At 41.6% G+C, this 230,686-nt stretch carries 194 protein-coding genes, 3 tRNA genes and 1 pseudogene (2 of these 198 cut by a window edge); 74 read left to right on the plus strand and 124 right to left on the minus strand.

Translation table 11 applies throughout. The features are described from left to right. The 3 genes from J3L18_RS05005 to ppnP all read right to left on the minus strand — a co-directional run. Positions 1-112 carry the beginning of a glutamate synthase subunit beta gene (locus J3L18_RS05005; RefSeq protein WP_129569776.1) on the minus strand. 1,367 nt of this gene lie to the left of the window's left edge, so 112 of the gene's 1,479 nt are visible here — the first part of the coding sequence; it begins with the start codon at positions 110-112; the stop codon falls past the left edge of the window. A gap of 3 nt (positions 113-115) precedes the next feature. Then, on the minus strand, positions 116-4,633 hold the full coding sequence (gene gltB / locus J3L18_RS05010) for a glutamate synthase large subunit (protein ID WP_129569777.1): 4,518 nt from the start codon (positions 4,631-4,633) through the stop codon (positions 116-118). Positions 4,634-5,167: 534 nt separating this feature from the next. Continuing rightward, on the minus strand, positions 5,168-5,449 hold the full coding sequence (gene ppnP / locus J3L18_RS05015; RefSeq protein WP_091162376.1) for a pyrimidine/purine nucleoside phosphorylase: 282 nt from the start codon (positions 5,447-5,449) through the stop codon (positions 5,168-5,170). 164 nt (positions 5,450-5,613) lie between these two features. Here ppnP and J3L18_RS05020 point away from each other — a divergent pair, with 164 nt between their 5' ends. From J3L18_RS05020 to J3L18_RS05030, 3 genes are all read left to right on the plus strand, one after another. Beyond that, on the plus strand, positions 5,614-6,180 hold the full coding sequence (locus tag J3L18_RS05020; RefSeq protein WP_129569778.1) for a DUF6252 family protein: 567 nt from the start codon (positions 5,614-5,616) through the stop codon (positions 6,178-6,180). Positions 6,181-6,213: 33 nt separating this feature from the next. Beyond that, on the plus strand, positions 6,214-6,582 hold the full coding sequence (locus J3L18_RS05025; protein WP_189549249.1) for a hypothetical protein: 369 nt from the start codon (positions 6,214-6,216) through the stop codon (positions 6,580-6,582). Between the two features lie 298 nt (positions 6,583-6,880). Beyond that, a complete protein-coding gene (locus J3L18_RS05030; protein ID WP_129569779.1) occupies positions 6,881-7,432 on the plus strand; it encodes a sugar O-acetyltransferase in 552 nt (183 codons plus the stop codon). A 148-nt stretch (positions 7,433-7,580) separates the two neighbouring features. Here J3L18_RS05030 and J3L18_RS05035 read toward each other — a convergent pair whose 3' ends face one another. Beyond that, positions 7,581-8,366 (minus strand): DUF817 domain-containing protein, encoded by a 786-nt coding sequence (locus J3L18_RS05035; protein WP_129569780.1) that lies wholly within the window; start codon positions 8,364-8,366, stop codon positions 7,581-7,583. Between the two features lie 3 nt (positions 8,367-8,369). Continuing rightward, the gene (locus J3L18_RS05040) at positions 8,370-9,140 is read right to left on the minus strand and encodes an oxygenase MpaB family protein (RefSeq protein WP_091162384.1); all 771 of its coding nucleotides are present in this window, start codon (positions 9,138-9,140) and stop codon (positions 8,370-8,372) included. 260 nt (positions 9,141-9,400) lie between these two features. On the opposite strand from J3L18_RS05040, the gene J3L18_RS05045 reads away from it, so the two are divergent. The 4 genes from J3L18_RS05045 to mutS all read left to right on the plus strand — a co-directional run bounded on the left by J3L18_RS05045 (position 9,401) and on the right by mutS (position 14,884). Beyond that, a complete protein-coding gene (locus J3L18_RS05045; RefSeq protein ID WP_262511174.1) occupies positions 9,401-9,529 on the plus strand; it encodes a hypothetical protein in 129 nt (42 codons plus the stop codon). A 41-nt stretch (positions 9,530-9,570) separates the two neighbouring features. After that, the gene (locus tag J3L18_RS05050) at positions 9,571-9,963 is read left to right on the plus strand and encodes a KilA-N domain-containing protein (RefSeq protein WP_243771473.1); all 393 of its coding nucleotides are present in this window, start codon (positions 9,571-9,573) and stop codon (positions 9,961-9,963) included. A 233-nt stretch (positions 9,964-10,196) separates the two neighbouring features. After that, the gene (locus tag J3L18_RS05055; RefSeq protein ID WP_129569782.1) at positions 10,197-12,131 is read left to right on the plus strand and encodes an LTA synthase family protein; all 1,935 of its coding nucleotides are present in this window, start codon (positions 10,197-10,199) and stop codon (positions 12,129-12,131) included. Between the two features lie 143 nt (positions 12,132-12,274). After that, a complete protein-coding gene (gene mutS / locus J3L18_RS05060; protein ID WP_129569783.1) occupies positions 12,275-14,884 on the plus strand; it encodes a DNA mismatch repair protein MutS in 2,610 nt (869 codons plus the stop codon). A 203-nt stretch (positions 14,885-15,087) separates the two neighbouring features. Here the strand turns inward: mutS and J3L18_RS05065 are convergent, their stop codons facing one another. Next, the gene (locus J3L18_RS05065; protein WP_129569784.1) at positions 15,088-15,504 is read right to left on the minus strand and encodes a hypothetical protein; all 417 of its coding nucleotides are present in this window, start codon (positions 15,502-15,504) and stop codon (positions 15,088-15,090) included. 159 nt (positions 15,505-15,663) lie between these two features. Between J3L18_RS05065 and J3L18_RS05070 the strand changes: the two genes are divergently transcribed. Beyond that, entirely contained in the window at positions 15,664-16,230 is a 567-nt protein-coding gene (locus J3L18_RS05070) for a C40 family peptidase (protein WP_129569785.1), read from the plus strand. Positions 16,231-16,351: 121 nt separating this feature from the next. Next, positions 16,352-16,480, plus strand: coding sequence for a hypothetical protein (locus J3L18_RS05075; protein WP_255485375.1), 129 nt, complete (start codon positions 16,352-16,354; stop codon positions 16,478-16,480). Here the strand turns inward: J3L18_RS05075 and J3L18_RS05080 are convergent. Both J3L18_RS05080 and J3L18_RS05085 read right to left on the minus strand, forming a co-directional pair. Further along, positions 16,467-18,377 carry a DUF3858 domain-containing protein gene (locus J3L18_RS05080; RefSeq protein ID WP_129569786.1) on the minus strand — a complete coding sequence of 637 codons (1,911 nt, stop codon included), beginning with the start codon at positions 18,375-18,377 and terminating at the stop codon, positions 16,467-16,469. The genes J3L18_RS05075 and J3L18_RS05080 overlap by 14 nt on opposite strands. Next, positions 18,377-20,350 (minus strand): DUF3858 domain-containing protein, encoded by a 1,974-nt coding sequence (locus J3L18_RS05085; protein ID WP_129569787.1) that lies wholly within the window; start codon positions 20,348-20,350, stop codon positions 18,377-18,379. The genes J3L18_RS05080 and J3L18_RS05085 overlap by 1 nt, the downstream gene beginning before the upstream one ends. Positions 20,351-20,475: 125 nt before the next feature. Between J3L18_RS05085 and J3L18_RS05090 the strand changes: the two genes are divergently transcribed. Then, positions 20,476-21,501, plus strand: coding sequence for a 3'-5' exonuclease (locus J3L18_RS05090; RefSeq protein ID WP_129569788.1), 1,026 nt, complete (start codon positions 20,476-20,478; stop codon positions 21,499-21,501). A gap of 120 nt (positions 21,502-21,621) precedes the next feature. Here the strand turns inward: J3L18_RS05090 and queG are convergent, their stop codons facing one another. Next, entirely contained in the window at positions 21,622-22,560 is a 939-nt protein-coding gene (gene queG / locus J3L18_RS05095) for a tRNA epoxyqueuosine(34) reductase QueG (RefSeq protein ID WP_129569789.1), read from the minus strand. A gap of 169 nt (positions 22,561-22,729) precedes the next feature. Between queG and J3L18_RS05100 the strand changes: the two genes are divergently transcribed. Together J3L18_RS05100 and J3L18_RS05105 are read left to right on the plus strand one after the other, a co-directional pair. Beyond that, a complete protein-coding gene (locus J3L18_RS05100) occupies positions 22,730-23,098 on the plus strand; it encodes a SpoIIAA family protein (RefSeq protein ID WP_090526664.1) in 369 nt (122 codons plus the stop codon). A gap of 8 nt (positions 23,099-23,106) precedes the next feature. Further along, a complete protein-coding gene (locus J3L18_RS05105; RefSeq protein WP_090526666.1) occupies positions 23,107-23,295 on the plus strand; it encodes a hypothetical protein in 189 nt (62 codons plus the stop codon). A gap of 160 nt (positions 23,296-23,455) precedes the next feature. Here J3L18_RS05105 and J3L18_RS05110 read toward each other — a convergent pair whose 3' ends face one another. The 11 genes from J3L18_RS05110 to J3L18_RS05160 all read right to left on the minus strand — a co-directional run bounded on the left by J3L18_RS05110 (position 23,456) and on the right by J3L18_RS05160 (position 34,267). After that, on the minus strand, positions 23,456-24,343 hold the full coding sequence (locus J3L18_RS05110; protein WP_129569790.1) for a polysaccharide deacetylase family protein: 888 nt from the start codon (positions 24,341-24,343) through the stop codon (positions 23,456-23,458). A gap of 115 nt (positions 24,344-24,458) precedes the next feature. Beyond that, on the minus strand, positions 24,459-25,337 hold the full coding sequence (locus J3L18_RS05115; RefSeq protein ID WP_129569791.1) for a hypothetical protein: 879 nt from the start codon (positions 25,335-25,337) through the stop codon (positions 24,459-24,461). A gap of 17 nt (positions 25,338-25,354) precedes the next feature. Next, complete coding sequence (locus J3L18_RS05120; RefSeq protein ID WP_129569792.1) at positions 25,355-26,551, minus strand: Gfo/Idh/MocA family protein; 1,197 nt, start codon at positions 26,549-26,551, stop codon at positions 25,355-25,357. 26 nt (positions 26,552-26,577) lie between these two features. Next, positions 26,578-27,600, minus strand: coding sequence for a Holliday junction branch migration DNA helicase RuvB (ruvB, locus tag J3L18_RS05125; RefSeq protein WP_090526672.1), 1,023 nt, complete (start codon positions 27,598-27,600; stop codon positions 26,578-26,580). Between the two features lie 182 nt (positions 27,601-27,782). Further along, positions 27,783-28,514, minus strand: a complete 732-nt coding sequence (locus tag J3L18_RS05130; protein WP_129569793.1) for a polyprenol monophosphomannose synthase — start codon at positions 28,512-28,514, stop codon at positions 27,783-27,785. A 117-nt stretch (positions 28,515-28,631) separates the two neighbouring features. After that, positions 28,632-30,110: a POT-type proton-dependent oligopeptide transporter gene (locus J3L18_RS05135; protein ID WP_129569794.1), complete on the minus strand. Its 1,479-nt coding sequence runs from the start codon at positions 30,108-30,110 to the stop codon at positions 28,632-28,634. 121 nt (positions 30,111-30,231) lie between these two features. Further along, positions 30,232-31,155 (minus strand): hypothetical protein, encoded by a 924-nt coding sequence (locus J3L18_RS05140; protein ID WP_129569795.1) that lies wholly within the window; start codon positions 31,153-31,155, stop codon positions 30,232-30,234. Between the two features lie 156 nt (positions 31,156-31,311). Next, positions 31,312-32,490 (minus strand): acetyl-CoA C-acyltransferase, encoded by a 1,179-nt coding sequence (locus tag J3L18_RS05145; protein WP_129569796.1) that lies wholly within the window; start codon positions 32,488-32,490, stop codon positions 31,312-31,314. Between the two features lie 215 nt (positions 32,491-32,705). Then, on the minus strand, positions 32,706-32,876 hold the full coding sequence (locus J3L18_RS05150; protein ID WP_091162415.1) for a type II toxin-antitoxin system antitoxin: 171 nt from the start codon (positions 32,874-32,876) through the stop codon (positions 32,706-32,708). Between the two features lies 1 nt (position 32,877). After that, positions 32,878-33,405, minus strand: coding sequence for a hypothetical protein (locus J3L18_RS05155; RefSeq protein WP_129569797.1), 528 nt, complete (start codon positions 33,403-33,405; stop codon positions 32,878-32,880). A 4-nt stretch (positions 33,406-33,409) separates the two neighbouring features. After that, complete coding sequence (locus J3L18_RS05160; protein ID WP_129569798.1) at positions 33,410-34,267, minus strand: SPFH domain-containing protein; 858 nt, start codon at positions 34,265-34,267, stop codon at positions 33,410-33,412. 114 nt (positions 34,268-34,381) lie between these two features. Here J3L18_RS05160 and J3L18_RS05165 point away from each other — a divergent pair, with 114 nt between their 5' ends. The 5 genes from J3L18_RS05165 (at position 34,382) to J3L18_RS05185 (ending at position 38,938) form a co-directional block, all read left to right on the plus strand. Next, positions 34,382-36,451, plus strand: a complete 2,070-nt coding sequence (locus J3L18_RS05165) for an HD family phosphohydrolase (protein WP_129569799.1) — start codon at positions 34,382-34,384, stop codon at positions 36,449-36,451. 85 nt (positions 36,452-36,536) lie between these two features. Next, positions 36,537-36,623, plus strand: a tRNA-Ser gene (locus tag J3L18_RS05170). Positions 36,624-36,728: 105 nt separating this feature from the next. Next, the gene (locus J3L18_RS05175; RefSeq protein ID WP_091162425.1) at positions 36,729-37,175 is read left to right on the plus strand and encodes an AAA family ATPase; all 447 of its coding nucleotides are present in this window, start codon (positions 36,729-36,731) and stop codon (positions 37,173-37,175) included. Next, a complete protein-coding gene (locus J3L18_RS05180) occupies positions 37,165-37,926 on the plus strand; it encodes a tRNA(His) guanylyltransferase Thg1 family protein (protein ID WP_129569800.1) in 762 nt (253 codons plus the stop codon). Before J3L18_RS05175 ends, J3L18_RS05180 begins: the two co-directional genes overlap by 11 nt. A 583-nt stretch (positions 37,927-38,509) precedes the next feature. Further along, positions 38,510-38,938, plus strand: a complete 429-nt coding sequence (locus J3L18_RS05185) for a GNAT family N-acetyltransferase (protein ID WP_129569801.1) — start codon at positions 38,510-38,512, stop codon at positions 38,936-38,938. 253 nt (positions 38,939-39,191) lie between these two features. Here J3L18_RS05185 and J3L18_RS05190 read toward each other — a convergent pair whose 3' ends face one another. The 5 genes from J3L18_RS05190 to J3L18_RS05210 all read right to left on the minus strand — a co-directional run bounded on the left by J3L18_RS05190 (position 39,192) and on the right by J3L18_RS05210 (position 51,507). Then, positions 39,192-40,805 carry an FG-GAP repeat domain-containing protein gene (locus tag J3L18_RS05190; protein WP_208102500.1) on the minus strand — a complete coding sequence of 538 codons (1,614 nt, stop codon included), beginning with the start codon at positions 40,803-40,805 and terminating at the stop codon, positions 39,192-39,194. Between the two features lie 150 nt (positions 40,806-40,955). Further along, entirely contained in the window at positions 40,956-42,644 is a 1,689-nt protein-coding gene (locus J3L18_RS05195; RefSeq protein ID WP_129571292.1) for a RagB/SusD family nutrient uptake outer membrane protein, read from the minus strand. Between the two features lie 16 nt (positions 42,645-42,660). Then, positions 42,661-45,828: a SusC/RagA family TonB-linked outer membrane protein gene (locus J3L18_RS05200; RefSeq protein ID WP_208102499.1), complete on the minus strand. Its 3,168-nt coding sequence runs from the start codon at positions 45,826-45,828 to the stop codon at positions 42,661-42,663. Positions 45,829-46,400: 572 nt separating this feature from the next. Then, entirely contained in the window at positions 46,401-47,234 is an 834-nt protein-coding gene (locus J3L18_RS05205; RefSeq protein WP_223266272.1) for a glycoside hydrolase family 16 protein, read from the minus strand. 187 nt (positions 47,235-47,421) lie between these two features. Further along, the gene (locus J3L18_RS05210) at positions 47,422-51,507 is read right to left on the minus strand and encodes a hybrid sensor histidine kinase/response regulator transcription factor (protein WP_129571291.1); all 4,086 of its coding nucleotides are present in this window, start codon (positions 51,505-51,507) and stop codon (positions 47,422-47,424) included. A 349-nt stretch (positions 51,508-51,856) separates the two neighbouring features. Between J3L18_RS05210 and J3L18_RS05215 the strand changes: the two genes are divergently transcribed. The 3 genes from J3L18_RS05215 to J3L18_RS05225 all read left to right on the plus strand — a co-directional run bounded on the left by J3L18_RS05215 (position 51,857) and on the right by J3L18_RS05225 (position 55,932). Then, positions 51,857-52,714, plus strand: coding sequence for a 3-keto-disaccharide hydrolase (locus tag J3L18_RS05215; protein WP_112658564.1), 858 nt, complete (start codon positions 51,857-51,859; stop codon positions 52,712-52,714). A 162-nt stretch (positions 52,715-52,876) separates the two neighbouring features. Then, entirely contained in the window at positions 52,877-55,441 is a 2,565-nt protein-coding gene (locus tag J3L18_RS05220; RefSeq protein WP_208102498.1) for a DUF7133 domain-containing protein, read from the plus strand. A gap of 119 nt (positions 55,442-55,560) precedes the next feature. Continuing rightward, positions 55,561-55,932 (plus strand): VOC family protein, encoded by a 372-nt coding sequence (locus J3L18_RS05225; RefSeq protein ID WP_091162444.1) that lies wholly within the window; start codon positions 55,561-55,563, stop codon positions 55,930-55,932. A gap of 14 nt (positions 55,933-55,946) precedes the next feature. On the opposite strand, the gene J3L18_RS05230 is transcribed toward J3L18_RS05225, so the two are convergent. Further along, the gene (locus tag J3L18_RS05230) at positions 55,947-56,108 is read right to left on the minus strand and encodes a hypothetical protein (protein ID WP_189549430.1); all 162 of its coding nucleotides are present in this window, start codon (positions 56,106-56,108) and stop codon (positions 55,947-55,949) included. Between the two features lie 409 nt (positions 56,109-56,517). Between J3L18_RS05230 and J3L18_RS05235 the strand changes: the two genes are divergently transcribed. Beyond that, positions 56,518-58,065 carry a DHA2 family efflux MFS transporter permease subunit gene (locus tag J3L18_RS05235; protein WP_112658562.1) on the plus strand — a complete coding sequence of 516 codons (1,548 nt, stop codon included), beginning with the start codon at positions 56,518-56,520 and terminating at the stop codon, positions 58,063-58,065. Between the two features lie 55 nt (positions 58,066-58,120). Further along, complete coding sequence (locus J3L18_RS05240; protein ID WP_167516089.1) at positions 58,121-58,732, plus strand: TetR/AcrR family transcriptional regulator; 612 nt, start codon at positions 58,121-58,123, stop codon at positions 58,730-58,732. Between the two features lie 282 nt (positions 58,733-59,014). Here the strand turns inward: J3L18_RS05240 and J3L18_RS05245 are convergent, their stop codons facing one another. Next, positions 59,015-59,245 (minus strand): helix-turn-helix domain-containing protein, encoded by a 231-nt coding sequence (locus J3L18_RS05245; RefSeq protein WP_112658560.1) that lies wholly within the window; start codon positions 59,243-59,245, stop codon positions 59,015-59,017. Positions 59,246-59,471: 226 nt separating this feature from the next. On the opposite strand from J3L18_RS05245, the gene J3L18_RS05250 reads away from it, so the two are divergent. Both J3L18_RS05250 and J3L18_RS05255 read left to right on the plus strand, forming a co-directional pair. Further along, the gene (locus tag J3L18_RS05250; protein ID WP_112658559.1) at positions 59,472-60,020 is read left to right on the plus strand and encodes a fasciclin domain-containing protein; all 549 of its coding nucleotides are present in this window, start codon (positions 59,472-59,474) and stop codon (positions 60,018-60,020) included. A 157-nt stretch (positions 60,021-60,177) separates the two neighbouring features. After that, on the plus strand, positions 60,178-60,732 hold the full coding sequence (locus tag J3L18_RS05255) for a hypothetical protein (protein ID WP_129571289.1): 555 nt from the start codon (positions 60,178-60,180) through the stop codon (positions 60,730-60,732). On the opposite strand, the gene J3L18_RS05260 is transcribed toward J3L18_RS05255, so the two are convergent. The 3 genes from J3L18_RS05260 to J3L18_RS05270 all read right to left on the minus strand — a co-directional run bounded on the left by J3L18_RS05260 (position 60,733) and on the right by J3L18_RS05270 (position 63,070). After that, on the minus strand, positions 60,733-60,981 hold the full coding sequence (locus J3L18_RS05260) for a hypothetical protein (RefSeq protein WP_129571288.1): 249 nt from the start codon (positions 60,979-60,981) through the stop codon (positions 60,733-60,735). A 252-nt stretch (positions 60,982-61,233) separates the two neighbouring features. After that, entirely contained in the window at positions 61,234-61,968 is a 735-nt protein-coding gene (locus J3L18_RS05265; protein WP_129571287.1) for a hypothetical protein, read from the minus strand. 166 nt (positions 61,969-62,134) lie between these two features. After that, positions 62,135-63,070 carry a DUF5996 family protein gene (locus tag J3L18_RS05270; RefSeq protein ID WP_129571286.1) on the minus strand — a complete coding sequence of 312 codons (936 nt, stop codon included), beginning with the start codon at positions 63,068-63,070 and terminating at the stop codon, positions 62,135-62,137. 215 nt (positions 63,071-63,285) lie between these two features. On the opposite strand from J3L18_RS05270, the gene J3L18_RS05275 reads away from it, so the two are divergent. Then, positions 63,286-64,509 (plus strand): CehA/McbA family metallohydrolase, encoded by a 1,224-nt coding sequence (locus J3L18_RS05275; RefSeq protein ID WP_189549428.1) that lies wholly within the window; start codon positions 63,286-63,288, stop codon positions 64,507-64,509. Between the two features lie 243 nt (positions 64,510-64,752). On the opposite strand, the gene J3L18_RS05280 is transcribed toward J3L18_RS05275, so the two are convergent. The 3 genes from J3L18_RS05280 to J3L18_RS05290 are packed head-to-tail and all read right to left on the minus strand — an operon-like array spanning position 64,753 to position 70,377. Then, the gene (locus J3L18_RS05280; RefSeq protein WP_129571285.1) at positions 64,753-65,646 is read right to left on the minus strand and encodes a BT_3987 domain-containing protein; all 894 of its coding nucleotides are present in this window, start codon (positions 65,644-65,646) and stop codon (positions 64,753-64,755) included. A gap of 22 nt (positions 65,647-65,668) precedes the next feature. Then, positions 65,669-67,108, minus strand: a complete 1,440-nt coding sequence (locus tag J3L18_RS05285; RefSeq protein WP_112658547.1) for a SusD/RagB family nutrient-binding outer membrane lipoprotein — start codon at positions 67,106-67,108, stop codon at positions 65,669-65,671. 29 nt (positions 67,109-67,137) lie between these two features. Next, on the minus strand, positions 67,138-70,377 hold the full coding sequence (locus tag J3L18_RS05290) for a SusC/RagA family TonB-linked outer membrane protein (protein ID WP_091162465.1): 3,240 nt from the start codon (positions 70,375-70,377) through the stop codon (positions 67,138-67,140). 1,355 nt (positions 70,378-71,732) lie between these two features. Here J3L18_RS05290 and J3L18_RS05295 point away from each other — a divergent pair. Continuing rightward, positions 71,733-72,374 carry a response regulator transcription factor gene (locus J3L18_RS05295; protein WP_129571284.1) on the plus strand — a complete coding sequence of 214 codons (642 nt, stop codon included), beginning with the start codon at positions 71,733-71,735 and terminating at the stop codon, positions 72,372-72,374. On the opposite strand, the gene J3L18_RS05300 is transcribed toward J3L18_RS05295, so the two are convergent. Both J3L18_RS05300 and J3L18_RS05305 read right to left on the minus strand, forming a co-directional pair. Then, positions 72,369-74,141, minus strand: a complete 1,773-nt coding sequence (locus J3L18_RS05300) for a tetratricopeptide repeat-containing sensor histidine kinase (protein WP_129571283.1) — start codon at positions 74,139-74,141, stop codon at positions 72,369-72,371. The two genes, J3L18_RS05295 and J3L18_RS05300, sit on opposite strands and share 6 nt — an antisense overlap. Positions 74,142-74,231: 90 nt before the next feature. After that, positions 74,232-74,429: a hypothetical protein gene (locus J3L18_RS05305; RefSeq protein ID WP_091162470.1), complete on the minus strand. Its 198-nt coding sequence runs from the start codon at positions 74,427-74,429 to the stop codon at positions 74,232-74,234. A 539-nt stretch (positions 74,430-74,968) separates the two neighbouring features. Between J3L18_RS05305 and J3L18_RS05310 the strand changes: the two genes are divergently transcribed. Together J3L18_RS05310 and J3L18_RS05315 are read left to right on the plus strand one after the other, a co-directional pair. Then, positions 74,969-75,571, plus strand: a complete 603-nt coding sequence (locus J3L18_RS05310; RefSeq protein WP_129571282.1) for a hypothetical protein — start codon at positions 74,969-74,971, stop codon at positions 75,569-75,571. A gap of 49 nt (positions 75,572-75,620) precedes the next feature. Next, positions 75,621-76,421, plus strand: coding sequence for a hypothetical protein (locus J3L18_RS05315; protein WP_129571281.1), 801 nt, complete (start codon positions 75,621-75,623; stop codon positions 76,419-76,421). A gap of 150 nt (positions 76,422-76,571) precedes the next feature. Here the strand turns inward: J3L18_RS05315 and J3L18_RS05320 are convergent, their stop codons facing one another. Next, positions 76,572-77,666 carry a pepsin/retropepsin-like aspartic protease family protein gene (locus J3L18_RS05320; protein WP_129571280.1) on the minus strand — a complete coding sequence of 365 codons (1,095 nt, stop codon included), beginning with the start codon at positions 77,664-77,666 and terminating at the stop codon, positions 76,572-76,574. 176 nt (positions 77,667-77,842) lie between these two features. Next, positions 77,843-78,331: an Lrp/AsnC family transcriptional regulator gene (locus J3L18_RS05325; protein WP_129571279.1), complete on the minus strand. Its 489-nt coding sequence runs from the start codon at positions 78,329-78,331 to the stop codon at positions 77,843-77,845. Between the two features lie 125 nt (positions 78,332-78,456). Here J3L18_RS05325 and J3L18_RS05330 point away from each other — a divergent pair, with 125 nt between their 5' ends. Beyond that, on the plus strand, positions 78,457-79,869 hold the full coding sequence (locus J3L18_RS05330; protein ID WP_129571278.1) for an MFS transporter: 1,413 nt from the start codon (positions 78,457-78,459) through the stop codon (positions 79,867-79,869). Here the strand turns inward: J3L18_RS05330 and J3L18_RS05335 are convergent. From J3L18_RS05335 to J3L18_RS05355, 5 genes and pseudogenes are all read right to left on the minus strand, one after another. Further along, on the minus strand, positions 79,843-80,379 hold the full coding sequence (locus J3L18_RS05335) for a DinB family protein (protein WP_189549426.1): 537 nt from the start codon (positions 80,377-80,379) through the stop codon (positions 79,843-79,845). The genes J3L18_RS05330 and J3L18_RS05335 overlap by 27 nt on opposite strands. Positions 80,380-80,485: 106 nt before the next feature. Further along, positions 80,486-80,899, minus strand: coding sequence for a VOC family protein (locus J3L18_RS05340; protein ID WP_129571276.1), 414 nt, complete (start codon positions 80,897-80,899; stop codon positions 80,486-80,488). 49 nt (positions 80,900-80,948) lie between these two features. Beyond that, positions 80,949-81,386 carry a helix-turn-helix domain-containing protein gene (locus tag J3L18_RS05345; protein WP_129571275.1) on the minus strand — a complete coding sequence of 146 codons (438 nt, stop codon included), beginning with the start codon at positions 81,384-81,386 and terminating at the stop codon, positions 80,949-80,951. Between the two features lie 39 nt (positions 81,387-81,425). Continuing rightward, a pseudogene (locus J3L18_RS05350) lies at positions 81,426-82,478 on the minus strand (NAD(P)/FAD-dependent oxidoreductase); the annotation flags it as partial. A 15-nt stretch (positions 82,479-82,493) separates the two neighbouring features. Continuing rightward, complete coding sequence (locus J3L18_RS05355; protein WP_262511182.1) at positions 82,494-82,628, minus strand: hypothetical protein; 135 nt, start codon at positions 82,626-82,628, stop codon at positions 82,494-82,496. Positions 82,629-82,853: 225 nt separating this feature from the next. Here J3L18_RS05355 and J3L18_RS05360 point away from each other — a divergent pair. After that, a tRNA-Pro gene (locus tag J3L18_RS05360) sits at positions 82,854-82,927 on the plus strand. 94 nt (positions 82,928-83,021) lie between these two features. Continuing rightward, positions 83,022-83,095: transfer RNA gene (locus J3L18_RS05365), tRNA-Pro, on the plus strand. A 97-nt stretch (positions 83,096-83,192) separates the two neighbouring features. On the opposite strand, the gene J3L18_RS05370 is transcribed toward J3L18_RS05365, so the two are convergent. Further along, positions 83,193-83,384: a hypothetical protein gene (locus J3L18_RS05370; protein ID WP_189549009.1), complete on the minus strand. Its 192-nt coding sequence runs from the start codon at positions 83,382-83,384 to the stop codon at positions 83,193-83,195. Positions 83,385-83,391: 7 nt separating this feature from the next. On the opposite strand from J3L18_RS05370, the gene J3L18_RS05375 reads away from it, so the two are divergent. Both J3L18_RS05375 and J3L18_RS05380 read left to right on the plus strand, forming a co-directional pair. After that, the gene (locus tag J3L18_RS05375) at positions 83,392-84,207 is read left to right on the plus strand and encodes an alpha/beta fold hydrolase (RefSeq protein ID WP_223266062.1); all 816 of its coding nucleotides are present in this window, start codon (positions 83,392-83,394) and stop codon (positions 84,205-84,207) included. A gap of 210 nt (positions 84,208-84,417) precedes the next feature. Then, a complete protein-coding gene (locus J3L18_RS05380) occupies positions 84,418-84,612 on the plus strand; it encodes a DUF2188 domain-containing protein (protein ID WP_091162486.1) in 195 nt (64 codons plus the stop codon). A gap of 16 nt (positions 84,613-84,628) precedes the next feature. On the opposite strand, the gene J3L18_RS05385 is transcribed toward J3L18_RS05380, so the two are convergent. Continuing rightward, positions 84,629-84,997 carry a hypothetical protein gene (locus J3L18_RS05385; protein WP_129567589.1) on the minus strand — a complete coding sequence of 123 codons (369 nt, stop codon included), beginning with the start codon at positions 84,995-84,997 and terminating at the stop codon, positions 84,629-84,631. A 310-nt stretch (positions 84,998-85,307) separates the two neighbouring features. Between J3L18_RS05385 and J3L18_RS05390 the strand changes: the two genes are divergently transcribed. Further along, positions 85,308-86,213 carry a VOC family protein gene (locus J3L18_RS05390; protein ID WP_129567590.1) on the plus strand — a complete coding sequence of 302 codons (906 nt, stop codon included), beginning with the start codon at positions 85,308-85,310 and terminating at the stop codon, positions 86,211-86,213. A gap of 70 nt (positions 86,214-86,283) precedes the next feature. On the opposite strand, the gene J3L18_RS05395 is transcribed toward J3L18_RS05390, so the two are convergent. The 6 genes from J3L18_RS05395 to J3L18_RS05420 all read right to left on the minus strand — a co-directional run bounded on the left by J3L18_RS05395 (position 86,284) and on the right by J3L18_RS05420 (position 90,203). After that, the gene (locus tag J3L18_RS05395) at positions 86,284-86,451 is read right to left on the minus strand and encodes a hypothetical protein (RefSeq protein WP_176844334.1); all 168 of its coding nucleotides are present in this window, start codon (positions 86,449-86,451) and stop codon (positions 86,284-86,286) included. 6 nt (positions 86,452-86,457) lie between these two features. Next, positions 86,458-86,853: a (R)-mandelonitrile lyase gene (locus tag J3L18_RS05400; RefSeq protein WP_091162500.1), complete on the minus strand. Its 396-nt coding sequence runs from the start codon at positions 86,851-86,853 to the stop codon at positions 86,458-86,460. A gap of 191 nt (positions 86,854-87,044) precedes the next feature. Next, complete coding sequence (locus tag J3L18_RS05405) at positions 87,045-87,605, minus strand: DapH/DapD/GlmU-related protein (protein WP_091162910.1); 561 nt, start codon at positions 87,603-87,605, stop codon at positions 87,045-87,047. Positions 87,606-87,615: 10 nt separating this feature from the next. Further along, a complete protein-coding gene (locus J3L18_RS05410) occupies positions 87,616-87,876 on the minus strand; it encodes a cupin domain-containing protein (RefSeq protein ID WP_129567591.1) in 261 nt (86 codons plus the stop codon). Positions 87,877-87,940: 64 nt separating this feature from the next. Continuing rightward, on the minus strand, positions 87,941-88,819 hold the full coding sequence (locus J3L18_RS05415; protein WP_129567592.1) for a helix-turn-helix domain-containing protein: 879 nt from the start codon (positions 88,817-88,819) through the stop codon (positions 87,941-87,943). A gap of 166 nt (positions 88,820-88,985) precedes the next feature. Then, entirely contained in the window at positions 88,986-90,203 is a 1,218-nt protein-coding gene (locus tag J3L18_RS05420; RefSeq protein WP_129567593.1) for a PQQ-dependent sugar dehydrogenase, read from the minus strand. A 454-nt stretch (positions 90,204-90,657) separates the two neighbouring features. Between J3L18_RS05420 and J3L18_RS05425 the strand changes: the two genes are divergently transcribed. From J3L18_RS05425 to J3L18_RS05435, 3 genes are read left to right on the plus strand one after another with little or no spacing between them, the layout of a single operon-like run. Continuing rightward, positions 90,658-91,128, plus strand: a complete 471-nt coding sequence (locus J3L18_RS05425; RefSeq protein ID WP_112659114.1) for a (2Fe-2S)-binding protein — start codon at positions 90,658-90,660, stop codon at positions 91,126-91,128. Further along, positions 91,125-93,275 (plus strand): xanthine dehydrogenase family protein molybdopterin-binding subunit, encoded by a 2,151-nt coding sequence (locus J3L18_RS05430; protein ID WP_129567594.1) that lies wholly within the window; start codon positions 91,125-91,127, stop codon positions 93,273-93,275. Before J3L18_RS05425 ends, J3L18_RS05430 begins: the two co-directional genes overlap by 4 nt. Beyond that, on the plus strand, positions 93,272-93,865 hold the full coding sequence (locus J3L18_RS05435; protein WP_091162510.1) for a hypothetical protein: 594 nt from the start codon (positions 93,272-93,274) through the stop codon (positions 93,863-93,865). The genes J3L18_RS05430 and J3L18_RS05435 overlap by 4 nt, the downstream gene beginning before the upstream one ends. A 269-nt stretch (positions 93,866-94,134) precedes the next feature. Here J3L18_RS05435 and J3L18_RS05440 read toward each other — a convergent pair whose 3' ends face one another. The 29 genes from J3L18_RS05440 to glmS all read right to left on the minus strand — a co-directional run bounded on the left by J3L18_RS05440 (position 94,135) and on the right by glmS (position 129,665). Then, positions 94,135-95,082: an LB_356 family protein gene (locus tag J3L18_RS05440; protein ID WP_129567595.1), complete on the minus strand. Its 948-nt coding sequence runs from the start codon at positions 95,080-95,082 to the stop codon at positions 94,135-94,137. Between the two features lie 3 nt (positions 95,083-95,085). Next, positions 95,086-96,339, minus strand: a complete 1,254-nt coding sequence (locus J3L18_RS05445; protein ID WP_223266063.1) for an MBOAT family O-acyltransferase — start codon at positions 96,337-96,339, stop codon at positions 95,086-95,088. Between the two features lie 405 nt (positions 96,340-96,744). Continuing rightward, positions 96,745-97,182, minus strand: coding sequence for a helix-turn-helix domain-containing protein (locus J3L18_RS05450; protein WP_091162517.1), 438 nt, complete (start codon positions 97,180-97,182; stop codon positions 96,745-96,747). 577 nt (positions 97,183-97,759) lie between these two features. Then, on the minus strand, positions 97,760-99,283 hold the full coding sequence (locus tag J3L18_RS05455; RefSeq protein WP_129567596.1) for a PAS domain-containing protein: 1,524 nt from the start codon (positions 99,281-99,283) through the stop codon (positions 97,760-97,762). Positions 99,284-99,421: 138 nt separating this feature from the next. Then, the gene (locus tag J3L18_RS05460; RefSeq protein WP_112654431.1) at positions 99,422-101,374 is read right to left on the minus strand and encodes a polysaccharide biosynthesis protein; all 1,953 of its coding nucleotides are present in this window, start codon (positions 101,372-101,374) and stop codon (positions 99,422-99,424) included. 23 nt (positions 101,375-101,397) lie between these two features. Beyond that, positions 101,398-102,423: a GNAT family N-acetyltransferase gene (locus J3L18_RS05465; RefSeq protein WP_129567597.1), complete on the minus strand. Its 1,026-nt coding sequence runs from the start codon at positions 102,421-102,423 to the stop codon at positions 101,398-101,400. Between the two features lie 23 nt (positions 102,424-102,446). After that, a complete protein-coding gene (locus J3L18_RS05470; protein ID WP_090526775.1) occupies positions 102,447-102,953 on the minus strand; it encodes a GNAT family N-acetyltransferase in 507 nt (168 codons plus the stop codon). Continuing rightward, positions 102,950-103,924: a hypothetical protein gene (locus J3L18_RS05475; RefSeq protein WP_091162525.1), complete on the minus strand. Its 975-nt coding sequence runs from the start codon at positions 103,922-103,924 to the stop codon at positions 102,950-102,952. The genes J3L18_RS05470 and J3L18_RS05475 overlap by 4 nt, the downstream gene beginning before the upstream one ends. Positions 103,925-103,955: 31 nt before the next feature. Then, complete coding sequence (locus J3L18_RS05480; RefSeq protein WP_129567598.1) at positions 103,956-104,759, minus strand: phytanoyl-CoA dioxygenase family protein; 804 nt, start codon at positions 104,757-104,759, stop codon at positions 103,956-103,958. A 27-nt stretch (positions 104,760-104,786) separates the two neighbouring features. Further along, entirely contained in the window at positions 104,787-105,917 is a 1,131-nt protein-coding gene (locus J3L18_RS05485; RefSeq protein WP_129567599.1) for a glycosyltransferase family 4 protein, read from the minus strand. A gap of 91 nt (positions 105,918-106,008) precedes the next feature. After that, positions 106,009-107,094, minus strand: coding sequence for an NAD-dependent epimerase (locus tag J3L18_RS05490; RefSeq protein ID WP_091162528.1), 1,086 nt, complete (start codon positions 107,092-107,094; stop codon positions 106,009-106,011). A 209-nt stretch (positions 107,095-107,303) separates the two neighbouring features. Next, on the minus strand, positions 107,304-107,756 hold the full coding sequence (locus J3L18_RS05495; RefSeq protein WP_176844335.1) for a hypothetical protein: 453 nt from the start codon (positions 107,754-107,756) through the stop codon (positions 107,304-107,306). A gap of 59 nt (positions 107,757-107,815) precedes the next feature. After that, positions 107,816-108,886 (minus strand): glycosyltransferase, encoded by a 1,071-nt coding sequence (locus tag J3L18_RS05500; protein ID WP_129567600.1) that lies wholly within the window; start codon positions 108,884-108,886, stop codon positions 107,816-107,818. Continuing rightward, the gene (locus J3L18_RS05505; protein ID WP_129567601.1) at positions 108,886-110,532 is read right to left on the minus strand and encodes a glucosamine inositolphosphorylceramide transferase family protein; all 1,647 of its coding nucleotides are present in this window, start codon (positions 110,530-110,532) and stop codon (positions 108,886-108,888) included. Before J3L18_RS05505 ends, J3L18_RS05500 begins: the two co-directional genes overlap by 1 nt. Before the next feature lie 15 nt (positions 110,533-110,547). Next, positions 110,548-112,389, minus strand: coding sequence for an asparagine synthase (glutamine-hydrolyzing) (gene asnB, locus J3L18_RS05510; protein ID WP_129567602.1), 1,842 nt, complete (start codon positions 112,387-112,389; stop codon positions 110,548-110,550). A 29-nt stretch (positions 112,390-112,418) separates the two neighbouring features. Further along, positions 112,419-113,480: a glycosyltransferase gene (locus J3L18_RS05515; protein ID WP_129567603.1), complete on the minus strand. Its 1,062-nt coding sequence runs from the start codon at positions 113,478-113,480 to the stop codon at positions 112,419-112,421. A 25-nt stretch (positions 113,481-113,505) separates the two neighbouring features. Continuing rightward, a complete protein-coding gene (locus J3L18_RS05520; RefSeq protein WP_189549005.1) occupies positions 113,506-114,663 on the minus strand; it encodes an O-antigen ligase family protein in 1,158 nt (385 codons plus the stop codon). 84 nt (positions 114,664-114,747) lie between these two features. Beyond that, positions 114,748-115,338, minus strand: a complete 591-nt coding sequence (locus J3L18_RS05525) for a sugar transferase (protein WP_112654419.1) — start codon at positions 115,336-115,338, stop codon at positions 114,748-114,750. A gap of 9 nt (positions 115,339-115,347) precedes the next feature. Then, entirely contained in the window at positions 115,348-116,592 is a 1,245-nt protein-coding gene (locus J3L18_RS05530) for a DegT/DnrJ/EryC1/StrS family aminotransferase (protein WP_129567605.1), read from the minus strand. A gap of 16 nt (positions 116,593-116,608) precedes the next feature. Next, the gene (locus J3L18_RS05535) at positions 116,609-117,376 is read right to left on the minus strand and encodes a DUF2334 domain-containing protein (RefSeq protein WP_129567606.1); all 768 of its coding nucleotides are present in this window, start codon (positions 117,374-117,376) and stop codon (positions 116,609-116,611) included. An 18-nt stretch (positions 117,377-117,394) separates the two neighbouring features. After that, positions 117,395-118,564 carry a glycosyltransferase gene (locus J3L18_RS05540; RefSeq protein WP_129567607.1) on the minus strand — a complete coding sequence of 390 codons (1,170 nt, stop codon included), beginning with the start codon at positions 118,562-118,564 and terminating at the stop codon, positions 117,395-117,397. Positions 118,565-118,581: 17 nt separating this feature from the next. Next, entirely contained in the window at positions 118,582-119,439 is an 858-nt protein-coding gene (locus J3L18_RS05545; RefSeq protein WP_223266064.1) for a glycosyltransferase family 2 protein, read from the minus strand. After that, positions 119,436-120,611 (minus strand): DegT/DnrJ/EryC1/StrS family aminotransferase, encoded by a 1,176-nt coding sequence (locus J3L18_RS05550; RefSeq protein WP_129567608.1) that lies wholly within the window; start codon positions 120,609-120,611, stop codon positions 119,436-119,438. Before J3L18_RS05550 ends, J3L18_RS05545 begins: the two co-directional genes overlap by 4 nt. Then, positions 120,608-122,047 carry a lipopolysaccharide biosynthesis protein gene (locus J3L18_RS05555; protein ID WP_129567609.1) on the minus strand — a complete coding sequence of 480 codons (1,440 nt, stop codon included), beginning with the start codon at positions 122,045-122,047 and terminating at the stop codon, positions 120,608-120,610. Before J3L18_RS05555 ends, J3L18_RS05550 begins: the two co-directional genes overlap by 4 nt. Positions 122,048-122,052: 5 nt before the next feature. Next, a complete protein-coding gene (locus J3L18_RS05560; RefSeq protein ID WP_091162540.1) occupies positions 122,053-123,351 on the minus strand; it encodes a nucleotide sugar dehydrogenase in 1,299 nt (432 codons plus the stop codon). After that, complete coding sequence (locus tag J3L18_RS05565) at positions 123,341-123,904, minus strand: UpxY family transcription antiterminator (RefSeq protein ID WP_189549007.1); 564 nt, start codon at positions 123,902-123,904, stop codon at positions 123,341-123,343. Before J3L18_RS05565 ends, J3L18_RS05560 begins: the two co-directional genes overlap by 11 nt. A gap of 504 nt (positions 123,905-124,408) precedes the next feature. Beyond that, on the minus strand, positions 124,409-126,721 hold the full coding sequence (locus J3L18_RS05570) for a GumC family protein (protein ID WP_129567610.1): 2,313 nt from the start codon (positions 126,719-126,721) through the stop codon (positions 124,409-124,411). Between the two features lie 34 nt (positions 126,722-126,755). After that, positions 126,756-127,424 (minus strand): polysaccharide biosynthesis/export family protein, encoded by a 669-nt coding sequence (locus tag J3L18_RS05575; RefSeq protein ID WP_223266065.1) that lies wholly within the window; start codon positions 127,422-127,424, stop codon positions 126,756-126,758. A gap of 402 nt (positions 127,425-127,826) precedes the next feature. Continuing rightward, positions 127,827-129,665 carry a glutamine--fructose-6-phosphate transaminase (isomerizing) gene (gene glmS / locus J3L18_RS05580; RefSeq protein ID WP_129567611.1) on the minus strand — a complete coding sequence of 613 codons (1,839 nt, stop codon included), beginning with the start codon at positions 129,663-129,665 and terminating at the stop codon, positions 127,827-127,829. A gap of 395 nt (positions 129,666-130,060) precedes the next feature. Here glmS and J3L18_RS05585 point away from each other — a divergent pair, with 395 nt between their 5' ends. Together J3L18_RS05585 and J3L18_RS05590 are read left to right on the plus strand one after the other, a co-directional pair. Then, a complete protein-coding gene (locus J3L18_RS05585) occupies positions 130,061-131,491 on the plus strand; it encodes an MBOAT family O-acyltransferase (RefSeq protein ID WP_129567612.1) in 1,431 nt (476 codons plus the stop codon). A 3-nt stretch (positions 131,492-131,494) separates the two neighbouring features. Beyond that, on the plus strand, positions 131,495-132,478 hold the full coding sequence (locus J3L18_RS05590; RefSeq protein WP_129567613.1) for a hypothetical protein: 984 nt from the start codon (positions 131,495-131,497) through the stop codon (positions 132,476-132,478). Between the two features lie 97 nt (positions 132,479-132,575). Here the strand turns inward: J3L18_RS05590 and J3L18_RS05595 are convergent, their stop codons facing one another. Further along, on the minus strand, positions 132,576-133,985 hold the full coding sequence (locus J3L18_RS05595; protein WP_091162547.1) for a pectate lyase family protein: 1,410 nt from the start codon (positions 133,983-133,985) through the stop codon (positions 132,576-132,578). A gap of 362 nt (positions 133,986-134,347) precedes the next feature. Beyond that, positions 134,348-135,400 carry a class 1 fructose-bisphosphatase gene (gene fbp, locus J3L18_RS05600; RefSeq protein ID WP_129567614.1) on the minus strand — a complete coding sequence of 351 codons (1,053 nt, stop codon included), beginning with the start codon at positions 135,398-135,400 and terminating at the stop codon, positions 134,348-134,350. A 501-nt stretch (positions 135,401-135,901) separates the two neighbouring features. Between fbp and J3L18_RS05605 the strand changes: the two genes are divergently transcribed. The 5 genes from J3L18_RS05605 to J3L18_RS05625 all read left to right on the plus strand — a co-directional run bounded on the left by J3L18_RS05605 (position 135,902) and on the right by J3L18_RS05625 (position 142,595). Then, a complete protein-coding gene (locus J3L18_RS05605; RefSeq protein WP_129567615.1) occupies positions 135,902-138,730 on the plus strand; it encodes a TonB-dependent receptor in 2,829 nt (942 codons plus the stop codon). 11 nt (positions 138,731-138,741) lie between these two features. Continuing rightward, positions 138,742-140,169, plus strand: a complete 1,428-nt coding sequence (locus tag J3L18_RS05610; protein ID WP_112654405.1) for a hypothetical protein — start codon at positions 138,742-138,744, stop codon at positions 140,167-140,169. Positions 140,170-140,238: 69 nt separating this feature from the next. Next, positions 140,239-140,793 carry a histidine phosphatase family protein gene (locus tag J3L18_RS05615; RefSeq protein WP_129567616.1) on the plus strand — a complete coding sequence of 185 codons (555 nt, stop codon included), beginning with the start codon at positions 140,239-140,241 and terminating at the stop codon, positions 140,791-140,793. Between the two features lie 367 nt (positions 140,794-141,160). Continuing rightward, positions 141,161-141,973 carry a sterol desaturase family protein gene (locus J3L18_RS05620; RefSeq protein WP_129567617.1) on the plus strand — a complete coding sequence of 271 codons (813 nt, stop codon included), beginning with the start codon at positions 141,161-141,163 and terminating at the stop codon, positions 141,971-141,973. Positions 141,974-141,977: 4 nt separating this feature from the next. Then, on the plus strand, positions 141,978-142,595 hold the full coding sequence (locus J3L18_RS05625) for an outer membrane beta-barrel protein (protein WP_112654402.1): 618 nt from the start codon (positions 141,978-141,980) through the stop codon (positions 142,593-142,595). Between the two features lie 21 nt (positions 142,596-142,616). Here the strand turns inward: J3L18_RS05625 and J3L18_RS05630 are convergent, their stop codons facing one another. Next, the gene (locus tag J3L18_RS05630; RefSeq protein ID WP_129567618.1) at positions 142,617-145,157 is read right to left on the minus strand and encodes a DUF5686 and carboxypeptidase-like regulatory domain-containing protein; all 2,541 of its coding nucleotides are present in this window, start codon (positions 145,155-145,157) and stop codon (positions 142,617-142,619) included. A gap of 246 nt (positions 145,158-145,403) precedes the next feature. Beyond that, on the minus strand, positions 145,404-145,832 hold the full coding sequence (locus tag J3L18_RS05635) for a PepSY-like domain-containing protein (protein WP_129567619.1): 429 nt from the start codon (positions 145,830-145,832) through the stop codon (positions 145,404-145,406). Positions 145,833-146,015: 183 nt separating this feature from the next. Here J3L18_RS05635 and J3L18_RS05640 point away from each other — a divergent pair, with 183 nt between their 5' ends. Beyond that, positions 146,016-147,005 (plus strand): PD40 domain-containing protein, encoded by a 990-nt coding sequence (locus tag J3L18_RS05640; RefSeq protein ID WP_129567620.1) that lies wholly within the window; start codon positions 146,016-146,018, stop codon positions 147,003-147,005. Here J3L18_RS05640 and J3L18_RS05645 read toward each other — a convergent pair. From J3L18_RS05645 to J3L18_RS05690, 10 genes are all read right to left on the minus strand, one after another. Continuing rightward, on the minus strand, positions 146,944-147,321 hold the full coding sequence (locus J3L18_RS05645) for a DMT family transporter (protein ID WP_208102497.1): 378 nt from the start codon (positions 147,319-147,321) through the stop codon (positions 146,944-146,946). The two genes, J3L18_RS05640 and J3L18_RS05645, sit on opposite strands and share 62 nt — an antisense overlap. A gap of 7 nt (positions 147,322-147,328) precedes the next feature. Next, a complete protein-coding gene (locus J3L18_RS05650; protein ID WP_129567621.1) occupies positions 147,329-148,288 on the minus strand; it encodes a sterol desaturase family protein in 960 nt (319 codons plus the stop codon). Continuing rightward, a complete protein-coding gene (locus J3L18_RS05655) occupies positions 148,288-149,730 on the minus strand; it encodes an N-acetylneuraminate synthase family protein (protein ID WP_129567622.1) in 1,443 nt (480 codons plus the stop codon). Before J3L18_RS05655 ends, J3L18_RS05650 begins: the two co-directional genes overlap by 1 nt. Positions 149,731-149,745: 15 nt before the next feature. Beyond that, entirely contained in the window at positions 149,746-150,549 is an 804-nt protein-coding gene (locus tag J3L18_RS05660) for an SDR family oxidoreductase (RefSeq protein ID WP_129567623.1), read from the minus strand. A gap of 3 nt (positions 150,550-150,552) precedes the next feature. After that, on the minus strand, positions 150,553-151,893 hold the full coding sequence (locus J3L18_RS05665; RefSeq protein WP_129567624.1) for an aminotransferase class III-fold pyridoxal phosphate-dependent enzyme: 1,341 nt from the start codon (positions 151,891-151,893) through the stop codon (positions 150,553-150,555). An 11-nt stretch (positions 151,894-151,904) separates the two neighbouring features. After that, positions 151,905-152,843, minus strand: coding sequence for a transketolase family protein (locus tag J3L18_RS05670; RefSeq protein WP_129567625.1), 939 nt, complete (start codon positions 152,841-152,843; stop codon positions 151,905-151,907). Position 152,844: 1 nt separating this feature from the next. After that, entirely contained in the window at positions 152,845-153,711 is an 867-nt protein-coding gene (locus J3L18_RS05675; RefSeq protein ID WP_129567626.1) for a transketolase, read from the minus strand. 7 nt (positions 153,712-153,718) lie between these two features. Then, positions 153,719-154,546, minus strand: coding sequence for a cytidylyltransferase domain-containing protein (locus tag J3L18_RS05680; protein WP_223266066.1), 828 nt, complete (start codon positions 154,544-154,546; stop codon positions 153,719-153,721). 9 nt (positions 154,547-154,555) lie between these two features. Beyond that, a complete protein-coding gene (locus J3L18_RS05685; protein WP_129567627.1) occupies positions 154,556-155,620 on the minus strand; it encodes a UDP-N-acetyl glucosamine 2-epimerase in 1,065 nt (354 codons plus the stop codon). 633 nt (positions 155,621-156,253) lie between these two features. Continuing rightward, a complete protein-coding gene (locus J3L18_RS05690) occupies positions 156,254-156,553 on the minus strand; it encodes a hypothetical protein (RefSeq protein WP_091162570.1) in 300 nt (99 codons plus the stop codon). A 342-nt stretch (positions 156,554-156,895) separates the two neighbouring features. Between J3L18_RS05690 and J3L18_RS05695 the strand changes: the two genes are divergently transcribed. From J3L18_RS05695 to J3L18_RS05705, 3 genes are all read left to right on the plus strand, one after another. Then, complete coding sequence (locus tag J3L18_RS05695) at positions 156,896-159,469, plus strand: BamA/TamA family outer membrane protein (RefSeq protein ID WP_129567628.1); 2,574 nt, start codon at positions 156,896-156,898, stop codon at positions 159,467-159,469. 90 nt (positions 159,470-159,559) lie between these two features. Beyond that, positions 159,560-160,258, plus strand: a complete 699-nt coding sequence (locus tag J3L18_RS05700; protein ID WP_129567629.1) for a head GIN domain-containing protein — start codon at positions 159,560-159,562, stop codon at positions 160,256-160,258. 112 nt (positions 160,259-160,370) lie between these two features. Then, positions 160,371-160,844, plus strand: coding sequence for a hypothetical protein (locus tag J3L18_RS05705; protein ID WP_129567630.1), 474 nt, complete (start codon positions 160,371-160,373; stop codon positions 160,842-160,844). Positions 160,845-160,985: 141 nt separating this feature from the next. Here J3L18_RS05705 and J3L18_RS05710 read toward each other — a convergent pair whose 3' ends face one another. From J3L18_RS05710 to J3L18_RS05720, 3 genes are all read right to left on the minus strand, one after another. Beyond that, entirely contained in the window at positions 160,986-161,492 is a 507-nt protein-coding gene (locus tag J3L18_RS05710; RefSeq protein WP_129567631.1) for a hypothetical protein, read from the minus strand. Between the two features lie 413 nt (positions 161,493-161,905). Next, a complete protein-coding gene (locus tag J3L18_RS05715; RefSeq protein WP_129567632.1) occupies positions 161,906-162,571 on the minus strand; it encodes a response regulator transcription factor in 666 nt (221 codons plus the stop codon). Positions 162,572-162,928: 357 nt separating this feature from the next. Continuing rightward, complete coding sequence (locus J3L18_RS05720) at positions 162,929-163,339, minus strand: nuclear transport factor 2 family protein (protein WP_090526872.1); 411 nt, start codon at positions 163,337-163,339, stop codon at positions 162,929-162,931. A gap of 141 nt (positions 163,340-163,480) precedes the next feature. Between J3L18_RS05720 and J3L18_RS05725 the strand changes: the two genes are divergently transcribed. From J3L18_RS05725 to argS, 3 genes are all read left to right on the plus strand, one after another. Beyond that, positions 163,481-163,909, plus strand: coding sequence for a DUF1801 domain-containing protein (locus J3L18_RS05725; RefSeq protein ID WP_091162577.1), 429 nt, complete (start codon positions 163,481-163,483; stop codon positions 163,907-163,909). A gap of 12 nt (positions 163,910-163,921) precedes the next feature. Beyond that, positions 163,922-164,617: an ankyrin repeat domain-containing protein gene (locus J3L18_RS05730; RefSeq protein ID WP_129567633.1), complete on the plus strand. Its 696-nt coding sequence runs from the start codon at positions 163,922-163,924 to the stop codon at positions 164,615-164,617. A 274-nt stretch (positions 164,618-164,891) separates the two neighbouring features. After that, complete coding sequence (gene argS / locus J3L18_RS05735) at positions 164,892-166,820, plus strand: arginine--tRNA ligase (RefSeq protein ID WP_129567634.1); 1,929 nt, start codon at positions 164,892-164,894, stop codon at positions 166,818-166,820. Between the two features lie 118 nt (positions 166,821-166,938). Here the strand turns inward: argS and J3L18_RS05740 are convergent, their stop codons facing one another. The 6 genes from J3L18_RS05740 to J3L18_RS05765 all read right to left on the minus strand — a co-directional run bounded on the left by J3L18_RS05740 (position 166,939) and on the right by J3L18_RS05765 (position 171,259). After that, entirely contained in the window at positions 166,939-167,229 is a 291-nt protein-coding gene (locus J3L18_RS05740; RefSeq protein ID WP_091162580.1) for a YXWGXW repeat-containing protein, read from the minus strand. A 68-nt stretch (positions 167,230-167,297) separates the two neighbouring features. Beyond that, positions 167,298-168,188, minus strand: coding sequence for a 3-hydroxybutyryl-CoA dehydrogenase (locus J3L18_RS05745; protein ID WP_129567635.1), 891 nt, complete (start codon positions 168,186-168,188; stop codon positions 167,298-167,300). A gap of 51 nt (positions 168,189-168,239) precedes the next feature. Continuing rightward, a complete protein-coding gene (gene bioD, locus J3L18_RS05750) occupies positions 168,240-168,857 on the minus strand; it encodes a dethiobiotin synthase (RefSeq protein WP_129567636.1) in 618 nt (205 codons plus the stop codon). Then, entirely contained in the window at positions 168,847-169,983 is a 1,137-nt protein-coding gene (locus J3L18_RS05755) for an aminotransferase class I/II-fold pyridoxal phosphate-dependent enzyme (protein WP_129567637.1), read from the minus strand. The genes bioD and J3L18_RS05755 overlap by 11 nt, the downstream gene beginning before the upstream one ends. A 65-nt stretch (positions 169,984-170,048) precedes the next feature. Beyond that, entirely contained in the window at positions 170,049-170,408 is a 360-nt protein-coding gene (locus tag J3L18_RS05760) for a DUF4890 domain-containing protein (RefSeq protein ID WP_091162584.1), read from the minus strand. A 74-nt stretch (positions 170,409-170,482) separates the two neighbouring features. Further along, positions 170,483-171,259 carry an XRE family transcriptional regulator gene (locus tag J3L18_RS05765; RefSeq protein ID WP_090527624.1) on the minus strand — a complete coding sequence of 259 codons (777 nt, stop codon included), beginning with the start codon at positions 171,257-171,259 and terminating at the stop codon, positions 170,483-170,485. An 86-nt stretch (positions 171,260-171,345) separates the two neighbouring features. On the opposite strand from J3L18_RS05765, the gene J3L18_RS05770 reads away from it, so the two are divergent. Then, the gene (locus J3L18_RS05770) at positions 171,346-171,702 is read left to right on the plus strand and encodes a GIY-YIG nuclease family protein (protein ID WP_112571944.1); all 357 of its coding nucleotides are present in this window, start codon (positions 171,346-171,348) and stop codon (positions 171,700-171,702) included. Here J3L18_RS05770 and msrB read toward each other — a convergent pair. Together msrB and J3L18_RS05780 are read right to left on the minus strand one after the other, a co-directional pair. Beyond that, positions 171,689-172,168, minus strand: a complete 480-nt coding sequence (msrB, locus tag J3L18_RS05775) for a peptide-methionine (R)-S-oxide reductase MsrB (RefSeq protein WP_129567638.1) — start codon at positions 172,166-172,168, stop codon at positions 171,689-171,691. The two genes, J3L18_RS05770 and msrB, sit on opposite strands and share 14 nt — an antisense overlap. A 122-nt stretch (positions 172,169-172,290) precedes the next feature. After that, on the minus strand, positions 172,291-172,851 hold the full coding sequence (locus tag J3L18_RS05780) for a fasciclin domain-containing protein (protein WP_091162587.1): 561 nt from the start codon (positions 172,849-172,851) through the stop codon (positions 172,291-172,293). Positions 172,852-172,942: 91 nt separating this feature from the next. Here J3L18_RS05780 and J3L18_RS05785 point away from each other — a divergent pair, with 91 nt between their 5' ends. After that, positions 172,943-173,944, plus strand: coding sequence for a phosphotransferase enzyme family protein (locus J3L18_RS05785; protein WP_129567639.1), 1,002 nt, complete (start codon positions 172,943-172,945; stop codon positions 173,942-173,944). An 82-nt stretch (positions 173,945-174,026) separates the two neighbouring features. On the opposite strand, the gene J3L18_RS05790 is transcribed toward J3L18_RS05785, so the two are convergent. Both J3L18_RS05790 and J3L18_RS05795 read right to left on the minus strand, forming a co-directional pair. Next, on the minus strand, positions 174,027-177,242 hold the full coding sequence (locus J3L18_RS05790) for a DPP IV N-terminal domain-containing protein (RefSeq protein ID WP_129567640.1): 3,216 nt from the start codon (positions 177,240-177,242) through the stop codon (positions 174,027-174,029). Positions 177,243-177,355: 113 nt separating this feature from the next. Beyond that, positions 177,356-179,686: a penicillin-binding protein 1A gene (locus J3L18_RS05795; protein ID WP_208102496.1), complete on the minus strand. Its 2,331-nt coding sequence runs from the start codon at positions 179,684-179,686 to the stop codon at positions 177,356-177,358. Between the two features lie 251 nt (positions 179,687-179,937). On the opposite strand from J3L18_RS05795, the gene J3L18_RS05800 reads away from it, so the two are divergent. Then, positions 179,938-180,816: a polyphosphate kinase 2 family protein gene (locus J3L18_RS05800; RefSeq protein ID WP_129571273.1), complete on the plus strand. Its 879-nt coding sequence runs from the start codon at positions 179,938-179,940 to the stop codon at positions 180,814-180,816. Between the two features lie 62 nt (positions 180,817-180,878). Here J3L18_RS05800 and J3L18_RS05805 read toward each other — a convergent pair whose 3' ends face one another. From J3L18_RS05805 to J3L18_RS05840, 8 genes are all read right to left on the minus strand, one after another. Then, the gene (locus J3L18_RS05805) at positions 180,879-181,247 is read right to left on the minus strand and encodes a magnetosome magnetite crystal formation protein family (RefSeq protein WP_129571272.1); all 369 of its coding nucleotides are present in this window, start codon (positions 181,245-181,247) and stop codon (positions 180,879-180,881) included. 115 nt (positions 181,248-181,362) lie between these two features. After that, a complete protein-coding gene (locus J3L18_RS05810; protein WP_129571271.1) occupies positions 181,363-184,410 on the minus strand; it encodes a GH92 family glycosyl hydrolase in 3,048 nt (1,015 codons plus the stop codon). Positions 184,411-184,618: 208 nt separating this feature from the next. Then, on the minus strand, positions 184,619-187,756 hold the full coding sequence (locus tag J3L18_RS05815) for an efflux RND transporter permease subunit (RefSeq protein ID WP_091162593.1): 3,138 nt from the start codon (positions 187,754-187,756) through the stop codon (positions 184,619-184,621). A gap of 69 nt (positions 187,757-187,825) precedes the next feature. Beyond that, entirely contained in the window at positions 187,826-188,929 is a 1,104-nt protein-coding gene (locus J3L18_RS05820) for an efflux RND transporter periplasmic adaptor subunit (RefSeq protein ID WP_223266271.1), read from the minus strand. Positions 188,930-188,949: 20 nt separating this feature from the next. Continuing rightward, positions 188,950-190,224 (minus strand): TolC family protein, encoded by a 1,275-nt coding sequence (locus J3L18_RS05825; protein ID WP_091162595.1) that lies wholly within the window; start codon positions 190,222-190,224, stop codon positions 188,950-188,952. A gap of 173 nt (positions 190,225-190,397) precedes the next feature. Then, positions 190,398-191,183: a nitrilase family protein gene (locus J3L18_RS05830; RefSeq protein ID WP_091162596.1), complete on the minus strand. Its 786-nt coding sequence runs from the start codon at positions 191,181-191,183 to the stop codon at positions 190,398-190,400. A gap of 176 nt (positions 191,184-191,359) precedes the next feature. Beyond that, complete coding sequence (locus J3L18_RS05835; protein ID WP_129571270.1) at positions 191,360-192,505, minus strand: methionine aminotransferase; 1,146 nt, start codon at positions 192,503-192,505, stop codon at positions 191,360-191,362. A 196-nt stretch (positions 192,506-192,701) separates the two neighbouring features. Continuing rightward, a complete protein-coding gene (locus J3L18_RS05840) occupies positions 192,702-194,858 on the minus strand; it encodes an FUSC family membrane protein (protein ID WP_112654370.1) in 2,157 nt (718 codons plus the stop codon). A gap of 274 nt (positions 194,859-195,132) precedes the next feature. Here J3L18_RS05840 and J3L18_RS05845 point away from each other — a divergent pair, with 274 nt between their 5' ends. After that, complete coding sequence (locus J3L18_RS05845; RefSeq protein WP_129571269.1) at positions 195,133-197,709, plus strand: phosphoenolpyruvate carboxylase; 2,577 nt, start codon at positions 195,133-195,135, stop codon at positions 197,707-197,709. A gap of 309 nt (positions 197,710-198,018) precedes the next feature. Here the strand turns inward: J3L18_RS05845 and J3L18_RS05850 are convergent, their stop codons facing one another. From J3L18_RS05850 to J3L18_RS05865, 4 genes are all read right to left on the minus strand, one after another. Beyond that, on the minus strand, positions 198,019-199,569 hold the full coding sequence (locus J3L18_RS05850) for an alpha-N-arabinofuranosidase (RefSeq protein WP_129571268.1): 1,551 nt from the start codon (positions 199,567-199,569) through the stop codon (positions 198,019-198,021). Between the two features lie 246 nt (positions 199,570-199,815). After that, positions 199,816-200,400 carry a TlpA family protein disulfide reductase gene (locus J3L18_RS05855; RefSeq protein ID WP_189549422.1) on the minus strand — a complete coding sequence of 195 codons (585 nt, stop codon included), beginning with the start codon at positions 200,398-200,400 and terminating at the stop codon, positions 199,816-199,818. A 60-nt stretch (positions 200,401-200,460) separates the two neighbouring features. Then, positions 200,461-200,871, minus strand: a complete 411-nt coding sequence (locus tag J3L18_RS05860; RefSeq protein ID WP_129571266.1) for a DUF6691 family protein — start codon at positions 200,869-200,871, stop codon at positions 200,461-200,463. Position 200,872: 1 nt separating this feature from the next. Beyond that, complete coding sequence (locus tag J3L18_RS05865) at positions 200,873-201,433, minus strand: YeeE/YedE family protein (protein WP_129571265.1); 561 nt, start codon at positions 201,431-201,433, stop codon at positions 200,873-200,875. A gap of 162 nt (positions 201,434-201,595) precedes the next feature. On the opposite strand from J3L18_RS05865, the gene J3L18_RS05870 reads away from it, so the two are divergent. The 14 genes from J3L18_RS05870 to eutC all read left to right on the plus strand — a co-directional run bounded on the left by J3L18_RS05870 (position 201,596) and on the right by eutC (position 219,311). Next, positions 201,596-202,147 carry a hypothetical protein gene (locus tag J3L18_RS05870; RefSeq protein ID WP_129571264.1) on the plus strand — a complete coding sequence of 184 codons (552 nt, stop codon included), beginning with the start codon at positions 201,596-201,598 and terminating at the stop codon, positions 202,145-202,147. Between the two features lie 258 nt (positions 202,148-202,405). Beyond that, the gene (locus tag J3L18_RS05875; RefSeq protein ID WP_208102495.1) at positions 202,406-203,338 is read left to right on the plus strand and encodes a transporter; all 933 of its coding nucleotides are present in this window, start codon (positions 202,406-202,408) and stop codon (positions 203,336-203,338) included. 30 nt (positions 203,339-203,368) lie between these two features. Then, positions 203,369-204,925 (plus strand): vanadium-dependent haloperoxidase, encoded by a 1,557-nt coding sequence (locus J3L18_RS05880; RefSeq protein ID WP_129571263.1) that lies wholly within the window; start codon positions 203,369-203,371, stop codon positions 204,923-204,925. Positions 204,926-204,954: 29 nt separating this feature from the next. Beyond that, a complete protein-coding gene (locus J3L18_RS05885; protein WP_129571262.1) occupies positions 204,955-205,770 on the plus strand; it encodes a hypothetical protein in 816 nt (271 codons plus the stop codon). A 101-nt stretch (positions 205,771-205,871) separates the two neighbouring features. Then, positions 205,872-206,978, plus strand: coding sequence for a hypothetical protein (locus J3L18_RS05890; RefSeq protein ID WP_129571261.1), 1,107 nt, complete (start codon positions 205,872-205,874; stop codon positions 206,976-206,978). Between the two features lie 93 nt (positions 206,979-207,071). Continuing rightward, positions 207,072-208,148: a hypothetical protein gene (locus J3L18_RS05895; RefSeq protein WP_091162916.1), complete on the plus strand. Its 1,077-nt coding sequence runs from the start codon at positions 207,072-207,074 to the stop codon at positions 208,146-208,148. Between the two features lie 124 nt (positions 208,149-208,272). After that, on the plus strand, positions 208,273-208,776 hold the full coding sequence (locus J3L18_RS05900; protein WP_223266270.1) for a RidA family protein: 504 nt from the start codon (positions 208,273-208,275) through the stop codon (positions 208,774-208,776). Positions 208,777-208,902: 126 nt separating this feature from the next. Next, positions 208,903-210,015: a D-TA family PLP-dependent enzyme gene (locus J3L18_RS05905; protein WP_129571260.1), complete on the plus strand. Its 1,113-nt coding sequence runs from the start codon at positions 208,903-208,905 to the stop codon at positions 210,013-210,015. A 14-nt stretch (positions 210,016-210,029) separates the two neighbouring features. Beyond that, positions 210,030-211,100, plus strand: a complete 1,071-nt coding sequence (locus tag J3L18_RS05910) for a dipeptidase (RefSeq protein ID WP_129571259.1) — start codon at positions 210,030-210,032, stop codon at positions 211,098-211,100. Between the two features lie 392 nt (positions 211,101-211,492). Further along, the gene (locus J3L18_RS05915) at positions 211,493-214,093 is read left to right on the plus strand and encodes an MGH1-like glycoside hydrolase domain-containing protein (RefSeq protein ID WP_129571258.1); all 2,601 of its coding nucleotides are present in this window, start codon (positions 211,493-211,495) and stop codon (positions 214,091-214,093) included. A 223-nt stretch (positions 214,094-214,316) separates the two neighbouring features. After that, positions 214,317-215,246, plus strand: coding sequence for a sugar phosphate isomerase/epimerase family protein (locus tag J3L18_RS05920; protein ID WP_091162611.1), 930 nt, complete (start codon positions 214,317-214,319; stop codon positions 215,244-215,246). Positions 215,247-215,517: 271 nt separating this feature from the next. Then, entirely contained in the window at positions 215,518-216,870 is a 1,353-nt protein-coding gene (eat, locus tag J3L18_RS05925) for an ethanolamine permease (RefSeq protein WP_091162612.1), read from the plus strand. Positions 216,871-216,971: 101 nt separating this feature from the next. Then, on the plus strand, positions 216,972-218,339 hold the full coding sequence (locus tag J3L18_RS05930) for an ethanolamine ammonia-lyase subunit EutB (protein ID WP_129571257.1): 1,368 nt from the start codon (positions 216,972-216,974) through the stop codon (positions 218,337-218,339). Between the two features lie 213 nt (positions 218,340-218,552). Then, positions 218,553-219,311 carry an ethanolamine ammonia-lyase subunit EutC gene (eutC, locus tag J3L18_RS05935; protein ID WP_091162614.1) on the plus strand — a complete coding sequence of 253 codons (759 nt, stop codon included), beginning with the start codon at positions 218,553-218,555 and terminating at the stop codon, positions 219,309-219,311. A gap of 76 nt (positions 219,312-219,387) precedes the next feature. Here the strand turns inward: eutC and J3L18_RS05940 are convergent, their stop codons facing one another. The 4 genes from J3L18_RS05940 to accD all read right to left on the minus strand — a co-directional run bounded on the left by J3L18_RS05940 (position 219,388) and on the right by accD (position 225,040). Further along, positions 219,388-219,900: a DUF4251 domain-containing protein gene (locus tag J3L18_RS05940; protein ID WP_176844341.1), complete on the minus strand. Its 513-nt coding sequence runs from the start codon at positions 219,898-219,900 to the stop codon at positions 219,388-219,390. Positions 219,901-220,064: 164 nt separating this feature from the next. After that, positions 220,065-221,948, minus strand: a complete 1,884-nt coding sequence (htpG, locus tag J3L18_RS05945; RefSeq protein ID WP_129571256.1) for a molecular chaperone HtpG — start codon at positions 221,946-221,948, stop codon at positions 220,065-220,067. Between the two features lie 531 nt (positions 221,949-222,479). Continuing rightward, positions 222,480-223,847: an IS110 family RNA-guided transposase gene (locus J3L18_RS05950; RefSeq protein WP_223266314.1), complete on the minus strand. Its 1,368-nt coding sequence runs from the start codon at positions 223,845-223,847 to the stop codon at positions 222,480-222,482. 347 nt (positions 223,848-224,194) lie between these two features. Then, positions 224,195-225,040, minus strand: a complete 846-nt coding sequence (gene accD / locus J3L18_RS05955; RefSeq protein ID WP_090526961.1) for an acetyl-CoA carboxylase, carboxyltransferase subunit beta — start codon at positions 225,038-225,040, stop codon at positions 224,195-224,197. Positions 225,041-225,309: 269 nt separating this feature from the next. Between accD and fbaA the strand changes: the two genes are divergently transcribed. From fbaA to J3L18_RS05970, 3 genes are all read left to right on the plus strand, one after another. After that, entirely contained in the window at positions 225,310-226,389 is a 1,080-nt protein-coding gene (fbaA, locus tag J3L18_RS05960) for a class II fructose-bisphosphate aldolase (RefSeq protein WP_091162617.1), read from the plus strand. 106 nt (positions 226,390-226,495) lie between these two features. Then, the gene (locus tag J3L18_RS05965) at positions 226,496-227,014 is read left to right on the plus strand and encodes a low affinity iron permease family protein (protein WP_129567574.1); all 519 of its coding nucleotides are present in this window, start codon (positions 226,496-226,498) and stop codon (positions 227,012-227,014) included. Then, positions 226,971-227,396 (plus strand): GNAT family N-acetyltransferase, encoded by a 426-nt coding sequence (locus J3L18_RS05970; protein ID WP_129567575.1) that lies wholly within the window; start codon positions 226,971-226,973, stop codon positions 227,394-227,396. Before J3L18_RS05965 ends, J3L18_RS05970 begins: the two co-directional genes overlap by 44 nt. A 194-nt stretch (positions 227,397-227,590) precedes the next feature. Here the strand turns inward: J3L18_RS05970 and J3L18_RS05975 are convergent, their stop codons facing one another. Continuing rightward, positions 227,591-227,941: a TfoX/Sxy family protein gene (locus tag J3L18_RS05975; protein WP_129567576.1), complete on the minus strand. Its 351-nt coding sequence runs from the start codon at positions 227,939-227,941 to the stop codon at positions 227,591-227,593. An 85-nt stretch (positions 227,942-228,026) separates the two neighbouring features. After that, positions 228,027-229,013: an aldo/keto reductase gene (locus tag J3L18_RS05980; RefSeq protein WP_129567577.1), complete on the minus strand. Its 987-nt coding sequence runs from the start codon at positions 229,011-229,013 to the stop codon at positions 228,027-228,029. Between the two features lie 192 nt (positions 229,014-229,205). On the opposite strand from J3L18_RS05980, the gene J3L18_RS05985 reads away from it, so the two are divergent. Together J3L18_RS05985 and J3L18_RS05990 are read left to right on the plus strand one after the other, a co-directional pair. Further along, positions 229,206-229,556 carry a YciI family protein gene (locus tag J3L18_RS05985; RefSeq protein ID WP_091162621.1) on the plus strand — a complete coding sequence of 117 codons (351 nt, stop codon included), beginning with the start codon at positions 229,206-229,208 and terminating at the stop codon, positions 229,554-229,556. Between the two features lie 40 nt (positions 229,557-229,596). Continuing rightward, positions 229,597-230,686, plus strand: the 5' portion of a protein-coding gene (locus J3L18_RS05990) for an RNA polymerase sigma factor (RefSeq protein ID WP_129567578.1). 134 nt of this gene lie beyond the right edge of the window; the window shows 1,090 of its 1,224 coding nt (coding positions 1-1,090); the start codon lies at positions 229,597-229,599; its stop codon lies off the right edge, out of view.

Genomic DNA, 230,686 nt, shown 5'->3' on the forward strand with positions numbered 1-230,686 from the left:
TCTCTTCAGTATATAAATTCACAAATTCGTTATAGTTCTTAACGCGTTCAGCAGCCGGAACTTTTGATGGAAGTTCGCGATTAAACTCCTGAAATCCTGTAGGTTTTCCCATTTCTTAGCCTATGGTTTGATATTGTAATTTCTCTAATACTTTTTTATACTCTCTCGGGAATACTTTCACAAACTGGGTTGATGCTTCATTCCAGTTGTTTAGTATCTTTTGCGCCAGCTTGCTGCCGGTTAAGGTGATGTGTTTACGCAGCAGGGTGAGGATCTGCTCTTCGTCTTGTACACTTAGCGGATCAAGGTCAACCATTTCGGTATTGCAGTTTTCTGCAAACGTACCTTCAGGATTGTAAACCCATGCTATACCTCCGCTCATACCGGCTGCAAAGTTGCGGCCTGTATTACCAAGGATAAGCGCACGACCACCGGTCATGTACTCGCAGCCGTGGTCGCCGATACCTTCAACAACAGTGGTAGCGCCAGAGTTACGTACCGCGAAACGCTCGCCGGCCATGCCGCCTACAAACAACTCGCCCGATGTAGCACCATAAAGGGCTACGTTACCAATGATGATATTATCTTCAGGTACGAAGGTTGCGTTAGCTGCCGGATAAACGGCTATCTGAGCGCCCGAAAGACCTTTACCTACATAGTCGTTAGCTTCGCCTTCCAGCTCGAAAGAAACACCTTTAGTGGTGAATGCTGCAAAACTTTGACCAGCCGAACCTTTGAATTTGAAGTTAACGGTATTGTCAGGTAAACCAGCCGAACCATAAACTTTAGAAATCTCGTTAGATAACAAGGTGCCGATAGTGCGGTCAACGTTGATCACATCAAACGAAGCAAATACCGGGGTTTTATCTTCAATAGCAGGCTTCGCAGCTTCCCATAGTTTCCAGTCAAGGATATTGGCCATGCCATGATCCTGTGATTCACTGTTGTACAAGGTCATGCCTTTGGTGTTGGTAACCGGGTGCAGGATGCCGCTCAAGTCAATCTTTTTGGCTTTCCAGCTTTGCAGGTTATCTTTCACTTTCAGGAACTGCACGCGGCCAACCATTTCATGAATAGTACGGAAACCAAGCTCGGCCATGATCTCGCGTAACTCCTCAGCCATAAAGCGGAACAGGTTAACAACGTGTTCAGGCTTGCCCGAGAATAATTTACGTAATTCAGGATCTTGTGTTGCCACACCAACAGGGCAGGTGTTCAGATGGCATTTACGCATCATGATACAACCGCCTGCAACAAGGGCAGCAGTAGCCACACCCCATTCTTCGGCGCCCATCAGGGCTGCGATTGCCAAATCGCGACCAGTTTTCAGCTGACCGTCTGTTTGTAGTACCACACGGCTGCGCAGTTTATTACGTACCAGTGTTTGGTGAGCTTCGGTTAAACCAAGCTCCCATGGTAAACCAGCATGTTTGATAGAGCTTATTGGCGATGCGCCTGTACCACCATCGTAGCCGGCAATCAGGATCACATCGGCGTGTGCTTTGGCAACACCGGCTGCAATAGTACCTACACCGGCTTTTGATACCAGCTTAACGTTGATACGGGCAGCGCGGTTAGCATTTTTAAGATCGAAGATAAGCTGTGCCAAATCTTCGATAGAGTAAATATCGTGGTGCGGCGGAGGCGAGATCAAACCTACACCCGGGGTAGAGTGACGGGTTTTAGCGATCCAGTCGTCAACCTTGTGGCCCGGCAGCTGACCGCCTTCGCCTGGTTTTGCACCCTGTGCCATTTTAATTTGCAACTCATCGGCGTTGGTAAGGTAGTTTGAAGTTACCCCAAAACGGCCTGATGCCACCTGTTTAATGGCAGAACGTAACGAATCGCCGTTTGGCAACTTGTCGTAACGCATCTCGTCTTCGCCTCCTTCACCAGTATTACTTTTGCCGCCAATGCGGTTCATGGCAATAGCCATGGTGCTGTGCGCCTCGTGCGAGATAGAGCCGAATGACATGGCACCTGTAGCAAAACGCTTCATGATGCTTTCCGCAGGTTCAACCTCATCAATGCTGATTGATTCGCGGTGGTGGGCAAAATCAAGTAAACCACGGATGGTGAAGTGCTTTTCAGTTTGCTCGTTAACCACCTTAGCATAGTTTTTATATACCTCGTAGCTATTAGTACGTGTGGCGTGCTGTAACAGGTGAACGGTAGTAGGATTAAACAAGTGGGCTTCGCCTCGGCGTTTCCACTGGTAGATACCACCTTCAGGTAACAGGTTGTCAGCTCCTTTAGCTTCAAAGCCCATTTTGTGTTTGCAAAGTGCTTCACGGGCAATTTCATCGAGGCCTAAACCGCCTATGCGGGTAACTGCACCGTGGAAGTATTTGTCAACAACGGTTTTGTTCAAACCAAGGATCTCGAATACCTGCGCGCCGTGGTATGACTGTAAGGTTGAGATCCCCATTTTCGAGAAGATCTTCAACAAGCCATCGTTAATAGATTTAACGTAGTTATTCCGCAGCTTTTTGATATCGTAGCTGGTTTCAAGGCTGCCATTATCTTTAAGGGTTTCAATAGTTGAAAGCGCCAGGTACGGGTTGATAGCTGTAGCACCAAAGGCCAGTAAGCAGGCAAAGTGGTGTACTTCCCAGGCATCGCCGGTTTCAACAACCAGGCCAACAGCGCCACGGCGACCTTTGCGGATCAAATGGTGGTGTACTGCTGATACAGCCAGCAGGGTAGGAATAGGGGCATGCTCAGAATCAACCGCACGATCCGAAAGGATCAATACCTCAAAGCCGTCATCAACAGCATCTTCAGCATAGCGGCAAAGGCGTGCAATGCCTTTTTCCAGTGAACCAGGCAGGCCATCAGCCTTAAAGTATGTTTGCAGTGTTTTAGCGTGGAACAGGCCGGTATCGATACTGCGCAGTTTTTCTAACTGGTGGTTTTTCAATATCGGGTGTTTCAATACCACGCAATGACAATGCATTTTATCCTCATCAAGCAGGTTGCCATTGTTGCCGATAAAGGTAGCAAGGCTCATCACCAAACGCTCACGGATCGGGTCGATTGGCGGGTTGGTTACCTGTGCGAAGAATTGTTTGAAATAGCTTGACAGGTGCTGAGGTTTATCCGAAAGGATAGCCAAAGGCACATCGGTTCCCATTGAACCTACAGGCTCTTTGCCATCAAGGGCCATCGGTTTAATGATGGTATCGATATCCTCGCGGCTGTAGCCGAATACCTGCTGGTAACGGTATACAGAGGCTTCAGACAGGTTGGCGAAAGCCAGGCGCGGTTCTGAAAGCTCGCTCAGGTTAATTTTATAATTCTCTAACCAACGGCCATATGGCTGTTGTGATGCAATTTGTTGCTTGATCTCTTCATCGGTGATGATGCGGCCTTTTTCAGTATCGATCAATAACATTTTACCAGGCTGTAAGCGGCCTTTGCGTAAAACAGTGCTTTCGTCGATAGTTAACGTACCTGCTTCAGAAGCAGCTATTACACGACCATCATTGGTGATCACGAAACGTAGCGGGCGTAAGCCGTTACGGTCAAGCAGGGCACCTACCAGTTTACCATCGGTAAAGGTAATAGCGGCAGGACCATCCCATGGCTCCATCAGGGTAGCGTGGAACTCATAGAAAGCTTTTTTAAGCGGATCCATGGCTTCGTTGCCATCCCATGCTTCAGGTACTAGCATCATCATTACATGTGGCAATGAACGGCCGGAGTGCAACAATATTTCAATGATATTATCCAGACAGGCAGAATCCGACTGGTTGTTATCGATCACCGGCAACAACATGTCCATTTCTTCGGCAGTAAAGTATGACGAAGCGTATGATTTCAGGCCGGCATAAAACCAGTTTAAGTTACCTGTAAGAGTATTGATCTCGCCGTTATGCGCAATTAAGCGGAATGGCTGGGCCAGTTTCCATGAAGGGAAAGTATTGGTAGAGAAACGCGAGTGGATCATGGCAAAGCCTGATGCAATACGCGGATCGGAAAGATCTGAATAGTATTTACGCAGTTGGTAGGTAGTAAGCTGCCCTTTGTAAATAATTGTTTTACAGCTTAACGATGTAAAATAAAAATTATCAGAAGCGCCGGCTACCGTTTCAGTAATGGTTTTGTTGATATACCTGCGGAGTACGAATAATTTGCGTTCAAAATCATCGGCGTTGGTAATATGATGTGGCCTTGCAATATAAATTTGCTCAATGTCAGGCTCGGCCTGGCGGGCTGTTTCACCAATAACTGATGAATCAACGGTAAGCTTACGCTCGCCCAGCTTATGTAAACCTAATTTTTCAATAGCATTGTTAATAATGGTACGGCAGGCCTTTTTCTGGGCCGAATCTTTAGGTAAAAATATCATACCTACACCATACTCGCCAGGTTCCGGCAGGCTGATCTCAAGGTTTGAGCATTCTTCCATTAAAAACTCATGGGGCAATTGTATTAAAATACCCGCACCGTCCCCGCTCTCGGGGTCGCATCCGCACGCACCGCGGTGTTCCATGTTTTCGAGCATGGTTAACGCGTTATCAATAATTTGGTTGGTTTTATGACCGTTGATATTGGCTATAAATCCCGTTCCGCACGAATCGTGTTCAAATTCCGGTCTGTAAAGACCCTGGTGGCTATCAGTTTGATCCATTGTTTAAATTAAACCGTTTACAATTTTATAAGGGGTGTAACCACGAAGTTACCAAAACTCAAATAAATTATAAAATTTACGGTAATTTTTAAAGATTTCTAAAAAATCAATTATTTAAATCATAATTATTTAACATTATCTCAACAAAAAGAGATAAATATTATGATGTACAAAATGAAAGTACGAAAAAAATTATTTAGAATCAATATAAAGTTATACCAAACTTGTGCAATACATTTATTAAAGCTGACTTTTTAGCTATAACCAAATTAAATTTTGTGGTGTTTCCCTATGTGATTAGTAGGATTTGGGAGGGGAAAAGTCAGGGGGCGGTAAGTCGGCAAGTCTGAAAGTTGAATTTTGAAAGATCTCTTATCAAGGTATAGATAAAGCTCCGGGAGTCGATAGGTCTATAACTTTTGATTTCGAATTATTGTCTGAACTCGAATTTATAGAATTTAAGGAATCAACATGATGCTATGCAAATTCTATAAATTTTCAAAATTTGTTCAATTCGAGTTCAGACAAAATCAACTATCTGTAAGTACACAAATACGAACTCTGCACTTCTGTTTTAACTTTAAATGAAGTATTTGCTTCAACCTCAAATACTTGTCCGTTGGTAAATGTTTGCCATTGGCTTTGGCCTGGTAATAAAGCTTCAAGGCTGCCTTCAATTACGGTCATGGTTTCGTGACTTGATGTGCCAAATTCGTATTCGCCGGGTTCAATAACGCCGATAGTTGAGCGCCCTTGCGGAGTGGTGTATGCCAGTGATTTTACGGCACCTTCAAAATATTCGTTTACGTTGATCATGTTTAAAAATTTCGGCCTAATATGGTTAAATAAAATGAATTGTATTATAATTGGGGCTTAACTATTAAAAGCCGCCATACTGGCGAATGTTAAAATATGTGAAAAAAGTAATTTCGGTTGTGATTATTACTTCTTAAACATCGTTATTTGCATAAAATTTATATATGAGGAAAATCCAACTATTAATGCTGTTCGTTTTATCAGCTATAATATTCCAGGGCTGTAAAAAGGACGTTGTTACTTCTGCTTCCACTACTTCCGACCAAATACTTGCCGCAACTATAAATGGTACATCATGGATCCCTGATGATGTTACCGCTACTATAAATTATGATGCTACTGCTAAAACAAAATCATTTAATGTAGTTGGTACTACTGACCTGAAAAGAGTAAAATGGACGATTACTTTAAGTGATGCTAATGCTACCAATGTCAATACTTTTCCGCTGGCTACTTATAAGGTTGATGCTACCAGCAGGGTAAATATGGCTTATTTCACGTCAACTAGCGGTACATCCTATAATCAGGTAGGTGTGGTTGAGCCAGGTTCGGGTTCTATCATAATTACCTCTATAGATCCATCAAAAAATGTGATAACCGGTACCTATAGCATGACCACCAAAAAGGTAAACTATAATGATGATGGTACCATAGCATCTATTGAAACGTCGCAGATATTAGGTGGTACATTCACTAATCTGCCTTATAACTTTACCCAGGTCAGTAATTAAATAAATTAGAAAATATAACATGAACGCCCCGGGTTGCAATATCCCGGGGCGTTCTTTTTTAAACCGATCCGTAATTATTGGCCAGGACTTGGCCTGGTTGGGCTCGACGGATTAGGTGTTGGGCTTGGTGTTGTTGGGTTTGGCGTATTTGGTACAGGGCTTGGGTTAGGCGTATTTGGCTGCGGTGTAGGGTTAGGTGTACTGGGTGTTGGTGAAGGGTTTGGCGTTGGCGCAGGAGTTGGTACCCGATTTGGATCAGTAGGTGTCGGCGTCGGCGTTGGACTTGGCACAGGATCTGTTGGTTTTGGTGTGGGTACCGGCGTTTTTGGTTTCTTTTTATTTTTATCTGGCACAGTATCAGTGGTCAATGTGTACTTTGTTACTGATACACCGGTATTTTGAGTCTGGTGTTCGTTCGCTAATACCAAAGAGCCGGCTAATGACAGGGCGATAGCTGCGGCTGTTATTCTTAAATTTTTCATATTTTTTCTTTTTATTTATGAAAAGTTAACTATTAATATAACTTAACGAAAAAGGAATGGTTTTTGAAATTTGAAATGAATCCAGGTCCAAACCCATTAACCACACCTGTTGCAGTAAATGACCTGGTAATACAACTTAGAGTTTGTATTGTTGATGAGTTGCCGGTTTAAATATTAAGCACCTATCTTTGCATGTAACCTGCCTGCAAACATTACCTATGACAGAACTTGAAAAAATGACATCCGGCGAACTGTACAATGCCGGGGATGCCGAACTTGTTGCCGCCCGTTCAAAAGCCCGGCAATTGTTTACACAATACAATGCCGCAAGCTATGATGACAAGGAAACCAAAACAGCCCTGTTAAAACAACTGCTGGGAAGCTTTAAAGGCAATATTGATATTCAATCGCCTTTTTACTGTGATTATGGCTTTAATATAATAGCCGGGGATAACCTGTTTCTGAATTTTAACTGTATTATATTGGATTGTGCCTGTGTTGCCTTTGGTGATAACGTGTTCCTGGCGCCCAATGTGCAGCTTTATACAGCCTATCACCCGGTAATAGCTGCCGAACGGATCAAAGGCCCCGAATATGCGGCACCTATTACTATTGGCAACAACGTGTGGCTGGGTGGTGGTGTAATTGTTTGCCCTGGAGTTACCATAGGTGATAATACGACAATAGGTGCAGGAAGTGTGGTAACCAAAAGTATTCCGGCAAATGTAGTTGCTGCAGGAAATCCATGCCGGGTAATCAGAGAGTTGTGATTTCATTATAATTTCGGAATTTCGATTTCGGATTTGACGGCTTTGGGAGCAAGCTATTTCAGACATACGTAAAGCAGCTGAGAAAAGAAATTTCTTTTATGCTTAGCCCCTTTACTTGAAATTACCGAGCTTGACATTGTGAAAGTGTTCAAGCTGATAACATCGGTAACGGCTTTGTGCTGTCTTTTAATAATTTCAGTTCGGCAACAATGATAAAGCTTACAATTACCAGGAAGGCCCAGGAGCTTATCTTCTGATAATTTACTACTGTCCAGGCATGGTGCTGGTAGGCATAGCGCCAGGCGCCAAGTCGGGTAGCTATATTTTCGGCAAGCCAGATGAAAAAGCCTATAAGCATAAATGATATTATTGTTGGTATGCGACAGGCTTTTTCCTGTAAATGAAAAACTACTACCGACCGCCCGAAAAAATAAAGGATCAGCACGCCTATGCCATAGCGGATATCGGGCATAAAATGATTGCTAAAAAAATTAAAGTATATCAAAATACCTATGGTGCGGGCAATATAACGGTTAGGCCAGTTTTGTATTTGCAGGTTAAGCCTCCGCCAGGCCTGGCACATATAGCTGGCAACGCTGGCATACATAAAGCCGCTATATAGCGGAACGCCGCCTATTTTCAGATAAGCAAATTCAGGATAGGCCCATGAGCCGTAGTGAACTTTGAAGAGCTCCATTACCAGACCCAGCAGGTGAAATATGCAAATTACCAGTACTTCATCCTTAGTTTCGATCCCGGTGTAATATAAAGCAGCCTGAATAAGCAGGCAGGCTATCAGCATAAAGTCATAACGGGGCAAAATGCCTGTAAACAAATGCGAAAGTGCCAGCATGGCAAATACCAAAACCGGGAACAGGCAGGAGAGTGCCTGCTGCTGCACAAAGATCCCGAAATGTTTAATAGCTGTTTTCATGGATTAATTTAAAGCATATGCCCGGTCCATTCCCTGGATCTGGATTTTGTATTGCACCGGCAGAAGGGCATCCCTTAAAAACTTCCCGGGTTTAAGGTTTTTTATTGCCTTATATACCTTTAGTACAGGCCAAAGCCAGGCTATTTTACCCAGCGGCAGTTGTTGGCTAACCTGCGTGGGCACGGTTAGCAACTGTGCCTGCTTCAGAATCTGATACCTCGCAAAACCAAGATGTTTTTTATACTGATGATATAAATCGGCAGTGAAGGCGCTGTTAATTAAATTGTGTTCAAGGTGTTCTTTGCGCATTTGAAGATAGTGTTGATAATCTGATGGTATCCCTGTTAGCTGCATTCGTTCGCCAACCCGGTTAAATACGTTAAACACTTCGGCTTTTTCGGCTGCGCTAAGAGGCTTTTCCAGTAATTCATATGAACGGATGGAAAGATCGATCAACAGGAACAGCACATCACGATAAGCCCAGTCGGGTATTTGGGAACCACGGGCGGTTTCAACACCTTTATGAATGGCATTTATTTTATCAATAGCCTTTAAAGCTTCATCGCGTTCCGAAAAAATGATTTGCCGCGAATAGGCTACGGTGCTAAACAGGCGTGCTAAAGGATCAGCAGGAAGTTTGCCCGTGAAATAAAGCCAGTCGACAGCCTTATTTAAAGCAAACTCGGCTGCGGCCCCGGCGAAAATGAACAGGATGGTATCTGCCTTGCCCCAAATCCTGCGCACTATCGAATTTTCATCTACAAAAAGGTTCATGTTATATGTTTTTCGTTGCTTTTACTTTGTATTTTAAAAGTACTTTGTATTTCAAAGTTATTAAAATGATTTGAGTTTGCAATAGGAAACAGGCGATTTATTTTAGAGTGGTAGAAAGTTGGTATCAGATTCAGTTATTAATTGATTGCTAATTTTAATGGCTTTTTGATTGTTTAAAACATTTTTGCTAATTTTTATAGTTTTGAAATTGTTGTTGGTATACTTGTATTTTAATTAGGGATATAGTTTAAAACAGGCGTATGGTAAATGCAGTTTTTGAATTTGAATTTAATAATCAGGTTGTTGAGTTTGATATCAGCGATAAAGATTTAATGATCAATGCCACAGAAATGGGCAAAATCTTCGGTAAAAACCCAACGAGTTTTTAAAGCTGAAACAAACTAAAGATTTTATTGACGAATTGAAAAGCATGCCCTTGCCTTTTAATGAATCGAATTTTGAAGGTAACAGCACAAAGAATTCTGCCGATCTGGAAGCCATGATATTTGTGAATAAGCTGGATGGGCTATGGATGTGCGAAATTTTAGCATTGAAATTTGCAGGTTGGCTTAACCCTAAGTTTGAAGTTTGGGTGTATAGCACCATCCGGGAATTTTTGCCTAACTTAAGAGATAACAACGAAGCCTATAAACAGATTGTAAAGTTCGAAGATCAGTTGGATAAACTGGTGAAGAAACTACAGGGTAATGCCGATTTTCAGGCCTATATGCAATTACAGGAAAAATTGAAAAAGCTGCCTTACCGGATCAAACGAAATAACCAGGCCACTTTAAGGCAATACAGGCAATTGAAAGCTATTTGATATATTGTTTATAAAAGAGGGGACTCAGCTTTCCCAGGGTTCGTTTTCCTCTCTCAAAAATATTTAACACTCCGGTTTGCTAATCTAATGTCATTAAATCACTGTTGATTTAGCATTAAATAATTGTTATCTTATTTTTTTTACTTTCGCTTTTTATTAGCTCCCGGGGAAATTCGGATTTGATCAATCCCTGCCGGTCAAGTCTTTGGGGAAACTAAAGCAATGCGTTTTTCATGAAAAGTAAATTGAGGTTGGCCGAATATAAAGTACTTTTATACAGGCTGTTTTTGGGGTATTTGTTTTATTTTATTGCAAGGGTATTATTCTTTACTTTTAATACGCACCTGTTTGCAGTTGACAGCTTTTGGGCGCTGCTCAAATTGTGCTATTACGGTATGGCCTTTGATACCACGGCGCTGCTTTATATTAACAGCTTATTCATCTTGCTTAGCGTTTTACCTCTAACGGTAAACACCCGGCCCGGTTTTCAGAAGGGCATGGCTATCCTATATTTTGTTACCAATTTACTCGCCTACGCTACCAACTTTGTTGATATTATTTATTATCGCTTTAGCCAGGTGCGTTCAACGAGGGCAACACTTGATGTGTTGGCCGATGAGAACAACAAAAAACTATTGTTTACCCATTTTTCGGAAGCCTACTGGTATGTCATTATCATATTCATATTGTGTTCACTTTGCTGGATCTGGCTCTATAACCGGGTGAAGCTAACACCTGCCGCAGCACGGGATAAAAAAGTATATTTTTTATCATCTATAATGTCGTTCCTGCTCATTCTGGCGCTGGTTATCGGAGGCATTAGGGGCGATTTTGCACACAGTACCAGGCCTATTAATATGGTCGATGCTTATAAACACATCACGGTGCCCAACCAGGGTGATATTGTGTTGAATACCTCGTTCGCTATTTTCAGGACACTGGGCACCAACAACTACAAACTCCAGCACTGGACGGATGAGGCTTATATTAAAACCAACATCAAACCTATAAAACAATACAACACCAAGCCGGCTAATAAGCCTAATGTGGTGATCATTATACTCGAAAGTATGGCCCGCGAGTATTGGGGCAGTATGAACCGCGACGTTAATATACCGGGATTTAAATCCTATACACCTTTTTTGGATTCAATCTCCGGCAGCAGTCTGATATTTACCAATGCCTACGCAACGGGCAGGCAATCAATCCATGCCATGTCGTCGGTATTAGCGGGGATTCCCTCGTTTCAAAATGCTTTTACCTCATCGCCATATGCCAAACAGCAGATCCAGTCGATAGTGTCGGTTTGCGACAGCATGGGGTATCAGACTTCGTTCTTTCACGGGGCAGCCAACGGGTCGATGGGCTTCCAGGGCTTCGGCAGTATTTTGGGATATCAGCACTATTATGGCCGTACCGAATATAACGACGATAAAGATTTTGACGGCATCTGGGGCATTTGGGATGAATATTTTTTCCAGTTTATGGGGCGTACGCTAAGCAATCAGACACAGCCCTTTATGGCTACGCTGTTCACGCTGTCATCCCATGATCCATATCAGCTGCCCGAAAAATATAAAGCGAGGTTTAAGGGTGGTCCGCTGGCTATTGATAAATGTGTTCAGTATACGGATAATTCACTGCGGATTTTTTTCAATTATGCGAAGACCCAGCCCTGGTTTAACAATACCATTTTTGTGATCACGGCCGATCATACCAGTCAAACCTATTATCCTGAATATAGTAAGCAGGTTAACCGTTTTGCTGTGCCTATCCTGTTTTACAGCGCCAACAGCGCTTATAATCTGAAAGGTGTGCGTACTGATCTGGCATCGCAAATGGATATTTATCCAACTGTGGCGGATTTGATTGGTTATAACAAGCCCTTCAGATCATGGGGGAGGAGTTTGGTAGGCAACTATCCTGATGAGCAGCCAAGGGTGATCAACTCAACAGGTAACATCTACCAGTTTATGCAAGGTAACTATACCTACCTGTTTGATGGCAAAAACTTCACCGGCATTTTTGCCGTGGCCGACAAAGGACTGGAAAAAAACCTGATGACAGCGCAACCCAATGCCGAAATGCAAAAAGGCATGCAGGATTGTAAAGCCCTGATACAAGATTATACAGACAGGATTGTGAACGGTAAGCTATTGGCGAAGTAGGGTTTCGATAGAAACGGATACGCCTAATCAGTGTGGCAGGTACACTTATTTGCTACATATCCACACTTCCCCAACTTTTCAACAATGCCCTAAAACACCTGCCAATGCATTAACTTTACCCGATTAACAGAAGGAGTAACCGCTTGGCTAAAGATACTACCAAAGAAACCCCCTTAATGCAGCAATATAATGCTATCAAAGTAAAGTATCCAGGTGCTTTATTGCTGTTTAGGGTGGGCGATTTTTATGAAACATTTGGCGAAGACGCCGTTAAGGCTGCCGGTATTTTAGGCATCGTACTTACCCGCCGGGCAAACGGCGCCGCTACACATATTGAGCTTGCCGGTTTCCCGCACCATTCGCTGGATACTTACCTGCCTAAACTGGTACGTGCGGGACAGCGTGTGGCCATTTGCGATCAACTGGAAGATCCCAAGACAACCAAAACCATCGTTAAACGAGGCGTAACCGAACTGGTTACCCCCGGCGTAGCCACTAACGATAACATCCTTCAGCAAAAAAGCAATAATTACCTGGCCTCGCTGCACTTTGAAAAAAATACGATAGGTATTGCCCTGATTGACATCTCAACCGGCGAGTTCATGACTGCCCAGGGTAACAGCGATTATATTGATAAACTGCTGCAAAGCTTTTCGCCCAGCGAAGTGATCTATCCCAAAAGCCGTACACGCGATTTTAAAGATACTTATGGCGACCGCTTCTACACCTATGCTCTTGACGAATGGCCCTACAGCGGCGATTACGCTACGGAAACGTTGCTTAAGCACTTTGGTGTAAAATCGCTCAAAGGCTTTGGTATTGATAAACTGAATTTAGGTATCATTGCTGCCGGTGTAGCCATTCATTATTTGAATGAAACCGAACACCGCAACCTGGGCCACATTTCAGCCATCAGCAGGATAGAGGAAGACAGGTACCTTTGGCTTGATAGGTTCAGCATCCGCAATCTCGAACTGGTAGGTTCGGCCAATGAAAACGCCATGACACTGGTTGATGTACTTGACCATACCTGCTCACCCATGGGCGCACGTTTGCTGCGCCGCTGGATTGTGATGCCTTTAAAGCAAATCAAAGCTATCAATGACCGCTTAGGCGTTGTTGAATACCTGATAGAACACGAAGAACTTAGAGAAGAACTGCTCCAATACCTGCGCCAGATAGGTGACCTGGAAAGGCTTATCTCAAAAATTGGACTCCAAAAAGCTAACCCTCGCGAGGTTTGCCAATTAAGAAAAGCGTTGACCGCTATAGCCCAAATTAAACGCATAGCCGAATTATCACAAAGTGCCCCGTTACGCGCCATTGGCGAGCAGCTTAACCCCTGTGCACTAATTTGCGAAAAGATAGAACGTGAATTAAACCCCGAGCCACCGGTGATGCTGGTAAAAGGCTCTGTAATGAACGAGGGGATTAATGAAGAGCTTGACAGGCTGCGTAAGATCGCCTTCGGCGGTAAAGGTTACCTGTTGGAGATCCAGAAGCGTGAGGCTGAGTTAACCGGGATTCCGTCGCTTAAAGTATCGTTCAATAACGTATTTGGTTACTACCTGGAGGTTACCCATGCCCACAGGGATAAAGTACCAACCGAGTGGATCCGCAAGCAAACGCTGGTTAATGCCGAGCGTTATATTACGCCCGAGCTTAAAGAATATGAAGAACAGATTTTAGGCGCCGAAGAAAAAATCTTCGCGCTTGAAACGCAGCTTTATAACGACCTGCTGTATTCGCTTGCCGAGTATATTAAACCTATCCAGTTGAATGCCCAACTGATAGCCCGTTTGGATGTGCTGCTCAACTTTGCAACCATCTCCATTAAAAACTACTACGTTAAGCCCGAGATTAATGAAAGCAAGGTACTTGACATTAAGGGCGGTCGCCACCCTGTTATTGAAAAGAACCTGCCAATAGGCGAGGAGTACATCACCAACAGCGTTTACCTCGATTCGGAAACCCAGCAGATCATCATTATTACGGGCCCTAATATGGCGGGAAAGTCGGCTTTATTAAGGCAAACAGGCTTAATAGTACTGATGGCCCAAATGGGTTGTTTTGTGCCGGCTAAAGCTGCGTCAATAGGCCTGGTTGATAAGATCTTTACAAGGGTGGGAGCGTCGGATAACCTTTCATCCGGCGAATCAACCTTTATGGTGGAGATGAATGAAACGGCCAGCATCCTCAATAACCTTAGCGACAGGAGCCTGATCTTGCTGGATGAGATCGGTCGCGGTACATCAACGTATGATGGTATTTCAATTGCCTGGTCCATTGCCGAGTATCTGCATAACCATCCAACAGCGAGGGCTAAAACCTTATTTGCTACACATTATCATGAGCTTAATGAATTAAGCAACTCATTTAACCGGGTTAAAAACTTTAACGTATCGGTAAAAGAAGTGGGCCAGCAGATCATATTTTTACGCAAGCTGGTACCGGGTGGCAGCGAGCACAGCTTTGGGATTCACGTGGCTAAACTGGCAGGTATGCCTTCAAAAGTACTTTCCCGTGCCAATGAAATTTTAAAGAAACTCGAAAACGAACGTACGGGCGGCGAGCATATTAAGGAAAGTATCCGTAAGGTGCAGAAACAAGCGGTACAAATGCAGATGTTTTCGATAGATGACCCTGTACTGGTGAAGATACGCGATACGCTGAACAACCTTGATGTAAATACCCTAACCCCGGTTGAAGCACTCATGAAACTGGATGAAATTCAAAGGGTGGTGAAGAGTTGATTTTTTTGATATGCAGATTTCAGATGTGCAAATGTACAGATTGTTGAACGCCGCTCTTCAGCTTAGAAACTTATGAAGTTTTTGAAACTTCGTAAGTTTTATGCGCCAAGAATTTGCTCCTTTACTGACGCAAGTATTGTGCGGTTGTCGATGGTAGGCTCATTTGTGCTTTATACACACTGAGGCCGGTATTCAAACCCTGTTTATTTTTCAGTAATTGTTATATTTCCACCCTTGCCCGGCTTTTTGTAAACGTCAATCATAATAGTTACATGTGTATCTCCATATTGATAAAAGGTTGATTGACCATTATCATCTTTGAGGATGAGCGGATATTTTATTTGCTTAATTAAGGCATCAATGAAAGTTTTATTGGGAGACTTATAAGTTGCTCCTCTATGATTATAATCAATAAGTTCTTCGTTTGGGGTCGACGCGTTTTTAATAAATCTGGATACTGGATATGGCCTCGCATCCTTTGAAAATAGAAATGGTTTGCCAATGAGATAATTTGGATCTTTTTCTTTCAAGAGATGGTGCAGGTTATCAAAAGTCAGACTTTGTCCATATAAACAAATGCTGCAAATTAAACAGGGAATAAATAAAAATAGCTTCTTCATTAAATCATCTTATGCTGCAAGATAATAAAATTAGGGAGCTATACTGCTCGCGACCCGGCATCCGCATATCTGCAATCCGCACACCTGCACGTCCACCTCATGTTAATATGTTAAAAACAATCACATCACCGCAATAAACATTAAAGCTAAATTTACTTTATGAGCATATACCTGCGTCGTAGTTTTTATTTGTTTATACTTTTCCTTTCCCCATTTATATTAAGTTCATGTCACTCGCGCAAGGCCGCTATGCGCGGCCAGCCGGGTGAGGTGGTTAATCCCTCGCCTGATATCGCTTCAAAATATTCCGAAATTATGGAGGTTGATAAGGGCAATATTCAAAATGGTCGCCTTTACACTTTTATTGATCAATGGATGGGTACGCCTTACAAATTTGGCGGATTAGATAAAGACGGGATCGACTGTTCAGGGCTGACTTTTTTGCTGGAACAGCAGGTTTATGGTATTACCATTCCCCGCATGACCAGCAAGCAGATCTCCGTCATCAAACGAAAATATGAAGACGAGCTAAAGGAAGGCGACCTGGTGTTTTTTGATTTCGACGGAAAGCAGTTTAGCCATGTGGGTGTTTACCTGCAAAATGGGTATGTTGTGCATGCCAGCTCACGTCGCGGGGTTATCATTGTAAAACTGCGCGATCCCTCGTTATACAAATACTTTTCAAGGGCTGGCTCAATCGAAAATGTGCCCACCAGCATGAATTAAGTGACACAAATTTTAGAAGGTTTTTTGCGAATTACACCAATATTAAGCTTAAATCGCATTCGTGTAATTCGTTTAAATTTGACCCAATTGGTGTGTTTATTTTCAATAATTTTGCGCTGTTATGGCCGACAAAAAACAAGATTACTCATTCTGGACTAAGTACAAGCGGTTCGCAGGCACCGAGATCATGCTTTATGTGATCATGGTGCTTGGTATTATCCTCGGTATCGTGATATTTAGTTACCTTTAACTAAGGTAACGTTATCATTATCTACATCCGCAATTGACTGGTAAAAATCAACAAGGTCCTGATAGGTGTCTTTACTATATGTACCATCTATGATCTGTAGCTTGCGACTGTATACCAGCTTATCCCCATTTACAGTTGCACTTGATTCAAACTTTCCGAAAGGTTTTTCGATACTTACTTTTTTAGGGCGCATATCAACCTTGTATCCTGCGGGTAGGGTATAAGTGATCTCATCCTCATTGGTATATCCACGGTTAATGTAAACATCGTTATGTCGGTTACGGACCTCACGTAACGGCGAACTTACACGGTTGGCCGGGTTGGCCAGAAAAATTATTTTTCCGTCAGATATCGAGCCATAGTCTGTAGCCGAAATTTTTAACGTTTCGGTGGTGTATGGTTGTTCAACTTTAAACTGCTTCAGGTCTGCACTTTCAATATCAAGGTTATTAATGGGATAAATCTTCTTCAGATCTTTGATCTGTTCTGTTTTCGATTCATAGATCACATGATCGCGATCTTCATAATTAGTGCCCTTGAAATTGGTAACCATTGTACCCGACAGGTTACCGTTGGCACTCAATGTAAAATTGGCTTTGCGTTGTTCAAGATTAGCCTGGGCCGTGTATTTTGGCGTGTGTATGAGTTTGCCACCTTGCGGTGTACAGGCCAGCACAATACGGTCATCAGTGAAATCGCCTAAAAAGCCAAACGGTATGTTCTGACTGGTACATTCTAAAAAGGTGGTATCATTTTTAAAAGGCAGGCATAAAATAACATGATTGCCCTGGTCAATGCTTGCAAAGTCGGGCTGGAAATTTACCTTCGATGATCCCGCATACACCACGCAGTAATATGAATCGATGTCGACAGCCTTTAATAACGCCTGGGTGTAGTTAACGAGGGCTTTGCAATCACCATAATTTTGAGCGTCAACATCCGAAGCCAGGAAGGGTTGTAAGCCGCCTATCCCTACTTGGATGCTGATATAATGCGTTTTGCCCTGCATGTATTCATAAACCTTACGCGCTTTGGCTTTAGGATCGGTTATTGATGCTGTAAGCTCCTTCATGTTTGCCACAGTTTGAGGCGAAAGCTGCTGGCGGCCTGCATTAAGCTTGTCATATTGCCATTGCCCAAGTTCTTTCCAGTTGGTAAATGAGCCACTGATACCACGGTAAATGAATTTTTCGGGCACTATTTCCAGGCTGGGCATTATTGATCGGTAAACAGGGCTATATGGCTCATGCTTTAAAGCTTTAAGGTTATTAGTTTGCCAGGTGTATGTTTGCATACCCTGTTTATTGGTACAAATTGTTGGTTTAACAGATAAATTGGTTTGTTTGTATTTGATCTTAAAATCGGGTTTGCAAATTAACGTATACGAGCTTTTTTCAACTGCTATACCATCCGAAGGAATAGGTTGCCAGCTTTCAAGGTCAAGTGATTGTTTTGACTTTACATCATACTCATAACTTACAGTGTAAGGATAATCATTTACCCTGGGTTGATAATGTTTTATCTTTAGGTCGGTAAAAAGTGAAAAGCCATCGTGATTGCTGTCATCATCAAAGTCGCTTTCTGAAAATTTACCTGTGGGCTTGCCCCATTGGTTGTAAATCATTCCTTTTATATCCTTAATATACCGGCTTTTGTCATGCCATATCGCTATATCAACGTCATCGTCACCATTTTTATTGAGTACGGTTATTACTTGTTTTACGTGGCAAAGTGTGTTATCTAAGTCTTTAACCTCAACAGTAACTTCCTCATTACGCACTATTGAGCTGGCATAAGGCAAAAGGTCTTTTGAAATGAGCGATACGTCGTAGTTTTCCTGTGCTTTTACACAGGTTACCGCCAAAAAGATAAAAAGAGTATTTAAAAATGCTTTCATTATTTTTTCTTGAAGATCATATCTCCTTTTTCCGTTAGAATGATCTTATTAAACAGCTCCTTAAGATAAGGGTATTCGGCCGAATCATAAACCGACTTGTTAAACTGGGTAATGTTTGAAAAGGTAAAACTGTTATTGTCCTGGCTCTCAAACGTGGTAGCAAACATGCCGCCTTTGTTTGGTAATGAAAACGCCACTATCTGGGGCGGGGTTTCAATGATATATTGCGCAGGCAGGTGCATCACCAAAACAAGCCTCTTGTCTGAGGCAAAGGCCCAGTCAACAGGATAATCACGTTCGGCAAGTTTGAACGGGTTGGTGGTGCGTTTTTCCCAAAAATAAGGGTTAAATGCAAGCTTATCATGATTGGTATTATCAAATGCATCTATCTCCACTTCAAAGGTTTCACGTAGCGGGTTGTCAAGACTGTCGAGATTTGCTATGTCTGACTTAAGTACTTTTAATTTAGGTTGTTTCTCGTCAAAATCTTCAACATATTCATCAACAGTATTAAACTTTTTAATGACTTTGCGTTTTTCGTAAGCGTCGTAACCTTTGTAGTAATTGGTTATTGTACCTTTTAGCTTTCCATTATCAAGCAGTGTAAGATCGAACATCCGTGTGGTGGCCGCTTTTTGCTGAGTGCTTAACTCTATCCAGTATGATGGTTTATTAAGGCTAATCACCCTTCCCTTATCGTTTATACATTTAAGAGGGAGTAAACCGAAGGACAATAACGGATCGGTAGCATCGAGCAGGTAGGTTTGATCGCCAATAGTTAACCTGGCTATAACGTAGTTAAAGTCGCTAAGTACCGGGTAAAGGTTATTCACCATTCCATGGTCGCGGGTTGAAAGCAATACGGCATCGGCGTTAAGGCCAGCAGCGCTTAGCGCGGTAATAAGTGTCAGATTAATATCGGCGATACTGCCGGCATGTGTAGCCAATGATTTTTTTACGCCATCGGTGCTGTAGATACCTATATAATCATTCCACTTTATTTGGCTTTTGATCCATGCATAAATAGCTTTTGCCTTGTCAAGGTCATTTGCCTTACCTGCAATTACCGGCCCAATGCGTTCTTTAAGTAAGCTGGTCCTTTTCATTTGAACGCCAAATTCATCGGATATCTTTAATTGATGGTCAACGTCGCCCCATTCTTTTGTCATAACGGTTTTGACGTTGTTATAAGGGTTGGTGTATTCAACAAGCTCAAAAAATATAGCTGATAAAAAGTTTTTACGGGCGGTCATATAATCTTCATCAACAAATGCAGGAATGTCCTTCATGTTGTAAGTAATATGTGAGCAATCGGCTTTTGCACCTCCCGATGAAAAGCATTCACGCTCAACTTCCGAACTACTTTTGGTTAATTTCAGCGCCCCGCGTAACGAAGCGTTGAATGTCCAAAAGCCCGGGATGTGTACTTCATACTGCGAATTTATTTTGGGGATATCGTCCTGAAATGTCCATTCCCGGAAATTGTCCCAATATGGTGAGATAAGTTCGTATTTAAATTCAATAACGCAGCCGGGCCGTAATGCCGGCAACGCAAACTTTACAGTGCTGCCATATTTATAATCTTTAGATGTAAATACCTTTTTTGAATCAAGTTCGGCCTTTTGAATAATACCGTTATCATCTTTATAATAAGTAAACCCGCTAACATTGTTAACTTCTTCTGCGGAGTTATCGCCATTGTGGATAGGTATAGCTATAGTACCGTGAGTTAATCCTTCCTTGGTGAAAATTTTAATTTTGGCATGATAGGTGTGAATGAGCCTGATATGGTCCATGTATTCATCTATACGAACACTGCCAAACTCGTTTAAAAAAACGGCGTTGGCCTGCGGATCTTTATCATATTTAACCATATCAATTTCCGGCCCTTCTATACCGGTTTCAAAGTCCTGAGCCGACGCGAGGTGTGATAAGGCAATGAAAATCAAAAGAATAAGAAGAAATCTGTTCATGCAAATTGTGATAATTAGGGATAATCAAATTAAATAATAAATTGGTATATTAAATAAATTAAAAAATTTATTCTGCTGATTAATTTTAGGACATTTGCGACCTTTGCATCTCTGAACACTTACAAATGAAATTAAATTTAAAACGGCCCCTGGCTTTCTTTGATCTTGAAACAACAGGTACCAATATCGGTGCCGACCGTATAGTTGAAATATCTGTTATCAAGCTTAACCCTGATGGCAGCGAAGAAGTGAGAACGTGGCGTGTTCACCCGGGCATTCCTATCCCGCTCGAGTCGTCGCTGGTGCACGGCATCTACGATGAGCACATACAAAACGAAAAGCAATTTAAAGAGCTTGGCCAGGAAATAGCCGATTTTATTGGTGATAGCGATTTGGCCGGATACAATTCAAATAAGTTTGATATCCCCATGATTATGGAGGAATTTTTACGTTCCGGAGTGGATTTCAACCTGGATGCCCGCCATTTTGTTGATGTACAGAACATATTTCATCAAATGGAGCAACGCACGTTAAAGGCTGCCTACCAGTTTTATTGCAATAAAGTAATTGAAAACGCCCATTCGGCCGAAGCAGATACTCGCGCTACCATGGAAGTTTTGCTGGCGCAGATTGAGCGTTATGAAAATGTAGAGTGGGAAGATAAAAAAGGTAATAAAATAATCCCTGTTGTGGGCGATGTTGAAGCGCTGCACGCATTTACTAACCTGAGCAAACCGGTTGATTTTGCCGGTCGTATGGTTTATAATGAACAGGGCGAGGAGTTGATAAACTTTGGCAAACATAAAGGCAAACGTGTTGAAGACGTGTTGAACGCCGAGCCAAGTTATTACTCATGGATGATGCAGGGTGATTTTCCGCTTTATACTAAACGCAAACTCGAAGAAATTTACACCCGCTGGAACGCCAAAAAAGCAGCCGAACGCCAGGCCAACAAAGCTGCCCAGCCAAAACCGGCAGATCAACAGCCCGCTGCTTCTAAACCTGAGTACCAGAAAAAAGAGTATACCAAGCCCGATCATACCAAAAATCAGCACTATCAAAACAAACCTTTTAAAAAGAAGGATGAGCCAGCCCAGCCGGTTAACGATGATATGCTGGCCCAGTTAGCGTTGAAGTTTAAAAAAGGATAATATTTTGAACCCTGATTTTTAGGATTAAAAGATTTTAGGATTTTTTATTGAAACCCTTGCATAAATAATTGCAAGGGTTTTTTGTTGATATTATTTTGAAACCAGAAAAGGAAGGATACGTTAACCTTTAACCTTCAAAAAATCGATATTTCGTTTCAACCCACTAAATTTTGTGCGCTTAACGGCCGAATTTTTAAATACTTTTTGAAAAATATCCTGTGTAATGTCCTGCCAGTCGGCGGTTTTCAAGTGCAGTAAATCAGGGTGCGGAGTAAAGGCTGGTTCGGTATTTAGCACCGAGAAGCGGTTCCAGGGGCAAACATCCTGGCAAACGTCACAACCAAACATCCAGTTATCCATCTTGCCCTTAAACTCCTGTGGAATTTCGTTTTTAAGTTCGATGGTTAAATAGGAGATACAACGGCTGCCATCAACCACATACGGGCCTACAATGGCATCAGTAGGGCAGGCGTCGATACAATTGGTGCAGGTGCCGCAATGATCGGCTGTGGGAGCTATATCGTACTCCAGTTCAAGGTCAATGATCAGTTCTGCCAGGAAAAAGAACGAGCCGGCTTTTTTGTTAAGCAGGTTGCTGTTTTTGCCAATCCAGCCCATTCCTGCTTTACGTGCCCATGCCTTATCAAGTACCGGGGCCGAATCAACAAATGCACGGCCGCCTACTTCACCAATTTTATTATTAATGATTTGCATTAATAACCTCAGCTTATCTTTAATCACCGTGTGGTAGTCAATTCCATAAGCGTATTTAGAGATTTTGGGCGATAAAGGATCATCCTGTTGCTTATCCGTATAGTAATTTATACCAAGCGAGATGACTGACTTTGCCCCATCAACTAACAAACGGGGGTCGAGGCGCTTATCGAAATGGTTTTCCATATAGGCCATTTCGCCGTGCATGTTTTTATTTAGCCAGGTTTCAAGGTGCAGGGCTTCATCTTCCAAAAAACCTGCTTTGGCAATGCCACAAAACAAAAAACCGAGTTTTTGCGCCTCGTTTTTAATGAGTTGACTGTATGTGGATTTGTTTTGCTGCATTTGTGCAAAGATACTATAAATTGAAATTGGTGAGTGTACAGAGACGCCCCCCAATCAGGTTTGTATACTTGCATAAGCACATTATTCGTTATTATACTTTACTCCGTTTTGCTATAAGTTTACTATTGGTTCAGTTTTTGTATCTGATTAAAAAATAAGAATTTATAGCATGCTTGAGCATATTAAATATTTGCCTGCGCATGTGTTAGGGATGCATGCAGCAGGCCACGTTACTATTGGTGATTATGAAAGGGCTTTACGACCATTGCTTGAGCAACAGGTAAAACAAACCGGGCGGATAAACTTTTTACTGGTGCTGGAAACTAATATTAAAAATTTTACAGCAGGTGCCTGGTGCGGTAATATCAGGCTGGGCCTTAAATATTTTACCCGGTGGAACAAAGTTGCCGTTGTAACCGATCAGGACGGTGTTCGGGAGTTCAGTCATTTGTTTAAATATATTTTACCGGGCAAGTTTGCAGGCTATAGGCTGGAAGAATTAGACGAAGCCGTAAAATGGATAACAGGAAATAAATAAATATCATTATGGAAACTATAGATGAAAGAGCAGCTATGAATAATGATGATTCAGATCTGCACAATGATGAGTTAGGTGAAAATACCGGTGATGATACCATAATAGCCGAGATAGTTCATTTAAAGCCCGACGAAAAGGATATTAGCAAAATGCCGTCGTCAAACAAAGGGCAAGGCCCGGCGGGTGAGGATTTGTGAGGCGTCCGCCCCCAAAAGGGGAATCGCAAGTTCCCAGCTTTTTATTCCTTAAGTTGATGGCTATGCCTAAATAGATGGCAGAAAATAAGAAATGCCAACTCTTTGAGCCGGCATTTCTTATTTAAATATCCTCCATATCTCCCCCTTTAGGGGGCGGGGGCTAAAAGCTGTTCCTGATACTGTTGCTTAACGTTTTGGTACTCCAGTATCCGCTATCTAAAATACGGCGCACGGTCATCAACGGATCAGTTTGATCACGTTTATCAGCTAATTGGAAAGCCATTTTAAAGCCACGTTTCCTAAGCTCAGGTAAAGCGGCTTTGTTCCAGATGCCAAACGGATAAGCAAAGTAATCCATTTTTTTGCCGGTGATCTCTTCCAACGTTTTGGTTGGTTTTTCGATTTGGGTAACCCAGTCATCCACCGGGCGATTGGTTATTTTACCGTTTTTACCAATGATTTTGAGGGTAGAAGTGTGTGAGTAACGGTCAACACGGTGGTGGTCCCAGGTATGGCTGGCAATAACGTTACCTTCATCTGATAGTTGTTTTACCTGCTCTTTGGTCATGTAATGCGGACGGCCTAACGATACGGTCATCACAAAATAAACCGCTTTAAAACCATACTTTTTAAGGGTAGGATTGGCAATGGTGAACTGATCAAGGTCGGTATCGTCAAACGTAAGCATGATAGGCTTTTTAGGCAGCGGCGCGCCCTTGGTAAGGTATGCATAAAGCTGATCGGGCAGTATGGTATGATAACCACTGTCGGCCAGCATTTTGATGTGCTCTTTAAAAGCAGCAACCTGAACTATATAATCTTTAGCGTTTTTTGAATCGGTAGGCTTCCAGTCGCGGATTTGGTGGTAGCAGAGGATAGGTACCTGTTTGCGGGCTAAAATAGCGGCCGCATCACCCTGTGATGGTGCATTGGCAGCCGGAACTTCGGCAACAGGGGCAGCAGTAGTTGATTTATCTGATGGCTTCGACTGGCATGAAACAGCGCCGAAAGCACAAAGGGCCAGCATGGCTAACGTTTGTTTTATCATATTATAGGTTGGTTTTATTCCTTAATTAACGGCAGCTAAATTAATAATTATATAACACGCAAGCCTTGCGATGTAAACAAAATTAATTAAGACTTTAAGTATGATAACCGGATAATTATTCGCTTTTATTGATGATCTGCTTCAGGCCCGGCTCGCAGGTAAGCAGGTGCCATCCGCCAAAAACTACAAACACTTTGTTATGGGTTTTAAGCAGATTGTCAATGGTGCGAAGCAGGCTTTGATCCCTGATCTCTTTGGAGGCTCTGCCAATTTCCTGAAATTTTCCTTTGGGGTCAAACGGATTGGTAGGTTCCAGCTCCTCGAGCTTAAAAGGGCGGTTAAGCAGTTTTTGATAGGCGGCTTCAAAATAATCCAGGGTTTGCTCAGCCGGTGAAAGCTTTACTCCACCTGTTTTCATGATATAGCCTTGTATAAATTTAGCGTAGTTTGCTTTAAATGCCGCGCTATCGGTAACAGGAGGGCGTTGGCCCCACATAAAACGTTCGGTCACGATATAAGCTAAAAACTCAGCAGTGGTGTATCTTTTCAATAACTCTTTAAATTCCAGGCTATCGGTCATGTCGCCGTTAACAGTTTTTATTTTAAGACTGTCGGCAAGGATTTTAGTTAGCCCTATTTCGCCATCTTTTTGTATGGCTTCTTCTTTTGATGCGAACACTGTTTTTGAAACATCGCCTCCTTCATTCACGCATACATCGGGTTTAAATTCAAAAAAGACCTTTTCGATCCCCTTAAACATCGGATTTTCGGTGTCGTTGTTATCCGGCAAATGGTTAACGCCACAAAAAACAATCTCCTTTTTGTCGTTTTTAAACCTTAAGATGTAGGGATTGGCAGGCAGATGCCCGGCAGCATCAAGTTTGATCTTTAAGTAACTAGCCGTTGGGTAAACCTCAGCGGATGCTTTGTCTTTTTTGATTCCGCAGCTTAACAAGGCCGAGGAAAATAACAGTAATAAAGTTATGTATTTCATCGGCCCTGTTGTGTTTGTTATAAAACTATACGCTTTCCTTCTTTTATTGACCGCTTGGCGGCATCCAGGATTTGCATAACAATCATATTGTATTTTAATGATGAACGGTCATCCGGGTGCCTGAGCGGATTTGCGAGGGCCGAAGTAAAATAGGCTACCGGCGCATCAGCTGGTGCTACCAGTGGGGCGGCTTTATAACCTCTTACACGGTTATTAACTTTTATTTCAACACTATCCTTATCGAAGGCATGGATATAACCCTTAGCACCGAAAATCTCCATGTCCTTGATACTGAAAGGCCAGTTCCAGGAGGCTTCAATTTGCCCGGTGGCATTGGCGTATTCAACCAATATGGTGGCATCATCCTCAACCTTCGGATATACGGTTGGTTTATAATGCCTTGCGATAGCGGTTACTGCTATCGGGCGCTGGCCCTTCATTAGCCAGGTCATCAAATCGGCGCCATAGCAGCCAAAATCATTTAGGGCGCCTGCACCATTTAATACAGGATCTGTTAACCAGCTCAAAAAGTCTTCGCTGCAGCCAATTTCGCGTGGCCCCTGGTGCCCGTCATGCACCACCATTTTACGGATCAAACCTATGCTGTCCTGCTTAACGGTATTATAAACATCCTGAAAGGATGGGTACCAGGTAGTTTCATAATTGGTTAATACTTTGACGTAGTATTTAAGGGCCAGAAACTCCATACGTTTAGCCTGCTCAAGGGTGGCGGCCAACGGTTTTTCAACCATTACAGAAATACCTAAGGGTGCGCAGGTCTCCACAATATCCACATGTTTGCCAACAGCGTTGTAACCCAACACAATAGCAGGCTTACGGGTGGTGCACATTTTCCTTAGGTCATCAAAAAACAGGGAATCGGGCAGGTTATATGCTTTGCCAAATTTTTCCCAAAGCTTTTTATCAGGTTCGGCAATGCCTACAATATTTACGTTTCCTTTTCGGTACTCACTTAATATGAGGTGGATATGGTCATGGTTTAAGCCCATAATACCTACTTTTAGCGTCGGTACGGGCTTGTGTATCACCGGTATGGTGTCTTTTTTTGCCTTGTTAACTGAATCGGTAGGTGCCGTAACCGAAGGGGCTGGTGCTGTACCCGGTGGCGGAGGTGTTGTTTGTGCCGATGCGATAGTTATGCAGCTTAAAAAGAGCGTAGTTGTAGTGAGCAGTAGTTTTAATTTGGTTTTCATGATTGGTGGCGATGTATACGTTTATCTCAAAATAAGGATGGATTTCCTCCCAGCTTTATCTTTCCTAAATGTTTGTAGGCAGCTTCAGTAGCTTCACGGCCGCGAGCCGTACGCATTAAAAAGCCTTCCTGTATTAAAAACGGTTCGTAAACCTCTTCAATTGTGCCCTCGTCTTCACCAACTGCTGTTGCAACGGTTTTTAAACCTACAGGACCACCTTTAAACTTATCAATAATGGTAAGCAGGATCTTGTTGTCCATTTCGTCCAGTCCGTGACTATCTACATTTAAAGCGTTCAATGCATACTGGGCAATCTCCGTATCAATCTTGCCATTTCCTTTGATTTGGGCGAAATCACGTGTGCGGCGAAGTAATGCATTGGCAATACGGGGGGTACCACGGCTGCGGCGGGCGATTTCATAAGCACCTTCATCAGTAATAGGTGTTTTTAGTATCGATGCCGAACGTAGTACAATGGTGGTAAGCAGTTTGGCATCGTAATATTCCAGGCGCGAGTTGATACCAAACCTGGCCCTTAGAGGCGCAGTAAGCAAGCCGGAACGGGTAGTTGCGCCTACCAGGGTGAACGGATTAAGCGAAATTTGTACCGAACGGGCATTGGGGCCGCTCTCCAGCATAATATCTATCTTAAAATCCTCCATGGCCGAGTAGAGGTATTCTTCAACCAGCGGACTTAAGCGGTGAATTTCATCAATAAAAAGGATATCCCCGGTTTCAAGATTGGTAAGCAAACCCGCCAAATCGCCGGGTTTATCTAAAACAGGGCCTGAGGTGATCTTAATGCCTACACCCATTTCATTGGCGATAATGTGTGAAAGGGTGGTTTTGCCTAAACCCGGAGGGCCATGCAGCAATACATGATCAAGCGCTTCTCCGCGCTGACGGGCAGCTTGTACAAAGATCTTTAAATTGGCTAATATTTTATGCTGACCGGTAAAGTCTTCAAATTGCTGCGGCCGCAATACTTTTTCAATATCACGTTCGGCCGGACTGAGACGTTCGCGTTCAGGGTCAAGATGCTCATTCATTGCCAACGAAATTAGTAATTTTTTAGGCTAAAGGTGAAAGGTTAAAGGTAAATGGTTTGTTTCTTTTTTTGTTAGGTTAAAGGCAAAAGGTTAAAGGTAAAAGGTTTTCTATCTTTTTTTAAATGTAAAAAGGCGAAATGATTCTACCTTTCGCCTTTTACCTTTATCCTTTCACCTTAAAGTCATCCCTCCGGGTATTTCCTGAAAATGCTGTTGATCTTCATCTGGATCACGCCTAAAAATGCTTCCCGGAAAATACGCGTCGACATTTTGGAGGTACCGGCAGTGCGGTCGGTAAATATAATTGGGACTTCTACCAGCTTAAAGCCATGTTTAATGGTAGTATATTTCATCTCGATCTGGAAGGCGTAACCAACAAACTTGATTTTATCCAGCTTAACGGTTTCAAGCACCCTGCGTTTGTAGCACATAAAGCCCGCGGTGGCGTCCTGCACTTTCATGCCGGTTATAAAACGTACATATACTGATGCAAAATAGCTCATCAACACCCGGCTCATGGGCCAGTTTACCACGTTTACGCCGGTTACATAGCGCGAACCTATTGCCGCGTCGGCACCATCAATACAGGCTTGCCTTAGTTTCAACAGGTCATCCGGATTGTGCGAAAAGTCAGCATCCATCTCAAAAATATAGTCGTAATGGCGGGCTATACACCATTTAAAACCATGTATATAGGCAGTGCCCAATCCCTGTTTACCAGCTCGTTCTTCCATAAAAAGCCGACCGTCATATTCAGCTTGCAAACTTTTTACTATCTGCGGCGTACCGTCGGGTGATCCGTCGTCAATGATCAGGATATGAAAATCATGAGGCAAAGAGAATACCTTGCGGATCATCCGCTCGATGTTTTCCTTCTCATTATAGGTGGGTATGATTACGACGCTATCAGGCACTGAACGTTATTTTAGAAAATGAGTTAAATGTTTAAGCTGCGAAAATAATCAATTTACAGAGCATCAAAACAAAAAAACAGGAAAGCACATGCAGTCCTGCTTTTTCGAAGTCATATTTTATAGGTTATTCGTGTCGGCAATAACCTCGTTTTCTATATAAGGGTCGGTGATATAGTTTCTTTCTTTAAGACGAGGCGCAACAAACATGAAGATGATGATAAACACTCCAATAAAACTTACGAAAAACCACTCATAGTTGGCGCCAGCAAGATTTTTGGCCCACCAGCCACCGTCTTCAATAAGTCCGTTAACAAGAGCTGTGATCAGGTTGCCAAATGAAACAACCAGGAACCAGATTCCCGACATGGTACTTTTCATGGATTTTGGAGAATGGGTATAAGCATATTCCAAACCGGTAATTGACACCAATACTTCCGCAGCTGAGAGTATTAAAAAGGCCAGCACTTGCCACCACATTGACGGAGAGCCACCATGATCAATACTTACATGTGTAAAACCGATAACTACAAACGATAACGCCGTCAAAATCAAGCCCGCACCAAGCCTTCGTAATGGTGTTGTTTTTAATCCGATCTTATCTAAATTCGGATAAATCACATAGTTAAAAAGCGGGATGAATAACAGGAGGAAAATGGTATTAAATGTAGACATTGAACCTGGTTCTATCTGGAATGAGGTAAAACCAAGATTGATGTTTCGATCCATTTTTGCAGCATACAGCGTCCATTCTGAAAGGCACTGGTCCCAAACAGCCCAAAACGCCAGCGCAAAAAAGAATACTGAAATTACACGGTATACCGCTTTAACTCCTTCAACGCGTTCCGGGTCATAACTTTCTTTGGCAATATCAAGCAATGATTGCCCGGGTTTCTTTTTACTTAAATGGGTAAGTGCATACCAGGTAATAAACACCAGGTTATTTCGGTTTACGCCCTGCGGAGGCACTTTTACATATTTTTTGCGGCCCATAAAAAATATAACAGTTGCCAAACCCATTAATATCCCGGGAACACCAAAAGCCCATTTAGGGCCGTAATATTTGTAAATGGTAGGGATAGCAATCGTTGATAACATAGAGCCTGCATTGATGCTAAAGTAAAACCAGCCGTAAACTTTTGAGAGCAAATCCTGGTTGCTGGCATCAAACTGGTCGCCTACGTTGGCCGAAACGCACGATTTGATACCACCCGCACCGATGGCGACAACAAGCATACCTATCTCAAAGCCACTAAGGCTTGTATCAAACATCGCCAGCAACAGGTGTCCAAAGCAATATACTACAGAAATATAAAGGATGAGCTTGTATTTGCCGGTAAACCAGTCGGCCACCATACCGCCTACAAATGGTAAAGCGTAAGCCACCATAACAAATAAATGGTTCAGCTTATTGGCATGGGCATCAGCCTGTTGGGCTAACGCGGGATTACCTGCAGGGTTAAAGAATTGTTTTACCAGAAAAAGGGTAAGTATCGAACGCATGCCATAAAAGCTAAAACGTTCAGCGGCTTCATTGCCAATAATGTAAGGGACGCTCTTGGGGAATTTTGATTTTAGTGGAGCAGTTTTTTCTTGCATCAGTTAACTTAAAATTTGCTAAAGGTAATATAAATCTTCCAATCCGAAATTTAATACCGAAAGTGTTACAATTTAAACAATAAAAGTGTTGATTTTGGGGCTATTGCTGTTGTTTAATTTCTTAATGTTTTACCGGTAAAAGAGCGCGGTCTTTTGCGGCCTGCTTTTTGGGGTCAATATATTCGTTATCGGTGGCCGAATTGCCGTCGGCAATGTTGCGCATGTCAAGGTTTTCTATATAAGTCCAGCGGCCATCTTTTAATTGGTAGCCATCGTAACTCAAATCGGGGCCAAAGGTTTCAGGTTTGTCTTTACTCCGGCTATCCGGCGCCGAAAGATGGTCAAAAACAATAATATTTTTCTCGGGCACAAATCTTAATAGCATCGATACCTGCCGGGCGTACTCAAATATAACACGGCTGCGGGTTTTGCCATTGCCGTTAAACACGGGCATGCCAAACTGCGGTACACCATTGTTAAATGAAATTGCATCGATCACTTTTTTTGTGGATTTAACGGTATTACCTTTCCACCCTAATAATACATAATATGGTTTGGGGCCGTACACCGGCATTATCTTATAGTATTGGGCACCATACCATTTATGGCTATCGGTTACCGAATCCTCTGGGTTTTTCAATAAAGGCGAATAATCTTCGAGCGGGTACATTTTGAGCGGGCCGCCGGTATTTATTTGAACGGTACCATAAAAGCGATAACTGCCATCGAGGTTTGTAACATGCCAGCTCAGGATGCGAAAACGGTTATCGGGCGAGTTGACAATGCTGATGCTTTTAACCGAATCAAAAGGGAACAGGAATGAGTTATTGACCTTCAGCGCTTGTACCAGTGTTTTAATGAACTGATAATTGGCATTTTTACGCTCCATGTCGTTCTCATCATTTACAATTTTTTTGCCAAGGCGAGTGAGACTATCCTGGTATTCGTTAAGTTTTTTGAGCCTTGTACCTTCGTCATGGTATTGCGCAAAAGTTTGCATGCAAAGCAGTATGGAGAAGATAGTAAGAAGGGTTTTTTTTGTCACTATTTTAATTTAATTAGTTGAGCTTATTTTTTTTTGTCATGGCTTCGTACCTATTATAACAAATTTAAAACGGGTCATGCTGAGCTCGTCGAAGCATAGTGGAGCCTCTGCGCGCGTCCTTCGACAGGCTCAGGATGACAGCCTCTGCACACAATACTAACGTAAATTTTCGATAACCATTGCGCTGGCACCACCGCCTCCGTTACAGATACCTGCAGCGCCATATTTGCCGTTATTTTGCTTTAATACGTGTAAAAGGGTAACAATGATTCGTGCACCCGAAGCGCCGAGAGGGTGGCCTAATGAAACAGCACCGCCGTTAACGTTTACTTTTTCCGGGTCGAGGTTCAAAAGCTGGTTGTTGGCTATTGATACTACAGAGAAGGCTTCATTGATCTCAAAGAAGTCGATATCGGAGTTTTGCAGGCCCGCCCTGTGCAGTGCCAGCGGAATGGCTTTTGACGGTGCGGTAGTAAACCATTCGGGTGCCTGCTGTGCATCGGCGTAGGATACCACCTTAGCCAATGGGGTTATACCGAGTTCATCCGCTTTTTCGCGGCTCATAAGCACTATAGCTGCGGCACCATCATTCAGGGTCGAGGCATTGGCGGCCGTAACCGTACCATCTTTTTTAAATACGGGTTTTAATGAGGGGATCTTGTCAAACTTAACTGTTTTGGGTTCCTCATCTTCGGCGAACATCGTGATATCGCCTTTTTTGTCTTTAAGGCCAACAGGAGTTATTTCATCTTTAAATTTTCCGTCTGCCTGTGCTTTTTGGGCACGCTGGTATGATAGTATGGCATATGCGTCCTGTTCCTCCCGACTGATGTTGCAGTCGGTAGCGCAAAGTTCGGCTGCTGAGCCCATATGATAGTCGTTGTAAACATCCCAAAGACCGTCTTTTACCAAACCGTCAATGATTTGCCCGTTACCTAAACGGTAACCGTTGCGGGCCTTATCCAGGTAATAGGGTACGTTGCTCATGCTTTCCATGCCGCCGGCAACAACAATATCGTTTTGCCCTATGGCTATACTTTCGGCGGCTAACATAATGGCTTTCATGCCCGATGCACAAACTTTATTAACGGTTGTTGCGGGCAAATAGGGGAGCCCGGCAAAAATAGCTGCCTGTGTTGCCGGCGCCTGCCCAACATTGGCCGACATTACATTGCCCATATAAACTTCCTGAACCTGATCGGGGCGTAAGCCCGCTTTTTCAACTGCCGATTTGATGACTGCCGCGCCCAACTGTGTGGCGCCGATAGCAGCCAGGCTGCCTCCAAAACTACCTATAGGCGTGCGCGTAGCCGCTACTATTACTACTTCTTTCATGTGTCCCTCATTAAAATTGGTGGGCAAATTTAGTGATTTGAATGAAAGAAAATACTATGCATGCATAATAAAATTAGTTGGGCAAGAGATTAGAGGTTGGAGGTTAGAGATTAGGGTTTTCGCTTATCCGAACCAGAATTAAAAGACTTAAGAATCTGGCATTTTGTCCATTTATATAATGGGTATTCAACTAATCTCTAACCTCCAACCTCTGATCACTCTTCTTCTTTTTTCTTTTTAACTCCTTTTTTCCTCGCATGCAGGGCTTGTTGCATGAGGTATTCGATCTGGCCGTTGGTGCTCCTGAATTCTTCAGCAGCCCAGCTCTCAATCTCCTTCAGCATGTCGGGGTTAATGCGTAATACAAATGCTTTTTTTTCGGCCATATCAACTTGCGGCCGCTGCCTGGGCCTGTTTTAACAAAACTAAATTTATGCCCAGTAACGCCAGTAAAGGGAGTTCTGGTACTTTTTTGATCATATCGAGGTCCATTTTTACAATAAAAGGATTTTTCCGGCTCCATATTTTGGTTTCTACATTCAGGATATCGCCCAATTGCTCGTTTACCCAGGTGCAGGTGCGTGAAAGGATCTTTTTATTATAAAAAGTAGCCATGAGCCCATTGTTCAAATTGAGCGTTATCTTACGGCTCCAGATCTCTGGTGCCACCAAGCCTGTTTCCATGCCATCGGGCTGCTCAATAACAAGTTTTCGGCCTATCCAGTTCTTGCGTTTTACTATCCAGTTTCCATTCGCTGTTTCGAGTAAGCAAGCACGTTTTAAAGCTCCTGTATAGGTGAGCTTCCCATAGCTAAACTGCCCGTCGGTAAGCTCATACCATGGTCGCCAAAAACCATGCCTCAGTACTGGTAATTCCGACACGCGCAACTGATCAAAGCTTCTAAATTGATCCATGGCATTAATGGTATAAAGTACCTGTATTAACAACAGGGTTAACGGCTTTATCACCGCAAAGTACAACCAGCAGGTTACTTACCATGGCTGCCTTGCGTTCTTCATCAAGTTCAACAATGTTTTTTTCGGATAGCTTGTTCAGTGCCATTTCAACCATGCCAACGGCACCTTCAACTATCAGCTTACGGGCAGCTATTATGGCCGATGCCTGCTGTACCTGCAGCATGGAATGGGCAATTTCAGGAGCGTAGGCCAAATGGGAGATGCGGGCTTCTAATACCTCAATGCCGGCGCGGTCAAGCCTTTCGTTCAACTCCTTCTCCAACATTGAGCTTACCTGTTCGGCGCCACCGCGCAGGGTGATGGCTGCAGTTTCATCCTCCAGGTTATCATAAGGGAAAGAGTTGGCCAGGTGCCTTACTGCAGCTTCGCTCTGGATATTTACATATTGAATGTAATTTTCAACTGCAAACACGGCAGCGGCGGTATCTTTTATCTGCCATACAATAACAGCTGCGATTTCAATAGGGTTACCAATGCTATCGTTCACTTTCAGTTGTTGCCCGTTAAGGTTAAATGCCTTCAATGATACCTTCTTTTTAACAGTGAATGGATTAACCCAGAAAAAGCCGTCAGTTTTTACAGTACCAACATACTTGCCAAAAAGGGTAAGCACTTTTGATTCGTTGGGATTAACAACGATGATGCCAGGAAGTAAAAATATGAGGCTCACCGGAATTAACAGGAAACCGATAGCTTCCAGTCCGGTGCTTAAGCAGAAAACGGCCGCAATTAACAAAGCAATAGCCAAAATAAACACAGAGAAGCCGGATGGCGGGTTAATGGTTTTTTCAGTATTCATGATTTAGTTTGATTTTAAAATGATATCATAAAGATATCAAATTTATTTTTACAAAAGCAAGAAAAACTGCATATAACAGAAACTTATATTATTTTTGGCAGGTTAATCATTTAAATGGCAAAACTATCCACTTCGCGCCAAAAGGCTTTACTGCGCAAATACGCCCGTAATGTTAAGTTTTTGATGATGCTGATTAGTATCGTGCTTATTGTTTACTTTTTACCGAAGCAGGCAAAATTTAGCTACGAGCACGAAAAGGGGAGGATCTGGAACCAGAAAGACCTGGTATCGCCCTATAATTTCGCAATACTAAAAACACCGCAGGAAATCATGGCCGATCAAAAATCGGCGCTGGAAAGCGTAACGCCAATTTACCAGTTGGACGCAGGGATGCAAAACCAGCAGATAGAAGGTTTTAAAGCCGACCTGGAAATTAAATGGCACAATGCCGGTATCAATGACAAACTCAAGTCGAAGTACATTGCTGTCGGCACCGATTTATTGACCGAAATTTACCAGACAGGGGTTTTTAAACCCAATGCCAAATATCAGCAAAGCTCCGAAAATTACCCCATACGGATTCTGGATAAGAATGTGGCCACTGATAAAAACACCAGTGAGCTGTTTACCAAAGAAAAAGCGCAGGCTTATTGTGATAAGGTATTGAGCAGGCATACTGATTTAGATAAAGCCTTCCTGCTCGATCTGATCAGCAACCGCCTCCAAAATAATCTTGCCTATGATAATAACCTTACTTCAAGACTGGAGAAGGAAGTTGTAGATGGTCTTTCGGTAACACGCGGAATGGTGCAAAAAGGAGAGGTGATAGTTTATAAAGGCTCGGTAGTTAATGATGATGTTTATCAAAAACTGGAATCATTTAAAAAAGCCTTTGAGGATAACGCCCGTGTTAACGGTAACAGGAACTTAGTACTCTTGGGGCAATTTTTCCTGGTGGCTATAGCCATATCGCTGCTCATGATTTTCCTGTATCTTTTTCGTAAGGATATTTACGCCGATAACAGGTTGGTAAGTTTGATATTACTGGTAATTACTACCATGCTGGCCACTTTATCGCTCGCTATAAAACTCCAGTTCCCGACTAATTTGTACTATATCCCTTATTGTATAGTACCTATTATTATCCGGATATTGTTTGATACTCGTTTGGCGCTTAATATCCATTTGCTGGTGGTGCTCATAGCCGGCTTTTTTGTACCTAACAGTTTTGAGTTTGCTTATTATGAGATTACGGCGGGTATGGTATCCATCTACAGTATTAAAAACCTTGTACGCCGTGAGCAGTTTTTGATCTCGGCAGTGATCATTATTTTTACCTACTTCGTGGCATTTTTGGGGATTACCTTTATTCGTGAGGGTGATTTCCTGAACATCGACTGGATGGACTTTTTGCCTTTTGTAGTTAGCGTACTGCTTACCCTGCTGGCTTACCCGCTTATTTATTTGTTCGAGAAGGTTTTTGCCATCACTTCCGAAATTACGCTCATCGAACTAACCAATACCAATGCGCCATTGCTGCGCGAACTGGCTTTTAACGCTCCGGGCACCTTTCAGCATTCGCTGCAGGTAGCTAACCTGGCCGAAAACGCTATTTATGCAGTTGGTGGCAATGCCCTGCTGGTTAGGGCGGGGGCGCTTTATCATGATATAGGTAAAATGGAGAACCCCCTGTTCTTTATCGAAAACCAAAGTTCGGGCTTTAACCCGCATGATAAACTGCCGTATGAAGAAAGTGCCCAGATCATCATTCGTCATGTAAGCAGAGGGATTGAAATGGCACGCAAGGCCAACCTGCCCGAGGTAGTGATTGATTTTATCCGTACCCATCATGGTAATACCCGCGTGGATTATTTTTACCAGTCGTCATTGAAAAATTTTCCGGAAAAATTCATTAACGAGAACATTTTTCGCTATCCCGGCCCTATTCCTTTTACCAAAGAAGGTGCCGTTTTAATGCTTGCCGACTCGGTTGAGGCCGCATCGCGCTCATTAAAAGAGCCTGATGAAGAATCCATCAGTGTACTGGTAGACCGTATTGTAAAATACAAGCTTGATCAAAACCAGTTGAAAGACAGTAATATAACTTTGAAAGATATAGAAACAATCAAGGCTATTTTTAAGCGTATGCTAATGAGTATTTATCATGTCAGGATAGATTATTAAAAAATGTAATTTTTTTTTGCGGGGATACTTGAATTACTATATTTGCAGTCCCTGAAAAAAGGGATATAATTAAAAAAAACAAAACGGAGAGATGCCTGAGAGGCCGAAAGGAACAGTTTGCTAAACTGTCGTACTGGAAACGGTACCGAGGGTTCGAATCCCTCTCTCTCCGCTTCGAAAGAGGATCGCAAGTTGCGGTCCTTTTTTGTTGCTACAGGTCCCGTCATAAAAGCCGACACTGTTTACTTACATCCATTAAACGCTTACATTTGCACAAATGGAAGCTATAATATTTTGCGGAATTCAGGCGACAGGTAAAACTACTTTCTTTAAAGAGAGTTTTTTTAACACCCACATGCGTATTTCCTTAGACCAGCTAAACACAAGAAATAAAGAATTGAGGTTTATAGAAACTTGCATCCAAACATCCCATCCATTTGTAATAGATAACACTAATTCTTCCCTGGAAGAAAGAGCAAAATATATAACTATCGCGAAAGCAAATAACTTTAAAGTGATTGGATATTATTTTCAATCTAAGATAACTGATGCCATAAAGCGGAATAATCAACGTGTTGGTAAAGAAAATATCCCTGAAATTGGCATACGGGGAACTTTTAAGCGTCTTGTCTTACCGCAGATAGCAGAAGGTTTTGATGAACTTTATTATGTAGTAGCGGAAAATAATACATTTACAGTAAACAAATGGTTAGATGAAGTTTAATGATTTAGATGAAAAAATGAGGATATATGAGACCTCACAAGACCGCTGCGTACTCCCTGATATGTACATTGTAGCCAGAATTGATGGACGAAGTTTCACCAGACTTACAAAAGAAACACACAAATTCGAAGCACCTTTTGACGAAAAATTTCGGGACTTGATGGTTGAAACAGTAAAACACCTGATGAATTGCGGTTTCAATGTGATATATGGTTATACCGAAAGTGACGAAATATCACTGCTCCTGCACCCAAACGAAAATCTTTTTGGCCGAAAGACCAGAAAATACATTTCCATATTAGCAAGCGAAGCCAGCGCCAAATTCTCCGCATCGCTGGGCAGCGTGGCAGCTTTTGACTGCCGCCTCTCAGAGCTTCCCAATAGAAATTTAGTGGAAGATTATTTTAGATGGCGTAATGAAGATGCACACAGAAACGCCTTAAATACACATTGTTACTGGCGGCTAAGACAAGATGGTTTTACCATGAATGAGGCAACTTCAAAAATCGAGGGGATGAGCATTGCTAATAAAAATGAATTATTATTTCAGTATGGCGTAAATTTCAACAATCTTCCCGCTTGGCAAAAAAGAGGAATAGGTTTGTATTGGAAGGATTTAAAAAAGGAAGGATTTAATCCGAAGACCGATGAACACGTGTTAATTAACCGACGTACACTTTATATAAACATGGAATTGCCCATGCGGGATGAATACAATAAATTTATACATGATCTGGTAGACAAGTACTAAAAGCAGGACTGAGTTTACACTTTCTTAATACTTTTTACAACCTCCAAAATCCCTTCCAGGTGTTCTAACAGGTTTCCACCCGCTGATATTGATTTGTATCTGTTAAAAAATTTTAAATCAAATGGTTAAATGATTTTGCTTTATGTCAAATACTCAAAGTTGCCATCAATTCGCATCATAAAGGAGATCTGGAAAAACCATTTTTGATTCATCCCTCTTCACCAATTTCATTTACATTCTTAACTATTTGATTTTGATAACTAAAGGTGGCCAAAACCAAATTGGCCAACAGGGTCAATATGTTGTGGTTTATCCATTATCGATAGAATTCTAAAAAACCGATTTACAAATGGTGTAAACGCTATGTGCAGTCATATACAATTTAGTACCATTATTTTACTCTTGTTGTTTCTTTAAAAACATACTTATAATTTGGTTATGTAATCTAAATATCAGTCACTTTTGTATCGGCATCATTTGATTTTCGATAAGAGGTTAGTACATATTAACGTGCTCTGTTAATTGCTATTTACCTGGGCTGATATAACCGATTTAAATTAAGTAAATAAATTTTAAACCAATCATGATTGAACAGGGCTCTTACCTAAAATCGAAAATTTATGATTTAATGAACCTGATGATTAACGACGAAAGCGGGTTGTTTGAAGTAGGCGATTTGGATGGTTACATTGATAAGTTAATTGAAAAAGCATGTATCATAACTATTATGGCACAAGATGCTTTACAGGGTTTTTTGGCTTATTATGCCAACGATTATGAAAATAAAGTTGGGTTTATTTCCATGCTGATCATTGATCCTTCCACAAAACGGATGGGGTATGGCCGAAGGCTTGTTGAATTTGCATTAAAAGATTTAACAATGAAGGGATTTGAAAAATGCCGCACCGAGGTGAATGCTGACAACATTAAAGCAGTAAATATTTGTAAAAGGTTAGGCTTTACGTATGTGGGCTGTAATGACATATATATGGTGTTTGAAAAACAGCTATAGTTCCCTCAAACAATCCTGATCTATTTGCATTGGAAATTTAGTTGTTACTTTCATTTCGAAACGTTTTTCAAAACGTAAAAAAGCGGCTCATCGATATTATAGCTGAAAGGGCCAAAATTAAAGCGGTAAATATTTGTAAAAGGTTAGGCTTTACGTATGTGGGCTGTAATAACATATACATGGTGTTTGAAAAACAGCTATAGTTCCCTCAAACAATCCTGATCTATTTGCATTGGAAATTTAGTTGTTACTTTCATTTCGAAACGTTTTTCAAAACGTAGAAAAGCGGCTCTTTGATATTATAGCTGAAAGGGCCAAAATCAAAAAAAGCATTCCCGATCAGCAGGTCGGGTTTTCCATCACCGTTTATGTCACCGGCATCAAGAGTTACCGCGCGTTCAAACTTTGTATCGGCCGGAAAAGCATACGGTACAAAGTTTAAGTTGCCGGTGTTTTTTAGATATACAAAGCCTTCTTCGGGCTGCTTTGCGTCGGTAAAAAGGCTGATCGTTGCAAGATCAACTTCTCCGTCACTATCAAAATCCTTAGCGATGGCTTTATAGCAGCCGTTTATAGGATAAAAATATCGCTGTTTATAATTGTCTTTTCCATCGTTCAAAAAAATGTAGATACCATGGTATGGTTTTAATGCCAGCGTTGCATTCCCGTTATCGCCGCAAGTGTAAACTATATCTTTATACCCGTCACGGTTCATGTCAACCATTTCAAAGTAGGAAGACCCATAAATTGGCGGAAACCTTAAAATTTCCTTTGACTCAAATTTGCCGCTCCCTTTGTTTTCGAAATGGAAAATCCCTTCTTCTCCCTGTGCAAAAAGCACGTACAGGCCGGGTAATTTTTTATCCTTATAATCAATATATGCTTTTATGGCTCCGGGTAAATTACTTATTACATGTTTGGTAAAAGCGCCGGTACCCAAATTTTCCATCCAACAGAGCTCGCCCGTTATACTCCCAAATTCACAAATAACATAGTCGGTTTTGTTGTCATTATTTAAATCGGCCGCCAGTATTTGAACCGGGCGACCAAGCTTATTGAATACAGGCTGAAATGCTAATTGCATTTTGCCTTCGGCGGAAATGGTTAATGGGGTTATAGTCCCCAGTTTATCGCTGTTGGCACCTAATTCATTGCCTATGGTGCAAATCATGGTATTGCCATGGTCGAAAAGCATATCAACCACAGGGCCGGTTGTTGATACCGAATCGATGATATTTAATTGACCTGATAAAAGATAAAGCTTTTTTGTTTGCCCGTTGGCAATAAAAACACGAGCGGGCTTAGCGCTGTTGTCAATTCTTACATAGCAGCCCAGCACCTGTTTGCCGTCAAATGATTGCTGTGATTTTTGGATGTTAAAAAAAGGGAGTTCCCGTTTAATAGCCGTAGGCCTGTTTTGTGCAGGTAAGGCGATAGGGGCGGTGTTCATGTAATAATCGATAATATCCTGCCATTCTTCCTCATTTAATGCGGGCTTGTCGGGCACAATCAAATCGTCGCCCTTAATTGTCCCTACGTATGACTCACCTCTGTGGGCTTTAATGCCCATACGTAAACCCATTTGCGGAAATACATTTTTCCATTTAAACCTGCTAAGCAAGGCTGGTTCGGGCAGCATATGGCACGAGCGGCAATATTGTTGTGATAATATCTTACCCCTGGCAATGCTTTGAAGGGTTGCCATCGGGTAATCGGTACGTAGATCTGTACCGGCATTATCCTGTTTGTTTTCAGAGAAATGCCATATTGAATAAACTACCAAAACGGTTATGACCAAAACAATCGAACCAACAATTACAACTTTGCGATTTTTTGCAGGACGGTGACTATCAGGTTTATTATTCATGAATATTTTAGAAGGCGTTTAATATACAAAAGCTAAAAACAGAATGCACAAAGCTTAAAGCTAAAAAATATTAATCGGTGAGAGTTGTCTTTAAATACATAACCCCTGGACATTTGCCCCGGGGTTATGTAAAATCAAGGTATTAATCTTTTAGTATCCTGGGTTTTGTACCAGTTTTTTATTCTTGTCAATTTCCGCTTGCGGAATTGGCATCCAGTTTTGCCGCTCGAAGAAGGTATTGGTGAATATCTTGACCGGGGTGTACGTTAGCCCTGACCCACTGGCTTCGATCTTCATTCCATACTCCGGCGTGGTGAGCACACCGTTTGTGCCGGTAGTTATCAGCCATCGGCGAATATCAAACCATCGCTTATCTTCAAAAGCCAACTCGATACGCCGTTCGCGACGAATATATACACGCATTTGATCCTTGGTTAAGCCGGCTTTTACGGCAGGCAATGCAGATCTCACCCTTACTTTATTAACCGCGTCATAAACCGATGCATCTGGCCCAACCGCTTCATTTTGCGCTTCGGCATAACTTAGCAATACTTCCGCATAACGGAAAATAATGTAATTGGCAAAGCTTGGCGCCAGGTTGATACTGGTTTGCCCGGTGATGCTTTCATCCAGTGTTTTACGGGCGTAATAACCAGTATTGGTGATATCGCTTGAAGAGCCAAGGTCTATCTGGTTACTGCCGCCTATGCGCGTTTTTATGATATCTCCCTGCCATGCTGCACCATCGTATAATATGGATTGATAAAAACGCTGTTCACGATGTGTGTAAGGAGCTTGAGGATTATAGCCTGAAGCCGCGTCAGTGATAGGCAAACCGTTATCCATCGAGTAATCATCAATCAGGCCCTGGGTAGGAGCAAGGTTACCCCATGATTGCTGAACGCCGTTTACATAAACCGGGCCTAAATAACCTTCCCGGTGACTGCCTTTAGCCGGCCCGGTAGCATAACCGCGGGCAAAAATGGTTTCAACATTCCAGTTATTGGCCGATAAAAACTGATCTGCATAAGAAGTAGCTGAAGCATTGAACAGGCTATAAGTGCCCATATCCATCACCGATTTGTTGGTAGCCGCAGCTTTACTCCATTTTCCCGCTTCATTGGCCGTGTTTGCCAGCGGACTGGCTGCAAAAAGTTCTACCCAGCCCTTAAGTGTTAATGCGGCCCCTTTTGTAGCACGACCGGTTTGTGCTGCTTTTACAGGCAAAGCTGCGGCAGCTGCGTCACAATCGGCTTCAATAAAAGCGACTGTTTCATCAATGGTGGCCCTGGCCGTAAAAATATCGCTTCCATTACGGTTATCAAGCGGTACAGTAATAATAGGGACACCGCCATAAGCTGTAAACAACAGTGAATAAAAGTACGCCCTCATAAAGGTAACTTCCGCAACACGCTGTTTGTACCAATCGTCGGTATATTTCGCTTTATTTAAAGCTGCCTGCTGAAGAAAGACATTGCATTTTCGTATTTTGGTATAGTTACCTTCCCAACTCCACATACTTCCTGGGCCGGTAGGCACATTACTTGGTCCTATTGAACCCGCCCTTACCGTCGCCTGACCGTTTTCCCAGGCTGCCCCGCAAAAACTGTTATCGGCATATTGTTCTGTTAGCTGATAGTCATTGTTGACGTCGGGGATTTGATTATATATGTCATTTACAAAAAGATCTGCATTACTTTGCGAACTGAATGTAGCTACATCAGTTAGAAATGCTTTATTTGTCACATTTAAAGAATCATCTTTTTTACATCCACTGATACTTACAACAAGCAAAGCAAGTAAAAAAAGCTCTCTGTATTTTTTAAAAATCTGTTTCATCGCTTTCTTATTTTAGTTAGAATGTGGCATTTAAACCTAATGAAAATACACGCTGTTGATAGTAGTTGGTGTTATTGCCACTATTTTCCGGGTCAATAATTTCCTTTACATGAGGTAAATGGTTAATGACATTTTGCCCTGCAACGTAAATTCTTATAGACTGGATCTTATTCCGCAACAGCTTGTTTGACAGTGTGTAGCCAACTTCAAAGCTCTTTAACCTGATGTAGGAATCATTTCTGACAAACCAGGACGAAGTTTGCGTGTTATTTGATGTTGGTGTGCCGGTAACCCTTGGGTATAAAGCATTTGGGGTTGATGGCGTCCAGTGGTCGTCATACACCAACTGAGAGGCCGAACCGGATGCGTTGAAAGGAAAAGCAAAATAGTTGCTGATAACAATGTTGCTGTTACCCGAACCCTGGAATAAAACATCAAGATCAAAGTTTTTGAACGTTAACCTAGGTTCTAAACCATAGATGATCTCTGGCGTATTAGGATGGCCTATTACAGTTTGGTCGTTAGCATCGATCTTGCCGTCTGGTTTTCCGTCAGGTCCGCTTAAATCAGCATATTCAATATCGCCTGCCTTAACAGGTCCGAAAGAAGGAACTGGTAAACCAGCTTTGAGTGATCCATCTGCGTTAAAATCCGTTGTTTTGAAATAACCCAACGCCTGGTATCCAAATATGGTATTTAAAGGCCTGCCTGTTATTCTCCTGTTTGGATTGTTCGCTGTTGCGTTTGTCTCATAAACTTGTAATAGTTTATTCCTGGCAAAGGTGAAAGTACCTGTAACATCTAACCGCAGGTCTTTTGAGAAGCTATGGGAGCTTTGCAGTGTCAGATCGATACCGTGATTACTCATGATGCCGCCGTTTACAAGCCCTACGCCGAGGCCGTATTCACCGGGTAATGTATTCCCAATGCTTACAAGCATATTGCCCCTTTTTTCATAGAAGTAATCGGCTTCAATGCTTAGTAAACCTTTCCATAACGTAGCTTCAAATCCAATATCTGTTTTAGTCGCTTTTTCCCAGCCGATATTAGGATTGCCCTGCAATGCCTCGTTGATTCCCTGTGTTGCACTGCCATTAATAACAGCGGAGTTTGCATAAGGGTTATAAGGGTTTAGATACTGGTAAGTTTGAATATTGTTATTAGTTCTTGGATAGGCCCCCGATTTACCCCAGGAAGCCCTAAGTTTTAAGTTATCAAGCCAGAGAATATTGTCTTTAATGAATTTTTCTTCGGACAGTCGCCAGCCGGCAGAAAAAGCAGGGAAAAAGCCATAACGATGGCCTGGCGCAAACAGGTAGCTTCCATCATATCTGCCCGTTGCTTCAAACAGGTATTTTTTATCGTATGAGTAGCCTACTCTGTACACATAACCAATTTGTTTTTGACCGCTTGATCGACCAAAGTTAGTTGCATCCGCAGCTGCCGGACCGCCAAAATCCAATTCATCAATATCAAGGTTGTAGTTATATTTAGTGGCTCCAAATGTTTGATACTTTACGCGGCGGCTTTCAAAAACGCCTAAAGCGGTAATATCGCTTTTGCCAAATGAACCTGCATAAGATAACAAGCCCTGAATGGTCAATGTGTGGTTTTGGCTGTAATTTTCTGAAAATGTAGCCTTTGAGTTACCTTGTATCCCCTGTTTATAAGTGTAAGGGGTGGTAGTAACGTCAACATTATAGAAAGGTATAGGGGTAGTATAAATACGCTGGAACGAGGTTTGATTTCCTGTGAATAAAGGATCCGGCCCATTATCATAGCTGAGCACACCTTTCAAGCTTAAACCTTTGATAGGAAGCTTCTGGTCAATTGTAAACTGCGACAATACGGCCGTATTTTCATTGAATTGATAACCGCTGTGATAAATTTCGCCTATAAGCGACTGACCGATATAACCAGACCATAATCCGTTACTGTAATAAATAGGCGTTGTCGGCGCCTGGCGTTGTGCCTGCCCAATAATTGTGGCAGCACTTTGGGATGGAAAGTGCTGATCTTCTACATAACTGTTAACAGAGAGGGATACCGTTGTGGTTTTAGTGGCGTTTGCAGTTAAGTTTAACGAACCATTATATTTATCAAGATAGGTTGTGCTCCACATACCTGCCTGGTGAGTATATCCAAGGGCTGCAAAATACTTGATATCATCTGTACCTCCCGAAAGCGTTACATTGTGATAAGTGATTGGACGGTTTTTCTGGATAATTTGCTGCAAAGGATGGCCATCAGGATGACCATCTGGATCTGAGTGGTCTTTAAATTTTTGAATATCGTCTGCGGTGTATGCCGCTGGCTGGCCATCATTGGCATTGGCCTCATTACGCAGAAGCGCATATTCATATGAGCCAACAAATGTGGGTACTTTGGTCGGATTCTGGATACCATAGTAGCCGTTATAAGTTAAAGTCGGTTTGCCCGATTTGCCTTTTTTTGTTGTAACCAGGATTACGCCATTTGCGCCGGCCACACCATACGGGGCAACGGCGGCGGCGTCTTTCAATACAGAAAAGGTTTCTATGGTATTAGGGTCAAGGCGGCTGAAATCGCGTGGTACACCATCAACCACAAGCAACGGCGAACTACCACCATTGGATCCAATACCCCTGATCAGGATGTTTGAACCATCATAGCCTGGTTCACCACTGCTTTGGGTTATAATTAAACCCGACGCACGACCAACAAGGCTGTTGGTTAAGTTAACCACCGGTTTCTTTGCAATTTCGGTAGTTTGAATGGTTGATACGGCTGCAGTTGAAGATGTTTTCTTTTGGGTACCGTAACCTACCACGATTACCTCATTCAGGTTTTTGGCATTTACCTGTAACCTGATGGTTACCGAGGTTTGTCCGTTCAGTGGGAACTCAGCCTGTTCGTAGCCTATATAGCTAACTATCAGTACAGCATTAGGATCGGCGTTAAGCGCGAAACTACCATTTACATCGGTAACGGTACCTGTACTGGTTCCTTTGATTTTTACGGATGCGCCTATGATGGTTTCACCGGTGGTTTTGTCAATTACTTTACCTTTAATAGGTACAGCGGCGGTATATCGGTTAAGTTTTATTCCGCTGAAAGAGTTAAAGGCATTAGCTGCATAGCTGCTTGTTTGCATAGCTATCAGCAGGATCAGTGATAAAACTACTGACCCGGATTTTCTTCTCAAAGATATTTTATCAGGTAAAAAATATTGCATAATTGGGAGTGATTAGAATTTAAAACTTGGCATTTGTTAATGCGTCTGGATCATGGTCCGTTTTCCTTTTTAGTTTTTCTGTCTTGCCATTATTTTTTTATTTAGGTTATGAAATGAATTAATAGAATAATTGTTAAAACAACAGTTTAAATTCAGGTCGAAATTCAGGCGGTAATCTCAAAGAACAATGGTAGCTTTCCGTTTTAAGCCAGCATTAATAATTATAGCCTGGTGTTTCTTAAAACTTAAGAAGCTATATTATTGCATAACATCAGCAGGCAATTTTTAACAAATAAAAAATCTGTACGAAAAATCCGTATAATTTTTGCAGGGAATAACAAACAGTCTATGTTAATTGGTAGCCACAATTAAGTGCTATTTTTTTGGAAAAAAAGGGGGTAAAGCTGTAAAAAAAAGGGGATAAAATCCATTATATGCAACGTTTTTAAAATAAAACGGTCTTATGCCGCTGTTTTTGGTTAGGAATAATGTATAAATGACAATTTTAAAAGGCAGCAAACAAAATGTACTGATCCGGCGCTTTATTTTTTTTGATACACCCTAACGTAATCAACTTCAAACCGTTTAGGGAATTTTGTAGCAGATGCGTCGCCACCGTTGTCGCCCCCTATTGCAAGGTTCAGCAATATATAATGAGGCTGCATAAAAGGGTTAAATTGAGTGCCGTCCTGATTAACAAGATCTTTTAGCTCGATACGATTGAGCAGGCTGTCATCAACATATAAACTTATAGCTGTGGCATCCCAATCCATACGCCAGGTATGAAATTTCTTACTCCAGTTAGCTTTGAAAGTATGGAGGGCTTTGGTGTTACTATACCATTTGGCTTTATAAGGGACCGCCGTACCACAGGCAATATTAGCCAAAAGCTTACTCTGGTAATATTCCATAATATCAATTTCTCCGTTGGCAGGCCAGGGCTTTTCTATACCTAAGGTCCAAAAAGCGGGCCATAGGCCGGCATCGGTACTTATACGGCCTCGCATAATGAACCGGCCGTATTGGAAGCTGTGCTTGCCCCTTGTATTGATGCTTGATGAGGTATAATTTATAAATTGCCTTTTCTGTTTCCAGTTGGTACTGTGAGGTACGTACCCAGGATTTGTCAGGCGCACCCTCCGCGCTTCGATTATCAATTTGCCGTGGCGGCAAATTGCATTTTGTTCCTGATACCATTGATCTTCATTATTCCGAACAAAACCGGATTCAAATGCCCAATTATTCGGATTGGGAGCACCGTATTTGTTAAACTCATCTGCCCAAACCAATTTATAGCCGCCCAGCGTATCCTGCTGACATTTACCGAGAACCGGAAGCGCTATAAGCAATATGGCAGTTATTGTTTTAGTAATCAAGATAATGAAATAATTATAAATCTTAAATGAGATTGTCGATTTCGTCAGAAACAAAGTAAGGCATAGTTTAAAGTATAAAGGAGGGACAGAACTATAAATTAAAGGGGGAGAAAATTATATTCAAGGTTGTTCTTCTGTTTTTAATACAGCCTGATATTTCTTCTACTCAACTTTGTGCAATTGATATTCAATTTACCGGAGGTTTTTCAAACTCGTTTAAGCGATAGGAGACCTGGAAATTTGCCCGGTGTTTTCTGATAAACTCTGATGGATTAACGCCGAATTGTTTGTGAAATTGTTCCCTGAAATATTTGATATCGCTGATACCTACCTGTATTGCCGCCTCGTTGATATTACAATTGGTTTGGATAAGGAGCTCGGCGGCTTTACGCAGGCGAACAAACCTGATAAAGTTATTGATAGACTGACCGGTAGTGCTTTTGATCCTTTTAAATAATGTTGGATAGCTAATGCCGACTGCATCGGCAAGGGCATAAACATCAAAATTGTCGCTGTTGAAATTTTGCTCAATAACAGCAATACAGTTGTTGAGCAGGTCTTTATTTTCCCGCGAAATATTAATGGCTATGTTTTCCTTCGTAACCTCCTTATAAAAATATTGCTGAAGTTTGGTTTTATTCCTCAACACACTTTTAACCCTTGCTGTGAGCAATTCTTTATCAAATGGTTTTCGCAAAAAGTCTATTGCGCCTTGTTCAAGGCTTTTAACCATAATATCGGGTGTGGTATCGCCGGTGAGCAAAATAACCGGGATATGCTTTATCGCCGCATCTTCCATAATCATTTTACATAAATCCAACCCGTTTATTCCGTCCATTACAATATCGCTGATGATCAGATCTGGTATGTATTTTTTAATCAGCTCAAGACCGGTTGCTCCATCTTTTGCTTCAAGAACTAAATAGTCGGCAAAAAATATTTTTTTGATATATGTCCTGATCTGTTCATTATCGTCAATAACAACGAGGGTATGCTTTTCCTGGCTAAACAGTTCAAGCTTCTGTAATTCACCATTCTCTTCAATCAGTTCTTTACTGTCATGATCTATAAGGTCATTTACAAAATTATAGTCAGGAGCTGTTACAATATTTATCTCCTCGGCCGAAAAGTGTTTTATTCCTTTTGATAGCTTTAAGGTAAAGGTTGTTCCGCCATTTTTATTATTTAAATAATTTATCGTGCCCTTATGGCAATCAATAAATACTTTAACCAGGTACAAACCGATACCAAAGCCCTTTTTAAAGTAATTATTATCCTTTACCTGGTAGAATTTATCAAACAGTTTATCGCCGGTGTCGGTATTGATACCAATGCCATTATCCGATATTTTAAAGTAAACATGTGTGTCATCTTCTTCTACAAAAATCTTGATGGTGCCATGATCAGGTGTAAACTTAACCGCGTTCGAAATAAGGTTGAACAATGAGATCTCTATTTTTTCGACATCGGCAAATACCGCGATATTCCTGCTGGTTGTTTCAATGTTAAAATTCAGGTTTTTGATTTTAGCCTGATGTGCAAAGCACGAAAATACCTCTTCGCATACCCGTACAAAATTTATCTCACTTATATTTAACTGCGCGTTTTCGCTTTCAGTTTTGCGAAACAGCAGTAGGTGATCTACTAATCCTAATAAGCGGCGGGCATTCCTATATACTGTATTTAGCTCGTCCGAATGGCTTTTATTTTTGTCCAGTAGATCTTTGACAGGATTAATGATTAGCGTAAGTGGCGTTCTGAACTCGTGCGAAACATTGGTAAAAAAAGCGAGCTTTTTTTCATTCAGTTCTTTTTCCTTTTCAACCTTTAAGTTAGCCAGGTTAATTTCAAATTTAAGCTTTGCCTGCTTTACCCGATATAAAAGATAAAGGTATATTATCCCAAAGATAATAACCAGGTATACCCCGTAGGCCCACAACGTTCTGTACCATGGCGGAAACACAATAACTTTAACACTGATTTGTTTCGGCATCCAGTTTCCCCGGGTGTCTGTAGCTTTGATCCTTAGCCTGTAGCAGCCTTCATTTAAATGAGTGTAATATGCAGATTTGGTCTTGCCCACATAGTTCCACCCATGGTCCCATCCCTCAAGATAATAAGCATATTCAATTTTATCCGGAAACGAATATTCGAGCGCCGTGTAATGAACGGTAAGCGCAGCCTGTTCATAATTAAGCCGGATTGTTTTAAGATCGGCTACAGATTGATTTTTGAGCAATTCGCTGGAGCCATCGGTTTCTAAATTGTCAATTTTCAGGCCGGTAATACGAAGATCGGGCCGATGGTCTGCTACCTGTATGCTGTCGGGATTAAAAATGTTAAATCCATTAATCCCTCCAAAGGCCATGTTGCCCGATTGAAGCCGGATAGCCGCGTTGTAATTAAATTGGAGGCTTTGCAAACCGTCAGAAACAATATAATTTGTAAACTTATTTTTTGCCGGGGAAAACCTGCTTAAACCATTGTAAGTACTGCACCATAGGTTTTCTTTATTGTCTATAAGGATGTTAAGGATTGAGTTACCTGGTAAACCATTAGCCTTGGTATACCTCACACTGCTCATATCAGGAAGGTTGAATTTTAGCAATCCACCACCCTCAGTGCCAACCCATAAGTGGTTTGAATTATCAGCCGCGATGGTTCTGATGCCATAGCCCACATTAAAAAAATGATGAGCCTTCTTAACGGTATCTATTTTAATGAGCCGGGTGTAATTACCTGCCCATAAGTTTCCATTACTGTCTTCAAATATAGCGTGTATGTTAACCAGGTTTTCATCAAATAGTTCAAAGCGGTCATTTTTTCGGTTATAAAGATATAATGGGCCGCCCCTGGTAGTACCTGCCCATAGATGGTGCCTGGAATCTTCAAAAAGTTTCCATAGGTTTCTATCGGTTGTTTGAGTTAATGTATTATAGCAATTATAATGCTTGAATGTGCCAGTAGCTTTGCTAAACTGGTCAATACCACCGTTGAAAGAAGCCACCCATATTTTATTATCGAAGGTTTTAAGTATGCTCACGATAAAATCGGTACTTAAGCCCCCGCCGGTTGATGCATGAGTATAGCCGGTGTATAAATTATTTTTAATGTCCCAGTAAGAAAGCCCGCCGCCATCTGTGCCTATCCATAGGTTATGCTTTTCATCTTCGCAAAAGGAAAGAATAAAATTATTGATCACACTGTTTTTGTTGAAGGGGTCATTGTTAAAAAGTGCAAATGGCTTTTTAAAATTGTCCACCACGCTAACCCCGCCGCGCAGCGTTGCTATCCACTTTCTTGATTCCCTGTCATGATAAACCGCGGTAACAGCCCCGCTTCGCAATGAACCTGCTTTGTTACCATTGGTAATAAAAGTGAGTTTGCCACTATCTGTATTTAAAATATTGATGCCGCCACCGTCGGTAGCTATCCAGATATTACCTTTTTCGTCGAGAGTTAAATTGGATATGTTATCGCTGGTAAGTTTATCAATAGCCAGTTGAAACCTCTTGATAGCTCGTGTTTTACTGTCAAATATAAACAAGCCGTTTTCAGTGCCTATCCAAAGGTTGCCCGCTTTATCTGAAAGCAGGCAACTGGCACTGTAAAGTTGAGTATTGATGATATTTATACGATCAGATTTTGGATCGTATAAACCCAGCCCGCGGTTTTTTACAAATACCCAAACGCCTGCCCGGGTAGGGCATAATGCTTTCACACTATAATTATATTGGTCGGTAAGCCTCGTTTGCAGGTAAAGTTTTCTGGTTTTATCATATCTCAATAATCCCAGCTCATCGGATCCTATATATATACTACTGTCCTTACCGGTTACAATAACATTTATATTTGAAGCTATTTTTAACCGGCACCCGCTGTTGTGCTCCCGGAAATATTCCGGATAAAAATAAGAGTCGGGGTAATTATAAAAAACAAGCCCGCGTTGTGTGCCTATCAATATTTTGTTACCAACACCATTTAAGGCACTTATATAATTGTAGGGGAGGGGTTTGTTGTTGTTCCACTCGTTTCTGTAGACCTTAAATTCATCGCTGTCATACCGGTTTAAGCCATCATAAGTGCCCATCCACATAAAACTATATTGATCCTGGTAGAGAGAGGTAACCGCATTATTAGATAGTCCGTTTTCGATACCAAGATACCGCACGGGCTGCCCGGCTGTGAAATCAAAAACATTTAGGTAAACGAAAAGGAACAGGAAACTAAAGTATATTTTCGGATTTAAGATGTTATTTATCCTACTATGCATTATTAAATTATTAGTTAATAACTGGTAAGTAAAAATATCAAAATGATTTACAAAAGAGTCTTGTTTTTTAATCCAAGTAATAATATTACAAAGCAAGGGCAGGGGTAGTGTTCAGGGTGCTGTTTTGAGTATATATCTATGAGCTAATTGCTTCTATACTACCAGATAGGTTTCTGTATCTTGATTTTTACATGCAATTTATTTTATCCCCTTAAATTTAGGGCTTTACCCCCTTCTTTTCTAATTCTATTATTGCATTTTTGATCAGCAGCCGGTTAAACCTATATAGCAATCTGCTTTTTTATTTTTCGGGCAATAGACTAATAGTTAGATAATAAAAAAATATGTCATGATAAAGCGTGGACTCACTTTTTCAATACTGAATGTTTTATTTTTAATAAGCCTGCCCATATTGCTGGCGTTGAAAAGCCCGGACCCAAAATTGAAAGTTAAGTGGGAACAGCTTTTTAACGGAAAGGATTTAACGGATTGGATTGTTAAAATCAGGAAACATCAATTAAATGAAAATTTTGGTAACACCTTCAGGGTTGTTGATCATAAGATCCAGGTAAATTATGATCAATATGAAAAATTTGATGACCAGTTTGGGCATTTGTTTTACAAAAAGCCTTTTTCTTATTATCTTATAGGTGTGGAGTATCGTTTCATAGGTAACCAGGTAAAAGGTGGCCCCGGATGGGCGTTCCGCAACAGCGGAATTATGATACATGGGCAGGATCCTAAAACTATGAAGGTTGACCAGGATTTTCCAATATCCATTGAGGTTCAGTTATTGGGCGGCAATGGTAAAGATAAACGGCCGACCGCAAACGTGTGCACCCCCGGTACACAGTATGTTTTAAATAACTCAGTTGTTAAAAGTCATTGTCTGGATTCAAAATCGGAAACCTTTCATGGCGATCAGTGGGTTAGGGTAGAAGCTCTTGTTTTAGGCGATTCGCTGGTGATACATTATGTAAATGGAGAAGAAGTGTTACGTTATCAGCGTCCGCAATTAGATCCCGTTGGCAGTACAGAGGAGGGTGCATTGTTAAAAAGTGGTACAATTTCTCTGCAAAGCGAAAGTCATCCTGTTGAGTTTAGGAAAGTTGAAATTGTTGATCTTGAAAAATATGCGCATGATCGTCAGAAATTGGCCGACGTAGTTAAGCAGTTAATTGCTGAGAAACGGATTCCTAAACAATAAATAAAATAAAAAGACTAATTTGACTGCCTTTTACCTGTATAATTAAAAATAACAATGTTAAAGTTTTCCTTAACCCTATTCTTCTGCTTATCTTTCTTTTTGACGTTCAAATATTTTGCAAATACCCGCAGTAACCAATCGGGACCCACTAAACCAAATACTTTGGCTTCAATACTAGGACAAAGTCATTCTAAGAGCGATTCGCTCCATTGGCCAGCTGGCTTTACAATCACCAGGTTTGCCGGACCTGAGCTTACACCAAGTCCGGCTTGTTTAGCTGTGGCTGCCACAGGCGAGGTGTTTGTTGGCGTTGATATGATTGGTTCGCTGGGTAAAGACCCCGGGAAAGGGCGGATAATTAAACTTATCGATAGCGATAATGATGGTAAGTTAGATAAACATACAGATTTTGCTGATGTTGATGATCCGCGCGGTATACTCATCATGGGCGATCAGGTTTTTGTGCTTCATACAGTTTTTTCAAAAGAAACTCTTAAGGCAACCGGTATGATCCTTGAAGTTTTTGAAGATAAAGATCATGATGGCATAGCCGACGGGCCGCCAAAACCACTCGTCGAGCACCTGAGTAATGCTCACATGCTGGTTGAACGCGGAACAGACCATGCTACTAATGGCATCCGTATGGGGATTGATGGATGGATCTACATAGCTGTTGGCGATTTCGGCTTTCATGATGCTACCGACCGCAATGGTAAAAAACTGACTATGCTTGGTGGCGGCATTATAAGGGTAAGGCCTAATGGCAAAGAAATGGAGGTTTATACACACGGCACACGCAATATTTATGATGTTGCCATAGATCCGTACATGAATGTATTTACCCGCGATAATACCAATGATGGCGGCGGCTGGAACATCCGTTTTTCGCATCATATTCAATCGGGCGAATATGGTTACCCCTTATTATTTCAGCATTTTACAGATGAGATTCTGCCCGCCCTGGTTGATTTGGGCGGCGGCTCAGGCACAGGTTCGCTGTTTATGGATGAACCTACCTGGCCCGAAAAATATAACCATGTACCTATGACGGCCGACTGGGGACGGAGCGAACTTTATATTAATAGGGTAAAACCAGATGGTGCCAGTTTTAAACAAACTGAGGAACCGTTTATTGAACTACCCCAGATCACGGATCTGGATGTTGATGGTTCGGGGCGGCTCTATCTTTCAGCCTGGGATGGCGCGGGATATTCGGGCAGTGCATCAAAGGGCTATGTTATCAGGGCCATACCTAATGGATGGAACTATAAAGCATTTCCTGATGTTAAAGCGCTGGCCGTAGCTGATTTGGCCAATATGTTAAAATCAGAAAGCGCAGTGGCGAGATTAAATGCTTCACAGGAACTTATTACCAGGCCGGCCGACGAAAGCAGCAAGGCAGTTTTTGCCATAGCATCAGATGCAAGTGTTGCTTTATATGCACGGGTGGCTGCTCTTTTTACTTACGGACAAATTGCCCGGGAGAGCGGAATAGCTAACCTTGTACAACTTACGGAGGATAATGCTCTGAGGGAATTTGCATTACGAGCCTTAACAGACAGGAAAGAAGGAATAGCACAAGTGCCAATAGCTCCGTTTTTGAACGGGCTGAAAGATCCGTCTCCGCGCGTGAAGGCTGCGGCAATTATAGGTTTGGGTCGTCTTGGCCGTTTAGAAGCAGCTTCTGAATTACTTAAAACGCAAGTTCCTGTAAGTTTTGCAGCGCCTGCTAAAAATACCGAAGGACCGCACGCCACGCCAAATTCGGCCATAATACTGCCCCACCTGGCTGTGAGGGCACTTGTAAGCATGAATGCGGTTGATGCATGCGTTGGTGCAATTGGAACTACCAATTCGACATTAGCATTATGGGCATTGCGGTATATGTACGATACTAAAGCGGTAGACGGTTTGATTGCCGCTTATCCCAAAATCAAAGATGTAAAAACAAAGAAACAAATATTGGTAACCCTGGCACGCCTTTATAAGCAGGAAGCTCCCTATGATGCATCCTGGTGGTGGGGAACCCGGCCCGATTCACATGGCCCAATTTATAAGGGTATAACCTGGGGTGGCTCGGCTCGTATCGAGAAGTTCCTGACGCTTGAACGAAGCAAAGCAGGCGCTGCCGGCAAGCAATTTTATGCTGACCTGAATGAGCGCCACCAAATGGGGATCACGGCTTTTGGCGGTGAGGAAAAAAGTGTTCCAACAAAAGAGGTTAAAGTAGATTTGTCAAAGATCCTGAACAAAAAAGGGCAGATCGGTAATTCATCTATTGAAGATGTGATGTTGATGTTAGCCAAAGTTAAAGGAGATCCAAAGAAAGGAAAGGCACTCTTTACGCAGCAAGGTTGTGTAGCCTGCCATAGCCTTACCCGTGGCGAAAAATTAAAAGGCCCGTTTATGGGACAGATAGGGTCTATTATGAACCGCCAGCAAATTGCCGAATCCATCCTAAAACCCAGCGCTTCTATTTCGCAGGGATTTGCCACGGTGATGATCACAGCTAAAGGAAATAAAAATTATATGGGATTTATTACAGATGAGTCTGCCCAAAAAATAGTGATGAGAAACATTACCGGAGATGTATTTACCATTAAATCCAGCGATGTGATTACAAGGAAGGAACTGAAAACATCTATGATGCCTGTAGGGCTTGCCAATGCATTATCATATGATGAATTTGCCTCACTGGTTACTTTTCTATCTCAGCAAAAAAATTAAAGATGAGGAAGAAGTCTGAAGCTGCTTGAAAACCAGCGGTCATAAAGTATCTTCGTGTTTAATTAGTTGGCAACTTGCTTCTTATTTAGCAGGTTGCCGGCTCAAATTTAAATTACACTATGCAACACAAAGCTATATCGCTTAGGCCATTCATCGGCGCTAAAGATTTTGAAATATCGCGAAGTTTTTATCGCGACCTGGGATTTGAAGAGGTTGTACTGGATGCCAATATGTCGGTGTTCAAAACAGGTCAGCTGGCATTTTATCTTCAGAACGCTTACGTTAAAGATTGGGTTGATAACACCATGTTGTTTCTGGAAGTTGATGATGTTGCCCGCTACTGGAACGAGTTGCTGGCTCTTGATCTGCCTGCAAAATATGCCGGAGTAAGATTAACCCCCATCCGTGTAGAGCAATGGGGTAGGGAATGTTTTTTACATGACCCCTCCGGAATCCTCTGGCATTTTGGTGAATTTTTTAACAAGCCTTAATTCTTTTCTGTGGCCTAAAGCCGGAAATTATGGTCCCACCACATCCCAATTTCGGGCAAAGCTTTCAGTGATTTTTGATACTCTGGATCGATGTATTCGTACGAGAATAAAGTACCTGCTTGTAGCAAATGATGTAAAAAATCAATGAAATCTCCGGTGAGTACTGACTGTATCATAAATCATGATCAGCCTCTTCTTTTTTTGCCTTACTCAGATTCTTAAGCGATATATAGTTTTGGATTGACTGTACTAACAGAAGGGGTTAACAGGGTTAACACAATTTAGGGTTGTTTTGCATATCTAATTAATAATTATGTAATTGCGTGTTTTGTCCGGAAACATGTTAACCCCCTTTTGAATAAATATTATCGATTAGATTTCAATTCTTTGGTAAGGACGGTCTGTTTAATTTTTATACAGCCTCAATCTATTTATCCAAAAGAATCCAACTATTCCCTGCCTTTCTATCTAATATTAATTATCATGTCACTGCATAGTAATAATTTGTACAAATATTTAAAACAAATGTTTTAATCAAACGATTGATTAATTTTGTGCCATTATTTAAGACAAAAAAATTATCAAATGGCCGAGTCAGGATTTAAAAAGTGGATCATTACCATCACGGTAATCATTGCTTCATTGTTAGAATTAATAGATACCACCATCGTTAACGTTTCCATTCCTCAAATTCAGGGTAACCTTGGGGCCACCATAACTGATGCTGCGTGGGTAGTTACGGGTTACAGCGTAGCAAACGTTATCATTTTGCCCATGTCGGGCTGGTTGAGTAGTTTTTTCGGTCGTAAAAACTATTTTTTAACGTCCATCATTGTATTTACCATTGCCTCGTTTTTATGCGGCAATGCGAGCAGTCTTACGGAGCTTGTTGCTTTCCGGATTTTACAGGGCTTAGCAGGTGGCGGTTTGCTTTCAACATCACAGGCTATCCTGATTGAAACATGGCCGGCAGAACAGTTAGGCACTGCAACAGCTTTATTTGGATTGGGCGCAGTAGTAGGGCCAACCATAGGCCCTACAATTGGTGGTTACATAACAGACCATGCGGCATGGCGTTGGATCTTTTACGTGAATATCCCTGTAGGCATCCTTGCATCGATATTTACGGTAATGTACGTAAAAGTGACATCCCGCGATGGCAAGGACAAACCTATTGACTGGTGGGGGATTGCTTTGTTAGCGATTACGGTAGGAAGTTTACAAACCATATTAGAGAAGGGAGAGGATGAAGACTGGTTTGCCACTACTTATATTATTGTACTCAGCTGTACAGCGGTTATCGGCCTGCTGCTTTTCTTGTGGCGCGAGTTAAGCACCGATCATCCTATTGTTAATTTTAAGATCATGCGGCACCGCAGCTTTTCGGCCGGGATGGTTACTTCCTTTATACTTGGTGTTGGCTTGTATGGGTCGCAGTTCGTTTTTCCGGTTTTTTGTCAAAACCTGCTGGGGTTTTCGGCACAGCAAACCGGCGAGATCCTGCTGCCGGGTGGTTTGTTCACCATTATGATGATGCCTTTTGTTGGTATTATGCTTAATAAAGGTTTACCTGCACAGTTTATGGCTGTGGGGGGCATGATATTGTTCTTCATTTTCTCCTGGTTTATGAGCGGCTCGACGCTGGTATCAGGTACCGGCGATTTCTTTTGGCCTTTGGCTATCAGGGGGATCGGTTTGTCACTCCTTTTTGTTCCGCTTACTACTATTGCCATCGGTGGCTTAAAGGGGGCTGAGATAGGGCAGGGAACCGGCTTAAATAATATGATGCGTCAGCTTGGCGGTTCGTTTGGTATTGCCGGGCTAAATACGCTGATCCATATCCGCGTGGCAACGCACCGCAATAACTTGTTGAGTAATATCAATACGTATAATAACTATTTTACCGATAGGTATAACTCACTTTTGCACGGGTTTATGGCTAAAGGGAAATCGTTTTTTGATGCTTCAAAAATGGCCTATGCCGCTATTGACGGTACTGTAAACAAGCAAAGCACACTGCTAAGTTATAACGACGCTTACATTGTGGTTGGTTGGGTGATGCTGGCAGCCATTCCGCTGATATTTTTAGCGCCGATTGTAAAAGGGCAAAAGGCTGTGGCTGATACACATTAATCAGCTCCGGATGATATATGTTTTTGAATCACTAAATTTGAAACATATATCATCCATGACTACAATAGCCGAAACAACAACCGAAGAAAAAATACTGAATGCTGCAAGGAGCATCTTCACTAAAAAGGGCTTCCTGGCAACTACTGTACGGGACATAGCTACCGAAGCCAATACCAACGTGGCATCGGTTAACTATTATTTCCGCAGTAAGGAAAATCTTTTTGAGTTTATCATGGACGAAACCATAAAAAAGCTTTTTGATAAAATTGAACCGGTTTTAAACGACGAGTCTTCCACAGCTATTGAAAAGATAGAGATTTGCGTAGGGTATTATATCGACCAGCTTTTAGAAAATCCTGATTTTCCATTTTTTATGGTAAACGAAGTGCTTGCAGGGCACACCACCTTGCCCATGGTCGAAAAAATTAAGACATTAACCGATTCTGTTTTTGCCAGGCAGCTTTATGCATTGCAGGCCGATGGCGTCATGAAATTTCATCCCATTAACCTAATGTGGAATATTGCCGGTATGATTGTTTTCCCTTTTCTTGTGCGACCGAGGCAATTGGAGGCAGGCTATTTTGATGCCGCCGAATTTACAACGATGATAAAGGAAAGAAAGAAGCTAATTCCAATTTGGATAGCACAGGCTTTAAAGGGTGTGTAGGAATATCCCTTGCCTTTTAGGCCTGCTATGAAAACCCCTGCTTTGCCTGAGTGAAGCGATTGATAGGTTATGAAATGTAAAAAGTAATTGAGGCCGAATATCAGATAAAGCGAGCCGGGCAGTACACGGTAAATCAATGTTGTGTTTTTCATGAAGTGTTAATAACCAGGCTTAATTTATTGAAGATTCCGCGGTCAAAGTCATATCCCGAAAATGTATGATTGATCTTCCTGGAAAATAGAAATAAGCGACTTGGAGAGCCGAATAGCTCCAGGGAAAGTATTACCTCGCGATAATATGCAAATGCTCTTCTTTTAAAAAGTCATGCAAATCAACTTCCAAAACCTTTGCTATATCAATGAGTCTGGCAAGGGTCAGTTTAACATTTCCTAATTCAATTTTACTGAACGTGTTTTGTGATACGTTAAGCTTGTAGGCAACGTAAAACTGAGTGTAATTTTTTTCTTGCCTTATTGCACGGATCCTGTTGGCTATAAGTTTTTCGGTGAGCATTTGTTGTTACTGGTTTCAATTATAAACGTAATTGTGAACGCCCCGGATTGGAAATGCATGTAATAAACAGGTGAGTTGTTTATTATGCCGAAAACTTAGCTTTACTCTAAAATAGGGTATTATTAACTTGTTGATAATTAGGTTTTTGTGCGTGTTTTTGATTGATTGTAAATCCGTTAGCTGCCTTGAATCGTAGTTTCTTCCAAACTAATTGAAATAATAATTTATGAAAAAAATGATCATCGCGGCCTTTGCATTAGTAGCTTTTGCAGTAGTCCCTAAAGTCAACGCTCAAACCAAAATGGTAGGCGGCGCGGCTATGTACCCCACCAAAGATATTATTGATAATGCTGTAAATTCAAAAGATCACACTACACTTGTTGCCGCGGTTAAGGCAGCAGGCCTGGTTGAAACCCTGAAGGGCGAGGGCCCGTTCACCGTTTTTGCGCCAACTAATGAAGCATTTAGTAAACTGCCGAAAGAGACCGTTCCAACTTTATTAAAACCAGAGAATAAAGCAATGCTGACCAAGATCCTAACTTATCACGTAGTAGCGGGCCGTTTAAGCTCGGCAGATTTATGGACTAAAGTTAAGGCTGGTATGGGGAAAGCCGAACTAAAAACTGTAGCGGGCGGTACACTTACCGTTATGGCAAAAGGCAAAAAACTATACCTTGTCGACGAAAAAGGTGATAAGTCATGGGTCACCATTGCCGATGTGTTTCAAAAAAATGGTGTTATCCATGTAGTTAATACTGTGCTGATGCCTAACTAATAGAAGCCCAAATATAAAAGAACGAAGCCCTGTTGCTTAAAAAAGCGCCGGGCTTTTTTATTGGGGTACGCCAATACATGAGGCGAATTAAATTGTATTTGGTTGATTTTGTATGGATTACGCCAGATTTAGTTTAAATTAGGTTAAAAGTATCCATATGGAAAACTACTGGCAGGAAAAAAAGGAATGGCTCAATAAATTGACCCTGGAAGATGCAAAGTTCATATTTGAACAGGCCGAAAAATCATATAACTACACCATAGAAACTGCAAAGGGTATTTATGAACGATCAAACGGATTAGTAACCCTGGTTTCAGGTGTTTTAATTGGTCTTGTGGCTTATGCTATCGGAAAATGGAAGGATACACCTCACTTGGATAGTTTGTTATTTACAGCAATTGTAGGGATCTTTTATTTTCTGATAGTAGGTTTAATGTTTGTACTGCAAGGTTTAACCCCAAGCGAATATCTTTTGCCAGGTACAAGCCCCAAAATATACTTTGATAAGGCATTTTTCCATAAGGATATTGTTGATAATGAAAGGATCCTGAGGTTTTACAAGGTTGAGATCATCAATTACCAGGAACGGATTGAGCAAAACACAAAGAAAAACGATTACAGATGGAATATTTACGTACTTTGTTTACGGGCAATATTTTTTTCGCCTATAGTTATGGGGATAGCTTTTGCTATTGCAACCATAGCTTCCTGACTACTCCGCTCCCAGATAATCCGCCTGATCAGACGATGACAGGTCGTTATCATCCCATAAACCGGGGGTATCTATATCCCCTTCCAAATAAGGCTCGCTGTCTTCGGCACAAGGCATGGCCTCATCAAGGTTAATGTCTGACCTGCCCACACGGCCCTTGCCTGATGTTTTGATATCCCAGATATCAGGGATATTTCCACTGTCTTCTTCAGGGGTTGGGGTTTCGTTAGGATCTGGAAATTGGCTCATAATCAAATAATTATTGCTAAATAAAGTTAAATTATTGCCGAGATAAAAGCAAATGGAAAATGTGATTAATTGATGCAGTGAGAAACGAGTATATTGTTTTAAAGATTTTATTTCTTTGGATTATTTATTGTCTCTAATTCGATGGGCAATAAGGAATGACAATTAAATATTTTTTAATAAAAGCTAAAGGCCTATGGAGTTTTATATCCATAAGCCTTTGGCCATCGAACCTTACAATAAAATTTGTATGTTTCAGTATTTGAAAGGATAGGTTCCCGGTCCGGGAGATGTAGTATAAAGTTTAAAAAAGCTTCCCGAATTTGGACTTGTAGCTCCGCCAAAGGTACGTGTATCCGCTAAATTTACAGTAGAAAGAGAACCATTTCCATTTACACCATCAGCAATTATGGCAAGGTCTCCGTCAACGGTAAGCACCAATTGAGTATTTTGAGGATTTTGAGATCCACACTTGAAATAATATGTCTGTGATTCAAAAACAGGAGGCCCATTAACTTGATACAAAACGAGATTTAAATCATTTTGTAGATCTAATCTAGTTTGTTTATCACTTGTGTTGCTGGCCCATAGTACTTTTCCTGTTGAATGGACATAAACTACAAGGTTACCGTCGCCTTGGTTGTTAAAGGCATAAATTCCTGCTTGCCATGTACCTTTAGGAACAACAACTGATGGAAATGAAGACGAAGAAGGGAACGTGCCAATTACTGTATAGTAACTTGGCGAAAAATGAGTAGTGCTCCCTACTTGTGATAAGGCGCATGAAATACTGTTAACTGAAACGCGCTTAGTTACTTCAGTTTTGTTAGTATTAGATAAACTGTCCGCCCCACTTTCATTGGTGCCTGAAGAGGTTATTCCGAAAGGATTTTGTGTTTTTTTCGCGTCGTTAGCGATTGGATGATTAGAAGGGTTTTTAGAGCATCCACAAATCAAAAGAATGAATGCAATACATAGGTTTTTTTTCATTTGGAATAGGTTTTTTTCCAAAGGTATTATTATATATCGAGTTGAAAAAAAATATTATATTATTATTGAATTATTAAATTGTAATAAACGATAACTGCTGAAATGTTAAATAGGGGTATCGATAAATTCTGTTGTTTTAGGATTTTCCGGCCCCTCAATATTTATCTCACGCGTTCTTTAACGCCGACAAATCGCATTGCAGATCTTTATCCCAATTTCCCGTTTTAGCCGCGGCATCATAGGTGGATTGCAAAAATTGAAGCAAAGTCCTTTCCGGGTCGGCGGATCGGGAAACAACTTCGTAAGTCAATAAAAACTCACCCATTTCCCCGCTGTAAAATGCTTCGGGAGGCGATACCTGCTGTTGGGCAAAATCTTCAGGAGTTGGGTAGCAATATGCGTAAAAAACGGGATGGGGGAAAGCATCCGATCCCGGCCAAAAGCCGCATGAGCTCACTTCCTGTGAATAAGCTTCCTGCATTACTATTGCGGGCATATTGGGAACACTGCCCTGGTGTTTTGGTGCAGGCCTGCCCGAAAAGCGGGTGACCGCCAGGTCAAATCCTCCCCAAAAGAAATGTACCGGGCTATTTTTACCTTGAAACCCGGCCCTGAATTCGGTGAAAACATTGTGGATCCTTACCAGCGCCTGCCAGTAATCATGCATAATGGAAGCATTATAGTTACACGGCGTATGATTTTCGGCAAAAGGAATAGCCGGCTCCACTTCATTCGGCACTGCATATATTTCTGCGTTTGCATTAACTGAAGCAATACTATCCATCAGGGAACTATAAAATGCGGACACACTTCCGGTCCCCAGCCCAAACGATCGTTTTTCTCCGGTACTGGTGGATATATTCAGGGTATGACTGATAAAATCAAGATCTATCTGGAAAACGCCGCCCTCAAATGGCATGCTCCCTGTAGTTAAGCCGGTTGAACTTACATAAAGGGTTACCTGCCATGAATGATTGATCCAGGGCATTTGTTTTAATCTTACCTTACCAATGATTTGGGTCCACATATGAACACTTGCAAGGGTATCTTTAAGATCATGGTAATCGAGCCTGGGCCAGCGTGTTGTTGTCGGGTTGCTCATAGGTATAGCTTGTTGAGTTAATTCACTTAATCCTAAATTACAAATGTTTTCTGGGATCTTAGCTTTAATTTTCAGTCAAATGAGAATTAAAGCTTTCGATTTCGCTCCAGTGTCACATTTTTATATCATTTGTTCCTGTTAACGGTTAGCTAATATGAGTGGGCTAAGTTGGCTGCCGAAAGTATTACACAATAAAAAGATCGACGAAATTACTTATGGTACTAAGCACTAACAGGAACATTGGGCTGTTAATTAAAACCGGTTTAATAATTATGGTTGCGGGCTGCATCGGCGGTTCTGTACTGGGTCAATCGGCCCATGTAAATCCCTGGGCTCCCAAACTGCTGGGCACACTGCCGCCGCCGGCCAGTCTCAGTCAGGGTATCTGGCTTAAAGGCGAGTTGCATATGCACTCCAGGCATAGCAAGGAGTCGTCAAATAATTCAATCAGCAAGATCATCACTTTTTGCAGGTTGGTAGGGATCGATTTCCTGGCTATTACCGATCACGATAATCATGTAGAAGGCGACGTAGCACACAATACCTGGGCTGATCCGGAGTTTAAATCAGATTCGGTATTGCTGCTTTACGCTGCCGAATGGACAACTACCCGAGGCCATGGTAACGCCTTTTCGGCCAGGCCTTATGATCATCAGCAGTTATTTGATGTGCGCGATCAGCGCGATACTGTGGTGGGGCGCATAAAAAATAAGCTGGGTATTCACCTGTCTGCAAACCATCCCAGCGGTAAAGATCATTTTGGGTATTCGTATGATATGGTTAATTCTATCGAGGTATGGAATTCGGCCATCTGGTCAAAAAATGCCAATGCGATCATGATCTGGGATGATATGCTGTCATCGGGCCGAAAGCTAACCGGCAGGGGAGGGAGCGATGCTCATCACGGCGTGCCTGTAGGGGATGAAAAACCAGGCCCTAATACTTACCAGGCTAAAGCCAATTATGCGGGAACGCCTACTACCTGGGTATTTGCAACTGCACGTACTAAGCAAGCCGTTATTGACGCCTTAACCAACGGACGGGTATCCATAAGTTCAAACCCATATGCTCCTCGTGTTGAGTTTTATGCTGATTTAAATGGCGACGATAAAATGGATATGATGATGGGGGATAATGTAAAGGCAACTGGTAAGCCGGTTAAATTTAAGGTTCAGTTAACCGGAAACAGTATGAAGGATACCACTTACACTATCAATGTGGTAAAAAACGGCAACCCGTTTGGTACTTTTAAAATGGAAGGCAAAATGCCCATGATTGAATTTACCGATACACCGGCAATAGCCGGCCGTACTTATTACCGGGTGACGGTAGAAGGGCCGTCTACACCTTACCCTCAGGTGCCGCAATCAGCAGCACTGAGCGGTAATATGGTAGGATTGTCAAACCCGATCTGTTTTAATTTTGATCCGAATTTCTGACAACCGAATATAATAGGGAAAACCGTACACGAGCTTACTGTGTACGGTTTCTTGTTGTAACTATTAACTAAAAGAACGAAGCTGCAGTTAAAAGTGTTGGTGTTTTATAATAATTGTTAAAACCCCAATTCAATACGGATTTGTTTAGTTTAATAAGGTCAGTATGTCATCAATTATGTGATGTAACAGGATATAAAAAGAGCCGCATTATGCAATGCAAAACGGCTCTTTTTTGATTTTTTATTATTTGTGTTTGATAGTTTCTTCAATAACACGATCACCTGTACCGGCTGGGTACCTGTAATTTAGTATGAAGCTTTTAGTCGCAGGGTCATAAATGCTTTTCTTCCCGGCAACAGGTAATAACGGTTGGGTTGCACTAACATTACCAGAAACGGTTACCTCGTTTGTAGCTTCATTTACAGTCAGGGTCATTGATCCGCCAATATCACCAATTTCTGTGCTTACGGCTGTAGCACCAGCTGTAGTAAGGGTTTTATCCCGATCAATTGCTCGGTCGCCATTCACAGGATGGTGAAAAATACCAGTTGAGTGGTATTCACCATCATACTTGTTTTTGATAGCGAAGAAGGTGTATAGCGTGTCCTTGCTTTCAGCATGGACGGTTAAACCGGCAGCGTCACTGATTATATATGCAAGCGCATATTTTTTTGTCAGATCAAATTTACTTCCATTTAATTTGATGGTAAAATAGTTCTGGAAGTCGCCAGGAGCAAATTTAGCATTTAGGTTTCCCGAAGTTCCGGCAGTAACTTTGGTGCTGCTTATTGTATACAGACTTGTTGGCAGTAATTCATACTCCGTATCGTTATTTTCGTTGTATTTATCAATTGCGTCTGGAATTGCTTTTAAGACCACAGTTTGATCTTTTTGCAAATCAGCAGCGCTTTTTGCGTCGCGTTTGATAGAAAATACATCAACAGTTTTAATGTTTGTGAATGGATCAAAGAAATGCTGTTGTTCAAGACCGTCTGGAAAGCCGACAAACGACTTGCCATTGTCCATAGCCTGCCCGCCAACCTTATCAGCAATGGTTTCTTTCCGACAGCCTGAAAAAGCAATCGCAGATCCGATACAGGCAACAAGCAAATATTTATTGAATATGTTCTTTTTCATGTTGTGTCAATTTTTAAAATGATTATTTACCACCATCCCACCAAACTCGCGTATCCTGAGTATCGCCGCCCATGCGTGTAACTGCCGCGCTAACGTTTGCGCCGTTGGTATTGTACTCTGAAGTAGCATATACAAACCTCCTTACAATTTGCTTTGATGCGTTTGTAGCATCAGGAGCAGGCGTAAGTACTGGGTATCCACTTTTCCTCCAGATATCCCAGGCCATATGGCCGTCAGGGTAACTTGCCACCCAACGCTGAGTTGAAATTAGCTGAATGTTAGGTGTGCCTAAGCCTTGTGCGAAAGTTTTACCCGCAGCAGATGTTAGCCCCCACTGTACGAACGATTCACCTATACCATTTTGGAAATCGATGGCTACTGTTTCAGATGTTGTTGGAGTGATCCAGCCCAGGTTTACAGCTTCGGCCCTTGCCAGCCACACCTCTGCAGCTGTGATCAGGGTTACTGATCCGTTTTCAAGCCTGAAGTCGCCGCGTAAAACACGTGCCCATTTTGGGTTAGCGTCGGTAAAAGAGGTCACCGCTAAACGCGCTAAGCCGTATGGAACGCCAATATTTGATGTCGTAACGTTACCCGCCTGCTCACTCTCGCCGCCAAAAGCTGCCTGACGCGGATCGCTGGTGCTCGCGGTATAATCGGTAAGGGTTTTTGATTCGGCAAAATCCTTACGCCCGTTATACAGGTTCCACCATGCGCTTTTGTAATTACCTCCAGGATATTGAAGTTTGAAGTTTTGATCGGTAGTAGTTATTACTCCTCCATTAGCTGGGGTAATAGCTTCGTTGGTTGCCGCAGATGCGATGGAAGAAGAAGCGGTTACCTTTGACATTTGAATTGCAACAAGCAATTTAAGGGAGTTTGCCATTCTTTTCCATGATGCCACATCACCACCATAAATGATGTCACCGCTTATTGGCGATGAATCAAACGAATTTATAGCCGTAGTCAGCGTGGTAAGTATGCCCTTATAAATGGTTTCCTGGGAATCATATTTAGGCAATATGTTGGCCGCCCCTTTGAGTGCGTCGCTGTAAGGAACATCGCCCCACGAATCCGTTACTATCCAGAAAATATATTGCTGCAGTATTTTAGCCACATTAACCATGTTTTTACTTGGGTTTTGGTTAATGATAAGCTGCAGGTTATTAAGATTACCTGCATAATTGCCTGTAAACCCGTTTTGGGGCAGGTTGTACAATGAAGTACCTGAATACTGCGTTTCGGTAAAATATTGAGCGTACTGGCCTCCGCTTATCGCTTCGGTGCCGGTTGAAGCATAACCGCCTAAGCCTGCTTCAACGTTTGATAACAAGGCCGAAGGTATCGGCGTTACTGTTGCTGCAGGATTGTTGTTTACGTCGCCAAAATCCTTTAGCTTATTGCAACCCGCGCCTAAAAAGGTAAACGCGCCCGCTAATGTATATAGATATATCTTTTTCATTTTTTCTTAGTCTAATAATCCTTGTTCGCTTAGAATGTTACTTTTAGGTTGAAACCAAAACCCCTCGTGCCTGGGTATTGGGCAGTTTCACCTTCTGTCGCGGTGATCTCTGACGGATCGAAATCCTTAGATTTAGCGTATATCAACAATAAGTTACGGCCGGTTAAATCAATCCTTGCCGATTGGAATACATTTCCTAAACCCCATCTTTTAATCGGCAGGTTGTAACCTACAGCAACCTCACGAAGTTTGATGAAAGTCAAGTCGTAGATGTAGGGATCGTAAGTTTTATTGTTTGTTAAACCCTGATAGTATGATTTTGCGTCGACGTAATAGGTCACGGCTTTATTGTCGGCATCAACACCGGTAACTTTAACACCGCCACCATCAGCAACAGGGTCACGTACCGACATGCCTTTATCGTTAAGTGCCGCCGTATTAGCCGTTAAACCGCTATATTGACCCCAACGGTTTGATAATGAAGCGAATTTGCCACCAAACTGATAGTCGATATTTGCGCTCAACACAAACTCTTTAAATAAAGTGAATGTATTTTGTATACCACCGGTATATTTAGGCAACGCACTGCCGAAATATACGTTAGGATCATTGATGTAAGCGCCGGATGAAGTAAGAATTGGGACCCCGGCAGCATTGCGTTTGATACCGTTACCGTAAATTTGGCCCCACCATTTGCCTTTTTGATTGATCAGGTAAGGCATGTCTGTACCCCATACACCTGCAACCTGCACACGGTCAACACCGTATTTATTGCTGATCTCTACTACTGTATTATCCAATAACTGTGCAAAGTTGGCATTGATTGTCCAGCTAAAGTTTGGTAACCGGATAGGGGTGCCGCTTGCAGTTATCTCCAAACCTCTCCGTTTGATCAAACCTACGTTGGTCAGGATAGATGATACACCACTGGCAGCGTTAACCGCTAAGCCCAATGGAAGGTCTTTGTCATCTGCAGCCCAGTAAGTAGCGCCAAAAGTTAAACGGTCGTTAAAGAAACCTAAGTCTAAACCAATCTCTTTTGAAGTAGTGGTTGTGCCATGTAAGGCAGGGTCAACAAATTGGGTTGGGCCACCTTGCAATAAGGCGCCATTCCATTTATTTGGAGCTATACCGTATAGTGTATTGTTCCTGTATGCGCCAAATGTTTCGGTTGAGTTACCTAAGGCTAATGGTACCTGGCCCCATGATCCCCTTACTTTACCATAGTTTAACCAGTCTTTAAATTCAGGTAATACCTCGCTGAATACGAATGACCCACCAAATGATTTTGACAACACTGAGTTAGCGTTGTTTATAGTAGAGATGGTTGAAAACCAGTCGTTACGTAAAGTCGCATCAGCATATACAATCCTTTTGTAATTGGCAGAAGCTTTTGCAAATACCGCTCGGTATTGCTCCTGGATCCTGGTATTGCTGGCACTGATCGGATCGACAGAGTTTGCTAATGTATACAAATCCGGAACGCTTAAACCATTGTTGGTGTTTGCACCGTTGTCTTTGTAACTCCAGTTGTAAAAATCGCTACCGGCATTAACATTCAGGTGGAAATCTTTGATCTGCTTATCATAGTTAAGCAAGGTTTCGTAGTTTTCGCGGTTTGAGTATGATGTTGAAGTGCCATAACCTGCTTTTTGACCTGTTTGAGTGCCGCTTGCCTGTATTTCAGATGAAATTTTGCCTTCGTTCCAGGTGTTGGTTTGATTGCGGCGGTATGTAACCTTGAAGCTTAAATCATTATTGATCTTGTACTGTAAGTATATGTTTCCGTACAAACGGTCGCGAGTGTTAAGGTTTTGCCATTGTTTTTGCCATAAATAAGGGTTGTACCAATAGTTACCCGCATAAAACGAGCCCGGGTTTGATGGATCGTATGAGTTAGGGTTTTGGTGGTTCCAGCTTACATAGGTACCGTCAGGTGATTTTAGATCCTGTAACTCTTTCATGATACCCATGTCCAAATCACGGTGGAACCATGAGTTGAACGAGCCACTTGACGCACTTGCGTAAGCATCACTGATCTGGCCATGAAGTTGTGTACCCGAAAAGTTAATACTTGCACCTGCTGTGAGGTGTTTGTTAAGATCGTAGTTGGCGTTTAAGGTGAAGTTGTTTTTGTTTAGCCAGGTTTCAGGCACTATACCTGTAGTGTGCTGGTTATTGTATGACATCCTGATGTTGTAATCATCAGCTGCTTTAGTAAATGCCACACTGTTATTTAAAGAAACACCGGTGCGGAAGAAATCCTTTGCGTTATCTGGCTGTGGGGTCCATTTGGCAGTTTTGAAAGAGTATTTGGTACCAGCAGCCCATGCATACCATGGAATATATTCCTGGCCAACCATTTTAGGGCCCCAACTACTGTCGTCGGTATAATCCGGGTAATATTTGCCATCTAAAGCTTTCCATCCTTCAGGATCGCCGTCTTTCCAATGGTATTGAATGAAATCTGCAGAAGCACCGCCACCATAACTGTTTTGGTAGTTAGGCAGAATATAAGCCTTGTCGAAATTGGCACCAAGGTTTAATTCAACACCAACGCCCTTGGTTTTTTTACCCTTTTTAGTTGAGATAACGATAGCGCCATAAGCTCCCTGTGAACCGAACTGAGCAGATGCTGCAGGACCATTCAAAATACTAATGTTGTCGATGTCGTCATTGCTCAAATCGTCGGCGTTTGGCATTATTGTACCGTCAACAACATATAAAGGGTTGTTACCGCTACCAAAGCCTGTAGCACCACGAAGCCTGATGTTGGTATTGCGGCCCAAAGCTGCAGCCGACTGGCTACGTACCTGAACACCTGCAACCTTACCTGCCAATGCGTTGTTAACGTTAGGCTGGCGGATAGTGTTCAATGCATCTGACTTTACTACCTGTGCTGCATATGAAGCCGATCGTGATGACTGTTTGGTACCATAAGCACCAGTAATTACCACTTCTGATAGTTTATTAGCGCTGCTTGTTAGTTTAACATCTAATGGTGTCGAAGTGATTTCAACTGTTTGAGATGTAAAGCCAATAAAGCTAAAGCCTAAAGATTTTGCAGAGGCAGGAACAGATAAAGAAAATTTACCATCTGCATTTGTTTGCGTACCGAGCGTGGTACCTACAACTCTTACGGACACGCCTGGCAGCGGTAGTCCATCGTCTTTTGAAGTTACCCGGCCGGTAACCGTTTTGTTTTGTGCATGTACCACACTAAAAAATAGCATGAACAAACACCAGCTTGCGAGTAGGAGTTTTTTCATTGTTAAAAAATCAGTTTTAGTTAATATCCAAAACTACAATTTTTGTAATAAAATGAAAAAAAAGTTAAATTTTTTTTAAAGTTTTTTATATATATTAAAATATTTATAAAAAAATTGATAAAACGTTAATGCAAAATAAGTGAAATGTGGTTTTTTTTGAATTCTTCATATGAAATTCATATAAAATTTATATGAATTTTAATTTTCAGGGCGGTTGGTACGATGTTTATGGAAAATGACATGAAATATTACTTTATAAAGCCAGTATTAATGAGATATGTAAGTAATAATTGAAAAAGCGTGTTCTTTTTTAAATTAAAAAACTAAATATACGTTTGAGAAAAACGTTTTAGTTTACTTTTTTAAAAATAATAATATTTTTTGTAAAAAGAAAGTGACAAATGACTGAATATTAAAAAATTAATGGGTGAAAGCTTTTGCTTGTAATACCCGAATTGCTTTTATAAATATTTAATTAATTGATTGTTAGGTTTTTAATTATTTGTATTCTGTATATATTATTATTTTTTGTCAGATTCTGTTTTTAAATAAAATGTTTTAAAAGGAATTTAATTGTCAAACTGTAATAGCAAGGTATTTTGATTGCAGCCATTTTTTGTGGTTTAATAAAAATGGGGGGCGGCACTTAGCACTTCAATGCAGCTTAATTACTTCATTAATTGCCAGATAGCAAATATCCGCCGCCATGAAGTTGTCATCTGCCGATTATGCAACCTTAAAGGATTGTTTGTAATAGTTGCAGGCAGGAGCAAAGAAGCTTAAATTGCATTGTGAGCAAAAAGCGTTTGCGACATCTGTATCTTTTTCAGTATTTGATTGAATAGTTGGGTTAGACTTTGGTTGTAATACTTTTGTCCTGTTAAAATTTGAGGGATAGACGAGCCTGGCTGTTGATGATGTCGCTAATGAACCTGTTTGAGCTCCATATTCACTAACAAGTAATTGAGGGGATATCCTCGAAATAGAGTGGGAGGCTTGGTTGTATTTAAGTAACCGGTAATCTCTTCGGTCTGGAAGTTTGCTCTGAGGCCTTGGTAAAACTATCCCGTTGTCATAAGATTTATCCTGTAATAATGCGATTATACAAATCAGCATTATTATAAATGTGCTAATAAAGTATTCCATCACTTTTTTCTGTTAATAGATTTCGGTATATATTGGGTACAGTAACCGGGTAAGCGTAATTCATATAAATAAGATGTGCGATGGCTTTTCATTTTTTTAAGTTTGTTTCGGTAGAACAATTTTATGAACAGAGGCTGGGATGCACAATACAAATCAGTTGGTATTTTATGAAATAAAGATAAAATATAGATTTACAGTGAATTTATTATATGGAAAGCACCGTGGAAAAACTATCAGTAATAATAGCAGATGACCATACTTTATTTATAAACGGCTTACACATGTTGTTGCAGGGAGAGCCAGATATAGAGGTAATGAGCGTTGCAGCAACCGGTAAGGAATTATTGCATTTGTTACACACCCAAACACCAGACTTCATATTGCTTGATATCAATATGCCGGGTATGAACGGGTTCGACGTACTTAAGCGGATAAAGGATTACTATCCTAAAATTAAGGTAATCATGCTTTCCACATATAATGAGGAGCACCTGATTGAAAAAGCAAAGGCTGAAGGTGCCAGCGGCTACTTGTTCAAAAATGTCGGGAAGGCTGAACTATTACAGGTAATGCGCTCCGTAGCGCAAGGGCAACTGTGTTTTCCCTGCAAACAGCCGGTTGTTAATTCCATGCCTAATGAACCAGATCCTTTTTTAAAGCAGTTCCAGCTTACTAAGCGGGAAACTGAACTTTTACAATTTATAAAACAGAATTTTACCAACCAGCAAATGGCCGATCATCTTCACTTAAGTATTTATACTGTTGAAACACACCGTAAAAATATTATGCAAAAGCTTAATCTGAAAAATCCGGTTGAGCTTAACCGGTTTATAATGCAATATAACTTATAAAGGTTTATTGGTGAGTGGGATATAAATAGAAACAAGTGTCCCCCTGTTAGGATGCGAATCAAATTCAACCCTGCCTTTTAAAAAATTTATCCGCGACATTAGATTGTTTAAGCCCATGCCTTTAAAAATATCAGGATTGGTTGCGTCAAAGCCTATGCCATTATCTTCAATAGTGAGGCTGATGTTTTCATCGCTTCTTATAAGTGAAATGTCAACCCTGTCGGCATGAGCGTGCTTCATTACATTGTTTACACTTTCCTGTAATACCCGGTATAAAATGATCTCGATGGTATCGTCAAACGGCGAATCAAACCCCTGGCAAAAAAAGTTTATTGCAATATTATTGTTCTTGATATTCTCAATAAATTGTTTAATTACTTGTGCTAACCCTGTTTTATGAAGTGCCCAGGGCATCATATTATGTGATATCGTTCTTACCTCTTTAAATCCATAGTCAACAAGGTTAAGTGCTTTTTCAAAACGGGTTCTTTGCTCTTCATTTATGAAAGGTAATTCACTGCCTATAACTGACAGGTTTATTTTTGCCGCCGATATTATTTGGCTCACACTATCATGTAAATCCCTGGCAATTCTTTGTCTTTCACTTTCCTCAGCCGCAATTATAGCCTGCATTGCCATATTGCGCTGTTTTAGCTTGTTTTGTTTATAATAAAAAAAGCCTGTGAAGAACATTAAAAGTATAAAAACACAGATACCCGCCATCCAGTAATTACGCTTTGTTATTTCAAATTGCTGTTGCAGTACCTGGTCTTCACGTTGTTTTATTTCGTATTTTGCCTGTAGTTCATCAATGGTGCTGTTGCCTGAGGTTTTAATTGCTGCATGCTTTTTTAAATAAATCAGCGATTGCTTATAGTCGCCCAATTGCTCATACAAATCAGCTATTTCATTTGTGGCGCTTCTTTGCATATCTGCATAATTTATTTGTGTGGCAAACTGAAGGCTGTTTTTTAATGCATCGAGAGATTGTAGATATAACCGTTTGTTTTTATACAATACGCCAAGGTTAAAATAGTTAATTGAAAGCGCAAGGGTATCATTTAATGATTTTTTGACATCGATGGTTTTTAAAATTTCCTGTTCTGAGTCGTTTGGTTTAATACTTCCCATAACATCCCCCATAAATTTATGGCTGTATGCTTCAGAGGTGTTTTCATTTGTTTGCCGGGCAAGGTTTAAAGAGTCTTTTATGTCGAAAGCCTGCCTGGAGTAATTTAAGGCCTCCCGGTAATTGTTTTTTGCCTCATATAACGTCGCGGCCAGGTTTAAGGCTTCTGTCAATTCTGTACGGTCGCCGGTTTTTGGGGCGTATGAAATTGCCAGCATGCAAAATTCAAGCGCTTTTTTATGATTTTTTAATTTTACATACGCTTTCGCTAACCTGTAGTAACCATCGGTTAAAATGTACTGTTGATTTATTTTGTTGAGTGCAACGGCGGCAATGTTGTAATAATATGATGCGGAATCATATTGGTTAGTTTGGAAATAGGCTTCTCCTAAAGTTTGCGATAGTAAAGTAATTGCTTTTTTATTGTTTAGCTTATGTGCAAGGTTCAGTCCTTCTTTTGCAACAATGATGGTTTTGGTCGGATTTGTTTCAGCCGCATAGTTGGCAATCTGAGTAGCGGCGGTTAAGCGTTTTTGTGTGGGTGATTTGCTGAAAACAACCTTTTTTAAACTATCAATATTTTGACCGCAACACGGAATTACAGCCAAAATAAGCAGAAAAAACAAAGGGTATTTCATATCCGGGTTTTTGGTCCCGGTTAAAGATAGTAATTTGATATTTATCAGCAAAAGTCGTTGGGCCTGGGGTTGTTACCAGTTAATGTGTTTTTAAAATCTGGATATGAATATTATTAAAGCAGATAATACGGCTAACACGAAAAACACAATTTGCCGTTGCCTGGCACTGATAATGTTGGGTATTTTGCCTGTTCCCTGCAATTTTTCGAGCTTAAATTTATACATAGCTGATAATCCCATAAAAGTTAGGGAAACAAAGCCCGCGAGGTAATTTAAAGTACTTTCCATGGTTTTTTAATTTAGATGAAACGCGATGAATTAATTTGTTCAAAACCATTTATGGCTTTGTTTTATATTATTTCACCATCGTGCTTGACAGTACAATTTTATGGAGAGGCCGAAATTCACACAATACAAAGCAGTTGGTATTTTGGAGTAACACCATAAAGCTTATTTTTACAGATGAAATATTGGAGGTAAGTATATCATGTAGAAACACTATTTAGTATTATACAGATAGCATATATTGGAAAGCCGTGTGCCGTAATCGATAAAAAGGATTAACTTTAATAATGATTTTGCAATGTAATTCTAACCTATACCCAAAATCATTATTGCTCATTAACAATCAATAAAAATTAAATTAATAAGCTATTATTCACCAAATAAAACTGACTGATTGTATTGAAAGCAATTGCTTTCTGCATAAAGATAATTAAATGGAAATGTCATACATCGTCCAAAAAAAGGAGAGAAACCGGCGACTCAACAGCTTAATACCATGCTTTATTTGGTTATTAGTTGCCTGGGGGGGCTTAAGTAATACAATGGCCCAGAGCCGTAATAATCAGTCGGACTGGAATGTGCCGCCGCCATTAACACCTGGTACAATTACCAAAGGAAACACCCATGGCAGTGGTTCGGCGGGTAAGCCGATTGTACTTACGCTTACGGATATCCCGGTAATTGCTCAGCCCTTTGTTTCAGCAACTCAAATGCCTGTGCTGGCTGCAGTTGGCTCAACGCCGCCTGTGGTTGATGCACCTGGCCAACCCGATGTTAATGGTGCAACTGCGGGGTTACCTGAAATTCCATCGCCTGAAGCGCCCGAAGCTCCGCATTTGCCAAAGCAAACAATGCAGGACCTTCAGTTTTCAGCGGTTATGGACCTCCCTTTGCCAGAATCGCCGGAATTACCGCCAGCGCCTGTTGAGCCAACCGTATCAGGCCAGGTGAATATTATAAAGGGCCCCATTCCGATAATGCCCGATATAACAAGTACGGTACCGCTTTTACAGCCTTCCGAAAATCTTACACCCTGGTCTATCCCGGAAATTCCCGAAAGCGAGAGCTTTAAAATGATATCGCCTGCGGGAACGAAGGATGATAAGTTAAAAGGCAAACCCCAATCAAACAGGAAAAAACACTAACTGTGACATAATGTCAAATTATTAAAGGCATTATAACAAGAATACCAAAATGAAAAGTACCCCAATTGAGTTAAAATATATATTTGTTATAATATTAGCTTTTGCGAGCGGTGTTACCTATGCCCAGGGCAGATTTAAACAGGGAGATGAGTTTCAAAGGCAGGTAAATACAAAGTCAAATTGTGTTTTACAGCGCGGCAGCCAAACTTTGCGTGTTGGTTCGGTTTCAGTAGTTGTTAAAACCTACAAGGTAACCGATGCTTCTGAAAGGGGGGCCTCTTTTACTATTACTACTGATAAGCTTATCGATACCATAAATGCAATGAACCAGAACCTGGTATATAACTCAGGTAAACCTGCCGACCCAAATTCTGTTATCCAGGTTGGTTTGCAAAAGATGTTCAATAATCAATCGATAGTTTCAGTAAACAACAAAGGCGAGATCCTGAATTTAAAACGCCCGGCTGTTGCCAATGATACACTTTTATCTTTTGCCGGCATCCAGCCCGAACGGCTGTCGCCAGGGACTACAATACAGTTAATGGTTGATTTTCCGGTTGGCATCACACTTAAAAAGGGCTATTCATGGAAGGTTACTACTTCATCGGCCGAAACCAACTATACAGTTTATGCAATAAGCAGTACGACTACTGTTGTTACCTATAAAACTTCGGTTTTAGGCGGCAGCTTAAATAGCCGGATAAACGGATCAATACTCATAGATAACAATACCGGGGTTATTTTAAAACGCTATTCGCAAAGCGTTTCTACTGGCTATGAAATGGTAAATGGAATAGTTTACACCGCCACCCGTCGTACTGCAGTTACGGAGATCTGTAATAAAAAATAGACTTTTATCTCCTTTGATTTATTTAAAAAAGCGCCGCTGTAAATTTGTAGCGCATTGAAAAAGTCATCTGGTTACAGGGGATAAAAAAGGAGCAGAAATTATGAGGCCGGGTTTTTGAAAATAATGTTATCGCCTTTAAAGTATTAATATTTAGTTGTTTTTTAACCCGATCTGGTGGTTGCCATAATCGGTTAGGTATTCATTACTGATGAAAAAATCGAGACTGAAAATGGTACGGTAATCACCCGTATTATTGGGATTTTGCACTTCTGTTAGGTTTCCGGTGCTTGATGTTGTATAAGTATAAACAAATCCCTTGTTGGTAGTTACAGTTACGGTCGAATTTGCGGGAAGGCTGCCTACTGAATTGGTTGCCAGCCTGTCTTCAATTACAGTAGTTGATGGGGTGCCGGTATCAAACAAAATCTGTCCGGAGATGGTCTTTCCATTGTAAGTAATAGTTGCGGGGATATTAGGCGAGTATCCGCCGCTGTTTGAATAAGAAAGCGGGTGCATAATGAATCCAGATGATGAAAGATCGCTGTTGCTTAAGCCGATAGTTAACAGATTGCTTACATAAGTTCCACTGGTAGAAAATAAGCTTTTATTTAACGTGGCCAGCTTAAATCCGCTTGTAAGACCTGTGCCGGCGCTAAAGGATCTTAATGGGCTTTGAATCAGGCTGGTTATATAACTTGTACCGGGGCCAACACCAAAAACATCGCTGGCATGGGCCGATAATTGCGCACCAGTTTCATCAACTATTTTGTAGTATAAAAAAAATGGCACCCTTTTTAACGTAAGGTTGCCCTGTGCGTCGCCGATGGTGATATTAGCGTAGGCTAAATTGCCGTATTCTTTCGTAGAGCTTAACTGGTCGCCAAAGCTTATCGTGCCCTTGGTATTAGTAACCGTAATACCGTTCACAACCACCGAATCCCCGGTAAACTGGATGCCTGACGATGTGATCATTGATGCAGGCAGGATACCTGCGGCATCAAGTGTCATCCCTGATGAACCTGTATCAAACACGGTATAATAAGTCACTGCTTTTGTGCCTACCAGCGTAATGGGTAAAAAGATCCGTTTGTTTACCCCGCTGGCGTATTCATATAAACCAAGCGTAACAGGACTAACTTGTGTTTGAGGCGGTACGGTTTTATCTTTTTTACAGGAAGAAAAGGCAACCGTTATTAATAAACAACCAATAATTTTGGAAGTAAAAAGTAAATGTTTTGCAGTCATATATGTCTGTATATAAACCCGGTTGGTAATAATTACGATAAAAGTGCCGTTTTAGTTGAGCTTAAAATTAAGATAACAATTTGATATACCGGGTTAATGAATCGATAAAACAGGGTGTTGAACCGATTAATTATCCGGACATATAAACGGACTGAGAACGCTGCTATTGTGTTAAGTTAAAGCAAATGATTGGTTTCTTTGATAATATCCATTACAAAAGTGCTTTTTGAGTGGCCAATGCCCCTTACTTCGCTTAGTTTATTTACAAAGAACGAATGGTAACTATCCATACTTTCAGAAACAATTTTGAGCATAAAATCAAAATCGCCAGATATGTTATAACATTCTATCACTTCGTCAAATTCCAGTACAGCGTTAATAAAATCGGCACCTGCTTTGCGGCTATGTTCGCGCAGGGTTACCATGCAAATAACCATGATACGTTTGTTCAGCATCCGCTTATCTAAAATGGCGGTATAGCTTTTAATAACCCCCGCTTTTTCGAGGCGTTTAATGCGTTCATGTGCGGGCGTAGGGCTTAGGTTGATTTTAACGGCAATTTCCCGCACGGTAAGCTTGGCATTCCGTTCAACCAGCCGTAATATTTCGTAATCTTTTTCATCAAGCTGGATGCCGGCTTTTTCTTGTTCTGTTTGTGGGGCCATAACGGTGTGTTAATTGGGCGTTTGTTCTTTTAAAGCGTTTGAATTTTTAATTATGTTCCAAAATTATAATAAATAATATTGTTAATTTCTATTAATATAGTTTTGAAAGGACAAAAATCAAAATTATGGCACTAAAAAAGAACAAAGTCCTGATCATAGCCTCTATGGCCATATTTGTCGAAGCACTTGACATCGCCATCATTAACCTCACCATTCCGGCAATACAAAAGCAGTTTGTGGTCACTAACGACCAGGTTCAATGGCTTCAAACGCTCTATGTGCTATTGTACGGCGGTTTCCTGATTATAGGAGGGAAGCTGTCTGATGTTGCCGGACCAAAGAAGGTCTTTATTGCCGGTGCGGTATTATTCCTGGTAACTTCATTAGGTGCCGGCTTATCAGATACTTTTGTGTTTCTTAGTTTATCGAGGGCTGTACAAGGCTTGGCAGCAGCGTTGATCATGCCATCGGCACTTTCCATAGTAACGCATACTTTTACCGAAGAACGGGAGCGGAGCAAGGCTATCGGAATCTTTAGCTCATTCGCGGCGGTTGGTTCAGGAAGCGGCCTTTCCATAGGCGGTATTATCAGCACTTATTTAGGCTGGCATTGGGTGTTTTTGATTAATGTGCCAATACTGGTTTTTATTACTGTTATAGGCTGGCTGTGCCTGGCTAATGACGCTCCTGAACAAAGGCAGTCGTCTCCCGATCTGTTTTCGGGTATTTTATTGGTGATGGGTTTGCTGATGCTTAGTTACGGTGTACACCAGCTTGCGGATATCAAACAACAATATACTTTTATTATAATTTGTGCCATAGGCGTGGTTGTTTGCATGAGGCTGTTATATGTTCGTTTAACCCGATGTGCGAATCCGCTGATAGATCTTTCGGTTTTTAAAGCATCATCAGTTATTACCGCAAATGGCGTATTCATTTTATTAGGCGCGTTTTTTACCGGTTACCTTTTCATTATATCTCAATTATTGCAAAAAGATATGCATTACACCGCGGCACGGTCGGGCTTGTTACTGGTACCTTTTAGTTTTTTATCGGCCATGGTGGCTAAGTTTATGCTGCCAGGCATCATGAAACGGTTAACAACCGAACAAACCGGGTTGTTGGGTATGAGTTGTATGTTAACCGGGGGACTGGTTTTAATTTGTGCGGTATTCGCAGGCTACTCTCTCCCTTTACTGCTGTTATCTGCTGCTTTTATATCTGGTTTAGGTATGACCATCTGTTTTACAAGTTTGTCGGTACTTGCTGTAAAAAACATCCCCAAACAACACTACGGGTTGGCATCAAGCCTGGGTACTACCGCTTACTTTTTAGGTGCCGGAGTAGGTTTGTCTATACTCACACTATTTATGCAAAAAAGCGATGAAGGCGCTTCCGTAAGCACTTTATCGCTTGTTATACTTAGTATGTATGCTTTAACCGGTTTGCTGTGGCTCATTATTTACGTTGCAAATTCGGTAGCCAGGAACATGCAGGTATCATTAAACGAATCACAAAGGCTGCCCGACGTTTTTTAACTGGTGAATGTGCTTCTGAGTATGATAGCAAATAAGATAGAGCCATTCTAACCGGGTAAGCTCACCAAAAAAAGGAACTACCAGGTCAGTACTAATGGCATAAAGATCTTTGGAGTTAATTATTTCTCTAACCTGGGTGATAACTGTTTGTAATAATTCGATAAGCTCAGATTTATTGTGCGGCCCATCTGATGGCAATATGTTTGGTGCTGATTTGAATTTAGCCTCAAAATCAAGAAACAGGTCTTTTATCATTTTGACTTTTTCGGCCGGATCTCTTTCTGCTGCTTTGTCGGAGCCGTTAAGTACCGGGACAAGTTGTAAAGCCGATTTAAAAACATGCTCCGCTATCTGTCCGGCTGTCCATCCGCCGTGGGGTGGTACAATATTAATTTGTTGCTCATTGAATAAAGCAATGGTTGATAAAAGGTTGCTGGCAGTATCCTCAAATACTGCCAGTAAGTTAATGCGTGCATCGGTTTGGAGGGTGGTGGTTATTTGATTTTCCATGATGTTTTGAAAATGATTTATACAAATCTCCATGCAAAATCAAAATTTACACCTTGTCGTTTGTGCCATAATTGGGGTGTTTTTGCGCCATTGCGTGTGCAGGCGTTTATCTTTGCTTTTCACCCAATGAAAACCAATTACCCGAGTCGTCTTTGAATAAGGCTTCAAAGCCGTAAAACTCTTTGGTGGGGGCTTTAGTAAACTCAACGCCTCTCGCTTTTAACTCTTCGTAAGTAGCTATAAGGTCGTTGCATTCAAAAACGCCGAACCCAAAGGTACCGCGCTGTACCAATTCGCGCATTTGATGTGCCGACTGTGCGTCGAACATCATTCCCTCCGTTATGGCCATGAGTGATATTTCCAATTCGGGTTGCCCGGGAGCACACACAGTAAGCCAGCGCATTCCCGGCCCCATGGCAGCATCTGTATTTACGGTAAAGCCTAATTTGTTTACATAAAAATCATAAGCGCTGTCCTGGTCAAGTACAAATACGCTTACATGGTTTAATTTGGTTATCATGTTAATGTTGTTTGACAAACCAAAAGTCGTTATCAAAAAAGAACCGGGCTTATTGAAAATTGCGATTTCGCAGCCATTCTTTTTCCCGGGCAAAACAACCAGGTATAAATTTGAGGGGAGATTGCTGCATTTCCGCCTGCCGTTTAAGTTCTGTTTGCTGGTAGTTGGCAGGAGAACAGGAGGTGATCTTTTTAAATAAAGCAGAAAATGAAGTAACACTGTCAAAACCTACAGCATAACAAACATCAGCAATGGGAAGGCCTTTTTTTAATTGCAGCCGGGCGTTTTCAACCCGCACCTGGATGAGGTACTGATGCGGTGTTTTAGCATAGATGTTCTTAAACAACCTGATGAAATGATATTTGGAAAAATACGCCTCGTCGGCAATATCGTTCAGGTCGATCGGTTCATGATAGTTTTTATCAATGAACAACTTAGCCTGTACAAGCCTGCGGTAAAGGTATATTTTGGGTAATTGATCGGTCATTTCGGGTATAAATATCGGCTTTTATTATTTGAAAACGCGCTACCTGTTAAAACTGAACAATTGAACATGTTCGTTCTTTTTCTCCAGGATAAGGTCATGGAGAATTTCGGCAGCAATTACGCTAAAAGTGATACCATTACCTCCAAAACCAAGCGCAAAATAAGTGTCCGGTCTTTCCGGGATACAGCCAATATAAGGCAAGCCATCTTTTGTGTTTGCAAAAGCACCGGCCCAGCTAAAATCAGCTTTTAATGGGATGTGCGGCATTTTTTTGAGAAAAGCCTGCTGTAGCATATTCGCCTTTCGTTTAATAACAGAAGGCGGTATATGCGGATGATGAAACAGGTCATCGCGGCCTCCAACAAGGATCCGGTTTTCGCCTACGGCCCTAAAATACATGTAGGGTACGGCAGTTTCCCAAATCAAACTGTTCTTATACCAGAAACGTATATCGGGCAAAGGCTCCGAAACCAGTGCGTAAGTTGAGTTAATTTCGGCTATCTTTTTAGGGACGTATTTTAAACTTTCGTAACCGCATGCAATAATCAGCTTTTTAGCTTTGATAACTGAGCCATTGGCGGTTTGCAGCGTTATGCCTTGTTTATGATGCTCAATGGTTTTAATATCGGTGTTGCTGTATATTTTATGACCGGCTTTGCCAAAATTTGTAAGTAAAGCATGGGTAAGCAGATATGCATCAACCTCCCCGCCATCTGTGGAGAAAATAGCCCCGGAAGCCTTAAACCCGAATTTCTGTTCAATTTCATCAGCTTCGAGCCATTGTACCTCAAAGCCATGCTTTTTACGGAAGTTATATTCCTGATTTAGTGAATTTGTATGTGTTTTGAAGCTGGCATACTGCAAACTTGGCCTCAAGCTAAAATCAAAGGCAGGTTTAAGCGATTTACATAAATCAGCAATGTCATAAATAGCTTTGCGGCAAAGTTGATAGCTTGTTACGGCATTTGCTTCGCCAACCAGGGCTTTTAAAGTTGTAAGGGGCGTATCAATTTCATATTGCAGGAACGCAGTGCTGGCCGCGGTACTGCCCATACCAACGTGGCGCTTATCAAAAACAGCTATACTTAAACCCGAGTTGCGGAGCTGTCAGGCTGTTAAAGCGGCGCTGATGCCGGCTCCAATAATGGCCACATCCAGCTTCAAATCTTTTTGAAGAGAAGGGTAGGAGGCAATTATGCCATTTTTTATTAGCCAGTAAGGCTGTTGTTCATATAAATTCATGGATTTGAACAGCTATAGCATAACAACATGCAATCCTTTTTTAAGTTTTTTGGAGGGAAATCAAGTGTAATAACAGGGTTGTTCAGCATTTTGAGAAACCATTAAGAATTTAATTTAAGGCAATATTTTGTTAATGAGCAGATTATAGGCAGGCTTGCAAAATCTTTCAAAAAAAATTTTGCAACTTAATTTAAAATCATACTTTTGCACACCCAATCAGGGAGACGGGATGTAGCGTAGCCCGGTATCGCGCCACATTTGGGATGTGGAGGCCGCAGGTTCGAATCCTGCCATCCCGACAAAGCGATACCAAGTATCAAAACCCTCTAAATTGAATTTTAGAGGGTTTTCTTTTCTGATTGGAAAAACCATAATACCCGGCGAAAGCCAAAGCGGGATGTAGCGTAGCCCGGTATCGCGCCACATTTGGGATGTGGAGGCCGCAGGTTCGAATCCTGCCATCCCGACAAAAGTGATACCAAGTATCAAAACCCTCTAAATTGAAATTTTAGAGGGTTTTCTTTTTACAGATTCATGTTTATTTGCTTCCATGCTTGATCTTCTTTAACGGTGAGCAACCAGAGTCATTTCTTCGCTTACAAGCATATTTTGTCGCAATTCTCCCCTAAGTAGTCGTTTTTGCACGCTATCAAACCCTGAAATGAGTTCCATTTTTGTATTGATAATAAAATCAAACTTAAACGCCATGAAAAATTTACTCCATGCACTTAATGCTCTTAAATCAATACTGTTCATTGTAATTATGTTTGCAACATTACGATCAAACGGACAACAAATAAAGCCTTCCAACAGTGGCTATGCGCCTGTGAACGGTATCAAAGTTTATTATGAGGTATATGGCGAGGGTAAGCCGCTCATTTTACTGCATGGCGCTTTTATGACAATTGACGGAAACTGGGCCGAATTGATCCCTGAACTATCAAAAAACAGGAAAGTAATTGCCATTGAATTACAGGGACACGGACATACACCGTTTTCGGATAGAAAGTTATCATATGCTACCTTAGCGCATGATGTAGAAGGAGTGATGGATTACCTGAAAATTGACAGTGCCGACGTAGCAGGATATAGTATGGGTGGCTCTGTGGCTTACAAATTTGCCATACAAGCCCCTAAACGGTTAAAAAAATTAGTGATCATTTCTTCTACTTATAAAAGTAGCGGCTGGCTGCCTGAAATAACCAATGCATTTAAATCCTGGAAGCCCGAACTTTTTATGAATACTCCTATGAAAGCCACATACGATGCAATAGCCCCAGATAAAACAAAATGGTCAAAGTTTATAGGGCAGATGATCGCTTTCGCGCAGGAGCCGTTCGACTTCGGTGATGACAATATTTCGAAAATTTCTGCTCCGGTATTGATCATAGCCGGTGATAACGATGGGCTGGATAAAATTGAATTGGCAAAAACATATAAATTATCAGGCGGCAGTGTTTCTGCTGATTTAGCGCCAATGCCAAAATCGCAATTGGCCATAGTCCCTTCGCAAGGACATGTAAGCCTGATGATGCAGACAACAACGCTGTTGACCTACTTGAGCAATTTTTTAAAGTAAGCTGATGCAAATGCATGCTAACAGAAAAACGTTATCAGAATTTAGCTTTTTGATCAGGCAGCTTCTCTCGTAAGGATATTGGCTTTGTAAGTATTTGAAAGAGTAGTTCAAATGGTCTTTGAAGAAATGTTTTGAATCTTCTTGCCTCTCAATCAACACTTTTTTCAATCAAATCTTCATCGTAATTGTTGTTGCCTAAAAGGAGGAAGCATGCCCTGGTATAACGGAGACTACCCGCCATCTTACAAAAATCAACCACCCAAATTGCGGGAAAAGGCCGTAGAAATTGCTAATGAAATTTTGAAGGAAAGCGGGGATGAAGGCCTGGCCATAGCCACAGGTTTAAAAAAGGCACGGGAATATTTTAAAGATCATCCCGAAGAAGCTGATGCTGACAACGATTAAATTGTTCAGGAGGCTATTAAAACATCGCTGCGCTTTTGGGGGTTACTTTACCGATCCTTTTATCCCTGCGCGAAACAAGTTCGCAAAGCTGGATTGCTGAAATTTCAAAATCATCGTGGTTGTCACTAAGCAGGAGCCAGGCTGTATCAAAGCCCTCGTCTAATACAAAATCAGTGATGGCCGGTATTTCCCCTTTGAGGCTGGCATGATTTTCCCGCGTGGTAGAGATCCAAATACCGTTATGCTGCGGATTTTTACTAACCTTTCGGAAGATCAGCACAATCTTTTTATCGAAATAGATATAGAACATGCCTACCGCCGGCTTGATGATTATACCTGTCGGCAGGTAATCGAGCAGGAAGTCAAATGGCACGGTTTTTTTCATAGTTTTTCAATGAATGTGCAATATAGTGCACCCTGATGAAAATAAAGGGTTTTTCATTTGGTTTGGCAGACCGGCGGTGAGTGAACTCATGTCATAATATGCCGCTTAAATGTCACTAATGCACCTTGTCTGGCCATAAAAAACCAATTAGTTTTGAGGTAGTGAATAAGAAAAATCAGAACAGATTAGGATCTTGAGTTCTTATTCCGGATAAAGGCTGCAAGGTGAAGCCTTAACCGGCGGTGCTGCCTGTAAAAACAATTAACGCTTACAATTTTTTATTATATATCACCACTAAAATCATTTACCCATGTTACCCATCAAACCACACCTCTGGTTCGACCAGGATAAAGCCCGGGAAGCTGCCGAGTTTTATGTAACCTTAATGCCCGATTCGGCTTTAAACTATGTTAATCATTTCCCAATGCCCGGCGGAGAGTGCGAAATAGTTGAATTTACCTTTGCCGGCCAGTCAATCCTGGGCATTAGCGCCGGGAATGGATTGAAGATCAGCCCCTCTATTTCTTTTATGATCAATTTTGATCCGTCGCGTGACTCGGATGCGGCAGGGCGTATTGACGAAGTTTGGAGCAAACTGTCAGAAAACGGAAAGATAATGATGCCACTCGACCGGTATCCTTTCAGCGAGCGCTACGGTTGGGTAAGCGATAAATATGGCGTGTCATGGCAACTGATACTGACCAATCCGGCAGGTGAGGAAAGACCAGTGATCGTTCCGTCGCTGATGTATACGGGCTTGGTGGCCGGTAAAGCTAATGAAGCCATCGACTTTTATTGTTCTGTGTTTAAAGATGGTAAACGAGGCATTACTGCCCCGCGCCCCGAGGATATAGGGCCTGATAAAGCCGGCACGCTTATGTTTGCCGATTTTCATATCGACCAAACCTGGCTGGCAGCGATGGACAGCGCGCATCCGCACGGTTTTAGTTTTAACGATGCAGTGTCACTATTGATTCCTTGTGAAACGCAGGAAGAGATTGATTATTACTGGTCGGCGCTTTCAGCTGATGGCAAACCCGGCCAATGCGGTTGGCTGAAGGACAAATATGGCGTGTCCTGGCAGGTTGCATCAACAGTTATGTTAAAAACACTGAAAAACGGCAGCCCCGAACAAATTGCACGCATTACGCAGGCTTTTATGACGATGAAGAAAGTTGACGTCGCAGCCCTGCAGCGGGCTTCTGATGGCCTGTGACCGGTATCGGCGTGATGCTGCTATTAGCTGTTAACTTCCCGGACTTGGCATATTCCGCAGCATTAGGTTCCTATAGTTCAATTTTATTGCCTTCAGGATCCATCCAATGTACAAAGTTGCCATAACCGGCTTTCTCTACTGAATCGGTCGGCAGGATGCCGGCTGACTTAAGATTGGAATCATAAATCGGCGCATCTGCAGCTTCAGTACCGTATGCTTTTACTGTTGTTGTTTTCATAATCGTTTATTTTGAATATTGATCATCACTTACTTTCTCCAGCCAGGTAACCACCTCGCCGTTAACGGCTTCCTGAATGGCTATATGACTCAAAGCTTTACCCGGCGATGCACCATGCCAGTGTTTCTCGTTTGGTTCAAACCAAACTACATCACCCGGCCCTATATCTTCGATTGGCCCACCTTCGCGTTGTACCCGGCCGAGACCGGAAATAACAATAAGTGTTTGACCTGCCGGGTGGGTGTGCCAGGCTGTTCTGGCGCCGGGCTCAAAGGTGACCAACGCACCCGCGCCTTTGGTAGCTTCTTTTTTTGCAAACAGGGGATCTATACGCACGGCGCCGGTAAACCAGGCTTCCGGACCTTTTACTGATGCTTGCGCACCGTTTTTAATTATTTCCATAATAAATAGATTGAGAGAGTTTATATGGTTTTGACATCAGTGACATAACGATAGCGTGCTTTTTCAGCCATTGTATTTTCCTGGCTTCATTAACTTATTCTGCCTTAATAACCTGTATTTGTGAGTAAATGTTATTGTCTGTACAGGAAATAACTTTTTAAGTTTCCGATATGCCGCTGCACCGTTATTCTTTATGGTTCAATGGTTTTTAAAATTTTTGCAGGAATACCCCCGACAACAGTATTTGCCGGTACGTCCTTGATAACAACCGCACCAGCGGCAACAACTGCATTCTCTCCAATGGTTACACCCGGCAATATAGTGGCACCCGCGCCAACCCATGCGTTGCGCTTGATAACGATAGGTTTGCAAATCATACCCCGCCGGTTAACCGGGTCGAGTGGATGATTTTCAGTGATCAGGTTTACCTTAGGGCCGAGGAGCACATGATCTTCCAGCGTAATACCGCCCATGTCCAGAAACGAGCAGGCATGATTAATAAACACATGCTTGCCAATACTAATGAAACGGCCAAAGTTGGTATGGAAGGGTGCGAACAAAGTGGTGCTTTTGTCTATTGTTGCGCCAATAATGTTGCTAAGCTGTTCGCGGAGCTGCTCAACGGTGGTAGCTGCATTGAGTGCAGGCGACAACGCCAGAGTGCGGGCCACCACATCATTTACCTTGTGAAATTCCGGGTCAGTAAGCGGAACAAATTCCCCAGCTTTCAACCGTTCGAAAATATCTTTCATAATAATGTTTTTATTTAACGCTATTGTATTCATTATCAGAAATATGTAGCCATATCGCAATGCCTTTTTCTATATTGAAATTGATTGCTATTTGCGTAAAGCTGTTTTGGAACGTAGTACCATGCCAGTGTAAGATGCCCGGCGAAATGGTGACCACATCACCTTTATGTAGAAATTTTTGCGCCGTGGCACTTGATGAAAACAGACTGCCTGCAGCTAAAATCATCAGCTGCAGTATGATGGAAGTTTTGTATCTGCCGATGTTTTTCATTTTGCAAAGTTAGTGCTGTTGCCAACTTTGCTGTTTAAGAAAATCAAACCAATGCTTATGAAAATCAAACTTCCATGATGCGAAGCGAGCTTGGATTGGTGCCCGTCATACGTTTAAAATAATTGTTGAAGTAGCTGGGATATTCAAAGCCAAGTGCATAAGCAATGTCGGCTATGTTCCAGTCAGTATGTTGTAACAGTGCTTTTGCTTCGCTAATAATCCGCTCTGCAATGTGCGCAGATGTTGGCCTGCCGGTAACTTCCTTTACCATACGGTTGAGGTAATTTACGTGAAGGGCGAGGTTTTGGGCGTAGTCCTGGGCCGTCTTCAACTGCAACGGCTTATTTGGGCTTTCTACAGGAAATTGTCTTTCAAGCAATTCCATAAATACAGCAGCGACCCGGTAGGCAGCGTTTTTATGCTGATCAAAATTTTCAGAGGGCTGCATTTTCATCGCTTCATGCATGATCAGGTTGATGTAACTGCGTATCAGGTCGTCCTTATATACGTAACTACTGTTTTGCTCATCTATCATCTTCTGAAAGAGGATGTTCAGAGACGCTCTTTGCTGTTCGGTGATCTTTAGTACCGGTGTGCCGCCGATCTTGAAAAAGGGTGATTGCTGCAGCATATCGGTACGTTCTGAAACGCACAGGAATTCTTCGGAAAAGAGACAGGTATAGCCCACATAAGTGGTTGAGATAGTTTCCCAGGAATATGGAATATGCGGATTGCCAAAAAACAAAACAGTGCCCTCCACTTCAAAGCTGCGGTCGGCATAGTGAATCTTGCTTTTGCCTGTAGTTAAACAAATTTTGTAAAAGTCTTTTCTACTGTAAAACCGAACAGCCTGATCGTCTTCTTTTATCTGGAAAACATTGAAGCCTTTTAACCTGAGGTCATTGTTAAAGAGAGAAACCGATCGCGCTATTTTATTGTCCATAACGTAAAGTTATGAAACTCAAACTTTCAATTTCCAATTAAAAAGACAAGCGCTGACCTTTGATGTAATAGTATATCCTGTTCCCGAATTGTAAACAGGCGGTTCCGCTATATTAAGCAACGCTGATCGATTTAAGCAAAATTACTCTCCCATATAACCTTTCACATTAAAGCTTACTTATTTTGTAAAGATTGCCATTGTCCGTAACACCGTATAATGCGCCGTCTTTGCCGGTAACAAGAGAACGCCAGCGTTCGCCCTTGTCTTTCAGCAGGCGTTCTTCCGCTACAATCTTATTGTCTTTGATAATAAGCCTGATGATATGTGATCCACCTAAGGCGCCTACAAATAGATTTCCTTTCCATTCGGGAATCAGGTTGCCTGTATAAAAGGTTATGCCGCACGGTGAAATACTTGGGTTCCAGTAATAGATGGGTTGGGCCATGCCTTCTTTTTGCTGTATGCCATCGCCAACTTTTACACCCCTGTATTCGATACCATAAGTAATAACCGGCCATCCATAGTTCTTTCCCGGCCGGATAATGTTAATTTCGTCACCTCCGCGCGGACCGAATTCCGATTCCCATAATTCGCCGGTATTTGGGTTCATCGTCATGCCTTCAGGGTTTCTTAAGCCATAAGCGTAAATTTCGGGCAAAGCGCCGGCTTTTTGCGCAAATGGTCCATCGGGCACCGGTTTCCCGTCACGGGTTATGTGCAATACTTTTCCGATTGCGGTATTCAGGTCCTGGGCCTTGACACGCATTTCATCATCCCCATGTTCGCCTGTGCTTACAAACAAGTTGCCCTGTTTATCGAAAACGATTCGTGAGCCGAATTGCAGGTGACCGTTATAGGCGGGTTTAGCATGATAGATCACCTTTACATTTTCGAGCCGGCTGTAATCGGGCGAAAGCACACCAGTGGCTACAGCCAACTGGAATCCCTCAGGAACTTTTTCGGAGTATGACCAAAATAACATCCGGTCTTTTACAAAAGAAGCATCAAAATTAACATCTAACAAACCGCCCTGGCCACCCACCGCTACTGCTGGTAAACCTTGAATGTTCTTGTCTAAACCGCCATCAGCCTTTAATATCCGCATGGTACCGCCTTTTTCTGTAATTAAAAAGCGCCCGTCGGGCATACAGCGTAAAGCAAAGGGTTGCTTCAGCTCATGATTGATGACGTTTACGCTGAGTTTGGTTTTAGTTTGTGCGCCAGGGGCCCTTGTCTGACCCGGAAAAGCAGGCTTGTAGTCGGCCATTGGTGATTGCGTTTCAACGGGCGGCAGTGACTGGGCAACAGCCTGCGTAATATCAAAAAAAGAGCAAAGTGAAGCAATTGCACAGGTAACTAACAAGGGTTTGATTGTTTTTGACATGGGTAATATGTATTTGTTGTGAAGATAAATAATATGCCTGCAAATGTTAAAATGTGTTGAACAAATAAATCTGCCTGCTCCGATGATATTAAACGGCCATCAGGTTGTAACAGAGCCCAAGGACAATGATTTATTATCAGTACATATAAAGAGCGTTGCGATGTTTGAGATATCTCCCCCTGGCCGATATGAAATTGGCTGGTTAGTGTCTACACCTTAGAATTTAAGTACCCGCGGCATTTTACACCGGCATTTAAAAAGGTAAGCGGCCAAACGCGCCAGGAATATAGAACATTGAATTGAGAAACGGCCGGATCGGTTCACCCTGGCGCCAGATTTAACCTGCAATAGATTTAAAGAAAAATAACTATTTTATTTACACTGGTATTCCTGGTAGAAATATTTAAATTTAATTATTAATTCCCGATCTCAAGCCTAACTTAAACTCTTCAATATGATAGCGATAACAATCAATGGGAAACAGCGGGAGGTTGCCGCTGACCCGGACATGCCTTTACTGTGGGTTATTCGTGACCTTTTAGGCCTTACCGGCACCAAATTCGGTTGTGGCGTGGCGCAGTGCGGAGCATGTACTGTACACCTGAACGGCGAAGCTGTACGGTCATGCGTAACAAAAGTGAGCCGTGCGGCAGGGCAGCAGGTCACTACAATTGAAGGACTGTCTAAATTAAATGACCACGCTTTGCAAATTGCCTGGGCCGAACTCGATGTTCCGCAATGTGGTTATTGCCAGTCGGGTCAACTCATGTCTGCAGCTGTTTTGCTGCGGGAAAATCCCAACCCAACAGATCAGGATATTGACGATGCGATGTCAGGTAATATTTGCCGTTGCGGTACTTATCCCCGCATCCGGTTGGCTATACACAAAGCGGCAGAACTGCAGCGGGAAGGAGCAAAATCATGAACAGGCGTAACTTTATACAATCAGGTGCATTATTGAGCGGTGGCTTGCTCATCTCATTTACTATTCCAAAGGCAAATAAGCTTGCTGCCCTTGCGGATACGGCTGATTTAAATGTGTTTGCCCCTAATGCATTTTTAAATATAGGTACAGACAACAGCATTTCGGTATACCTGAGCCATGTGGAAATGGGGCAGGGGATCTGGACTACACTGCCCATGCTTATCGCGGATGAGCTTGATGTGGATCTGAAAAAAATCAATATTAAACATGGCGGTGCCGATAAGGCGTTTAACCATGTTATTTACGGTGCCCAAATTACCGGCGGGTCAAGTACCACCTGGTCTGAGTTTGACAGGTATCGAAATGCCGGCGCAACCGCACGGACGCTCTTGCTTCAAACAGCCGCTACCCGTTCGGGGATTGCTGTTGAAAGCTGCAAAACGGAAGATGGATTTGTTATTGCCGGGAACAAAAGATACACTTATGGCGAGTTAGCTAATGATGCCGCAAAGTTGCCTGTACCTGCAAAGGTTCCGCTGCGTTCACCCGCCGACTGGAAATACATCGGCAAAGGAAGCAAACGGATGGATGCCCGAGTAAAGACTGATGGTACTGCAAAATTTGGCTTGGATATCCAGTTTCCCGGATTGCTTACCGCAGTTGTTGCCCACGCACCTGTTTTTGGTGGTAAAGTTAAATCGTTTGATGCCGGTAAGGCGAAAGCAGTTCCCGGCGTAAGGGAGGTTGTACAAATTCCGACGGGTGTGGCTGTCATTGCCGACCACTTCTGGGCCGCCCAACAGGGACGGAAGGCCTTACAGATAACCTGGGATCATGGCGCCGGCGTGCAGTTAAATACCGGTACTCAAACTGCGGCTTACCGAAAAGTGGCTGCATCGGATGGCCTCCTGGTTCAGGAAAAAGGTGATGTTAAAGCAGCGTTTACAAAAGCGGTAAAAACCATTTCGGCAGAATATGTTTTTCCTTACCTGGCCCACGCACCTATGGAACCACTGAATTGCACAGTAAAAATTGAAAATGATAGCTGCGAGATATGGACAGGCACACAGTTGCCAGGAGGAGAACAAGCTGCCGCAGCAAAAATTCTTGGATTTAAGCCGGAGCAGGTAAAAGTAAATATACCATTCCTTGGGGGAGGCTTTGGCAGGCGTGCTACACCTGCCTGCGATTTTGTTTCGGAGGCGGTTCATATTGCGAAAGCAAGCGGTAGGCCGGTAAAAATGGTATGGACACGGGAAGACGATATGAAGAGCGGCTTTTACCGGCCTTTTTATGTCCATAATGTAAAGATTGGTGTTGATAAGGACGGTCTTCCCATTGTGTGGAACCATAATATTGCAGGTCAGTCAATTATGGCGGATGCGGCAGTGCTTTTTGGTCCGCCTCCGGCAATAGATGATACAACGGTGGAAGGCGTAAAAGGATCACCGTACCTGGACGAAATACCAAATCATTTTGTCGGCCTTCACACCACTAAAGAAGTAGTGCCTGTTTTGTGGTACCGGTCTGTAGGTGGTACGCACACTGCATTTGTAATGGAAACGCTTATAGACCAGCTTGCCCACGATGCAGGTATCGACCCTGTGGAGTACCGCCGCGGGTTATTTAAAAATCATTCAAGGCACCTGGCTGCGCTTAACCTTGTGGCTGAAAAAGGCAATTGGAACCGAACACTGGCTCCAGGGCGGTTTAAAGGCATTGCGGTACATGAGGCTTTTGGCAGCGTTGTAGCGATTATAGCCGAAGTAAGCGTTGAAAAAGGAGTTACGAAGGTACATCAGGTAGATTGTGCAATTGAGTGCGGCCTGGCCGTGAACCCCGACGGTGTAAAAGCCCAAATGGAAAGCGGGATCATTTTCAGTATCTCGATGGCAATGTACGGCGAGCTGACGTTCGTTAATGGAGAATTACAACAAAATAATTTTTATGATTACCGGATCACCCGGATGTATGAAGCACCGCGGATCAATGTTTACATTGTGGATAGCAAGGAAAAAATGGGGGGTGCCGGAGAATGTGCAGTTCCGCCAACAGCACCGGCTGTAACTAATGCAATTTTTGCAGCAACCGGAAAACGGATTTTCAATTTACCTATCGTTAACAACCGACTCGAAAAACAGGCATGAAAAAACTAATAATCACCATGATCGTTTTGTTTATGTCAAGCGCGGTCATATTATCGTTCAAAGAGGAAAATTCAACATTTAATTATGCGGCACTACCTAAAGATAGTGTGGCTTCTGTTGCAGCTTTTAAACAAGTTTACACTGTATTGATGAGTGCCCGCTGTATGAATTGTCATCCATCAGGTAATATACCACTGCAGGGTGACGATAATCACTTGCACACCATGTTTCCCAAAAGAGGGGTGGATGGTAAGGGTGTTTATGCCATGAAATGCGCCAATTGCCATCAGCCAACAAATACTCCGGGCTTGCACACGCCCCCGGGTAATCCCAATTGGCATCTCCCACCGGCCGATATGAAAATGGTTTTCCAGGGGAGGACACCCCGCCAATTGGCAAAACAAATCATAGATCCGAAGCAAAACGGGCATAAGGACATGCAGAAGCTCATTGCACATGCAGATGATGGACTGGTGCTTTGGGCCTGGAAACCGGGGGAGGGCCGTAAACTTCCACCAATGAGCCACGCAGCATTTAAGAAAGCCTGGCTTACCTGGTTAAAAACCGGCGCGTATGCCCCGGCTAAATAAAGTGCGGCAAAGCCGGGATTACTAAGGATGGAGGAAGCGGGGTTTTTAATATCATGGCTATCTAGGTTATTGATTTATAATGTTGCATTATTTAAATGCAGTTTAGTTAATAATAAAGCGCGTCCCTGATCGGCGTTTTATTATTAACCTGCTATTAAAATTGCCGGCAACCTCCTGCAATAGTTCGTCGGATAGCTGTTTATAAGACAAAAAAAAGCCCGATACATTTTGTACCAGGCGCTTTTAGTTAGTTGTTTGATATGTTATTATTAATTGCCACTGACCGTTTTATTATCAAGCTGACTTAGGGATGCGGTATTAACGGTATTAAGCATCCCGTTTATAATGCGCTGATTGATGTAAGCTGAAAACTTTAAAGCTCCTTTGAAATTCAAATGCCCAAAATCGGCAAAGTCATCATTTTTTAGCGGAAAGTTATTGAAGTCCAGGAATGTTATATCGTTAAAGTAACGCTCACGGATCAGCGAAAATTCGGCCTCATTATTTCTGTACTCATACAAAGGATGTTGCGGGCTCCTGATAAGGAAGACACTTTTATGCATTCCATTGCAATAATCTATTATTTTTCTTAGGTATTGAATATTGGTTGTTGAGATTGCACTTTTATTTGATGCTGTTTTAATATTTTTGCCCGCCGGATTATTTGAAGGTAAAAGCCTGGAACCTTCTATTTTAAAATATCCTCCTGTTTTTCCTGTATAATCGTAATTAAATGAAAGCGCTTTAATAAAATTGGTACGTGCAGCTATGCCTACACAATTCATAAAATATTTTGAATTGTGCTTAGCCAGCAATTCAAAATCGGCCGGGCTCATAAAAGAGGCATATTGCGGAAACATGTTTGACATGTAGGTATATCCCCATGTCCAGTCATCCATCTTTGTGTCAATCTGGTTATTTGAAAATTCTATAAGTACGGTGGTTATCTGAGGGTTTTGCGACAGGTATTTTTTAACTTTTTGAAAGGTGTAAAAGTAAGATTCGGCAGAGTGCGACAGATTGGTTAGTTTGGGTATCAGGGTATCATTGTAGGCACATTCTGAATGTGAATGACCAAAAAGTGCAATAGTATTGTCTTTCTTTACACTAAACTTTGAAAATTTATTTACCATATAACCCGGAATCAGGGCAATAGCCAATATGAGCAGGCAGCTCACTAAAACAAATGATATGGTTTTAATTAAAAAGCGATGCATTGCTTAAAATTGAAAGTAAATAAACTGTTGCTCTTTTCCTGTAAATAAAAAAATCACTATCACCAATGTATAGTAAAAGGTCAATCTGTACCCTCTTTTTCTTAACCAGCTTAACTTCTCAATGGCATATTGGTTTTCCCGCCCCTGCCACTCAACTATTATAAAACATAGGATAAGAGTGATCACCTCAAGCAATTGTGCCTTGTTAACATCTAATTGAGGTATCGAAAAAAGAGATCGTGAAAAAATCCGGCCGATGTATTTAAATGCTTGTGTAACACTATCAGCCCTAAAAAAGATCCATGCAAAAATTACCTGCAGAAATGTAGCTATCATTTGCATGAATTCGGTGAACGTTGGCATAGCTTTGCCTTTGGCTGCAATTTCGAGGTGGTTTCTGTTTGTTTTTAAAAGGATAGAAGGGAGAATGAATAAAGCATTTAGAAGGCCCCAGATGATGAAGGTCCAGTTGGCGCCGTGCCAAAAGCCGCTAACCAAGAAGATGATTAATGTGTTTCTTACTTTGAGCCAGGTGCCTGTTTTGCTGCCCCCAAGAGGTATGTATAAGTAATCTCTAAACCATGACGATAGTGAGATATGCCATCTGCGCCAAAACTCGGCCATATCTCTTGAAAAGTACGGGAATGCAAAATTTCTAAGTAGTTCAAATCCAAAAAGTTTTGCTATGCCTAATGCCATATCAGAATATCCAGAGAAATCGCAATAGATTTGGAATGCAAAAAATATAGCGCCTAAAACCAGGGTACTGCCTGAATAATGCGAACTATTTGCAAATATCATGTTGGCATAGTCGGCACATTGATCGGCAATTACAGCTTTTTTAAACAGGCCCCATAGAATTTGCCTCAAGCCATTAATTGCGTCCTGGTAGTTAAACTCTCTCTTTGTTTTTACCTGGGGCAAAAGGTGTGTTGCCCGTTCGATAGGGCCCGCCACCAAAAGCGGGAAAAAACTTACGAACAATGAATAGTCGATGAAGTTCCGTTCGGCTTTAATACGGTTTTTGTAAACATCAATTACATATGATAAACCGTGAAATGTATAAAAAGAGATACCGACAGGCAGGATTACATTTAGGGTAAACGGGCTTAAATGGATCCCTATACTGGCGCATATGCTGGCAAGCGATGCTGCAAAGAAATTGTAGTATTTAAAAACACCCAAAAAGCCCAGGTTTACAGATATACTTAACCAAAGCCAAAAGGTTTTTAGGCGATGTGTTTTTGCCTGGTACATTTTTAGCCCGGTAAAATAATCTAAAAGGGTCGAAAAAATTAACAGTAAAAGAAACCGCCAGTCCCAGCAAGCGTAAAAAAAATAGCTTGCAGCTAGCAGTAACAAATTTTGCTGTTGCAGTTTTCGGTTAAGTACAAACCAATAAAGCACAAAAACCACAATCAGAAATATTCCGAACCCAAAGGAATTAAAAAGCATGATGGTGAATTTTAAAAAATAGCCAAAGTGGCCGACTTAGGGATATTCAGTATGTGTGTATAGAGGCTGGGAAATAGGTAGATGTAGATGTATAACAAAAGGCCACAAAAATTGATCGCTGTTTTGCAGCAACCAACTTACAACTGCATAAAAAAAGTGAGTAAAGGCTTTTTGTCAATATAATAATTTTGTGAAATCTGGAAGCCATCAATCTGGCTTTAGTGTGTTTTCGTTACGTAACGCTTCATTGAATTTTTCAAGCAATTTTATATACTTGTCCATCCAATAATATATGGCATCAAGCGGAGCCTCTTTTGCTTCATGAGTTTCGATATCCTTTTCGGCATTAGGTGAATTAAATCTCAAAGCAAATTCATTGGGAAATTCCTTTGAAAAATCATGCTCAATAACGATGCCGATCTGACAAATTATATCAAAGCTAAGCCTTTTGGTGTTGAACCAATTGTATAAGGTTCTGCGGCTTACGTTGAGTTTCCGGGCGATTTCACTTATCCCCATATGGTCACGTCTAACAATTCGCTCTACAATTTTGCCAAAATGTAAATCTTGAGTGTCATTAATACCAATAGATCTTTGATCATTATTGATATATGAGCTAACAGGGTAATAAACTTTGCTGTGCATAAGATTAGATTCGATTAGGTGTCAATTTTTAGTTGGTTAGCATAATTAATTTAGGTTATAATAAACTGCAAATTACTCATAGATACTTATGATCATAAATATCGGGTCTCGGATTTTTTTGAATCATGATTTAAGTTTAGGTTACTCATTTGTTTGGTATTTAATGCTTCACATTCGTTTATCAATAAACAAGCAATGACCTTGTTGATAATTCGTATCATCGTTTGTGAATTAAATTTATGTATACTTCCTTTCTTAATTCAACCTATAAAAGGTCAAATTATACCTGTAGAAGGCGTTAATACACGCTAATTAGAAATAGTGAAAATGGCTCTGCACGTTTTTGGGGCCATTATTTGCCAGGTTTTGTGAGTGGTAGTTAAGTTATTAAACTGTTATCCATCCAATGAAGTGTTATTTTAGTTAATTTTACTAATGGTGTATTTTTTTTCAAAATAAGATAAATTTAATGCGTTGCGCTAATGCAAACACATAAACTCATAAAATATTGGCGAATTATCATTTTTTTTATCGTAATGATTGAAGATCATTACGATAAAATATTTTTCTAAACAGCTCAATCCGTCAAAAAGTTGGCAGTTTTAAATGGTGAAAGAGGAGTGATATCCAGAAGTATTCCTGATAGCTTTTTACACTTATTATTTTGAAATTCAGGATAACCAATGATTCTTATTTTTCTTGAATTACCTTTGGCGGTTATCATATCAACTTCAATATCAAAAGAACTTCCGTATTTTAACGCGTCTTTTAAAGCTTTTTTACTGAGTCTCTCGCTTTTACCTTGTTTAAAAAGCTTCCATATCGTTTTTATATCAGGTACAAAGTACTCAGGTACTTCAAGGATGCTTTTGATAACATTATCCCATTGCATGGTATGGGTAAGCAGATCCCGTGTCCAGGTACCTATTTTTGACAAGGTTGCAGCTCTTTTTAAAAGCTTCTCGGCCTGTTTGTTTTCTTTCTCTATGGCTTTAATTTTGGAGATATCTTCGGTATGGATAAATAGTCCGCCTGTTTCTCCCGAAGTTGTAAACCAGGGGTGAATATTCCACTTTAGCCAAACGCGGGTACCATCATTCTTTTTTAAGAGCAGGCCATCACATTGATATATATTACCTTTTAAGCAATGATTATGGAGCTTTTCACATTTCTTTTTTGTGGCTGGTAAAACTTCATAAATACTTTTTCCAATAAAACCTGTGTTTTCAAGTTTATATTCGGCAACCCATCTTTTTGAAGCAGCAATAAATTGCATCTGGTTATCGAACATGGCAATAGCAATAGGGGCCTGTTCTATAAGCATTTTATTATGCGTATTATCTTCTTTTTGAGTTTCGATGAGCTCACCATCGGATGATTTTTCTTCTAAATATTTATGATAGCATGCCGAAAAGTTTGACGGGTTGGAAAAATTAAGCATCACTGCCATTTGGTTTTTATTGCAGCGCTTTTCCCTTATATATCTGTCTGCAATTTCCATTTGCAGATACCGGTAATAGGAGAAAATAGTTTTGCCGAAATTTTGCTTAAAATCCCTTTTTAATTTCGACTCAGATACAAAATGTTTTTTTGAAAGTGCAGAGATGCTCGGAAACCCGATAAACAGATTCTCGTTTAGTGTTTTTGCAACATTTTCAAGAAGCTGGTCGTTTTGAGTTACAAATTCAGGTAGTTTTTCTACTCCTGTTTTATCATTGTGGGATTTATTATTTAGCGGGCTAATGTCTGCCATATGTGCGTAAAATCCCTTTATTTCACCTTCAACATAGTTGGGATGATAAGTTACCCGCACGTTTTTAGCTTTGCCCGAATACAAATGAATTACCTGGTCAAAAACCTGTATTTTACCGCCTAACACACCATTAATATAAGGAAGCTGCACGTCAAATAATGTTCCCAAAATCTCCGAAAGATGTGATTTATTGATCATATGCTCGGGGGTTATCCCGAACCAATCGGCCGTAGCTTTATTGGCATAGCGGCAAATCAGGTTTTTATCCCAATAAGCCAGCATGGCCTCAGTATGCTCCGTCACGTTGAACGCTATCTCAAAAAAATCGGAATTCGGATCAAAGGACATTGGATTTCCTCTTTAAAAAATAACAATCTTCAGCTTTGCCCATTGTAATGCGAATGGGATCTTAGGTTATAATTTGCTTAAATCTGCAAATTATTATTGGAAACCTATAAGATTAATCATATAAATTACAAAAAAAGCTCAGTTTACCATTTGTTTGTCAATCAGTTTTACGTCGAGCTTTTCATATTGGGAATTATTGCTGATGTAATCGGGCAATATGGTTTTCATTTTCGATACCATCAAGTCAACTTCATTATGCAGGTTAAGTTCCAAAAGGTCCTTAATTAAATTATTGATCTTAGCGTAACTAACCGGGATATTTTTGGAGATTTTGATGTCTTTGTTATAAGTAGGTATTACCTCTTCTTCCGCATTTAACAACTCTTCATATAGTTTTTCGCCAGGCCGCAAGCCGGTATAAACAATCTCGATATCTTTTCCCGGAACAAGACCAGCCATTTTTATCATATTCGCCGCCAGATCAGCGATTTTTACCGGTTCGCCCATGTCAAACAAAAATATTTCACCCCCATTACCCATTACGGCTGCCTCAAGTACCAGTTGTACAGCTTCGGGTATAGTCATAAAGTATCTTGTGATATCCGGATGGGTAACAGTAACAGGCCCGCCTTTTTCAATTTGTGCTTTAAAGCGAGGGATGACGGAGCCGTTTGATCCAAGGACATTACCAAAGCGGGTTGTTATAAACCTGGTTTGGTTGCCTTTTGACGGATCAGAGTTGAAAAAATGCTCTTCAAACAACAGGTTATTTAACGATTGAATATACATTTCGGCTATCCGTTTTGAGGCCCCCATGATGTTTGTTGGACGCACCGCTTTATCTGTTGATATCATTATAAATTTTTCGACATTAAATTCTATTGAAATATCTGCCAGGATTTTTGTGCCCCATACGTTGGTTAAAATAGCTTCGGTTGGATTATTTTCCATCATCGGTACGTGCTTGTAAGCTGCCGCATGGAATACTATTTGAGGCCTGTATAAATTAAATAGTGTTTTTATACGACCAGAATTTTGGATATCAGCAATAAAGATCCTGGTGCGGTTTCCGTACAAACCGTCTTCAATTTCCATTTGAATATCGTGCAACGGGGTTTCGGCCCTGTCACATAATACAACAAATTCCGGACTATACATTAACACTTGCCTTACGAGCTCAGAACCTATTGAACCGGCAGCACCCGTGATCAGAATCCTTTTACCTTTAATGTCATCTAAAATATGTTCATTGCAGATTTTTATGGGTTTTCGTTCCAATAGGTCTTCTATTTTTAAATCTTTAAACTGATTTAGGTTTGGCTTGCCATTGATCCACTGGTCTGATGACGGCACAACAATTACTTTTATGCCAAGTTCAATGCATTTTTCAACCGCCTTTCTTTTTCCGTCGATTTTTATATCCTCGGATGTTATCAGCATTGACTTTATATCATAGCGTTTTTTTAGCATATCAATTGATTTGATAGGATAAACCTGCTTTTGCTCAATGCATTTTGATATTCTGTCAACCCCGGTGTCGATAAAGCCCTGAACATTGAGTATAAATCCTTTTTGTGCTTCAAGGGCATTTTTAATTAGTATGGAAGGTTCGGTGGAGCCGTAGATGAGTACATTTTCTTTTTCGACTTTATAGCTTGTTGTCTCAATGTATTTAAAAACATCCTTGATAATAATACGCATACACATAAGCATAGACGAAGTGATAAAGAAATTGATCAGCAGCACATCCATCAATCCGCTGACATCTATTTTAAGATAGAAAGCGAAGAACAAATGATAAAACAGCAGAAAAGTAACGTTACTTGCCAGTACGGTTATTAAAATCCGCATCATATCCCGTGTGTTGGAATACCTGATAATACATGTATGTATTTTCATTATCATAAAAACCAGCACCGCATTGCTGCAATAAAAGAGCATATAATAAAGACTGATGGGATCAAACTGAAGCCGGTTTTTAAAATATAGAGATGTCCATAATGATAACAAAACTACCATCAGGTCAATTACCAGGATTAACCATCTTGAATGGAACTTATCCTGGAATAACAAATTTTTGAGGTATATCATAACTGGTTTATTTAGGTATTATCTTAAGCGTATCTGTATAGCGGAAAAAAGTCTACTTCGGCATTTTCTTCAATGCCCTTATCCTGCAAAAGCTTTTGGTACATTTCGGGATTGGCAATATATCTCCATGTTTTAAAGTCAAGATGGAGGTTGGAGAAGGCGCATTTCCAGTCAAAGAGCTTGTCGTTTTTAAATCCAAGGCCACCGCCCAGGTTGTAATATTTCATTCCTTTTTCTCTGCCAATCTGCGTTATGCAATCGGCCAGAAATTTGGTTGGGCTATGATGTAAATATTCTGCGCGGGCACCAACTAAATGGGCTTGAATAATGCCATTTGTAAAGGCTATTATGGTGCTTGCAATTGCAATTTCGTTGTAGTAAACAGTAAGCAAACGGGCCTCATATTCAGAGGTGTTTAATATTTCTGAAAAGTATTTTTCATTAAACAGGTAGTAGCTACTGGCGCCAACGCGTTTCATGTTTTCGGTATAAATTTCGACAAAGGTGTTTAAGCCGTCAGCATTTGTTTCGTCCTTTACTTTAAACCCCATTTTCCATGCGTGCTTAATAGCATCCATGGTTGATTGCCTGTATTTTTTGCGCTGTTCATCAATAGGCACTGAAAGGTCAAGTACTACCGTTTTTCCGTTTTCGTGAACACCTCCAAATTTCTCCAGTAATTTTTGCTGCTTATAAAAAGGATGAAGTCTTACAAAAACAGATACGTACCTTTCCTTTATAAGGAAATTGTTGAAAGCGCTTTTAAAATTTTCCATCAAGTCCTCATCTATCTCATCAATCCTTTTGTTTGAAAACGGACCCGAAAAACCATATACACAGGTTAGGTCGCTATAATCAGAACCCGGAATTTTTCGCTGCAGCAGGGGGAAGCCGATGTAGGTATCTGACTCCTCATAAATAAATAAAACAGGATCTCCAGCTGTTTCAAGGGAGTGATAATGCCATGTATGATAAAAATCATATTCGGCCGAATTACCGACGTAAAAAATCCATTTATCTTTATTGAGCAGGGTAAAGATCTTAATCATTGAATTAAAGTTTATGATAGTAATTATGACTGTTGATTTTGAAGGCAAACAAATTTACTTTTGGTAATACTCATTGTAATCAAATCATTTACCTTACCTGTAATTTCAAATCCGGCCTTTTCATAAACAGTGATTGCCGCGATATTTGCAGGGTGGACCTTTAAATAAATCTCATCCAGTTCCTTTATTAAAAAGCCATACCGTATCATCTGTACTGTTGCCTGGTAACCAATTCCTTTACCCCAGTAAAGTTTGTTACCAATAAACAGGTGCAGTTCTGCGTCATGATCAGTAATATCAAGCAGTTGGATATTACCTATATATGTATTAAGTTCTTTAACACAAATTGCAAATCTAAGCTGATCGGGCTTGGCCAGCTTTTCACGTAACCAGGCTGTTTCTATTTCCGAACTAATATAATGAGTGGGTTTGTAGCCTGTATATACCCATATCAATGGGTCGTTACGCCATGCGTAAGATACGGACGCATCTTCTATTACAAGGGGGCGTATGTAAACTGAAATGGTCATAAAAAAAGTCTTAGCGTATTTAACATATAAAACATATCCTGAAGGTCATACCGTTGATCGATTGGTAATGGCACTAAGCACCGGGCCAGGTAATTTTCGTTGGTGTTTTTCTTAGTCCACTTAAATACATTAGGCCAGTAGGTAGCAACATATATTTTTTTCTGTATCAGATGTACTTTTAAGTGCCGGTCATTAGTTAAAAAAGGATAAACCAGCGGTACTGTATGCTCATCAGCGGCATCAAACTTGAGCAGGTTAAATTCAGCAAGGTGCTTATGCAAAAAATTAAAGTTTCGTTGCCTTGCAAATACACATTCGTTGTAATTGATGCTTGTAAGTATCTTTCGGGTTAATAACGACATGGACCTGATCTCGTTGTTTTCCAGATCCTTGCTGTTGTTAATGTAGTCAGAATACCCGGCTTCGATACCTGCGTCTATACTTTTTATGAGGTGCGAAAACCGGTTTACTGAGCTATCTACGGGTAACTTTTTAGTGAGTTTTCTTTTAATGCTTAAGTATGCGCCGTCCGGAACGCCAAAAAACTTACGGCACGAGTAAAATGTATCAATGCCGGCAAGGGGCTCTGAAAAAAAGGCTTGCGAATTATCAATTATAAGATTTTTGATTTTGACGCTAAGCTCTGATGCTTTTTTTTGTTTTATACCAAAGTAATTGGTATATAAAAAACAGGCGTCAGGCTCAATCTCAAAATCAATTATGGGATCTAACTGCCGGTCAATATGATAAAACTGGTATTGAATGCCTATTCGTACAATTGGTTCAAGCAGTACATCGCAGGTGAAATAAGGAATATAAATTTTATGATATTTTTTTTGTATCAGTATGTATTCTAATGCATTACGTCCTGTGTTTAACCTAACCAAATCGGGATAGTATTCATTCCCTTTGGGCAGTTCCAGCTCCAAATACCCGCCTATGGGTTTTAACGCGGCTTTATTTTTTTGCATGACTGTAAATTGAGTGTGAAAAATAAAGTTGTTATCCCTGGTCGCTTTTATACATTCTTAAATGAATGGGCTGATAATATTCTTCCAGGCTTTCTGGGATACGTGAATTATAACCCAATACCTGCCGCTGATCAGCACTAAGCTTATCAATAAAGTCGTAGCCTAATACCCTTGGATAGTCCATTTGTGGTTTAATAAAAGGGCGGGTGAATCCCAGCGTTAATGCCCGGCGTTGCTTAATTGTCTTATTTTCGCCGGCAGCATGCCATATATTGGAGTCGAAAAGGATGATACTTCGTTTTGGTGTTACCGCCCTGTCGGCGGTTTCGTAGAAATAAGTTTCGTTAGGTCTGATATCTGTTTTATGTGAGCCCGACAGGAAATAGGTAGCACCGTTTTCTTCGGTAAAATCATCAAGGGTAACTATCATTTGCACTAATAATTTCGTGTCGCCTAAAAATGTGCGCACATCACGGTGCATGTTACTTACATAAGGATGTTGCTGCTGGGTGTGTATTACAGCATTAAAGCCATTAAGTATATAATTACCACTCAAAAAATAAGCAATCTCGTCGGCACAATACATTTTTTCAATAAACGGTAAGCTGAAATTGTCCTTTTCAACAAGGTGGTGAAGTGTGCCAACCATATTAGAGCCTATCCCGTTTTTTTCCTGAATGGCTCGTCGTTTTACGTACCCTTCCTTTAAGTCCTCATTAATAACTGCAACAAAATCGCTGTCTAAAGCATTCTCAAAAATAACCCATCCGTAATCACGCATCGCAACGCGGAAATCTTCAAAGTGCCTGTCTCCGTAGTTAAGTCTATTTCTCATGAATTTGTATTGTTGATTTTTGGCTAATTAGTTCAGGTCCATAATCTGCATCATCATAGCATTTACTTTATGCACATCAAATTTTTCCTTTGCCAAGGCCAGTCCGTTAAGCCCAAAACTGCTGATAGCTTCCTTGTTAGTTATGAAATACTCCATTTTTTGCACAAGTTCGGCTGTGTTTTTTACAGGTATTAAAAATCCATTGCTGTTGGGTGACGTTTCGACAGTTTCCCTGCAACCAACAGAATCGCAGGTTATAATGGCGCGCGCCATAGCCATGGCTTCAAGCAAACACCGTGGAATTCCCTCCCGATAGTATGAAGGCAGTACCACAACAGATGAACTGCTTATATATGGTCTTACATCATCAACGGCGCCCAGGTAATTAATTACACTCCGGTGCTTTATTTCCGAAAATAAGTCGGGGTGAATGGCATCGACATTATCATCATAGGATCCGATTAGTTTGAAAGTTACCTGCGGGTGTTTTAGGAATACAATTTGCGCTGCTTCAAAATATTCGCGGATCCCTTTGGCATTGATTAGCCTGGATACCATGATAAAGCTTATATTATTAATATCCGGGCGGGTAGGGGTATAGTAGCTCAAATCAACTCCCGATCCGTTAACCACTGCTGTTTGATGCTTTGCCGATATTATTTCAGAATCAAGCAGCGTTTGTACATCATCTTTATTTTGAAAGATGACAGACAACCCCTGTCTGTTTTTAAGGCTGAACTTAAGTAGTAAGCGTGTAATTTTGCTTGTTAAAGATGTGTTACCGTTAACAAAGTTATACCCAAGGCCCGAAAGCATCGGGGTTATTTTTCGCACACCGCCCAGTTTGGCTGCAAGTGTTCCATATATAACCGGTTTAAGGGTGTATGGAAAAAAAACATCCGGCTTTAGCTGTTTAATGAGCCGGTAAAGTTTCAACGCGTATTTCAGATCAGATAAGATCGATACATTACTGCCGTTTAGATTGTTTTCAAATAAAACGATGTTTAGCAATGCCAGTTTTGCGCGTTGCTCGGGCGGTATTGCAGGGATAAAAGCATAAACAGTATGTTCTCTCCGCATCAGCTCAACTAATTTACCTCTAAAATCAATTAACGATTTGGCTGAATCGCAGGCGATCAGCACTTTTTTGCTTGCCATGATGGTATAATAAGCAATAGGTTATGAGCGAGGATTTAATTAGGGATGTAATGCCGTTTAAAGACAATGCACCGTTATCGAAGGTGGTATTTTAGTGAACAAGGACCGGCTCGGGCCTGGTGCTTTTAATATGGTAATATTTTTTATACCATGCAATAAATCGCTCAACCCCTGTATGAACAGAAACCTGAGGCTTGTAGTTCAGCATTTCATCTAAATTTGAAACATCGGCACAGGTTTCGGCAACGTCGCCATCCTGCATTGGCATTAGTGTTTTGATTGCTTTTTTGTTCACCTGTGCCTCAATTTCGCTTACAAAATCAAGCAGGTTAACCGGTGCTCCTCTGCCAATGTTAAACACCCTGAAAGGTGCAGATGATGTAGCCGGATCAGGATCTTTGGCATCCCACAGAAAATTGGGCTCTGCCGGCTGATCAATAACATGCATAATGCCTTCAACAATGTCATCTACGTAGGTAAAATCGCGAAGCATATTACCGTTGTTAAAAACTTCAATAGGCCTGCCTTCCAGAATTGCTTTGGTAAAAATAAATAAAGCCATATCCGGCCTACCCCACGGCCCGTAAACTGTAAAAAAACGTAACCCCGTAGTTCGTAGGTTAAATAAATGGCTGTAGGTATGGGCCATCATTTCATTGGCTTTTTTTGATGCTGCGTATAATGAAACCGGATGGTCGGCGATATTATGCTCGCTGAAGGGCATTTTTTTGTTTAAACCGTAAACGCTTGATGAACTGGCGTAAACAAGGTGATTAATCTTGAAATGTCTGCAGCATTCCAGGATGTTTAAAAATCCTTTTACGTTTGTGTCAATATAAACATCGGGATTAGTAAGGCTGTAGCGCACACCGGCCTGTGCGGCCAGGTTACAAACGGCATCAAACTGATAGTTTTGGAATTGCTGCTGCAGATTTTCTTTATCCGTTATATCCAGTTTAATAAACGTATAATTTGGATGTTTTGTGCTGCAAACAGGTTTGTTATAAACCATTCCTGATACTTTTATGCCGGCATCCTGCAATCGGGCGTGCTTTAACTTTACATCGTAGTAATCGTTAATATTATCAATGCCTACAACGGTGTCACCGCGTTTAAGTAATTTTTGGGTTAAATGATAGCCGATAAATCCCGCAGTGCCGGTAATTAAAATTTTCATAAATAAGTGAAATTAGGTTTGAATGAAAGCCTGAGTGGAAGGCGTTGATTATTGGTTGATTATAAGCGCGAACGCTTAAATAATGGTAAATGCCTGTATCAAAGAATCAGGAACGGTAACGAAAAAGGCAGGTAGATGTACTTGTTGCAGAATACTTTTGAGTAAGGAGTTTATCAAATTGCGCGCGTTTGAGTGTGATTTGATAAATCTTACTTCATGGTATAAGTGTATTTTCTCCCGTTTGTAAGTGGATTACTATTGTCTGACGTTGAGAAATACAATGTGTTGCCCCAATGGCTAAATTGTCCCAGTCCAAAATTGCGGATATCACGGTGGGTAGAGTGGGCCGGCCCCAGTTCAACACCATTTTCAAACAGCCTGAGCTTTGAAACAGTTGGAGAGGTGTTTGAATCCCCAATTTCAGGTAAATCATAGCCAATTTTGTAACAAAAGCCGCTATCGACTCTCAACCCTATCAAGCTTATCGATTTGATAGATTCGTCCTGTGGTGTTGTAACAGGAGGAGTAGTTGTAGGCGGTGTTGTAGTTGGTGTTGGTGTTGGCTGGTCGGCTTTTTTACAGCCGTTAATAGCAGATAGCATGGCTACAATTGTTATTATAGGCAACACAACATTTCGGGTGGATTTAATAATTGTTTTCATAAAATTTTTATTTTAGTTAGTTAAAGTTGTTGCGCTACTATGTATAAGTCAGGGGCCGTTTATACCAGTGCATTCAGTATCGACTTGATGAATATTTCGGGGGTACGGTCCTCTACGTATTGCATTATAAGGTCTTTATGATTGCTATTAGTGCTGAGGGCGGTGTTCACCGCTGTTGTTAACGAGTTTACATTATCGGCTTCAGCCAGGTAAATGCCCGGAATCTCATCGATACCTCCCGCGCAATTTGTGCTGATTATAACTGGGTTCAGGATCATCATTTGCAGCAATACGTTCGGAAAACCCTCTTTGATTGATGATATAACGCAGGCTTTTGCATGCTTAAAATAAGGCATTGGGTTTGCGATCCACCCTTTTAATACTACCCGGCCTTCCAATTTTAATTCACTGATCAGTTTTTGAAGCGAGGTTTGCTCCGGGCCTTCGCCAAATATCAGGAGCTGCAAATTGGGGCGGGAAGCTTTAATTTCATCAAAAGCCATAATTAGTATATCAAAACCCTTTTCAGGGATCAGCCGCCCAGCTGCGCAAATAAATTCAACAGCGACATCGGCGGCGGGCAGTGCTTCTTCGGCCTTTATTAGGTTTTGTTCAATGTCGATCGGGTTTTTCTGAATGATAACCCTTCGCTTGTCGATGTATGGGAGATGCTGTATAAAGCTATCCAGCATGCTGCTGGTTTGGCATACAACCAAATTTGCCCCTGGGTAGCCAAGCCGATACGCTATCTGGTAACTCAATTTTTTTAAACCGCTGTACCGGGTTAAAACAGATGAGCATTCCCTTACTATGAGTTTTGATTTTAAATATCCAATGCGTTTTAAAAAACCAAGGAAAGCATTTAAGTAAGGATGTGTACTAAAAATAATATGATCTGTGCGGTAGGGGCTTAAGCTTTTTATTAACCTGGAAAAGCCACTTAATATGCTTCCGTTGCTCACATATTCAACTTGTTGATCGCTGGGGATATTTAACCCCCCACTTTCAACTTTCTTTAAAAATAGCAGAGAAGCGTTACTTGCACGGGCGGCCTGTAACAGTATGTTCTCGGCGCCATTTGCCTTGTTGGTAATTGAAACAAAAAGTAATTTAGGCTTCATCTTGGGCATTAGTTAGGATTATTAAGGCTCTTCAGCTTCCTGATCACTTTTTTAAATGGCCCCATTGCACTCAATACTTTGCGTTTTCCGTCAACAATTAATAATCCATCTTCAAAATTTATAGTATGCAATCCTTCATCATAAGGTGCCTGAGGAAGTAGTTCAAAAGCGGTATGGTATTGAAAATCTGTTTCGGTTATAGTGGTTATTTCATTGATCATTACAGAGCCACCATAACACCTTTTTGGATTTTGGCTGGGCATATAAAGCTTTTGACCAACAACGAATAACCTGCCTGCCGACCGGCTCACGTTTGACGCCACATTTATCGGGTTTTGTTTATGTGCCTTAAATGGAGCGTCGAGGGTATCGGCATAAAATAAATACAGTACACCGTGTTCTCCCGAAACACTTGTAAAGAGCCAGTATTTGTTGTTGTAATGGATAATGGAACTGTCAACAAATGCCTGGCCTTCCAGCAACACCCTAATCTTTTCAAACTTATACGGGTTATTCATATCAATTTGATAAAGAGCCACCTGTTTAGCTCTGCCTGTTTCCGGAATACAGTATAGCCGGTTACTGTCAGTGAACATGTGAGGATAAGAGAGGTGTATTTCGTCTTCCATGATGCCATTTACTTTTTTCTTGTTTTTGAAATGCATGTCATCGGTCATCATGATCTCGCCTTTTCCCTTCCAGAAATTAAGCTCTTCATAATAGAGATGTAAACGGCCATTGATATTTGCAGTAAAAGGATCGGCTGTATAATCCACTTTATCTTCTGATAACCAATTGATTTTTCCGTTTAGCTGCTGAGTGTGGATAAGGTTTTCGGGAGATTGTGATATATAACCTATATTCCATTTGTCATAACTAAACACTTTGTGAATAAATGAAATGAATGAGGAGATAAGGTCTTTCATAAATCGAAATTTATTTTTAAAAAATGACAGGAGTGTTAGTGACATAGGCAGATAGTCGGTTTCCTGCAGCAGGCTTCCGCCAAAACTATCTTTGAATTTGTTGATCTTTAAAAGTTCGGTATCCGATGTATTGTAAGCATAGCCACCCAAATCATATATTTTAAACCCAAGCTGTTTAAAAAAGCGGATATCTTCAAAATGCAGCAGGCGGTTTGCCCGGCCTGTAACAGCCCTTAACTGGCTGTCATTTTCATTTCTGAACAGGGAAGCCGAATGCAATAGCCTTACTCTTTGTGATGAATGATCGCGGATGTAAGCGTGCATAACAATATCCTGATCCTGGTAAACCGCTTTGGTGATAAACAGGTGCGGCTTGTATTTATAAAATTCTTTATTAATTTTTTTCAGGCCTTTGGTAACTGCAAATGCATTGTAAAAGTCAATAAAGGCTTTAATGCCGGTACCCATCACGGTTGATACGCCATCTTTAATGGCCCTGCGTATTTCGTATGATGTGTTTTTATCAAAATTGGCTTCAATATCAGGTACAGGTACGGTTATATCAATTATTTTGGTAAAAAAATCCTCTTTGCGATATCCCGGAACAGCTTCACTGCTTTTACTTTGTTTATAGTATTTTAACAGGCAGCCCCATAAATTGGGCTTAGCGGCAAACCACACAACTGTGTATGGTACTATACGCATAGCCCTGTTGTTAATCTGGATCATAAGGTTTAGAGTATTTTAAGCTACCTGGTATGTTGAAATTGCTTTTGAGCGCTGATCTTTAAGCCATTGTGTATACACAAGCAGTTTCCAGATCTGCGTTGCCCTGTTCCATTTGCCGCTCATGTGGTCGTTTATCATGGCAAAGGATTTTTGTACGTTAATACCAGGGATGTTCTTTAACTCGCTGATTGAAAGATGGTCCATTACGTGATCTCTCAATTCGTTTTTAAACCAATGGCTTAGCGGCATTGTAAAGCCGGATTTTGGCCTGTCAAACAGCTGTGCCGGCGCATATTGGTATAGTATATCTTTCAAAATCCTTTTTTGAATGCCGTATTTAAACTTATAGCTGTCGGGCAGGGTTTGAGCAAATGCAATTACCCGGTAATCCATAAGCGGCGCCCTTGCTTCTAACGAAAAAGCCATTGTGCCCCTGTCGACCTTAGTATTTATATCACCGTTTAAATAGGTCTTGGTATCAAATGCCGACAGCTTTTGAAGCATGCTTGTTGATTTTGACGACCAGATATCCATGAACGGAACCTGCAGGCCAATGTTAGGATTTTCGAGCCATGAGTATTCCAGGCCGCCCAGCATAAGCCCGTAAAGTGATTTAACCTCCGGATTGCAGATCCCCATTGCAATTAACTTATGGCGATAGTTAGGGGAGATGCTAATTATATCGGCTATTCTTTTACGCAGCGCCAACGGGCATTTAAACAGCTGATTAACCATGTTAAACCATTTGTAACGGCTGTATCCTAAAAAGCTTTCATCGCCACCATCACCGCTTAAAACCACGGTAACATGTTTTTTGGTGTGTTTACTTAACAGCAGGGATGGGATGGCGCTTGAATCGGCAAAAGGCTCGTCATAATAGCGGCCGAAACTCTCAATCAGTTCGAGGCCTTCTTCTTTATTACATTCAATCGTATGATGGTCTGTTTTTAAATGATCGGCAATTTTTTGAGCAAAAACGCTTTCATCAAAACCTTTTTCTCTGAATTTTATGCAAAAGGTTTTTACATTGTTATAGTTTTTTGAAGCTATGGCCGCAACAAGTGATGAGTCGATGCCGCCTGAAAGATATACACCAAGCGGCACGTCGGCATGCATGCGTATATCAACAGCGTTAGTAATCAGTCGGGTTAAATCGGCCTGTGCTTGCTGGTATACTCCTTCATAGCGTTCGGCATGGTTTAAGTCCAGTTCCCAGTATTTTCTTGTTCTGAAACTGCCGGTGTTGCAATCAAAACAAAATGAATGCCCGGCCTCAAGCTTTTGGATTTCGTTCCAGGCTGACTTGGGTTCGGGAACGTATCCCCATACAAAATATTCGTTAATAGCTTGTTCATTAATAGTTACATTCCGGCCTATACATATTTGCGATGGCTGGCTGGCAAATTCAAAATCTAAACCATTTTGGGTATAGTAAAATGGTTTTTTGCCAAGCCTGTCGCGGGCGCCAAAAAGCTGGAGCGTGCGGGTGTCAAAAATTACAAAGGCAAACATGCCGTTGAAATGGTTGACACAGTTTTCGCCGTATTCAAGATAGGCGGCTGTAATAACTTCTGTATCCGAATCGGTCTGGAATCTGTAACCCAGGGCGATGAGCTTTATCTTTAAGGTTTTATAGTTGTAGATTTCGCCATTAAATACAACTTTAAGGTGATTGTAAGTTAAGGGTTGATCTGACCGGTGATCCAGATCAACAATAGCCAACCGGTTATGGCCTAAGGTAACCGGACCATTGTGTTCAAAGCCAGAATAATCGGGGCCCCTGAAATCGGCCCTTGCCAGTTTTTGAAATATGATGTTATCGTCATACCTCACTGTTGATCCGTAAATGCCGCACATAAAAAAACGTTAGGGGTTAATAGTTTTGTTTAATTAGCAAGCAGGGTTTCATATTCCATGCCTATTTTCTCGAGACTAAAGCGATCAACGATATCGGCTTTGATATTAGGATGCTGCCAGGTTTGATTGCATGCCCTGATAATTTGATGGCGTAGTGTGCAAAGATCATTTTGTTCGGCTATAAAACCGTTAAAGCCTTCCCTTATCAGTTCGTTAACCCCGCCAACTCTGAATGTAACTACCGGAACGCCTACCGACAGTGCTTCGAGCACTACATTAGGGAAGCCTTCGGTAAATGAGCTTAAAACCAGTAAGTCATGCTTAGAAATAACATCGGCAACATTTTTAATTTCGCCGATAAACTTCACGCGTTCGTTGAGGCCGATATTTTGTACCTCTGCTTTTAAGGTGTCCATCAGCGGGCCCTTGCCGGCTATAGTTAGAACATAGTTTTGAGGCAGTGCTTTCATAACCTCAAGCAAGCGAAATAATCCCTTCTCTTTGATGAGCCGGTTAACTGCAATAAGCCTCTTTAATCCTGAAATTTGATTTTGAGGTTTTATTGCATTCGTTATAATAACCGGGTTATGAATAACAATAAGCTTGTTTAGGTTGATATTATAAAACCGGGCTATGGATTGCTTCATTTCTTCAGACTGGCAAACTATTGAGTTAAAGCGCACAAACAAAAACCTTGAAAAGTAATTGTAAAAGCGGGATTTAAATTCATAAAACTGCGCCATTTGTTGAGGATTGTTAGATGCCCTGGCTATTAAATTAGGCACTTTAACAAACATTGAAACAAAGGCTACCAGGATATTAATATGATCAGTAGTTGAAAAAACAGCGTATGGTTTTTCATCTTTCAGCAGCTTGCGAAGTTTAAAAAATGAGCGTGAAGCTTTTATTGTTTTCAGGTTTAAAAATCTGATACCTGCTATTTCTGTTGAGAAACTGCACTCGTCTCCATTAAGTAACACTACAACTACCTCATAATCGGGCTTGTTGAAATATTGCGATAGCAGCCAGTAAACACGCTCAGAACCACCTGTGCCAAGGGAACCAAGAACAAGGAAAATCTTCTTTCTCATTATAAATAAAAATCGGGATCAAGTTTTAAGCAATAGCTAATTCTTCCTGCACTGGTTCGGTTTGTTTTACCGGGTCTTTTAACCTGTTGTAGTGTAATACAGCGAAATAAATAAATATAGTAGGGCCGTCCACGCTCATCAGCCACCCGTTATGCGACAGCGCATTTAATGAAATTGCTATGAATGTGAAAAATATAGCTACATAAATTGCACTCCCTTTATGTTTTACGTTTTTTATAGTTTGCCAAAACAGTCGGACAGTTTTGTAATATATGGCCCATAGCAACCCCAGCCCCAAAAACGGGCCGAGCAGGGTAATAAACATCAGGTAGGCATTGTGCGATGACAGGCCGAATGTAAACAAGGGGTTTCGGTAAGTTACGTCGTTCCAGGTTTTGCCATAAAATATAAGCCCGAAAGGATAATCTGCAAATATTTTAAGGTTTTCGGCAGCCATGTCGGCCCTATTAAAATCATTGGCCTCTTTAGCTTGATTTTTTGACAGGATGTTGTTTTTATCGTCAGTGTTATCTTTTAATACGTAAGTGTACAACCCAAAACATATGATCACTGTAGCTGCAACCAGGAAAACGGCTCTATAGCGATAGTAAATAAACAGAAAGAGCGTTACACCGGCTCCAAAGCTTATAAATGCCGACCTGTTCATGCCAAGGTAAATGCAGACAACGCAGGCTGCTAAAACCAAAACCCTTGCTATAAGATATTGCCCTGTGGTGCATGAGGCAATGAAGGCAAACGTTGTAATGGCCACAACCTGGTATCCGAAGTTAAATTGTGTTACTGCCAGCCCTGCAGGGCTTTGTTTAACCGGTTCGCCCAAAAGCATGCTCCTGATCGGATCAATGGTACCTGCCATGCTGTGATCAAGTACCATAATGATCATAGAGCACATGAGCAAAAAGAAGAACATTAATATTGAAGCGTAATAGCGCGATTTATTTGCACCTACAAAATAATTAAAGTATAACGAACATGGTATTATAGTAAGGAGAATGGCAAAAAAGGTAATATAATTGCTCATCCCTACTACCTGGTATAAAAAAACGCCGATTAAAAAAATTATTAACTCCTTGGTATAGCCGAAATCCAGCAAAGGTTTTTGCACAAAGAATAGCAGCATGCAAAAAATTACAGGCGCAGGAATCCTCAAAGTATCTGTCATGAAAATGTTAAAAGCAAGTGTGTACAGATAGAAGAGCATTAAACCGTAAAAGAGGCACTTTTTAAGCAGCATAATAAAGTGGTGCTATTGAAAAATTCGTTTTATTGTAGAAAATATAATCTTCAGATCCATGAAAAGATCCTGGTTGTCAATGTATTCGAGGTTCTTGCTGATCTTTGATGGAACTATTACCTTGATATACATATCTTCAGGATCATCGCTGCCGGCCAGGATATCATTTTCATCAAAATATTTGATAGATGCCCAGTCTGTTACTCCCGGTTTAACACTTAATACCCTTAGTTGAGCAGGTGTATACAGGTTTACATATTTCCGTACTTCGGGGCGCGGGCCAACAAAGCTCATGTCGCCTTTTAATACGTTTAGTAATTGCGGCAGTTCATCAAGTTTGTATTTCCTGAGCCAGTAACCAACACTGGTGATCCGGTAATCTTTACTACCTATGGTTAGTAATCCGGCCTTGTCCGAGTTTATGTACATGGTGCGGAATTTGAACAGTTCAAACTCATTTCCATCTTTCCCAACCCTTGTTTGTTTATAAAATGCGCTTCCCCTCGAATTTATTTTAATAGCTATGGCAATTAAAATAAACAATGGCAGCAACATTATCAGTGCTATAAGTGATATGCCAATATCAAAAAGCCGTTTAATCATAACTCTATTTTATAATTCAACTTTTGCAAGTTCTTTAGATTCTTCCAGCACAGAGTTAACTGAGTTTATTACCGTAGTAACTATGAAATCAATCTGCTCGCCGGTAAGTTGAGGATAAATAGGCAATGAGATTTCATTTGCGTAAAGGGCATAAGCTGATGGATACTGAGCGATCTTATAACCCAGATCTTTAAAAAGAGTAAGCATTGGCAGCGGGGTAAAATGTACATTGGCCATGATCCCTTCAGCCATAATGCTTTCAATTATATGGTCACGCTGTGCCTCTGATATGCCTTTGATGCGCAGGGCAAACAAGTGGTAGGATGATTCCCTTTGCTCGTTTTTCAGTGGTGGTTCAATAAACCAGTCCATCGATTTGAACCTGTTACAATATATGGATGCAACATGCTTGCGCATAGGGAGCAACCTGGCTTCATAATTTCTGAGTTGGCCGAGGCCTATTGCTGCACAAATGTCGGGCATGTTGATTTTGAGGCCCATAAACAGGATGTCGTATTTCCAGCCGCCGCCATTACTTTTGGTAAAGGCATCTTTGGTTTGGCCGTTAAGAGTATATAGTTTTAAATACCGATGTTCCTCGGCCGGAATAAAGCAGGCAGGCAAATTGATGCAGATACAACCTCCTTCGGCTGTAGTGATGTTTTTCACCGCGTGAAAAGAAAATATCGATACGTCACTATACTTTGCTGCCGGTAATTCATTTATGGTTGCACCGATTGAGTGAGCTGCATCGGCAATTAAGAGGATCCTACCTAAAATCTTTTGCTTGGGACTTTCAGCAACAAATAGTTTTTTAATTTCCTGTTTATTGATAATCGCCTTTAATTCTTCGTAGTTGCATGGCCAGCCGGCTATGTCAACAGCAATAATTGCTTTTGTTTTTGGGGTTATTGCTTTGATTACAGCTTCTGTGGAGATGCAGCAATCGTCATCAACATCAACTATCACCGGCGTAGCCCCGCAATGCAGTACACTTAAGGCGGTAGCACAATAGGTGTATGCTGGTATGATAACCTCGTCGCCTTCCTTTATGCCGAACCATTTCAGCATTAGGATAGCTCCTGATGTCCAGGAGTTTACGCAAACAGCTGCATCCGAAGCTGTAAGCTGCTTCATTTGCTGTTCAAGTGCGGCTACTTTGGGTCCGGTGGTTATCCAGCCAGAGTTAAGCGTGTCCATAACCTCGTTTATAACAGCCTGGTCAATGTAAGGTGGCGCAAAAGAAATTTTCATATCAGGTTTAATAGAGTTAGTTTCCGGCGGGGACCCGTTCCAAAAAAGCGATTGCTTTTTGAGCGTAATCACGGGCTAATCGTTTATAAATGCAATATTTTTCGGCAAGGGCATCTGCCCAGGTATAATTTGAAAAATCGAGGTCTTCCAATGAAACAAAAAGGTGATGGTTTTTTTCTAAGAAAATTTCAAGCTCAGCAAATGTTTTGTCAGAACAGGTTTCGGGATGATAATTGAATGTCCAGGTGTATTTTGTTTTTTGTTCAACTTCTGATAGTTGAACAGGTACCCAATTAAAGCCAAATCTTACATAAGGCGACTTAAGCAGGCCGTCACTTATTATTTTAATGTTGGTGTATTCGTGTAAAGCAAGTAATGTATTACGGTCAAAAGTATGTGCAGGAGCAATAAAAACAGTGGGGCTGATATTTTCACGTTTGAAAATTTCGGCCGCTTTTCTTATTTTTTCTTTTTGTGTTTGCAATGGCAAGCCTGCAAATTCCGACCGGTTATTCATCTTCAGTAGGCCGGAGTTGTGATTTATGTAATAATGATCAAAACCGTGCATGCCTATCACATAATTTTTATTTTGAAGTTCGCGCACCAACTGCCAGTAGTAAGGATTGAAATTACCGCAGGCTTTTAACTTTGGGTCTTTATTTGCCGGTATAACAGCAATTATGGGTTTTATGTCATACTTGTCAAACAGGATGAAGAAACGCTCCCATTTTTGGAGGTTATTTGTCGGGCATAAATCATCCAAACGAATTAAGTACTGTAGCATATTAACAGTTTGATAGTTTTATAAAGCTGGTTGGCTGTTTGTTAGTTGTGCCGCTGTTGCAGTTGCAGCAATGTGCTTTTTGATTAACGTTTCCCATTCTCCCAGGATCTTATCGGGATGGTTGGTTTGAGATATTACGCGGGCCTGATTTCCAAGAGTTGTTTTTAAAACTTCGTCGCCGGCCAAGCGGTGTATTGCATCGGCTAAATCAATTATTGACCCTCTCTTTACCAGTATTCCATTTTTGCCGTTATTGATGATCTCCGAAGGTCCAAAATTGCAATCAACCGCTATGGAAGGGCATCCGAAGCTCATAGCCTCAACTAAAGCGTTGGGATATCCCTCGTTGCGCGATGGCAAAACAAACATTTCGGCCTGGTTATAATAATCCTGGAGGTTGTTTTTGCTGCCAGGCAGCAACACCCGTTCTCTTAACCCGAGATTAAAGATCTGGCAAACAAGGTTAGCGCGTTCTTCGCCATCGCCAACGATTATCAGATCGACGTCGGTAAGGCCTGATTTTGCATAGGCTTCAATAAGGATATCAAAGCCTTTTACATAAGCCAAACGGCCAACCCCCAAAATAAACCTCCGATGGTGAACCTTCTCCTCTGACGATAATGGGAAAATAGTAACAGCATTTGTTATGCGCACGATATTAGTGAGTACTTTAAAGTCTTTATCCTTAAGCAGGCAGTCCTCTACTCCTTTAGCACTTACTACAACTGCTTCGGCTCTTTTATATAAGTTTAAAGCCAGTTGTTTACGTAAATAGTTAAACCTGATAACACTTCTATCGGGCGAAGTGCGCTCTGAAACAATGTAAGGCACCCGGGTTAACCAACAGGTAATGCCAGTCCAAACATTGGCGGATGTAATGAACGATAAAGCGCACACCGGTTTTTGAGTCCGCAATAACTTGATAAGTTTAAAAAAAGTTTCGGCAATATGATACAACCTGTAAATAAATGAGCTTTTTTGACGGTCAGTTAGGTAAAATACCTTAACATCGTCATCAATTTCATATGCTGGAACATCATTGTTTAAAGAAATAAGTACCGACTGGAAGTTGTTTTTATTAAAATAATTAGCAAGCGAAATGATAACTCTTTCTGCTCCTCCGCCTTTAAGCGACGGAATAATGAAAAACAGAACGGGTTTTGAAAAGGGGGCGGCTTGTATGTTCATGTTAAATGCGCTGGCAGTTATAGGAGGTATTTTACCGTATCGTACGCTTTACGAAACCGCTTGTTTTGTAATTCAAAAAGCAGATAGCGTTTTATATAAAGCAGCAAAAGTCTTTTTTTAGCGATCGCGGAGTATGTGAAATTTTTGATGATTAAATTGAAATCACTTATAACCATTTCCATACGTGCTTTGGCGTTGATCATGCTCCATACGCCGCCCTCATGATTGCGGTAACAGCTCATTACCTCGGGTATTACGTAAATTTTACCGCCAGTATGCTGAGTGGCCCATAGCTTAAACATTTTATCTCCGGCAAAACATTCAAAAAACCAGGGGGCAGTGAATAACTGAAGGGTTTCGGGAATATTGCGATAAACAACTGTTGCCGTTTTTGTTTCTTCCTGTTTCCCCGCCAGCAAATCGGCATATGTATGTATTAGTGGTGTTGGGTTAGGATGTACGTAAAGTGTTTTGTTATTAACGTTTATCACTTTGTGGTAATGGCAGCAAATAACGAAGTCGGCATTATTTTCTAAAAAATCAACCTGCTTTTGCAGTTTATATTCATTTGTCCAGTAGTCGTCGCCCTCGCAAAGAGCTATGTACCTGCCCCTGCACTGTGTAACACAATTAATTAAGTTTTTATGTGTGCCTAAATTGGCAGGGGAGGCTATAAGCTTGATCCTGCCGGGATAGGTTTCTGAGTAAAATTTAATTATTGACTGGGTTTTATCTGTCGAGCAATCGTCGCCAATGATGATCTCAAACTTAAAGTTGGTGTTCTGCATCAAAAAGCTTCGGATAGCCTCGGAAATGAATTTTTCATGGTTGTAAGTAATACAGATAATACTTACCATTATTTCATCATCATTCATACCGTTCCATTTACATTCGCAGCCCTTACATTTATTTCAGATTCAATTTTATCAGTCACCAGTGTGCCAAAATGTTTCGGTTTAAAGTTGTTGTCGAAGTTTTGTGCACGGAGCAGTAACCTGCAAATAAGGTCAAGATCTGACAGCGATAGCGTATGGTATAAGGGAAGGCAAACCACCCTTGAAGCTATCGAATCGCAAACAGGCATTGGTTGGCTTTTTACGTATGGCAATGATGATAGTGAGGGGTAAAAATACCTCCTGCAATAAATCTGTGCTAACTCTAATTTTGCTTTACTTTGATGCATCAGCGCCTCTGTTTGAAAAACGACCGGGAAATATGCATAATTGTAATCCTGTTCGTTTTCAAGTTTTTGAAACTGAACATTCAGGTTTTCCAGGCGCTGCAGATATTGCTCATACAAATACTTTCTTTTTTTAAGTATCTCGTCAACATGGCGCAGGTTGCATAAACCCATTGCAGCATGAAACTCGCTGTTTTTGGCGTTGATGCCTTCCTCCGAGAAAGTATCAACACCTGAATATCCGAAGTTGCGCATCAGTGCCATGGTTTTTAATAACTCCGGATCCTGGGTAAATACAGCGCCGCCTTCGATTGTGTGATATAATTTGGTTGAGTGAAAGCTGGTTACACTGATGTCGCCATATTCAAATACGGAGCGGTTTTTATAAAAAGTACCGAAGCAATGTGCGGCGTCATAGATCACCTTAAGGTTATGTTTATCAGCAATAGCCTGTATGGCTGTTATATCGCATGGGTTACCGAATACATGTGTTGCCAGTATAGCCGATGTGTAGGGTGTGATGGCCGCTTCTATTTTAGCCGGATCAATATTCAGTGTCTCAGGATCGATATCCACAAATACGGGTTCGCAACCCTGCCATACTATGGTGCTTGTAGTAGCAACAAATGAAAATGGCGTTGTGATAATTTCTCCGCTTAAGTTAAGTGCTTTGATGGCCAGTTGTAAAGCTATTGTACCGTTTGTTACAAACAGCATATGACTAACGCCCAGGTATTGCTTTAACTTTAATTCGAGCGTGTTTACAAGGGGCCCGTTGTTGGTGAGCCATTGCCTTTCCCAGATACTTTTAACATAGGCTCTGAATTCCTTTTCGGCAGGGAGAAATGGTTTGGTTACTGGAATCATCTTTTTAGGATTAATTGGTTAAAATCTTTAATAGCGGAGAGCTTAATTAACAAACTGGCACTATAATAAACCGCGATGAATACTATGAGTAATATGCCAATTTGCATAGTTGGGATGAAAAAATCATTGATCACCAACTTGTCGAGGAAATAACAGCAGAGGCCAATGCCTCCGGCTAACACCACTGTAGGCAAAATATCTTTTATTTGCTCGGTAACGGGGTAGTCAATTAAACGCCCGCTGTAAATAGAGTTGATATAATAGGCTATTACATTAAAAAATAACTGGAAATATAACAAGCCATAGATGCCGAAGGGGATAAAACACAGGATCCCGACAACGCTCAAAACTTTTTTAATAACTTCCAACTTTAAAAACAGCGCGCTTTGCCCCATCACTTTCAGCACATTTAAGTTGTATGAGTGCAGGGGATACATGATGCCTCCTATACACAGCAACTGGAAAATAGGAACAGCAGGTAACCATTTATCTGTTAATAAAATATGAAACAGCGGTTTGGCAATGATACACAGCATGATGAGTGCCGGTGCATTCCAGAATACTACCTGTTGCATGAGTCGTTTGTAAACATTTTTTAACTGCACCGGATCGTCTGATATTTCTGCAAACATTGGGTAGGTAACCTTATTTATAGCAGCAGAAATGTTACTTATCGGTAATTGGCTTATCGAATCGGCCCGGCTGTAGTAGCCAAGCTGGGCTGCCGAAAAGAACTTACCTATGATTATCAGGTAAATGTTTTGATAAACGGTATCAATTAAACCCGACAATGTCATTTTATAACCAAAATGAATATGTTTTTTAAAGCATGCTTTATCAAAGATTAGTGCCGGTCGCCAGCTTGAGGTAATCCAGTGTATGGCTGTTGATAAAAATGAGGTGCATAAACCCATCCAAACAAGGCTCCAAACGCCGTACCCTAATTTTGCAAGTATGATACCTAATATTCCGCCGCCAATAGCTGATGGGATTTGAATGTTAGTTTGTTTTTTAAACTTCAGATCCTTAACCAGCAAGGTGCTTTGTACACCAAAAAATGCGTTTATGATCAAAATTAAGGTGTAAACCCGCACAACAGAGGTTAACAACGGTTGATGATAAAAAGCAGCGATAAGCGGCGCTGTTATAAAAAGTATCAGGTAAAGGATACTGCTGCCAATGATATTAAAATAGAAGACGGTTGAATAATCGCGCTGACCGGCATCGGTTGTGCGGATCAGCGAAGCAGTAAGGCCGCCATCCAAAAGACTATTGCCTACCGATATAAAAAGATATAGCATAGCTATCAAACCAAATTGTGATGGCTCCAGGATCCGTGCCAGAAATATGGATATGCCGAAGCTTACCACTTTTGAACTTAATTGCTGCCATAGCGCCCACACTATGCCAGATACCGCTCTTTGTTTATAGCTCATAATTTTTAAAGCCGGGCGTTAACAACCTCTTCCGGTAAAAACGCCTTCAGGTCATACAATACGGCATTAGGTTTGCAAAGTGCTTTTACATTCATTTCTTTAAACTCCTCATGGGCAACCGCAAGTAAAACCCCATCATAGGTACGGGTTTTTGATTCGCCGTTTTCGCAGATGATGCCATACTCTTTTTTAGCATGTGCCGCGTTGGCCCAGGGATCATGGATATGCACTTTTACTTTATACTCCTTCAACCGTTTAACAATGTCTATCACACGGGTATTCCTTACGTCGGGGCAGTTTTCTTTAAATGTGAAACCAAGTATAAGCACCTCACTATCTGTTATTGAAGTACCGCGACAAATCATCTGTTTAATAAACTGATCGGCAACATATGCACCCATAGAGTCGTTGATACGCCGACCAGCCAAAATAATTTCAGGGTGATAACCTGCTTCCTGGGCCTTTTGTGCAAGATAATATGGGTCAACCCCGATACAGTGGCCGCCAACAAGGCCCGGGCGAAAATTCAGAAAGTTCCATTTAGTGCCCGCTGCCTCCAATACTTTATGGGTATCGATACCCAGTTTATTAAAGATCATGGCCAACTCGTTCACAAATGCAATATTTATATCGCGTTGCGCATTTTCAATTACCTTGGCAGCCTCAGCTACTTTTATCGAATGCGCTTTAAATGTGCCGGCTGTAATAATTGATTGGTAAAGCTTATCTACAGTTTCGGCTGTTTCCGGAGTAGAGCCTGATGTAATTTTGCGGATTTTTGAAACGGTATGTAATTTATCTCCGGGATTGATCCTTTCAGGCGAGTAGCCTGCAAAAAAATCAACATTATAGGTAAGCCCCGATACTTTTTCTAAAATAGGCATACATTCATCTTCTGTTACCCCGGGATATACGGTTGATTCGTAAACTACGATATCATTCTTTTTTAACACTTTGCCTACAACCCTGCTGGCGTTTATTAACGGAGAGAGATCCGGCCGGTTATTTTTATCAACAGGGGTTGGCACAGTTACAATGAATATGGAACATTGCTGTAGTTTTTCAATTTCATCAGTAACGTATAAACCGGTTGCGGTTGTGCAAACAGGCGTAATTACTGCATTTAATTGGTCAGAGTCGATCTCTAAAGTGTGGTCAATGCCCAATTTGAGCTCATTAATGCGACTTACATTAATATCATAGCCAATAACTTTGTATTTTTTTGCAAATTCAACGGCCAGGGGCAAGCCTACATAACCAAGACCGATAATGCCTAATTTAGGTTGGTAATTCTCAATTTTCATGATTTCTGCTGATGTTATGAACTGATAAGTTTTGGATTGAAACACGTGTTACCAAAGCGCAATTGATGGTTTCAAAAATCATTAATACATTTTTGCCCTGTATCTGCAGCACCTTACCCATTTGATTTACAAGAGCGCCATCTTTTATTTTAACTGTATCACCAACAGTGAGGTTGTTAAGGCTCACAATTTCCATGTCTTTGTAGCGTACAAGATTTGTCCTGATCTCGTCTATTACGTTGTCCCTCACTACAGCAGGTTTACCCATATAGTAAACAAAGCCTAACGCCCCCATTACATAAAGTGCCCTTGACTGCTCATAAGCATTGACATGAACAAATACGTAGGAGCTAAACAGAGGGACACTGATCTCCTTTTTCCTGTCAGACCATTGGCTTACTACATCTCTGACCGGGCAATAGCATTCAATGCCATTTTGCTTTAAAAGCTTGTCCACCTTTTTTTCCCATCGGGGCTTGGTGTAAATAACAAGCCATTTTTTTTCATGATAATTTGTCATGCGAAATTGCGGTGTTCTTAATAGGGTTTCCATAAAATGAATAAAGTTGGATCGGGGAATTAATAAGGGCTTATTATAGCTTCGCCAACTCACTCACATGGCGCAAGTGATGATGGTTTTAAAAAATAGTATTTGAAAATTACTAACCTGGTTATCTGATTTATTACAGACGCAGCCTGTGTTGGCTGTGGCTCCGCCAATCCAGTCACATGGTTAGGCGGTTAATAAAAAATAATCGAACTAATGGTTTATAATATTCGCCGGTTTTTCCCGTTTATTATAGAATATAACAGGCGTTCTAGTCTCTCTGCGGCTTCGCCAATCCAGTCACACTGGTCAGGCGGTAAAAAGGCAAGCTAACGGCTTATAAAGTTCTCCGGTTTTACCCGGTTATTGGTTCATAACAACTGCAACTTATGTTGCTTACGGCTCCGCCAATCCAGTCACATGGAACAGCGGCGATCAAATAAACAGTCTAACTAAAAGTTTAAAACACAAATTAGCATTAACCTTATACCATTGTAAAAATGATGGTTATCAACTGCCATATGCTGATGCGTATCCATAACCGCCATAGGCATAGGCCTCCCGGTTTTCTTTTTTCGCATCGTTAAACACTACCATAAGGTTATTTAGTTTATCATTATCATAAATATCTCTGAGGATACTTAATTGCTCGGTATTAGTATAGTTATACCGTACAATATAAATACTCAACTCGGCGTATTTGGCCAGGCTAAAAGCGTCGGCAACGGCACCAACAGGCGATGTGTCAAGTACGATATAATCAAACTCAGTTTTGCACCAGTTAAAAAGCAGGTCAAGCCGTTTATCTGACAATAGCTCGGCAGGGTTAATTGCTTTACTACCGCTCCCCATTACAAAAAGGTTATCTGATTCATTATAGGCCTGGATGCATTCGGCCGGTGAATTGGTGTCACCCATTAAAAAATCTGTAATGCCTTTGGTTTGCTCCATGTTGATATTTTTAAGCAAATCGGGCTTACGCAAATCAAACTCCATAATTAATACGCGTTTATTGAGCATGGCAAGCGTTAAGCCCAGGTTGATGCTAAAAAAGGTTTTGCCTTCGCCTTTCATAGACGATGTAACAAGCATCGTTTTGTGCTGCGTTCCCTGGTTCAGGAAGCCAATATTGCTCCTGATATACCTGAATAGTTCTGAAATGTTGGTATTGCTGCCGTTAGAAATTACTACCGGGCTTTGACCTTCATTATTATGGCATAATTCGCCCAGGATCTTTACTCCCTTTATATTCAACAGGCTTGACTGATTCCTGATTTTAAGGCTAAATTTATCTTTCAGGAAGATGAAAATTCCCGGTATGAACAACCCGGCTATAATAGCGAATAAATAGGTGAGCTGTTGTTTAGGAAATTCAGCTATCGGATTAGCGGCAGGTTTATCAATCAATTGCGATGAAGGAATTGTAGCTGATAACGACAACGCCGTTTCTTCTCTTTTTTGCAACAGGTACTGGTATAAATTAGTTTTTACCCCCTGTTCACGGCTCCGCTGCAAAAGCCCCCGTTCAAGCGACGGGACAGAGCGGATGCGGGAGTCATACTGTGCAGAATTTTGACTGAGTAATTTGTGGCTAATAGAAAAGCCTTTTTTAATATTATTGAGATTTTCCATGATATTTACGCGAAGGCTGGCTATCTGGTTGCTCAGGTTTTCAATAAGAGGGTTGGCAGGGTTTGCGCTGCCCAGCATGCGGTTCCTTTCCAATTGCAGGTCGTTGAAACGGCTAACCAGTGTATTTAACGCCGGATCTTTCAATCCCATGGTACTGGGTACAGCATCATATTGGTTAGCCGAGTTTTTTAAATATGCTTCAATGGAATTCACAACACCCAACTGAGTATTTGATTCTTCAAGCAGTTGATTATATTCTGCAGATTTTGTCAGATTTACCTGTGTGCTTGCATTGATCTCTGCAGCTCCATTCCTTTGCTTGAAAGTTTCAATGTCACCTTCGGTGTAGGACAAGTCCTGTTCTAAATCATGTAATCGTTTATCAATGAATAATATGGTGTTTACGGCTGTAACGTTTTTCTTAACAACGTTTTCGGCGTTGTAGGTAGATATGATGTTGTTAAGAATATCAATTCCTCTTTCGGGCACAGCATCAACCAGGCTTAAGGTTAAGGTGTTTGATTCTTTAACTACAGGGTTTACCTGTAATAATCCAGCGCTGTAAGCTGCTGCCAGCCCGGTAAGGTTTTTAAACTGGATCAGTATAGGGGTTTCGTTATCTGCACGGTCCGGGCCTTTTTCTACTTTAAAGGAATAATCCTTGTGATTAACCAGTTGGTTATAGCTGTAAATCCATGTTTTGGTTTCCTCTTTTAACAAAAACTTACTTTGTGAATATGGCTGGATATATAGTTTTTTCAAATAGCCGGTTTTCCCTATTCTCTTTATCGTAACGGTGAAAGGCCGCTCATTACCATACAGTTCTTTTACTTTAAAGCCGCTTTCATCAAAATAAGAAGTTTCCAGGTTAAGTTTTTTGAATACGCTATAAATCAAATCTTTTGATCGCAATACCTCCATTTCATTATCCACGGTTTTAGTTTCCTGAAACATGTTCAGGTCACTGAAAGCAGTAGCTTTTAAAATACCATCGCCTTTTTTATCGTCGGGGATTTGCAGTGTACTTGTTATTTTATACAGCGGTGTAACATAGTTAAGGTATGTCCAGGCTGCTGCAAAACAGATAACCATGCTTATCAGGAATAAATACCAGCCATTTAAATAAGGCTTAACGTTGTTCCTGAACTTGTTGCCCGGCAAAGGTTCTTTTAAAATAAAATTGTTATCCATGTCAGCTATTCTTAGGTATCTCTAAAACTGTATTTTATCTTCTTAAAAGTACTGCCGCCAATACGGCCAATGCCGAAATTGAGGCTACTACTATTGGTGCTAAGCGCGTGCTTTGGCTATACTCAACCGCCTTTGATTTGTCGGGCTCCACATAAACGATATCATTTTGTTTAAGGTTGAAGTAAGGCGAATCCATTGATTCAACTTTATTAAGGTTAAGGCGGTTCATTGTTCTGCGTCCGTTTTCTGTGCGGATCACCAATACATTTTCCCTGCGTCCATAAACTGTCATATCCCCGGCCATACCTAATGCTTCAAGTAAGTTTACATTTTCATCGGTTATTATAAATGTTGATGGTTTGTTAACCTCGCCTATCACGCTTATTTTAAAGTTCAGCAGCTGGATGTCAACTACCGGGCTTTTGACAAAAGCCGATAGTTTTTTACCTATTTCGCTTTGTGCTTCCTCAATGGTTTGCCCTTCAATTTTATAGTCACCTATAAGTGGTAAATTCACAAATCCATTTTCGTTTACTTTATATCCGCCGCGGGTTGATTGATTGTTTAAGCCCACATTTTTGTTGCCATTGAACAACATGTTCGACTCGGGGTTTAAGCTGGTAACAGTTACATTTAAAATGTCTTTCTGATGAATGACTACTGTTCCGTTTGTATTGTTGTTTGCAGCACCTGTATTTGCCATGTTGCTGAAGTAAACAAGATCCCGACTTCCGGCACATCCGGTTATCAATAGCAATGTTGTAATGAAACAGTATATATTAATTTTTTTCATCATCAATAGTTTAAGAGAGTTTAGGGAACTATTTTGAACTGGTTTATTTGGTTAGTCAAATTTATCTATTTGGGCATCGATAGTATACGGTTTTAGCTGATTGCCGCTTTTTTGTAAACCTGTATCTCAGTCTTTACAGAACATGTAAAGCAGCAATACAGGCATGTGTAAAGGGTTGAGAAAAAAGCATCTGAGTTGGGCATTTTGGGCTACACTTTCATATAACAGTTGTTACACCCAGTAGTAACAGCACAAAAAAAAGCAGACCTGAGCCTGCTTTTTTTAAGGAGTTTGTTGGTTAATTATTACGAATTATTCTACAGTAACTGATTTGGCCAGGTTACGGGGCTGATCAACATTACAGCCCCGTTTTACGGCTATGTGATAGGAGAGAAGTTGTAGCGGGATAGTAGCCAGCAGTGGTAAAAAGGCTTCGTCGGCGTCGGGTATTTCAATGCAGTAATCGGCCATGTTTTTCACTTTAACATCACCACGGGTAACAATAGCTATAACTATTCCTTTCCGGGCTTTAACCTCCTGTATATTGCTGATCACTTTTTCATACGATGAGTTTTTTGTGGCGATGAAGATCACCGGCATCTGCTCGTCAATTAACGCGATTGGCCCGTGCTTCATTTCGGCGGCGGGATAACCTTCGGCATGGATATAGGAGATCTCCTTCAGTTTTAAAGCTCCTTCCAAAGCTACCGGGAAACCGAAACCACGTCCTAAGAACAGGCAGTTAGGGGCATTCTTTATTTTGCAGGCAATGTCTTCAATCAATTCATTATCCTGCAGCAGCATTTGTATTTTATCCGGTATGGTATCAAGCTCCGTTAATAAATTGGTGAGCCTGCCTGGTGTTAAAGTACCCTTGTGCTGTGCAATATATAAAGCAATTAAAGTTAAAACAGTAACCTGCGCTGTAAAGGCTTTTGTCGAGGCAACGCCTATTTCCGGGCCGGCATGGGTGTAAACTCCTGCATCAGTTACGCGCGGAATTGAAGCGCCAACAACATTGCAGATCCCCAGGATGGTTGCACCCCGTTCTTTAGCTATCTCAATGGCGGCTAATGTATCGGCAGTTTCTCCCGATTGGGATACCGCCATTACAATATCCTTATCAGTAATTATGGGATTACGGTACCTGAATTCGGAAGCATATTCAACTTCTACCTTAATGCGTCCGTATTCTTCAATAAGGTATTCGCCTGTTAGGCCGGCATGCCACGAGGTACCGCAGGCAATAATAATTATCCGCTCGGCATTTTTAAGCTTGTCGGTATATTGTTTAATGCCACCTAACTCAACCTTGCCTTCAAGCGGAAAGATGCGGCCACGCATGCAATCCCTTACAGAACGCGGCTGCTCAAAGATTTCCTTCATCATAAAATGCTCAAAGCCGCCTTTTTCTAACGATTCAAGTTTTAATTCCAACTCCTGGATCAATGGGGTTTGAACAACATTATCAAGCTTCTTTATTAAAAGCCCACTGGGTTTAACCTGTACTATTTCGTTATCTTTTAAATACACTACGTTTTTGGTGTACTCGATAATAGGAGTGGCATCTGATGCAATAAAATATTCGCCATGGCCAACACCAATAACCAATGGACTGCCTTTTCGGGCGGCAATCAGCTGATCGGGGTTTTCCCGGTCCAGGATAACTATAGCGTAAGCACCTATCACTGTATTTAAAGCCAATCGGACAGCCTCCAGTAAATCAGTTTGTTCGATATTTTGAATTTCCTCAATTAAGTGGATCAGGATTTCGGTATCTGTTTCACTTTTAAAGGTGTGCCCGCGAGCAAGCAGTTCTTCTTTAAGGATCAGGTAATTTTCGATGATCCCATTATGGATAATGTGCAGGCGGTTATCGTTTGAACTATGCGGATGCGAATTTGCATCAGACGGGGCGCCATGTGTGGCCCACCGGGTATGTCCTATTGCAACATGCCCGCTTTTGTCTTTATCTGCTGTGTGTGCCTCAAGACACGCCACTTTTCCGGTCTTTTTATAAACGCTGAAGCCTACATTATTTATAATAGCAATACCGGCGCTATCATAACCACGATATTCTAATCGTTTGAGGCCGTTCAACACAACGGGCCACGCATCTCTTGATCCGATGTAACCAACAATTCCGCACATAGTTTTAGGTCTTTAAATGATAAATTAAGTTTATTTGTTACTTGGTGAGTAAAATTATTTAATTGACTATCAATTAAGTATGAGCTAAGTTCAATTGCCCGTAAATTGTAAATCTGACGCCTTTTTACACGTTTAAACTGTAAAAGGATATAAATCGCTTTACATTTTAGTTGTTGTGTTATATGATAAGCCGGTTGAAGGTTTTTTATCAAATGGTTGGAGAATCAATTCACTTTGGGGTTACAGTGCATGTATTCCTGAACTTGCAATGTGCTGATCAGATTTTGGCTGTGAAGTTTGTTGCCTGATTTTACAGAATGATTTACGATCGCAGTGCCGCTATTTTATATCATTTTATTTTCAGTTAGGTTTAATTAACCAAAAAGAACCTGGCGATGATATTTAACTCATTTACTTTTCTGCTGTTTTTTCCTGTGGTAACGGCTTTATATTTTCTGGTGCCGCATAAATTTAGGTGGCTGTTGCTGCTTATAGCAAGCTGCTATTTTTATATGTTCTTTAAAGCCATTTATATCCTCATCCTGTTTTTTACAATAATTATCGACTATACCGCGGGCATTTACCTGGAAAAAGTTAATGACCTTAAGAAGAAGAAGTTTTTGTTAATATTAAGTCTTACGGCAAATATTGGCGTACTGGCGGTATTTAAGTATTTTAATTTTTTTAATGCCAATTTATCGGGATTGCTATACTGGATGGGGTACACTAACCCAATTCCGTTTTTACAGATCCTGCTTCCGATAGGGTTGTCATTTCACACTTTTCAGGCCATGAGTTATACTATTGAAGTTTACCGGGGCCATCAAAAGGCCGAACGTCATTTCGGTATTTATGCTTTATACGTAATGTTTTATCCGCAATTAGTTGCCGGCCCTATTGAACGTCCTCAAAACCTGTTACCGCAATTTAAAACCGAACATCATTTTAATGCCCTGGATGTTTCTGAAGGGTTAAAACGAATGTTGATCGGTTTTTTTAAAAAGGTTGTTGTTGCCGACAGGTTATCTTTATATGTAAAAACTGTTTTTAACAATTATCCTGAACATGGCTCGGCCACAATTGTACTTGCTTCATTGTTTTTTGCCGTCCAGATCTATTGCGACTTTTCGGGCTACTCGGATATTGCGATAGGCAGTGCCAGGGTGATGGGCTTTAAACTGATGGAAAATTTTAAACGACCTTATTTTGCAAAAAGCATAAGCGAGTTTTGGAGCAGGTGGCATATATCACTTTCTACGTGGTTTAAAGATTATGTGTATATCCCCTTAGGAGGCAACCGGGTTAGCAAAGGCCGGTTGTATTTAAATTTATTTGCCGTGTTTATGATCAGCGGTTTGTGGCATGGTGCCAATTGGACATTTATTGTTTGGGGCGCTTTACACGGGTTTTACCTCATCTGCGGAATGGCAACGCAGAAGTGGAGGACGGCAACAGCAAGTAAATTAGGGTTAGGCAGCGGAGTATTTGCCAATTTTTTAAATATATCTTTTACAATATTCCTGGTTACTATAAGCTGGATCTTTTTCAGGGCTGTATCATTAGAGCAGGCCTGGGGTTTGTTAAAAGGTGTTTTTATTTATAAACCCGGTTTTTTCATAGGCGAACCTTCTTATTTTTTGTATGACTTGATGGCTATAGCCGCCTTGTTTTTTTACGAAATAAAGCAGGAATACGGCCTTCATTCATTCCGGTTTCTTCACAATGAAAATTGGGGGATCCGTATGGCTTCCTATTTAGGGTTGGTTTTTATAATCCTGTTGTTTGGAGTTTTTGACGGCGGACAATTCATTTACTTTCAGTTTTAAATTATGAAGCAGTTGAAAGAAAACAGCAATAAGTTTTTTATCAGGTTGTTATTGATGATTGTGGCTTTTGTGGCTGTTGATCAGGCAGCCGGTATGTTCCTTTATTATTTTTTTACACACCAGGTTTCCGGCGAATACGCTGTCGCTAATCACGTTGTGTATAATTTAAATGAAGATGTGTTGGTTTTGGGAAGCTCAAGAGCTTCTCATCATTATAACTCATCGATTATAAAGGATGGTTTACACCTAAGTTGTTTTAATGGCGGCCGGGATGGCGAAGGGCTTTTATATAGTACAGCAATTTTTGAACTGGCATTACAGCACCACGTTCCTAAGGTTGTTGTATTAGATGTAACCAGCAATGTGTTAAGTGAAAAGGAAGATGAAAAGAACAGGCTTTCCATTTTACTGCCTTATTTAAAACAATCGGATGTTATCGGCAATATGATTGCAAAGAAAGACCGGTTGGAGCTAATAAAAAGTCATCTTCAAACATATCGCTACAATGGCCAGGTGGTTTCTATATTTCAGCATTACTTTTTATCATCAGGAAGTACTGTCATGGGGTTTAATCCTTTAGATAATAAAATGGACGTCAGCCGGGTTTCAACCCATACATCGCTTAAGCCATATTCAGACAGCATATCGGCCGATAATGTAAATGCACTGGATTTGTTTATAAATAAATGTAAGCGGCAAAAAATTCAATTGTTTGTTTTTGTATCGCCAAGGTATAACGATGATACCCAACAGAATTCCTATTTAAAATTGAAAAGTATTTGTAACAGTAACAAGGTTGTTTTTCACGATTTTACCAACGATGTATATTTTAAAAACCCTGAATACTATTCGGACAGGGCGCATTTAAACGGCAGAGGAGCCGATTTGTATACAGATACTATCGTGGCTTTTATGAAAAAAAGATTAAGCCCTGCAGCTAACGTTCAATACTTCAGTAAAAACCAGGAAACCCTGCGTGAGAATTGAATATTGTATCGGAGCCGGGATCAATAAAAAGTGAAAGGCCGCTTTTATGATAATTCATAAAGCGGCCTTTCACTTAGCATAGGGGTGAATAATTTAGTTAATTTACTGTTTTAACGCCAGCACCTGCTGTTACCACTGCCGGAACGTTTGCAGCAGCATCAAGCAACGTACTATAAGCGTAAGACGGTACCCAACTTGATAAAGATGAGGTGATGTCGTTGGCACCGCAATTAGAATAAATGTTGGTTGATATACCGCTGAAGTAACCTACAGGGTCGCCATCTAAGTTAGTAGTAAGTGGCTTCCTGCAGCCTGAGAAATATTCATTATCTGTCCTTACTGTACCACCGTACCTTGCACCGATGGAATAACCATCATTGTTTAAGTGGTAGTTATTGTACATGTGGATGGTGCCGAATACCAAAGTTGGCTCCCTTTCAGACACATTGTACCAGTAGTTGTGATGCAATGTAACGTGTAGTTTGCCGGTGTTGGCTGTAACAGCATCGCTTGTTACCGAACCAATAAGCAATGACAGGTAAGTGTCATGGAATTTGTTCCATGAAATGGTTACGTAGTCAGAACCTTCGGCTACACCGATGTCTTTACCCCAGTAATCCCAGCCATGGCTGCGGTCTGTTGCAAAATCGCAATGGTCAATCCAAACGTGGTTCGACTGGAATTTAACGTAAACACCGCATTCGGTTACGTAATTTCTAAACGTAACATTTTGGATAATGATATTGCTTACAGTAAACAGGTAAAGGTTCAGGCTTGATAAAACGGCGCCGGTTTTACCGATGATGGTGGTATTTGAACCAACATACACAGGAGTTAAGCCTGATCCGCTAATTGTACCGGAAACATACACAATCTTGGGCGAACTGCCTGACACAGCAGATTTGAACGCAGCCAGTGTGTTTACAGTTACTGTAGTACCACCTTTACCACCGGTAGTAGTACCATTAACAGCAGCGTAACCGGTTAATACTGTACTCAAAACAGAACCTGACGCGGTTGTTGTTGAAGTACTTGTAGTTGGAGCAGTTGTGGTAGTGGTAGTCGTACCGGTAAGGGTGTAAGTGTACTTTCTTCCGTTTGTCAGAGGGCTGCTGTTGTCGGAAGTTGAGAAATACAATCCGGTATCCCAGTGGCTGTAACGACCTTTACCAAGGGTCCTGATGTCACTGTGAAGAGAATGGGCCGGACCTAACGCAACACCATTTTCATAAAGTTGGAGTGTTGATGCTGTTGGCTGCGTGTTTGAATCGCCGCTTACCTGAACGGGGCTGAATTTGTAAGCGTAACCTTCATCTAACCGGATTGAAGATGTGGCCATCGTGTAGACGGTGGGGGCTGTTGTTGCCAGGCTTTTGCTGGCGTTTAAATCATTAATTGGAACGGTTACTGGTTGGTCTGCATTTTTGGAGCAACTTCCGATGAGGATAATTGCGCTCAGTGCCAAACTGCCAAAAGTCATTTTTTTTAAGGATTTTGTTTTTTGCATGTTATAATTTTTAATTAAGCCCTCGAAACGCGGTCTTATATTAAAAATTACTGTTGATTTTTTCCTAAAGATATAGACTAAAAGCTCAAATAGTTCAAAAACGTCGATTCTGTTGTTTGAGCCTGTAAAGTTATGTGTATTTGTGACACGTATAGTTGTGAAGTACTTTACACTTCATGACATTTGGATGACAATTTTAGTTCAGAAGAAAAAACAATTTTCGTCTATTATTGTCTTATGCCACTTTAAAACCAAGTTTTGCCCAGTATTTTTAACTTGCAATTAAAGCATTAAATTGTGAAAGCAGCTTTACAAAAAGCTGGTGCATAACGTGGTCACTATCGCGCTTTTTTTCAATATTCTTATTGAATTTTAACTTCTCCTTCAAATGATTTCACAAATAATTTTGGAGAAAATGATGACATAAATTCTTCGGCTTTGAGTACCATATCCATTGAGCCAATAAATATGGAGGATCGCTGGTGTAGTTCCCTTACTTCAATTTCCATAATTCTTTTGTATCCATCTGATGCTTTGCCACCGGCTTGCTCAATAATATAAGCCATAGGGTTACACTCGTAAATCAGCCGCAGTTTTCCCTTTTTTGCGCCTGTAGTAGGGGGATAAATAAAAATTCCGCCTTTTATTAAGGTCCGGTGCATATCCGCAACCATCGATCCGGTATACCTGGAAGTATATGGTCGGTTGGTATCCGGATCTTCTACTTGGCAATATTTAATATATTTTTTTACCCCATCCGGAAAATGAATGTAATTGCCTTCGTTTATTGAGTAAATTGTTCCTGCTGCCGGAACTGTCATGTTAGGGTGCGAAAGGCAAAACTCACCGATTGAAGGATCAAGGGTAAAGCCATTAACACCCTTGCCTGTGGTATATACAAGCATCGTTGAAGATCCATAAATGACATATCCTGCAGCTACCTGCTCGGTACCAAGCTGTAATACATCCTCGTTTGTGGAATGTTTCCCTGTGTCTGATTTTCGTCTGTAAATAGAAAATATAGTTCCTACACCTACATTGACATCGATATTGGATGATCCGTCTAAAGGATCAAGCGCAACGACGTAATTTGCTTCTTTTGAAATATCCGAATCTATAACCAGGTATTCATCATTTTCTTCCGAAACAACTATACAGCATTCCCCACCGCTTCTTAATGCTGCTATAAACTGCTCATTGGCATAAATGTCCAGCTTTTTTTGTGACTCTCCCTGAATATTGGAGGAGCCGGCATCACCTAAAATATCTACCAGGCCGGCTTTATTAATTTCCCTGTTTACTATCTTGGCAGCGATACCAATATCACGAAGTAGCCGCGAAAGCTCGCCTTTTGCATAAGGAAAATCTTTTTGCCGTTCAATAATAAATTGTCCAAGAGTTTTAAATGCCGTCATATTTTTCGATGTTTAATGTGTTTAACCCGGTAGCTTAAAAGAATTTGGTTAACAGAATACTTACCGATTATCAATTATAACATGGTATTTACATATTGCACCCACAATGCTGTTAATTATTTACGCAAACGTTTGCGTTTTTGATGGGTTAACCAGTTTTGTGGAAATGGTATTTTTAATTGATAAACAGCCTGTTAGTATAATTGAGCATTGTTTATTTTTAAGCTTTCGTGTTAATCGGGGACAATCAGCTACCTTGTTATTGAGGATAGTAGCATCAACAGGTTATGAGTTGGTCCTACCTAAAATAAAAGCCGAATAAGCTGAAACGATCGCCTTGTTATAGAAGCTGCCCATTTTAATTTGGAGGTAATTAATGCAATTCGGCCTTTTGTGTTAAGCATTTATTAAGTTTGGGTTATCTAATAGTTTTAGGCCCTTTTATTCAATTTTTCTCCAGTTTTCAGCGGGTTTCTTTGCGGAAAATTAAACCCGTTGTTCATGAAATACACCTACTTTCTTAACAGGCTATTGTTTTTATTTTCAATATGCCTGCTATTTTCCGTTTCGGCTAATGCCCAAACCATAAGGGGAAAGGTAACCGATACTAAAACCGGCGAACCCCTTACCGGAGCAACAGTTCACTTAACCCAGGATGGGGTTAGCAAATTTGTTGCGGTTAACCTTAATGGCGCTTATAGCTTTAAAAATTTAAAGAATGGGCCATACAAAATACAGGTAAATTATGTTGGTTATGGTCCTTCTAAAGTTAGAGAGGGCAATATTACGTCGGCCAATGAGGTGATTACGGTCAACGTAGCATTACAGGACGCCGATATGCAGATGACCGAAATACAGGTTAAAGCCCAGACAAACAAAGAATCTGATGGCGCCGTACGCAGTATTGAAAAAAATGCACCGATGGTTATCAACGTACTTTCGGCAAATGCAATTAAGTTATTGCCTGACGTTACTGTGGCTAACGCTTTGCAGCGTGTTAGCGGTGTAACCATTCAGCGTTCGGCAAGTGGCGAAGGTCGTTATGCCATTATCAGGGGTATGGACCAGCGTTACAACTCAACATTGGTAAACGGTATTAAAATACCAAGCCCGGATGCTCAATACCGTTTTGTGCCTATGGATATATTCCCTTCAGAAATGCTGGAAAGGCTTGAAGTGATCAAGGCCCTTACCCCAAGTATGGAAGGCGACGCCATTGGCGGTGTAATGAACCTGGTGATGAAAAGTGCGCCAAGCCAGTTTACTTTCAGCGCTAACGTTTCGGGTGGTTTTTCTACCCTGTTTTCATCAAGCAGGCCATTTGTTGGTTTCAGCGCATCTCCTAATGGCAAATCTCCGGCAGCAATCAATGGTAACAGCTATGCCGCTACCTATGCCGATTTTAGCAATAAAGCGCTTACAAGCGATAAAAATATTTCAACTCCTTTTAGCTCAACCGCCGGTATCACTATTGGCGACAGGTTTTTGAATAGAAAATTAGGCGTTATCGTATCTGCGAGTTATCAGAACATATACCGCGGCTCTAACTCAAAACAGCTTACGCCAAACGCGCAGCCATCAGCTATCCCGCTCCCAAACTCGCCGCAGTTTTCTGATGCTTATGACCGTACTTATTCAACCCAAACAGAACGCGTAGGTATCCACAACAAAATAGATTACGCGATTAACGACAAAAACAAGATCTCGTTATACAACCTTTATATCCATCAAAGCGAGTTTGAATCGCGCTTTACTTCTGATACCCTTGGTTTGGGCTTAAACTCAACCGGCTTAAGCAAGCAAATCACCATCTCAAACAGAAGTATGTTAACTAAGCAAAATATCTATAACTCAACCTTGCATGGCGACCACTGGCTTGGCAATGAGTGGCGTTTAAACTGGGATGGGGTGTATTCTGAAGCTACCAGGCACCAGCCGGATAGGACTGAGTTTTTTTATGATGCCAATAAAACCCTCAATAACTCAGGAGCAGTTACTGCCGAGGTTGATAACAATACCCAGTTAGATCATCATTGGGAAAATAACCGCGATAAAGATATTTCAGCATATACTAACCTGATCTATACTCCTAAAATCGCCGGTAAAGATGTTGAGTTTTCTGCAGGTGGTTTATATCGCCACAAAGTGAGGGATGCTGATTATATCACTTATTCATTAACCGGTGGTAAATCAACCTTATTTAACAATAATTTTAACGCAATCCCTTTTGCATTCAAATCGGCGGCCGATGGTATCGGTAGCAATAACCCTGATTTGCAAAATAACTACCACGTAACGGAAAATGACAATGCCGAATATTTACAGGTTAAGTTTGATCTGTTGCCGAAACTGCAGGTATTAGGCGGCGTGCGAATTGAAAATACCGATTTGACCTACAATACCCAATCGCCCGAAACTGTTACGCAAAGAAGCGGTAACATCAAATACACCGATGTATTACCAAGCATCCACTTAAGATATCAGTTAACAGATAATCAGAATATCCGTGCTTCCTATTTTGCGGCAATCAGCCGTCCGGGTTTTGGTGAGCAGGTTCCGTATAAAGTTACCGGCGAATATTATGACCAGGTAGGTAACCCATATTTAAAACATATCACTGCCGATAATTACGATGTACGTTACGAGTTTTTCCCTGGCGGTGCCGATCAGTTATTGTTAGGTTCTTTCTACAAAAAGATCTATAATCCAATTGAGTACTTTGTTGTGCGCAATGGCGGTCCGAGTGATCAGGTTATTAAACCACAAAACGATGAGGGTAATGCTACCAACTATGGTTTTGAAGCTTTGGCTACTAAATTCTTTGGTGTGATAGGTTTTTCAATCAACTATACTTATACCCACTCAAGGATAACCACCAACAAATTGCTTTACTCAAATGACCCAACATTGGGTTTACAGCAAACCAATGTGAATCAAACGCGTCCGCTGCAAGGTCAGGCAGACCATGTGGGTAACGCATCTGTATTGTACAAAAGCGCGAAGTTAGGTTTGGATATGCAACTGGCTTTTGTTTACACCGGCGAGCGTTTGGCGCAGGTATCACCATATTATAACCTCGATTTTTACCAGCATGCCTACAACCAGTTAGATTTTTCTTTCGAAAAAACTATCGCCAAAAGATTTTCTTTCTATGGCAAGGTTAATAATATCACCAACGCGGCCAGCAAAATCTATTTGAAATACCCGCATGGTAGTCTTGATGCAAAGCAGCAGGAGTTTTTAGGCAAACAGGACATTGCAGGTCAAACGCTTGTACAAAGCGACTATTACAAAACACTATTCCTTGGTGGTTTCAGGTATAAATTATAATAAAAGCAACGATGAAAAAATATATAATCCCAGTTATTTGTATCCTGATGGCAGCCGCGTTTTCCGGTTGCCAGAAATGGAAAGGTGAGCACATGGACATTTACAGCTATACGCCGCCGGCTGCAAACCCGGTAAGTGATAAGGCTCCCCTTTCATGCAGCTCAAGTGGTTCAACGGTTATCCCGGTAAAAGGTACCATGCTTAGCGGCAAAACTTATACTGTTGAAGATGGCTGCGACCTGGTGATCAATCCAACAGATACTTTATTAATGCAGCCTGGTGTCAGGTTAAACATGGGGGCAGGGAGCAGCCTTATAGCGCTCGGAACATTAGTAAGTAACGGTTCAAAAGATCAGCCAAACTGGATCACCGTTCCTGGTATTGTGAAAAACGATGCCCCCGGTGGCCTTACAGCAGCTGCTGACCCAGCTTATTCAGGCAAATGGAAAGGCATTATTGGCGGACCTACCTGTAATTTATTGGTGTTAAGATGGACACATGTAGAATATGCCGGTTTAACAGAGGGTAAAGCTACATCAACTATTGCAGGCTCGGGTACCGGGAATCAATACAGTATTCTATTTGCCAACTATAGGGGCAACTTTATCATGGAAGACTCCTGGTTGTACGGTGGGGTGGATGATCCGGTTAGGGTCTCGGCCGGTAAAATAGCCATCTTCAGAAATACTTTCGAAAAAAATGGTGTTAGCGGAGGTGATTGTTTAAATGTTAAAGGCGGCACTGTAGGTACCATGGCCTATAACATGTTTATCGGTACTGCAACCAATGGCCAAAAGGCATCAAACAAAGGTCAGGCAACCGGTGCCCCGCAAACCAATATTGTAATGTATAATAACACCTTCGTTAGCGGTGGTTATCGCCAGGTACAAAGCGGTCGTGGTGGTTGTATCAACTTTGAAGAAGGTGCAGCGGGTATGTATTATAATAACGTAGCTATTAACTGTAAGTTTGGCTATCGTGTGGTAGGCAGCCCGGTTGCCGATGTTGCCCACCTTTCATACGGTAATAACTATCAATGGGCTGATTCATTAAACGTAGCTAACCAGTTTTACCCAACAGGTTATATCACGCAGCCACAAAGCACGGATATCCCATCAATCACAACATCTGCAAAATACCTGCCTTCAAATTATACTTTAGGCTCTATTTATGACGGTAGTGATGTTGTTCAGAAAAACAACCCCATGTTCCTGAACTTCCCGCTTCCAACAGTTGGTCACCCATTGTACCAATACAGCGCAATCGGGAACTTCAACTTTCATTTGCTGGCCAGCTCACCGCTTATAGGTAGGGGCAATACTACCATTAAACCGTTGATTACAGTGCCACTTGATAAGATCTATGGCTTATCTGACGCAACTTTACCAGGTACCGATCTTGGTGCATACCAGTTAAATGGTTCAGGGAATCAACACTAAATAATAATATTTACTCTTTAGGAATAGCCGGAATTAATCCGGCTATTCTTTTTTATACGCTCAAGAAAAATGAAAAAATTTATTTGTATACTTTGCCTATCAGTCATATCGTCGCTAACAGCATTATCGGTCAATGCACAATCAGCTGATTTAAAGATTGTGTTTATCCGTCATGCGGAAAAACCACTTAAAGGGGATAATCTGAACTGCCAGGGAATAAACAGATCGTTAAAACTACCGGCTGTAATAACAGCTAAATTTGGTGTACCTGACAAAATATTTGTGCCTGGTTTGGGGTTAGCAGAGGCTACCAAACATTCCCGGATGTTTCAAACAATTGTGCCGCTTGCCGCCAAGTACAATTTAACGGTAAACAGCTCCCGCACGGAAAAGGACTCGTTAGGTTTAGCCGCCGATTTAAAAAGTCGTACAGGTGTCATACTCGTAGTATGGGAGCATGGGGGTATAGCACCAATTGTACATTCATTAGGGGCGAAGCAGCAAAAACTGAAATGGCCTGATGATGATTACGACAGCATCTGGATAGTGACTTTCAAAAATGGCGAGGCCGTTTTTGCCCGTGATAAAGAAAATATCGATCCTGGAAAGGATTGTAATTTTTAAGTTAATAAACCAGAAGGCTGTATCATAAAAAAATCGTGATGTTGCCTTTTTTAACTTATTCGGATATTTAAGCGATATATAGTTTTGGGTTAACTCTACTGACAAAAAAGGGTTTAACAGGGTTAACACAATTTAGTGTTGGTGTTTACTTATATGGTTTATAGTCAGGTTATTGAGTTTGTTTTATGTAAAAATATGTCACCCCCCCTTTTTATATAAACATTATCGGCTAAATTTAAATTCATTAGGTAACACGCCACTAAGGGGCGTCAATTTGATTTATGATACAACCTCTTGATATTGTTTGAATGGCTTTGTTCATAATTACTACAGAATGTCCTTGTAATATTGATGATAAAGGCTTTGCATGGAATTTAAAAAATCTTTTTTCATTACCCACCCCTCGTCGGTACAAATATTGATTTTCGGAGGATTGATAACTTCACTTTGGCTTGCGGAAGGTTTGATATTGGCAATACCTGTCCGCAAAAAATGGCAGCATACCTTTACAAATATGTTATTTATTGTAACAGCGCTGCCTGTGCAGCTTTTCATGACGATGTTTGTATTGGTTGAGGCAGCCTGGATAACCCAAAGTCATTTAGGTTTGTTAAACCTCTTGCCCTTGCACCAAAGTATATTAGTAAAATACTTAATAGGGTTTATTATACTTGACTTTTGCGAATACCTGTACCACGTTATTATGCATAAGGTTAAAGTACTATGGAAATTTCATCTTGTACACCATACCGATCAAAAACTTGATGTATCAACAACTGTTAGGGAACACCCCGGTGAAACTTTTTTAAGAATGTGTTTTTTAATGTTATGGATAGGAATAACAGGAGCGTCGTTTGAACTGCTTTTGTTAAGACAAACAATTCAAACCGTTTCAAATATCACATCACACACGCAATTCCGTTTATCAGATGGTATGGATAAGTGGTTAGGGCTAATTTTTGTAACACCCAACATACACCATGTTCATCATCACTATCAGTTACCTTATACTGACTGCAATTATGGCGATGTATTATCTGTGTGGGACAGGATATTTGGCACCTACGGAAAGCTAAAGCCGGAAGATACGGTATTTGGGATAGATACTCATCCTGATAAAAACGTATGCAGAAGTTTTGTTAAGGTTTTACAAATTCCCTTTGTTTCAAAACGTACTTAACAGAATGAGGATTTGCAAAGCATCTTTTTTATTGTTGCCGGGGCTGCTGCTAATGACATTACATGTTAAAGCCCAAACTGAAAAATTTACCTCAAGGCTTTATTTTCCCGGAGGGGTAGGTATAAATATACCCTCTGGAGATGAGCAGGTAAGTATGAAACGGGGGAGTGTTTTAAATACCGCCGTTGAGTACCGCCCTGCTTATATCAATGCTTTTTTCTTTCGATTTAACTACGACGCCCTAAATAACAAATATAAAAGTAAAGCCGGCGAAGTTCCGACTAACGTGACAGAGGGAAAGCTATCTGCCAGCTTTTTTCTTTTGGGCGCAGGTTATCGACGGAAATTGAACAGATTAGGGATTTATGCGTTGTTGCAGCCAGGTTATAATAGCTCTGGGTATAATAATACATCTGTTAACTCAAACGGTATTACCGTAAGCAGTGTGAGCACTAAACATCCGGCGGTAAAGATATCTGCAGGGTTGGAATATTACATTGTACCACATTTTGCCCTTGTATTTGAACCGGCCTATTACCATTTGTATAAGGCTAAATCACAGTATATTTTAAATCCTGATTATGTAAGTTATAGCATCGGGTTTACTACCACGCTATTTTAATATTATATAAAAAGGGTTTGCTTAAAAATCCGGGGCGAAACTAAATTTAACGCCATATTCCGCAGCCCCCGGATGGTCAAGGTAATTAAACCTTTTGATCCCGTCTATCCGCAAAAACTTAAAGATATTACCTATACCCACTCCGGCTTCTATATAAGGTTTAGTGCCTAAAGCATAAGTGCCATTTGCCCCGTTACCACCTACCGGGAACCGGAACAAGTTAGATGAATAAAGTGGATTATTTTCGTTGCGCAAGCCGCCGAATAGTATTTTGGCTGATAGAAATTCCCTCCATTTCAGGTGTTTTATCAATGGGAATTTATTCAGCAAAAAGCCGCTGAAGCTATGAGTTAAGTTAATACCCGCATAATGATCGCTTACAAACTCAAGGTAAGTTTGCTGGTTATAGGCATCCTCATCATAGGCAAGTGACTGGTTAGCCGGGGCCAGATTGAGGAGTGGAAATGGCACTTTACCCACTAAATAATTTCCAAGTACAGTAATATCAGTATAACCAAGCTGAGACAGGTAAAACCGTTTGAAAATGCTTGCTTTAACACTGGTGAAATCATATTCACCATTGAACAGGCCTTTAAAGCCATGATTGATCTGCAAATTCATGATCGGGTATTTGCTGTAGATGGTGCGGCGGTATACCGTTCCCTGTAAAATTTGCTCATGCGGTGCATACCTGAAAGCGAGGTTCAACTCGCTGGTAGTAATGTCATGAACCATAGTGTTGGCATCATCATTATATTGAAACACTAATGCCGCGGCGGGGCGCTGGTTCCAGTTTCTAAACGCGAGATCGAACGAAAAATGGTTTTCAAAGTCCTTTACATATTCAATTTTGGCAATCTTACTATAAAGCCAGTATATTGTTTTTCCTGTTGAAAACGATGCAAGCGCGGCTTGCTGATTGATAGTAGAAAGGTCCCTGCCTGGTACATTAACATCATTTAAATAGCTTGCCTTAAGGTAGTCATTAGGGTAGCGGTAAAAAGGTGTTTTATTGAATGAATAGAAAGTTGCGATATTGTATTTATAAGCCTTATCGCGAGTACCATAGGCGCCAAATCCTTCAAAATAAATTGATTTGCTTAAATCGGTGGTGGTACGTCCGCCAATCTGAAAGCGGGAGCCTTCCTGGCTGTCCCGGGAATAAAATGTGCCAATGGGGCCTATCAGCACCGGGCCCGCCTTGGCATAACCTCCGGTAAACGTAGCTGCAAACCAGGTTGCCCGTTTAAATTGCGGCATTTTTTCTAACCGCGAGATGCGGGGGTACATCTTTGACTGATGATCGGACAGTGTATCCGGCCGGTTATGAGCCCAGTATGAGGTGTCGGGCTTGTCTGCATCGGGAGCTATCTGCAATTCTTTGCCCTCATAAAATGCGGCGGGAAGCGGTTTGTCTGCTATATAGTTAGAGAAAATTACCGTTCGTTCGCCCATTAACCCAAGGCCTTTGTTTTTTAAAATGCCGAAATCGGCTTTAACATCGCTTTTGCTTAAAAAATACCGGCCGTTAGGGTTTTGCTCAAAATCAAGCGTGATCTTGAGCGTTCGCATGAAGTTAATATTGATCTGTTTGTTCACATTAAGTTCACAGCCTCGGACGGCATAGTTGCCCGTCATACTTACAAGCAATTTACCTTCAAAAAGCAAGTCGCCTTTGGTACGCGGTGTAAAGCTTAGTTCAATCAGTTTTTCTTTGGCTGTTTGTATGGTGTCAGTAATAAAAAATTTGTAATAATTGGGCGAGTGATCTGCAATAGGGCTCAGGAACTGGTTGGTGATGATAAAAACATTGTTATCATAAATATCAATTACATTACCGTAAAGGCGGTTCATATAAACATCAAGGCCTGCCGTATCAATAAATTTAAGGATGTTGGCTTCTTTTTGCGCTTTAAGTACCTGGATAGATTTAGCCGGATTTTTGCGATAATAGTTTTGATATTGTTTTTCGCTGAGATAAGCGGGGAGCAACACCTGGGTTTGCCCGTTATCTTTTACAGTATCAAGCATAAACTTGTACATCTTAAAATAACGGCTGTTCATCAGTTTAGAAGGAACGTCGATAAATGACAGATTGATGCGCTCATACTGGTCGTATTGCAGGTAATCGGCGCTTTCCATGCGGTTTTGCTTTTTATGGTCGATCACCTGCTGGATAAGCTCAACCGCCGGGTTGCCTTTATTACGGTATCGTTGTTTCTTTCCGGAAACAACCTTAACTTCTTTAAGCTGGGTTTGACTATCATGTAACCTGATGTGCAGAACGTTTACCAGTCCAGGTTTAATCACTTTTGTAACGGTCTGATAGCCAATATAAGAGAAGGTAACATGTGTAAAAGCTCCCGGGGCGTTTAACTCAAATTTCCCGTCCGGATCTGCAATGGTTCCGTACCTGCCGCCAACAACTTTAACATTAATACCCGGAAGCGGTTGCCCGGAGGCGTCATCTACCACTTGTCCTTTAATGCTCGTTATTACCTGAGCTGATGGTTTTTTAACGCTGTCTGGTTGTTGTGCTGTGCTGCACAACGGAAACAACATAAGGATAAGCAATGGAGTTAAAAGATTAGAGAATAGCAGTCTTGTTGAGTTTGACGTTCGGGAATAAATCTCAAAAGAGGATAGCAAATTGTGGTAGATTAAGGGTACAAAAAGTGTTTAGTTTTATTCATATTCCGGGCGTGTGCCCGGAATAGGCTTTTCAATTGTTTTAAACGTACAAATTAAATTTGAATTGTTACAAAAGATAGTATTATTTTAAGATTAACATGATTTTGACAGCCATATTTAATCAATTTTAATAAACTTTCCGCTTTCGTCAAATAATAGGTCTTTCCCTTTTATTTCTGCCTCAAACATTTTTTTGCCTGCTGCATTGGTTACACGCCCGGCTTCTTTAATTTTTGTGCCTTTATAATTAGTTTTAACATATTCAAAAACAGCAGGAGGTAGTTGGTTAACCGGTATCGCATCCACTTCCTCAACAAATTCGCCCGATGGCATAAAAGTTACCGAAGTATCCTCGCCCGATTTGCCTCCCCAGTTGGCTTCATAATTTCCTTTCTCTTTTTCCCAGGTTACTTTGGTTGCATTTGGATATTTTTTGGCGAGGCTTTGTTTCACAGCTGCCGGAACATCTAATGTGTTGGCTGCTTTTGCTGCAATTCCGATACTGAACAGGCAGGCAGTTGCGGATAATAAAATGGCCTTTTTCATAAGTGCTTTTATTTTGATTTACACTAATTTAAGAGAGCAATCTGGAGGAATATGGTACAGGCAAAACAGCTTGATTTTAATTGAAACAAACTTGAATGGGTTTGAACCGGTGTTTGTAATTAACCACCGCTAACTTTGTTTTGCAGATAGTAAATCCAATAAAATAAACATAACCATTTTACCATGAGAATTTTAATTTTCCTGCTTGTGTTGTGCTGCTTTTATAGCTGTGTAAGCGCTCAAAGCAATTTTTTCAATAACAAGGACGCTTACCTTGGACAGCCGCGTCCCAATGATACTCCCCGTGTTTTTGCTAAACAAATGTTGGTGCCCGATAGTGGCATAGCCATGGGGCGGTCGGCCTTTTCTGCAAATGGTAAGGAGTTCTATTACGGCAACTCCATGCACTGGTTTAATGCAAAAGGTAATAAGATCCGTTATTTTAAATATGATGATAACAGATGGCAAGGCCCTTTTGTACTTAACTATGATTATAGCACACCAACTTTTTCTGTTGATGGCAGGAGCATGTACTTTGCAGGCAAAGGCGATGGTAAACATTCATATGTTTGGATATCACATCGCAACAAAGACGGTTGGACAGATCCATCTGTATTTCTGAAAAAGGGTTATGGCCTTTACAATTTTATGCCGACCAATAGCAGAACTTTTTATGTAGGTAGTAACGGTGATAAGGGCAACGTAAGGGACTATAGTACTTACGATTTCTGCACGCTTACCATCTCCAAAACAGATACAGTTATTAAAAGCTTAGGACCGGTTATCAATACACCGGCATTCGACGGCGATTTCTATGTAGCGCCCGATGAGTCATACATGATCATCAGCTATAAGGAAAAGCCAGATTACGAATGTGAGCTCGGGATCACTTTTCGTAAGCCGGATCATAGCTGGACAGCGCCGTTAAACCTTGGTGCGCTGATTAATGATAGTGATGCCCACCGCTGGGGCGAATATGTTACTCCTGATGGTAAATACCTGATTTATACCAAGGGCACCAGCGAAAAGGATTGTTGCCTTTACTGGGTAAGGTTTGATACGTTGAAGGCAAAACTAAAAAAGGAGGCGTTGGGTAAATTACTCGCCAAGCTTACTTTATTTCCGGCCCATAAAATTTCAAACCTAAAACACCTGTCATTATCAGTAGCATGAAAAATATTTCCACGTAGGAGAGGCGCTGATTTAAAAACGAAACCTCTACTAATTTGATCAGGATAAGGGTTACCGCTGTCCATACAGCATATGCTACGGCGGTTGGCACCAGTTTTATAGCCAATGAGAAGAAATAGATATTGCCGATGCCAAAAACAATATAGCCAACAAAAGGTAACCAAACAGGCAGGCCATGTTGCAGACTTAATACAGAGTTAAGACGAAGTGCCTTCAAATCGCTGAATTTCATGAATTTTAGCGAGAATGTCCAGGCCGCTTCAAATGCGGCTGCGATTAAAATATATAGCCAGGCCAATATGTTGTTAGTTTTGTTGTAGTACGTTTTCTTGTTCGGATACTAAGGTAACGGGTTGCTGCTCAATCTCCAATTTAGGTGTGTTGTTTATTTTAACAGGAAGTAAAGTTTTCATCCAATTCATAAACCGTGGCCGCAGGTGATAATACCAGTTAAACCAGCGGTATTTGAGCAGCGTTTTTTCATCGAAGCGTTTTACGCTGAATGCATGCTGTAAAAAGTAATCTTTGGGGTAATCATAATAAAGGCCCCAGTTTTCGGGCTTGTTGCCAGGCTTGTGGCCAGGATCGTAAGCGGTGCCGAACAGGTAATCCCAAAATGAAAACTTGGTTGCGAAGTTGGCGTGAAAAACTTCCTGGTAATTGGCATGGTGCCATAAATGCAATTGGGGCGAGTTAATGATGTACTTAAGCTTGCCCATGTTTACCTTAATATTGCCGTGTATAAACATGCCAAACATGGCATCTAACATAGCTTTTATCGGTATAACTATTGGGTTTGCACCTAACAAAATGATAGGTGCAAACTCAATGGTTTGATTAATGATGATCTCCATGATATGCGAACGCGAACCGGCTAAAAAGTCAACCTCCTTGCCCGAGTGGTGCGCCTCATGAATACGCCAGAAAAATTTATTGGAGTGCTGAAAGCGGTGAAACAAATAAATATAAAGGTCATGCGTAAACAGGAAAAACAATACTTGCAATGTTACAGGCCAGTTACTTATTAAATGCAGATGCGACAGATCAAAATGCGCCTCTAAAGGCTTAATGATATAATCGAAAATGAGGATTTTTAAAAAATAACTTTGTATCAGTGTATACCACACCAAATCAATCCAAAACCCTTCCCTGAAAAATTTCAAGCCTTTTCTGTAAGGCGATATTCGTTCCCAGGCAATGATGAATCCTATCCAGCAAAAAAGGATAATAGATGTAATTATGGTGGTTAGTTTTTCCGGAGACATTATGATTTAACGCTTGGTTTCTCTTTATATTCGTCGCTGATGTTTACCCTTAAACGTTTCATTGGTGCAAGTTCTGATTCGTAAACACGTTTTTCACCGTCACCAGCTGCCGTTTCAACATCCCTGATGTCGCGCACTAAACGTTGTAAACCCTGAGGCTCAACAGAAGCAGCGTGGTCAGATCCCCACATGGCACGGTCGAGCGTAAAGTGGCGCTCAACAAAGGTAGCGCCCATAGCTACTGCACCTACGGTAGTTGCCAAACCTGTTTCGTGGCCCGAATAGCCGATAGGGATGCCCGGATATTTATTCTCCAGCGTCTGGATCATTTTAAGGTTAAGCTCATGCGGAGGGCATGGATAAGCTGAAGTTGAATGAGCAATAAACAGTGGATAGTTTTCATCAAAGGCATTGATATAATCCATAGTTGTTTCGATCTCTTTCATGGTCGACATACCGGTTGAAAGCATTAACGGTTTGCCGGTTTCAAGGATACGCTGGATCAGGGCAAAGTCGGTTAATGACGCCGACGCCAGTTTGTAAAGGATGGTATCAAACTGTTCCATAAAGTCGACAGACGGTGCGTCCCAGGCAGATACAAACCAGTCGATACCTACTTTTTTGCAATATTGGTCAATGGTTGCATATTCGGCTATGCCAAATTCGGTTTTACGTTTGTAGTCGATATAGGTGATGCGGCCCCATGGGGTATCACGCATAATTTCCCACTGATCGCGCGGCACGCAAATTTCAGGTGTGCGTTTTTGAAATTTAACCGCATCGGCTTTAGCTGCTACAGCCTCATCAATTAATTTCTTACAAATTTCAAGTGAACCGTTGTGGTTAATGCCAATTTCGGCAATGATATAGCTTGGCTGGCCTTTGCCAATTACCCGGCCGTTTTGTAAAGTGATGGTAGCATTTCTTTTACCCGCTAAATATTTATCGTTTTTGGCTTCGATAATCAGTTCGGCAAATTCACGGAAGCACCCATCGCCACCATTTAATGAACTTACGAAGTCTACCTGAGCTTTAACGTGCGGTAAAGCATCGGCAGGAGAGGCGGTAAGGCCAGCCAGCTTCATCACTTCCAGGTCGTTGTAATCATCGCCGATAAAAGCAACTTCGGTAGGTTGCAGCTCTAAGCGGCTGCAAATTTCTTTAAAAGCAGCTACTTTATCTTTTGTACCTAAATGCAGTTCGGTAATGTGTAATTTTTCTGCTCTTTTAATTACTGACGGCGAGTTTTCGCCGGTAACAATACCAGTATTTACATCAGCAAATTTGCGAAGGCGTTCAACCCCCATACCATCGCGCATGCTGAATTTTTTTAAAAGCTCGCCGTCATGATTGTAGTATACTCCGGCATCTGTTAAAACCCCATCGTTGTCGGTAAGCAATAATTTAATGCCGGCCGCTTTTTGTTTTAAAATCTCGTTCATAATAGTTGGTTTAAATTAAATAGCTGTCCACCCCCCGTCCACAACCAGGTTAGCGCCGGTCATATAAGCCGATGCCTCGCTGGCCAGGAATATAAGCGCGCCCTGATAGTCTGACGCTTGGGCCATGCGCCCTAATAAAGTTTTTGCTGAATAGTTGCCAATAAAATCTTCGGTTTGCCCGGCTTCAACGCCGCCCGGAGAAAGTGTATTTACCCTCACGCCGGTATGGCCCCAATAGGCTGCTAAAAAGCGGGTGAAATTGATGATAGCCCCCTTGGTAACCGGGTATGCTGCCGACTTGTAAAAAGTTTGCTGCCCAAGCGAATCGCGGTAAATGCTTTGATCGGGCCCAACCATGCCATAGGTTGATGCTATATTGATGATACTACCGCTGCGTTGCAAGGCCATGTGTGTACCAAATACCTGTGAGCATAAGAATACGCCGGTAACATTTACATTAAGCGATTGCTGAAAAGCCTCCAACGGATAGTTTTCAAACGCAGATAGCTCCTTGGCCATGGCCGGGTTCTCGAACTTATCGTTAATGGCGGCGTTGTTTACCAATACATCAACCGAATCATATTTATCAAGTGCTGCGTTGAGCGCATCAATTAATGATTCCTTGCTGGTTACGTCAACGCCCAGCCCTAAATTATTATCGCCCAGTTCTGCGGCAAATGCCCTGGTTGCTTCAGCGTTTATATCGGCCACTATTACGTTTGCACCTGCTGCTGCAAGGGCTTCGCAATGTTTACGACCGATGAGCCCTAAAGCACCCGTTACAACTGCAGTTTTCCCTTTTAATGAAAACAGATCCATGACTTAGGCTATACTTTTTGGTTTAATGTTATAATTGCTCACCTTACGGAAAACGGCCTCTAACACTTCGCCTTTTAATTGATCTTTGATATTACCGCTTTCGATGGCTGCTTTTAGCAATGGCAATACATCACGGTAAGCAGCAAGGATGTAGTCGATATCTTCGGTGCTATGGCTGTAACACATATTGTGGAAGCCTGCCCAAAGCACACCGCGTTTTATCATTTCCTGCTGCATGAAGGTTTTTACTTCCAGTCCGTTACCGGCATCAGGAGTAAAGGTTACCATGTTGCGGCAGTTAAAACCTACACAACGGGTGTATTTATCAACGCCCAATTCAATGGCAAGGCTGTTGTAGCCATCTTTTAAAAGTGCACCATGCTCGTCAAGGTATTGTGGTACCTTTTTATCGCGAAGCTCATTGATAGTAGCAATGCAAGCCGCTAATGATAAAGCCTCGCCGCCAAAGGTTGTATAGCTAAATACTTCAGAGTTGAACAACTCCATCACATCGGCACGGCCTGTTAACAATGCTATTGGCATACCGTTGGCACATGCTTTTGAAAACACAGCCAAATCAGCTTTAACATTGAAATATTCCTGCGCGCCACCAACTGCTATACGGAAGCCTGTCCACATTTCGTCAAAAATGAGCAAGGTGCCATTAGCTTTGCATACTTCTGCCAGTTCCTGCAGATAGCCCGGTTTCGGTGCCTCAAAAATGAAAGGCTCCAGTATAAGGGCTGCAACTGTTTCATCCAAAGCCGCTTTTACTGATTCAATGTCATTATATTCAAAAGTGTAAGTTAAATCCTGGATAGCTTCAGGCACACCCGAGTTACGGCTGGTAATACCAATATACCAGTCATGCCAGCCATGGTAACCACAGCAAAATACTTTATCCCTGCCGGTAAATGCACGTGCCACGCGGATAGCTGCCGAACAAACATCAGCTCCTGTTTTAGAGATCTTTACCGCTTCGGCATTAGGCACAACTTGTTGTACCAGTTCCGAAAGCTCAACCTCTAAAGGATGCATCAGTGAAAAGGTGATGCCATCATTTAATTGCCGACGGATAGCTTCATCAACGGCGGGGCAGGCATAACCCAAAGAGATTGGGCCGATGGCCGAGTTTAAATCGATGTATTCGTTACCGTCAACGTCCCATACGTGCGATCCTTTACCTTTTACAAGGTATTTTGGCGCTACGCCTTTGGTAAATTGCCCCGGGCCTTTGGCAAGGGTTTGGGTAACCGGTTTCTGAACCTTTAAAGCGCGTTCGTATAATTTATCTGACTCGGTAATGTTTGGATAATCGTTGTTAAGGTCTATTTTATTAGCCATGGTCAATATTTTTATTCTGAAAATTCAGGTGTTAAAATTTGTGGTTGGTTGTGGGTAGTTTGGTAGCCCAGTATTTTTTCGGCAATCTGTTTGCCTGTAAAACCTTCGTGCTCCAATACGGAAGGAAGCAGGGCAGGCCTGAACCATTTTTCGTTCAGCGCCACAGGCAGTACGTTAGCTGTGGTACGGTGTTTTAATAAAACTTCGGCTACAATGGTGTAAAGACCGCCGGTTAAAAAATGGTCTTCAAGCGTAACTACCAGTTTGCTTTGTGCCGATGCTTTTAATATAGCCTGCTCATCAACAGGTTTAAGGCTGCGCATGTTGATCAAACCAACAGAAAGGCCTTCGCTTTTCAGTATTTCAACTGCGATCAGTGCCTGCTCAAATAATAAGCCGTAGGTTAAAATGGTTACATCGCTGCCCTCAGCTATCACTTCGGCTTTGCCTATGGTAAAAGGCTCGTGCACATAGGTGGTTTTGCGGGTATTAATTCGGGTATAGGCAGGGTTTTTGCTTTCCCATATCTGTGGCAGCATTTTTACCAGGTCGTCTTCATCGGCAGGGGCAAAAACGGTTACGTTGGGGATACCACGCATGATAGAGATATCTTCAATAGCCTGGTGGGTAGGGCCGTTACCGTCTGATAAAAAACCAGGTATGAATGAGCTTAGTTTAACCGGCAAATTGGCGATTCCAACATCGGTGCGTACAAACTCAAAAGCCCGCATGGTTAAAAAAGCGGCAAGGGCATGTACAACAGGCGTGCGGCCACGTAAGGCTAAGCCGGCCGCCGCACCAATCATGGTTTGCTCGGTAATACCGGTATCAATAAAACGTTTGCCTAATATACCGGGCAGGTTACGTACCAGCGCGCGGTTTTCGGCGGTCATTACAATCACCTGCTCGTTGGCAAGGGCTGTTTGGGTTAAAAGTTCTTCGTAACTCATCTTATCGCACCACTAAAGTTTCTGATGTTAATGTTGTTTGATGTTCGCCGTGCAGCTCTAATAAAAGTTGCTGAATCTCGTCTGCATTGAAATTACAAAACCACCTGTCGGCGCGTTCCTGTATGCTTGGCAGGCCTTTGCCGCGTAGGGTATCGGCAATAATTACATTCAGTTTCCCGTCATGGAAAGGGAACGCGCCGAAAGCTTCGTCAAGCTCGGCAAAACTGTGTCCGTTTATTCTTTTAACGGCTGCGCCAAAGGCTTCAAACTTATCGGCAAGCGGCTCCAGCGGAATCAGGTCTTCCGTACGCATATTGGCCTGGAAGTGGTTGCGGTCAACCACGAATAGCAGGTTATCCAGTTTATAAGCGTTGGCTACCAGCATGGCTTCCCAGCAGGTGCCTTCGTTCAACTCGCCATCGCCCAAAATGCAAACAACTTTGTTTGTGCCGCCGCTGATCTTCAGGTCCAGAGCAACACCAATAGCCACCGAAGGCAAATGACCTAATGAGCCAGAATGAAATTCGATGCCCGGGATTTTGGTGTTGGGGTGCCAGTAAATATGATCATTAAGTAGCAGGTGGTTTTTTAAACGTTCTTTTTCCAATAAACCCAGCTCGGCAAAGGTGCCGTACAGGGCGGGTACATCGTGGCCTTTTGACAGAAAAAGGTAATCGCGGTTTGGATCATCAAGATTATCCTTTTTAATGTTTAAAAAGCGGCTATATAAATAAACAATAAGGTCCACCGCCGATAGCGATGCACCTGTAAAACACCCGCCATCGGTAGACATGCGGATGATGTGCTCCCGTACCTTCAGAGCGGTGCCTGTTAATTCCTGGTAATTGTTGTTCTCCACTGTTATCATTCGCTTGTTATAATTCCTGTAAGTTTTTTGTGGGTGCCTGTTTGGTTTGGGCAGATGTAATGGTTTTTAGCTCATCTACATGGTGCCTGTACCAGTTTACCCCGGCATATTGTGCATTGATATTATAGATCTCGGGTTTTTGAGTTAGCAGGTTAAGGATATCATCGCACGAGAAATTATTGTTATCTGCATATAATTCGCGGAATACCCGCTCTATAAAATAATAGTCTTCTGCATAGTCAATCGTAAACCGGTGCGACATGGAATAATCCAAATCGGCAGGCCAGGTTACGTTACCAAGCCTGAATAATTGAGGATTTTCCCATATATAAGGAGTGGTATGCTCCAGTTCCAGCTCCCGGCTTGCTTGTTCCCAAGCTTTGGTGAGGCAATCCATGGTCATGATCTCCACATCGTTGCCATCGGGATATGTAGCCGGGTGCAGATTGCTTACAAAATCAAAGCTGTTACGGTTGGTAAAAAAGTAATCCAATACATGGTCTACAATGCGCGGATCGATGAGCGGGCAATCAGATGGGATTTTTAATACAACATCTGCATTATGCAATTTTGCGGCCTGGTAATGCCTGTCGAGCAGGTTATTCAGGCTGCCGCGATAATAAGGGACACCTATATTGATAGCTTCATCGATGATGATATCATCATCCGGCGTTTCGGATGTGGCAATGATCACTTCAGCCTCGTGACTGATCATTTTAAGCCGTTCAATCATCCTTGCCAGCAGGCTTTTACCCAATATAGGCAGCATTACCTTGCCAGGTAAACGGCTCGAAGCCATGCGGGCCTGTACTACAATTAATATTTTCTGTTTCACGGTAAATAATTACCAGTTCGCTATTAGTTCTTCGGTTAATTGTGCTTCCTGCTTACCAACCTGGTATTTTTCCATAGCAAGTTCCGGGTCAAAGCTTTCCTTATCGCCATCGTGGTTTAAAAAACCGCGGCAAATGGCAGCGATATTTCTTGCCGATACGCCATCGTTTTGTATCGGTGCAAGCCTTTTAAGCTCATTAACATCAAAAAGCGAATGAACTTTTTTACCTAAGGCAATACCAGTATAAACTACGGTTGAGTATTGGGTTATAAGCTCACAACAATTAGCTATCATGTGGTTAGTATTGCCTTTGCTGTATACCAATGTACCGGCCGGCGTATTGGCGTAGATTTCTTTTTCCGCACGCTCGACATTCTCATTCGGGTGAAGCTTAAAAAGTAATGGGCGGCCGTCTGCAATTTTTACCGCTTTTTTAATAAAGGCAATCCTGTTTTCAATACGAAAGGTTTCGCGCATATCTGTGGTGGCCACCATTACATAGTTATGGTGCGGAAAATCATTATTAACGTGCTGAACCAGGTTATCATAGTTTGGCATGCCTGTTACCACAATTTTGCGTTCGCTGGTACCTTTACCTGTAAAGTACTGTTTGTAACCTTCTGATGCGGCACAATAGACATCACATATGTTTGACGAACCGTTTAACGAGGTGTTGCCGCAAAGCGTGGGGGGTAGCTTTAGGGCTTTAACAACACTGCTCCACGGAGTGTAACGATCAATCATACCCTCCTGCACCCAAATGGTTTTAATGTTGCGCATGCGCGGGGGCACAACCAAATCGGTACAGAATACAACAAGGTCATAATTGTTTTTTTGTGCCCTGAAATCAATTTGTAAAGCATGTTTTTGAAGGTACTCTTCAGAAATAAGCCTGAATTTGGTAGAAAGCACTGTACCGCTAAGCAGGGTAGTTTTATTAATAATGGTATTTAAGGTAGTATTATCAGTAAACAACTGGCTAAACCAGCAGTCAAAATCAGGCAGCTCATTAGCTATCTGGTGCATTTGAGTGGTTTGATTAATTGAACCGGTAATGAATAATATTTTCTTCATCCTTTTATTTCAATTAGCTTTAATTCCCGAAATTTTAATTGTGAAAGACATTAAGGTATAGACCGATTTTGTATAGATTCTGTAGTTAGCCGTTGTGAAAAGAAATTGGCCGGATAACATAGTAATGTTCTTAGGTTGAGCAGTTGTCATATCAAAAATCAAAATATTGCATTGGCAATTCTTTACAAAATCCTGATTCAGAATTTAAATAAGAAGTTGCCATATCTGGCTAAAACTTATGATTTGATAAATGTAGGAGGGTAGTTTTTAAATAATGAAAACCCAAAGTTATCAAATCGTTAAGCCGTATTTTTCAGTAAATTATTTATTAACAAACGCGCCGCTCTGTTAATTGCTTTAAACAGAGGGTTATAGTGCAGGAGATAGAACTAAAAAACGTAAAATGCAGTAAGGTTAATTGAAATACAAGTTACAATCAATTTACACTATTGCAAAATTTTTCTTACAAACAGTAAATAGATATTATAATTCCTAATTTAACTGGTTTTTTTTAGGGGAATGTAATAATAAAAGCATTGCCAGAGGCTCAGTCCGTTTTTAGGTGCATTAAATATTGCAGAACTTTTGTGATTGGTGATCATATGAAAGTTTAGCCTACATAATTAGGTGTGGCTAAACCATTACCTTAAATATGATTAAGATGGCGGTAAGAAATAATACGATCATCCCAGCCAGAAAAAGGTAATCGGCCACGGCTTCCGAACGTCCACCGGGTTTTATATTTCCCCGGATAGACAGAAAAGACAGTATACAGCTTAGCATAAAGAAAACAAGTGCTATGGTTACTGTTTCGTCAATATAGGTCCGGTCGGACATTTTCAGGAATTTCAATGAGGTAAGCACCACAAAGCACAAGCCCAGTAAATTTGATGCTGCGTTAAGGATGTGTGGCGATTTATCGTTGCGGGTCATACAACCATAAAACTAATAAAATTTAATATGTAGAGACTGTTTGCTTTCAAAATCTTTGTCGGTCAATATCAGAACGGTAATAACATAACCGCCTGCCTGATGTGTAAAATAATTACAGATTGATTATTTTTATACCTGTGCAAGAGTTTAAAAGACTATTAAGATAACAGCCATATTGTTGTGTTATTCAGAATTACCTTTTAAAATAACGATATATCGCCACTTGTTTTTGTGCTGATTTTTATTAAGTATCTGTATTTTAGATGTTTGTGTGTTTGGTATGTCTCTTGTTAACAGTTAGTTTATTGTATTTTAAGTCCTGCATCTTAAACACATCACCTCATGACAAAAAGGATACTTACTATTTTATTTCTTACGGGCTCGGCATTGTATGCTAATGCCCAGGCTATAGCGCCATCGGCCTGGCAAAAATTTCCGGATAGCACTGTTGTAAGTGTTCACGCCTCATATGATGATGTAAGCGGGATTCACCGTTGGCTGTTCGGCGAAAACTATCGTAAGGACTGGGCCATGAAAGTGAAGCTTCCCGTTATAAAACTATCGCAAATAAATGGCGGACTATCACCTATTAAACAGGGTGGTGGTATGGAATCAAAGTCATTACGTTTGGAAGATAAAACCGGCCGCGAGTGGGTATTGCGCAGTGTTGAAAAAACACCGGATAAACTGTTGCCCGAAAATTTGCAGGGTACCTTTGCTGTTGATTGGGTCGGCGACGAGTTTAGTGGCCAGCACCCATATTCGGCCTTGATTGTGCCGCCTCTTGCTGAAGCGGCGCGTGTGCCGCATGCTAACCCGGTTATAGGTGTTGTGGCCGAAGATCCCGCACTTGGACAATATAGTAAGTTATTTGTTGGTACCGTATGTTTGATAGAGGAAAGGGAGCCAGTTGGTTCATCAGATAATACCCTTAAAATGGAAGGGCAACTGCTTAAAAGCTATGATAACAGGTTGGATGGAGAAGGCTTTTTGCGTGCCCGTATGCTTGATCTTTTAATGGGCGATTGGGACAGGCACGAAGATCAATGGCGCTGGGCTGATACTAAAAATGGTAAAGGTAAAACCTATGTTGCTGTACCACGTGACCGTGACCAGGTATTTCATGTTACGCAGGGTGTGTTTCCGAGTATTGCTGCGCTACCCTGGATAGATCCCTTACTTGAAGATTTTACAGGGGATATTCCGCATGTGAAATATTCTCTTTTTAAAACAAGGTTCATGAAGCAGTATCCGGATGCACAAATAAGCTACGAAAGATGGATGCAGATTGCCAATGAATTTGTTAAAGCCGAAACTGATGCGGTGCTTGAAGAAAGTTTAAGACGCCTGCCTGCAGAAAGCTATAAATTGAGGCATAAAGAGTTGCTTGCCATATTAAAACAACGCCGGGATAATATACCGGCAGCAATGAGTGAGTATTATAAATTCACTAATAGGATAGTGGATATCCGCGCTACTGATAAAAGCGAACTGATCATCGTTGCCGATGCTCCCGACAAAGCTTTGCGTATAACAATTAATAAGCTGAATAAAGATGGTGAAACCAAAGATCAGTTTATGGATATGATGTACAAACCGGAGATTACTAAAGAAATAAGATTGTATGTTTCTGCCGGAGATGACCGCATAGTTATTAATAATGCCAATTCGCCCATTAAGTTAAGATTGATTGATAGTGTGGGTAGTAAAACTGTTGAGGTTAAGCAATCTGCACAAGCGATAAAGTTTTATGGTCGGCGAGATAGCACCAATTTTACCGGCAACGTCGGCCAATTAAATAAGCATCTTTCAAATGATACCTCAAATACTCAGTTTTTACCCACCAATTTATACAATGTGTGGATGCCGCTTGCCACTGCAGCATTAAATAAGGATGATGGCTTTTTACTTGGCCTGGGTTTTCAATATACCGGTCATGATGGTTTCAGGAAATTGCCTTATTCAACATTACAGCAGGTAATGATCACCCATTCGTTTGCTACGGATGCTTTCAGGATCAAATACCGGGGGGAATGGATAGATGCCATTGGTAAAGCCGATTTCACGATGCAGGCCAACATCCAGTCGCCTGATAATACGGTGAACTTTTTTGGCCTGGGTAATGAAAGCCCGTTAAATAAATTTCCTGGTTATCGTACTTACTACCGTACACGGTATGATATTTATCAGTTTGATCCGGCTTTACGCTGGCATACGGGCAAGAACAGCGATATCAGTGTTGGTCCTTCGTTTCAGTTTTATCATCTTGATCTTTCACAAAATACCGGGCGGTTCATTAACCAAACATCGCTTATCAATTCTTACGATAGCTTAACGGTTGGAAAAGATAAAGCACATCTTGGCGCGCTGATAAATTATACTACAAACCAGCGCGATAATAATATCCTGCCTACTAAAGGATACTACTTTACTGTAACAGTACAAGGTTATGAAGGACTTAACAGTTATTCCAAATCTTTTGTACAGATTAAGCCAGAGTTTACTTTCTATCAAAAACTAATCCCTGGCGGTGCTATTGTATTATCTGATCGTGTTGGTGGCGGTGTAAGTTTCGGAAAGCCGGCCTTTTATCAATCAATGTTTTTAGGCGGACAAGGCAACCTATTGGGGTATCTGCAAAACCGGTTTACAGGCAAGCATATGGTGTTCAATAATTTACAGGCAAGGGTTAAACTTGCTGATATAGCCAGTTATATTTTACCTGGCCAGTTGGGTTTGGTAGGCTTTTATGATACGGGTCGTGTTTGGATACAAAATGAGCATTCGGATAAGTGGCATACCGGTACCGGCGGCGGGTTGTATTTTGCACCGGCAAGTTTAACAGTATTGCAATTGCTGGCCGGTCATTCAAGCGAGGGTTGGTATCCTTACATATCGCTTAACTTCAGGTTGTAATGAATCTTTGTGGAAGTTGGCAGAGGTAAAAAAATCAAAAAAATTGCAACGTTTTTTTTGAAAAAGCGTCATTTTATTAAACACGCGATCATGAAAAAACTAATCTTCTCACTTATGGCTTCGTTACTAACGGTTTCGGTAGCCTTTAATGCTTCCGCCCAAACTGCAACCCGCAACGTATCGGGTTATAACGGTATTGCCTGTGGTGGCCCATTTAACGTATTTATTAAAATTGATGGAACCGAAAGCCTGAAACTTGATGTTGATGCCAATGTAGTTGATGATATTAAAACTGAAGTAGAAAACGGCATATTAAAAGTTGAATTTAAAGATCACTGGAAAAACCACCGCAATATGCAACGCGCCAACATTTATATCACCGCAAAAAGCCTTGGATACCTTGCTAACAGCGGTTCAGGAAATGCAACTGTTGAAGGTACAATGACCGCCGAAAATGCCAAAATTGCGTTAAGCGGTTCGGGGAATATTAAAACTGCTGTTAAATCAGGTACTTTGGACCTGAAAATCAGCGGATCGGGCTCAATTGATGTTAATGGCAGTACCGGTATGGCCGACTGTCGTATTTCAGGTTCGGGAGAGATCAACGGTAAATCATTAAGAACTGAAACTGTTGAAGCTTCAATTGCAGGTTCAGGAAATATTAATTTGATTGCCAGTAAAACAGTTTCTGCGCGTATTTCTGGTTCAGGAAGTGTTGTATATTCCGGTACCGCAACAATTGGTACAACCCGTTACGCGGGATCAGGCAGGGTTAGCAAAGCTGATTAAAACCTGGTTAACTTACTATATCGAAAGACTGCTTCTTCCGAGCGGTCTTTTTTTGTTATTAGTGTAGCGAATTAAAAGTTTCTATCGTACGGATAGGTAAAACCTTCACTTTATGATTAAGCCTGTATTGATATTTAAGAATTTAACTGTTTGCCTGTTGCTATCGGTTTTGTTTTCTCTTGGCGCCTGTAAAAAAGACAAGGCGCAGCAACCCGTCAAAAAAAATACATCCCTTTTTGGCCAGTGGTATATTCCGGTTAAAGAGGGGGAACAAGCGCGTTATTTAGTATTCTCGTCGGATAGTACTTTTATTTTGGCTGATGTAACTTATAAAAATGGTAATTCAACAACGGTTCAGTACACCGGGAAATTTCATACTAAAGGAGATGGATTAAACATTGTTATCGCAAAAAAAATCGTAAGTGAAGGTAGTAATGTTATCAGTACCGACCCTTCTAACGCTCAATTTTATACCAATTCGGCGTTTGTTGTCGACAATTATAAATTGACCATAAACTATAAAGACAATACCGGGGCCGCTATGAAAAGTATTTTTTCGATGGTACTTCAGGATAAAGTTATTTGATTTAGTTTTGTTTTTTAAGCACCCCGGTCGGGGTGCTTTTTTGTTTATACTTTATTAATTCCGCCGGCCACACGTTGAGCCTAACGAATACATGATTCCCCTTGCTTAAATTATCGGCATAAGTGCCGGCGAAATATCAATTCACATAGCTGGAGTAAACCCTTTGCGTTGGCCCTTTAGTTTAATCGCCTGGTATATCATAATCACAATAAATAACACCAGCATGATCAAAAGTCCCATTTTTACTACAGGAGAGTCAGGTCCTTCAGCCAGTGGTTGTTCAACCGGAAGTCTGGTGAGCGTTTCAACTACGGCAGGTACTAATGAGAAAAATAAGGTGGCTGTCATGCCTATAGTTTGTACATAATCGGCCTTGCTGCCAAAAATGCGCAGGGAGGGGGCATAGTAAACAACAGGCAATAATATTAAAATAAGAAACGAAAGGTTGTGGGCACTGCTCAGGTGACCGGTTTTCATAACCAAAAATGAGGATAAACAGGCCAGCACGGTAAAAACACCGTAAAGCCTGCCGTTTTTTGTTTTAGGGGCGATTTTCCCGTCCTGAAACAATGCAATAAAACCGATGGCAACTCCCACAAGACTTATGGCTGTATGAATAACTCCTAATGTTGATAAATGATTTGGCATAACAGTGATTTTTAAGGTTAATAATATTTTGAAAAGTGATTTGCTTAAGAATAAACAGGTTTTATCAATACTTATGCCTTTTTGTTATATTATTGATAATGAGTTATTTGTAATCTGTTTGACTTTGAAATGACGAAATCTCGTCACGATTTGCCATTACTAACGGAATATAGCAATTGTGAGTTATAAAATAGTAAAACAAACTTATCTGCGGCGTTAAGGTTAGTTAAAATAGTTGCATGCTAAATCTGAAACAAATGTTGAGCATTTATTATAAGATCTGGGTTGACGCCATTACGCAGGAAAGGGCGAAGAAAGGCGAAGATGGCAAGTATTGGAAGACATTTACAATTATCCCCATATCTTTGATTCAGGGGGGTAACCTGCTAACATTATTGTTTTTCCTTCGTTTTTTAAACGGTTATGATCTGATTTTTGATGGCAAAAAGTACCATGCCTGTTCTTGATTTAAGCCCAAACTTTTGAAATAACGATTCGCGATAATTATCAATAGTATGCGGGCTCAGGTTCATTTCTTCGGCAATTTGCCTGTAGGTAAGTTCAGAGCAGCTTAGTTTCAGAAATGTAAGTTCATTAGAGGTAAGCTCTTTGGATTTATCGACGGGTGTATTTTTATTTTGCATGGTATAAAGCAATTTGCCGCTTACCAGTTCATTTAGATAATAGCCATGCTTTTGGATAGTTTGCATCGCATAAACTACGTCTCTTATCTTCGATTCCTTAAGCATATAGCCAACAGCTCCGTTCTTAAGCATGTTTATAATAGGTTTATCATCGTCAGACATGCTTAACGCCAGCACTTTTACTGTAGGGTAATTTTCACGTAACCAGGCCGTAGCTGCGTAACCATCCATTACCGGCATGGTTATATCCATCAATATAATATCGGGTAAGGAGGTTTTTTTTAGCTTGCTGATCATATCCTCTCCATTTTCGGCGTCGAAAAGGATATTGATCTCTTTAAAATCGCCCAGTAAGCTGATCATTCCCTGTCTAAATAAGGTATGATTATCAATTATGGCAATTTGTACAGGCCCGGTAAATGTTGAAGTGTGCATTAATATTAGGTGTATATGTTAACTGATGTTAATCATATTGCCAAAGTAAAAAAAATAATGAACTTATATTTCATTTTACCATGCCGTTTAAAGCAAAAAAGGGTGGTTTCACCCTTTTTAATTCTTAATTGTTAAGCGAGATTTGGGTTGTTGAAAGAATTATACCCGGCTTTTAATTTGTACCCCTTGATAAAATAAATATTCAAGTGCGGCGAAGGGGCGTCGGGATATTGAAATTACAGCTCGAAACGATATTAACTGAATTTAAGGAAGCCCTAAACCTTTTTGCTCAATTATTTAATATTGATGTTTAGCCCATTATAAGAGTCATCGGCTTTGGTAATGGGCTATTTCTTTTTACAGCCGCCTGTCTTCTTCTTTGATGGGCAGGTCATTGATGCTGGCATAGCGCTTTTGCATCAGGCCGTTTTCGTCAAACTCCCAGTTCTCGTTGCCATAAGCACGAAACCATTGGCCTTCAGCATTATGATATTCGTACTCAAAACGTACTGCAATACGGTTATCTGTAAAGGCCCACAGTTCTTTTTTTAATTTATAATCGAATTCTTTTTCCCATTTGCGGGTTAAAAATTCCACTACCTGTTGGCGCCCGTTTACAAATTCCGAGCGGTTGCGCCATTCGGTGTCAATGGTATATGCTAAAGAAACCCTTGCCGGGTCTTGGCTGTTCCAGGCGTCTTCGGCTAATTGCACTTTTTGGGTGGCTGTTTCAAAGTTAAATGGCGGTAATGGCAGCTTTTGTTCCATGATGGTAATAATCTGATTTGATATATCAAAGTTAAGACGATGCGGGGTTATTTAATGGTACTATTCAACGTTCCTTTGGTATTATGTTTTCTTTTTTTAAATTTAAATAGCCCCTCTTAACCAATTTATTACCTGTTAATCATGAAAGCCAAAAGTACCAAACCAGTTGTCCTTGCCGACTCGGCTGGGGTAGACAGTTACATGCAAAAGCTTGATCATCCATTGAAGGAGGTGTTAGGAGCGCTGAGAAAAATTATCCTGGCTATTGATGATGAAATTGGCGAGCATATCAAATGGAATGCACCGAGCTTTTTATATATCGGGGAAATGAAACCCTTTGATCCTAAGGAGTATAAAAGATATATTATCGTTTCGAACGTATACCAAAAAGATTGTATCAGACTGGTATTCCCCTCAGGGGCAAAGATCAATGATACATCCGGTTTGCTTTCCGGCGATTATGCCGATGGCCGCCGGTTGGCTTTTTTTCACAATATGGAAGAAGTTAAGGCAAAAGAAGAAGCTTTGCGAAACGTTGTGAAAACCTGGTTGACTTTGCTGGATAAATAAAAGGAGAAAGCTATGATCAAATTTATTCAGCACATAAAAGATCTTAACGTTGGAGCTGTTAAAGTGATAATCGAAAAAGATCACGGCTGGCTTACCTGGGCTGAAGACAGCGGTAAAAACGCACTTCATTACCTGTGTGGCATTGAAATCGCCAAACGCCCTGCAAAAGCCGAAGAAAGTTTGACCATGCTTAAGCTATTGCTGGCAAAAGGCATGGATATCAATTCAATCCACCGGATAAAAGAGGAATGCGGCTTTTTTCCGGCCAGCCCGCTTTGGTATGCTTATACCCGCGGAAGAAATAAGCTGTTATATGAATATTTGCTGGCTAATGGCGCCAATCCCGAGCATTGCATGTATGCCATAGCCTGGTATAATGATGTGGAAGCCGCCGGTCTGTTTAAAAGCTATGGTGCACAAACAGACCCGGGTGCTGGAGATGACAGCCCATTCATGGCAGCATTCAACTGGAAACGCTTTGAAGTGGCCGAATGGTTTTTAAACAATGGTGCCGATGTAAACTTTGTCGATAAAGATGGGAATACCGCCCTTTTTTATGCAGTGAAACGAAAGTATAAGCTGGATCAGATCAGGTTGTTGCTGAAATATGGCGCCGATGTTGATATAGAGAATAAACAGGGGATATCAGCTAAAAAATTGGCAGAACAAAATAATCAGACCGGGGTTTTGAAATTGTTTAACTCTTGAGTTGAATAATTATTCTTAATCGTTTTACGTAATGGATGGTTCAAAAGTGTTGATCGGGGCTTTTTTTAATTGTTATAATCGGGTAAGAAATGATTATAGGCATGTTTTTAAGCATGTGGCTCATAACAATATTTGAATCTCAGTACTCCATAGCTGTGTCCTGTTTTTAGCGCCCATTATAAATTGCTGTTGATTCTGTAGGTGCCTCCTAATCTACATGTAAACATCGCCATTTTAGTATTCGCAATCTGCCCATTTTATTTAATTTTGCCGAATGGATTTTATCATAGAAGCGGCCGTAAAAGCAGTTAAACAACTATACCAAACTGACATTGAACCGGCTGCCGTTAGCATACAGGAAACCCGTAAGGAGTTTGAAGGACAAGTAACCATTGTAACCTTTCCGTTTACCAAATTTTCGCGCAAAGGCCCTGAACAAACCGGTACCGAAATAGGGGAGTATCTTAAACACGAATTGAAGGAAGTTGACTCCTTTAATGTGATTAAAGGCTTCCTTAATCTTTCTATAACCGACGAATACTGGATCGGTCGTTTATATAACAACATTACTTCCGATGATTTTGCGGTAGCAAAGCCTAACGGACAAAAGGTAATGGTAGAGTATTCATCGCCCAATACCAACAAACCGCTGCACCTTGGTCATATCCGTAACAACCTGTTGGGTTATTCAGTTGCTGAGATACTGGCTGCTGATGGTTACGAGGTGATCAAAACCAATCTGGTTAACGACCGCGGAATCCATATCTGTAAATCTATGCTGGCCTGGCAAAAGTTCGGCAATGATGAAACACCTGAATCATCAGGCATGAAGGGCGATCACCTGGTAGGTAAATATTATGTGCTGTTTGATAAAGAACTGAGGGAACAGCTTAAACCTGTTTTGAGTCAAGTTTACGAGAAGCATGACCTTTCGGCCTTTAAAGAAAATCAGAAGACCAAAATAGAGGACTCGTTAGCTACCATAGCAAAGGTTAAAGAAAAACGTGCTCAAACCGACGAGGTAAATCAGAAGCTTATTGGCGAACTGGACGATAAAATTGCCGGCGAAGAAGACAAGATCAAAGAGATAGCCAAAAATGCTACTCCTATCATGATCGAAACCCAGCAGATGCTGCAAAAATGGGAAGCAGGTGATGAAGAGGTAATGAACTTGTGGAGAACCATGAACGGTTGGGTGTACGCTGGCTTTGCCGAAACCTACAAGCAACTGGGTGTTGATTTTGATAAATACTACTACGAGTCTAACACTTACCTGTTAGGTAAGGATATTATTGAAGAAGGTCTTGCAAAAGGCGTATTCTTTAAAAAAGCAGATAACTCGGTTTGGATAGACCTTGCCTCAGAAGGCCTTGACGAAAAACTGGTGCTTCGTGGAGATGGTACATCGGTTTACATTACCCAGGATATGGGTACCGCACAGTTAAAGTATAATGATTACCAGATGGATAAGTCTATCTATGTGGTAGGCAACGAGCAGGATTATCACTTCAAGGTGCTGTTCCTGATATTGCAGAAGTTGGGAAAAACAGGTGCAGATGGATTGTTTCATCTATCATATGGTATGGTTGATCTTCCATCTGGCAAAATGAAATCGCGTGAAGGCACAGTGGTTGATGCTGATGACTTGATGGCCGAGATGGAAGCAACCGCTAAAGAGCAAACCGAAGCCATGGGCAAGGTTGATGCGTTTAACGAAGAAGATAAGATTGCATTATATCATACCATTGGTATGGGCGCACTTAAATACTTCCTGTTAAAAGTCGATCCAAAAAAACGTTTGCTGTTTGATCCTAACGAATCGGTAGATTTTCAGGGACATACCGGACCGTTTATTCAATATACCCACGCCCGTATTAAATCGGTATTAAGCAGGGCCGATTATAATGCTGAGCTTAAACCCATAGTAACTGAGCTGGCAGGTGTTGAACGCGACTTAATTGTATTGCTTGATAAATACCCCGAAACGGTTAAGGAAGCTGCAAAAGGTTATAGCCCGGCAGTAATAGCCAACTATATATATGAACTTGCTAAAACATATAACAAGTTCTATCATGAAAAGTCGATCTTACAGGCCGAAGATGAGGATTCAAAACAATTCCGTTTGGCTCTATCTGCATCATCAGCCAAGGTGATCAGCAAAGGTATGAAGCTTTTGGGGATTGAAGTGCCTGAGAGGATGTAATTGCCCCCTAACTCCCTAAAGGGGGAACGAGCGCGGTTAAAAGAAAAGCCTTTAGCAGATAAAATTGCTAAAGGCTTTTCTGTTTTAAAACTCTCCTTTTAGGGGCCAGGGGCGGCGATTATCTCCAATATCCCCTTACCCAAACATATCCCCGATTGGTTGGTTGCCAATGTCCCTGAACATATACCCGGTTATATCTTGGCCTTGCATAAAAGCCCTGGCGGTAAACGTAATGGTTACCGCGCCAAACCCATTCGCCGGGTACCCAGACAGCATTAGGGTAGGGTGCTACCGGGCGAACGTAAACCGGTTCAACCGGCTGCTCTGTTACGTAGGCCTGACTTGAGCATGATGCAAATAATGAGCCTGTTAAGGCGAGTACTATTCCTAATTTAGCAATGGTTTTCATTTCAGATGTTTTTAGTTGTTCAGTATAATAACTATTGACAACATCCAACATCGAAAGTTTAACGGCGCTTAGGCCATGAATTTATCGGCTACAACCAAATCTTTGCTGCCTGCGGTGTATTTATAAAATCCACTGCCTGTTTTAGCTCCCAAGTGCCCTGCGGTTACCATATTTACCAGTAGTGGGCATGGAGCATATTTGGGATTGCCAAAACCATCATGCAATACCTTCAAAATAGCAAGGCAAACATCCAGCCCGATGAAATCGGCTAATTGCAGTGGTCCCATCGGGTGGGCCATACCCAGCTTCATCACCGTATCAATTTCCTGTACGCCGGCAACACGTTCATACAAGGTATAAATGGCCTCATTAATCATCGGCATTAAAATGCGGTTGGCTACAAAGCCTGGATAGTCATTAACCTCAACCGGATCTTTGCCCAAAGTGCGCGAAAGTTCCATAATGGTTTCGGTAACAGCATTCGTTGTGGCGTACCCTCTGATTACCTCCACCAGTTTCATTACCGGTACAGGATTCATAAAATGCATGCCTATTACATTGCCGGGATGCCTGGTAACCGAAGCAATTTTAGTAATAGAGATAGATGAGGTGTTGGATGCCAGTATTACGTTTTCATTGCAAATTTCGCTGAGCTGTTTAAACAGTTTTAGTTTTATTTCCTGGTTTTCGGTAGCAGCTTCAATTACCAGGCCGGCATTTTGAGCGCCTTCGGCCAAATCTGTAAAAACACGGATACGGCTCAGCGTTTCTGTTTTCGCCCCTTCGGTGATGGTGCCTTTTTTTACTTGCCTGTCGAGATTGTTGCTGATGGTTTGTAAAGCTTTGCTCAGGGCATCGTCGCTGATATCCACTAATGATACTTCAAAGCCATATTGCGCGAAGGTGTGGGCAATGCCGTTACCCATAGTGCCGGAGCCAATCACAGTAATGTTTTTCATAGTATTTTTTTACTAACCCGGCAAAATATCGGTTTATATAAGCTGCCGGTGTTACAAGGTAATAAACTTACCGGCCTCTTTAACAGTTTTTTTGTTGATAGTTTTAAACTCAGGGATCTGCCCCAGATCGACAACTTCTGAATAATCGAGGATATAGCTTTTTGAATAGATATCCTTATCACCGTTAAAAATTACCCCCATAACAGGAATGCCATATTTTTTTAATGCATGTAAGGAAAGCAGGGTGTGATTAATACTGCCTAAATAGTGTTTGCTTACCAGTATTACCTTTGCATTAAGCTGCTTAATAAGGTCGATAATAAGAAAGTTATCATTCAACGGTACCATAAGGCCACCGGCGCCCTCAATAATTAGCTGGTTATCAGTTTTAGGCAGAACGATGTTTTCCAGGTCGATAGTCACTTTATCAAGGGCAGCAGATTTATGAGGGGAGAATGGCTGAGTTAAAGCATAGGCCTCCGGGAAAAACTGGGTAACCGGATTTGAGATAAGGTTTTTAACTTTCAGTGTATCGCTGTTATCAAGGTCGCCAGATTGTATGGGCTTCCAGTAGTCTGCGTTTAATTTTTCGGTTAAAATAGCCGAAACCAGTGTTTTGCCTATTCCGGTATCAATGCCGGAAATAAATATCGGTTGCTTATCGGGCATGTAATAGTATAAATTTGTTAAGAGTTACAGCCAGCAAAGTTACTTCATTTTCCGTATTAAAGCTGTGCAGGCAAATCCTGATCCGCTCGGTGCCCTGTGCAACCGTAGGGCTTAAGATGGGCCGCACATCAAAGTTGTTCATTTGCAGTTGCTTAGCCGCTTCCCTTGCCATTTCATTGCTTTTGAGTACGATACATTGAATAGCGCTATCACTATTTAGTAAAGTGAAATTTTTGCCCGTGTTTACTTGCTGTTTAAACAGGTCAATATTCTTTTTCAGGCTGATGGTAGCTTCGCGGGAATCTTTTAATAGCTGATAGGCCATTTTTATAGCTGCCAGCTGGTGGAAAGGTGCTGCAGTAGTATAAATAAAGGAACGAGCAAAATTGATTAGATATTTTCGTAAGGTATTACTACCGAGCACTACAGCCCCGTGACTGCCCAGTGCCTTGCCAAATGTTATTATACGGGCAAAAATCCTTTGTTGTAAACTAAGTTCGCAAACCAACCCTTTGGGATAAAGACCTACAGCATGTGCCTCATCAACTATGAGGGCGGCATTATATTTTTCAGTGAGGCTGAGGATTTCAACAAGGGGAGAAGCATCACCATCCATAGAATACACGCTTTCAATAACCACATAGCAATTGCCCTTGGCCAATTTTAATTTAGCTTCTAAACTTTCCAGGTCATTATGACGGAAGCTATAGCGATTGGCATAGCTTAATCTTGCGCCATCGATGATTGACGCATGCACTAACTCATCTAAAATTATGGTATCGCCACGCTGGGCAAGCGATGACAGTAGTCCCAGGTTAGCATCATAGCCCGAATTAAAAAGCAGGCCCGCTTCACTTTGGTGATAGTCAGCTATTTGATTTTCCAGATCTTCGGCATATCGTATGTTGCCCGATAGCAGTCTTGACCCGGCTGCACCGTTTAAGCTAAGCGGATTGGTGTTTACTTCCTGAGCGATGCTTTGCTTTAAAACTAACGAACGGGCAAAACCGAGATAATCGTTTGAACAAAAGTCAGCCCTACTGTTTTCGGGTTTCAGTTCACGGTAGTTGCCAGCTTGTTGTCGCTCCTGCAGTTTGCGTTTTAAAAAATCTTCGGCTGGGTTCAATGTGCTTCGTTTTGTGCAAAAATAAAAAAAGCGACCATTGGTCGCTTTTTTCTATGTGATAATGTTTACTGGCCACCGCCGCCCTGGCGCATGCGGTCCATTCTTTCTTTCATTGCCTTATCGTAAGCCGCAGCTTGTTCGGCTGTTAAAATAGCTTTGATTTTGGTGTTGGTTGCTTCCATCATTGGGCGCATGGCAGAGCGCATCGCATCCCTGTCGCCATTGGCTGCAGTACGTACGCTATCCATTTTAGTTGCCTGCTCTTTGTAAACCGCAGTGATCTTGGTTGTTTGATCATCTGTTAATTTAAGCTGGGTTTGCAATTCTTTTGCTCTTTCTTCCGGGCTTCTTCTCATGCCACCCTGTGCGTAGCTGGCTGCTGAAATTCCTAAAAGGAAGCAGCACATTAACAATAATTTTTTCATAGCTTTTTAATTTAATTTACGTTTTATCAGTATGATAAAGATATATCGTAATGGTTTAAAAAAGCCGATGTAACTTAATTGTTGCCTTGCTGTAAGTTAGATATAGAGCGTTGCATCTGGGCCATCATTGCTGTGAGGCTCTCCATGGTAGGCTCCGGTGACGGTGATGGTAGTTGTGTTGAGATATATCCTTTAGCTTTCCACAGTTCCAGTACATCCTCGCCCGATATTTCATAAGGTTCGTAAACGGGGTTATCAGAAATAAGCTTTAGCTTTTTGTTCTCTTTAAATTTATTGCCAATGCGTTTGTAAACCACGCCGTCATTTTTAGATATTACTACATAGGTTTCGCCGCTTTTTACATCGCCCCAGTTTTCTACGTATTCACCTATTATAATAGTGCCCGATACAAGCGGAAGCATGGAGTCGCCTTTGATCTCAAAAGCGCGGTAAGTACCCTGTTTAAACATAGGCAGGTAAAACTTCGGAAGCTGTGCCACGTATTCAGGATCGGCATAACCATTAAGGTAACCGGCGCTGGCCTTTACAGGTACCATTTCTATATTTTCATTTTCTTCCTTATCAACAGAAATACTCAGGATGCGCAGGTTAGCAGGGTTGCCTTTTGGTTTTGGCTGCCATTTTTCGTTGATGGTTTCGTTGATGAAGTCATCAATAGTAACATCAAAATAGGTTGCTAATGTTTTTAGTAAGTCATATTTGGGGTCGGCCCGGTCTTCTTCGTATGCGCCTACTAATGAACGTTTTATACCTAATTCGTCCGCAAATTGCTGCTGCGTTAAACCCTTCTTTTTGCGGAGAAACTTAATATTTTGTGAAATTATTGACATAAAATTTGGATTTGCTAAATTTATTAGTAATTTTATGCTCATAAAGTTAGTAATAATTATCTGTTCACCAAATTTTTTATCATAAAATGAAACGTTTTGTTTATATCATTACCGACAGGAACCGTAAAAATCTGCATGTAGGCTTATGTTCAGACCTGATGAAAACCATCCAGTTTTACAGCGAAATGCCAACTTTGTTTTTCGATAATGCGCAACAGCTTAACCGTTTGGTTTACTTTGAGGAGATCAATACCGAAGAACAGGCTATGGAACGTTTTAAAGTGGTGAGCACTTATACCCGTCCGCAAAAAGAAAAAATGATCAGATCTGTTAATGCCGACTGGATAGATCTGACCATTGGGTTAAAATATGAGCAGGGCTTACGCGTAAGGCCACAGCTGCGCCCGTCATTAAATGCAAACCGCAGGGTTATGGCTTTTTAATAAATTTTAAAGCCCCTGAGTTCATGCAGTACCTTTTGCCGCCGCGGTCGGCAGGCCCGTCATCAAATACGTGGCCAAGGTGTAAGCCTGTACTTTTTTCAATAACTTCATCACGGCTCATGCCGTAGCTGTTATCAGTAATTATTGCTACTTTTTTCGGGTCGACAGGTTTAACAAAACTTGGCCAGCCCGTACCGCTATCAAATTTGTCGTCAGAGGTGAATAGCGTGTCGCCGGTTGCGGCACTTACGTAAACACCTCTTTCATGATTGTTCCAATACTCGTTCTGATAGGGTGGCTCGGTGCCGCTTTCAACCATAATGTGATATTGGTTGGATGTAAGTACTTTTTTCCATTCAGCGGCAGGTTTGCTCAGTTTGCGTTTAGTATCCTGTCCATTGGTATTTTGGCATCCTAAGGCCGTAAGGATGCTTAAAGCTATCACTGTTAAGATGAGTGTTTTCATAACCCATTATGTTTTGATGTTATCTTAATTATAGATGCTGCCTTTTTATTGTCGGAAACTACTATATGCTATAACTCAAATACGTAATTTTATTATATGAGGATTGTCATTTGACAGTCTGTTTATATGAGCTTCTTTTTAGGTACCAGTACTTTGTTTACCAGATGTACTATGCCGTTGTTTTGTTTAATATCAAACTGACTGATCGTACTTTTACCTCCATTGCCATCAATCAAAACGATATTGCTGTTGCTATCTATTTTAGCGAATAATTTACCGCCCGAAAGTGTGGTAAATGTGGCTATGCCTTTTCCTTTATTGATCTTTTTCTGAATGTCTCTTGCCTTTAGCTGCCCGGCAATGGCGTGATAGGCTACTAAATCTGTAAGTTCCCAAATATGCGCAGGTTTGGCAAGGGAGTCGAACTTACCGGTAGGCATGTCGCTAAACCCGCCATCAACCGGTACAAATACGGTGATAGGCCCGCGGCTTGTGTAAGTGAGTGCGAGGTTTGTTTTTTGAATGAAAAAATAAAATGTATGCGTATTGGGCGCTACAGATATGTTTTTTACAATATCATTGGCAGGAATCATTGTTGTTGTATTACTGCTTTTGCTGCCGGTTTGGGCCAGCAATAATGCCGGGCAAAATACAATGGATATTAACAGCAGTAACTTTTTCATAGTGTGTAGGTTATAGGTTAAACATACAAAATATAAATAGGTTTTAAAATGGATAGCCAGCTTGTAGATTATAAGCTACCTTTGTTAACCTATGGAAATCTTCCCTACGCAATACTCAACCTTATCATCAAAAGCACTAAATATAAAACTTCAGGAAAGTTATGGTTTAAGCCATACAACATGCCGGTTATTGATACGCAATGTGAGCGACACTTATATTATAGAAAATACAGCCGAAAAGTACATTTTTAAAATTTACAGGGATGCGCACCGAAAGCTGGAAGAGATCAAGGGCGAGGTAGAGCTGTTAACTATCCTGTTTGAAAAGGGCGCCAAAGTATCAAGGCCAATTCCTGATATATGTGGCGAAATATTGCAGGTTTTCAATGCTGCCGAAGGGATTCGTTATGGCGTGTTGTTTTCGTGGGCACAGGGAGGTGTTGTTTCTGCTCTTAGTGAGCAACATCTTGAAGTAATAGGTATGGAGATGGCAGCCATACATAACATTACCTCTTCAATTGAACTTAGCCATCAGCGTAAAGCATACTCAATGAATACGGTCATAATTGATCCCATCAAAGTTATTGAACCTGCATTTGCCGGACTTGAAAACGAGTATGAATATCTGAGAAATACTGCTCTCGATGTAATCGGCCAATACAACCAATTTGACGGGGAGTTCAGCTATGGATATTGTCATTTTGATTTTCTCCCTAAGAACTTTCATTTTACCAACGCAGGTGAGATCACTTTTTTTGATTTCGATTTTGCAGGGAAAGGATTATTAGCTTACGATATCACCTCTTTTTTTATTCACTATTTTATGGAGGTTACCTACGGAAAAATTACAGAACAACAGGGACGCGATGCATTCAAAGTCTTCATTGCAAATTACCGTAAAGTTAGGCCATTATCAGATAAAGAAATTAATGCCATTCCATATTTAGGATTCGGCTTTTGGGTATTTTATCTTGGTTTCCAGTATGAAAACTTTGATGACTGGTCAAATTTCTTTTTCGGGCCAAAATTTTTAAAGGATAGGGTCGCGCTAATTAAAAAATGGATGGAGACAGCTCATCTTTTATTGTCATAGCTTATTGTTAGGCAATATAAAACAGAAAAGCGGCTGCATAGCCGCTTTTCTGTTTTATCATCGTAATAAGTAGTATTACATATTACCAACCTGGTGTAAAACCTAAACCAAACAACGGTTTTTTAACATCGCTGCGGTTAAATGGAACAGCCAGGTAAGGCTCTAATATAAAAGCACCAAATACGTTAATTCGCAGGGAAATACCGGCACTCAATGCCGGTACCCGACCGTAAATGTTTTGTGTTGTAGTAGTGCCGTCAGAATTTATAAAGTCCTGCTGACCAATCACCGGCGGATCTTTCTGAAAATAGATATGATCACCAGAATTCCAGGCTAAACCTGCATCAAAAAACAAGTTAAGATCGGTAAACAGGAATTTGGATTTAATAGCAGCCAATTTTTCGGGACCGGTAAATGGCAAGCGCACCTCAAAGTTAAATACAGCCAAACGACTGCCTGATAATTGGTCGATAGTAAAGCCGTTGGTTGTAGCCTTACCGTTATTATAAAATGTTTGCCCTTCGTAACCCCTGATATAAAAAGGATAACCCACAAATAATGGATAAAGCCCTTTATCATCGCCGAAACGGCCTGTAGCAAAGAACCTGGCCGCAAAGGTTACCGGTGCGGTACGTACGTATTTCCTTACATCAATTGTTGGTGCAAAGAACTTATAGGTGCCGAAATTATAACCGGCTTCCAGCCTGTACCTGAAACCATTTAACGGTGCTGTAACACCAAAAAATGAGTTGTCGCCAATTAGCGCGGTTGAAAGCGTTAAAATGGAATATGATTTTAAGTTATAGAAATAAGTGGAACCGTAGTTTTGATTAAGGGTTGCAGACTCTTCTTCGTTAGGGATTTTTTTCCTGTCAGACGTAATATAATTACCTATGCCGATTTGCTGTTTGCCATTTACTACTGCAGTATCAAGCAGGTAATAATCGCTGTAACGGTCAACACGGTAATAGTTGTGTGAGGCTGCTCCGCTCACTTCAAAGCGTGTTGTCCTGGAAATAGGGTATGAGGTAAACACCCTGCCCGCATCCTCAAAATTGCGGATAATATCAATGTTATCAGAATAAACGGTTTGATTTTTACCGCTCACATTCCTTACCGGGTAGGTGGTTGTATTGAAGCCGAACTGGTAAGGGATGTGGGAAACGCCCATACCAAGGTTCCAGCGGCCGGTTTGGTTTACATAGGTTACAGCAGCGCCTGAATCATAGATCTGCCCGTTTACCGATGCTGCTGCAAAGATCTGGTTGCGGCCCAAAATATCACTAAATACGCCCTGGATCCCGCTTGAAAGACTTGTGCCATAGAAGTTACTTACACCAACACCAATGCCGCTTCCTGCAAGGTAATCGAGCTTGAATTTTGAGCGAAATGGAATGGCCTTAACCGAATCAGTCGGGATTTTACGATAGGCTAAAAAGTTGTTCAGGTTAGAGTTGATCAGGTCGACGCCAACGGAGCGGTTTGGCGGCAAAGTGCCTGCTGCAAAGTTCACTTCACCCGGCTGCACAACAACAGGAGTAAAGTCGGACGCTTTGGCGTTATAAATGGAATATTTTTGCGCACGATAGTAAGAGTAAACCACGTCATCATGATTGGAAATACTTAATGCCGGTGAATATTCCGTAATGCCAGAGATGCCAGTAAACAGGTTGCTCATTTGTTCTATCTGACCCGAAGCGATAGTATAGCGGTAAAGGTTGCGGAAGCCATCACGGTTTGACAGGAAGTAGATCTGCTTGCCATCGGCCGAATATTGCGGGTTCAGATTGTTAGCGCCGTTAAAAATTTTAATGTCGGTTACCTTTCCCGTTGCCAGATCAAGTTCGGCAAGGTTGAAAGGGATGTCCTGTTCAAGGCTCTGATCGTATGTTGTCCTGTCGCTTGAAAAAATGATCTTTTTACCATCCGGCGAATAGCTTGGCTGGTAATCAGAAAATTTATCGTTGGTAAGCTGCGTAATCTTTTTGGTATCGAAGTTATAAGAATACAAATCGCCCTGCCCTTCAACCAATCCCTGGAAAACAATATCCTTGCCATTGGGCGACCATGAAACGTTACTGAACTGACCTACCTGCTCCATCGAAATATCGTCAATTACATTGCCGCTTTTCAGGTCAACTACATCGAGCCTGTTACGCCCTTTGCTAAATACACTAAATGCGAATTTAGTTCCATCGGGCGACCATGCACCTGCCGATTCGATGAAGTTAAACTCATCAATATGGGTGTTGGATACCTTACTCGTGAGTTTTCGTAATATGCGCCCCGATTTAGCATCGGCCAAATAAAGATCAATACTGAATAAACTTTTGGCCGATAGAAAGGCAACATATTTACCATCGGGACTAACGGACGGGGCAACCACAAGGTCGCCACCGTTTTTACTGTCAACCAGTTTGATGCCTTTAGGTGTTTGAGTGGTATCCTTTAAAAAGGGTTTATAGGTAGCCTCAATAGAATTTTTCCAAAGGCGGGAAAGGGTTCGGTCATCATAACCAAACGTACGCCTGATGCCATACTCTAAACCAAATTTAGCCGCGTTTTTAAAGAAGGGTATTATAACCGTATCACCATAAGTTGAGCCTATGAACGACCAGAATGCCTCGCCATAACGATAAGGGAAGTATTTGCTGCTTTCGGTAAGATCACGAACGGTAGGGATATCATGGTTCAAATATGCGTCACGCATCCACATGGCTGTATAGCTGTCCTTCTTACCTAAGGACAGGTACTCGGCCATACCCTCTATCATCCAAAGCGGAATGTTGTTTATATTTTCATATTCGGACGAATCATGCCCCAGCAATAAACGGTACTGGAAAGCGTGTACCAACTCGTGCCCGATAACGTGCCTCGTGGTTTGGTTGGTTTCCATCACCGGCATTACCACCCGATTTTTAAGGCCTTCGGTAACACCGCCGGTACCTACACCGATCTCGCCATCAATAGCGGTTGTTTGCTGAAAATCGGGATGGTTGGCATATAGTATTATTGGGTTGGCATGCTTAAATGTATCCCTGAAAACCTGTTGATGCAGGGTGTACCAAAGTTCACTTTCCTGGGCAAAGCGTTTTACCATACTATCGTTTTTCAGGTAATAGTAAATCTCGAAGTGAGGGGTTTTATAAACGTTAAATTTAAGGTTTTTGTACCTCACCTTGTTTTGGCCAAAATATTGCGCCCTGGCATTGATGCTTATCAACAGCGAGCCGACAAAACAAATGAATATAATAGTGTGCTTTTTAACTCTATTGAAAAGTGAGTAAACTTTATTCATATATTATTTAACTAAATAGATATGGCTAATTTAATAAAATAAGGTTGTTCTTAGTTCAAAAAACAACCTTATTCATTTTCTCTTCACAGTATGAAAAAAACGCCTCTACCTGTTTACCGTTGGTTATTAGGCGGTGTGCTTTCCGGGTTTTCCGGATTGTTTTCCTGTACAGGTGTTACGCCCGTTGTATCAATAGGGTTGCTTATGCTATCAGTTGAAGTTGTATCTTCTTCAATATGCGGCGATGGGCAATTATAAGTTTTGGTGATCTTGGTCCATGGTTTGGGGAATGGTCCGTAAGTATAACCTAACGACTGATCGGCATATACTTTTTCCATAAACCTGCCGAAGATAGGCAACGCCGTATGTGAGCCTTCGCCGGTTTCGGATGTGGTAAAGTGTACTGACCGGTCATCAGCACCAACCCAAATGCCTGTTACCAGATCTTTGGTGATACCCATATACCAGCCATCCACATAATCGGATGATGTACCGGTTTTGCCGCCTATCTGGTTGTCTTTTTTCCAAAGGCCGTTGTATTCCCACAGCGCCTGTGAGGTTCCGCCGGGTTCTTCCATCCCCCCACGGAACATGTAAAGCATCAGCCAGGCAGTTTCCTCGCTTAACACTTTCTCGGTTTTAAGCTTAAACTCCTGTATCACATTGCCTTGCTGATCGGTGATTTTAGTGACCAGCAACGGATCCAATTTTTCGCCTTTGTTAAGAAACGTACTGTAAGCTCTAACCATTTCATAAACCGAAACATCATTTGAACCCAATGATACCGACGGAACTGACTTCAAAGGGCTTTCGATGCCGCAGCGGTGAGCATATTCCACAATTTTATCCCAGCCCACTTTTTCGGTTAGTTGTGCTGTAATGGAATTTACAGATTTACCCATAGCCCAGCGCAGTGACATTTCACGATAGGAGAAATGGAAGTCGGCATTGTTAGGCTCCCAAACTTTGTCCTCGCCATTGTCTTTGTACTTGATGGATACCGGCTTGTCGGTAAACTTATCGCAAGGGGTAAAGCCATTATCAAGCGCTGTTAAATAGGCAAATGGCTTAAAGGTGGAGCCTGCCTGTCTGCGGCTTTGGTTTACGTGATCGTAATTAAAGAAACGATGATCGATACCACCAATCCAAACTTTTATTTTACCGGTTGATGGCTCCAGTGTCATCATGCCGGTGTTCAGGATCTTAGCGTAATATTTTATAGAATCTATAGTAGAAAAAGTAGTGTCCTGTTCTCCATGCCAGGTAAACACAGTCATCCGCTTTTTCGTTTTAAAGTAATCCTGGATCTTTATCGTATCACCGCCGTATTTTTTTTCAAGTAGCTTGTAAATAGGAAGCCTTTGTTCGTTTTTGAGAATGAAATCTTTGATCTCAACGCCTTTTGAATCGCGCCACGGATTTTTGTTCCCCCAAAGGTTATAGAAGCGTTTTTGAAGCATCTTCATTTTTTCGGTAACAGCTTCTTCGGCATATTGCTGCATCTTTGAGTCGATAGTGGTGTAGATCTTCAGACCATCCTCATAAAGGTTATAATCATTTTCCTTGCACCATTTGTCCAGCCATTTCTCAACGGCGCGGCGCAGGTACGAATCGCCGTGGGAGTCGTCTTCAACATAACTCAGGTCGAGCCCGAGGGGTAACGCGACGTTACTTTTATACTGGTCGGCAGTGAGGAACTTGTATTTTTCCATCTGTCCCAGTACCGTATTGCGCCTTTCGGTAGCACGCTGCGGATTTTTAATGGGATTGTAGCTCGATGTGGCTTTCAGCATGCCAATAAGTAGGGCTGATTCGGCAGGATTTAAGGTGCCGGGCTGCTTATTAAAATACTTTAAAGATGCTGTTTTAATACCGTACGAATTATTGCCGAAGGGCACGGTATTGAAGTACAACGTCAATATTTGCTGCTTGTTGTAAACGTGTTCAATTTTAAAAGCGGTAAGCCACTCCTTGCATTTATAAACAATAGTGTGCAGCACCGGAATATGCTTAATGACACCCTGCGATTTCTTTTTACGCGTTTCAAAAAGGTTTTTGGCTAACTGCTGGGTTATGGTACTGCCGCCGCGGCGGTCGCCTTTGGCTGTTGAGAGCACACTGGTAAAAAAGGAGTAAAAATCTACTCCGCCATGACTGTAAAACCGCACATCCTCAGTTGCCACAAGGGCGTTTATGAGGTTGGGGGAGATCTCTTTAAATTCAATTGGTGAGCGGTTCTCCTTGTAATACTGGCCTATAAGTTTGCCATCGGCAGTGTAAACTTCCGATCCTACCGAAAGTACCGGGCTTTTAATATCCTGCATGTCAGGTGAGTATCCGAAAAGCCAAAGGAAATTAAGCTCAATAGAACAAAAGAAAATAATTACGAAGTAAATGAATATGACAAAATATCTCAGAAACCGGTTGCGTATACGTCTGAACATTGGGTAAAAAATGTAAAATTATGACACTATATCATAGTGCAGTTTAACAAATATAAACAACGTAAAATAGACAGGTAAATTTTAGGTTAACGCTGGCATAATACATATTTATGATGTGCAAAGTACACAATAAATAAATCAAAAGCTGTTTGGATAAAAAAAATCGCCTGTTGAAGGTTGCAACGTATATTTGAAATCAAGTTGCTAAAACTTTAATGTTGTTTTTGTACTTTGTATGGATATCTATTTATATGAAAAGTTTGACAGAGCAATTTAAGGTACCAAGTAATACCAAATTTTCGCTGAGTGATCATGATCCTGCATTTAGCTATGGTTACGAAAAAGAAGATGCCGGGTCTGTTTTGGATGAACTGATAGCTGAAACGTCTAAATTGGAGGCACAACTTTATGCCTCAAATAGTTATTCATTGCTTATTATTTTTCAAGCGATGGATGCTGCCGGAAAAGACAGCGCTATAGCGCACACCATGTCGGGCATAAATCCTCAGGGGTGCCAGGTTTATAGCTTTAAACAGCCCAGTTCAGAAGACTATGATCACGACTTTTTATGGCGGCATTACAAAGCCTTGCCCGAAAGAGGGCGTATTGGTATTCATAACAGGTCGCACTATGAAAATGTGCTTGTCGTTAAAGTCCATCCCGAACTTGTTTTAAAGGAAAATAATCCAACGATAAAACAAGTAAAAGATATTGACAAGCAGTTTTGGGAGCAACGGTATGAGAGCATCCGCAATTTTGAAAAACATATCTGTAACAGCGGCACTGTTGTGATCAAATTTTTCCTGAATGTTTCAAAACAGGAGCAAAAGAGGCGGTTTTTAAAGCGAATAGATAACCCCAAAAAAAATTGGAAGTTCCAGGCCGGGGATATTGCGGAACGGGAGCATTGGGATGAGTATATGAAAGCTTATGAAAAAGCCATTAACGAAACCGCTACAGATGATTGCCCCTGGTATGTTATTCCAGCTGATAAGAAATGGTTTACGCGCATCGCGATATCAACTATAATCAGGGATACCTTGAAAAAGTTGAAGCTGGAATTCCCTGTTTTGCCTAAAGACGAAATGGAAAAACTACAGGAGGCTAAACATTTGTTAGAAAAGCAATAACGGAAATATTAAGACTTACGAAATTTTCAAAATTTCGTAAGTCTGCGATAGCATTCTGAATCTTAAATACCCGAAAACATATTTTGGGCGGGCTCTCCAATAAGCGGCATCGGTTTTCTTTCGCCGTTAATTGCGCCAATTAAACCGATGATCCAAATAACCAGTAAGCCCAGGCGTATAATCCAAAGGATTGACGCACCTATGAATATTCCTGATGTTACAAAGGCCATGCCTATAATAAAACCGGCAATCCATGAAATAAGAATTGAAACCAGGTGAAACAATAGGGTTTGCCTCATCTGGTAGGCTGCAAGCGGTGTTTTATTGTTGGTGTATAATGCAAAATAGGCAATAAGCCACCCGATAAGCGTAAAATAACTGATGATGCCGGCGGTCTTACCGTCGTCAGAGGTAGGTTTGTAATTTTCCATGTGTGGTAAAGTTTTTTGTATAAAGCTAACCGTTTAAAAATGAAATAGTTTTATTCATTTTTAAATGATTAGCTATGGCAAAACTTCAATCATTTGCATATACACACATCTAAAATCACTCCACGGTTATCTCATCAACAAAAATGTAGGACTGGCTGCCTTTATTCTCATGCCAATCTGGAAGCGGGCCGTATTGCTTGGCTATCAGTTTAATATAACGGGCATTGGTGTTTAACGGCGCGGTAAATTCCTGCGTTTGTACGTTGGTATCTTTAATATCAACTTTGGTGTTAACGGCGGTCGCCAGTTTGTAAGTTTTGCCATCATTTGATGTCCAGAACTGTACATATTTGGGGAACACAATCCAGGCACGGCTATCCTGCAAGGTGCTGACGCTGATTTGTTTGATGGGTTTAACGGCGCTCATATCAACAATGGCTATAAAATCCTTTCCCTGGTAGCCCTGCCAATTGCCTAAACGCCAGTTGGTAGTGCCGTGCTGTCCATCAATTAATGATTCATCGCCTTTTGCTGCGTAATTAGGCAGGTATTTATTGATTATGGTTAGTTTGATGTCGTTACGTAGTTTAATAAAACTTGCTTCGTCAATAAAACTGCTTTTGCCATCTTTTATGGCAATGGCTTTTACCGTGATGTTATTGCTAATAGTAATTGGCTGTGTATAAGGCGTTGACGATGCAGCAGGAGCAGAGCCATCGAGCGTGTAATAGATTTTTGCATCAGTATCCTGATCTTTGATCTGGATGCTGAACGGCTGCTTGAATGACCTGGCGGGCGATATAATGTAAGGATTAGGTACGATGAGTTTATCAGTAATCTTTGAAACTGGTTTTTCCAGATCCTGGGTAAAGATCTTATTAGCCAGCCTGCCGGTAAACACTTCAAAATCCCCGCCTTTAGTAATATCATCATAATTGATAAAAAGCTTACTGTATACCTTTTTATCAAGATTCATGCCTTGCAGATAGATATTGCTGCGGGTAATGCCGGCGCCGGGGTTAATAATGCTGAATTTTTTGCCGTTCTCCAAATTGATCACTGCCTTATCAAACTGCGGGATCCCGATCTGAAAATCCTGCTGACCGGGTGCAATGTTGTAAATTCCTAAAGAACTCATCACATACCAGGCCGACATTTGCCCGCAATCCTCATTACCGGCTAAACCATCAGGTTTGTTGCTGTATTCTTCCCGCAAAATACGGCTCACATAAAACTGGGTTTTATCCGGCGAGTCGGTAAAATTATATAAGTACGCCATGTGATGACTTGGTTCGTTGCCATGGGCGTATTGGCCTATCAATCCGCTTACATCGGGAATGTCACTGCCGCTAAGTTTTGATTGTGTGCTAAACAATTCATCGAGCTTATTTTCAAATGCCTGTTTGCCGCCCATTTTATCAATCAGGGTCTCTACATCGTGGGGTACCAGGAACGAATACTGCCAGGAGTTGCCCTCGGTATAATTGCTGTTGATCTCTGCAGGGTCGAAAGGCTCCAACCAGCCGCCGTTAACACGTGCCTGCATAAAAGTATTCTGGTTGTTGAAAACGTTTTTCCAGTATTGTGCCCGCTGAATGTATTGGGTATAGTCGTCGGTTTTATTGAGCATTTTTGCCATTTGAGCTATACACCAATCGTCATAAGCATACTCCAATGTTTTAGACACAGACGCATCTTCTTCGTCTGATTGAACAGCTCCGTTTTTGCGATAATTATCCAGCCCAAACTGGTTACGGTTTACGGCGGCTTTCATGGCGATAAAAGCTTTCTCGGCATCAAAATCACGAATGCCCTTCGCGTAAGCATCCACAATGACCGGGATAGAATGATTGCCGATCATGCAATAAGTTTCGGTACTCGCAAGCGGCCATATCGGTAATAAGCCGCCCTGATCATACATCGCCATAAAACTCTTGATAAAATCGAGCGTGCGCTTGCGGTCTATCAGCGTAAGCAGCGGGTTCTCGGCCCGGTAGGTATCCCATAAGGAAAACACGGTGTAGTAATCAAATCCCTGAGCTGTATGTACCTGTTGATCCATGCCACGGTATTGCCCGTCAACATCGCTGTAAATATTGGGGGCAACCATGCTATGGTATAAGGCGGTATAAAATATGGTTTGTTTGATTTTAGCATAATCGGGCTGCACCACTTTTTTAGCAGGAGGAGCATAACTGTATGGGCTGGTTCCGCCTACCGGTTGGGTTTGGGTTGCCGGGGCCGGTGCGCCGCCCTCTACCTGAATCTTATTCAATTCATGGTTCCAGGCTATTTTGGCATCTTTCTGAACTTTTTTAAAGTCGAAATCAGGTATTTCTTCATCCAGGTTTTTTAAAGCACCTTCGGTGCTTACCGACGAGATACCCACCTTGCTGATTACTTCGCCGGGATTATCAAACTGCAAAAACAACTTTATATTCTTGCCCTGTGCTTTGCTTTGGCCATTTTGTACCTCGTTATTTACAGCAATACCGTAAGTTTTAAAAGGCTTTGAAAACTTAGCGTAAAAATACACCTGCTGTTTGTCGGCCCATGATTTCGACATACGTAAACCACGTACTTCATGATCATTTACTACTTCTATCCATGAATCCAAAACCTCATCGCGGTGCTGCAGATCGATAATAATATTTGCCTTATCGGTTGACGGGTAAGTGTAGCGATGCATGCCTACACGGGTAGTTGCAGTTAGCTCAACGCCAATATTATATTTATCGAGCAGTGTTTTATAATAACCTGGTGTAGCACTCTCATTTTTTTTGCTAAAGTGCGACCGATAATCTGTGTTTTTAAATTTGGGATCGCCGGTGGTTGGCATAAACAATACATCACAGTAATCAGGGACACCGGTACCGCTCAGGTGCGTGTGCGAGAAACCATATACCAGGCTATCGGTATAATGATAACCGGAACAGCCATCCCAACCCTCCAACCGGGTATCCGGACTAAGCTGTACCATGCCGAAAGGCATCACCGCACCGGGATAAGTATGCCCATGTCCGCCAGTACCTATAAATGGATCAACCAGTTGGGCGTAGTCTTTTTCCTTCTCTTTTTTCTTTTGTGCCGATGATAAAAAAGGCAGAACAAGCAACAGGGTGACCGGCAAAGCAGAGCGGAATACGGGTTTGATCAATGACATATTATTTAAAACCAATTATATGATTTGAGTGTGCACAAATTACACTAATTACCACGAATATTTACTAACAGGAAAGTTCCCTATTTTATTATTAGTATAATAAATGGTCACTAAAAACAAATAGCGACGGGCATATCCCCATCGCTATTTGTTTTAGAATAACTAATTCGTGAAATTCGATTTAATTCGAAATAATTAGTGTTCAGTTTTATCCTTTTATCATACCTACTTTTTTCAGCAGTTTACGGTTTTCACGACGGTGTATTAAACGGTACACGATTGCGTAAATAATAGGTAATATCAATAAGGTTAGGATGGTAGATGTCACAAGCCCACCTATAACTACTATAGCCAACGGTTTCTGAGTTTCCGAACCAATACCGGTTGAGATAGCTGCCGGCATTAAACCAATGGCAGCCATCAGCGCGGTCATCACTACCGGGCGCACACGTGATATCACGCCTTGCATAATGGCCTCATCAAGGTGCATTTTTTCTTCAATGTTTTTCTTGAACACCGAGATCAGGATCACACCGTTCTGTATACATACACCAAACAAGGCAATGAAACCAATACCTGCTGATATACTAAAATTTGTATTAGTAATATGTAATGCTAAAATACCGCCTATCAACGCAAACGGCACGTTCAGGATAACCAACACTGCATCTTTAGCGTTACCGAAGGTGATGAACAGGATCAGGAATATCACCAGTAAACACACAGGCACTACGTGCGCTAACGTATTTGATGCCCTGATCTGGTTTTCAAACTCACCGTTCCAGGTAAATGAATATCCCTGGTCAAGTTTTACGGCGGCGCCTACTTTTTCCTGCGCTTCGGCTATAGTGCTACCTAAGTCGCGGCCACGCACCGAGAATTTCACAGCGATGTAACGCATGTTATTATCCCGGTAAATAAATGCAGGGCCGGTTAATGTGGTGATTTTAGAAATCTCTTTAATCGCAATTTTTGAACCGTTTAATGTAGGTACCATCAGGTTCTCAATTTTGCTTTGAGTATCCCTGAATTGTTTTTGGTAACGGATCCGGATATCAAATTTACGTTCGCCTTCATAAAGCTGTGAGGCCGCTTTACCGCCTATGGCCATCTCAATAACCGAGTTGGCATCGGCAGTAGACACTCCGTAAAGTGCCATCTTGCGCTGATCAAGCTCGATGCGGAACTCCGGCTGACCGAGGTTTCGTAAAATACCAAGGTCTTCAACACCGTGGATCTTCTTGAGCACAGCCATTACCGAGTCGGCCTTCTGATCAAGCACCTGGAAATCGGGCCCGAATATTTTTACTGCCATAGATGCAGGTACACCTGCAACAGCCTCAGCTACGTTATCGATAATAGGCTGTGAATAGTTAAATACAATACCCGGAAACTGGCTTAATTTCTTGTCCATTTCGGCTATCAGCTCTTCCTGGCTGATGCTTCGTTTCCATTCCTTTTTAGGCAGCAGGTCAACCTGGATCTGCACGTTAAAAAAACCTTTCGGGTCGGTACCGTCGTTGGTACGGCCCACTTGCGACAGGGTTTGTTTCACCTCGGGGAAGGTTGACAGGATCTGCCTCATTTTATCAGTTACCTTAACCGAACTTTCCAGCGAGGTACTCATTGGCAGCTGCGCGGTTACCCACAGGGCGCCCTCGTTAAGCTGCGGAAGGAATTCCGAGCCTAAAAATTTAGCCGAAAAGAAGGTAACCGACATAAACGCTACCGCTACTATCAGGCTCAGCTTTTGATTACGGTATGTGTAACTAAACATACGGCGGATACCGTTTTCAAAGAATATTACTACCGGGTTATGTTTTTCCCTTACATTTTTGTTAAGCAAGATGCTTGACAAAGCTGGTACCAGCGTGAGTGTAAAGATTAATGCGCCAAGCAAAGCAAAACCCAAAGTGTAAGCCAGCGGAGAGAACATTTTGCCTTCAACCTTTTGGAAAGCGAAAATTGGTACCAAGCAGGTGAGGATGATAAGCTTGGAGAAAAAGATAGCTTTACCCATCTCGGCGCCGACATTTTTGAATAGGCCAAGTTTAGCCAACCCGTTGAATTTTTGCATCCCTACTTCCTTAGCCCGGTGATCCAGCGCCACAAAGATCCCTTCAACCATCACCACCGCCCCATCTATGATGATACCAAAATCGACTGCACCCATAGAGAGCAGGTTGGCGCTCATTCCCTTTAATCGTAAACAGATGAAAGCAAACAATAATGCCAGCGGTATAATGATCGCAACAATGAGCGTTGTGCGCCAATCGGCCATAAACAAGAATACTATAACGGTTACCAATATGATACCCTCGCATAAATTATGGATCACCGTTTCGGTACAAAAATCCATCAGGTTGGTACGATCATAAAAGGTGGAGATCTTTACATCGGCAGGTAACACGCTTTTGTTGAGGTCGACAACCTTCTGGTTAATGAGCTTTAATACCTCGGCAGGGTTTTCACCTTTACGCATTACCACAATACCTTCAATAACGTCGTTGTTTTTATCCCGGCCCACCTGGCCTAAACGCGGTAAACCGCCTTCTTTAATCTCGGCAATATCACGGGCCAAAATCGGAACGTTATTAACGTTTTTGATAATAATATTCTGAATTTCTTCGATATTATTGATTAAGCCAATACCACGTACTACATAAGCCTGGTCGTTTTTTTCGATGATATCACCACCTACGTTAATGTTACTACGGTTAAGGGCCGTGTAAACATCAAGCGAGGTAAGACCGTATTTTTGTAACAGCGAAGGGTTTACACTCACTTCATAAGTTTTTTCCTCGCCGCCAAAGCTGTTCACATCAGCTACACCGGGGATTGATTTAAACTGGCGGTCAAGCACCCAATCCTGTATAGCGGTAAGGTCATGTAAAGATTTGGTGTGGCTTTTTAGGGTGTAACGGAAAATTTCACCTGTTGGGCCGTATGGCGGTTCAACCTCGGGTTTAACCCCATCGGGCAAATCGGCATTGCCAAGTCGGCTTAATACCTGTTGGCGGGCAAACGCATCATCAACATCATCATCAAAAATAATACGGATGTATGATAAACCAAAAGACGATGTGGTACGGAGGTTAGCCTTTTTTTGCACCGAGTTTAAAACGGTTTCCATTGGTATGGTAACCATTTTTTCCATCTCTTCGGCACTGCGCCCCGGCCATTGGGCTATAATTATGATCTGTGTATTGGTAACGTCGGGAAAAGTCTCGATAGGGGTGTTGGTGTAACTCCACACACCCAATGCTACCAATACAAGTGTCATAAAAAACACAAAGTAACGGTGCCTGAGCGAGAAGTATATTATATTTTTGATGAACTTGTTCATTGTAGTCTTTGTATTTTAAAAACGTAAATGCCCTGGTTAAAACCTGGCAATTTTTGGTTTACCCACCTGTTAGTTGTTGCCGGCAATGGCATCATAAAAAAGCAGCTGGTTTTTTGAGATGATCTTATCACCGGCTTGCAAACCTGACGATATATAGGTGGTGTCTTCAACGGTTTTGATAACCGCTACCTGGCGTACCTTCAAATCGTCTTTACTGTTATAAACCACTACAAAGTTTTTGCTGTTGTCATAAACAACGGCTTTTGCTGGTATAGCAACCGACTGCGCTTTTTCACTGTTGGCTATTACCACACTGGTGAACATCTCCGGCTTAAGCAGCATGCCATCGTTGGGCAATACGATTTTAATCTTCAATACTTTGTTGTCCGGATCGAGCACAGAACTAACGGCGTCAACCTTGCCGGTAAAAACTTTATCGGGGTAGGCAATCGTAGTAACTTTGGCTGTATAACCTACTTTAACACGGCTAATGTCTGACTCAAACACGTTGGCCCAAATCCAAACATCTTTCATGTTGGATATTGTAAACATGCTGTTGTTATTATCCGGACGGATATAGCCGCCTGCTGTAATATTTTTTTCAACCACAAAACCGCTTTCAGGCGCTTTGATTACCAATGTACCGCCGGGGCTGGTATTACCACCGCCGTTGATTGCAATCTGCTCTTTTACTTTGTTGTAGGCAGCTTCGGCTTTGTTGAAATTTTCTTTAGCCTCAGTATAATCGCGCTCGCTTGAGATGCCGTTTTTGTACAGATATTCGGCCTGTTCAAGCTGACGTTTGTAAATAGCAAGGTCGGATTTTGACGAGCTAAGGTCGGTATAATTACCTGCAACATCGGCACTGCGTACGATGGCGAGAGTTTGACCTTTGCTCACTTTATCGCCCAGTGAAACTTTTACATCCAACACCTGCCCGCTTGAAAAAGGAAATACTTTAACAACGGTGTTGTCATCATATGATACCTCGCCCGAAAGTGTAAGCTCATTTTTTATGGTAGCGATCCTGGCAGTATCGATTGTGATAATTTTAGCCATTGAATCACTAACAGTTACCTGTTTGTTTTCAACAGCAGGAGGTGTCTTGCCTTTGCAAGCGGCAAGTAGTAGCAAAGCTGAGATGCCGGAAAACAGCGTTTCTCTTTTCATCATAGTAAGTCTTAAAATGTTAGTCAGGATTTTATTACGGTAGTGCCAACAGCAAAATTGAGGTCGGCAATTGCTTTTTGCAGGTTGAATTGTTGTTGCAATATTTTTAATTTGGTGTCCTTATAGGTGTCAAAAAAGTCTACAAACTCCACAAGGCTTATCTGGCGCTGCTGGAAGCTCTTGAGCATTGCGCCAAACAGTTTATCGTACTGTTCATTAAAGGCGATTTGCTGAGTTGAGAACAGCTGCACGTTTAGCTTATACTGGTTAACAGCTGCAACTACATCATTTTTAAGCTGGAATTCATTTTGTTTCAGGGTGCTCTCCTGGCTTTTGATATTGTATTGTGCCGACTTGATATTGCCCTGGTTGCGGTTAAACAACGGTATCGGAAAACCAACTTGTAAGCCATAGTAATGACGGGCATAACTACTGTTTTGATCGTATGATACACCTAAAGTTACGTCAGGCACGGCAAGGGCTTTTTGATAAGCAAGATTATGGGTAGCCGAATTTAATTGATACTGGTTCGATAAATAATCGGGCCTGTTGGTCATGGCTTGGCTAATGAGCGATTGCACATCAAGATCAACAGTTTCAACCGGCTTGTCATTTATGACAGGTTGAACAAATGTGGTTTCCTTTGTTTGCAACAATGTTTTAAGCTCTGTTTGCAGATCGTTGATCTGGCGGTTATTTTCAACCATATCATTTTGCAAACCGAACAAAAGGGCTTTCAAACGGATGAGGTCCTTCATTGAGGTATTACCTACATCAAATGATTTTTGAATAGCATTAACCAGTTCAGTGGCCGATTTAATTTCATTTTGATAAACTAATTGTTGCGCATTCAAGGAACCTAACTGGCTAAAATCAAGCTGCAGATTATAACGCAGGTTACGCATCAAGTCATTAAAGGCGGCTTCCTGAACTTTAGCATCGTCTTCGGCTACTTTTACCTGTTTGCCGCGTTTGCCGGCAGTGGCAAACACCTGGTTTAACTGGACAAATATTTGTCCGCCTCCGTTTGAGTGGTTGAAAAATTTATTGGTGCTACCGTCATGGATATTCTGGTCGGTGCTTAACACAGGGTTGTCCCATAGTTTGGCTTGTTGAATGAGCGCCTTTGAGGCATCAACATTATACTTTTGGGCAAGCAGGCTTAGGTTATTTTCAATGAACTGTTTTTCAGCATCAGGGAAAGTGATCTTTAACGTATCTGTTTGTGCTTCGGCCTTTTGTGTTAATAAACTAAAAAATAACGGTGATATAAATAGCAGGGATTTTATAGTACGCATGTTTCCTTCTTCAATTCTACAGTGCAAAAATTCAAAACGGTTATGAATTTTGTATGAAGTGAAGGAAAACTAATGGTAGAGGAACCTTGATTGGTAGGATTTAAGGATTGCCTTGGATAGAGGATGTAAAAATCTTATTAAATCAAAAAATCCTTAAATCCTATGAATCAGGGTTAGATATTGATTTCAAAATCATCCGCATCTTTTAAAAACGGTAGTGCACGGCGAACTTTTTCAACCTCATCACCTATGATACTGAAAGTGTAAAGGTCTTCTTCATCACGTTTATAGTAAACTACCTTACCGTTAGGATCGATACAGGTGGAATCGCCGCTATGGTAAATTTCGTTTCCATCGTGGCCTACGCGGTTAACTGCTATCACGTACGACTGGTTTTCAACCGCACGGGCAGGTATCAGGGTACGCCAGTGCGCAGCCCTGCGCTCGGGCCAGTTAGCAACCACAATGAGCAGATCGTAAGGATTAGCTTCTATATTACGCAGCCACACCGGGAAACGCAGGTCATAACAGATTACCGGGCAAATTTTCCAGCCGTTAAGTTCAACGAAAAGCTTTTTGGTGCCGGCGGTGTAGGTATTATGTTCCTGGCCAAGTGCAAAGAGGTGACGTTTGTCGTAATGTTCATGACTGCCGTCAGGGCGCATCCAGATTAACCGGTTGTAGTACTTGCCACCTTCTTTAATAATAATGGTCCCGGTTATCACACAATCATATTGTTTGGCTATTTTTTCCATCCATTGCATGGTTTTGCCATTCATAGGCTCAGCCAATTCGGCGGCGTTCATGGTAAAACCCGTACTGAACATTTCGGGCAGTATGATGAGATCTGTTTTTTCGCGGATCCCTCCCGATAACCTGAGGGTAATATTCTGAAGATTTTTATCGGTATTTTCCCAAAAAAGGTAGCCTTGAAAAACAGTAATTTTAAGATTCTCCATAATATTTGGTTCATAGTTGATGGATCATGTATCATGGCAAAAATGCATGATGGTTGGCTGATCCATTCGGATAAAACTTATACAATTTGGCTATGATCCATGAATTATAGACCATGATCCAAAATCAAACTTATGATCTGGCTATGATCCATGAACTATAGGCCATTAACCAAAAATTAAACTCGAATTAACCTATCAACGGCTTTATCTAAAGTTTCTTGCCTTTTGGCGAAACAAAACCTTAACACATGGTGATCAATCCCCTTGCTGTAAAAGGCCGAAACAGGTATGGACGCTACCCCAAATTCCTTCGCCACACGGATAGAAAAGTCGGCATCTTTTTCGTCGGTAATAGCGCGGTAACTTACAGACTGAAAGTATGATCCTGAACATGGCAAAAGCTTAAAACGGCTTTGTTCAAGGCCTTTTCTGAAGTGGTCGCGTTTTTCCCTGAAAAATTCGGCCAGGCCAAGATAATTTCCTTCGTTTTTTAAATGCTCGGCGATTGCATACTGAATAGGAGTGTTTACGGCGAATACCAAAAACTGGTGAATTTTCCTGAACTCATTCATCAAATAAGCAGGCGCCATGCAATATCCCACCTTCCAGCCCGTAGCATGAAAAGGCTTGCCAAACGATGCTACGATGAAGCTGCGCTGCTGCAGATCAGGGTAGCGGGCCATGCTGTGGTGGGTTTCGCCATCATAAATCAGGTGTTCATATACCTCATCGCTAAGGATCAGGATATCCTGGTTTTTTACCAGCGCGCTCAACTCGTCAATATCCTCCTTATGCAAAATGGTTGCGGTTGGATTATGAGGCGAGTTAAGGATGATCATTTTTGTTTTTTGGTTGATCAACCGCTTAACCATGTCCCATGCAATGCGGTAATTAGGAGGCTCAAGGGCAAGCGATTTTACAACGCCGCCCATCAGTTTTATGGCAGGGGCATAACAATCAAAAGCCGGCTCGAATATGATCACCTCATCGTTGGGGTGAATTACAGCGCTTATAGCTGTAAAAATGGCCTGTGTACCACCGGCAGTGATGGTGATCTCGGTTTCGGGGTTATAAACCGCGCCGTAAAGTTTTTCGGTTTTTTCGGCAATACGTTCTCTTAAAGCCATAACATCAGCCATGGGCGCATATTGATTATGACCTTCTTTCATGGCCTTATTTACAAGCTCTATCAGCTCGGGTGAACAGTCATAATCAGGAAAACCCTGCGATAGATTTATTGCACCCAACTCGCTGGCCAGGGCCGACATGACGGTAAATATGGTAGTTCCGGTTTGGGGTAATTTTGAAACAACAGGTATCATCAACGGCTAAAGTAGGGAAAAATCATTATGAACTTATCCCCATAACCGGGTATTTTTTGTATTTGGAAATATTTTAATTTATAGGTTTAAACATATTACTGTGCCGTGATTTTTAGGATTAGAAGATTAACAGGATTTTTCGAATCGGGAAGATTACCCAACAAAGTCAATCTTATCCATCCTTAAATCCTAAAAATCATGGTTCAATGAGGATGCTGTCGGTAATCTTAGCTATATCGTAGCTGATTTTATTGATAAAACCCAATTGTTCTTTCATCAAAGCATCTTCGGGCTGGGGTACCGGCTTCTGAGCTTCGGGGTTAACAGGTGGAATTTTACCTATATTAAATTCAATATTTTCAGCATGTAATTTTTGACCGGTATCGTTCAAAACGGTTATACTTTTTTTGATGAGCTTCATGGCTTCAGGGTGTGCAACCGGGATTTCCTTTTTGCTTTGTGCCGATGCAATGGTAGCGATGTACGAGGAAAGGATATGGTTAAGCACCACAAATTTATGTACATCCTTAATTTTGCGCTGTTTGCTTTTAGGTTCTGATGTCATGCGCTCAAATGCGGCCGAAAGGTTGGCCGATTTTACATAAACCTCTTTACGCGCCAGTTTGTAACTGGTAATACTGATCATTTTACCCGATATGCTCTCGGCAATGGTAACCAGGTAATTGATGTTGGCCACTAACACATCCCTAAGTGCTTCCTGGATCTGTTCAAATTCCCAGGTAGGGAATATCAGGTAACTGGCCACCAACGCGATAGTTGAACCTATGACGGTATCCAAAATTCTTTCCTGGGCTACATTGAGCAATCCAACGCCCAGGAACTTGAACAATATAAGTACATAAGGCGTCATGAAAATTACGCTCACTACATAATTAAGGCGTTGAAAGCTGTAGGCACCCATCATAAAAATCACCAGGAAAATAAACTGCACGGTGACGTTAGGGATAAAGGTAAGTATGGCTATCCCAATAACGCCCCCGCCAATGGTACCTATTAAACGCTGGTAGTTACGCTGTTTTGAAAGACTGAACCCTGGCTTCAATATTACAATAATGGTAAGCAGCACCCAATAGCTGTGATGGCCTAATGATACTAATTTAGCCGTGATAAAGCCTATCAAACATACCAATGCTACACGCAGGGCATGTTTGAATGCGCCGGATGCCAGCGTAAAGTTGTCGAAGAAAATATGCGGTGCAAAATCCTGGTGGGTAACAAAAGCCGAATACTCTACATCACCCTTGGGCTCGTTTAATGATTCGGCGGCTTTTGAACTGTAGTACTTATAGATATTGTTGATCCCCTCGCTAAGTGAACGCAGGTTTACCAGCACCTTTTTAAGCACCAGATTGCTGGTTTCCTGGTTGTTTTTTCCGATGGAGTCAATTTTTATTTTTAGTTTTTCCAGTTCGATATTAAAATCGGTGAGATGGCGGCGACGGGTATTTGATAATATAATGTAGGCTATATCATCAAGCTCATCGGCCATGTTATGGATAATACGGGCTATTTCGGTAAGTACACCAGTGTCTTTAAATTTTTCGCGAATGTGGCTGTAATCATAGTGTGTGGCCATGATCTGTTCGTAAATATCAACAAGGTCCACAAAAGTAAGCACCAGGATCCTGCTTGGTGCTGTTGATTCGCGGGCCATGATGCGGCTTTTAAAAAGCAGTTCGCGCACGGCATCCTGGTGCTGGCTCACCTGGATCTGTTTGGAAACCAGCTTGCGGTAGTTTTCATCAATATCGGTATCCGACAAATAAAAATCGGCTTTGATGCGTAAAAAACGAGCTATATCGGTAACATTTTCGCCAAGGGCCTGCTGTGCCGCGCGGTAAGGGCGGATACCGAAAAACAATAAACTGAAGATCATATACCAAACGCCACCCGCTAAGATAGTTGCACTGTAACCCAATACCTCGGGAGCTGCCAGTGCCTTATCCATCATAAAGATCATGATCAGTAACGATGAAGTGCCTACGGATGCTGCCCTGTTGCCATAAACTGTAAACATGGAAAACAAAAAAGCGAAGAAGGTGATCTCGAAGCCAAGCGTAAATACATTGAGCCGGGCAAAACCGGTAATAGCAGCAACCAAAAACAAACACAGGTTGCCGGCCGCCATAGCATTACGCTTGTGCGATACCGGGCCGGGAGTGTCTATAACGCAGATACACAATGCGCCCAGTGAAAGTGTGAGGCCCAGATCAAACTTATCAAACTGCATTAGGAGCAGTGAGGGCAATAAAATGCCTATACAAATGCGGATCCCATCAGAAAAATATTGACTGTAAAAGAAACTTTTTATTTCCCTGGTGTTTATAGACATGGTAGCAGTAGCTTTGTAAATAACAGAACTATTATAAGCAATTTTGTTTGTTCGGCCTGTTTTTATTAAATATAATTTATTGGCCTAAAATGACGTTTCAAATTTACATAATTTTAATTTATGTATCTGTTTTTGATAAAAATGGCATTAATTGAAGATTTGTGTTAATAAATATTTACTTTTTGATGAAATTAAATTAAAGATCAGTAAATTCACCCCCCGGAAAAGGCCAAAAGCTAAACCAATCAATTTTACCTCAATTTAATTTTTTACTATGTCGCCAACGTTAAAACTCAGCCAAAGAGAAGCAGCCTTCAATAACGAGGTTGTTACCCGATTTGAGTTATATAACAGTTTGTTTCAAACACTTCCGTTTTACCAGGTAAAGGATACAGGGATCTTATTACCGTTTTTTAGTTCACATTGTGAGAAAGGCGCTATCACCCATGATTCGCCGACAGATATTATCGAGTCGTTTTTTGAAAAGTATGTACCGGATATCGATCATCGCGAGCAGATTAACCGCATGTTCAGGTTTATTCAGTACATTGAACGGCAGGTGGTTTTATTTGACGCCATTGAAGATTCGTCATTTAATAAAATAGGTAAGTTTGATGACAGTGGTACCCTGCAAAGCTTGTTGCAGCATGCAGCCATCAGTGATGAAAGCCGGCAGGATATCAGTGAAAAATTAAAAGATTTTTCGTTACGCCTGGTGCTTACTGCTCACCCTACGCAGTTTTATCCAGGTACGGTGCTTGGCATCATGACGGATTTAATTGAAGCTGTAAAAACCAACGATATCAATAATATTGATGTATTGCTGCAGCAATTAGGTAAAACGCCATTCTTTAATAAAACATCGCCAACGCCGGTTGATGAGGCTATCAGCCTTTCCTGGTTCCTGGAAAATATATTTTATCATGCCGTATCTGGGATCCAGTCAAAACTGGAAGAGGAGTTTGATATTGACGCTGCAAGCCGCCAGATATTGGAGCTTGGTTTTTGGCCGGGCGGCGACCGTGATGGTAATCCTAACGTAACAACTCAAACCACTAAAGAAGTTGCCAGCTTTTTAAGGCAGCGCCTGTTCAGGTGTTACTACCGCGATTTCAGGGTACTTAAACGCCGAATTACTTTCCGCGGTGTTGAGGAAGCCATGACTAAACTGGAAACGCTGTTTTACAAAAACGCTAACGAACAATTAACCCCGGTTGATCTTCAAGGCGAACTGTTGGAGCTGCTGCTTTCTATAAAAGAAGTTATCCTTCGGGATCACGATGGTTTGTTTGTGAATATTGTTGAGGATATGATCCAGAAGGTACGCCTTTTTGGATGCTATTTTGCAACACTTGATATCAGGCAGGACAGCCGTATTTTACGTAAGGTGTTTGAATATGGAACCCAAAATATTGACACAGGCGTAGCGGAAGGTTATTCGGAACTAAGCGAAGAAGATAAAATAAAGAGCATCACTTTTAAAGAGGCCGATTTTGTTTGCCCTAAAGAGGAAAAAGATGCTATGATCCACGATACACTGGATACCATCAGGTTGGTTAAGCAAATTCAACAGGGTAATGGTGAAAGGGCGTGCCAGCGTTTCATTATCAGTAACTGTCAGCGCGCTTCGGATATTTTGCAGTTGATTAACCTGTTTTTATGGAGCGGGTGGAAAAAAGACAGCTTAAGCATCGATTTTATGCCGCTGTTTGAAACCGTGAACGATCTGGAACATGCTGCAAGCATCATGGAACAATTATATACCCATCCGTTTTATGCCGAGCACCTGAAAAACAGGGGTAGCCAGCAAACTATTATGCTTGGCTTTTCGGATAGTACTAAGGATGGCGGTTACCTGATGGCTAACTGGTCAATATATAAAGCTAAAGTTGAGCTTACCGCGATGGCCCGTAAATACGGCATCCAACTGGCGTTTTTTGATGGCAGGGGAGGGCCACCGGCCCGCGGTGGTGGTAAAACACACCGTTTTTATGCGTCGATGGGTAAAGAGATTGCTAACGAGCATATCCAGTTAACTATACAAGGGCAAACCGTTAGTTCGCAATATGGTTCGGTTGAAACGGCTCAATTTAATATGGAGCAGCTGATCAATGCAGGTATTATTTCAGCATTGCACCCCAACCGTAACGATCTGCTGGATAGCCGTCACAAGGAACTCATTCAGCAAATGGCCGACGTGAGCTACAAGCTGTTTATTGATCTGCGTGCACATCCGCTGTTTGTTGAATACCTCGAAAAATTCAGTCCACTGAAATTATTGTCGAGGATTAATATCAGCAGCCGTCCAACCAAGCGTAATGCTGGAGCCCAATTAAAACTGGAAGATCTTAGGGCCATCAGCTTTGTAACTTCATGGAGCCAGTTAAAGCAAAGTATCCCCGGTTTTTATGGTGTGGGTACAGCACTTAAACAGGTTAAAGAAACTGGCGGTTGGGACGAGATTAAAGAGCTTTATCAAACTTCGGGTTTCTTTAAAACTATGCTGGATAACTGTATGATGTCGATGTCGAAGTCGGACTTCAGGGTTACAGCGTACCTGGAACAGGATGAAAAATTTGGCGCCTTCTGGAAAATGCTTCGCGATGAGTTTATTCTTACCCGCGAAATGCTTCTTGAACTAACCGGCAGCACCGTATTGATGGAAGAATATCCGGTTGAACGTCGTTCTATCGCTATTCGCGAAAAAATAGTGTTACCGCTGGTGATCATTCAGCACTACGCCCTGCAATGTATCAATTATGAAAAGGATACCGAACTTAATGATATTTATAACAAGCTGGTGATCCGTACGGTTTACGGTATTGTAAATGCCGGGCGCAATTTGGCTTAAGAGTTTATTGTTTTAATTTATATCCCCATCCACCTGTTAGCAATAGCAGGTGGATTTTTTTTTTGATTTAATTATATGATCATGATGGGATGCGTCAAAAGCTTTCAAAGGTTTTGACATTTAGTCTGAAAAGCCTCTGCCCTCAAACTTTAAGAAAAAACCGTGAGCCATTATAAAGTTAAAAGCAGAATACGTAAAGCTTAAAACTATAGGTTGATTATTCGTGTTTGTTCGATTGCTTTATATGTAATAAAAAGACCGCATCATTTGTATTTGATGCAGCCTCTTTTGTATTTAGGGGAAAGGATTTTATTTCAATTCGAGTGTTACGATTGATTTTGCAGGCAGACTTACTACCAGTTTGTCACCGTCTTTTTTAGCTCCGGTAAAAGTGTTCAGGTGGATTTTATCGGCATCTTTAAATGTATTAACATCAGTTAACTTAGCCGAGGTTAATACCTGGCCGCTAACGGTTTGCCATTTTATATCGCTAAGGCCGGTTGTAATGGTAATAGTATTGTGCGGATCAAGGTTAACTAATGAGATGTGTACCTTGCCGGCCGCATCCTGCGAAGCAGATGCATTCACAGCTTCAATTTTTTTGCCGTCAACTTCATAATCAGGCGCGCTCAACTTAATGGGCAGGTATTTGGCATCCTGATGCACCTTGTACATATCAAACACATAGTAAGTAGGGGTGAGCACCATTTTTTCTTTATCAGTTAATATCAAAGCCTGCAGCACATTAATGGTTTGTGCAAGTGCGGCCATTTTAACACGGTCGCTATGGTTGTTAAATATGTTTAGCGTTGTGCCCGCTATTAAAGCGTCGCGCAAGCTGTTTTGTTGGTAAAGAAAACCAGGGTTTGTTCCTGGTTCAGGATCAGTCCAAACACCCCACTCATCAACAACAAGGGCCACTTTTTTTTCAGGGTCATATTTGTCCATAATGGCCGAATGTTTGGTAACCAGCTCCTCCATTTTAAGGCAGTTTACCATAGTGCCGAAGTATTCTTTTTCGTCAAAGTTAGTTGCCGAACCTTTTTTGCCCCAATTACCTGTTGGTATGGTATAATAATGCAACGATAAACCTGCCATCATACCGCTCGAGATGTTTTTCATACAAACTTCTGTCCAGCGGTAATCATCAGAGTTTGGCCCGCTGGCTATTTTTTTCAGTTTGGCACCTGGGTAATCCTTGGCAAATGATGCGTAGCGTTTAAACAGGTCGGAGTAATATTCAGGTGTCATATTACCGCCACAGCCCCAGCTCTCGTTGCCAACACCCCAATAAGTTACTTTGTAGGGGGCCGGGTGTCCATTCTTTTTACGCAATTGCACTACAGTACTGCTGCTGTTTGAGTTTAAGTATTCAATCCACTTTGACATTTCATCAACCGTACCGCTGCCTACGTTACCTGCTATATAAGGCTCACAGCCCAACAAGTCGCAAAGTTCCAGGAATTCATGTGTACCAAAGCTGTTATCTTCGGTAATGCCGCCCCAGTTGGTATTTACCATACGCGGGCGTGCAGTTGCGGGGCCGATGCCATCGCGCCAGTGATACTCGTCGGCAAAGCATCCGCCGGGCCAGCGCAGGTTAGGGATCTTTATCTTTTTAAGGGCATCAACAATGTCAAGCCTGATGCGGTCCTGCTTTTTTACAGGGAGGGTTTTATCAACCCAAAAACCTCCATAAATGCCATGACCGAGGTGCTCGGCAAACTGGCCGTAAATGTGCTTGCTAATGGTTGTTTTTGAATCGGTACTAATATTAAGTGTACCTGTTTGCCCGAAGGATGCCGAGCTCAATAAAGACAAAGCGATAACGCCGAGTTGTAAAAACGGGTTCTTTTTCATTGAAACTTAGGATTTAACTGATTGTGCAGTAAAGAAAAGAAAAATTTGTTAATAAGTGTTAAAATAACAATAAAAATTACCGTTGGTGTTTTGATTGCATGGATTTCGCTGATGCGCCGCAGGACGGGCCAACGTTTTTGGGATTGACAGCGTGTTATTTTAGAAGAATGATCTTGGATATTTAGCCTTTAAAACCTGATTGATGTATTCAAGGAAAAATCAACGGAATCAGTGAAATTAAATTAATCAACGGTTGTTCCTTATAAACTCTTCAAACTTTTCATTGCTATAATCTGCCGCGCCGGAGTGCTTATAAATAAGCGTGCCCTCTTTATCAAACACGAGGGTAGTAGGGATAGTTCCATCTAATAAAGTGCCGGGTACATTGCTCTCCTGTGTATATAAAGGTAGGTCATACTCGTTTTTAAGCATAAAAGCTTTGGCTTTAGGCAGATCGTTATCTACATCAACCAAAAGAAAGGCTACTTTTGGATCGTTCCTGAATTTTTTGTAGAGTTCATTTACCTTAGGCATTTCTGCGATGCAGGGAGGGCACCAGGTAGCCCAATAGTTTATAAATACCACTTTAGATTTTAGGGTGCCTAACGATATGGTATTACCGCCTGCATCTTTAAACTGGATATCCGGTACGTTGGTAAAGTTTTCGTGATGCTTAGCGTACCCTCCGGGATCGGGCTGGAAAAAACCCAGCGACATGAGGCCCCTGATCAGATAACCTTTTGCATTTGGATTAAAAATTACCAACAACGCCAATGCCATAATGAGGATGCTGAAAATATTTGAAACCGAGATCTTTTTTTGTTGGATCATAAAGTGATATTTAAGGGTCTGTAAATATTTTGCTGTTTCGAGCCTTTGCATGAAATTAATTTAATGTGGTAATTTTTCTCTGAGCAAGCCATAAACCCATGTCCCCAAAATAGCGCTTAAAAGCGTAACTGAAGTAACCAAAAAGCCACTTCCAATCTGCGCAAACAGCGGACCAGGGCAGGCGCCTGTAATTGCCCAGCCTAAGCCAAATATCAGCCCGCCATATACATTGCCCCAGCTAAATTTTTTGTCGGGAATAACAATAGCGTCGCCGGTAAGGGTTTTGATCTTAAAATGTTTAATAATCATAACGGAGATCATCCCTACAATAATAGCACTGCCAATGATACCATACATATGAAACGATTGCAGTCTGAACATTTCCTGAATCCTGAACCAGGAGATCACCTCCGATTTTACCAGCATTATGCCAAAAAGCAAGCCTGCAAACAAATATTTAATGTTTTGCATATTATAAACGTAAAAGGTAAGGTAAAATAAACCAGCTCATGATGAAACCTCCTGCCATAAAACAGCAGGTTGCCACCAGCGATGGCCATTGCAGGTTCGAGATTCCCATGATAGCGTGGCCGGATGTGCAGCCGTTGGCATACCTGGTGCCAAAGCCCACTAAAAAGCCCCCTGCCACCATGAAAATAAAACCTCTTAAGGTAAGCAGTTCACCAAAACTGAAGATATCCTTTGGTAATAAACCATTAAAATCTTTAACTCCCTGTTGTTGCAGCAATGCATGGGTTTGCGGATTGATATTAACCGGATGATTAGCAGAAAGATATTGTGCAGCCAGAAAGCCGCCCAAAACAATGCCGACTACAAAAAACATGTTCCAGCTTTCTTTTTTCCAATCATACTTAAAAAAAGATATATTGGCTGAAATACATGCCGCACAGATGTGCTTCAGTGATGACGAGATACCAAAAGTTTTATTCCCGATAATAAGCAGGGCTGGTACAATAAGGCCTATTAGCGGACCGGATGCATACCAGGGCCAGGGTTGAGTTATCAGATCCATAGTTTACGGGTTAATACCCGCAAATATATCTAATGTGAATTGGCAAAATCCTAATCAGGCTGGCTTTTAATTGTGATTGATACAATTTTACTTTTTATTTGTTTTAACAATATTGTTACATATATTTACTGGCAATTATATACCCTAACAAAAATTATTTTGGTGAAGAAGCTTATAGCGATACTTTTATTAAACGTACATCTGTTCAATTTGGGCGGATACAGTTTAGTATTTGAGTATTTTATTCACCGGTCCGAAGTGCAAATTGTTAAGCAGATCTATGAAAATAAGGTTGACGCTACCAAACTTGTAGAGATCAAGATTCCTGTACATCTTCCAAAAATCCACAGTTGGAGTGGGTATGTCCGTGATCAGGGGCAATTGCAGCTAAAAGGGGTATACTACAATTACCTGCGGTATAAAGTTACACAGGATACTATGTCATTTATTTGTATAGCCAATAGCGTTAAAACCCGTTTGGTTAATGCAAACCTCATTATTGCCAAAGAAATAAGCGATGTGCCCTTAAGTAAAAAGGGACACGATTCATCGCAAAAAAAGATAAACGCCGGGGGCGAATACAGCTTCCAGGTTATGCATTATCAATTCTTATCTTACGGAAGGACATTAAAGGTAAAACCACGCCCTATAGCCTACCATGTAAATTCACCGTTCATCGAGTCGCCCGGCAAACCTCCAAACATTGCCTGCTGATTATTGCCTGTAAATTATGAGTTAAATTAATTTGTGTGCCTGTACTTTAAGGGACACAAAGGTTTTTTATCATTTTGTTGTTTGAATCTGCACATCACCTGTGCTGCTAATTTTAGATACAACAATTTCATTTACGGCTTTGATCATGCTCACTAATGCTGATGTATTATCAACAAATCGGTGGTTAAGCGATTTCAGTTGATAATGTTGATCCGGCTTTTGTTTTACCAATTTAGTTATACCCTTTATTTAAACGTAATGAAATTTATGTCGCTGTATTTTTACAGATGTTGTATTGTAGTTTCTTTTTTATTGGCTGTTGCACAATGTGCCAAAGCCCAAACCGATGCTGATGCATTGATGATCCCTAAAAATTATTTTTGTGCCGCCGCAGTATATACCCATGGGAGTTGGGACCATTACTGGGAAGGTACTTTTAAACGGGATAATCCAAATTTGGGTACCGTGAGTACAAATGTTTACAGCCTGGGTGGTAATTACGGTCTTTCAAACCGGATCAACCTGCTATTCATGGTTCCTTATGTAACTACCAACGCTTCGGCCGGTACTTTAAGAGGCGAAAAGTCATTTCAGGACCTTATGGTTTCGTTTAAATGGATGGCCGTAAAAGAGGAGATAGGCAGTGGTTTATTTAGCGTTCATGCTATAGCTACGGGTTCATTGCCTTTAGCCAATTATCAAGCCGATTTTTTGCCTTTATCTGTAGGTTTGCATAGCAAAAGCGTAGCCTTACGCGCCTTGCTTAACTATCAAACAGGCAGATTCTTTGTGGCAGGCTCAGGTCAGTACATTCGCCGCGATAATATTACTATCGACAGAAATTCATACTACACTACCGAAATGCATTACACCAATGAGGTGCAGTTACCAAACGCTACCAACTTTATGTTTAGCAGTGGCTACCGCAGCCTCAAATTTAATGCCGAGGCCACTTTTACAAAGATTACAAGCACAAGCGGCTTTGATATCCGTAAAAACGATATGCCTTTTCCAAGTAACCGCATGAATAGCACAGCTGTTGGTTTAATATTGAAATACAGTTTCCAGTCTATCAGCGGACTTGAGTTTACTGCAGGCGGTAACTATGTTTTAAACGGACGTAATGTAGGCCAAACCCGGTCGGGATTTGCAGGTGTGTACTACGTGTTTAGCACAAAAAAAGAGAAGTAATTAGCGGTTGGACAATCAATGATCAATGAAATGAAAAAAACTATACTTAATATATTTACAATCACAGCTTTGGCGACAGTAACCTTTAGCTCTTGCCGAAAGGATGTTTTAGACCGTACTTCGTTGTATCCCGCGCTTAAACCCTCAAATCTGGATCTTAATGCCGATACCTGGAACCCGGTGCTTGTTAAAGATTTCAGCGTATTGAATGTGGCTACACCGGATGCACTAACATCTCCTGCCTATGTCGCGGATTTAAATGAGATCAAGGCGTTGCAGAAAAACCTGAGCAGTGATCAGCAGGCAAAAATCCAGTATTGGAGTGCAGGCTCTGTTTTAAGATGGAACGAGATTTTGCGTGAACTTGTAGCCAAACATAACGTGCCGCCATATCAAAACCCTGACGATACTTACCCTGCGCCAAGCTCTGCCAATCCATTTAACTACCCGGAATTTCCGTTCTCGAACCCACCATATGCCGCACGTGCTTACGCTTATGTAAGTGCTGCGCAATATGACGCGTTAGTGGCTGCATGGCATTTTAAAAATACCTATAAACGCACTGCACCATATAAAAACGATTCTGGCGTTAAGGCGCTAATCCCGGCATCAGATCTGCCTTCATATCCATGTGAGGACGCTGTCGTCTCAGGTGCTACATCTGAGATTATGAAACTGCTATTCCCAACCGAGATAGCTTACATTCAAAGCAAGGTTGACGAAGAAAGGTTATACAGGATTGCTTCAGGAGCCAATACCCGGGGCGAGTTTACTGCCGGTGAGTCGTTAGGCAGGCAGGTTGCTGCATTATTTGCGGCCCGCGCCCGTAATGACCGTGCAGGCAAAGCAATTGGCACGCCGGATATCTGGAAGAATTTTGAAACTGTTACGGCAGCCAAAGGCGAACAATTTTGGGTGAGCCTGGAAAAGCCCCAAAGGCCACCGATGCTGCCATTGTTTTCAAAAGTTACCCCTTTCCTGTTTGATTCTACTACCGTAGCTACTATCAGGCCACCGGCTCCGTATGCAACCAACTCGCCCGAATTTAAAAAGGAAACTGAGGAAGTGCTGTCCTTCAGCAAAAACCGCACCCGCGATCATGAAGAACTGGTGGCTTTTTGGGCTGACGGTGTTGGCACTTATACGCCTGCCGGCCATTGGAACGCTATTGCTGCCGATGAATTTGTAAAACAAAACTACAGCGAAGTACGCTGGGCGCGTAACTTTGCCTTGCTGAACATGGCCGAAATGGACGCTGCTATTGTATGCTGGGATACCAAATATTTTTACTTTAACCAGCGCCCATCGCAGGCTAATCATGACATTAAGACCTTAACCGGCGTACCAAACTTCCCTGCATATACATCGGGCCACTCTAACTTTAGTGGTGCAGCATCTACAGTGTTAACCTATTTATTGCCGGATAGGGGAAGTAAATTTACCGATATGGCGCATGCGGCTGCTATGTCAAGGTTATACGGAGCCATTCACTACCGGAGCGACTGCGAAGTTGGTTTGGTAACCGGAAATAAAGTTGGCCAGTATGCAGTTAACAGAGGTAAGGCTGATGGGGCAGACGCAAAATAACAGGATGTTGAATTGAGGACGAATAAACAATGCGCAGCTTAACAAACGATCAGAAAATATATCACACGCTTCGGCTCGCGGTAGCTATGTGCTTTATAGGGCACGGTTGCTTTGGTATTATCACCAAACAAATTTGGTGTAACTACTTTGGTGTTTTCGGTATAGGTAAAGAAATGGCCTATACACTGATGCCTTATGTAGGTACCGTGGACATATTAATGGGCATTTCCATGCTGGTTTATCCAACCCGGGCCATAGCTGCATGGCTGGTGGTTTGGGGACTGGCTACTGCATCTATGCGCCCATTATCGGGCGAACCTTTTGCCGAGTTCATTGAACGTGCCGGCAACTACGGTGCACCGTTTGCTTTACTGCTGGTACAGGGAGGGTTCCCATTAGGTAAAAAACAATGGCTTGCCCGTATGGATGATAATGTTAGTATCAATGCCGAAACCCTGGCTAAAGTTATTACATGGTTAAGGGTATTTGCATTTTTGCTGCTAATAGGCCATGGCTGGCTCAACCTTATCCAAAAGCAAGGTTTATTAAGTCAATACCATACGCTTGGTTTTGCTGAACCGGCTAAAACGGCCCAGTTTGTTGGCTTGTTTGAGGTGCTGGCTGCGTTAACAGTGCTTATTCGTCCCTTTAAAAATATACTCCTCGTTTTTATTATATGGAAAATATCCAGCGAGCTCTTTTATCCAAAATACGAAATGTTTGAGTGGGTAGAACGCGGCGGGAGCTATGGTGTATTGCTGGCCTTGTGGTTTGCGGTTAAAAAAGCACCGGCTGGTTATATTCTCTGGCCTTTTAAACATACATCACATTTAAGAGCAAGTTAATCCATCAAAACATAAAAAAGCTTATTGAACAGGGTAAAAAGTTACCCTGCTTTGCAAACATATTAACTAAACAATTGCACAAAAACACTTTTAATAATACTATGAAAAAACTGGTACTGAAATTTATTGGCGTAACAACGGTTATCCTATTTACAACCTTTGCCAAGGTAAATGCGCAAGGTTGTGTCGCCATTAGAAGCACAGGCGGTTTATGCACTATGGATGAACATCCCGATAGTGTTTCCAACAATGGCAGCTGGTTGTTAAACAGCAATAATCGTTACTTTCGCTCGTATAAACACTTTGTTGGTACCAAGGAGCAAAAACAACGAATTCAACAAGGAACCAATGTTATTAATCATTCCTATACGCAGGATTTAACTTTAACCCGCATATTTAATAACAGGTGGTCGTTTGCTGTTGATTTACCTATAGTTGATAACAGCCGTTCATCATTATATGAGCATGGAGGTAAGGAGCGTTTGGAAACACATTCCTTTGGTTTGGGCGATGTACGTTTAACAGCATATGCCTGGTTATTAAACCCTGTAAAGGCCCGCCGTGGCAATATCCAGGTTGGCCTGGGTATCAAGCTGCCAACCGGAAACTACAATTACCAGGATTATTTTTACCATACTGCTGCCAACGATGGCAAAACGCTTGGTCCTGTTGATCAATCTATCCAATTGGGTGATGGTGGCACAGGTATCACCACTGAGATCAATACTTATTACAATTTTACACACAGGTTTGGCCTATACGGCGGGTTTTACTATCTCATCAGTCCAAGGGAGCAAAATGGTGTATCATCGGCCCGTGGCGGTACACCAAGTGCCAAAGCGGTTGCCAACGGCAGTGATGTTATGAGCGTGCCCGACCAGGTAATGATCCGCGGAGGTGCAAGCTATGGCATCAGCAAGTTTGATTTTTCGGCCGGTGTACGTTATGAATGTTTGCCCGTGCATGACCTTGTAGGAGGGAGCAATGGCTTCCGCAGGCCCGGATATATCATCTCTGCCGAGCCGGGTGTTACTTACCGTGTTAAATCATTTTCAATTTACGCTTTTGTACCTGTAGCATTAAAACGCGACCGCACGCAAAGCGTACCGGATAAAATTACAACCAACTTAACAGGAACTTATACTCAGGGCGATGCCGCATTTGCCGATTATGCCATCAACGTGGGGATAACTTTTAGAATTAAATAGAAAATTGTTTTGGTTGATTTTAAAGCCGGCATCGAGACCCCGGCTTTATTCAACCACTGCTTACAAGTTGCAATTACACTTAAACAACATATTATGAAACATACTTTACAATTTCTCTTTTGCGTAGCGACGTGCCTGCTGCTTACCTATAACCGTGTACACGCGCAAGGCTGCGTTGCTATTAAAGGAGATGGCCCATTCAGTAACATGGAACATACTACGCAGGATACTTCATACAAAGGTTGGGAGCTTACCGCTTCATGGCGTTATTTTAAATCGTTTCGCCACTTTAAAGGTAGTGACGAGCAGAAGCAACGCCTGGTGATAGGTAACGAGGTGATCAACCATCAACATACTTTTGATCTAAATCTTACCCGTAATTTTAACCAGTATTGGTCAGTATCTGTTGGTGTACCTTATCTTGTTAATACCCGCTCTTCATTATATGAGCACGGCGGTAAAGAGCGCCATAATTCATACTCGCAGGGTATTGGCGATGCCCGCATCGTTGTTAACAGGTGGTTGTTTGATAGCCGTAAAACGAGGGGAAATATCCAGGTTGGTTTAGGTATCAAGTTGCCTACCGGCGATTTTAATTATAAATCACATTTTTACAACGTCATCCCTTCCGAGCGCCCTGTTGATCAATCCATCCAGTTAGGGGATGGCGGTTTGGGTATCATTGCCGAAGCAAACGGTTACCTGGGTTTTGGCAGCGGCTTTAGCGGGTATAGTAACCTGTATTATATGAGCAACCCGCGCAATACCAACGGTACCCGCACTTATCGTGAAACTTTGAGCGCAACACTGGCCAACGAAGCTATTTCAAGTGTGCCCGATCAGTATCTGGCCCGTTTAGGTGTTAATTATACCATAGCGCATGTGTTCACTATATCAGCTGGTGGCCGTATTGAGGGGATCCCCGTTCATGACCTGATAGGTAAAAGCGACGCTTTCCGCCGTCCGGGTTATATCATTTCTGCAGAGCCTGCCCTGAGCTACGCATTTAAAAGGGTAAATATCTTTGCCAGCGTGCCCATCGCCCTGAAGCGCGACCGCACACAAAGTGTTACTGATAAAGAAAACTCGATAGCCACCGGTAAATACGTTATCGGCGACGCGGCATTTGCCGATTATGCTATCAATTTTGGAGTGTCGTTTAAATTTTGAGATTATATATACTACTTAGTTGATTTGGTGAAGCCGGGAGTGAGATCCCCGGCTTTTTTATTTATTACTAATTTTCCGAATTAATTTCTCTTCGGCAGACGGCATTCGCGTAAAATTATTTTTTATGGATACTTTTTTACTTAAAAACAATAGTTTTACGTTCATGAACACTCCCGAAGAAAACTTTGCAGCGCTGGGATTAAACCTGCCGCCTGCACCAAAACCACTTGGCGTTTATAAACCATGTTTAGTTGATGGCAAATATTTATACCTGTCGGGCCATGGTCCGGTACAGGATGATGCTTCACTGATTATTGGCCGCATTGGTGAAACAGTAAGCCAGGAAGATGGCAAGCTTGCCGCGCAACAGGTTGGTTTAACTATGCTTGCTACCATTAAAGCCAACATCGGCAGTTTCAATAAGATAAAACGTGTTATAAAAGTGCTGGGTATGGTTAACTGTACACCCGAATTTGAAAAGCACCCATTTATCATAAATGGCGCCAGCGAACTTTTTGCCAAAATTTGGGGCGAGGAGAACGGCATAGGCGTACGCAGCGCGGTGGGTATGGGCTCATTACCTGATAATATCCCTGTTGAGATTGAAGCTCTGTTTGAATTAGAATAAAATAATTCGATATCGTTTTTTGTAGAGACGCATAATTGCGTCTCTCTTTTGCAGAGGCACTATGCAGACGGCTTTGGATGTTCGGAGTCGTAATTATGCGCCTCTACATGAAAAAATACTTAATCCATGACCCCCAACTGGTATAATATACAGGATCTTGATAAGCTGGATACCCCGGCACTGGTGGTTTATCCCGACAGGGTTAAAACAAACATAGCCATGCTTACCGGCATGATTGATGATATTAAGCGTTTGCGCCCACATGTTAAAACCTATAAAAATGCCGAGGTTACCGCTTTACTGCTGGAGGCTGGCATCAGTAAGTTCAAATGTGCCACCATTGCCGAGGCCGAACTGCTGGCCATGAGCAAAGCTCCTGATGTTTTGCTGGCTTATCAACCCCAGGGTCCTAAGCTGCACCGGTTCATCAGGTTGATCCATGCTTATCCGCAAACGCGTTTTTCATGTTTGGTTGATAACTCCGCGTCGGCAAAGGAAATCTCTGACGAAGCGGTAAGATTTAATGCTAATATCGACGTATATCTGGATTTGAACGTAGGTATGAACCGCACAGGCATAACGCCAGGTTTTGAAGCCCTTCAACTTTATATGGATTGCCGTGTACTGCCAGGCATTAGCCCCGTGGGTTTGCATGCTTATGATGGCCACATTCACGATGTAGACCTGCAAAAACGGGCCGAACGCTGTGATTTTGCGTTTGATCCTGTACTTAAATTGCAGCAAACTATAACAAGTAAAGGTTACCCCGAACCGGTTATCGTAGCAGGAGGTTCACCAACCTTTCCTATCCATGCTAAACGTCATTCTGTTGAATGCAGTCCTGGCACGTTTGTTTACTGGGATAAAGGTTACCAGGTGGGTATGCCCGAGCAAGGTTTTTTACCCGCGGCACTGGTTATTACGCGGGTAATTTCTCTGCCTGGCTCAACAAAGCTTTGTCTGGATGTGGGTCATAAGTCGATATCAGCCGAGAATGAATTGAGTAAACGCATTTACTTTTTAAATGCACCCGGACTTTACCCGTTAAGCCAAAGTGAGGAGCATCTGGTAGTTGAAGCAGGGGCTAACCACCAATATCAGGTGGGTGATATACTTTATGGTATTCCGCATCATGTTTGTCCTACTGTAGCGCTGTACGAGCGCGTTTATACTATCGAAAACGAAAATGTTACTGGTGAGTGGCTTAACAAGGCCCGCGACCGCAAAATTACCATTTAAATACCCCTGATACCATGTTTGTTATAGATGCCCATTTAGATTTAAGCATGAACGCCCTGGAGTGGAACCGCGACCTTACGCGCCCGCTTGCTGAAGTAAACCAACGCGAAGAAGGCTTAACCGACAAGCCAGATCGTGCCAATGCTGTTGTTACCCTGCCCGAATTGCGTAAAGGGAATATTGGCCTGGTAGTAGCTACCCAGATAGGGCGTTATGTAGCACCTGGTAACCCGTTGCCCGGCTGGCACTCGCCCGAGCAGGCCTGGGCGCAAACCCAGGGACAGGTAGCCTGGTACAAGGCTATGGAAGATGCCGGCGAAATGGTGCAGGTGAACGATCTGCCATCGCTTGAAAAACATTTAGAACTTTGGAATGATGGTACACCAACAGAAAAGAAGCCGATAGGATACATTTTAAGTTTGGAAGGTGCCGATTCGATAGTAACTGTTAAACATTTGGAACGGGCTTATAATTATGGCTTGCGGGCTGTTGGTCCGGCGCATTATGGCCCCGGCAGGTATGCTCAGGGTACTGATGCTACCGGTTACATGGGACCTAAAGGTCATGAGTTGCTTAAAGAAATGGAGCGGCTGAATATCATTTTAGATGCTACCCATCTCTGCGATGACAGTTTTTGGGAAGCACTTGATCATTTTAACGGGCACGTTTGGGCAAGTCATAACAATTGCCGGGCACTGGTAAATCATAACCGCCAGTACAGCGATGAAATGATCAAAGCTCTTATCGACCGCGGCGCAGTGATCGGCGCCGCCCTTGATGCCTGGATGATGGTGCCCGGATGGGTAAGGGGCGTATCTACCCCAAAAGGTATGAACTGTAATATGGAAGTTATGGTTGATCATATCGATCATATTTGCCAGATAGCCGGTAATGCCCTGCACGTAGGCATGGGTACCGATCTTGACGGCGCTTTTGGCAGGGAGCAGTGCCCTTATGACCTGGAAACAATTGCCGATTTGCAAAAAGTACCGGATCTGTTAAAAAAACGTGGCTATACGGATGCGGATATCCAAAATATGATGCATGGCAACTGGCTCAGGTTTTTAAGGAATGCCTGGGCATAAATCAGTTGGCAGTTTTTAGTTTGCAGTGGGTTGTTCTCCGAAAAAGGCTGCATCGCTTGGACAATGGTGGAAGTTTAGCTGTAGCTTAACTTAGATATATCACTATGGAAGTATTCTGCTTCTGTAGCGGAGCTTGTAAGCTAATTTATGAAATCGTAGCATAGGGTATCGTAGTTAAGCTGAAAGCTTAACTTATTTTGGGTCGAAGTTAAGCTATTGCTAAACTTCGACCAGACCACAAAAAGCGATTTTAAAAATACCACGCTCCAAATCCTTCGCTTTCTTCATTAAACAGTAAAACCTGCCTTTTATATCTGTAACTTTCCTTAATTAAATCTACTTTGCGAAACACTTACCTTAAATTAGGGATAGTGTAAATTGTCATCTATACTATGAATGCAGAACAATCAAGGTTAAAGGATACAGGCTGGAAAAAATGGGGGCCTTATGTAAGTGATAGGCAGTGGGGTACCGTGAGGGAGGATTACAGTGCAAATGGTGATGCCTGGAACTACATAACCCATGATATGGCCCGCAGCAAAGCTTATCGCTGGGGCGAGGAAGGTATAGCCGGTATCTGCGACAGGCAGCAATATCTGTGTTTTGCAATAGCATTGTGGAATAAGAAAGACCCTATAATTAAAGAACGATATTTTGGTTTAAGCAACCCCGAAGGTAATCATGGCGAGGATGTGAAAGAGATGTACTACTATCTGGATAGTACACCTACACACTCGTACATGAAAACGTTGTATAAATATCCGCAAAACGAGTTTCCGTACAAATGGTTAGTTGATGAGAACAAACACCGCGGCCGCCAGGATCCGGAATTTGAACTGATGGACACGGAGATATTTGATCGCAACGAATATTTTGATGTTTTTACCGAATATGCCAAAAGCGCGCAGGAAGATATCCTCATTAAAATAACTATTCATAACCGGAGTGAAGAGGATGCCCCGCTTAATGTAATGCCTACTTTATGGTTCCGCAATACCTGGGCTTGGGGATATGATTCGCGCAAACCAGATCTTTGTGCTTCTTCGGATAAAGTGATCAGCATTTTTCATAAAGACCTTGGGCAGATGTGGCTGCACATCGAAGGGCAAGCTCAACTCCTGTTCTGTGATAATGAAACTAACTCGCGCAGGCTTTATAATTATGACGATGGTCGAAAGTATTATAAGGATGGTATAAACGATTACATTATTCATGCTGCCGATACGGTAAATCCTAAAAACATGGGTACCAAAGCAGTTATAAACTACGATTTAAATATCCCGGCGCGGCGAAGCGTAACCATACGCTTGCGACTGTCTGAAGATGCAAATTATAGTTTTGAGGATTTTGACGAAGTTTTTGCTGTTCGCCAAACAGAGGCCGACCAGTTTTATAACGATATTCATGGCGCTACCATGAACCCCGATCGCCGCCTTATTCAGCGGCAGGCTTTTGCCGGCATGTTATGGAACAAGCAGTTTTACTATTCAGATATCCGCCATTGGCTTAGCGGTGATAAGGGGATGCCCCGCCCGCCTGCGCAAAGGCAAAAAGCCCGAAACAGTAAATGGACGCATCTTAATACCCGCGATATTGTTTCAATGCCAGATAAGTGGGAATATCCCTGGTTTGCCGCCTGGGACCTTGCTTTTCACTGCCTGCCGCTGGCAACCGTTGATATGGCCTTTGCTAAAAATCAGTTGATTTTGCTTACCCGCGATTGGTATATGCACCCTAACGGCCAGTTGCCTGCCTATGAATGGGATTTTGGCGATGTAAACCCGCCTGTACATGCCATGGCCGTATGGAACGTTTATAAAACTGATAAAGAAAACAATAACGGTAAGGGAGATACCTATTTCCTGGAGCGGGTTTTTCACAAACTCATGCTCAATTTTACCTGGTGGGTTAATCGTAAGGACCAATCGGGGAATAATATTTTTGAGGGTGGTTTCCTGGGCATGGATAATATTGGCGTTTTTGACCGTAACATGCATTTACCCTCCGGGCAGCATTTGGAACAGGCCGATGGTACCAGTTGGATGGCCATGTATTCGCTTAATTTGCTGCGTATTGCCACCGAGCTTACCGAAACCGACAAAGCTTACGCTGATATTGCTTCAAAGTTTTTTGAGCATTTTATTTATATTATAGGGGCCATGTCAAACCTGGGCGAAAACAATGAAGGCCTTTGGGATGATGACGACGGCTTTTTTTATGACCAGATCCGTTTTCCTGATGATGGTTCTGTAAAAATGCGGGTACGAAGTATAGTAGGATTGATTCCCCTGTTTGCTACTGAAGTGCTGGACGAGAAAGATATTATGGAGAGCCCGGTATTTAAAGATCGTATGAAATGGTTTGCCGAAAACCGGCCCGATCTTGCCTCGCTGGTTTCGCGCTGGAACGAGAAGGGAAGCAACGGTAAACACCTGATTAGTTTGCTGCGCGGCTATAGGATGAAATCATTGCTCAAATACATGTTGGATGAAAACGAGTTTTTGAGCGATTATGGGATCCGTTCACTTTCAAAGTATCATCTTAAACATCCTTATTACGTTTCGGTAAATGGAGTTGAATTTGGCATATCCTATGTGCCGGGCGAGAGTGACAGCGGTTTATTTGGTGGCAACAGTAACTGGCGCGGCCCTATCTGGATGCCTATCAATTACCTGATCATTGATAGTTTGCACCGGTTCCATATGTTTTATGGAAATGAGTTTAAAATAGAATGCCCGACCGGATCTGGCAACTTTATGAACCTGAAAGAGGTAGCCAACGAACTATATGCCCGGGTTTCCAAACTGTTTATGAAAAACGAAAATGGTGAACGACCAGTTTACGGCAAAAATCCAAAACTGCAAACCGATCCGCATTTTAAAGATCACATTTTGTTTTATGAATTTTTTGATGGCGATACAGGTCTTGGTTTAGGTGCCGCACATCAAACCGGCTGGACGGGCTTGATAGCCAATTGTTTGTACCTGGAGTAGCGTTTATGTATATGATAAACCCGGCGCAGCGCTATAAATCAACATTGTGCCGTGGTGGGATTGCTGCAGATAAATATTAAAGCTTCCGTCTGTCAATCAACTTTCAGCATGATACTTTTAGCTTGATATGAATTATTGTGTAAAAAAGACACAATAAAATTTCCTGGCTTATTATTAATTAATTAGCTTTACTGTACCAGTTAATTATTAACCATTATCAAGCATGATTTACAGCAGAAGAAATTTTATTAAAGGCACCGGTGCATTGGTGCTTGGCGGCATGGCTTTATCGGGTAAAGCAGCAAGTTTTTTGAGTAACATGGAGCATCATCCTGTAGGACTGCAGTTGTTTACTTTTTTCGGCGTTATTGACGAAGATGTAAAGGGCACGCTGAGCAAAATTGCGGCTATAGGATACAAGGAATTGGAATCGGCTTTTAGTAAAAAAGGCGGCTATTATGGTATGAAGCCTAAAGAATTTAAAGCTATGGTGAATGACCTGGGTATGAGCTGGACCTCGCACCATGTTCTTGGCGCTCCGTTTAAACTGCCACCGGGAGCAAAAATGCCTGCAGGTGCAGATGGTAAGCCGATGGTATTGCCTCCTGTATTGAACCTGCGCGATAATATGCAGCAGGTGATTGACGAGGTTGCTGAAGGCGGCGTTCAATACCTGGTTTGTGCCAATTCGCCTACGGCTACGCTTGATGAAATAAAATCGACCATTGAGGTGCTGAACAAAACGGGAGAAGCTGCTAAAAAAGCCGGCATCCAGTTTGCATATCATAACCACGATATGGAGTTCCACGCGGTTGATGGTAAAGTGCCTTATGATTTATTATTAAGCGAAACAGATGCAGGTAATGTAAAAATGGAGCTTGATTTGGCCTGGGCTGTTAAGGCAGGTAAAAATCCGGTAGAAATGTTTAAGGAACATCCCGGTCGTTTCCCGCTTTGGCATGTGAAAGATTTGGATGCAGGCAGGCAGAATATACAACCTGTAGGAGGCGGCACTATTGATTTTAAACCAATTTTTGCAGCGGCTAAATCAGCAGGTATGCAACACTTTTTTGTAGAGCATGATATGCCTAAAGATGCCTTTGCAAGTATTACAGCCAGTATGGGATATTTGAAGGATAAGCTGATGGTGTAAATAGGGGAGTGATATCCTAATCGTTAACTATTAATTGTTTTATAATAGAATTGCAGCCGATAAATTAAGTTTTATCGGCTGTTTTGTTTGCTAACGATTGTTGTTTGCCTCTTATTTTAGTTTATGAGCTTTTTTTGTAAAAGAAGACGCCGGAACTTGTTGTATTTTTCGGAAAAGTATGGCTTAACAATTCCATAATGTACCGTAATTTTGATTTAACCTGCCTGTTGAGTAATTTAAGGCGATAAAATATTATTTATAACGGCGGCGCATGGCAGAAACATCTACAGAACATTTAAAAAGGGTTTTGAAACCTATCCATTTATGGGCCATAGCCGTAGGTCTGGTTATTTCGGGCGAATATTTCGGGTGGAATTTGGGATGGGCTGTATCCGGCACTATAGGTTTGCTCATAGCCACCCTGGTTATCACCTTGATGTATATTACATTTATTTTTAGCTATACCGAACTCACCGCCTCCATACCTCATGCGGGAGGCGCTTTTGCTTATGCGTATCGGGCTATGGGACCGTTTGGCGGGTTAATTGCCGGTTACGCTACCCTTGTTGATTTCCTGGTGGCTACGCCTGCTGTAGCAGTTTCTTTAGGAAGCTACCTGCATTTTTTATACCCGGCTATCCCAATAGCAGAGGCCGCTATGGGCTTTAATGTTCTTTTTATCCTTTTAAATATGCTTGGGGTAAAGGAATCGGCTACGTTTTCGGTGTTCATTACTGTACTTGCCGTAATTGAGCTGCTGCTTTACCTTGGTATTGTATCGCCACATTTTAAAATGGTAAACTACCTCACCAATCCTATGCCCTTTGGCTGGGCTGGTGTGTTTGCAGCCCTGCCTTTTGCGGTTTGGTTTTACCTGGCCATTGAAGGTGTTGCGATGGTGGCCGAAGAAGTGGAGAACCCCAAAAGGAATATTCCCCGCGGCTATATATCGGCTATTATAACGCTGGTAGTGTTAGCGCTGGGTGTAATGATCATAACCGGCGGATTGACCGACTGGCGCAAGCTAAGCCATTTAGATTACCCCTTGCCCGAGGCTATCGGGATAGTATTGGGTAAGGGTAACGGCTTAACCAAAATATTTGCCAGTATAGGTTTGTTTGGGCTGATAGCATCGCTGCATGGTATTATTCTTGCCTCTTCGCGGCAGGTGTTTGCTATGGCCCGCAGTGGTTATTTGCCCCGGATGCTATCCGATATTAACCACAGGTTTAAAACGCCTCACTGGGCGCTTGTTGTAAGTGGTGTAGTAAGCTCCATCTTCATTTATAAGTTTAAGACGGATCAGATCATCATGCTCTCGGTACTTGGTGCAGTGGTTATGTATATCATGAGTATGCTGAGCCTGTTTATACTGCGAAAAAAGGAGCCCCGTTTAAGCCGACCCTTCCTGGCCCCGGTGTACCCGGTTTTCCCGGCAATAGCTTTGGTTATTTGTGTGATATGTTTAATAGCAACAATCTATTTTAACCCAGATATGAGCCTCATTTTTGCAGGTGGATTAGTAATTGTTTTACTGATTTTTATAGTGATGGGCAAGCATAAAGTGGCTTTAACAGAAGATATGATGAGCGCACCAATGGATGAGGAGGTCATTAATCATTGAGTCATCAAATCATTTGCTTGTTCGCTTTTTGATTAATGAACCGATGACATAATGATTGAAAAAAAATGATCCAATGACCAGTGAAATAATGATATAAAGAAATGTACCGCCACAACATACATCACCGGGTTTATAAGTTTCCCGACCTGAAAACATTGCTGGGCAAGGCGTCACCCTACCGCTCGGGCGATGAACTGGCCGGGCTTTGCGCCGGCGGGTATGAGGAACGAGTGGCTGCACAAATTACCCTGGCCGATGTGCCGCTTAAAAACTTTTTAAATGAAGCGGTAATCCCTTATGAGGACGATGAAATTACCCGCCTGATCATTGACGATCATGATAAGGCTGCCTTTAGTCACATTGGCCATTTAACCGTTGGCGAATTACGTGACTGGTTATTAAGTGACGAAACCGACTGTGCTATTTTAACAACTATAGCTCCCGGCTTGACACCCGAAATGGTTGCTGCAGTATCCAAACTGATGCGCAACCAAGACCTGATTGCTATGGCCAATAAATGCCAGGTGGTTACCCGCTTTCGTAATACCATAGGCTTAAAGGGACATTTCAGTACGCGTTTACAGCCCAATCACCCAACTGATGATCCGCGGGGAGTAGCGGCCAGCATCATCGACGGCTTATTATTTGGTAGCGGCGATGCTGTTATAGGCATTAACCCGGCGACTGACAGTCCGGCGGCGGTGAGCAGTTTATTGACGTTGATGAATGAGTTACGGCACCGTTTCGATATCCCTACACAAACCTGCGTACTAAGCCACATAACTACCACATTACAATTGGTTAACGAGGGCGCTCCTGTCGACCTATGTTTTCAATCTATTGCAGGCACGGAAAAAGCTAATGCCAGTTTCGGGGTTAATTTAAGCTTGATTGAGGAAGCTTACCAGGCCACACTATCGTTAAAGCGGGGTACTGTTGGTAATAATGTAATGTATTTTGAAACCGGACAGGGTAGCGCCCTATCGGCCAATGCCAATTTCGGGGTAGATCAGCAAACCTGCGAAGTGAGGGCCTATGCCGTCGCCCGTAAGTTTAATCCTTTGCTGGTGAATACTGTAGTTGGTTTTATTGGCCCCGAATATTTGTATGATGGCAAACAGATTATTCGTGCCGCGCTTGAAGATCATTTTTGCGGAAAACTGCTTGGCTTACCTATGGGGGTTGACGTTTGCTATACCAATCATGCGGAAGCCGATCAGGACGATATGGATAACCTGCTTACGTTGCTTGGCGTAGCGGGTTGCAACTTCGTGATGGGTATTCCGGGCTCGGATGATATTATGCTTAATTACCAGTCAACATCGTTTCATGATGCCCTTTACCTGCGCAAAGTATTAGGTTTGAAACCAGCCCCCGAGTTTGAGGGGTGGTTGATAAAGCAGGGGATTGTTGATGATAAAGGCTATATGCTGCCTGTTAGGGAGCATGGGTTGTTGAAAGGTTTTTGATTGAAGGCAAAAGGGTAAAGGCGAAAGGTAAAAGGTTTTTTGAACTGACGAAAAATAAAAAATACGGTATCATCCTCCGCCGTCGCTCGGCTCCGGCCGAGTGTCAGCTATCTTACGGCCTCTGGCCGACGTGAAACCTTATGATACGCAGGCCGGAGGCCTTTTAATAGTTGTCACTCGGCTGGAGCCGAGCGACTAAGGCGATATATAAAAATGAAACGAAACATCCCACATGAAATTGAACCTTTGAAAGCCTTGCAAGAGTTTACTTCTGCAAGGATAGCTATTGGCCGGGTGGGAACGAGTATCCCCTTAAAACAGTCGCTTGAGTTTAAACTGGCACATGCGCATGCACGTGATGCTGTATACTCTGAATTAAATTCAGGCAAACTAACTAATTCCCTTAAACACTTTGAACAGCCTATCCTGCACCTGCATAGCCAGGTAACAGACCGGCGGCAATACCTGCAACGGCCCGATCTTGGGCGTAAACTTAATGAGGCCTCATTGAATGAGTTAAACGGCTACAGTATTGAAAGTGATGTGGCTATTATGATAGTTGATGGTCTCTCTGCAACGGCGGTAAATGAAAATACAATTGGTTTGCTCGATGCGCTAATTCCTTTGTTGGTTGCCGATAGTTTAAAGCTTGCGCCAATAAGTCTGGTTGAACAAGGCAGGGTAGCTATTGGCGATGATATTGGGTATGGCCTGAAGGCTAAACTGTCTTTGATCTTGATTGGTGAGCGCCCTGGTCTAAGTGCCGCGGATAGTCTTGGTGCATATCTTACCTATAATCCCAAACCCGGTTTGACAGACGAATCACGAAACTGTGTTTCTAATATCCGCCCCAAAGGTTTAACCTATAAAAAGGCAGCAAAAAAGATCTTCTATTTAATTAATGAGGCGTTTAAACGGAAACTGTCGGGAGTGGAGCTGAAGGATAATGCGGGATTGATAGCTGAAGGTTAATGAGCTAAACGCTGAAAGCAAAAAGCCCAAAGCATTATGCTCCGGGCCAATTTTTTAAGCTTTAAGCTTTTCCTACTTATTTCCTCCTCGCTTCAATGTAACCATTAAATGATATTGGGTCGCGGTTACTGCTGATCACTTGCAGGGAGCCGTATCCATCCTGCGAAATACTTAGGTTAAATGTTTGCACATCGCGCCAGTCGGCTATGTTTTTTTCTTTGGGTTTAATGGTGATGTTCCAGCCTTTGCCTTTTGGGGTCGACGAGTACGTAAACTTTGTCGTGTTAACTTTAATACCGCCATCTGTTGTTCCCGGAGGAGGCGCTACATAAGCCCGGCCAAAATAAGGTAAAAATGATACAATGGTATCTTTACTTATCGTCATGTCATAATCAGAGGTAAGCGGCCTGGTACCGCCCCGCATCGGTAAAGCATAATTTGCCTTAAATACAAAGTTTTGGTCCTCTACCATCTTTTTGATTTCAGCCTGCTTCGCTGCCTTTTTCTCAGCTTTGGTTTGAGCAAAGCTTACGTTAACCCCAATAAATATGAAAGCAGCCAAAAGGGCTATTTTGTTTAAGGTTTTCATGATATAAATGTTTAAGTGGTTAGACAGTAAAGAGTTATTTAGGTTTAAGTACATTCAAATTTAAGCAATCTTTAAACAAAAAAACCACCCGTTTCGGGTGGCTTTTGAAAGAAAAATATAAAAAAGGGTGGCTTGTGCAATTCCTCAAGAAGCGACTTGAAAAATTATATTAAGCTCACGCTGCGTTTAACAAACTCGGTTAAATCGGCACCTGTCAATAAACCTTGTGATAACAATGCTAAGTCAAAAGCTTGTTTTGAAAGCTGGGCCTGTACAGTTTCGTCTTCTTCCTGCAAAATACGGCTTACCAGTTTGTGATTACCGTTTACAATCACCTTGTAATTATCAGGCATGTTGCCATAAAAGCTCATACCACCACCCATAGCTGCCATATCTTTCATGCGGCGCATAAACTCATCCATAGTTACGGTAACCGGTAACTCGTCGGGGTTAAGGCTTTCTATCTGAACGTTGTAAGCTGGCCTGTTGATGGCTTTGTCGAAAATGCTTTTTACCTGGGTGCTCTGTTCTTCGGTAAGTACAGTTTCAAGCGCGTCATCCTTTTTAATCAGTTTATCAGCAACATCAGCGTCAACACGTTTTAATGATGTTTTCTCTAATTTTTGCTCCAACTGGCTAATAAAGTGGTTGTCGATAGGAGAGTTCATCACCAATACATCATAGCCTTTTTTATTGGCCGATTGGATAAATGAATCCTGTTTTGCCGGATCATTGGTGTAGATGTAAACCAACTGACCGTCTTTATCTGTTTGGTTTGCTTCAACTTTGTCTTTATACTCAGGCAGGGTGAAGTTTTGTTTTTCGGTGTTGGTAACCAAAACAAAGTCTTTTGCTTTGTCATAAAACTTGTCTTCGCTCACCATACCGTATTTTACAAAGAGGCCAATATCTGTCCATTTTTCTTCGTAAGCTTTGCGGTCGGCTTTGAAAAGGTCTGCCAATTTATCAGCTACTTTTTTGGTGATATAGCTGTTGATCTTTTTAACGTTGCTATCGGCCTGTAAAAAGCTGCGTGATACGTTAAGCGGGATATCAGGTGAATCGATAACGCCATGTAACAGCATCAAAAATTCAGGAACAATGTCTTTTACCTCGTCGGTAATAAATACCTGGCGACTAAATAATTTGATCTTGTTTTTCTGGAATTCAAAATCGTTTTTCAGTTTAGGGAAGTATAGTACACCTGTTAGATTGAAAGGATAATCAACATTAAGGTGGATCCAGAATAATGGGTCTTCGCTGAATGGATAAAGCTGTTTGTAAAAGTCAAGATAATCTTCATCTTTTAATTCAGATGGTGCTTTTGTCCAGATAGGGTTGGTAGTGTTGATGATATTATCAACCTCCACTGAAGTATATTTTGGTTTACCTTCTTCATCAACGCCATCTTCAACAGATTCTGTTTTGGTGCCGAATTTGATAGGCACCGGCAAAAATTTACAATATTTATCAAGGATCTCCTGTAGTTTGTATTGGCTTAAAAACTCAGCCGATTCATCGTTGATGTACAGTGTAATTTCAGTACCGCGCTCTTCTAAAATACCTTCGCCAATTTCAAATTCGGTGCTACCGTCGCATACCCAGAAAGCAGGCTCAGCACCTTCCTGGTACGACAGGGTTTGGATCTCTACCTTATCGGCCACCATGAAAGCCGAATAAAAACCTAAACCAAAGCGGCCGATGATCTCGTTGGCATCCTTAGCCTCCTTGAATTTCTCCATGAATTCGGTGGCGCCTGAGAAAGCGATCTGGTTGATGTATTTTTTGATCTCTTCAGCGGTCATACCGATACCATTATCGCTAATGGTGATGGTCTTTTTGTCTGCATCAAAAGCAACCTCAACACGGAGGTCACCAAGTTCGCCGGTGTACTGGCCTAATGAAGCCAAACGTTTAATTTTTTGGGTAGCATCTACCGCGTTTGATACCAGCTCGCGCAAAAATATCTCATTATCAGAGTATAAGAACTTCTTAATGATCGGGAAAATGTTCTCGGTGTGGATCGAAATGCTGCCTTTTTCTTGCATAACTATATTTTAATATGGTTGAATTAATGTTTGTTCCGATTGCATCATCAATGTATGTTCCAATTGTTATTGTATTGTCAAAATGGCAGGTGAGGGAGGATTAGTCAGATTGGTTGTGGAGGTAAGGCCTATCCACCCGTCATTGCGAGGAACCATCAGGTCAGAACCCCAAAAAAAATATAATAACGTATAAACTATGTTTTAAGGATATTGTGCGGGGGCGCGTTAAGGATAGCAGCGAAAAGCCCACAGCGCGGGTTGGGTTTGCGGGCAGGAAAGGCGAGGACTTGTAGCGGATAGCCTGGCCGCAGGCAACGCCCATATCACAAAACAGGCCCAAAAAACCAACTTGATAATCAATTATTTACAATGACGTCATCATAAAGCACGAAGACAACCGACCGTAGGGAGCTCATTAATACCTATAAAAATCAAATTACAATTATTAATAATCCCCAATAAGCAAGTCCGCTCTGTATAGCTCGCGATTGCTTCGTTCCTTATAATGACGTGTCTGTAAGAGATTCATAATCAAGCTGCTTTTTGGAGTGTAAGACCAAGTTTTTGCGCTTCTTTTTGCAGACGGCTGATCTTTCTTGCCTTTTGAACCTCTACATCTTGCTGGACTTTAGTGACATCGTAGGCTTCCTGTTTAAGTACCATATTATAAAATATCACGGCTATTTTCCTGGCCACTGCTTTAATAGCTTTTGCCTTTCCCTTAGTTGCAGCTAATTTTCGGTATTGCTGCCCTAACGGCCCCTTGCTTTGCCACAGGCAGTTTGCCGCCAACCTGAAAGCCTGCGTAGCCGGGTTGTGGGTGATCCGTTTTTCATAGCCTACGAGCTTGCCTCCTGTTATTTTAGGACGGGGTGACAGGTTTAACCAACTTGTAAAATGGCCTGCGGTAGGCCATTTGCTCATCTCAGGCCCTGTTACTGCCAGTATCGTTAGCAAGCCGATCTCATCCAAGCCTTCCACTGCTGTCAGGTCCACGCCCAAAATTGCTACCAGGTAATCTTTTAAGTTGATATGATATTGATTCTTGCGGACCATGCCTTGTTTCTTTGAGCTTTTTATCTCCGGTGCCAATAGTTTAAGCGTTTGTTCGATGTGCTGTTCGTAATAAAGCATCTGCTCTTTAAAAAAGTCGTATGCCTTTAGGCTGCCCCTAAGTGTATTGATCTGGCTGTCCCGGTAGTCTCCCTCAAGAGAATGGAGCAATTCCTGCTGACTTGCTTTCAGCCGTTTATGATCGATACTACAAAGCAGTTTTTCCGGATCTGAGATCCCTGAGCAGATCATCCGCAAAAGCTTCATGCCGCATACACCTTCAATATCGCTGATCAGGTGCTGGAACTTGATATTCATTTTGGTCAGGGTGTTTTGGATACGGTTGAGTGTATCGCTTTTTTGGTCCTGGCAGATCTGCCTTTCATGGATATATTGCCGCAGGTCCTGGTAACAGGCCGGAGCAATATGTGATTCGCGTAAAAGACCATGGGTAAGCAGCTTATGCAACCACTGTGCATCATTAATATCCGTTTTTCGTGCCGATACATTCCGATAATGGCTTGGGTTGATCATCACCACCTTTATGCCCCGGGACTCAAGGATACTATGCAGGGGCATCCAATAGTTGGCGGTTGATTCCATCGTTACGATCTCCACCTTTTCCCCCTGTAGCAAGTCGGCCAGTTTATTAAGACTGGAGGTAAAACTGTCAAACTGTTTCAGGTGGATCTGATCCCTGGAATCAGTGTAAGATACGACCATGAGCATACTCCCTACATCGATCCCGGCTGATCTGGGGTAAAGAATCCCAAATCGTTCCATCTTTTTTGAACCTGCAGGAGTTCCTGCCCCCTTCTTCTTTTTGTTTTGTTTAGCTTTGCCCATATTTTTAAAAAACAGGGCAAACTCTGCCGCTTTAAAAAGTCTAAGCTTAAAAGCGCGGTAAACCACCAGTTGGTCAGAACTGGTGGTTCCCTATAATGTTTTTTGCAAAAAGCGACAGTCCCAAACTCGCAAGCGGGCTCTTAAAGGCCCCAAGGGTTATACGGGGTGTGTAGTTTGCCCGATGTTCAAGACAAATATCTTACTTCTCATCGCAATGCATGTCATTTCATTTTTTTTCAGGGCTTCCCTGATGGTTACTCGCAATGACGATTTTCCAGAGGTGATAGAAAAAAATAAGGGATAAACTTAAGCTTATCCCTTACTATATCAAGGTTGATTAAGATATCTTAATTGGCCATCATTTTAATAAACGAGGCTAATTTTTCTTTCATTTCTCTCCTGTCGACAATGAAATCAAGGAAACCGTGCTCCTGCACAAACTCGGCAGTTTGGAAACCTTTAGGAAGATCTTTTTTAATGGTTTCTTTAATTACTCTTGGCCCTGCAAAGCCGATTAATGCACCTGGCTCAGCAATATTAATATCGCCTAACATGGCGTATGACGCTGTTACGCCACCGGTGGTTGGATCGGTAAGTAAAGATATATAAGGAATTTTTGCCTGTGAAAGCAAGGCAAGTTTAGCCGATGTTTTAGCCATTTGCATCAGTGAAAATGCCGCTTCCATCATGCGCGCACCACCCGATTTTGAGATCATCAGGAACGGAACTTTATGTTGGATACAGTAATCAATAGAGCGGGCTATCTTTTCACCAACTACCGATCCCATTGATCCCCCAATGAAGTTAAAATCCATACAGGCAATAACAAGGTCCTGACCGTCAATTTTACCGGCACCCGCCCTTATTGCATCTTTTAAGCCTGTTTTGTGCTGAGTTTCCTTAAGTCGGTCGGTATACTTTTTGGTATCTTCAAAATGAAGCGGATCGCCGGAAGTAAGTTCAGGGAAAAGTTCTGTAAACTCGTTATTATCAAATAGTACCGAAAAATATTCCTTTGAACCTATGCGCAGGTGGAAGCCACAGTAATGGCACACATATTGATTTTCTACCTGCTCAGAATAGTGTAAAGGTTTTTTACAATTAGGGCATTTATTCCAGATGCCATCGGGGGCTTCCTTTTTTTCCTCAGTAGTCGTAATTATCCCTTTCAACTCTCGTTTAAACCATGCCATATCTGTGTCTAACTCTTTCAATTGGGTACAAAGAAACAAAAAATATTAAACATGTGGTGCCGGTATATAAAAAGTTATAGAGGGCAAATTGTTTGCTTGAAAGTTTAATTGCTTATTTAATGCTATTTTTGTAATAAAAGGATCGGATTGTTAATTAATTATATCATATTTTTAAATTAACCCTATTTTTACTACCGTTTTAATATACTTTTAAGATTGCTTATCCGAATTCAATAAATTTTATAACTTCGAGCCCCAAATAAACGCTAATGGATTTAAAAAATTATAGAGGTGTTCTGCACGGCGATCAGGTGCAGGAACTATTTGAAGCAGCAAAAAAGCACCAGTTTGCTTTACCGGCAGTAAACGTTATTGGTACTAATACTATCAATGCAGTTATGGAAACAGCTAAAGCTGTTAACTCACCGGTTATTATTCAGCTGTCAAATGGCGGTGCACAGTTTTACGCCGGCAAGTCATTGGATAATTCAAAACTTCAGGCCTGTATTTTAGGTGGTGTATCTGCTGCAAAGCATGTTCACCTGTTGGCTGAGCATTATGGCGTTGCGGTTATCCTGCATACAGACCATGCTGCCAAGAAATTGTTACCGTGGATTGATGGCCTGCTGGATCATGGCGAGAAATTTTTTGCCGAAACAGGTAAGCCTTTATTTTCATCGCACATGCTCGACCTTTCAGAAGAGCCTATTGAAGAGAATATCGAAATTTCGGCTAAATACCTTGAGCGTATGGCTAAAATGGGCATGACCCTTGAAATTGAGTTGGGTGTAACCGGCGGGGAAGAAGATGGTGTTGACAACTCTGACGTTGACAGTTCACGTTTATATACCCAGCCAGAAGAGGTTTCTTATTCATATGAGCACCTTTTAAAAGTAAGCCCCCGTTTTACTGTAGCTGCTGCTTTTGGTAACGTTCATGGTGTGTACAAACCAGGTAATGTTAAGTTACAACCGGTTATCCTGCATAACTCACAGGAGTATGTTAAACAAAAATTTGGTTTAACTGCCGAAAAACCGATTAACTTTGTATTCCATGGTGGTTCTGGTTCAAGCCAGGAAGAGATCCGTGAAGCTATTTCATATGGTGCTATCAAAATGAATATTGATACTGATATGCAGTGGGCTTTCTGGGAGGGCATTAAAGATTACTATAAATCAAAAGAAGGCTATTTGCAAAGCCAGATCGGCAGCCCGGATGGTGAGGATTCTCCAAACAAAAAATATTATGACCCGCGCGTTTGGTTACGCAAAGGCGAAGAAACCTTTGTTAAAAGGCTTTCTGCTGCTTTCGAAGATCTTAACTGTATCGACGTACACAGCAAATTATAATATTCATTATAAACTAACTAACAAAAGCGCCTGTACATTTGTTGTACAGGCGCTTTGTTGTTTACAGGCAGCAGGTGATTCGCCCCAAAAAGATAAAGGCTGCTATATGGTTGAAATTAATAAGAAGAAAAAGAATTTATTTGAACGCTTTGCCAATTGGGCCACTATAGCTACGGGTAGTTCGGGAGCATTTATCACGGCTTTTGGTATCATCATTGTTTGGGGAATAACCGGACCATTATTCCATTATTCGGATACCTGGCAGTTGGTTATCAATACCGGTACTACTGTGGTTACTTTTCTGATGGTTTTTTTGATTCAGAAATCACAAAATAAAGATTCGAAAGCTATACATTTGAAACTGAATGAGCTGCTTGCATCGCACCGGGGGGCAAGTAACCGGATGGTTGATATTGAAGATATTACCGAAAAGGAGCTCGATCAATTGCATAAATTTTATGTGGAACTGGCCGGACTTGCCGAAGAGGAAAGTGATATCACCTGTACACACTCTATTGATGCCGCGAGGGAAAACCATACCACAAAACTCAATCATTTCAAAACAAAACCGCATTACATCAATGCCCGAAAAAATCATAGTAAAAAAAGTAACGGAACAAGCTGATCTTGATATAGTACATGCCATAAGGAGGGAAGTGTTTGTTGTTGAACAAAATTGCCCGCCCGAACTGGAATATGAACATGAAGATGTATCTCATCATTTTTTAGCTACTGTTAATGGAGAACCAGCCGGTGCCTGCCGCTGGCGTAAAACCGAAAATGGCTATAAGCTTGAGCGGTTTGCCGTATTGAAAACGTTCAGAGGATTTGGTATAGGAGGAGAACTGGTGAAAGCGGTGTTAACTGATTTGCCAGCCGATGCGGATTATGTTTATCTTAATTCGCAAACCCATGCTGTGGCTTTTTATGAAAAACTGGGCTTTGAAGCGTCAGAGCTGGAGTTTGAAGAAGCCGGGATCAAACATTATAAAATGGTTAAGAAGTAAAAAAACTTTGTCATTTCGACGAAACTGGTTAAGGTATGTGCGTTGGAGGAGAGGAGAAATCTTCTACACCAAGTAAGCCGCTTTATAAAATTCGTTGAGCATAGCTAATAAGATTTCTCACTCGTTCCTTGTTTCGAAATGACACAATGTTGTATTTGAATCGAAAGAGATAAATATTATAGGCAGGGCTACTGTTATTTACTTCTTTTCCTCTTTTTAGATGCCTCTGCCAGCGGATTAAATGCAAGGCACAGGTTGATCCAGTAATTCAGTTGGGCGGTGGTTTGCAGGGTGAAATCTTCAACATAAACATAGCCTTTCATTACTCTTTCGCCGCTTACCATTTGGTTACAGTTTCCTTTCTCAAGTTCAATAGCCGTTTGTTGTTCGCCAATGCGGCACAAAATGCTATTGTCGCGTACGCAAACACATAACTTATCATCTACCATAAAACAAACTCCCTGGAACATTTTCTTTTCTTCCACTACCGGAAGGTCCATTAATGTTTCGCGAATACGATCGGCCATTCGTTCGTTATATGCCATAAGGGTTTATATTTTTTCACGCAGAGGCGCTAAGACAGCAAGCGGAAATCCGGCGTCTCAGCGCCTTCTTGAAATAAAATTACAATTAATTCTTATCAACAAATTTGTAATTAGCCTCATTATACCTGTCGCCGGTATCCGGGTATTTAGCTAAAACGGTTTCAATATCCCGTAAATCATTGGCGGTTAATTCCACATCAACCGAGCCGGCATTGTCCAGAAGGTATTTTCTCCTCTTTGTTCCTGGAATAGGGATAATGTTATCGCCTTGTGCCAGCACCCAGGCAAGGGCTAACTGGGCAGGTGTGCAGTTTTTTTGAGCCGCAAGTTGTGCAAACTCATGAGCCAGGCCCATATTATTTTCGGCGTTGGCATCCTGATAACGGGGCAGGCTTTTCCTGAAATCATTATCAGCCAGTTTGGTTACATCCAACGCATTAGTAACCAATCCACGTACCAGCGGACTAAAGGGTACAAATGAAATCCCAAGCTCTTTGCAAACCGGCAAGATCTCAGCCTCAACATCGCGGGTTAATAATGAATATTCACTTTGCAAGGCGCTGATTGGATGTACCGCATGCGCACGACGGACAGAGTTTGCCGAAGCTTCAGACAGCCCCAGGTATTTTACTTTACCTTCTTTTACCAGGTCGGCCATGGCACCAACCATGTCCTCTACGGGCACATTTGGATCGATGCGGTGAGCGTAGTAAAGATCAATCACATCTGTTTTTAAGCGTTTTAAACTTTGCTCAACGGCAGTTTTGATATAGGCGGGTGAGCCATCAAATTCTGTTAGCCTGCCATCGGCACCTGCTTTAAATCCAAATTTGGTGGCAATGAAAATCTTATCGCGATTTGGTACTAATACTTTTGATACCAGCTCCTCATTTCGGCCGTTAGCATAAACATCAGCCGTATCCCAAAAGTTAATGCCTATTTCTATTGATTTTTCAAGTGTTGCTATTGATTCATCGTCATCCGGCTGGCCGTAAGCATGGTTCATGCCCATACATCCCAGTCCAATAGCCGAAAGCTCAATTCCGGTGTTTCCTAATTTTCTGTATTTCATAATGTGGTAGTATTTTTTACTATCAAAGTACGTGAAATAACAAAAGCACATCAACCTCCATTTATAAGTATTATGTAAGGTTATACATTGCAGATTAACTTTTTCTGGTTAATTTGAAAAAAAAATCGAGTGGTTGTCCAATTCATCTAAACCTGATCGTCTTTTGGTTTTTAACCATTAAATTCAAAAAACATGAACGAGTTCTTATTGATCTTCAGAAGAGACGCAGAAGCCACTGCAGCGCAGCGGTCGCCCGAACAGATGCAAACCATGATGAATTACTGGCGCGAATGGATTGGCGGGATTGCCGCACAAAACAAACTGGTGGCCGTAGGCAATAGGTTGGATACCTCCGGCAGCGTAGTAAAACCCGACAATGTGGTAACAGACGGCCCTTATGTTGAAGTTAAGGAAGCTATAGGCGGTTACAGCATTATCAAAGCGTCGTCGCTGGAAGAAGCCGCGGAGTTATCAAAGGGCTGCCCGATCCTGTCGGTAGGGGGAAGTGTTGAGGTGCGTCCTATCATCCCAATGGAAGTATAATTGATTTGCAGCCTCCCATATACGGGAGGCTGCGTGTTTTATGCAGCAAGATCAGCTTCTACCACATTTGTTCCGCTCTGAATATCAAAAGATAATCGCGGTATTATGCCATTATTTCGGCTTTGAACGTATAGAAGCCGCCGAAGATATTGCCAGCGATACTTTTCTCACAGCTGCCGAAACATGGGGGATCAAGGGGTTGCCTGATAACCCTAAAGCATGGTTATATACTGTGGCCCGCAATAAAGCAACCGATTATGTAAGGCGTGGCTCCAGGTTTAAGCAAAAAATAGCCGAAGGGGTTGTTGCAGAGGGTAATTACGGGGCAGAGATCGATCTTTCTGACCAAAATATTAACGACAGCCAGCTGCAAATGATGTTTGCTATTTGTCACCCGGTATTGCCGGCCGAGGCACAGATTGGCCTTGCATTACGTATCCTTTGCGGTTTCGGAATTGATGAAATTGCCGAGGCTTTTTTATCGAATAAAGAAACCATTAATAAACGCCTGTTCAGGGCTAAGGAAAAGCTTCGGGAACAAAAAGTAAAGATCGTTTTTCCTGAACCGGCTGATATTGTTAACCGGCTGGGCATCGTACTGAAAACTTTATACCTGTTGTTTAATGAAGGCTATTACTCCAGCTGCCAGAGTACTACATTGCGAAAAGACTTGTGCTTAGAAGCTATGCGACTTAACTATCTCCTTATAGAAAACAAGCAAACCAACCTGCCCGAGGCGAATGCCTTATTATCATTGATGTGTTTTCATGCTTCAAGGTTTGATGCCCGGGTAGATGAGCATGGCGAAATGATCCGCTATGATGATCAGGACAGAATGCTTTGGAATGATGAATTGATGGTAAAAGGACGATACTACTTAAACCTTGCCTCTAAAGAAAACGGCGCCGGTAACTATCATATTGAAGCTGCTATAGCTTATTGGCATACCATTAAAACTGATACTACCGAAAAATGGGAAAATATATTAATGCTCTACAATAGGTTACTTATCGCTGCTTATTCGCCTGCGGCTGCGTTGAACCGGGCTTATGCTTTGGCAAAGGTAAAAGGGAAGGAGAATGCCATTATTGAGGCCGAAAAGTTAAAATTGGATACCAATCATTTGTACC

This window comes from Mucilaginibacter gossypii (genome assembly GCF_017569325.2).
GTDB lineage: Bacteria > Bacteroidota > Bacteroidia > Sphingobacteriales > Sphingobacteriaceae > Mucilaginibacter > Mucilaginibacter gossypii.

Coding starts and splice junctions, on each gene's coding strand:
- J3L18_RS05595 (WP_091162547.1), bottom strand. CDS start 133,985: ATGCAAAAAACAAAATCCTTAAAAAAAATGACTTTTGGCAGTTTGGCA.
- J3L18_RS05295 (WP_129571284.1), top strand. CDS start 71,733: ATGGAAAGCACCGTGGAAAAACTATCAGTAATAATAGCAGATGACCAT.
- J3L18_RS05480 (WP_129567598.1), bottom strand. CDS start 104,759: ATGAGAAATAGACTTAACTACGGAGACAGGCACTTTGAAGATTTCCGC.
- J3L18_RS05090 (WP_129569788.1), top strand. CDS start 20,476: ATGAAATTAAATTTAAAACGGCCCCTGGCTTTCTTTGATCTTGAAACA.
- J3L18_RS05290 (WP_091162465.1), bottom strand. CDS start 70,377: ATGAAAAAACTCCTACTCGCAAGCTGGTGTTTGTTCATGCTATTTTTT.
- J3L18_RS05555 (WP_129567609.1), bottom strand. CDS start 122,047: ATGAGCTATAAACAAAGAGCGGTATCTGGCATAGTGTGGGCGCTATGG.
- J3L18_RS05950 (WP_223266314.1), bottom strand. CDS start 223,847: ATGGGCAAAGCTAAACAAAACAAAAAGAAGAAGGGGGCAGGAACTCCT.
- ppnP (WP_091162376.1), bottom strand. CDS start 5,449: ATGATCAACGTAAACGAATATTTTGAAGGTGCCGTAAAATCACTGGCA.
- J3L18_RS05500 (WP_129567600.1), bottom strand. CDS start 108,886: ATGCCCAAGATGAAGCCTAAATTACTTTTTGTTTCAATTACCAACAAG.
- eutC (WP_091162614.1), top strand. CDS start 218,553: ATGAAACGAAACATCCCACATGAAATTGAACCTTTGAAAGCCTTGCAA.
- argS (WP_129567634.1), top strand. CDS start 164,892: ATGGATTTTATCATAGAAGCGGCCGTAAAAGCAGTTAAACAACTATAC.
- J3L18_RS05885 (WP_129571262.1), top strand. CDS start 204,955: ATGCGCAGCTTAACAAACGATCAGAAAATATATCACACGCTTCGGCTC.
- glmS (WP_129567611.1), bottom strand. CDS start 129,665: ATGTGCGGAATTGTTGGTTACATCGGATCAAGAGATGCGTGGCCCGTT.
- J3L18_RS05535 (WP_129567606.1), bottom strand. CDS start 117,376: ATGCTACAGTACTTAATTCGTTTGGATGATTTATGCCCGACAAATAAC.
- J3L18_RS05180 (WP_129569800.1), top strand. CDS start 37,165: ATGAAGTTTAATGATTTAGATGAAAAAATGAGGATATATGAGACCTCA.
- gltB (WP_129569777.1), bottom strand. CDS start 4,633: ATGGATCAAACTGATAGCCACCAGGGTCTTTACAGACCGGAATTTGAA.
- J3L18_RS05330 (WP_129571278.1), top strand. CDS start 78,457: ATGGCACTAAAAAAGAACAAAGTCCTGATCATAGCCTCTATGGCCATA.
- J3L18_RS05835 (WP_129571270.1), bottom strand. CDS start 192,505: ATGATACCTGTTGTTTCAAAATTACCCCAAACCGGAACTACCATATTT.
- accD (WP_090526961.1), bottom strand. CDS start 225,040: ATGGCATGGTTTAAACGAGAGTTGAAAGGGATAATTACGACTACTGAG.
- J3L18_RS05710 (WP_129567631.1), bottom strand. CDS start 161,492: ATGCCAAATCATTTATCAACATTAGGAGTTATTCATACAGCCATAAGT.
- J3L18_RS05270 (WP_129571286.1), bottom strand. CDS start 63,070: ATGAGCAACCCGACAACAACACGCTGGCCCAGGCTCGATTACCATGAT.
- J3L18_RS05770 (WP_112571944.1), top strand. CDS start 171,346: ATGAAACGTTTTGTTTATATCATTACCGACAGGAACCGTAAAAATCTG.
- J3L18_RS05440 (WP_129567595.1), bottom strand. CDS start 95,082: ATGCATCGCTTTTTAATTAAAACCATATCATTTGTTTTAGTGAGCTGC.
- J3L18_RS05985 (WP_091162621.1), top strand. CDS start 229,206: ATGAACGAGTTCTTATTGATCTTCAGAAGAGACGCAGAAGCCACTGCA.
- J3L18_RS05120 (WP_129569792.1), bottom strand. CDS start 26,551: ATGAAAACCAAATTAAAACTACTGCTCACTACAACTACGCTCTTTTTA.
- J3L18_RS05110 (WP_129569790.1), bottom strand. CDS start 24,343: ATGATAAAACAAACGTTAGCCATGCTGGCCCTTTGTGCTTTCGGCGCT.
- J3L18_RS05980 (WP_129567577.1), bottom strand. CDS start 229,013: ATGAAATACAGAAAATTAGGAAACACCGGAATTGAGCTTTCGGCTATT.
- J3L18_RS05540 (WP_129567607.1), bottom strand. CDS start 118,564: ATGAACATACAAGCCGCCCCCTTTTCAAAACCCGTTCTGTTTTTCATT.
- J3L18_RS05235 (WP_112658562.1), top strand. CDS start 56,518: ATGGCCGAGTCAGGATTTAAAAAGTGGATCATTACCATCACGGTAATC.
- J3L18_RS05320 (WP_129571280.1), bottom strand. CDS start 77,666: ATGACTGCAAAACATTTACTTTTTACTTCCAAAATTATTGGTTGTTTA.
- J3L18_RS05515 (WP_129567603.1), bottom strand. CDS start 113,480: ATGAGAAAGAAGATTTTCCTTGTTCTTGGTTCCCTTGGCACAGGTGGT.
- J3L18_RS05175 (WP_091162425.1), top strand. CDS start 36,729: ATGGAAGCTATAATATTTTGCGGAATTCAGGCGACAGGTAAAACTACT.
- J3L18_RS05915 (WP_129571258.1), top strand. CDS start 211,493: ATGAATGCAGAACAATCAAGGTTAAAGGATACAGGCTGGAAAAAATGG.
- J3L18_RS05195 (WP_129571292.1), bottom strand. CDS start 42,644: ATGAAACAGATTTTTAAAAAATACAGAGAGCTTTTTTTACTTGCTTTG.
- J3L18_RS05280 (WP_129571285.1), bottom strand. CDS start 65,646: ATGAAAAAGAACATATTCAATAAATATTTGCTTGTTGCCTGTATCGGA.
- J3L18_RS05465 (WP_129567597.1), bottom strand. CDS start 102,423: ATGATTAAGATCTTTACCCTGCTCAATAAAGATAAATGGATTTTTTAC.
- J3L18_RS05530 (WP_129567605.1), bottom strand. CDS start 116,592: ATGAAAATTTCTTTTGCGCCACCTTACATTGACCAGGCTGTTATAAAC.
- J3L18_RS05030 (WP_129569779.1), top strand. CDS start 6,881: ATGACAGAACTTGAAAAAATGACATCCGGCGAACTGTACAATGCCGGG.
- J3L18_RS05620 (WP_129567617.1), top strand. CDS start 141,161: ATGGAATTTAAAAAATCTTTTTTCATTACCCACCCCTCGTCGGTACAA.
- J3L18_RS05335 (WP_189549426.1), bottom strand. CDS start 80,379: ATGGAAAATCAAATAACCACCACCCTCCAAACCGATGCACGCATTAAC.
- J3L18_RS05160 (WP_129569798.1), bottom strand. CDS start 34,267: ATGAATACTGAAAAAACCATTAACCCGCCATCCGGCTTCTCTGTGTTT.
- J3L18_RS05685 (WP_129567627.1), bottom strand. CDS start 155,620: ATGAAGAAAATATTATTCATTACCGGTTCAATTAATCAAACCACTCAA.
- J3L18_RS05545 (WP_223266064.1), bottom strand. CDS start 119,439: ATGAATGATGATGAAATAATGGTAAGTATTATCTGTATTACTTACAAC.
- J3L18_RS05495 (WP_176844335.1), bottom strand. CDS start 107,756: ATGAAAACAATTATTAAATCCACCCGAAATGTTGTGTTGCCTATAATA.
- J3L18_RS05860 (WP_129571266.1), bottom strand. CDS start 200,871: ATGCAAAACATTAAATATTTGTTTGCAGGCTTGCTTTTTGGCATAATG.
- J3L18_RS05190 (WP_208102500.1), bottom strand. CDS start 40,805: ATGAATAATAAACCTGATAGTCACCGTCCTGCAAAAAATCGCAAAGTT.
- J3L18_RS05305 (WP_091162470.1), bottom strand. CDS start 74,429: ATGGAAAGTACTTTAAATTACCTCGCGGGCTTTGTTTCCCTAACTTTT.
- J3L18_RS05390 (WP_129567590.1), top strand. CDS start 85,308: ATGTTACCCATCAAACCACACCTCTGGTTCGACCAGGATAAAGCCCGG.
- J3L18_RS05415 (WP_129567592.1), bottom strand. CDS start 88,819: ATGGACAATAAAATAGCGCGATCGGTTTCTCTCTTTAACAATGACCTC.
- queG (WP_129569789.1), bottom strand. CDS start 22,560: ATGCAGCAAAACAAATCCACATACAGTCAACTCATTAAAAACGAGGCG.
- J3L18_RS05700 (WP_129567629.1), top strand. CDS start 159,560: ATGAAAAAACTAATCTTCTCACTTATGGCTTCGTTACTAACGGTTTCG.
- J3L18_RS05705 (WP_129567630.1), top strand. CDS start 160,371: ATGATTAAGCCTGTATTGATATTTAAGAATTTAACTGTTTGCCTGTTG.
- J3L18_RS05875 (WP_208102495.1), top strand. CDS start 202,406: ATGAAATTTATGTCGCTGTATTTTTACAGATGTTGTATTGTAGTTTCT.
- J3L18_RS05880 (WP_129571263.1), top strand. CDS start 203,369: ATGAAAAAAACTATACTTAATATATTTACAATCACAGCTTTGGCGACA.
- J3L18_RS05905 (WP_129571260.1), top strand. CDS start 208,903: ATGACCCCCAACTGGTATAATATACAGGATCTTGATAAGCTGGATACC.
- J3L18_RS05965 (WP_129567574.1), top strand. CDS start 226,496: ATGGTTGAAATTAATAAGAAGAAAAAGAATTTATTTGAACGCTTTGCC.
- J3L18_RS05210 (WP_129571291.1), bottom strand. CDS start 51,507: ATGCATAGTAGGATAAATAACATCTTAAATCCGAAAATATACTTTAGT.
- J3L18_RS05150 (WP_091162415.1), bottom strand. CDS start 32,876: ATGGCCGAAAAAAAAGCATTTGTATTACGCATTAACCCCGACATGCTG.
- J3L18_RS05800 (WP_129571273.1), top strand. CDS start 179,938: ATGAAAAGTTTGACAGAGCAATTTAAGGTACCAAGTAATACCAAATTT.
- J3L18_RS05345 (WP_129571275.1), bottom strand. CDS start 81,386: ATGACCGATCAATTACCCAAAATATACCTTTACCGCAGGCTTGTACAG.
- asnB (WP_129567602.1), bottom strand. CDS start 112,389: ATGTGCGGCATTTACGGATCAACAGTGAGGTATGACGATAACATCATA.
- J3L18_RS05630 (WP_129567618.1), bottom strand. CDS start 145,157: ATGTTGTTTCCGTTGTGCAGCACAGCACAACAACCAGACAGCGTTAAA.
- J3L18_RS05260 (WP_129571288.1), bottom strand. CDS start 60,981: ATGAGCCAATTTCCAGATCCTAACGAAACCCCAACCCCTGAAGAAGAC.
- J3L18_RS05650 (WP_129567621.1), bottom strand. CDS start 148,288: ATGTCTCCGGAAAAACTAACCACCATAATTACATCTATTATCCTTTTT.
- J3L18_RS05490 (WP_091162528.1), bottom strand. CDS start 107,094: ATGAAAATTTTAATTACCGGCACTGCGGGATTTATCGGCTATCATTTA.
- J3L18_RS05470 (WP_090526775.1), bottom strand. CDS start 102,953: ATGACCATTTCAGTTTACATACGCCCCCTTGTAATAGAAGATGCGTCC.
- J3L18_RS05035 (WP_129569780.1), bottom strand. CDS start 8,366: ATGAAAACAGCTATTAAACATTTCGGGATCTTTGTGCAGCAGCAGGCA.
- J3L18_RS05065 (WP_129569784.1), bottom strand. CDS start 15,504: ATGAAGAAGCTATTTTTATTTATTCCCTGTTTAATTTGCAGCATTTGT.
- J3L18_RS05780 (WP_091162587.1), bottom strand. CDS start 172,851: ATGAAAAAGTTACTGCTGTTAATATCCATTGTATTTTGCCCGGCATTA.
- J3L18_RS05890 (WP_129571261.1), top strand. CDS start 205,872: ATGAAAAAACTGGTACTGAAATTTATTGGCGTAACAACGGTTATCCTA.
- J3L18_RS05265 (WP_129571287.1), bottom strand. CDS start 61,968: ATGAAAAAAAACCTATGTATTGCATTCATTCTTTTGATTTGTGGATGC.
- J3L18_RS05105 (WP_090526666.1), top strand. CDS start 23,107: ATGGAAACTATAGATGAAAGAGCAGCTATGAATAATGATGATTCAGAT.
- J3L18_RS05255 (WP_129571289.1), top strand. CDS start 60,178: ATGGAAAACTACTGGCAGGAAAAAAAGGAATGGCTCAATAAATTGACC.
- J3L18_RS05660 (WP_129567623.1), bottom strand. CDS start 150,549: ATGGATCTGTTTTCATTAAAAGGGAAAACTGCAGTTGTAACGGGTGCT.
- J3L18_RS05765 (WP_090527624.1), bottom strand. CDS start 171,259: ATGTCAATAATTTCACAAAATATTAAGTTTCTCCGCAAAAAGAAGGGT.
- J3L18_RS05900 (WP_223266270.1), top strand. CDS start 208,273: ATGGATACTTTTTTACTTAAAAACAATAGTTTTACGTTCATGAACACT.
- J3L18_RS05745 (WP_129567635.1), bottom strand. CDS start 168,188: ATGAAAAACATTACTGTGATTGGCTCCGGCACTATGGGTAACGGCATT.
- J3L18_RS05165 (WP_129569799.1), top strand. CDS start 34,382: ATGGCAAAACTATCCACTTCGCGCCAAAAGGCTTTACTGCGCAAATAC.
- J3L18_RS05845 (WP_129571269.1), top strand. CDS start 195,133: ATGTCGCCAACGTTAAAACTCAGCCAAAGAGAAGCAGCCTTCAATAAC.
- J3L18_RS05245 (WP_112658560.1), bottom strand. CDS start 59,245: ATGCTCACCGAAAAACTTATAGCCAACAGGATCCGTGCAATAAGGCAA.
- J3L18_RS05505 (WP_129567601.1), bottom strand. CDS start 110,532: ATGATCCAGATTAACAACAGGGCTATGCGTATAGTACCATACACAGTT.
- J3L18_RS05420 (WP_129567593.1), bottom strand. CDS start 90,203: ATGTCAAAAACAATCAAACCCTTGTTAGTTACCTGTGCAATTGCTTCA.
- J3L18_RS05250 (WP_112658559.1), top strand. CDS start 59,472: ATGAAAAAAATGATCATCGCGGCCTTTGCATTAGTAGCTTTTGCAGTA.
- J3L18_RS05895 (WP_091162916.1), top strand. CDS start 207,072: ATGAAACATACTTTACAATTTCTCTTTTGCGTAGCGACGTGCCTGCTG.
- J3L18_RS05570 (WP_129567610.1), bottom strand. CDS start 126,721: ATGGATAACAATTTTATTTTAAAAGAACCTTTGCCGGGCAACAAGTTC.
- J3L18_RS05790 (WP_129567640.1), bottom strand. CDS start 177,242: ATGAATAAAGTTTACTCACTTTTCAATAGAGTTAAAAAGCACACTATT.
- J3L18_RS05560 (WP_091162540.1), bottom strand. CDS start 123,351: ATGAAAATTGAGAATTACCAACCTAAATTAGGCATTATCGGTCTTGGT.
- J3L18_RS05055 (WP_129569782.1), top strand. CDS start 10,197: ATGAAAAGTAAATTGAGGTTGGCCGAATATAAAGTACTTTTATACAGG.
- J3L18_RS05670 (WP_129567625.1), bottom strand. CDS start 152,843: ATGAGTTACGAAGAACTTTTAACCCAAACAGCCCTTGCCAACGAGCAG.
- J3L18_RS05445 (WP_223266063.1), bottom strand. CDS start 96,339: ATGTACCAGGCAAAAACACATCGCCTAAAAACCTTTTGGCTTTGGTTA.
- J3L18_RS05665 (WP_129567624.1), bottom strand. CDS start 151,893: ATGGCTAATAAAATAGACCTTAACAACGATTATCCAAACATTACCGAG.
- J3L18_RS05740 (WP_091162580.1), bottom strand. CDS start 167,229: ATGAAAACCATTGCTAAATTAGGAATAGTACTCGCCTTAACAGGCTCA.
- J3L18_RS05760 (WP_091162584.1), bottom strand. CDS start 170,408: ATGAAAAAATTATTGTTAATGTGCTGCTTCCTTTTAGGAATTTCAGCA.
- J3L18_RS05135 (WP_129569794.1), bottom strand. CDS start 30,110: ATGCAAGAAAAAACTGCTCCACTAAAATCAAAATTCCCCAAGAGCGTC.
- J3L18_RS05285 (WP_112658547.1), bottom strand. CDS start 67,108: ATGAAAAAGATATATCTATATACATTAGCGGGCGCGTTTACCTTTTTA.
- J3L18_RS05340 (WP_129571276.1), bottom strand. CDS start 80,899: ATGATAACCAAATTAAACCATGTAAGCGTATTTGTACTTGACCAGGAC.
- J3L18_RS05805 (WP_129571272.1), bottom strand. CDS start 181,247: ATGGAAAATTACAAACCTACCTCTGACGACGGTAAGACCGCCGGCATC.
- J3L18_RS05355 (WP_262511182.1), bottom strand. CDS start 82,628: ATGAATTTATATGAACAACAGCCTTACTGGCTAATAAAAAATGGCATA.
- J3L18_RS05575 (WP_223266065.1), bottom strand. CDS start 127,424: ATGGCAAATACAGGTGCTGCAAACAACAATACAAACGGAACAGTAGTC.
- J3L18_RS05615 (WP_129567616.1), top strand. CDS start 140,239: ATGAAAAAATTTATTTGTATACTTTGCCTATCAGTCATATCGTCGCTA.
- J3L18_RS05145 (WP_129569796.1), bottom strand. CDS start 32,490: ATGAAAGAAGTAGTAATAGTAGCGGCTACGCGCACGCCTATAGGTAGT.
- J3L18_RS05375 (WP_223266062.1), top strand. CDS start 83,392: ATGTTTGCAACATTACGATCAAACGGACAACAAATAAAGCCTTCCAAC.
- J3L18_RS05975 (WP_129567576.1), bottom strand. CDS start 227,941: ATGGCATATAACGAACGAATGGCCGATCGTATTCGCGAAACATTAATG.
- eat (WP_091162612.1), top strand. CDS start 215,518: ATGGCAGAAACATCTACAGAACATTTAAAAAGGGTTTTGAAACCTATC.
- J3L18_RS05075 (WP_255485375.1), top strand. CDS start 16,352: ATGGCCGACAAAAAACAAGATTACTCATTCTGGACTAAGTACAAGCGG.
- J3L18_RS05395 (WP_176844334.1), bottom strand. CDS start 86,451: ATGAAAACAACAACAGTAAAAGCATACGGTACTGAAGCTGCAGATGCG.
- J3L18_RS05825 (WP_091162595.1), bottom strand. CDS start 190,224: ATGCGTACTATAAAATCCCTGCTATTTATATCACCGTTATTTTTTAGT.
- msrB (WP_129567638.1), bottom strand. CDS start 172,168: ATGAAAACACTCATCTTAACAGTGATAGCTTTAAGCATCCTTACGGCC.
- J3L18_RS05725 (WP_091162577.1), top strand. CDS start 163,481: ATGAAAGCCAAAAGTACCAAACCAGTTGTCCTTGCCGACTCGGCTGGG.
- J3L18_RS05785 (WP_129567639.1), top strand. CDS start 172,943: ATGGAAATCTTCCCTACGCAATACTCAACCTTATCATCAAAAGCACTA.
- J3L18_RS05605 (WP_129567615.1), top strand. CDS start 135,902: ATGAAATACACCTACTTTCTTAACAGGCTATTGTTTTTATTTTCAATA.
- J3L18_RS05435 (WP_091162510.1), top strand. CDS start 93,272: ATGAAAAAACTAATAATCACCATGATCGTTTTGTTTATGTCAAGCGCG.
- fbp (WP_129567614.1), bottom strand. CDS start 135,400: ATGACGGCATTTAAAACTCTTGGACAATTTATTATTGAACGGCAAAAA.
- J3L18_RS05910 (WP_129571259.1), top strand. CDS start 210,030: ATGTTTGTTATAGATGCCCATTTAGATTTAAGCATGAACGCCCTGGAG.
- J3L18_RS05045 (WP_262511174.1), top strand. CDS start 9,401: ATGGTAAATGCAGTTTTTGAATTTGAATTTAATAATCAGGTTGTTGAG.
- bioD (WP_129567636.1), bottom strand. CDS start 168,857: ATGCCCGATAAGCAACCGATATTTATTTCCGGCATTGATACCGGAATA.
- J3L18_RS05850 (WP_129571268.1), bottom strand. CDS start 199,569: ATGAAAAAGAACCCGTTTTTACAACTCGGCGTTATCGCTTTGTCTTTA.
- J3L18_RS05525 (WP_112654419.1), bottom strand. CDS start 115,338: ATGATTAAACGGCTTTTTGATATTGGCATATCACTTATAGCACTGATA.
- J3L18_RS05715 (WP_129567632.1), bottom strand. CDS start 162,571: ATGCACACTTCAACATTTACCGGGCCTGTACAAATTGCCATAATTGAT.
- J3L18_RS05940 (WP_176844341.1), bottom strand. CDS start 219,900: ATGAAAACCTTAAACAAAATAGCCCTTTTGGCTGCTTTCATATTTATT.
- J3L18_RS05215 (WP_112658564.1), top strand. CDS start 51,857: ATGATAAAGCGTGGACTCACTTTTTCAATACTGAATGTTTTATTTTTA.
- J3L18_RS05325 (WP_129571279.1), bottom strand. CDS start 78,331: ATGGCCCCACAAACAGAACAAGAAAAAGCCGGCATCCAGCTTGATGAA.
- J3L18_RS05085 (WP_129569787.1), bottom strand. CDS start 20,350: ATGAACAGATTTCTTCTTATTCTTTTGATTTTCATTGCCTTATCACAC.
- J3L18_RS05585 (WP_129567612.1), top strand. CDS start 130,061: ATGATATTTAACTCATTTACTTTTCTGCTGTTTTTTCCTGTGGTAACG.
- J3L18_RS05830 (WP_091162596.1), bottom strand. CDS start 191,183: ATGGAGAATCTTAAAATTACTGTTTTTCAAGGCTACCTTTTTTGGGAA.
- J3L18_RS05185 (WP_129569801.1), top strand. CDS start 38,510: ATGATTGAACAGGGCTCTTACCTAAAATCGAAAATTTATGATTTAATG.
- J3L18_RS05385 (WP_129567589.1), bottom strand. CDS start 84,997: ATGAAAAAAACCGTGCCATTTGACTTCCTGCTCGATTACCTGCCGACA.
- J3L18_RS05050 (WP_243771473.1), top strand. CDS start 9,571: ATGCCCTTGCCTTTTAATGAATCGAATTTTGAAGGTAACAGCACAAAG.
- J3L18_RS05410 (WP_129567591.1), bottom strand. CDS start 87,876: ATGAAAAACATCGGCAGATACAAAACTTCCATCATACTGCAGCTGATG.
- J3L18_RS05380 (WP_091162486.1), top strand. CDS start 84,418: ATGCCCTGGTATAACGGAGACTACCCGCCATCTTACAAAAATCAACCA.
- J3L18_RS05635 (WP_129567619.1), bottom strand. CDS start 145,832: ATGAAAAAGGCCATTTTATTATCCGCAACTGCCTGCCTGTTCAGTATC.
- J3L18_RS05450 (WP_091162517.1), bottom strand. CDS start 97,182: ATGCACAGCAAAGTTTATTACCCTGTTAGCTCATATATCAATAATGAT.
- J3L18_RS05590 (WP_129567613.1), top strand. CDS start 131,495: ATGAAGCAGTTGAAAGAAAACAGCAATAAGTTTTTTATCAGGTTGTTA.
- J3L18_RS05080 (WP_129569786.1), bottom strand. CDS start 18,377: ATGAAAGCATTTTTAAATACTCTTTTTATCTTTTTGGCGGTAACCTGT.
- J3L18_RS05475 (WP_091162525.1), bottom strand. CDS start 103,924: ATGCAAAAAAATAAAGCCGCGTTAAAACCCATAGGCGGGTATTTGGAG.
- J3L18_RS05425 (WP_112659114.1), top strand. CDS start 90,658: ATGATAGCGATAACAATCAATGGGAAACAGCGGGAGGTTGCCGCTGAC.
- J3L18_RS05115 (WP_129569791.1), bottom strand. CDS start 25,337: ATGAAATACATAACTTTATTACTGTTATTTTCCTCGGCCTTGTTAAGC.
- J3L18_RS05930 (WP_129571257.1), top strand. CDS start 216,972: ATGTACCGCCACAACATACATCACCGGGTTTATAAGTTTCCCGACCTG.
- J3L18_RS05610 (WP_112654405.1), top strand. CDS start 138,742: ATGAAAAAATATATAATCCCAGTTATTTGTATCCTGATGGCAGCCGCG.
- J3L18_RS05230 (WP_189549430.1), bottom strand. CDS start 56,108: ATGATACAGTCAGTACTCACCGGAGATTTCATTGATTTTTTACATCAT.
- J3L18_RS05865 (WP_129571265.1), bottom strand. CDS start 201,433: ATGGATCTGATAACTCAACCCTGGCCCTGGTATGCATCCGGTCCGCTA.
- J3L18_RS05810 (WP_129571271.1), bottom strand. CDS start 184,410: ATGTCATTGATCAAACCCGTATTCCGCTCTGCTTTGCCGGTCACCCTG.
- J3L18_RS05920 (WP_091162611.1), top strand. CDS start 214,317: ATGATTTACAGCAGAAGAAATTTTATTAAAGGCACCGGTGCATTGGTG.
- J3L18_RS05730 (WP_129567633.1), top strand. CDS start 163,922: ATGATCAAATTTATTCAGCACATAAAAGATCTTAACGTTGGAGCTGTT.
- J3L18_RS05020 (WP_129569778.1), top strand. CDS start 5,614: ATGAGGAAAATCCAACTATTAATGCTGTTCGTTTTATCAGCTATAATA.
- J3L18_RS05370 (WP_189549009.1), bottom strand. CDS start 83,384: ATGAACAGTATTGATTTAAGAGCATTAAGTGCATGGAGTAAATTTTTC.
- J3L18_RS05550 (WP_129567608.1), bottom strand. CDS start 120,611: ATGATTCCAGTAACCAAACCATTTCTCCCTGCCGAAAAGGAATTCAGA.
- J3L18_RS05225 (WP_091162444.1), top strand. CDS start 55,561: ATGCAACACAAAGCTATATCGCTTAGGCCATTCATCGGCGCTAAAGAT.
- J3L18_RS05675 (WP_129567626.1), bottom strand. CDS start 153,711: ATGATAACAGTGGAGAACAACAATTACCAGGAATTAACAGGCACCGCT.
- J3L18_RS05565 (WP_189549007.1), bottom strand. CDS start 123,904: ATGGAAACCCTATTAAGAACACCGCAATTTCGCATGACAAATTATCAT.
- J3L18_RS05310 (WP_129571282.1), top strand. CDS start 74,969: ATGGCCCAGAGCCGTAATAATCAGTCGGACTGGAATGTGCCGCCGCCA.
- fbaA (WP_091162617.1), top strand. CDS start 225,310: ATGGATTTAAAAAATTATAGAGGTGTTCTGCACGGCGATCAGGTGCAG.
- J3L18_RS05430 (WP_129567594.1), top strand. CDS start 91,125: ATGAACAGGCGTAACTTTATACAATCAGGTGCATTATTGAGCGGTGGC.
- J3L18_RS05070 (WP_129569785.1), top strand. CDS start 15,664: ATGAGCATATACCTGCGTCGTAGTTTTTATTTGTTTATACTTTTCCTT.
- J3L18_RS05455 (WP_129567596.1), bottom strand. CDS start 99,283: ATGTCCTTTGATCCGAATTCCGATTTTTTTGAGATAGCGTTCAACGTG.
- J3L18_RS05240 (WP_167516089.1), top strand. CDS start 58,121: ATGACTACAATAGCCGAAACAACAACCGAAGAAAAAATACTGAATGCT.
- J3L18_RS05695 (WP_129567628.1), top strand. CDS start 156,896: ATGACAAAAAGGATACTTACTATTTTATTTCTTACGGGCTCGGCATTG.
- J3L18_RS05155 (WP_129569797.1), bottom strand. CDS start 33,405: ATGGATCAATTTAGAAGCTTTGATCAGTTGCGCGTGTCGGAATTACCA.
- htpG (WP_129571256.1), bottom strand. CDS start 221,948: ATGCAAGAAAAAGGCAGCATTTCGATCCACACCGAGAACATTTTCCCG.
- J3L18_RS05040 (WP_091162384.1), bottom strand. CDS start 9,140: ATGAACCTTTTTGTAGATGAAAATTCGATAGTGCGCAGGATTTGGGGC.
- J3L18_RS05275 (WP_189549428.1), top strand. CDS start 63,286: ATGGTACTAAGCACTAACAGGAACATTGGGCTGTTAATTAAAACCGGT.
- J3L18_RS05625 (WP_112654402.1), top strand. CDS start 141,978: ATGAGGATTTGCAAAGCATCTTTTTTATTGTTGCCGGGGCTGCTGCTA.
- J3L18_RS05485 (WP_129567599.1), bottom strand. CDS start 105,917: ATGGCAAGCAAAAAAGTGCTGATCGCCTGCGATTCAGCCAAATCGTTA.
- J3L18_RS05520 (WP_189549005.1), bottom strand. CDS start 114,663: ATGACAGATACTTTGAGGATTCCTGCGCCTGTAATTTTTTGCATGCTG.
- J3L18_RS05840 (WP_112654370.1), bottom strand. CDS start 194,858: ATGTCTATAAACACCAGGGAAATAAAAAGTTTCTTTTACAGTCAATAT.
- J3L18_RS05315 (WP_129571281.1), top strand. CDS start 75,621: ATGAAAAGTACCCCAATTGAGTTAAAATATATATTTGTTATAATATTA.
- J3L18_RS05460 (WP_112654431.1), bottom strand. CDS start 101,374: ATGATATACCTCAAAAATTTGTTATTCCAGGATAAGTTCCATTCAAGA.
- J3L18_RS05855 (WP_189549422.1), bottom strand. CDS start 200,400: ATGATCCAACAAAAAAAGATCTCGGTTTCAAATATTTTCAGCATCCTC.
- J3L18_RS05970 (WP_129567575.1), top strand. CDS start 226,971: ATGCCCGAAAAAATCATAGTAAAAAAAGTAACGGAACAAGCTGATCTT.
- J3L18_RS05820 (WP_223266271.1), bottom strand. CDS start 188,929: ATGATGAAAAGAGAAACGCTGTTTTCCGGCATCTCAGCTTTGCTACTA.
- ruvB (WP_090526672.1), bottom strand. CDS start 27,600: ATGAATGAGCATCTTGACCCTGAACGCGAACGTCTCAGTCCGGCCGAA.
- J3L18_RS05690 (WP_091162570.1), bottom strand. CDS start 156,553: ATGACCCGCAACGATAAATCGCCACACATCCTTAACGCAGCATCAAAT.
- J3L18_RS05795 (WP_208102496.1), bottom strand. CDS start 179,686: ATGTTCAGACGTATACGCAACCGGTTTCTGAGATATTTTGTCATATTC.
- J3L18_RS05400 (WP_091162500.1), bottom strand. CDS start 86,853: ATGGAAATAATTAAAAACGGTGCGCAAGCATCAGTAAAAGGTCCGGAA.
- J3L18_RS05815 (WP_091162593.1), bottom strand. CDS start 187,756: ATGAACAAGTTCATCAAAAATATAATATACTTCTCGCTCAGGCACCGT.
- J3L18_RS05300 (WP_129571283.1), bottom strand. CDS start 74,141: ATGAAATACCCTTTGTTTTTTCTGCTTATTTTGGCTGTAATTCCGTGT.
- J3L18_RS05720 (WP_090526872.1), bottom strand. CDS start 163,339: ATGGAACAAAAGCTGCCATTACCGCCATTTAACTTTGAAACAGCCACC.
- J3L18_RS05640 (WP_129567620.1), top strand. CDS start 146,016: ATGAGAATTTTAATTTTCCTGCTTGTGTTGTGCTGCTTTTATAGCTGT.
- J3L18_RS05405 (WP_091162910.1), bottom strand. CDS start 87,605: ATGAAAGATATTTTCGAACGGTTGAAAGCTGGGGAATTTGTTCCGCTT.
- J3L18_RS05655 (WP_129567622.1), bottom strand. CDS start 149,730: ATGAACGAGATTTTAAAACAAAAAGCGGCCGGCATTAAATTATTGCTT.
- J3L18_RS05100 (WP_090526664.1), top strand. CDS start 22,730: ATGCTTGAGCATATTAAATATTTGCCTGCGCATGTGTTAGGGATGCAT.